Origin of the sequence: Micromonospora sp. NPDC049645, assembly GCF_040675155.1 — a bacterium.
Lineage (GTDB): Bacteria > Actinomycetota > Actinomycetes > Mycobacteriales > Micromonosporaceae > Micromonospora.
Genome location: NZ_JBFAOI010000002.1, coordinates 57,672 through 288,357, shown reverse-complemented (window position 1 = coordinate 288,357; position 230,686 = coordinate 57,672). Strand labels below are relative to the sequence as shown.

The window sequence follows — 230,686 nt, the reverse complement described above, 5'->3', positions numbered from 1 at the left end:
ATCAGGACGATGTGGTCACCCGGCACGTCGACCACGTCGATCCGCCCGCTGGTGTGTCTCGTCCAGCCGTTCGCCGGGTCGGTGTGGAGGGTCCCGGCGGCGGTGTGCATGGGCAGCAGCACCATCGGCAGCCGGTCGCTGGCCCGGACCAGGGTGAGGTCCTGGTCGAGGACTCCGGGCTCGTAGGCCATGAGCGCCTCCCAGTGCGCGGAGAACATCCGGAACAGCCGGCGTACCGACGCCCGCGAGCTGCCGGGCCGCAGCACGCCGGCAGCGGTCGCGCGGGCCATGATGAAGTCGAACTTCTCCTCCTCGTCGAGCCCGTCCGGGATGGCCTCGACGGGTGCGCTGCCGCTGCGCTCCAGCCAGATCAGCTCCCAGAAGAACCATTCCAGCAGGGCGTTGTCGGCGACCGGATCGCGCCTGCCCGGACGGCGGGCGATGGGATCGAGCAGGATCAGCTGCTCGACACCTGCCGGATCCTCGCGCCGAAGTTGGCGCGCCATCTCGAAGGCGACGACCCCGCCGAAGGACCAACCGCCGATGCGGTACGGGCCGTTCGGCTGGACCCGCCGGATCGCCGTGAGATAGGTACGCGCGAGTTCGGGAATCGACCCGAGCGGCTCGGACCCGGGGTCGCTCCCGGCCGCCTGCAATCCGTACACCGGCTGCTCGGCCGGCAGGTGCTTGGCCAGGCGCACGTAGCAGAGCACGTTGCCGCCCAGCGGATGCACGAGGAAGAGCGGTGTCCGCTCTCCGCCCGCGCGGATCGGCACCAGCGGATCGTAGGTCAGTCTGGCGTCGCCGGAACGCAGCAGCGCCGCCAGGCCGGCGATGGTTGGCGTGGCGACGAACGCGGAGAGCGGCACGCTCATCTTGAACCGCTTCTCCAGCACCACGACCAGCCGCATTGCCGTCAGTGACGTACCACCGATCTCGAAGAAGTTGTCGTGCACGCCGAGCGAGGGCAGCTGGAGCAGTTCGGTGAGGATCTCCACCAGGGCACGCTCGTAGGCGTCGCGCGGTGCGACCTGCTCGGCGGCGCTGACGGCGGCCAGCGGGATCCGGCGGAGCTGCGCGTCGTCGCGCTTGCCGCTCGGCGTCAGTGGCATCCGGTCCAGCCAGGTGATGTGCGACGGCACCAGATGGTCTGGCAACGACTCACGCAGCAGGGCACGCACCTCGTTCAGGTCGACCGCCCGCGCGTCACCGACCAGGAACGCGGCGAGGAACGAGTCGGCGCCGTCGCGCCGCCGCGCGACGACCGCGGCCTCACGGATGCCCGGGAGGCGTCGCGCCAGAGCCAGGATCGCGACCTCGACCTCCAGCGGCTCCACCCGGTAACCACGGATCTTGGTCTGGGTGTCGGTTCGCCGGGCCCAGACCAGCTCTCCGCTGGGTAGCACCCTGGCCAGGTCACCGGTGCGGTAGAGCCGGCTGCCCGGCGCACCGAACGGGTTCGCGACGAAACGCTGCGCGGTCAGCTCCGGCCGGCCGTAATACCCGTCCGCCAACGCCATCCCGCCGAAGTACAGCTCGCCCAGCACCGCTCGCGGCACCGGGCGCAGCCGCTCGTCGAGCAGGTACAGCTCGACGTCGTTGATGACCGGACCGATCGGCGGCAGGTTCGGGAACACCGCGGGGTCGCCGGTCAGCGGGTACGCCGTGACGAGATGCGTCTCCGTCGGGCCGTACTGGTTCTCCAGGATGGCACCGGGCAGGGCGGCCATGAACTGCCGGATCTCGGCCGTGACCCGCAGTTGCTCGCCCGAGGAGATCACCACGCGGAGCTTGCTCGGCGCGATGCCGAGCATGATCGCGGCCTCGGCGAGTTGTTGGAGGGCGACGTAGGGCAGGAAGATCCGCTCGACCCCCTCGCGGTCGAGCAGGCGCAGCAGGCTCGGCATGTCCCGCCGCTGCTCCTCGTCGATGATCCGCAGCGTGCCGCCGCCACTGATCGTCGTGTAGATCTCCTGGAACGACACGTCGAAGCTCAGCGGCGCGAACTGCAGGGTCGTGCCACCGACCGCGCCGCTGGGCACGTTCGTCTGCCAGGCCTGATAGTTGTCAAGCGCGCGATGCGGCTGCGCCACCCCCTTCGGGGTGCCGGTCGACCCGGACGTGAAGAGGATGTAGACGATGCTCTCCGGATGGATCGCGGGAAGCGGCGCCGGATCGGCCTTCTCCGGGATGGATTCGTACGTCACGAGCAGGGCCGGATCCGCGACCAGACCGGCGCGCGCGGCGTGCGCGACGATCCGCACGGGCGCGGCCTGCTCGACCATCGCCGTGATCCGCTCCTGCGGATAGGTGACGTCGATCGGCACGCACGCCGCACCGGACTTGGCGATGCCGTAGATCGTCGCGATCATCTCCGGCGACCGGTCCATGGCGATGCCGACACACGTGCCGGGCCCCGCACCGAGCGACACCAGCCGCCAGGCCACCCGATCGACGATCCGGTCGAACTCGGCGTAGGTCCACCGCGTGGTCCCGTGCGCCACGGCGATGGCGTCCGGGGTACGCGCCGCGTGGCTCTCCAGGCGCCGCACGATGTCGCTCGGCGCTTCGATGGCGGGCAGCGGCTTGGCCGGCGGGTCGGCCAGGAACGTGAAGTCCACCGCGCCGTGCGGGTCGTCGACGATCCGACGCAGGATCGCGAGGTAGTAGTCGATCAGCAGGTCGGTCTGGGCCGGCGTGATCGTGCGACCGTCGGTGTCCACCCGCAACGAGAGGTGCTCGTCCGTCGGGCTGACGACGGCGTTGAGCAGCAGCGTGAAGTTCGTCTCTTCCCGGGTCTGGAAATCCAGCAACTCGACGCCGGGCAGTTCGAAGATCGGCGCGAGCACGTGCATGTGTACGTAGTTGAAGACGGTCTCCAGCACCGGCGCGCCGCCCCGGTCGTTCTGGATGGCATGCAGCGGGTAGCGCCGGTGTGGGTGGATCTCCCGTTCCCGGCGGTAGACCTGGCCGACCACCTCCAACCAGGTCTCCGCTGCCGGGCCGACCCGCAGCGGCACCGTGTTGAGGAACAGGCCGGCGATGCTCTCCGCTCCGGGCCGCTCCGGGCGGCCGTGCGTGATCAGGCCCGTGGTGACGTCGTCCGTCCCGGACAGCAGCCGCAGCGTCATACAGTGCGCGGCGAGCAGCACGGACTTCACCGGAAGTTCGTGGGACCTGGAGAACTGCCGGACCCGCGTCTCCAGCCCGTCCGGCACGCTGACCCAGCGGGTGTTCAGCCGGTCGTCACCGGGCGGCTCATACTGGCGGAAACCCTCGAGCTGGGTCAGCTCCGCACCGTCGAGGGCCTTCTGCCAGAAGCGCCTGCTGACGGCCGAATCGATGGTGCGGCGCTCGTCGATCACATATGCCGCCGCCGAGGGCAGCGCGGCGGTCGGGACCGGTGCGATGTCCGCACCGGCCAGATACAGGTAGTCGCGCAACAGCTCGCTGATCAGGCTCGCGACGCTCCAGCCGTCCAGGATCACGTGGTGGAAGCTGAACACCAGATCCACCGCGGACGGCCGGACGTGCGCGCGGACCAGGTACAGCGGCGCCCGGTCGAACTCGTAGCGGTGGTGGCAGCGTTGCTCGATGTGCGCGGTGACCTCCGCCTCGGCGGCGTCCTCGCCGAGCGCGCGAAGGTCGGCGATTTCCAGCCCGCCGTGCGTCCGCGGGTGGATCAGCTGGAGGGGCTCGGAGAAGCTACCCAGGTCGAACGAGGACCGCAGCACCGGGTGTCGCGCGACGAGCCGGTCGAACGCCTCCCGCAACGGCTGTTCGCGCCACGGCATCCGCAGGGTGTAGCGGAAGACGTCGTGGTAGACGGCGGACCCTTCGTGTTCCGCGCTGTGGTAGAGCAGGCCCAGCTGAAGCTGGGTCGCGGGGTACGCGTCCTCCACGCCGGACAGCAGGGATCTGTCCACGCTCGGCACGAGCGAGAACGGCACGAGTGCCGGGATCGGTTCCGCCAGCGCCTCGGTGGAGACGCGGTGCGCCAGGGCGGCGATGGTCGGAAACCGCACCAGGTCAGCCAGCTCGAAGTGCAGCCCACGCCTCTCCGCCTCGGCCCTGACCCGCAGGGCGAGGATCGAGTCGCCGCCGATCGTGTAGTAGTTCTGGTGGACGCCGACCCGTTCGACGCCCAGCACCTCCGACCAGATCGCCGCGAGCGCCGCCTCGGTCTCGGTGCGCGGTGGCTCCTCCGGCACGTCCGGGGCGGCCGGGGACGGAAGCGCGGAGCGGTCCAGCTTTCCGTTCGGCGTCAGCGGAATCCGGTCGATCCGTACGAAGAACGCGGGGATCATGTACTCCGGCAAGGTGGTCGCCACGTGCGTCCGGAGCCGCGCCGGGTCGACCTCGTCTTCGGCCACGTAGTACCCGACGAGATGGGTGCCCCGCGCCTCGGACCGGTGGTCGATTACGATCGCGTCGCGCAGGCCGGGGAACGTGGTGAGGCTGTCGCGCACCTCCCCCAGCTCGACGCGATTGCCCCGGATCTTCACCTGATCGTCGATGCGGCCCAGGAACTCGAGGTTGCCGTCGGCCAGCCAGCGTGCGAGGTCGCCGGTGCGGTACATCCGCTCGCCCGGGTGGAACGGGTCTTCGACGAACCTCTCCCCGGTCAGCTCCGGGCGGCCCAGGTAACCCCGGGCGACGCCGGCACCCGCCACGCACAGCTCGCCGGCGACCCCAGCCGGCTGCGCCTCGCCGTGCCGACCCAAAACGTAGAGCCGGGTGTTGTCGATCGGCCGGCCGATCGGCACCCGGGACACCGGCCCCGGCGGACAGTCGAAGGCGGACACGTCGACGGTGGCCTCGGTCGGCCCGTACAGGTTCACCAACTTCGGGACGTCCCCACCGAATATCCGGGTGAACTGCTCGACCCTGCCCGGTGGCAGCTCCTCGCCGCTGCAGAAGACCAACCGCAGCGTGCGGGCGGAGTCACGCAGCCGTGGCGAACTCTCGAGAAGGTCGAGGAACGGCCCGAGCATCGACGGCACGAAATGGATCACGGTGACGCCGTGTGCGGCGATCGCGCCGAGGATCGCCTCCGGGTCCTTCTCCGCGCCGGCCGGTGGCAGCGCCAGCCCCGCCCCGGCGATGCCCCACCAGAACAGTTCCCACACCGAGACGTCGAAGGAGACGGGTGTCTTCTGCAGCAACACGTCGGTGGCGCCGAGGGGATAGCGCCGCTGCATCCACACCAACCGGTTCACCACCGAGTGGTGCTCCACCATCACACCCTTGGGCTTTCCGGTCGAGCCCGAGGTGTAGATGACGTACGCCAGGTTGTCAGCGGTCGCCGCCGGCTCGACCGGCGCCCGCGAACCGGTCAGCGCGTCGACGTCGCGCACGGCGACGTCCACGGCCGGCGGCCGTGTCGCGCCGGACACGAGCACGACCTTGGCGCCGCTGTCCTGGACCAGAAACCGGATGCGGTCGGCCGGGTAGCTGGGATCGATCGGCACGTACGCGCCGCCGGCCTTCAGCACACCGAGGATCGCGATGAGCATCGTCGCGTCACGCTCGATCAGCACGGCCACCCGGTCGTCCGGCCGGACCCCATCCTCGCGCAGGGCCCGGGCCACCCCGTCGGCGCGGGCGTTCACCTCGGCGTAGGTGAGGGCGCCGGTCACGACCGCCGTCCGCTCGGGTGTGCGGGCGGCCTGCTCCTCGAACAGGCCGGCCAACGTCTGGTGCCTCGGGTACCCCATCCGCGTCGGGTTCGCCGCCTGCACGAGGCGCGCCTGCTCGGCCGGCGCCAGCATCGCGAGACTCGACACCGGTGCGTCGGGCGCGTCCAACGCGTTGCCGATCAACGTGCTGAGATGGCCGGCCAGTGACTCGACGGGGAGGTCGTCGTCGAACACGTCCGCGGCGTAGTCGATGTCGATGACGACCGGACCGTCCGCCGTGAACTCGTTGACGACGATCGCCAGCGCGTCGGTCTCGTGGGCGTGGCCGTACACCATGGTCTCGCGTGCCACTGCGGGAATCTCCCCGGCGCTGGGCCACCGCAGGGACGACAGTGTCACGTCGAACAGGTGGCGCGGCCCGGTGTCGGACGACCTGAGCTCCCGGAGCAGTTCGCCGGCCGGCAGGCGTTCGTGGGCGCGCATGGCACGGGTGCGGCGGCGAAGGCGCGTCACCAACTCCCGAAACGTCTCCCGTCCGGTGGTGGTCATCCGCAGGGGCATCGCGTTGGCGAAGTGCCCGACGGTGTTTCGTTCGGCATCGGTGCGCCTGTTCAGCAGCGGGACGCCGATGACGACGTCGTCGGTGCGGTGAACGCGGGACAGATAGATCGTCATCGCGGCGGCGACGATGGCGAACATCGAGCCGTACTCGCCGGTCCGGGCCCGTTCGACGGTGAACGTGTGACGGCCGGTCCGGTACGAACCGCCCGGTGCCTTCCTCGCGAACAACGCCGGCTGGACTCCGGCGAGCTCGTCGCGGTAGAACGCGACGTCCGCGGCACGCTCGTCCGAATGGAGATAACGGTCCGCTTCCGCCACGAAATCGAGGTACGACGGCGCCGGATCGGCCGACCGCTGCCGGTATTCCGACCTGATCTGGCTGATCAGCAGATAGATTCCCCACCCGTCGCACACCAGGTGGTGCACGTTGAGGTAGACGTACACGACGGACTCGCTCTCCCTGAGCAGAGCCACGTCGAACACCCTGGCGCGTCTGAGGGAGTACGCGCGGGAGAACGGCCGCCGCATCCACGACAGGCACGCCTGGCGTGGATCCCGGTCACCGGACAGGTCGACGACCTCGATTTCCGGGACGTCCTCATCGACCCACTGGTACGGCGTCCCGTCCGCCTCGTCGAACCGGAGCCGCAGCCCGTCGTGGCGCCGCACGACTCGCTCGACACACGCTTTCAGGAGGGGCAGATCCAGTTCTCCGGTCAGCCGCTCGTAGACGAACGTGTTGAACTGCGGAAGATCGGGATGCAACGAGCTGGCAAACCAGATTTCAGCCTGGTAAGCCGTCAGGGGAATGCGATGGGAGAGACCCACGCCACGAGACTGCCGAAAGTGATCGACTGCCGGCACCTCCCAAACTGCTTGAACCCCGCGGGAGGTTGCTGCGGCGGCTCACGGCCGTCACCGGCGACGCGTTCCTTGGGCGGCGGCGGCCGCACGTTCCCGTGCCACCGCCGCCGCTGGGCCTCCTGTGCGACGCCCTACTGGGGGCGGGTTGCGTCCGCCGGAGCAGCCGCGAGCCACGGCACGTACTGCCGCAGCCAGGCGTCCACACCGGGCAGGGCGAGGACCCGGGTGATCGCGCCGGCGACGACGATCGCCTGCGCGACAGCCGGCACGGTGTCCACGCCGGCCGTCGCGGCGGCGACCGGCAGCAGTGACAGCGCGCCGAGGCTGGCCGCCGCCACGGTACGCAGCGTCGCGCGCCATGGGTAGCGGGTCTGGGTCGGGGTCGCGGTGGGAGTTGGGGTCGTCATGACGAGCACCTCCGAGGGTAGGGCCCAGGGACTGGTCCATATCCCAAGAATGCCTGCTCAGGGGCGGTTTCGGCATGTCGCGTTGAGTCGCTGACCCCGACACGTGGGTGGGCGCACAAAGTCGCCGCCAAGTGGCCGCCAAGTCGCTGCTGGCCTGATCCTCGTATGAAACGCACGCTTGCGGGGGCGGCAGCCCTCCTCACGACGCTCGGAGTGCTGACGACGCCGGGCGCGGCCAGCGCCGTCCCGATCTGTGAAACCAATCCGCTGGGCTGCGAGCCCCCGCCACCACCGCCACCACCGACGCCGACCGACAAGGCACCCACCGGAGCCGCCCAGGCCACCGGGCCGCAGAACAACGGTGTCCTCGGCATCACCGGCTGGGCCGCCGACAGCAACGGGTGGCCGGTCACCGTGGACATCACCCTCGACGGAACCCTGGTCACGTCGAAGCCGGCCAGCGACTTCCGGACCTGGCTGCCGGCCGGGCCGTTCGGGTTCACCCACACCGTCGTCGTACCGCCGACCGGGCCGGTGCGTCGGCTGTGCGCGACCGCCCGCAACGTGCCCGACGGCAGCACACCGGTGGCGTCGGCCGTGCCGCTGGGCTGCGTCAGCTCCCGGCCGTCGAAGCCGACCGACCTGGTGTCGACGGCCGAGAGCGCCTACCACCGCAGCACCCTGCGACTGGGCTGGACCGACAACGCGACCGACGAGACGTCCTACCTGGTCACGCTCAGCTACCTGCGTCGGCACTGGGAGGGCAACTACTCCTGGCAGGAGCCGATGAGTGAGTCCTTCGTCGTCGCGGCGCAGCCCGGTACCGGACGGATGTCGCTGGTGCTCTCCGACCAGGACGCCAACACCCATTTCCAGGTGCTCGTGAACAGCAGAGTCGGCGAGATCACCTCGGAGTCGCTGAGCGGCGGGGTGACGGCGCCGTGACCACCGTGGGACACGAGGGAGGTGCGCAGGTGAGACCAGGCAGAATCCGCAGGCGCGTGGGTGCCGCGGCCGTCGGGGTCGTCGTGGCGGTGTCGGCGTACGCGGTGCCCGGCTACGCCGCACCGGTCTCGATCGACGAGGCCGCCCTGCACGACAGTCTGTATGCCGCAGCGGTGCAGTCGCGCACGACCGGCGTCGCCGGCGTGGTCGACGCCGTCGTCGCGGCGGAGATCGTCGACTGGCGGGCGGCCCATCCGAACGTGGACGGCACGCAGGTGGTCCGCCACTTCGGACGCACCGACGCGGCCGTGCGGGCGGCGATGTCCGGCGTCGGGTCGTCCGAGGGGCTCGCCGCGTTCGCGGCCGCCACCGCGGGGTTGCTCGCGGTCGCTGTCGACCAGGACCCGGCGCAGGCCGCGCTGGACCGGGCCGAGGTGCGCGGGCCCAACCTGCGCGCCCTGCTGACCGCCACCACGGGGGAGGAACTCGGCGCGGTGGTCACACCGACCGAGCAGGTGCGTACCGGCAGCCAGAACTTCCTGTGGGAGGTGTCGGCGCCGGGACGGCTCGCCGGGGTGTGGAAGCGGTTGCACCGGGCCGCGTCCACCGACGCGGTGCTGCGCACGGCGTGGGACGGCACCTACGCGGCGCGCCTGTCGGTCCGGCTGGACACCTCGGCGCAGGACCTGATGGCCCTACCGGCGTTCGCGAGCCGGGTCGACCTGCCGGGCATCCTGGCCAAGAAGGACGACGAGGCGGCGTTCTCCGCCGCCGTACGCACGGCGGTGCAGGCGCAGTTCGAGGCGCTGGCGGTGCTGGCGAACGACCGGATCACCGCCGCGACCGCCCTCAACGCGAAGTTCCCGGTCGAGGGCGCCAAGCCGACCCCGGCGGAGGAGGCCGCGGCCAAGAAGTCGGCCGAGGACGCCAAGAAGCTGGTCAGCGAGGCCGGCAGCCTGCTGACCGTGGTCCTCGGCGACATCGGGGGGATCTACGACCCGAAGTTCGCCAAGACCGTCAAGACGGTCGGTGACGCGCTGGTCAAATCGGTGACCTCGGTGATCTCCTACGAGATGACGATCGCCTCGGGCCAGCTCACCGGCGCCGCGTCGGCCGCCGCCGCCCTCTCGCTGACCGGCAACTTCATCGGTGCCGGCATGGCCCTGCTGCCGCTGTTCATGGGCCAGGAGTCACCGGAGCAGATGATCAGCAAGCAGATCAAGGGTCTCAGCGAGCAGGTCCGGCGGATGGCCGAGGGAATCGGCGACCGGTTCGACCGGGTCGACGCGAAACTCACCGCGATGTACGACGGCCTGAGCACCCAGCTCGGTCTGCTGGGCCAGGACGTCAGGGAGGTCAAGCGGATCCTCGGCGTGATCGGGGACCAGCTGCACACGATGGACCAGAAGATCGACCAGATGGCGCTGGCCAACCAGGCCGCCTTCGAACAGTTGGCCGCGGACGACGTCGACGACGCCACCGACCGCTACCTGCACCGGGCCGTCCGCGTCGACGGTGGCGCGATCGGGTCGGTGGCCGAGTACTTCGACGAGGTCGACTCGCCGACCCGGACGTTCGCGACGACGGCCGCGAAGAAGGCCCCCTTCGTGGTGCCCGCCGGCACGTCGACCGCGAACCCGGTCGGCGTCCTCGACCTCCACCTGCCCAACGGCGCGATCGACTACCTCGCCGGGTGGGCGGCGGCCAAGGGCGTTCCGCTGCGGCCGGCCACCGGCGACCAGGCGGTCAGCGGCGTGGCGAACCCGTCCGCCTGGCTGATCGGTGCCCGCGCGAACCTCGTCATGCAGCTGGAGAATCCGCAGTTCGCGGCGGCGGTCACGGCGGAGCACACCGCCGGCACCGTCGACGCGGGAGATCGGGTCAACCAGCGGGTGCGGCAGTTCAGCAACCCGGGCGCCGGTGGTGCCACCAACGAGCTGTTCACCCGGCTCGTCGCCGACTACCGGGCCGCTCTCGACGGGTGGTCCGACGCGCTCGACGACGTGGGGCGCGCCGTCCGCTGGAACCAGGCCGACCCCGCCTACCCGGCCGCCGGCAACGACCGGGCGTACAACCTGTGGGGTGCCCCCGACCAGGCGCTGCCCGCGGCGGCGCAGATCCCGGACGCGCCCGGCCTGACGCCCTGCCGGGTCGGCGACATCGGAATGCCCGCCTGGTCGGTCCCCGCCACGCTGCGCAACTCGGACCTGCCCGCCTACTACGACCTGCTGGCCTACGCGGCGCCGCCCGGCTACCGGCCGACGCTGCGCACCTGCATCGAGGGCGACTTCGTCAACGTCAAGGAGACCATCAGGCCCAAGTACGAGATCTACTCCGGCGACCTGAAGATCACCCTGCGCCACCAGGTGAAGCAGGGCGGCAGCGAGACCTGGCAGGACGTGCGCAGTGTCACCACGACCCAACCGGTCGGCGTCTACTGCGAGATCTACAACGGCAGCGGGCCCTACCCCGACACCGACTGCCACAGCCCGTCGGACTACGTGCTCACCCAGTGGCCGCAGTACCTCAACGCGCTACAGACCCAGGGCACCGTCACCACCCATCCCCAGGTCGACAACGACACTCTGGCCCGTACCCGGTCAATGCTCTCCGGACGGCAGAAGTACTTCTACCGGGTGGCCGCCGCCGGCACCGGTGTCGAGGCTCCGCCGGTCACCACCTGGGCCGTCTCGCAGGCGTTGTGGGAGAAGGGCCGCCAGCTCGCCGAGTCCGTTCGGCTGTTGCAGGCGTTCACCCAGTTGGGCTGGTCGAGCGCGCTCGACCGGGACGAGATGATGCACCTCGTCCTGTTCGGTGACCGCTCGCTGCCCGGCGACTACACCGCGCCGCGCGGTGACCTCAACGGCGACACGGGCCGGCGTTACCTCCAGACGGCGTACGCCCAGGCGGTGAGCAACTACGCCGGCTGCGCGCAGGCCGTCGACTGGGATCCCTGCCAGGGCCTGAGTTCCGGGTTCGACCCGAAGCAGGGCCAGAACCCGTACCTCGCCTGTGGGCAGGTCGAGCGCCCCAACGCGCCGGTGGACCCGCTGGGCCGGTGCGTCTACGCCGTCGCCGGTGACCGGACCAACGACCTGGCCGGCCGGTACGCCCACTGGTCGGCGGCGATCGCCGGCGGCCGGCACCGGGAGGGCATTCCGGAGGTCACCACCGTCACCAACCTCCTGCGGATCACCAACGAACACCTGCACTGACCGGGATCGGCACGACGTGGCGGACCCGCACCAGCTCGGTGCGGGTCCGCCGCCCGTACGCGGGGTGGCACCCCCGGCCGCGGGGACTGTCCGCCAGTTGTCTGCACGGGCCGCCGCACTGACCTACGCTCCTGCCCGTGCTGAGAATCGGGGTCCTCGGTCCGCTGCGGGCGTGGCGCGGCGACGTGCCCGTGGAACTCGGTCCGCTGCGGCAGCGTGCCGTGCTGGCCCGACTGGCCACCATGGTCGATCAGGTGGTTCCGGTGGACCGGCTCATCGAGGACCTGTGGGCCGGCGACCCGCCACCGCGCGCCCAGGCGGCACTTCAGGTGTACGTGTCCAACCTGCGTCGGGCCCTCGAACCGGATCGGCCGCCCCGCAGCCCCGCCCAGGTGATCGTCACCGCGGCGCCCGGCTACGCGCTGCGGCTGCGGGCGGAGCAGCTCGACGCGGCGCGGTTCGAGGCGTCGACCCGCTCGGCGATGGCCGTGCTCGATGCGGATCCCGAGGAGGCGTACCGTCGGCTGGACGCGGAGCTGGGCTGCTGGCGCGGCCCGGCCTACGTGGAGTTCGCCGACGAGGGATGGGCCGCCGCGGAGTCGGCCCGGCTGGCCGAGTTCCGTCTGGTCGCCATCGAGCACCGGGCCCGGGCGGCTCTGGCGCTGCGCCGGGCCGAACAGGTCGCGCCCGAGCTGGAGCGGCACGTCCGGGCGCATCCACTGCGGGAACAGGCGGTCGCCCTCCTGGCCCTGGCCCTGTACCGATCGGGCCGGCAGGCCGACGCCCTGGCCGTGCTCCGGCGGCTGCGCACCGAACTGGCCGACCAGCTCGGCGTCGACCCGAGCCCCGGACTGCGGGCCCTCGAAACGGACCTGCTGCGGCAGGCACCAACCCTGGAACAGCCGACACCCGCCACGCACCTCCGGGTCGCCCCGCCGCGATTCCCCGCCGCAGTCGTGGCGTCCGCTCCGGTGGACGGGGACCCGCTGCCCCGACCGGACGAGGTGGCCCGACTGCGCCAGGCCGCCGCGTACGCCGTCCGGAGCGGATTTCGGATGTCCTGGGTGCTGGGCGACGCCGGCGCGGGAAAGTCGACCCTCGGTCGGTTGCTGGTCGGGCAGTTGACCGCCGACGGTTGGCGGACGGCCGTCGGCCGCTGCCCCGAGCTGGACGGGGCCCCACCGGCCTGGGCCTGGGGCGAGGTGCTGCGCGCGTTGCGGACCGTCACTCCGCCGGCACCCGCGCAGGCCGACCGGCTCGCCACGCTGCTCAGCGAGGGTGGCGCCCCGCTGCCGGCGGGCGGCGAATTCCATCTCCGCAGGGCGGTCGGCGACTACCTCGGCACCGTCGCCGCCGGCGGGCCGCTGCTGCTGGTCCTCGACGACGTCCACTGTGCCGACGGGGAGACCCTCCAGGTGCTGCGGCACCTGGCCGTCGCGTTGGTCGACCGGCCGGTACTGGTGGTGGCCACCTACCGTTCCCACGAGGTGAACGCCGACCTGGTCGCCGCCCGTGCCGCGCTGACCGGCGGGTGTGGTGAGGACGTTGTCCTCACCGGCCTGTCCGAGACCGACGTCGCGGAGCTGCTGCGTCGTCACGGCGCGGGACTGGTGGGCCCGGACGTGGTCCGCGCGGTCTGGCAACGCACCGGCGGCAACCCGCTCTACGTCACCGAGACGGCCCGACTGATCGCCGCGGAGGGACCGGCGGCGGCCGTCGCCGGGGTGCCGGTCGGCCTGCGGCACGTGTTGCGCCGCCGGCTGGCCCGGCTGCCGGCAGCCGCCCGGTCGACGTTGCGGACCGCCTCGGTGATCGGCCAGGACGTCGACGTCGACCTGCTGATCGAGGTGGTGGGCGGTCCGGAGGAGACGGTGCTGGACGGGCTGGAGGCCGGGCTGCTGGCCGGGCTGCTCGTCGAACCCGCTCCCGGGCGGGTCCGGTTCGCGCACGCGGTGATGCGCGACGCCCTCTACCAGGACATTCCGCTGCTGCGCCGCACCCGCGCGCACCACCGTGCCCTGGAGGCGCTGGAACGGCGCCGGCCGCACGACATTGCCGGCCTGGGCCGGCACGCCCTGGCCGGGCTCTCCACGTCCACCGCCGAGCGGGCGTTGCGGTACACCACCGCCGCCGCCCACCACGCCACCGAGCTGGACGCGCCCCGGGAGGCCGCCGCGTTGTGGTCGGGGGCGGGCCGGGCGATTGCGCTGCTGCCCGAGACGCCCCTGGCGACCCGGCTGGCGGGCTGGTGCGCGCGAGCCGCGGCAACCGCCCGTGCCGGCGACGTTCTCACCGCCCGGCAGCTACGCGGCGAGGCCGTCGCGCTGGCGGCCATGGCCGCCGATCCATCCGCCCTGCGTCGGGCACTGACCTGCCTGGACGCCCCGGTCGCCTGGACCGTCCGGCCGGACCGCGCGGTCGACACGGAGTTCGTCGCCGCCGTCGAAGCCGCGCTCGCCACTCTCGGTCCGGACGCCCCGGTGTCCCGCTGCGAGCTGCTGTGCACCCTGGTCTTCGAGGTCGAGGGCGCCGACGACGACCGGGCCGACGAGGCCAGCCGGGAGGCGCTCTCGCTGGCGCGCGAGACCGGGCAGCCAGGGCTGCTGTGCCGGGCGCTCAACGCCCGCTACTTCCCCGTGCTGGCACCGGCCCGGCGTGCCGAGCTGCCGGCGGTCGGCGCGGAGATGCTGCGGGTGGCCACCGCCCACGGGCTGACCGGGTACCGGGCCCAGGCTCATCACATCCTCTTCCAGGCGGCACTGCACCGGGCCGACCTCGTCGACGCTCGCCGGCACGTCGACAAGGCCGTGGAGCAGGCCAACACCGGACAACTGGCACTCATGTTGGCCGTGCTGTCCTGGTTCGACGGGCTGACCGCGTTGCTCGCCGGGGACTATCCGCTCGCCCTGCGGCGCTACGGCGAGGCCGCGACCCGGATGGAACAGGTTGGCGGGCCCAACGCGCAGGCGATGGGGATGCTCGGCCGGTTCGTCGTCGGGCTGACCGGGGGTGGCGCGGCCCAGTCGGTGCCCGAGCTGCGGCAGGTGCACGCCCGGGTGCCCCAGGACAGCCACGACCTGCTCGCCCTGGCCCTGGTGGAGGCCGGCGACCTGGAGCAGGCGCGCGCGGTGTGGAAGCCGGAGCTGCCGATCCGGCCCGACTACTTCTGGCTGCTGTGGGCCTGCGTGCGCGGCGAGGTCGCCGCCCGGCTCGGTGACCGGCAGGTCGCCCGCAGCTCCTATGCCGAGCTGACCCCCTGGCGGGGGTGTTTCGCGGGTCTGGAAACCGGTTCGCTGTCGCTGGGTCCTGTCGACAACACGTTGGCGGCGCTGGCCGACCTGCTCGACGACCCGTCGGCGGCGGGTCGGCACCGAGCCGACGGGCTGAGCCTCGCCCGGCGGGTCGGCGCGGTGCCGTGGGCGACGAGCGCCGCCGGTTGACGACGTCGCCGCACGGGCAGCGACCGAGGCAGCCGGATCGTCCCACCGGCGCCGACCATCCCGACCATTTCGCGATACACGTCGACCGATCAATGCGCCATTCGGCCGACGCCGTTTCCGTCGAAGGATGATGTCGTACAACGATTGGGGCCGCGTCGACATCTTATGACCGGCACGGGCGAGTCCGACGGCATCCGGCGAGCGGAAAAGGGGTCCGCCGGGTAGCGCACGCCGCCTATTGCGTCTTCCGATACGACGGCAATACTCTACGCATTCAATCGAACGCCATCGGTGTTCTACCGGGTGTCTGCTGACAGGAGATGACGTGCTGAGACGCGCTTCCACGCTGTGGGTTGCCCTGCTGGCCTGTTTCGCGTTCGCCGGTGCGACCGCCGTACCGGCGCAGGCCTGGGTCCCCGAATGCCCAATCGACTCGGAGTGTGGCGGTGGCGGTGAGGGCGGTGGCGGTGGCGGTGGCGGCACTCCACCCGGCCCGGCCTACAACCTGCAGGGCGTCATCCAGCTGGAGGACACCGGCCACGAAGGAAGCTGGCCCCTGCGCCAGGGTGGCGTCAAGGTCCGTGGATATTCGCGGTTGGCCACGTGGGGCAACGACCGAGTGGACGCCAACTACATCAACGTACGGTGTTCCGCCACCGTGCTCGGCTACTCCACCGACGACTACGACTCGGAGAACGGCGGCGCTCTCGTCGATGTGACCTTCTGGTCTCCGATCGTTCCGGTCACCGGCGTTCCGGTCCAGTCCCGCACGGTCACGGTCAGCTGCATCCACCACGCCGAGAAGTACGGTGTCAACTACGACACCACCAGCACCGCCCAATTCGTCATCCCCGAGTGACCTCCGGCGGGGGCGGTCGGTCTGGCCGCCCCCGCAAACAACAAACCGTCGGTCGGGAAGCTCTGACCTCGATCAATTCGCGCATTGCGGCAGGACTGGCGCATTCCTTCCAACGGGTGCTGCGGGTGACCCAATGGACTCCGAGCGGCTGGGCGTAGGTACCGACCTCAGTGCAACGAATCGACCGCGCCGCGGCGGTCCGTGGTCAGCTCGCCGAACCAGCGATGGTCGCGGCGGAACACCTCGCGGACCGTGAGCCCGGCCGCCGACGCCACTCCGGCGACCGCCACGGTGTCGAGCCGGGCCCACCGGAACGGCGGTCCGAGGCGCGCACCACCGGTGGTGGCCTGGATGGCCAGTTGGGCCTGACCGCGCCACAGTCCCGGACCTGGTGCTTCGAGTTCGACGAGCACGGTGCCGCCGGGGCGCAGCAGGTCGTGACAACGACCGAGCAGGGCGACGGGGTCGCCGCCGATGCCGATGTTCCCGTCGATCAGGAGCACGTGCGCCCAGCGTCCCTCGGCGGGCAGCGGGGCGAAGACGTCTCGCTGGAGGGCGATCGCACCTCGGGCCCGGGTCAGGCGGACCGCTTGCGCGGAGATGTCGACTCCGACCGCTGTCAGCCCGGCCCGGGTGAGTGCCATCGTGAGCCGGCCCGGGCCGCAGCCCAGGTCGAGCGTCGGGCCGGTGCACCGGGCGACGAGTGCGGCCACCGCCGGTTCGGCCGGGCCGTGCCACCGGCGTACCGGCAGGCGGCTACGCCACCCGTTGTCGCCGTGCACCAGCCAGTGGTCGTCGGCGCGGCGACGCAGCGCGCTGCCGAACGCCTCGGTTGGTCTGGCCCGGACACTGCCGCTCACCTGGGGATCCCGGGCGTCAGACCGCGCCGAACCGCCGCGACCTGGCGCGCGAAGCGGCTGCCGGTACCGTGCCGCACCGGGCGGGCCGCCTCCTGGCCCCCGGGTTGCCCGGGCAGGCCGGCCGCGGCCCACCCGGGACGACCGGCGGCGACCATGTCGATCGACGACGCCGACGCGTCGGCGGGAGTCGACGCGGCCACCGCCAGCGCGTCGGCCCACTCGTCGACGTCCCGGAGCAGGGGTAGGGAGCCGACGCGCAGGCCCCGCTCGCGCAGGGCCGCCCTGGTGTCGTGTCCGGTCAGTGCGGTGGACATCGGTACCGCCGTCAGCACGGCGGCGTGCCGGGGGTCGCGCAGACCCAGAGCCCACCACCCGCCGTCGACGGCGGGGCCGAGCACGGCGTCGGTCAGGGCGAGGCGATGGACGGCCGCGTCGAGTTGCGCCGGGGTCAGCTGTGGTGTGTCCATGCCGATCTGGAGCACCGGCCGACCCGGGTAGGCGTCAGCGACGTCGGCGTGCGCGTTGGCGAGACGTTCGCCGAGGTCGGTGCCACGCTGCGGCAGGATCTGCCAGCCGGCGACCGCGGCGGTCAGCTCGGCGGCTTCTTCGGCGTCGGCGAGCCGGCCGGAGAGGGCGAGAACAGGCGTCACGCCGGGCGTGGCGCGTACGGTGTCCAGACTGTCCAGCAGTGCCGCGGCGGCGATCCGGGCCGCCTGCAGGTGGTTGGCCGGTGGACAGAGACGCGTCTTCACCGCCCCGGGCACGGGCGCCTTCGCCATCAGCAGCAGGACGGTCACCGCGATCGCTCCACGGTGCGCAGGACCCCGGCGAAGTCCCGGGTCGCGCGGAGCGTGCCGCGTACCGATCCGGAGACCTTCGACCGGGTGCCGGCGGCACGGTGCGAGTACCGCACATCGAGCTCCCGGATCCGCCAGCCCGCGGCGGCGGCGCGGATGAGCAGCTCCAACGGATATCCGAAGGCACGGTCGGTGATTCCGAGACCGAGCAGCGCGTCACGGCGGGCCACCCGGATCGGGCTGAGATCACGCAGCGGTATGCCCCGGTGCCGCAACAGCGCCGCGACCAGCGCGGTCCCGGCTCGGGCATGCCACGGCCAGACACCGGCGGCGACGGGCCGACGACGACCGACCACCAGATCGGCCGATCCGCTGGCCACCGGCGCGACCAGCGCCGGGAGTTGGGTCGGGTCGAAGGAGCCGTCGGCGTCGAGTACACACACCAGTGCGGTCTCGGCCGCCTCCAGGCCGCGGTGTACGGCGGCACCGTAGCCCCGGCGCGCTTCGTGGACGACCCGGGCGCCGTGCCGGGCCGCGACCTCCGGTGAGCCGTCCCGGGAACCGTTGTCCACCACGATCGCCCGGTACCCGGGTGGCAGGGCGGCCAGTACGCCGGGTAGTGCCGCGGCTTCGTCGAGACACGGCAGTACCACGTCGATCGGTGATGGCATACCGGAAACGCTAGGACCCCGAGCCACCCGAGATGGACGAAATCGGACCATCGGCATCCTTGCCAGCTTCGGCCCCATCTCGAACGGGGACATCCTCCCCGTTCCCGCATCACCGGGCCGGCGATGGTCGTACCGTCCGGTCGTCATGAAAGTGCTCGCGCCCCCGCGCCGGAGACCGGACGTGGCCGTCCGGCGCGTCCAGGCCGACCTGGTGGCGCTCGGCGTCGAGGTGGCGTTGGTCGCCGCCGCGGTGGCGGTGGGCATGCTGCTCAACGCACGCGGTGTCGGTCTGCACGCCGACGCCGCGCCGCTCTACGCCACCTGGCGTCCGCACCTGGGTTGGGGCACTCCGGCCGCGCTGCTGGTCGCCACCGGGGTGCTCGGTTGGGGCGTCCGGTGGGTCCGGACCGCCGGGTGGGGCCGGTTGCTGGTCGCGGCCTACCTCGCGGCGGTCGCGTGGACGATGTCGTTGGCGCTGGTGGACGGCTGGTCGGCCGGTTTCACCAGGCGACTCACCCCGCAGGCCGAATACCTGCACGAGGTGCCCGGGGTCACCGACGTCACGGCCATGCTGGCCGGGTTCAGCGCCCGGATCCTCGATTTCCGGCCGGAGTCGTGGTCCACCCACACCGCCGGCCATCCACCGGGGGCGCTGCTGGTCTTCGTCGGGTTGGACCGGATCGGCCTCGGCGGTCCCACCGTCGCCGCCCTGGCCTGCCTGCTGGTGGGAGCGACAGTGACCGTGTCGGTGCCGGTGACGTTGCGGGCCCTCGGTGCGGAGGAAGCCGCCCGCCAGGTGCTGCCGTTCCTGGTGCTGCTGCCCGGCGCGATCTGGGTGGGAGTCTCGGCCGACGGCATCTTCGCCGGTGTGGTCGCGGCGGGTCTGGCCCTGCTGGCGGTGCGGGGACTGGCCGCCGCGGCGGTCGGGGGCCTGTTGCTCGGTTTCGCCCTCTACCTGTCGTACGGCCTCGTCCTGGTCGGCATCCTGGCCCTGACGGTGGTGGCACTGCGGTCGCGGGACCGGTGGCCGGCGTTGCTCGTGGCGCTGGCCGGGGCCGGCACGGTGGTGCTCACGTTCACGCTGGCCGGCTTCTGGTGGCTGGACGGCTATCACCTGGTGGTCGAGCGGTACCACCAGGGCTGGGCCGCCCAGCGCCCGTACGGCTACTGGGTGTGGGCGAACGTGGCGGCGCTTGTGCTCTGTGCGGGCCCGGCGCTCGGGCCCGCACTGCTCCGGACCGCGCTCGCGTCGGCCGGCCCGGTGCGAACCGCTGCGCGGCGATGGCGCGGGCCGGAGCGAACCCCGGTGATCGCCCGTCTTGACGGCCTGCGGGGAGCCGGGCCCACGGTGCTGCTACCGCTGGCCGCCGTGCTGGCGGTCGGCGCGGCTGATCTGTCCGGGCTGAGCAAGGCGGAGGTGGAACGGATCTGGCTACCGTTCGTGGTCTGGCTGCTGGTGGCCGCCGCCCACCTGCCACGACCGGTCCAACGGTGGTGGCTGGCCGGGCAGGTGCTCACCGCTCTCGCGGTCAGTCACCTGCTCTGGACGGTGTCCTGATCCGGCGGCCGGTGGTGCACGGTCTCAGGCAGTGAGGGCGGCCGGTTCCCGTAGCGGGTCGGTGGCGAAGGCGGCCACCCCCTCGGCGAACCCGACCCGGGCGGTGTAGCCGAGCAGCTCCGCCGCCCGCCGGGGGTCGGCGACCACGTGTCGGACGTCGGCCGCCCGGCCACCACCGACAATCAACGGCGCCGGCCCGACCATCGCCTCGGCGAGGGCGACGGCCAACTCACCGACCGTGTGCGGCTCGCCGGAGCAGACGTTGACCGGCACGAGGCCCCGTGGCGGCGGGGCGCCCAACGCCAGCAGGTTGGCCCGGGCGACGTCGGTGACGTGGACGAAGTCGCGGCGCTGCCGGCCGTCCTCAAGCACCCGTGGCGGCAGGCCCGCCGCCAGTGCGGACCGAAAAATCGAGGCCACGCCGGCGTACGGGGTGTCCCGGGGCATCCGGGGGCCGTAGACGTTGTGGTAGCGCAGCGCCCAGACGCTTCCGCCGGTCTGCCGCGCCCACGCGGCGGCCAGGTGTTCCTGGGCGAGCTTGGTGGCCGCGTACGTGCTGCGCGGCTCAAGTGGCGCGTCCTCGGGCACCAGAGTTGGTGAGAGGTCGTCCCCGCAGTCCGGGCAGGTCGGCTCGTACCGGCCGGCGGCCAGGTCGACGACGCTGCGGGAGGCGGGCCGCACGGTGCCGTGCGCCACGCAGACGTACCGCCCCTCCCCGTAGACGACCATCGAGCTGGCCAGCACCAGCCGGGTCACACCGGCCCGGTGCATCGCGGCGAGCAGCACGACCGTGGCGTAGTCGTTGTGGCTGACGTAGTCGGGGGCGTCGGACGGATCCAGTCCGTGTCCCACCATCGCCGCCTGGTGACACACCACGTCCACACCGGCGAGAAGGCGGTCCAGCAGGCGGGCGTCCCGGACGTCACCGACCACCGGGTCGTGCCGCCGGGACCACTGCGGGAGTTCCCCGCCGTGCGCCTGGGGCAGCAACGCGTCGAGCGCCACCAGCTCGTGGCCCTCGGCGACGAGCAGGTCGGCGATCTGCGATCCGATGAAACCGGCCGCGCCGGTGAGCAGTACCCGCATCCCGGTGACCGTAGCCCGCACCCGGCCGGGCCGGGGTCACTTCACCCGCCCGCCAGGCGATCGGTATCCCGGTATGCACCAACTCTGGCGCCCGTAACGTCTAGCGTCCCGGAATATGGGTGTGACGGACCGGCAGACGGGTTTCCCCCACCGGTGGTGGAGAGCCCTGGAACGACACCCCCCACCGGTCCCCGGTCTGGACGGGCGCCGCTGGCGCAGCCCGCTGCGGGGGCCATGGCTCACCGCCGTCTACGGCGCCGTACTCCTCGTCGGACTGCCGCTGGTGATCATCACTGGGCTGCTCGACTACGCCGCCTACGGCCCCCAGTTCGATCAGGCCCTCCCCCGCGACGTGGGCTGGCTACGACTGCCGCCGTTCGACTGGCCGACCCGGCCGTCCTGGCTGTTCCGGGTCACCCAGGGCCTGCACGTGACGCTCGGCATCATCCTGATCCCCGTGGTGCTGGGGAAACTCTGGTCGGTGATCCCGAAACTCTTCATCTGGCCACCGGCCCGTTCCCTGGCCCAGATGCTGGAGCGGCTGTCCCTGCTGCTGCTGGTCGGCGGCATCCTCTTCGAGATCGCGACCGGCCTGCTCAACATCCAGTACGCGTACCTGTTCGGCTTCGACTTCTACACCGCGCACTACTTCGGAGCCTGGGTGTTCAGCGCGGCGTTCGTGGCACACGTGACGCTGAAGCTGCCCCGAATGATCAGCGCGCTCCGATCCCGGCCCGCCCTGCGGGACCGCCACCGGCCGGGGCAGCGCGAGCCGGTACGGGCCGAGCTGCGTACCCCGCTGACCGCGACCCGGCCCGAGCCGCGCGATCCGGACGACCTGGTGGCCATCGCACCGGGCGCGCCGACGATGAGCCGACGCGGCGCGATAAGCCTGGTCGGTGGCCTGGCCCTGCTGCTCGGCGCCCTCACGGTCGGGCAGACCCTCGACGGGCCCTGGCGTCGCACCGCGCTGCTGCTGCCCCGCGGACGTCAGCCCGGCACCGGACCGACCGGCTTCCCGATCAACCGCACCGCCGCCGCGGCAGGCATTCAACCGGACGAGACCGGGCAGCGGTGGCGGTTGACCGTGCGGGGCGGCGGCCGGATCGTCACCCTCGACCGTCTCCGCCTGCTCGCCATGGGTCAACACACCGCCCGCCTGCCGATCGCCTGCGTGGAGGGGTGGTCGACCCGACAGACCTGGTCCGGCGTACGACTGCGCGACCTCGCCGCCCTGGTCGGTGTGGACGATCCGGCGTCGGCGCAGGTGCGGTCGCTGGAGAAGGCCGGGTTGTTCAACCAGGCGATCCTGCAGGCCAACCAGGTGCGCGACGCCGACTCGCTGCTCGCGCTGCGGGTCAACGGTGTCGACCTGTCGGTCGACCACGGCTTTCCGGCCCGGGTGATCGTGCCCGCCCTGCCCGGTGTGCACTGCACGAAGTGGGTCGCCGAGATCACCTTCCGGACCGGCACCGATGGATAGGCCCATCTCCCGATTCCGGGCGGCGTACGGATCGTCCCCCCAGCACCTGATCGCCATGATCGCCTGCTTCACCCTCGCCGGATGGGTGGCACTCCGCATCGCCGAGGAGGCCACGGCCGGCCGAATGCTGCTCTGGTTCGTCGGGGCGGCCGTCGCCCACGACCTCGTTCTCTTTCCGATCTACGCGTCGGCCGACCGGGTGCTGCGCGGTGCGCTCGGGCGCGCGAGCCACGCGGACAGCCAGTCGTCCACCGCACACCACCCGGTGCCACGCCGAGTCGGGCAGGCGCCCTCCCGACCGTCCCCGCTGAACCACGTCCGGGTACCGGCACTCGCCGCCGGGCTGCTGTTCCTGGTCTACCTCCCCGGCATCCTGCGGCAGGGCCGGGAAACCTATCTCGCCGCCACCGGTCAGAACCAGCACCCGTACCTGGCCCGTTGGCTGGCACTCACCGCCACGCTGTTCCTGGTCAGCGGCGGCTGGTACGTGGCACGGCGGATGCGCTGGCGACGGGTCGGCTCGTTGAACGGATGACTCCGACCGCTGTCCCCAGGAAGGCACGAGCATGACCAGGTACGCGGAACTGCCCCAGGCCGAGGTGGGGGTGATCGGTGGCAGTGGCCTCTACCAACTGGTGGACGGTGGCACGGCGGTCGAGGTCTCCACTCCGTACGGCCGCCCATCCGACCCGGTCACCGTCGGCCACGTCGGTGGCCGTACGGTCGCGTTCCTGCCGCGGCACGGCGCCGACCACCGGTTCCCCCCGCACCGGATCAACTACCGGGCGAACCTGTGGGCGCTGCGCGCGCTCGGGGTACGCCAGATCCTCGCACCCTGCGCCGTCGGATCGCTCACCGCGGCACTGCCCCCGGGGGCGCTCGTCCTCCCCGACCAGATGGTCGACCGGACCAGCGGTCGGGCCTGCACCTACTTCGACGACGGCGCGGTACACACGTCGTTCGCCGACCCGTACTGCCCGAACGGGCGCGCGAGGGTCGCCGCCGCCGCCCGCGACCTCGGATTCGAAGCCGTCGTCGGCGCCACACTGGTGGTGGTGGAGGGCCCGCGCTTCTCCACCCGGGCAGAATCACAGTGGTACGCCCAGCAGGGCTGGCAATTGATCAACATGACCGGGCACCCGGAAGCGATCCTCGCCCGTGAACTGGAGTTGTGCTACACCCCCGTCGCCCTGGTCACCGACCTTGACGCCGGACTCGACGCGGCCGGCGCGGTCAGTCACGCAGAGGTGCTACGCGTCTTCGCCGCGAACGTCGAGCGACTACGCGAGGTGCTGTACCAGGCGGTTCCGGCGCTGCCGCCCGACCCGTCCACCTGCGCCTGCGGTCGGGGCCACGAGGGCGTCCCGCTCCCGATCACCCTGCCCTGACGCACCGCGGAAGAGTCGGCGAAGATCGACCCGGTTCGAACGGACCCACGCTGATCTGCGCCAGCACGGGCCGCGGCAGTCAGTGACCTCGGTCCCGGCGGAGGAAACACGACAGCAGTTGCCTAAACTCGTCCGGGTGCTCGATCGCCGGCACGTGCCCGCACCGGCCGAGCACGTGCAGACGGACATCGGCCAGGTGCTCCAGCAGGGGTTGGGCTGCCGTCCCGAGCGGGGTGACTCGGTCCTCGGCGCCGTGCACGAGCAGCACGGGCGCGCGCACCGCTGCCAGCGTCCGCGCCGAGAGGGTGAGATCGTCGACCCACCGTGCCCTGGGTGGAGGGAACAACGACGCGAACGCCGCGGCACCCGCTCGCATCGCCGCGGCACGGGCGTCGACTGCCGCATCGGTCACGAGCGCCTGGTCGAGGACGAGGCGACTCAGCATGTCTCGGGCCCCGACCGGGCCGGCGGGGGCGGCCCAGACGGCGTCGAGGTCTGCGGACAGCGGCGCGCCGGGAGCGCCCATCGTCGAGACCGCCACGACGCGGGTGACCTGCTGGGGGCGTGCCGCCGCCAACGCCAGCGCCACGGCACCGCCCATGGAGTGACCCACCACCGCGTAGGAGTCGATACCGAGAGCATCCATCAGGCCCGCGGCCTGCTCCGTCCACAGCCGGAGCCCACCCCTGGCGCCAGCCGGGACAGGTGTACGGCCGAACCCCGCCTGGTCGGGAGCCACCAGGTGCCAGGACGTGCCCAGCGCCTCTGCCGTCGTCGCCCAGGCGCCGGACCCGGTCGTGCCGGGTCCGGAGCCGTGCAGCATCAGCACCGCGGGCCCGGTGCCGCTCTCCAGGACGTGGACGGGAGATCCGTCGACTGTGACGCTCCGAAGTGCCGTCACCGGGACAGGTCAGGTGTGCTCATGCCGATGCGGGGTTGACGGACTTCGAGAAGACCTCCATCATCGCCCGGCCGAACTGCGGCATGTCGGGCCACCCCCGGCAGGAGACGAGGTTGCCGTCCACGACGTCGGGAGCGTCGATGACCGTCGCGCCCGCGTTCTCCATGTCACCGGTGATGGGCGGGAAGCACGCCGTCTTTCGGCCCTTCAGCAGCCCGTACACCGCTGGCACCTGCGCGCCGTGGCACACCAACGCGATGGGGAGGTTGCGCGCGAAGAAGTGCTCGGTGATGCGCCTGACGTCGGCGTCGACCCGGATCCACTCGGGGGCACGTCCCCCGGGGATGACGAGGGCGTCGTAGCGCTCGACGTCGACCTCGGCCCACGGCACGTCGACGGGCAGCTTGCGGCCGTTCTTCTCCACGTAGGCGTCGGAGTTGGGGTCGAACTCGTGGATGACCAGTTGCACGTCACGCATCGTCCGGGACGAGACGTCGACGTCCCAGCCGCCCTCCTGCACGCGATAGTAGGGATACATGGTGTCGAGCTCCTCGGCGGCGTCGCCGGTCAGGAACAGCGCTCTGGGCACCTGCTTCTCCTCGCATCTGGGGGCGGTGAGGTGGATCCAATCCGATCCGATCGGATTGAGCTAGCATTCCTCGGCCCCGCCCGCCCGTCAACCCTCTGACGCCATTCCGTCCGCGTCCTTGACCTCGTCGAACAACCGTCGGAAACGCTCGCCGGAGCGCAGGATGTGCCGACGCATCGCGTAGGCGGCGGCGTCGGGGTCACGCGCGGCGATCGCGGCCACCACCTCCTCGTGCTCGGCCATGGCCAGGTGGGTGACCTGGGTGTCGTGGTGCAGCCGGAAGAGGTGCACGTGGCTGTGCAGGCGAGCGAGCGCTTCACGGATGACCTGGTTCTCCGCGCTCAGGGCGACGAGATCGTGAAAGGCGGCGTCGCGTAGCCCGAAGGCGCCGTAGGCCATCAGGCCGTTGCCCCCCTCCAGCTCCGCCATCTCCTCGAGCATTCGCCGCAGACCGGCCACCTGCTCCGGGGACGCGCGTTCGGCCGATCTGCGCGCCGCCGCCGGCTCGAGGAGCAGGCGGACCTCGAGCATGTCCTCGAATCGGTGCCGGGTGATCTGGGGCGGAATGCGGTAGCCGGCATGGGGCACACGCACGACCAGGCCCTCGGCCTCCATGCGGTTCAGGGCGTCCCGGATCGGCGTCTGCGAGACCCCCAGCTCTCGCGCCAGGACGTCGATCGTGACGCGGGAGCCCGGCTCGATCCGTAGCGACATCAGCTGTCCGAGCAGCGTGTCGTACACCTCGTCGGCAAGCCGGCCGCCTGATCTTCCCGGCGGCGTTCCGCCCGTCCCGGCCCTCCGGCCCCGCGCGATCATCGCTTCGTCGTCCATCGTGACGTGAGGTCCTTCCATGCGTCTTCGGGAACCTGTTGACATCAGTCACAACGCTGCGACATGCTGACGCCCCCGCTGGATCGTATAGGAAAAGTGACGGACGCCCGCCATCCGCACCATCGCGGAGCCGCCCGCCATCGCTCTACTGGATCACCTGAAGCCCCGGCGGCGGCCCGGCGACGCGCCTGAACAACCAGCAACTGCTCGGCGAAGCACATAGCGAGGCCCTAGAAGTCCCCATCCAGAAAGCAGGCAAGATGATGCGGCATCCAAAGCGAACAGGACGAATGGCCGTTCCCGGTCGGAAGGTGCGACTGGCGACGGCGGCCATGCTGCTGGTGGCCACGACCGTGACGGCTTGCGGCGATGGCGGGGACGACGGCGCGAAGGCGAGCGCCCCGAAGGCACCGGCGACCATCCCGGAGCTCACCAAGGACCCGTTGACTCTCAGCTTCATCTGGTTCGACTGGCCCCCCGCCCAGGCACTGGAAGCCTTCGCGAACGCGGAGTACAAGAAGGTGCGCCCGAACGCGACCATCAAGGTCAACACCGTGCCGAACGCGAACTGGCACGACGCGATGTTCACCCAGTTCGCCGCGCACAAGACCGACTTCGACATCGCGATCCTGGACTCGCAACACATCGGCGAGGCCGTGACGAACGGCAACATCCTCGACATCACCGACTTCGTCAAGAACAACATCGACGTCAACGCCTACAACCCGTACCTCCTGGCGGCCTACGGCCAGTTCCCCCAGGCGGAGACCGGCAAGCGCGACGAGAACGCGAGTCTGTACGGACTGCCGCTGCTCGGCGACACCTGGACGATGATCTACCGCAAGGACCTGATCGGCGACAAGCCACCGCAGACCTGGGACCAGATGATCTCAGCGGCCGAGAAGTGCCAGGCGGAAAACCCCGGCGTCAGCGGGCTGGCCTTCCACCAGGCCAACGGTTCCGACGCCGCGGCCGTCACCTACAACACGGTCAACGGCGTCTACGGCGGCAACCTCTGGGACGCCAAGGCACGCAAGATCGACGGCGTCCTCAACGACGCCGCGGGCCAGGAGGCGATGGACGTCCTGGTCAACAAGATGAAGCCGCTGACCGCCAAGGGCTCCGGCAACTGGTTCATCGACGAGGTGAACGCGGCGGTCGCCCAGGGCAAGGCATGCATCGCGTTCAACTGGATCGCCGCGAGCGGCGGCCTGCTCGACCCGAAACAGTCGACGCTCGGCACCACGCGGGAGCAGATTCTCGACAAGCTGGGGTTTGCCACCCTGCCGAGCCAGAAGACGAACCTGGTCCCGCTCGGCGGTATGGGAATGCACGTGTCGGCCTACTCCGGCAAGGCCAACCAGGCCGAGGCCCTGAACTTCATGAAGTGGTTCGAGCAGGCCGACGTCCAGAAGAAGTGGGCCGCAGCCGGCGGCGTGCCGTCGCGTACGGACGCCCTGGAGTCGCCCGAGTTCCTCAATGCCGGGCCGTTCAACCAGGTCTACACCGACTCGGTCCCACGGATGCGGGACATGTGGAACGTGCCCGAGTACGCGCGCCTCGTCGACATCGAGAACACCAACGTGAACGCGGCCCTCAACGGCGCGAAGAAGCCGAAGGACGCGCTCGACGACATCGCCAAGGAGCAGCAGAGCGTGCTCGACTCCAACCGCAAGGGTGGCGGCGGACTGTGAAAGACCCCGCCCCTCTGACGACCGACCACCCCGGGCAGGTGGCGTCCGTGACGCCACCTGCACCGGGTCGGTCCCGCCGGCTGAGCGACCGGGGGCTCGCCGTGGTCTTCGTCTCCCCGGCGATGCTGCTGTTGCTCGCCATGTCGGTGTTTCCGTTGTTGTGGTCGTTGTACCTGTCCTTCACCGACTACTCGGCCACCCGAGGCGGGCCCGCCAACTTCATCGGGTTCGGGAACTACACCGCCATCCTGACGTCGGCGCAGGTCCACACGAGGGCCCTGACGACGCTGATCTACGTGGTCGGCGCGGTCGGCCTGCAGACCGTGCTCGGGTTCGGCATCGCCTACCTGATCTCACGACGTACGCACGGGCGGGGGGTGCTGACCACGCTGTTCCTGGTTCCGATGATGCTGTCGCCGGTCGTGGTCGGGCTGTTCTGGCGATTCATGCTCGACGCGCAGTTCGGGGTCGTCAACAGCATGCTCGGCTCGGTCGGTCTGGGGCAGGTGGAGTGGCTCACCCGGCAGCGGACGGCACTGATCTCCCTGATCGTGGTCGACACCTGGCAGTGGACGCCGTTCATCATGCTCATCGCACTTGCCGGTCTCAGCGCGGTGCCCAAGTACCTCTACGAGGCCGCCTCGATCGACCGGGCGTCCGAGTGGTTCCGGTTCCGCACCATCACGCTTCCGCTGGTGTGGCCGCTGCTCCTCATTGCCGTGATGTTCCGGGCCATCGAGGCGTTCCGGCTCTTCGACCTCGTCTACATCCTCACCAACGGAGGCCCTGGTGTCTCCACCGAGACGTTGTCGTTCCACATCTACAAGGTCGCGTTCCTCGGCTTCAACACCGGAACCGCCTCGGCGTACGGGATCCTCATGGTCCTCGTCGTCATCGTCCTCACGCAGTTCTACCTGCGCTACCTGAACAAGCTCAAGGAGGGCTGATGGCCGTCTCCGTCGACGAGGCCGTGTCCACCGGGCCGGCCCGGGATCACACGCCCCCCGCGCGCCGCCTCGGTGGCCGGGGCCGTTCGGTGCTGGAGGTCGCGCTGCTGACCGTGCTGGCCGTGGTGATGCTCTTTCCGGTGCTGTGGATGATCGAGACGTCCATCAAGGAGAACCGGGACGTCTACGCCATCCCGGCCAAGTTCTTCGACTTCACCGTCACCCTGGACCATTACCGGGACGTGTTCGTCGCTCCCGACGGTGGTCGCTCGGCCCTGTCCGTCTCGTTCCTCAACTCGGTCGTGGTCGCCGGGGTGTCCACGGTGCTGGCCACCGTGCTGGGGGTCCCGGCGGCCTGGGCCTACTCCCGCTTCGCGGTGAAGGCCAAGAAGGACCAACTGTTCTTCATCCTCTCCACCCGCTTCATGCCGCCCGTGGTGGTCGTGATCCCGATCTTCCTCATGTACCGCCAGGTCGGACTCATCGACAACAAGATCGGCCTGATCCTCATCTACGCCGCGTTCAACGTCCCGTTCACGATCTGGATGATGAAGGGGTTCGTCGACGAGGTGCCCGCGGAGTACGAGGATGCCGCCATGCTCGACGGCTACACCCGGTTGCAGGCGTTCTGGAAGTTCACCCTTCCCCTGCTCGTGCCCGGCATCGCCGCGACGGCGGTCTTCGCGCTCATCTTCTCGTGGAACGAGTTCGTGTTCGCCACCTTCCTGACCTCCAGCGACAGCGTCCGGACCGCCCCACCCGCCATCGCCGGCCTCATCGGCGGCACCACCACCGACTGGGGTCTCGTGGCCGCCGCCTCCGTGGTGTTCGCCCTACCGGTGCTCGTCTTCGCGTACCTGGTACGCAAGCACCTCATCGCCGGTGTGACGCTCGGGGCGGTGCGACGCTGATGGCGGGCATCGAGGTGACCGCACTGCACAAGCGCTACCCGGACGGGACGGTGGCGGTCGAGCACGTGGACCTGTCCATCGGCGACGGCGAGCTGTTCGTGATGCTCGGCCCTTCGGGTTGCGGCAAGACGACCACGCTGCGGGCCATCGCCGGCCTGGAGCGGCAGACGACGGGCGACATCCGGATCGGCGACACGCTGGTCAACGACCTGCCGCCGGCCGAGCGCGACATCGCCATGGTGTTCCAGTTCTACGCCCTCTACCCGCACCTGAAGACGCGCGACAACCTGGCGTTCCCACTGCGGGCCGAAGGACTGCCCAGGCAGGAGGTGCACAGGCGGGTCGACGAGGCGGCCCGGCTGATGCGGCTCGGTCCGCTCCTGGACCGGCGACCACGCCAGCTGTCCGGCGGGGAGCAGCAGCGCGTCGCGCTCGCTCGCGCCCTGGTACGACGACCGCGCGCCTTCCTCATGGACGAACCACTCACCAATCTGGACGCGGAGCTGCGGGCGGACATGCGCACGGAGATCAAGCACCTGCAGGGGGAACTGGGGGCGACGATGGTCTACGTCACCCACGACCAGGTCGAGGCGATGTCGCTCGGTCACCGGATCGCCATCCTCAACAAGGGTCGCGTCGAGCAGATCGGCACGCCGCTGGAGGTCTACGACCGACCGGCGAGCCTCTTCTGTGCCGCGTTCATCGGCTCCCCGCCGATGAACCTGATCGAGGTGGAGGTGGCCGACGGGAAGCTGCGCGGCCAGGGTGGGCTGGTCCTCACGCCACCGCCGGGCCTGCCGCGCGACCGTCGTCTGGTGGCGGGCGTCCGGCCGGAGGCGCTGGAGGTCACCGCACCCGGGGCGGAGCGTTCGGTCCCGGCCCGGGTGGTCTCGGCCGAGTGGCTGGGCGACGAAATCATCTACGTGGTCGACCACAGCGGCAAGCGCGACGTACGGGTTCGGATGCCACCGACTGTCCGTTTCGCCGCCGACGCACCGGTCGGGCTGCGGCACACCGGCGGGACCCCGGCGGTCTACGACGTGAGCACGGAAGAACTGGTGGCCTGATGGGAACCGTGGCAGCACACGGGCTGTGCAAGTCCTTCGGGAAGGTCCAGGCCCTGGACGGGGTGACGCTGGACGTGCCGGACGGCTCCTTCTTCGTCGTGCTCGGGCCCTCCGGGGCGGGCAAGACGACGACCCTGCGGGCGATCGCCGGCCTGGAGAAGCTCGACGCCGGGTCGGTGCGACTGGACGGGAGGGACGCGACCGGCGACACCCCGGCCGCACGCGACCTGGCCATGGTCTTCCAGAGCTACGCCCTCTACCCGCGACACACCGTGTACGAGAACATCGCCTCGCCGCTGCGGGCACGCCGCTGTTCCTCGAGCGAGATCGCCGCTGCCGTCGACCAGATGGCGAGCCTGCTGCACATCGAACGTCTGCTGCGGCGTCGTCCCGCGCAGTTGTCGGGCGGTGAGATGCAGCGCGTCGCCCTGGCCCGGGCGCTGGTCCGTCGCCCGCGCGCGTTTCTCATGGACGAGCCGCTGACGAACCTCGACCTCAAGCTCCGCGTCGAGATGCGCACCGAGCTCACCCGCATCCACCGCAGCCTCGGAGCGACCTTCGTCTACGTGACGAACGACCAGGTCGAGGCCCTGTCCATGGCCGACCAGGTCGCGGTCCTGAAGGAGGGGAAGGTGCAACAGGTCGGAACGCCGACCGAGGTGTACGAGCGTCCCGCCAACCAGTGGGTCGCGGGATTCGTCGGGAGCCCGCCGATCAGCCTGCTCGCCTGCCGCGCGGAGGGAGATCGTCTGGTCGGTGCGGACGGCTGGACGCTGCCGCGGCCCCGCTGGACCACGGCGCAGGACGGTCGCGCGCTGCTGCTGGGCCTGCGGGCCGAGGACCTGTCCGTCGAGCAGCGCGGGGACGCGTCGTTGTCCGGGGAGCTCTACGGGCTTGAGCCGCTCGGTGATCGAACGGTGGTCGACGTCCGGGTGGGGACGGAGATCCTCAAGGTCAAGGCACGACCGACCGTCACCGGTACGCCGGGCGAGCGGCTGCGGGTCACGGTCGACCTGGACCGTGCGCACCTGTTCGACGCGGACACCGGGCTGTCGCTGTCGGAGGCTGGGCGGTAACCGCGCCGGGCGGCGACGGCACAGGCGCCCGCAGGTGGCAGCCGAGCCTCGGCGGACCGTCAGCGGTGAGCACGGCCCGACGACGCGGCCGTGCGACCCGTTCGTCTACGCGCCCAGCGCGATCGCTGCGGCACGCCGGACATCACAACAGGATCACACAGGAGGCGACGCGATGAGTGACCCGATGAACGCCCTGGCCCCCGAGCACCGGCGGCTCCGGATCGGCGACGCCTGGCGCGACGCCGCGAGCGGAGCCACCTTCGCCGTCGAGGATCCGGGGACCGGCAAGACCATCGCCGAGGTGGCGGACGCCGACGTCGTCGACGGGCTCGCCGCCCTGGACGCGGCGAGCAGGGCAATGACCGAGTGGGCGGCGACCCCACCGCGGAAACGGTCGGAGTTGTTGACCGCGACGTACCGGGCACTGACCGAGCGATCCGAGGAGGTCGCCCGGCTGATAACGCTCGAGATGGGCAAACCGCTCGCCGAGGCTCGGGGGGAGGTGGCCTACGGCGCCGAGTTCTTCCGGTGGTTCGCCGAGGAGGCGGTACGCGTCGAGGGGCGCTACAGCATCGCTCCCTCCGGCGGATATCGCATCCTCACCGTGCCGAAGCCGGTCGGACCCTGCGTCTTCGTGACGCCCTGGAACTTCCCGTTGGCGATGGGCGCCCGCAAGATCGCTCCCGCGCTGGCCGCAGGCTGCACGACGATCACCAAACCAGCAGGTCAGACGCCACTCACCATGCTGTTCCTGGCCCGCATCATGGAGGAGGTAGGCGTTCCCCCGGGCGTCGTCAACGTGGTGACCACCAAGCGTTCCGGCGCGGTGGTCTCGGCACTGCTGGCCGACGGTCGGACCCGCAAGCTCTCGTTCACCGGGTCGACCGAGGTCGGGCGCGTGCTGCTCCGACAGGCCGCGGACAACGTGCTGCGTACCTCGATGGAACTGGGCGGCAACGCGGCCCTGATCGTGTGTGCCGACGCCGACCTGGACGTCGCTCTCGACGGCGCCATGGTGGCCAAGATGCGCAACATCGGGGAGTCCTGCATCGCGGCCAACCGGATCTACGTCGAGGAGCCGGTACGCGAGGAGTTCACGGCGCGCTTCGCCGAGCGGATGGGCGCGCTGTCGGTGGGCCACGGTCTGGACGACGGCGTGAACGTCGGTGCGTTGATCGACGAGGCCTCGGTCACCACAATCGACGAACTCGTCGCCGACGCGGTCGATCGCGGCGCCCGCGTCGTCGTGGGCGGCGAGCGCCCGGACGGGCCGGGCCACTTCTACCCACCCACCGTCCTCGTCGACGTGCCCGACGACGCGCGGATGCTGAAGGCGGAGATCTTCGGCCCGGTGGCGCCGATCATCTCGTTCACGTCCGACGACGAGGTGCTGGCGAAGGCCAACGACACCGAGCACGGCCTGGTCGGATACATCTTCACCCGTGACCTCCAGCGGGCGCTCCGGTTCACCGAGGGGCTGGATACCGGGATGGTCGGCGTCAACCGTGGCCTGATATCGGACCCGTCAGCTCCGTTCGGAGGCGTGAAGCAGTCCGGGATCGGCAAGGAGGGGTCACACGAGGGCATCCTCGAGTACCTCGACCTCACCTACGCGGCGATCGACCTACCGTGACCGGCCTGCTGCTCCAGGCGCCCGGCGCGAGCGCCTGCGCCACCGTCCCGGTCGCGCAGGTGACCCGGACGTCCGCCCAGCACATCGCCGCCGACGCTCCGGAGAGGCACCGACATGCTTGAGACCGTCCGCGGACCGCGCCAGCTGATAGTGGGCGAAGGGGTCGCGCAGAACATCCCACGAGTGGTGGCCGAGAGTGGCTCGCGGGTTCTCATCGTGACCGACCAGGTTCTTCTGGGGCAGCCGGGCGTGGCCGACATCGTGGCCGCCGTGCGGGACAAGGCCGAGGTCGTCGAGGTGTTCTCCGACGCGACTCCAGACGTGCCACTCACCGATGTCGCCCTGGCCGTCTCGGCCGCCGCCAGGGTGGACGCCGACGTGATCCTCGCGATCGGGGGTGGCACGGTGATCGACCTCGCCAAAATCGTCGGCGTCATCCGCCGCCACGGTGGGACACCGCGCGACTTCTACGGCGAGTCGAGGGTGCCGGGGCCGACGATTCCTCTCGTCGCGGTCCCGACGACGTCCGGCACCGGCTCCGAACTCACACCCGTCTCGGTGTTGACCGACCCGGACCGCGAGCTGAAGGTCGGGGTTTCCAGCGTCCACATCGTGCCCGACTTCGCCATCGTCGACCCCGAACTCACGTACACCTGCCCGGCGAGCGTCACCGCCCACTCCGGCATCGACGCCTTCTGTCACGCGGTGGAGAGCTACACCGCGCGACCCCGGGCGCACGGACCGCGCGACCCGGTGGAGCAGGTCTTCCTCGGTCGCAACCCGATCACCGACCACTACGCGCTCCGGGCTGCGGAGCGGATCGCCCGTAGCCTGCGTCGTGCTGTCCGCGACGGAGGCGACAAGGACGCGCGCGCGGACATGTCCTACGGGTCCATGCTCGCCGGGCTCGCCTTCTCCCACGCGGGCAACGCGGCCCCGCACGCTCTCCAGTACCCCATCGGCGCGGCCACGCACACGCCGCACGGCCTGGGCGTCGGGCTGCTCCTGCCCTACGCGCTGAACGCGGCCAAGGACGCCATCGCCGACCGGTTGGCCATCCTCGCCGGAGTGTGCGGGCTCGACGTGACCGACGCCTCGGAGGCCGAGGCCGCGGATGCGTTCCTCACCTGGCTCGACGGGCTCCTAGCCGACATCGGCATCCCTCCCACCCTGGCGGACATCGGCGTGGCACGCGCCGACCTCCCGCGCTTCGCGGAGATGGCCAGTGGCGTCACCCGGTTGATCCAGAACCATCCGGGCCCGACCGACACCGCAAGCCTGACCGCGATCCTCGAAGCGGCCTGGACCGGGGACCGGAGCTGACCCGTCCCGACTGCCCGCAGGGGTCGGCCCCGGTCACGCCGACGGCCCGCCGCGCGCTTGTCGACATTCTCGACGTCTGCGTGCGCGGACGACCTGAGCCCTTCGATGGGAAGGAGCGTCGCGTGATCGGTCAGTGCCGCGACGTCCAGGCCGGACCCGCGGTCGCTGGCCCTACAACATCTCCAACGGATGCGGGCCGGTCGGCGGAGGAAACGCCGTGTCGAGTGCCGTCACGTCCTCCTCGGTCAGCTGCACGTCGCGCGCTTGGGCGTTCTCCCGGGTGTGTTCCGACCTGGACGATCGGGGGATCGCCGCGACCGTCTTCTGCCGCAGCAGCCAGGCAGCACCTTGTCGACCAGAAAGACGTCGGCGCGTGGCATGGTCTGACCGGACGGCAACTCAATCGCATCGCTGGCGGGGGTCATGTCGGCCTTTCCCGGATACCGGTAGGTTCGGCTGTCTTACCGGCCGCAACAGACAGCACACACGCGGAGCAGGTGGGGGGTGCCGGGTCAGCCCGCCTCGCCGCCGAAGCGCGCCCGGATGTCGCTCGGGTAGGAGCCCTTCTGCCAGATCACCGAGAGTCGGCCCGTCGGGCTGGACGCCGGCTGCGCGTACCGCCCGTCGGGGGCGAGGATCTCGGCCGTCCCGAACGCGCCGTCCGCCCCGATCGTTCTGGCGTGCACCCGGCTGGTCGAGAAGTCCGGGCTGGGCGCCTGCCAGGTGACGAGACCATCGCCGTCGTCGTCCAGGGTGACCTTCGGCCAGTCGCCGGCACCGAGCCGGGTGACCGTGCCGAGGGCGCCGCTGCTGGAGATCGAGCGGGCGAAGACCTGCGTGCCGTCGGAGGTCCAGCGGCCCCAGGTCAGCACCGCGTCACCGTCGAGGTCGCCGGCGAGTTCGTCGAAGAGGCTCAGCTCGTGGGCGGCCGGCGACACGCTGATGACGCTGCCCAGGGTGTCGGTGTGGCTGTAGTGCCGCACGCGCAGGCGAGGCGGCTCACCCGCCTTCGACCACCGGAAGCTGATCACCGCGTCCCCGTCCCGGTCCAGGGCGAGCGAGACGCTTGCGTACCTGACGTCGGTGGCCGCACCGGCGACGGCACGTAGGGCGGAGACTCCGTCCGGGCGGACCCGGCGCGCGACGACCCGCTCGTAACTCTCCGTCCAGGCCACGAGGGCGGTTCCGGTGCGGTCGACCGCCACGACCGGCTGGTCCGCGCCGACGCCCAGGGTCAACTCCGGGCCGAGTGAGCTGTCCGCGCCGAAGTAGCGGGCCTTCGTCGTGTACGCGCCGTCGCGGATCTCCGTCCAGGTGACCAGCGCCAGACCCGACGGGTCCACCGCGACGGCCGGACTGGTGGCGCTCCACGTCGCGATCATTCGCAGCGGACCCAGTTCGCCGGTGGCGGACACCCGGCGGCCGGCCACGAGACCGTCCTGTGTCCACACCACCGCGGAGTCGCCGTCGTCGTCGGACGCGACCTTGGGCCAGGAGGCGGACGCGCCGAGCGGCGAGAGCGTCTGGACCGGCCCGAGCACACCGTCGACCGACACGGTCTGCGCCTTCACCTGGTCGTAGCAGCCGCTCGCGTTGCTGTCGCAGCCAGCCCAGGCGAGCAGCGAGTCGCCCTGCCGGTCGACCGCGACGAAGGGCTGGTCCTGCCCGCTCCAACCGGCCTCCGAGACGACCCGCACCGGGGACCACGTGGCCGCCCGTGCGGGTGCCGGAACGGCGGCCAGGACGGCCAACGCGCCGACCACTCCGGCGGTGAACTGTCGGGTACGTCGTTGGGTTGTCTGCTCGGCGCACCGTCGCCCCCTCGATCGATGAACATCTCTGATCGAGATGCATGATGCCATCGACCGGGCCGCAGCGCCTGCCGGGAGCGGGTGCGTGAAACGCCCGACCGGTTGCTCGCGGTCGGGGCCTCGGCCACGGCAGCGCCTGTTCGGATCTGTCCCGAACAGGCTCGACCGGGGTCACCGCACCCCGCGCCGGATAGCGTCGACGCGCACCTCGGCAGTCCCCCTGCTGATCCGGACGCCACTGGCCTCTCCCGGACTCGGCGCGCAGGCAGCGGGGCTCTGCTCGCAACTCGTGCGACGGCACGAGCGGTTCGAGGAAGGATTTCGGATGAAACCACCACACCCAGTCCGTTGGATGGCGGCCTTCGTCGCCCTCGTCGCCGGGCTCACGGCGCTCGGCCCGACGCCCTCCGTCCAAGCCGGGCAGGCCACGGCGCCCCGCACCCAGTCCGCCGCCGCGGCGGCCGAGACCACTGTGATGACCTGGAACATCGCCGGTGGCGCGATAGACGCCGGCGCCGACAGGTGGGCCGAGCACATCAACATGCTGCTCGCCGATGTGGTCGGCCTGCAGGAGGTCTGCAAACACCAGGTGTACGACATCGAGGCGAACCTGGAGGAGGTCACCGGCGTCTCCTGGGAGTCCCGGTTCGGCGTGGCGCAGAACTTCGCCGCCTCCTGCATCGGCCCGTACGGCCAGGCATTCATGATCAAATCTTCGGCACAGCCCCGGAACTGGGCCAACCACCCCTACCCGCACGAGGAGGCGGGATGCGGGCAGGACCCGGAAGAGCGGGCTGCCCAGTCGGTGACGGTGACCCTGGGCGGCGTCGACGTGCGGGTGTTCAACACGCACCTGGCCACCGAGGGGCGCGCGTGGTGCCAGGTTCCCGTACTGATCCAGCTGGCCAGCCAGTGGCCGAACTCGATCGTGTTGGGTGACTTCAACCTGCGCCCGACAGACACGCCGATGCAGCAGTTCACCGCGGCCGGCTTCCGCAACATGCACCCGAACTCGTACCTGACAGTCAGCAACGACCCGGAGAACTGCAACAAGGCACCCACCATCAAGTTCGACTACATCCTGGTCCGGGGCTCGGTCCGCAAGAGTTTCGACCTCTTCCCGATGTGCAACGACGCCTCCGACCACCGCGCGTTGATCGCCGGCGTACTCACGCCGTAACCGGTGTCCCCGGCGGGCACGGCCGTGCCGGCCGTGCCCGACGGGGGCAGTCTCGGACCCGCGCGTCACACGGCACGGTGTTGATCGGATCATCACCACTTGTTGAATAGATGCTGACAAATCTCGGTGAGGCTTGGCGGCATGACCAGCACCCATCGACGCCTCATCGCCACCACCCTGGTGGCCGGGCTCGCCCTGCTCGCCGCCTGGACGCCGGCACGCGGCGCGGAGCCGACTCCGGCGACCACCGCCACCGCCACCGCCACCGCCACCGCCCCCAACATCATCTTCGTGCTCGTCGACGATCTCGCGTGGAACCTCGTGCAGTACCTCCCGCAGGTGCAGCGACTACAGAGCGAGGGAACCACCTTCACCAACTACACGGTGACCGACTCGCTGTGCTGCCCGTCCCGCTCGTCGATCCTGACCGGTCAGTTCCCGCACGACACCGGTGTGTTCACCAATGGTGGAGCCGACGGTGGCTTCGCGGTCTTCAAGGGTCAGGGCAACGAGAGCCGGACCTTCGCGACCGCGTTGCAGGGCAGGGGCTACCGCACCGGCTTCCTGGGCAAGTACCTCAACGGCTACCTGCCGGCGGACACCCAGGGTGGGTCGCTACCGTACGTCCCACCCGGCTGGTCGGAGTGGTACGTGGCGGGCAACGGGTACGCCGGGTACAACTACGACCTCAACGAGAACCACGTCGTCGTCCACTACGGCAGCCAACCCGCCGACTACCTGACCAACGTGCTGTCACGCAAGGGCAGAGACTTCATCCAGCGCTCGGCGGCGGCGAACACGCCCTTCCTGCTGGAGGTCTCGACCTTCGCCCCGCACAGCCCGTTCACCCCGGCCAACCAGGACCTCGACGACTTCCCCGGGCTCACCGCCCCGCGCACCGCGGCCTACGACCGCCTGCCCAGCAACCCGCCGTCCTGGCTGGCCGGCAACGGGCCGTTGACCGCGCAGGAGAAGAGCACCCTGGACACGAACTTCCGCAAGCGCGCCCAGTCCGTCCAGGCCGTCGACCGGCTGATCGGCAACCTCCGGGCCCAACTCACCAGCAGCGGCATCGCCGACAACACGTACGTGGTGTTCAGCTCCGACAACGGCTTCCACATGGGCGAGTACCGGCTGACCGGTGGCAAGCAGACCGCCTTCGACACCGATGTGCGGGTCCCACTCGTCGTCGCCGGGCCCGGTGTCGTCCCCCATTCGCAGCGTGCCGAGATCGTGCAGAACATCGACCTGGCGCCGACCTTCCAACGCATCGGCGGCGCCGACGTCGGCACGCACGTCGACGGGCGCAACCTGCTCCCCCTCGCGCAGGGCGACCCGGCGCCGAACTGGCGTACCGGGGCGCTGATCGAGCACCACGGCCCCAACCAGGCGGCCGACGACCCCGACGCCCAGGACCGTCGCAACGGCAGCCCGGTCACCTACGAGGCGCTGCGGACAGCCACCTACACCTACGTCGAGTACTCCAACGGCGAACGGGAGTACTACAACCGGACCACCGACCCCGAGCAGCTCGACAACGTGGCCTCCGAGCTTTCGGCCACCCGCCTGGCCGCGCTGCACGACGCGCTTGCCGCGTACGTCGCCTGCCACAGCCACTCGGCGTGCTGGACGGCCGGGCACGTGCCGGCCTGACGGTCGGCCCGCCGCGGCGGCCCTGGCCTGCGACACCGCCGTCGCAGGCCAGGGCCGTTCGCCGCCTCGCCGCGGCGGACACCAACCCCGACGAGGCGGACACCCCGGCGAGGCTGGCGAACCGCACGCCTAGACGAGGTCGAAGGACTCCCACGGGCCGATCGCCGCGCGGTTCGCGATCAGCGCCCCGGCACCGGCGTTCTCGGCGCACACGTACATGCCGTTCGCACCGCTGCGGAAACTGACACTTCCGTCCGGGTTCGCCACCCGCGTGAAGGTCTCCCAACCGCCGATCACGTCGCGGTCGGCCACCAGCGCCGCCGCGCCGGCCTGCTCCGCGCAGACGTACTTGCCGGTCCGGCTGGATCGAAGGGCCACGAGACCACCACCGGCGTCGACGACGGTGAACCTCTCCGACGCCGACGTCAACGAGGCGACCAACGGCGAGCCCCCGACGAAACGGCCGTTGGCCCGGGACCTGACGCCGACGGCGGCGGGCGAGGTCGCAGGGGCGCCGAGCACCGGTACGGTCGGTCGGGTGGCGGTCAACGCGATCGCGCCCTTGAGCATCCGACCACCGTCACCGCTGAGCCGCAGGTAGTAGTCCGCCGAGCACGCCGTGCCGTCCTCGTCCAACGGCAGGAATTTCGAACCGACCGGGACGAACGCCGCGCTCTCGGCCGTCTTGGCGATCTGGTTGCCCTCGTTGTACTCGTCGAACATCGAGATGTAGATCGCCGGTGCGCCGGCCCTGATCACGTTGTAGAACTGTCGCCACATGAAGTCGCCGTGTGCGCGCTGACGCTCCTGCAGATCACCGGGCAGCACACACGGTTGGTAGTCGATGCCGTGCGCCACGCAGTCCTGCACGTCGGCACGCGTGACGTTCGTGTAGAACCAGTCGGACCCGGCCGCGTCGCCGATCCGGCCCACCATCCACGGCGAGATCATGTTGTACGCGTGGTAGACGTCGGAGAAGCCGGGCCGTGAGTCGCTGTCGCCGTTGCGCCAGTGCGTTGGCGTACCGCCCATGACGTACACGCCCTGTGCCTTGAACCAGTTGACGACGTCGAGGCAGACCGGGGCGCTCCACGGGTGGTTGGAGTCGTTGAAGCCGAACCCCCAGATGCCGACGACGGGTTTGCCGTTCTGCTTCGCGTACGCCGGGGAGGCCGTGTACGCCTTCATCTTGTTCGTCCAGTCGTCCTTGATCTGCTGCTGCATGTCGGTCCAGCCGCTGACGTCGTACATGATGTAGAACTTGCGCCCGAACTCTTCGGCCGCGTTGCGCACCTTGATGGTGACGGCGTCGCGGATCGGGCCCTCCCCGCCGACCGGGTTGAAGCGTTGCAGCGCGGCGGTGTCCAGCCCGTTCTCCTGCATCCAGCGGAAGTGGGTGTCCACGGTCTGCTGGTCGTAGGACGAGAACAGTGACGCGGGCTGCCCGTTGCCCAGGTTCTGGTATCCGGTCTTGTACACCCGGTCGTAGTCGCGCACGTCCGGCCACGACTTGAGCGCCTCGTTGACCGGTGAGGGGGTCTTCTGCCAGTCCTGGCCGTAGTGCCACCAGCCCGTCAGGGGGCTCCCGTCGCCGGCCCCGGTGAACCAGCCCTGGTAGCCGACGGTGACCTTGCCGACCACGTCGCCGGGCGGGCTGACCGCGGCGGCGGGACCGGCCGCGAAGGCGTCGAGCGAGATTCCGGCGACGGTGGCCGCGGTGCCGGCCATCGCGGAGCCGAGGAGGGTACGGCGGGACAGTCTCATGAAGGCGGCAACTTTCCTCAGGGGATGTTCGCCCGGATCGTAGAGATGGGGATGATCCGGACGGGATGAGGTTAGTAAGCCTGTTTGTCGACCTTCAAGCCGAGCGGCCGAACTTCAAAGAAGCTTAAGAGTACGGCCGCCCCGGCGCGGACTTCATCGACACCGCCGCCGGCGCTGTCATGAGCTGGTACGGCGGGTAGCTGTCGTGCGGGTGTCCGGGCGAGCCTGGGGTAGGCGACCAGGTGACCAGGTGACCAGGCGTCCGGGTCGCGCTGCCGACGAACCTGCTCGGGTGCGCGGGCCCTCACCCCACGGTGAAGTGTCGATCCCCGCCCGGGCTCTCCAGTTCGTCGAGGACGGCGACGGCGAGGTCCTCCGCAGAGATTCGCGACGTACCGTCGGCGCCGGTGATGAGCGTCGTCGTGCCTCGTCGGTACGTCCCGGTGCGCGTTCCGGGTTCGAGGATGGCCGGCGGGCTCAGGTAGACCCAGTCGGCCCGGTGCGCCTGGCAGGCGTCGAGCTGCGCGACGCTGGCGGCGGCGATGGCGCGCCATTCCTCCGGCACGTACTCCGGGCTGTCGAGGACGAGCCGGTCGGGGTACCCGGGGATCCGCAGTGGGGCGGCACCGCCGACGACGACGATCCGCGTCCGGGCCGCACCGGCCGCGTCGAGCAACGCCGTGGTGGTCGCGGGAACGGTGTGTTCGTACCCGGGGGCGGGACGGATCGCCGCCACGATCGCGTCGGTGCCGTCGAAGAGCCGGCTGAGCCGCCCGGGATCGTCCGTGTCGCCCGCGACGGCGGTCACGCCACAGGGCAGTGCTGCCGGTTTCCGTCTCCGGAAGACGGCGACCGTCTCGTGTCCCCTGCCCACGGCCTCGTCGACGACGCTCGACCCGACCATTCCCGCGGCTCCGACTACGGCGATCTTCATCGAGTTACCCCTTCCGGTACAAGCTGCGCGCCCGTGCGGCGCGGGCGGGTTGGCGCGGGGATCTGCCCCGCGGCGATCGCGGCCAGCGAGAGCCCGAACCCGAGAAGCTCGACCGGGCCGAGCGTCTGATCGAGCAGGACGGCGCCGAGCAGCGCGGCGACCAGCGGCGAGAGCAGCCCGAGAACCGCGACGGAGGTCACGGGCAGCGCGATGACGCCGCGGAACCACAGGGCGTACGCGCACAGGCCGCCGACCAGGCCCAGCCAGAGGTAGCCGAGAGCGGCGGGCGGGTCGATCACTGGTGGTGGCCCTTCCACGAGGAGGGTGATGGGCGCCAGGAAGAGACCGCCCGCGCTGAGCTGCCAGCCGGCGAAGGCCATCGGGCTCACCCCGGCGGGACGTTTCCAGCGCTTGGTGAGGGTCACCCCGAGCGCCATCGTGGCCGCGCCGACGAGGCCGGCGACGACCCCCACCACGTCGAGCGCGGCGTCCGGCCCGATCACCACCAGGCCGACGCCCAGCACCCCGGTGACGGCCCACACGACGCGCCAGACGGAGAGTCCCTCCCGCAGGAGCGTCGCGGCCATGACGGCGACGGCGAGCGGCTGCACCGCACCCAGGGTCGCCGCGACGCCTCCCGGCAGCCGCTCGGCCGCGACGAAGAGCAGCGGGAAGAACAGCCCGATGTTCAGTACGCCGAGCGCGGCTGCCTTCCCCCACCACGCCCCCTTCGGCAGCGTACGGGTGAACGCCAGCGCCACCAGACCGGCGGGTAACGCGCGCAGCAAACCCGCGAACAGCGGGTGGCCCGGCGGAAGGAGTTCGGTGGTGACGACGTAGGTGGTGCCCCACGCCAGCGGGGCGAGCGCGGTCAGCGCGGTGCGGGGCAGATTGCCGGTGAACGTGCCGTCGCCCGCTCCGCCGGGGAGTCTTCCCGCTTCGAAAGTTGTCATGTCGGAAGTCTCGGGCGCGCGCATCAATGAGTCCAACACATGTTTGTCATCGGATCGATCTACAGAGAAGATGGATCGATGGAGCTTCACCAGCTGCGCTACGTCCTCGCCGTCGCCGAGACGAGCAGTTTCACCCGGGCCGCCGAACGATGCCTGGTCGTCCAGTCCGCGTTGAGTCACCAGATTGCCCGCCTGGAACGGGAACTCGGCGCGAGGCTCTTCGAGCGGACCAGCCGCCGGGTGTGGCTGACGCCGGCGGGTGCGGTGTTCCTTCCCGCCGCCCGTCAGTGCCTGGACGCCGCCGAGCGCGCTGCCGCCGAGGTCGCGGCGGCGGTGGGAGAGGTACGGGGACGACTGACGGTGGGTCTGATCCCCACAGTTGCAGCTGTCGACATTCCGGCCGCGCTTCGCGCGTTTCGGGAGCGGTACCCGTACGTGCGCGTCGGACTGCGCGTCGGTGGCAGCGACGCGCTCGTGGAGCAGGTCAAGCAGGGCGTCATCGACGTGGCGTTCCTGGGGCTGCCGGAGACGGTTCAACCGAAGGGCGTCGACGTGCACACGTTCGCCCGGGACCGGCTCGTCGCCGTGGTCGCTCCGAATGATCCGCTCGCACGGGAACCGGCAGTCGACCTCGACCGGCTCGCTGCCGAGGTCTTCGTCGACTTTCCGGTGGGAACGGCCGGGCGGGTCCAGACCGATCAGGCGTTCTCCGCCGCCGGCCTCACCCGCGACGTCGCGTTCGAGGTGACCGCCGCCGACCTGATGGCCGAACTCGTCGCCGCAGGTCTCGGCGTCGCCATGCTTCCCTCCGCCTACGTGCCACGGCTCAACGGCGTGACCATCATCGAGGTCACCGATGCGCCGGCCCGGGTCGAGCACCTCGTCTGGAGCCGCCTGGGGCGGACCCCAGCGGTGAACGCCTTCCTCACTGTCCTGCAGATCCCGGGGAGCAACGCCAGCGAGGATGACGGTGGCCGAGCGCCGCCGGTCGCACCTCGCGTCCAGCCTCGGTGGCTGCTTCGGTCAGGGCAGATCACGGCGAAGGATGTAGTTGAGGCCGAACTCTGTCTCCGTGCTGCGGACGTCTGTGTAGCCGAGCCGACGATAGAAGCCGTGCCCGGTGATGCTCGCTCCGGTCTCCATGTGGTCGTATCCGTCGGCCACCGCCAGCGCCTCGATGTGGCGCATGAGGAGCGTTCCTACGCCCCGGCCGATGGCCCGTGGGTGTACGAACATGGTGTAGACCTTGTTGCCGTCACGGGAGACCGTGCCGGCGATCCCGCTTGCCTCCGCGACGAACATCTGTCGTTGGCTGGCGAGTTCCTGGATGCGTTGTTCGGTGAAGTGGTCGCACATCCGCTCGATGACCTCGCTCGGATAGTCGCGACTGTTGACCTCACGCAGGCAGCGTTCGATGAGGCCCGCCACGGCAGGGGCATCGGCGCTGAACCGTCTTATCGTCGCCACCGACCTATCGTGCCGGTAGCCGGACCTCACCCACCGTTTCCACCGGTCACCGTGGCGGGGACGGTCACGCTGTCGCCGTACCGAGACTGGCGCGGAACACCGGCCACCGCCGACCGGGCTGCCTCCGGGTTGGGCGCGGCAAGGGCCGCCTCGGCGATCCGGCGGCACTCGTCCAGGGTGTGCGCGGCCAGGGATTCGCGCACCGCCGGGATGCTGCGGGGCGCCATGGACAGGCTGGTGATGCCCAGGCCCGCCAGTACCAGGGCGAAGTCGGGATCGGCGGCGGACTCTCCACACACACCGACTGGTTTACCCGCCGCGACGCCGGCTGCCGCGCAGGACGCCAGGAGCGCGATCAGCGCGGGCTGCCACGGGTCGAGCAGCTCGGCGAGGTCACCGCACATACGGTCGGCGGCGAACGTGTACTGGCTGAGGTCGTTCGTGCCGACACTGAGGAAGTCCACGTGGCGCAGCACCTCGCCGGCGCGCAGGGCCGCGGCCGGCACCTCGATCATCACGCCGGAGGTCGGCAGGCCGTGTTTTCGGCAGGATTCGGCGAACGCGGCGGCCTCCGCCGCGGTGGCGACCATCGGCGCCATGACCCACACGTCGGCGTCCGCCGCCGCAGCCGCCGCCGCGATCGCGGCCAGTTGCGTGGTAAGCACGGAAGGTGTCTGCCGGGCGACCCGCAGACCCCGGATGCCCAGCGCGGGGTTGGGTTCCTCGGCCAGCCGCAGGAACGGCAGCGGCTTGTCGGCGCCGGCATCGAGGGTGCGCACGACGATCTTGCGGCCGGGCAGCGCGGCGAAGACGTCGCGATACGCGGCGACCTGCTCTTCGTGCGACGGCGGGTCGCTACGGTCGAGGTAGAGCAGCTCGGTACGGAACAGGCCGACGCCTTCGACCTCGCCGGTGAGGTCGCGGGCGGAGCCGATGTTGGCCAGTAGCGCGATGGGATGGCCGTCGGCGGTCCGACCGGGGCCTCGGGAACGGGTGCGGCGTTCGATCTGCGCGAGCCGGTCCGCGTTGACGGTGGTCACCGTCTCGGCGGGAACGCCGGCCACCACGACGCCGCTCGCGCCGTCGAGGCTGGCGAGCGTGCCGTCGGTCACGTCCAGGATGGCCGCGCAGCGGACCACGGCCGGGATGCCGAGGGTCCGGGCCAGGATCGCGGTGTGGCTGGTCGGCCCGCCCTCGGCCGTGACCAGGCCCAGCACCAGGCCCGGTTCGAGACCGGCGGTGTCGGCGGGCGCCAGGTCGCGGGCGATGAGCAGGTACGGATGGCCAGGGTTCGGCACACCCGGCATCGGCAGCCCCAGGCATGCCGCGACGAGGCGGTCCCGCAGGTCGTCGAGGTCGCTGACCCGCTCGGCGAGGTACCCGCCCGCGGCTTCGAAGGCGGCCCGATGCCCGGCGAGCACGTCGGTGATCGCGTGCGGCGCGTCCGCACCGCCGTCGATGGCGGTGTCGGCCGCGTCGATGAGCGTCTCGTCCTGCGCCATCATGACCTGCGCGCGCAGGACCTCGGCGGCGGTCGCGTCCAGGGCGGTGTCGGCGCGACGGGTCAGGTCGGCGGCGACGGCGAGGACCGCGGCCCGGACTGCCGCCTTCTCGGCCCCGGGATCAGGGTTCTCCACCGACGGCGGCAGGGCGGGAGGCGGAGCCAGCCGGTAGACCGGCCCCGCCGCACCGCCGGGGCTGGCCCCGATCCCCCGCAACTCACGCATCGGCGGCGTCCAGGTCACGTTCGAGGAGGTCGGCCAGGGTGTCGACGGCGGCCTGGGCGCCGTCGCCGTCGGCCTCCAGGGTGACCTCGGTGCCTTTCTTGGCGCCGAGCGACAGCACGGCGAGCATGCTGCGGGCCGGCACGGGCTTCTTGTCGCCGGTGCGGATGGTGACCAGGACCGGCTGATTCGCCGCTTCGGCGACGAAGAGCGCCGCCGGGCGGGCGTGCAGCCCGCTGGCGGAGCCGACGAGGACTGTTCTGGTGGGCAACGGACCCTCCTAGGGTTCGATCGTCACCTTGATCGCTTCGCCTCGCGCCACGATGCCGAAGGCGTCGATGGCGCGGTCGAGCGGCAGGCGGTGGGTGATGAGGTCGGCGACCGGCACGGAGCCGTTGGCGATGAGTCGCAGCGCTTCCTTGTTGTGCTCCGGGCTGGAGCCGTTGGCGCCGACGATGGTCAGTTCGCGGTAGTGCACGAGGTTGGAGTCCAGGGAGATGACCGGCTTGTCCTTCGGCAGGCCGCCGAAGAAGCTGATCCGGCCCTGCCGTGCGGACATCTGCACCGCCTGCTCCTGGGCGGCGCCAGCGGCCGTGGCGGTGATGACGACGTCGGCACCCCGGCCCTCGGTGAGCTTGAGCACCGCGTCGACGACGTCGGCCTCGGCGCCGCAGATCGCCGCGTCCGGCTTCACCAGGTTCGCGGCCAGGTCGAGGCGTTCGCGGTTGAGGTCGACGAGGAAGACCCGGGCCGCGCCGCGCGAGCGGGCCAGGCGGACATGCAGGCAGCCGATCGGCCCGGAGCCGACGACGACCACGTCGTCGCCCTCCCCCACGCCGGCGAGATTCTGGCCGTTGAGGACGCAGGCGAGGGGCTCGGCGACGGACGCCTCGGCGAAGCTGAGTCCATCGGGGATCCGGTTGAGCCCGTCGACGGCGAGGACGTTGTGCGGCACGACCGCGTATTCGGCGAACCCGCCGTCGAAGTGGTACCCCATCGACACCTGGTTGGGGCACACGGTCATCCGGCCGCGCCGGCACTCGGCGCACGTGCCGCACGGGATGGCGGCGATGACCTGGACCCGGTCCCCCGGCCGCCAGCCCGTGACGTCGGCACCGACCTCGATGATCTCGCCAGCGATCTCGTGCCCCATCACGCGCGGCGGGGCGATGTGGTGGTGGCCGAAGCGGGAGATCTTCACGTCGGTGCCGCAGGTGGAGCAGGCCCGGACGCGGATCTTCACGTCGGTCGGGCCCGGCGTCGGCTCGGGCGCATCCTCGATGCGGACGTCACCGGGTGCGTGGAATCGGACAACCTTCACGATGCATTCCCCTCAAGGATAGTGATCACGTCATCGGCGCTCGTCGACTCGCGCAGCCGCTGCGCCTGCGCCGGGTCCATCAGCACCGTGGCGAGCTGGGCGAGGATGTCCACGTGCCCGTCGCCGGCCGCGGCGATGGCGACGCAGACCCGCACGTCGAAGCCGTCCCAGTCGACGCCGTCCGGGAAGCGCAGCACCGCGAGGGCGTCGCGCCGGACCGACTCCTTGCTGGTCAGGGTGCCGTGCGGGATGGCGACACCCTCCCCGATGTACGTGGAGACGCTCCGCTCGCGGGCGAGCATCGCGTCCACGTACGCCGGGGCGACCGCGCCGACCTCGACGAGTACCGCGCCGCAGCGGCTGATCGCCTCGTCCCGCGAGCCGGCCCGCTCGTCGAGCCGGATCGCGTCACGGGCCAGCAGCTCAGCCACTCAGCTCACCACCGCGCTGCACCGCGTTGACGACCCTGGTGACGGCCGGGTCGCCGATGAACACCTGGATCGGCACGATCACCGTGTCCGGCGCGCTGACCCGGGCCCGGGCGGCGAGCCCCTGATGGCAGATGACCACGTCCGCGTCCGCCGGGATCGAATCGACCGGCGTGTGCTCGACGGTCACCGCGTTCTTCGCCAGTTGCCGCCGCAGTTGACTGGCGAGCATCACGCTGCTGCCCATGCCGGCGTCGCAGGCGACGACGACCTTCTTGATCTCGGTGCCGTTCATGGTGGACATGATGTTCAGACCTCCTGCTTCGCCGACTTGTTGAGGGTCTCGTCCGGGCCGACGACGGGTTCTTCGTCTGGGCCGACGACGGTCTCTTCGTCCGGGCCGAGAGCGTCCGCGGCGGGCTCGCCCCGGCCGAAGCCGAGCAGGGCCGAGGCGACCGCGAAGGTGACGGCGGCGGCGATCACGACACCGAGAATGACCCCGAAGTAGTCGCCCTTGGGCGTGACCGCGAGGTAGGCGAAGATACTGCCCGGCGACGGGGTGGCGACCAGGCCCGCGCCGGTGATCACGAAGGTGCCGACGCCGGCCGCACCGCCGGCGATCATGGCGAGGATCAGCTTCGGCTTCATCAGCACGTACGGGAAGTAGATCTCGTGGATGCCGCCGAGGAACTGCACGATGATCGCGGCCGGGGTGCTGGGGCGCAGCGCGCGGGGGCCGAAGACCATGAAGGCGAGCAACAGGCCGAGGCCGGGGCCCGGGTTCGACTCGATCATGAACAGGATCGACTTGCCCTTGTCGGCCGCCTCGGCGATGCCCAGCGGGCCGAACACGCCGTGGTTGATGGCGTTGTTGAGGAAGAGCACCTTGGCGGGTTCGACGAGCACCGAGGTCAGCGGCAGCAGGTCCTTGTCGACGAGCCAGTCGACGCCCGAACCGGCCTGCTTGGTGAGCCACTCGACCACCGGGCCGATGCCGAAGACACCGCCGATGGCCATCGCGGCGCCGATGATGCCGGCGCTGAAGTTGTCGACCAGCATCTCGAAGCCGGGACGGACCCTGTTTTCGATCAGACCGTCGAACAGCTTGAGGACGTAGGCCGTGAGCGGTCCAATGATCATCGCGCCGAGGATCATTGGCACATCCGCGCCGACGACGAGGCCCATGGTCGCCACCGCGCCCACGACGGCGCCGCGCTGGCCGTGGACCAACCGGCCGCCGGTGTAGCCGACGAGCACCGGTAGCAGGATGCTGATCATCGGCCCGACCAGTTCGGCCAGGGTCTTGTTGGGGATCCAGCCGGTCGGGATGAACAGTGCGGTGATCAGGCCCCAGGCGATGAACGCGCCGATGTTGGGCATGACCATCGCGGCCAGGTAGCCGCCGAGGCGTTGCACCGTGGCCCTGAGGCCCTGGCCCTTCACCTCGGGTGTGTAGGAAGAGGAGGTCACGGGGGTATCTCCTTCATCGAGGGGCGGTCCAGACGGCCGCGGGGGAAGAAGCTCGTCCGGCTAGGGGTGGATGGTGACGTCGTGGCGGAACAGGTCCGCGGGGCCGGGCATCCGGCTGCCGGGCAGGCTCACCGCGGCGGCGCCCCAGGCCAGGCCCTCAGCGAGGGCGGCGGCACCCTGCGCGCCCGCGGCGAGGAAGCCGGCGAGCAGCGCGTCGCCGGCGCCGACGGTGCTGCGGGGCCGGGCCACCGGACAGGTGCCGGTGCGAACCCCTTCGGCGTCGACCAGGACAGCGCCGTCAGCGCCGAGGCTGGCCAGGACGGTCTCGGCTCCCAACGCCCGCAGGCACTGAGCGGCGTCGACCACGTCGCCGAGGTCCGTCAGCGGAGTGCCGACCACCTCGGCCAGTTCGTCGCGGTTGGGCTTGAGCAGGGTCGCCCCAGCCAGGGCGGCCTCACGCAGGGCGGGACCGCTGGTGTCGACGGCGACCCGGACGCCGGCAGCGCGCAGCTCGCGGCACAGCTGAGCGTAGGCGTCGGCGGGCAGACCGGGCGGGACGCTGCCGCACAGCACGACCCAGTCGGCACCCCCGGCGCGGGCGAGCACACGGTCGAGCACCTCGTCGAACTCGGCGCGGCACAGGGCCGGGCCAGGCTCGTTAATCTTGGTGACCGTGCCGTCGGGCTCGGCCAGGGTGATGTTGGACCGGGTCCGTCCGGAGATCGACACGGCGAGGACCTCCACGCCCTCTGCCTTGAGTAGGCGGATGAGCTGGTTGCCCTCGTCGCCGCCGGACGGCAACACCGCTACCGACGGCACCCCGTTGGCCAGCAGGGCACGGGACACGTTGACGCCCTTGCCGCCGGGGTCAAGGTGGGCCGTGGCAGCCCGGATGACCTCGCCCCGGGTGAGCGAGTCGACCTCCACGGCCCGGTCGAGGCTGGGGTTGAGGGTGACGGTGACGATCATGCCCGGCCCGCTCTCATGCGCGTACCACCCGAACGCCCGCGGACTCCAGGTCGCCGACCAGGTCGGGGTCGGCACGGCTGTCGGTGACGAGCAGGTCGAGGTCGGCCAGTTCGGCGAACCGGGCCAGATAGTCGTTGCCGAGCTTGGTGTGATCGGCGACCAGCACCGTGCGGCGGGCCGCACGGACCATCGCCCGCTTGACGGCCGCCTCGGCCGGGTCCGGGGTGGTCAGTCCACGCTCGACCGAGATGCCATTGGTCCCGATGAAGGCGACGTCGACGTAGAGGTCCGCCAACGGCGACAGTGCCCAGTCATCGACGGTCGCGAGGGTCTTCCCACGAACCCGTCCACCCAACAGCAGGACGTTGAGGTTGGCATAGGTACCGAGGGTCGTGGCGATGACCGGCGAGTTGACCACGACGGTCAACTCTCGGTCGACCGGCAGCAGTTGGGCCAGCCGGGCGGTGGTGGTGCCGGCGTCGAGGATGATCGCGCCCTCCTCCGGCACCTCGCTCAGGGCGAGCTTGGCGATGCGCTCCTTCTCCTCGATGAGCACCGCGTCACGCGCCGCCAGCGCGGGCTCGAACCCGAGCCGTTCCACCGGGATCGCTCCGCCGTGCACCCGGCGCAGCACTCCGGCCCGCTCCAGGATGGTGAGATCGCGCCGGATGGTCTCGGACGTCACGTTGAGCCCGTCGGCCAGGCCAGCCACCTCGACCCGGCCCACGTCCCGGGCGATGCGGAGGATCTCCTGCTGTCGTTCTTCGGCGTACATGTTGTTTCACCGCCGTTTCGTTTTGCTTGTGCTTTGTTTACGCCCGGTTTTAGGCAAAGTCAAGAGATCACCACAGGAAGCCACATCGGGCAGCCACCTTCGTGCTCGACCAGGGATGGCCAGCCGCGCGAGGTCGGAGCGCCGGCACGGGTTGAGGTTGGTGGCGTCGCACGAGGGCCAGGGGCGGGCGCCGAGCCACTCCCGGCCGGCACCCCAACGACCGGCGGCGAGGGCCCTTTCGACGACCTTCCTCGCCGCACGCGGTGCCGCTGTTACGGTTGCCTGGTGACGGTGAGTCAACTGCCGGTGACACGCGACGGGCACCGGCTGCACGCGGAGGTGAGACCTGGCAACGGGGTGCCGATCGTCCTGCTGCACGGCTTCCCCGACAACCTCCGTCTGTACGACCGGCTGCTCCCGTACCTGGACGACTCTCGGCCGGTGGTGCGTTTCGACTTTCTCGGGTGGGGGCGCTCCGACAAGCCGGCGGGTTACCCGTACACGGCGGACAACCAGACGCTCGACCTCGCCGCGGTGCTGGAGGCGGCGGCCCACCACCTGGGCCAGGACCGGGTCGTCCTGGTGGCGCACGACTCGTCCGGGCCGCCCGCCATCGACTGGGCGTTACGTCATCCCGACCGGATCGCGGCGTTGGTGCTGCTCAATACGTACTATCTGTGGCAGCCCGCCCTGCGTCTTCCGGCGGCGATTACGCTCTTCTCCACGCCGGGAGTGCGCACCGTCGCGCGCGCCCTGGCCCGTCGTCGGCCGTCGGTGCAGAGCCGCCTGTACAGCTGGCAGGTCGGCACGTTCATCAGCGATCCCTCGGCACGCCGCGAGCTGGTCCCGCAGTTGACACGAGACTTCCCGCCCGTTCAGGCAGCGTTCTGGCGGCTCAACGAGGATCTGTTCGGCACGCTGCTGCGCAGGCGCAGCCGAATCGCGGACATGCGCCGGTTCACTCCACCCGTACGCGTGGTGTTCGGCGCACGGGACCGCAATCTCAACCCCCGGGTCGCACTGCGTTTCGCGGAGCTGTTCCCCAACGCTGACCTACATCTGCTGCCCAACGCCCGGCACTACGTCCAGGTGGACGAGCCCGAGCGCGTCGCACACCTCATCAGCACAGCGTGAGGCCGTCACCAGGGGTCGTGGTGGGCCCGGCCGCGCCCGGCGCGCCAATGGGATCCTCGGACCCTCGAACCAGGACAGTGCCGCCTGCACCGTTGCGCACGAGTCGTCCGATGCCGCATACCCTGGATGTGGGAACCAGGACCGATTGTGCCGTCGCTGCCTACGGCGCGGGTTCCAGTACGACGACGGGGATCTGGCGAGTGGTCTTCCGCTCGTAGTCGGCGAAGCCCGGATACGCGGCCTTCTGCGCGCTCCAGATCCTTTCCCGCTCGGTCCCGGTGGCGACTCTGGCGACCAACTCGATCTTGTCCGTGCCGATCTCCGCGTGGGCCCGCGGGTGTGCCAGCAGGTTGTGGTACCAGTCGGGATTGGTGGGAGCACCGCCCTTGGACGCGAACACGGCGTAGCCGCCGTCCACCTTCTGGTACATCATCGGATGCACGCGAGGCTCGCCGCTCTTGGCGCCGACCGTGTGCAACAGCAGCAGCGGCGCGCCAGCGAACTGACCGCCTACCTGCCCTCCGTTGGCGCGAAACTCGTCGATGATCTTGTCGTTCCAGTCGCTCATGCCTTCTCCTCGGTTTCGCGAACCGGCTCCCAATAGACGATTCTGACAGTCTTCGCCCTCGGCCGTGCAATCACCGTGTCGGCGCCCCTACACGCCTCCTCGAAGTGGTCTGTCCGGGTACAGGTCGAGCGCCTTGAGCACCTGCTCGTTCATCGAGATCATCAACTGGATCCAGGCCGCGTCGGTGCCGCCGATCGCCGCCGTGCCAGGGGTCCGCGCGACCGGGGCCGGCGCGGCCGTACCCGTGGCCGACCCGGTGGCGCAGCCGGCCGCCGGCACGAGGCAAGCAGCAGCCCGGCAAGCAGAGCGGACAGCCTCGCCGGCCCGGTGCCGGGCCGGCGAGGAGGTACGACCGTCACGGCGTCCCGCTGACGCCGCAGTTTGACGGGTGGTTGGCCGGGCAGTCGTTGTTCACCGGTACGCCATGTGGCTCTGGTGGTTGGCCGAGTCCAGGTTCACCCCGTCCCAGCACTGTGGGAAGTCCAGGTACGACTCGGTTGGCAGGGACATGAGGGCTCCTTCCCGGCCGGGCTACTGGTAGACGCGGACGTAGTCGACGAGCATCCGCGACGGGAACGGCGTGGTGCCGTCCACCGGTCCCGGGAAGTCGCCGCCGACGGCGAGGTTGAGGATGAGGTAGAACGGGTGGTCGAACACCCACGGCCCACGGGTCGACTCGACAGTGGCCTTGCTGGCGACGAAGACCGTCTGGCCGTCGATCTTGAAGGTGATGCCGCGACTGTCCCACTCGGCGGACCAGACGTGGAAGCCGCCGGAGAGGTCCACCCCGCCCGGTGACGGATACTTCTGGCCGTACCCGTTGCCGCCGTTGTAGGCCGGCGCGTGCAGGGTCGAGTAGGCCTCCAGCGTGTTGCGGCCGAGGACCTCCATGATGTCGATCTCCCCGTTGTACGGCCACGGCCGCCCGTTGAGGAAGTCGGCGCCCATCATCCAGAACGCCGGCCAGAGCCCGTTGCCCTTCGGCACCCGGATGCGGGCCTCGATCCGGCCGTACTGCACGTGGAACTTGTTACTGGTGTTCATCCGGTGCGAGGTGTACGAGCGGCCGTTGACGGTCTCCCGGCGGGCCTCGATGACGAGTGAGCCGGCGCCGTCCAGGCTGGCGTTGCCGTTGTTCGTGTAGTACTGGAGTTCGTTGTTCTGGCCGGTGCCCGGATCGATCGTCCACTTGGCCGGGTCGGGCTTGCCGCCGACGGCGCCGTTGAACTCGTCGGCGAACACGAGCCGAGTGGCCGGGAACGTCGGGTCGGGAGGCATCGTCGGCGGCGGGGTGGGGTTGCCGCCGGTGCCGTACACCTTGAACTCCCACAGCGAGTACCCGTACTGGCTGCTGCGGGCGGTGCCGTACATCCGCACGTACCGACCGGTGCCGGTGACGTCGATGGTCTCCTTGAAGCCCTTCCCGGTGGTGGTCGAGTAGACGGTGGTCCAGGTGGACGCGTTCGGCGAGACCTGAATCTGGTACGACCTGGCGTACGCGGGATCCCACTGCAGCACGACCTGGGTCACGGTGGCGGTGGCGCCGAGGTCGACGTAGATCCAACCCGGGTCGACCCAGCCGTTGGTGGGACTCGTCGCCCAGCGGCTCGCCGGGTCGAAGTCGAACGCCTTGTCCGGCGTGCAGCCGAAGCACGCGCCGTCGTTCTGGCTGGTCGACGCGACCGCCGGCTTGGCGTACGACAGCAGCGTCGCGCCGCCGGGCGGCGGAGTCGTGGGCGGCGGGGTCGTGGGCGGCGTGCCGGTGCTGCCGTAGACCTCGAACTCCCACAGCGACACGCCGTACTGCGTGGCGCGCTGGGTGGTGTTGACCCGCACGAAACGGCCGGTGCCGGTGACCGCGAGGTCCTGGACGCCGCCCGTGCCGGCCGTGGTGGTGTGGATCGTCGTCCAGGTGTCGGTGCCGGTGGGCGATGTCTGGATGGTGAACGCGCGGGCGTAGGCGGCCTCCCAGCGCAGCACCACCCGGCTCACGGTGGCGGAGACACCCAGGTCGACCCGCAGCCACTGCGGGTCACTGAACGCGCTGGACCAGCGGGTGCCGGCGTTGCCGTCGACGGCCGCCGAGGCGGGGAACGCCGCCGACTCGGTCGACGAGGCGGTGACCGCGCGCCCCTGGGACAGCAGCGCGTCGGCGGCGTCGGCGGGCGGCGCCAGGATCGCCAGGTACGCGCCGAGCAGCAGGAGCAGTGCGCTGCCGACGGCCGCGAGGCGGCTGCCGCGCCCGGCTCGGGACAACGGGGTGTGGGACGGGGGGAGAGTCCGATTCATCGGTACTCCTTCGGGGTGGCGGCGGCGGGACCGACAGCTCACTGCTTCGGGCCCAATTCGCGAGAGAGCGCTCTCCGACGTAACTCACTGTTAACCCTGCCGACCACGGATGTCAATGCCATTGGATTGATCAGTGTAAATATTTTGGAGCGGCGGATGGTCGGGGTGCCGGGGTCGGCCCGCTACCGGACGCGGCCGATCGTGACCGGGCGACCTCCGCTCGACACGGAGCACCGGCCACGATCGACGCCACCTGAGCGCTAGGGCTTCTTGGGGTCCTCACCGTAACCGTTGCACTGCCGACCACCATTGATGCAGTAGGCCACGACATAGGCCTGGCGGGCCGCATTCCACCCGTTCATGAAGTCGTAGTGGAATGAGTAGCTGGCCCCCGAGGAATATGCCAGGCCGGCGGTGCTCGTGCCCGCCAGCTTGTACGGGAGCTTGATCTCCAGCATCGGCAGCGGGACGGGGTGGTCGGCCGGGCAGACCCCGCTCACCGGCCAGGCCATGTGCGACTTGTGGTCGGGCACGTCCAGGTGCACCCCGTCCCAGCAACTCGGCGCCTTGAGGCGCACCACCAGGGACGACCCGGAGGGGCAGGAGGCCGGCCAGTCGTTGCCCCTGTAGCCGGTGCACGACCAGTTGCCCCCGAAGTGCGCCGCGTCCGGCGTCTTCACGTCCCCCACGAGGAGCTTGAACCCGGCCGGGAACGGCTTGACCGTGCGGTAGTCCTTCACCCCGGCCTTGTAGTACACGGTGACGATGCTGTTCGGTACCGGCACGCCGTTCTGCGACAGCGTGGGGAACCAGTAACCGGACGCGTCGAGGGTGTCCTGACAGGACGTGGCACCGCCGACCAGGGACTGCGGCGTGGAGTTGGCGTTGGTGGTGGGGTTGCCGATGAACGTGTGGTTGTGCGACGCACCGGGCAGACCGGGGAAGACGATCGGGTCGTCGCTGAGCCGGTGGTTGACGTCGCAGTTGGCGTGCGCCTCCTGATACTGCGCGAAGGGCGGGTCGTCCGCCGCGAACGCCGTGCCGTTTCCACCGAACGCGGCGATTGTCACGACACTCAGGAGAACCGCGGCGAGTGGCCTGGCGACAACTCTCCGACGCCCTTCCGAAACGGCTCTGGACAAGAGCGACCTGATGCTCATCGGATCTCCTTTGGACGTAGGAACGAGCATCTATTTCCAGAAAGCTAACAATGGCCAAAGATTGAAACAATTGGTTGCCATCAGTTTGCCAAAGTGGCTAACCGGCGGAGCCCCGTAATAACCCGCACAGGGGTGTCCGGCCGACCCGGGCCGGCCGGACACCCCGATGATTCACGGGTAGCTGATCACGTTGTGCGGGGTCACGGAGGACGGCAGGGCCGCGTCACCGGTGTCGTTGATGACGTGGGTGATCGAACCCTTGCCCAGAGACACCGTCAGCACGTCGTGGAACCTGACGTTGGAATTGACCGGAACCTCGAAGGAGTGATAGGCGGCGATGGACGGGTCGGCGGTGAACACGCAGTAGCTACCGAGCCCCCAGGCCTCGTGGCTGGTCACCGAGTTGGCCACCTTGTAGGCGGCGTAGCCGGTGATGCCGTCGTGCGACCAGGCTGCCGCGCTCGGAGGGTCGTAGGGCAGTTCGTTCTGGAAGAAGATGGTTCGGCCGCGGTTGCCGTTCCAGACCACGTTGTACTTCTGGAAGTGCTCGACGAAGAGGCCGAGCGCGGTGACGTCGGCGCCGTTGACGACCAGGCCGGTGTCGGACGGGTTCGTGGTCCACCCGGCCCCGGCGCCGTGGTCGGCACGCCAGGCCCAGATGTGGTCGATGATCGTGTTGTTGCTGTTTACCACCAGGGCGTTGGTGACGGCGGCCGGACCGGCGCCGCCGACGCGCAGGAACACGTCCTGGAGCGAGATCGGATTGGCGGCGTGGTCCGCGTTCGCGCCGCTTCTGGCCGACCTGGAGCAGCGACGGCGACCGGGCGGTGCCGGCGTCGAAGAGCAGCCCGGCCACCCTGACCCCGTTGACGTCGGCCACGTTCATCGCGGTGACCCCGTTGTCGGCGATGAGGGTGGCGAAGCCCAGGCCGAGGACGACGGTGTCCGGCCGGGTCACGTTGATGGTCTGGCCGACGCGGTAGACCCCCGGGGTGAAGAGCAGGTTCAGGCCCTGCGCGAGCGCGCTGTTGATGGTGGCCGCCGAGTCGCCCGGGTGCGCGACGTAGAACTGGGTCAGCGGCAGCGACGTGCCGGCGGTGTTGCCGGCCGCCCAGGTGACGCCGGAGCTGTTGGTGCGCAGGGACGGGACGAACACCCGGTAGGCGCCCGACGAGTCCGTGTACAGGTAGGGCTTCTCGCGGCTGACCGGGGTCTTCGGCACGACGGTGTAGGGCGGCTTCGGGAACGTGTTGGCGGGCGCCCCGGCCACACCGGAGAAGACCACGTTCCAGACGCCGCCGTTCCAGCCGCCGACCTGGCTGTCCCGGGTGTACCACTGCTGCTGCGAGCACGGGCTGACCGTGCCGCTGATCCGACTGTCGGCGATGTACCCACCGCTGGCCCATCCGCAGTTGGGCGAGGCGAGGGTCATTCCGCCGTGCACGTCCATCCGCCGGAACGGCGCCGCCTGGGCCACCGCCCACCGGTCACGGCCCGACACCGGAGTGATCGACATGTTCTCCGCCGAGCGCCAGAAGTTCTGCGTCGCGTTGCCGGCCATCCAGCCCGCGTCGACGGTGACGTCACCGTTGATCTGCACGTCGGCCGGGTTCTGCCCGAGGCCGGCGATCGAGGTGTAGAAGCCCAACTGGGCGTTGAGGCCGGTGTACGAGCCGGGCTTGAACAGCAGCGCGTACCGCTGCGTGCCGAACTGGTTCGTCTCCTGCGTGGCGAACACCTGGTCCAGCTTCGACTGGATGCTGGACGACGACATCGACGGGTCGAACACGATGACGTTGGAGCCGAGGTCGCCCCCACCGGGAATGGGCGGGCCGGTCGTGGGCGGTGGGGTCGTGGGCGTCGACCCGCTGTGCACCACCAGCTCGAAGAGCGAGTATCCGTAGCCGGTGGCCCGACTGGTGCCGTACACCCGCAGGAAGCGACCGGTGCCGCTGACCGGGATGGTCTGCGTGCCGCCGCTGCCGGTGGCGGTGGCGTAGAGCGACGACCAGTTGCCCACCCCGTCGGGTGAGACCTGGAGCTGGAACGCCTTCGCGTACGACGTCTGCCAGGTGAGGACGACCTCGCAGACCTCGGTGCTGGCACCGAGGTCCACCTGGAGCCACTGCGGGTCGCTGAACGCGCTGGACCAGCGGGTCGTGGCACTGCCGTCCACGGCGTTGGCCGCCGACAGCCGGCTGTTCTCCACCGACGACGCGGTGGCCGGCCGGTTCAGGGCGACGTTGGTGGTACCGCAGCCGGCGCTGGCGGTGGCGGTGGCGGTGGCGGACGGGATGTTCACGGCGAGGGCGTAGGTGACGAACACGGCCAGCCCGGACACTGCCGCGGCGAGCGCGGACCGGCGTCTGCCGGTCCGGCTCGCCCTGCTCACGGAGCGTTGCATGACATCTCCCTGATGGGGTCAGGATGGAAGCCACCACCGACGGCCAGGCGGCGGTGGCTCCGTGGGGACGGGTACCGAGGGGCCCTGGACGATGGCCCGCGGATCGCGCACCAGTGGCGGTTGTCTGGACACTATTGGCGCCATCAGGGCCCGACAATCGGTTGCCAACATTTGCCACACTCGATTGATCCGCAACCACGAAACATGATTTCCGTCAATTCACGGAATCAGCGTCCGCGTTCTCCGCGCGTACCCGAAGGTCCAGCTCCCGAAGGTAGGCCAGGTTGTCCCGGGTCCGCTGGGCCAGCGGCACGGCGGTGGAGAAGTCCTCGACCGTCACCCACCCGTCGTAGCCGACCCGGCGCAGCGCGCCGAGATAGGCCGCCAGGTCGGCCTGCCCCTCCCGCAACGGCGCCCACTCGGCCGACCAGCGCGGTCCCCCGTCGTCGCGGGTGCCGCTCACCCGCCACGCGACGTTTTTCACGTGCACGTGCGCCAGGTACGGGCCGAGCAGCTGGAAACCGGCCAGCGGATCCTCGAACCCCTCGATGGTCAGGTTGCCGATGTCGTGGATGACCCCGGCATGCTCCGGCGGCAGGCCGTCGAGGAGCCGCATCGCCGCCGACGCCGAGGCGACGATGGTGCCGTGGTGCAGCTCGACCAGCGCGGTCACCCCGTGCTCCGCCGCCCGCCCGGCGATCCACGCCAGGTCCCGGCGGGTACCGGCCATCAGCTCCCGATAGTCGCCGCTGCCCAGGTGCGGCATGGTCACCCGGACCCGTTCCGCGCCCAGCGCGGCGGCCGCGGCCAACACCCGCTCGACGTTGCCGTGGTCGGCCGCCGGCACGTACGCCCCGAGCCCGGACAGCGCCAGCCCGGCCTCGCGGGTGATCGTGGCGATCCGGGTCAGCTCACCCTCCAGCCCGGTCAACGGGACGGTCGCCCGGTTGCCGGCCCAGAACCCGGGCGGCCGGGCCGATTCCTGGTCGGTGACCCGCCACTCGACACCGTCCCAGCCCTGCGCGGCCAACTGCCCGACCGTCTCCTCCGGCGTCCAGTCCGGCGTGGACGCCGTGAACACCGACCACCTCATCGCGCCACCCCCGCCCCCAGTACGGACGACACCGTGGCCGCGGAGCCCTCGACGGCGGCGAGCACGTCGTCGAAGTCGCCGGCCAGCACCGCCGGCACCGACACCGGCCGACGCAGATGCGCCGAGAGGTAGACCGCCTTGACCACGGCGACGTCGAGCAGCGCCTCGACCGCCGTGACCCCCGGTCGCCGGCCGCCGAGGATCGCCTCGACCGTGTCGTGGTACTGCCGCAGGTGCCCGGTCACGAAGGCGTCGTCGGGCTTGGTCGCCCCCCGCAGCTGCGACGGTGGCACGGCGTCGCCGGAGCGGTCGGGCCCGTCGGCGTACGCGGACGGGTCCGGGCCGTCGGCGGTGTGCAGGTATTCCAGCTGGTCGTCGTGGATCACCGCGGACCCCTGCGAGCCGTGCACCTGCAACCGCACCCCGAGGCCCGGGTACGCCGCGGTGGTGGCGTGCAGCACGGCGAGCGCCCCGTCGGCGAACCGGATCGCCGCCACGGCGACGTCCTCCACCTCGACCCGCTCGTGCGCGAGGACGCCGGTGTAGGCGAACACCTCCTCGGGCCGGCCGAACATCCACAGCAGCAGGTCCACGGTGTGCACGCCCTGGTTCATGGTGGCGCCGCCGCCGTCCTGTTCCCAGGTGCCGCGCCAGCCCGCCGAGTCGTAGTACCGCTGGCCCCGCCACCACGGCACGCTGGCCACCGCCGAGGTGAGCCGCCCCAGGTCGCCGGCGCGCACCCGGGCGGCGACCGCGATGCTCGCCGGGTCGAACCGGTGCTGGCAGACCACCGCGCAGACCTGACCGGCCGCCTCGGCGTCCGTGGCGACCCGGGCGATGCGGCGGGCCGCCGGCAGGGAGGCGTCGAGGGGCTTCTCGACGAGCACGTGCACGCCGGCCGCGAGGGCCTCCTCGGCGAGGTCGGCGTGCGTACCGCTGGGCGTGCAGACCACCACCAGATCCGCCGCCTCGGCCGCGAGGGCCTCGCCCAGCGAGGCGTACCGGGCCGGCGGCGGCCCGCCCTGCTCGCCGATCCACCCGGCGAGCCGGTCGTTGGCCTGCGGGTCCGGGTCGGCGAGCGCGGTGAGGCGCAGTCCGGGGTGCCGCAGGATCGCCCCGGCGTGGGTGCGGGCGATGACCCCGCTGCCCGTGATCACGACGTTGAGGACGGTCATCGAAGATGCACTCCTATCGAAGCGGTGAGGTTCACGAACGCGCGCGCCGCCCGGCCGAACTCGGCGGGTCCGGAGAATCCGCCGAGGTCGTGCTGGCTGGCGAGGTGCGGTTCGAGGGAGGCGAAGCCGGCATAGCCGTCGTCGCGCAGCGCGGTGAGCGTCCGCAGCAGCTGGCCGTCGCCGTGGCCGGCGGGCACGACCTCGGCGGTGGCCGCGATCGCGTCCTTGACCTGCAGGTACTCCAGGTGCGGGCGCAGCAGCGCGTACCCGTCGTCGTAGGGCCGCACCCCGACCTGCACGAAGTTCGCGTTGTCCCAGGCGACGCGCAGCGCGGGCGAGTCGACCGACTCGACGAGGTCGGCGACCCGCCGCGGCACATCGCCGTAGATGTCCTTCTCGTTCTCGTGCAGCAGCACGACGCCGGAGTCTTCGGCGAGGGCCGCGAAGGCCCGCATCCGCGCCAGCACCGCCGCGCGGATCTCGGCCGGGGCGACCCCGGCCGGGCGGTAGAACGAGAAGATCCGAACGTACCGGGTGTTCAGCCGGTGCGCGGCCGCCACGGCGGCGCGCAGCCGGTCGAGCTCACCGCCGTCCTCGGTGGTCACGTCGACCTTCCCGACGGGCGACGCGACCGCCGAAACCGCCATGCCGCGCGCGTCGACCGCCTCCGCCAGGGCGTCCAGTTGGGCGTCGCCGAGCTCCACCACGTTGGTGCCCCACGCGCTGCGCACCTCGATGTGCCGGGCACCGAGGGCGCCGAGCACCGCGAGCTGCACCGCCGGGTCGGGATCGATCTCGTCGCCGAAGCCGGACAGCGTCCACGCCGTCACTTCACACCTCCGGAGGTCAGCCCACCGACGATGTACCGCTGGAAGGCGAGGTAGAGGGTGACCACCGGGGCCGCGCAGACGAGGGCGGCGGCCATCATCTGCCCGTACGGCGGGATCGCCCCGCCCTCCTGCGCCGAGCCGAAGACCTGCAGCACGACCGCCGCGGTGCGGGTGTCCACGTCGGTCATGACCGAGGCGAACAGCACATCGTTCCAGCCGAGCAGGAACGCGAAGACCGCCGCGACGATCAGGCCCGGCCAGCTCAGCGGGATGACGACACGCAGCAGGATCTGCCAGCTCCCGGCACCGTCCACGCGGGCGGCCTCGATCAGCTCGCCGGGAAGCTCACGCAGGTAGGTCACCATGATCCAGGTGGAGAACGGCAGCCCGAACGTGAGGTAGGTGACGACCAGCGACCACCGGGTGCCGATCGTCGGCACGCCGAGGCTGCTGCCGATAGTCGCGAAGAGCACGAAGACCGGCAGGAGCAGCAGCGTGCCGGGGATCGACTGCATGCCCAGCAGCGCGCGCAGCACGTTGCGCCGGCCCCGGAACCGGTGCCGGACCAGGACGTACGCCGAGAAGACCGCGACCGCCGCGCAGGTCACCGCCACCGTGCCGGCGACGAGCAGGCTGTTCGCGAGCCCTCGGCCGAGCGGAACTGTCGACCAGATCCGGACGTAGTTGCCGACGCTGACCCGCTCCGGCCAGAACTCACCGGCGGCCACGGCCAGGTCGGTGTTGACCGAGGCGAGGAAGACGTAGCCGACCGGCGCGCCGACGATGGTCAGCAGGAACACCGTCAGGCCGATCTGCAGTGGTCGCGGCAACAGGCGGAGCACGGAGTTCATGCGGCGGCCTCCGGCTCGTCGAGTCTGACGGTGCGCAGATAGACCAGCAGCGGGACCAGGATCAGGCCCAGCGAGATCACGGCCATCGCCGCGCTGAGCCCGAACCGCAGGTTCTGGAAGCTCTCCACGTACGTCAGCACCGGCAGCACCTCCACGTCGCGCGGGCTCGGAACGCCGAACAGCACGAACGGCAGGGTGAAGCTGTTCACCATGTGCAGCAGCGAGATGATCGCGGCGAGCGCGACCGGGGGGCGCAGCAGCGGAAGGATGACGTGCAGCAGCTTCGCCCGCCACTGCGCGCCGTCGAGCGCGGCGGCCTCGTGCAGACTGTCGTCGATGCCCTGCAGGCCGGCCAGGGCGAGCAGGTAGACCAGCGGCCAGCCCGACCAGGCCTGCACGACGATCAGGGCGAGGTAGCTCTTCGGCCCGTTCAGCCACAGGCCGCCGGTGACGCCCAGCGTCGCCAGACCCTGGTTGGCGACCCCGTCGGGTTGCAGGATGATCCGCCAGATGGTGCCGACGACGAAGGCGGGCAGCACGTACGGGATGAGGTAGAGGGACCGGATCAGCGACCGCCCGCGGAACGGCAGGTGGGTGGTCAGCGCGGCGGCGACCCCCAGCGGCAACGCGAGCAGCGTCGCGATCACCGCCGAGGACCCGCTGACCCAGATGGCGTGCGGCAGGCTGGTGCGGCCCACCGCCTCGACGTAGTTGCCGGCGCCGACGAACGGCGCCGACAGCCACTGCCGGAAGGTGTACTGGTCAAGGTCGAGCAGCGACATCACCAGCGCGACGACGAACGGCACGACGATGACGGTCAGGGTGAGCAGGCCGCCGGGCGCGAGCAGCCACACCGCGGCACCGCCGGCGGTCGCGCCACGACGGCGGCGCGGCGGGGTCGGACGGGCCACCCCGGCTCGACGCGCATCGCCGGTGCCCGGGACCTCTAATTTCGCTGGGTCGGTGACCGTCATCTACTTCGCCTTGTCCAGCGCGGCCTGCACCTCGGACTGGGCCTGGGTGAGCAGGGTGTCGAGGGACCTGTCGTCGACCTTGCCGGCGGCGAGGTTCGGCACCGACTGGACGACCACGTTGACCAGCGCGAGCTGCACCTTGCTCCATCCGCCGTGGAACGGGGTGCCGTGCGCCTTCGACGCGGAGTCCACGATGGCCGCGAGCGCCGGGTCGGCGACCAGCCGGTTCGCCAGCTCCGCGTTCGTCGGCAACTCGCCGAAGGTCCGGTAGTAGGCCTCCTGCGACTCGGCGGTGGTCAGCATGTTCACCAGGCGCAGCGCCAGGTCCTGGTTCTTGCTGTACTTGGCGATCACCAGGTTGTCACCGGAGAGGATGCTGGTGGCGCCGACGCCGCCCGGCGGCAGGGTGGTGGCGCCCGGCGGGACGGTCGGCATGACGGCGTAGCCGTACTTGCCGGCGACCGCGGACTTGTCCAGCGTGACCTTCGAGGTCGCCGAGACCATCGGCAGGAAGGCGGCCTTGCCGGCGCCGAACGCGGCGATGGCCTGGGCGTTCTTCCAGCCGGTCGCCGCCGGGTCGACGACCTTGTCGGTGGCGAGCCAGCCGAGGTACGTCTGGTAGGCCCGGACCGTGACCGGATCGGTCAGCCGCGCCTTGCCGTCGGAGACCAGCGGGTTGCCGGCCTGGATGCTCATGGCCCAGATGAACTTCCACGGGTCGAAGCCGTCGCCGTAGGCCACGGCCAGGCCGTACCTGCCGGCCCCGGTCAGCTGTCTGGCCTGCTGCCGCAGGCCGTCCCAGGTGCTGGCCGGCTTGTCGATGCCCGCCGCGGCCAGCAGCTCCTTGTTGTACGCCATGACGAACGGGCGGCTGGTGAAGGGAATGCCGACCTCGTGCGTGGCGTCCGGGCCGGAGATGCCCAGGGTGGCCGGCAGGAACCGGTCCCGGCCGCCGATCTTCGTCCACTGGTCGGCGGTGAGGTCGACGAAGGCGCCGGTGGAGTATGCCGTCGGGGTGAAGGTGGTGCCGAGGGCATAGATGTCCGGCCCCTGCCCGGAGAGCATCGATGTCTGGATCTTGGTGAGTTCGTCGGTGGGGCTGGCGAAGGTCTCGAACGTGACCTTCGCCCCGGCCTGCTGCTGGAACTTCGCCGAGACGTCGGCGAACCACTGCTTCTGCTCCGTGGGATAGATCGAATTCGCCGCGATGAGCACGTTGAGCGTCCTGCCGTCCTCGGCGGAGCTACCGGAGTCGCAGGCGGTGACGGGTATGGCGACCATGGCGGCCAGGGCCGCCGCGAGAAGTGCACGGGTGGCGTTCATCTCTGCTCCTTGGGTGGTGGCTGTCCGGAGAGGAATGGTGTGGAAAACACATAGCCAGACGCCCGGGAATTCCCCCGGTTCGATGAACCGTGCGAGGGAACGTAACAACCATGGAAACCGGGTGGCAATCGGTTGCCATTAATTGCCATCAATGCTCTGCTGATGTGCATGAACCCCGAAGGCGCGCCCTCTCCCCGTGCGGCGGTACGCCGGGAGGGCCGCGTGACCATCAACGACATCGCTGCCCTCACCGGCGTCGCCGCCTCCACCGTGTCCCGGGCGCTGAGCCGGCCCGACCGGGTCAACCGGGTCACCCGGGAACGCATCCAGGCCGCCGCCCGCGAGCTGAACTACGTACCCAACACCCAGGCGCGGGCGCTGTCGTCGGGGCGTACCGAAACGGTCGCCCTGCTCGTCTCGGACGCGACGAACCCGTTCTACTTCGGACTGATCCGCGGCGCGCAGCAACAACTGCGCGCCGCCGGCCACGCCCTGCTGCTGATCGACACCGAGGACTCGGCCGAGCTGGAGAACCATCTGCTGCACAAGGTGCGCCGGTCGGTCGACGGGGTGATCCTCGCCGCCTCCCGGCTGCCCGAGCAGACCCTCTCCGTCATCGCCGCCGAACTGCCGGTCGTCACCGTCAACCGCAACGTCCCCCGGGTGCGCAACGTCGTCATCGACAGCCCGGACGGGGTGATGCAGGCCGTCGAGCACCTGGTCTCGCTTGGCCACCGGGCGATCGCGTACGTCGCCGGACCGCCGTCCTCCTGGGCCAACGAGGCCCGGTGGCGGGCGATGCGGACCGCGATGGCCCGACACGGCCTCACCGCGACCCGCGTCGGACCTTTCGGCGTGTCCCGCAGCTCCGGGTCGGTCGCCGCGGACGCGCTGCTGAACACCGGCGCCACCGCCGGCGTCACCTTCAACGACCTGCTGGCGATCGGCATCCTGCGGCGGCTGGCCGAACGCGGCGTCGACGTGCCCGGCGAGATCAGCGTGGTGGGCTGCGACGACATCTTCGGCGCCGACTTCTGCAGCCCCCCGTTGACCACCCTCACCGCGCCGATCGAACAGGCCGGCCGGGTGGCGGTGTCGATGCTGCTGGACCACCTTGAGCACCTGGGGGAAACGGCGTCCCGTCAGACCGTGCTGCTGCCCACGCACCTGACCATCCGGCAGTCCAGCGGGCCGGCCCCGCGCCGGTGACCACCCGCCGGGCCGCTCCCCCCGGACGACCGGCCCTCGTTCACCTCTGCCTCCGCCGTAGGACTGCGGCACGAAGGCCCGGGTGCTCGCTCCAGAGCATTTCGAAATAGCGTGATCGACGCCGGGCGCGGCGATGTAGCCGAAAGCCCCGAGGCGCCGGCGGCCACCGGGAAGGTTCGTCGATCAATCTCTCAACGGGCGGGCAGCGCGAGAATCGGTAGAATCATCGACATGGACCTACGTTCAACGGATCGTTGCAAGCGTGAGAAGTCCCATGACACTGTCGACGTCTGGTGGCTGGTGCGCCCCGAGGAACTGCGCAAGGCGACCGAAGGCGGTTACCTCGAGTACGTGACGGAGTTCGAGGTCGCCGGCGGCGACATGGTGGAGGCCCACCAGCACCCGTCGGTCGAGTTCTACTACGTGCTACAGGGGCGCGGCGTCATGACCGTCGGCGACGACGAGGCGGTCGTCCACCCCGGCGACCTGGTGCACATCCCGTCGAACGTGGTGCACAGCCTCGCTCCGGTGAGTGAGAGCGACTCGGTGCGTTGCTTCACCTTCGCGGTGTCGGATCGAGGAGAGGACAGTCACTACACCTGATCGGTGAGCGTCGGCGGCACGTGTTTCGGGCCGAACCGCTCCCGGATGATTTCGTTGATCACGTGGATCGAGTTGGCCTTCAGGAACGGGTTGCTGTCCCAGTAGTACGGCAGTTGCATCAGCGAGATCGACAACGCCCACCCGCGGCCCCGGCTCCACGTCGCGTCGTCCAGCCGAAGCGCCCGGCGGAACGCCTCCCGGGCGGTCGGCGGGACGAGGCTCCAGGCCGGGATCGCGTCACAGGCCGGGTCACCGACACCGAGTCCGCCGAAGTCGATCACGGCGGTCAGGGCGCCGTCGCGGAGCAGTACGTTGCCGGGTCCCAGGTCGCCGTGCAACCACGTCGGCGGTCGATCCCAGCCCGGCGCGGCCAGCGCCTCGTCCCACAGCTGGGTCAGCGTCGCCCGGTCGTAGGTGTCGGTCAACTGGTCGATCGCGTCCCGCGCTCCGGCGTCCTGCGCCAGCAGCGGCACCCCGCGGCGGGCCGGTGGCCCGTCCGGCAGGTCGAGAGCGTGCAACGCCGTGACGAACCCGGCCAGCGCCGGCACCGCCGCGCTGTCCGCCAGGCCCGTCGCCGGTGCCGTCCGCCCGTCCAGCCACCGGTAGACGCCCCAGGACCACGGGTAGCCCAGGGCCGGTCGCCCCTTCGCGACCGGCTCCGGCACCGCGACCGGCAGGTGCGGGGCGAGGCGGGGCAGCCAGCTGAAGTCCTTGTCGAGCTGGCGGATCGCGCGTTCGAGCAGCGGGAGCCGGACCACCAGCCGGGGCCCCAGCCGGAACAGCGCGTTGTTGGTGCCCGGTGACGGCACCGCGACCAGCGGGAGCGCCGACCACTGGGGAAACTGCTCAGCCACGAGACGCGAGACGAGATCGTTGTCGATGTCCAGCGCGGTGGCGTGCATCTTCGTCATCTGTTGCTCCTATATCGAGCCGCCGCCCTAGACATGGCCGGCCGGGCTGGTTGCTGATCTTTAAGTAGGTCGAAGACGATCCGGGCGAATCGGCGTTTCAGGGCTCTGCGGGCCTTCGTGGTGCCGCGGGTGCCAGCGCTGCCGCGGGGCCCCAGCCATCAGCTTCGGCAGCACCCGCACCACCCGTTCCCCCGCGGTCAGCAGGGCCCACTCCAGCCGACTCGACACATGCGGGCGATGGCACGCTCCTGTCAAGTCACGCCGGTCGGCCCCGACCCACGATGGCCGGCACAACGGAGGAAGGCCGACCCGACCGGACGGCACCGAACCGACGAGCCAGATCATCGACGGCCAGGATCCCAACCAGCGCAAACAGTGGCAGCGCCCACCCTGACACTGGGCCGCATTCTAATCGGACATCGACGCGGTGGCCCCGGCCCTGGCCAGCAGACGTTCCACGAGCGGGGACCGGAACGTGCCGGCCGGGTCGACCTCGGCCACCAGGGCACGGAACCGGTCCAGGCGCGGATATCGGCCGGCCAGGGTGGCCGCGGACATCCCGTGCAGCTTTCCCCAGTGCGGGCGCGGGGAGAACGGTCGTAGCGCCTCCTCGACCACCTCGATGGCGCGTCGCACGGCGGACGGATCCCACCGCCACGTGAAGTGCAGGCTGACGCTGTCGCGGTCGTACGCCGGGCTGAGCCAGTGCTCGTCCGCGCGGATGGCGCGCAGCTCCGACACCTGCAGGCACGCGGAGATCGCCGCGACCCGGTCCCGCACCGCGCGGGCGGCCGCCGGGGCATCCTCGGCCGGCACCAGGTACTCCGACTGCAACTCGGTCCCGGCGCGCAGGTCGGCGTCGGCGAGCACGTGAGGAAGCCGTTCGAACCACGGACCGGGTTGCGCGAGCTGCGGTGTCATGCCGTCCGTCGGCCCGTCCGGCACGTGGGGGATCATCCGGTCGGCCCGGGTCCCGCCGGGCCAGGTCGTGGCCGGGCCGTCGAGCCGCTCCTTGAGGAACACGTTGGTCTGGTCCGACCAGTCGGTGAACACGCTGACGCTGTACGCGCACGAGAGGATGGCCGGCAGGTCGCGCACGACCTCGTCGACGGTGAACCCCGTGCGCACCGACTGGGCGACGTCGAACGTCGGGGTCAGCGCGATCGTGTAGTCGACGGCGACCCCGAGCGCGCCTAACGCGACGACCGTTCCGGGGAAATGCTCCGGGTCGTCCGCGGCCGAGAAAGTCCGCAGCCCGCCACCCGCCACGACGTACCGCACCGCCCGTACGCTGTCGGCGAGGGACCGCAGCCGTACGCCCGACCCGTGCGTCCCGGTGGCGACCGCGCCGCCCAGCGTGATGTGCGGCAGCGACGGCAGGTTCGCCACCGCCCAGCCCTTCGGATGCAGCACGCCGGCGAGTTCGGTGTACGTGGTGCCGGCGGAGACGACGGCGCTTCCCCGCCGCTCGTCGACCACGATCCGTCGCGGCATCCGGTCGAGTCGCACCAACGTCCCGCGGTCGTTGACAACGTCGGTGAACGAGTGGCCCGCCCCCAGCACACCGACTGTGTCGGTGGCGGCGACCAGGTCCCGCACCTCATCGACGGAGGCCGGGAATGCCACCCGGCGCGGCGTGAACTCCTGGTTGCCGGCCCAGTTGCGGATCACGCGCCAGCCATTTCGAGTTCGTCGAGCCGCACCGGCTCAGCGCCGCCGTGGCGGACCGCGTCGATGATGCCGGGGAGCGCGGCGACGGTCTGCGACCGGTCACCGCCACCGTCGTGCAGCAGCACGATGGAGCCGCCGGTCACCGCGTCGACCGTCCGGCAGACGATCTCGTCGGCGCCCGGCATCGACCAGTCGTCGGGTGCGACGTCCCACAACGTGGTGATCATGCCGGACTCGCCGAGCCAGTCCAGCGTCCGGTCCGTCCGGGATCCGTACGGCGGCCGGAAGAATCGTCGCTGCGGGAGTTCAACGGCGCGGTCGAGCACCGACCAGGTCTCGTCGACCTGCCGTCGCAGCTCGTCGACGGACAACTCGTCCAGGAACGGGTGCGACCAGGTGTGGTTGCCGATGAGGTGGCCCTCACGGACGATCCGGGCCAGCTCCCGTGGATGGGCGCTGCTGTTGCCGCCGGTGCAGAAGAAGGTGGCGCGGACCCGGTGGCGTTGCAGCACGTCGAGCACAGCGTTGGTCCAGACCGGGTCGGGGCCGTCGTCGAAGGTGAGGGCGACATCGCGTCCGGTGCCACGGTGAAGACAGGCACCGGATCGGGCGAGACGCTCGGTCGCCTCCCGGCTCTGCGCGATGCCGGCCTCCAGCCGGTCCTCCCGGCCGGTCTGCGTGCCTCGGCGGCGGTCCAACGGGCGCAGCGCCGCGGGTTCCCGGAGCGCGGCCAGGGCGATCTGCGCCGCGTCGACCGAACCGAACGTCGGCCGGGCCGGCAGGTGATCCGCATCGAGCCCGAAGACGGTGTGGCCGCGTGCCATCAGCTGCCCGTCCAGGATGCCGTTCGTGCTCTCGACCACGACGGACGCCGTGGGCCGGTCGGCCGCGAGCGCGGCCGCCAGGGCGTCGACCGGGCCGAACGCGAAGCGGCGCTGGCCCGGCCCGAGCCGCCCGTCGGCCACCTCGGCCACCTCGTAGCCGTCGGCCGACCAGGCGATGGCGAAGAAGTCCGCCGGCGCCGTCATCGCGCGTCCGTCGGTGGCCGGTACTCGAGGAACGGTCCGTCGTCGAAGAGTCGGGGGTACGCCGGACGACCGAGTCGCAGCTCGTGCGCGCGACGGAGGATGTCCCGCCAGTACGGCTTCACCGGTCGCCATCGCCGGTCCCCCTGGCAGTAGGAGGTGTCGATGAAGTACCGGCTGTGCGCGTCACGTGCCGTCTTCCGGCGGGCGTGCCACAGCGCCGAGTGGGCGAGGACGGTGGAACCGGGCGGGAGACGGTCGATCACCACCTCACCGTCGAGCGGACGCGTGCCGAGCGCGACCAGCTCGTGCTTGTCGACCACGCGGCGGTGGCTGCCCGGCACCACGACCAGCGGGGAGACGTCCTCGGTCAGCCCGTCGAGATAGTGCAGCGCGTGCACCATGAGCCCGTCCCGGTCCGTCGACTCCGGTCCCTCGTAGTCGTGGTGCCAGGGCTTGCCGCCGGTGGTCGGGTCCTGCCGGCAGCTGTGCATGTGGTGGAAGACGAAGTCGCGCCCGAGCACCTGATCGAGCACCCGCATCAGGTCGGGCAGGCACGCGAGCCGGCCGTGCGCCGGCATCTCGATCTCGACCTGCGGCGGGCCGGCGGTGTCACCGTTGAGCGCCGCCTCGATCGAGGCCGCCCGTAGCCCGTCGTCACTCCACCTGTCGACCTCGGGCTTGAGGCGTTCGACCAGGTCGGGTGGGATCAGCCCGGCCAGGACGAGATACCCGTCACGCGCGAACTGGTCCACCAGTTCGGCGGTGAGGGGTTGCCCCCCGGCTGGGACGTGTGTGGTCCGCACTGTGCTCACCGCTCTTCCCTTCAGGACTGTCACCTCGATGGGCGATCTCGCTGACCACGTCGATCGGCGGGCGGTCGACGAGGTAGAAGTGGCCGCCGGCGACCGGGACGTGGGTGTGCCGTCCAGTGGTCAGGCGTGGCCAGGGGCGGACGTCCGCGTGCACGTCCTCGCGGCCCGCGATGGTGGTGATCGGGCAACGCAGCGTCGGCGTCAGCTCCATGACGTACGAGTGGTAGAGGACGGAGTCAGCCTTGACGTACGGCGTGACCAGCGAGACAAACTCCGGATCGGCGAGCGCCTCGGGGTCGGTGCCGCCCATGTCCCGCAGGCCCGCCAGCACCTCGGCGTCGCTCTGCTCGGGCAACCAGGCCCGGCGCTCGGTCGGCTCGTGCGGGCCGGGCCGGGAGCCCGAGGCGATGAGCCAGTCGACCTCGGTGCCGAGGGCGGCCAGGACACGGGCGGTCTCCAGGGCGACGGGCGCGCCGAGGCTGTGCCCGAGGAGAATCAGCCGGCCGCCGGGGTCGACCGTCTGGCGGATGGCCTGGGCGACCCGCCGCGCGACCCGCGGCATGCTCGTCTCCGGCGGCTCATGGGCGCGCTCACCGCGGCCGGGGTAGTGCGCCGCGAACACCTGGATGTCCGGCAGCGCCTCGACCCAGGACGAGAAGAAGCCAGGCGATCCTCCGGCGTGCGGCAGGCACACCAGGTTCGCGACGGGCGTCCGTACCGGTCGCCAGCAGCGCAACCACGGGTCGGCGGTAGGCATGTCAGCGGAGTCGTTCGGCGGACGACACGGACCCGGCGCTGCGCAACACCCGCTGCCGACGAGCCGCGGCGAGACGGGCTGCGGCGGGATCGGGCCCCGTGTTGTCGGCACTGTCGAACAGGCGGACCTGCGACCGGATCGTCGGGTGGGCGAACAGGTCCACCACGTCGGGCCGGCGTTGCAGCCGTTCGGCCAGCGCGTCCTGGAGCGCGAACACCAGCAGGGAGGTGCCGCCGGCGTCGAAGAAGCTCGTGTCGTCGGACACCGCCTCCGTGCCCAGCACCGCGCACCAGGCGGACGCGACGGCCTCGCGGGTGCCGGTGCCGGCCGGTCCCGCCGGCACCGGCACCGCCGACGGGGCGGTCCGCCGCAGGGCGGCACGGTCCAGCTTCCCGGTGCTCGTGACCGGCAGGCGGTCGACGAGTTCCACGGTCCCCGGCACCAGGTGCCGCGGGACGCGCTCGGCGAGTCGCTCCTTCACCGCCTCGGCGCTCGTGCCGCGGTCGGGCTCGACGAACGCGCGCAGCTCGCCGGTGCCGTCGTCCTGGACGACCGCCGCACGCCGGACCTCGTCGAGCCCGAGCAGCGACTGCTCGACCTCACCCAGGGCGATCCGGTGGCCGCGGACCTTGACCTGGTCGTCGGTACGACCCCCGAACTCCAGCCGGCCGGCGTCGTCGATCCGCCCGAGGTCCCCGGTCAGATAGGCGGCTCCGCGATCGGGGTGTTGGCGGAACGGGGAGCCGTGGCCGGCGGTGGATCCGCCCCGGTAGCCCCGGGCCACCGTCGGGCCGCTGACCATGATCTGGCCCCACTGACCAGCGGGCACCGGGACCAGGTCGTCGGCGACGACGTCGATCGAGACGCCCGGCGCCGGTACGCCGATGGTCACCGGCTCGGACGGTCGCAACCGGTGGTAGCTGGCCCAGATCGTGCACTCGGTCGGCCCGTACTCGTTGACGAGGTCGACCCGCGTGCCGAACGTGGCGAAGTGTCGGTCCGCCACGCTCTGGGGCAGGGCCTCGCCGGCCAGGATGACGGTCCGCAGCGACGGCGGGACCGCTTCGGGCAACCGCTTCATCTCGCGCAGCACCGCGTCGTAGAGCGCGGGGATGCAGAGCATCTGGGTGGCCCGGGACGCGGTGAGGGAGCGCAGGATCGCCGCCCGGTCGGTCAGGGTGTGCTCGTCGGCCACGATCAGCGTACCGCCGCTCGTGAGGGTGCCCCAGAGGCCGGCGGCGGACGAGTCGAAGTGGAGCGGGGACATCCAGTAGAAGCGTGCGGCGCCGGGGTAGACGGCGCGTCGGGCCGCCGTGGAGTGGGCGAGGTTGCCCTGGTCGACGACGACGGCCTTGCGCTCACCGGTGCTGCCCGACGTGTAACAGAGATATGCCACGTCCGTCGGCCGGGACGGGTGTGGCTCGACCGGCTCGTCACCGTCGTGAACCGTCGCGACGTCGACCACGCGGAAGCCTTCGTCGGCGAGCCGGGACCAGCGGCGGTCGGCGCACACCACCCGGGCCCCGGCGTCCGGCAGGACCCTGACGATCTGAGCGTGCGGGTCCTTCGGGCTGACCGGCACGTAGGCGGCGCCGAGCCGGAGGATCGCGAGGACCGCCGCCACCGCGTCGGCGCCGTTGGGTAGCAGGACGGCGACGACGTCACCGGCGCGTACCCCGGCCTCGCGCAACCGGGCCGCCACGGCGACGGACCGGCGGTCCAGTTCCCGGTAGCTCATGGTTAGGTCCCCCGTCTCCAGGGCGGGGCGCTGCGGGGCCTGCTCGGCCCAGAACCGGAAGCTGTCCGCCACGGCCGGCGGGAAACCCTCGCAGGGTCGGTGAAGATGGTCCACCACGGTGGTGCTGCAGATTGCCTTCAGACTCAACGTCTTCTCGCCTCCTGTGGATCCGGCTTCTTTCAGCTGCGTGATCCTGACCCACCACTCAACCTATCGAAACCCGTCGTGCCCGCAACCGGAGCGAGCCGTACGCGCAGGTGCGCGGGCCCCTGGACGGCCAGCGACGACAGGGGCGTCACAGGCTCGCAGACCTCCAGCCGGGACCAGAGGTCTGCGGTCTCGTCGAGGAGGAGTCGAAGCTGGTGCCGGGCCATCGTGGCGCCGATGCAGACGTGCGGGCCGAAGCCGAGTCCGACCTGTCGGTTGGGTACCCGGTCCACGGTGAAAACGTCCGGGTCGGTGAACACGCGCTCGTCGCGGTTCGCCGATGGCAGCCACAGCACGACCGTGTCACCGGCGCGGACCAGCGCGTCACCGAGGCGTACGTCGCGGGTCGCGGTACGCGCGCTGTGCACCGCGCTGCTGGTCCAGCGCAGAATCTCCTCGATCGCCGTCGGAACGAGCGCGGGGTCGGCGACGAGCCGCCCCCACTGGCTCCGGTGTTCGATCAGCGCGTGCAGCCCGGAAGTGATGGTGAGACCGGCGTTCTCGGACGCCCCCACCAGGTTCTCCACGTTGAGCAGGATCTCGGCCTCGGTCAGCAGTTCACCGCCGACCTGGCCTTCCAGCAGGGCGCTGAGCCCGTCGGGACGGCTCTGCTCCATCCGCTGCACCATGAGGTCGAGGAGGTATCGGGTGATCTCGCCGCTACTGGTCAGGGAGCGGCGCTGCTGGAACGTGTCGTGGGTCCATCGCTGCAACTGGGCGTGGTCCTTCGGTGGGACGCCGAGCACCCGGCAGATGAGGCCGAGGGAGAGTGCGCCGCCCACCTCCTCGGCGACGTCGACCACCTGGCCGTCGCGCAGCGGAAGCAGCACCCGCCGGATGTCCTCGCGCAGCGCCTCGCGCAACGCCCGGGCGCTGCGCTCGTCGAAGTGTGGCGCGAGCAGCGCGCGGAACTCCTGGTGCCGGGGCGGGTCGGAGAGGGCCATGGTCATGTCGCCGGCCGGGTCGAGGCCGTGCGCGCGGGACCGCAGCAGGACCCCGGCCCGGGAGGAGAACGTCTCGGGCTCGGCGTACACCCGGCGAACGTCCGCATACCGGGTCACCGACCAGAAGGCGGGCCAGGTGCCGGCGGGATGATGGTGGACCGGGGAGTGTCGCCGCATCCACGCCCACAGCCGGTACCGGTCGTCGTCCTGGTGGAATTCCGGCTCCTCGAGCCGTTCCGGCCTAAACTCGGACATCGTCGGCCTCCTGAGGAGCAGCCGACCGCAGTCGCCGCGCGAAGTCGTCCAGGCATCGTTGCGCGGTGGCAGGGCCGACCGCGTCGGTCCGGTACGAGACGATCGAGGTCAGAGCCCCGGACGGTTCCGGCCAAAGCTCAAGGTGCAGGTCCAGCGGCAGATCCAGGTACGGTGGCCGGACGAATCGCGCCTCGACGCCGGGGAGCGTCAACCGGGGCGACGGGGTGTCCTGCAGCGCGAACATGGTCTGGAACACCGGCGGCCGGTCGCCGTGGTCGGCACACCTCAGCACCTCGGTGAGCGGGGCTTCCCGATGGGCCACGGCGTGCCGCCACCGCTGCGCCAGCGCCGGCAGTCCCGAGCCGTCGTCGGCGAGCGCGGCGCCGGTGAGCCGCACCGGGACCGTGGTCATCCGACAGCCGACATCGCCGTCGCTGCCGTCGCGCAGGCTCAGCGGGACGCCGACGGCGAAGTCCCGGGTCCGACAGACCTCGGCGAGGGTCCGCCCCCAGGCGGACAGCAGTGTCACGAAGAGCGTCGTCTCGGCCCGTGCCGCCCGGCCGGCCGCGGCGTCGACGACGTCGGGCGGCAGGAGACGGACGACCTGACGCACCCCGTCGGGCTCAGTCCGGTCGTCCGGCCACCGCAGCGGCGGAACGCCCGCCAGGTCCCGGGTCACGGCTAGGAGACGGTCGCTGGCCGGCGCCGAGCTGGGTGGCGCCACCGCGTCGGTGGGCAGGTCCGTCCCCCGGTACGCCAGGCTCAGCTCGCATGCCACCACCGCCTCGGAGGACCCGTCGAACGCGACGTGATGGAACGCCAGCCCGAGCAGCGCGTCCCGTTGACCCCACCGGGCCAGCACCGGCCGCCACACGTGCCCGCCCGCCGGGTCGAACGGCTCGGCCAGCGCCAGGAGCGTCTCGGCCCAAGCCTCTTCCTCGTCGGCGCAGGTCAGCTCGTGCAGCGGCGGTGCCGGCACGGCCGGCCCAGTCCGGACGCCGGCGTCGATCCCGTATGCCGAGTGCAGCATCGGCTGCCGGCGGTGCAGGTACGCCAGCGCCCTGGACAGCGCGGGCCGATCGACCGGCCCGCGCAGGCGCCACGTCATCAGGCAGTGGTTGGTGAGGTCGTCCGGGTCGAGCAAGGCCCGGAGGAGGAAGATCCGCTGCATCGGCGTGAGGCCCGTCGGCGGCGGCGCCGGGTCGGCGGCAGCGCGGTCGAGAAGCATGGCGAGCCCGGTCACAGTCGGCGCCTCGAACACCCGGCTCATCGGCACCGGCCGTCCCAGGGCCCGGGACAGCCGGGTACACAGGCGGCCGGCGTCCAGTGAGCTGCCGCCGGCGGCGAAGAACGATGTGTCATCGTCGATCGGCCCGCCGAGGACCGACCGGAACGCTCCCCGCACCTGGTCGACGACGTCGCCACCGGCGGGCACAGGGCCGCCCCCTGTCGCGGTCCCGGCCAGCCCGGCCAGCAGCTGGGACTCGTCGACCTTGCCGTTCGCGGTCAGTGGCAACCGGTCCACCCAGCTCACGGTCGGCACCTGCTGCGGGAGCAGCACCTGTCGTAACCGCTTCGCCGCGTCGCCGTCGGGCCGCCGTCCCTCGGCCACGCAAAACGCCACGAGCCGCGTGTCGCCGGTGACCGGACCGGGTGCGGCCACCACCCGGCAGGCGGTCACCGGCAGCACGGCGGCGACTGCCGCTTCCACCTCGGCCGGTTCGACCCGCACGCCGCGGACCTTCACCTGCCGGTCCAGCCGGCCGGCGTAGTGCAGGACGCCGTCGTGGTCGAGGTAGCCACGGTCGCCGGTGCGGTAGTAGCGGCCCGAACCGCCGTCCTCGGGCAGCAGAACGAACTTCGCCTCGGTGGCGGCCGGGTCGTCGAGGTAGCCGATCGCCACGCCGCGACCGCCGACGACGATCTCGCCCGGCGTCCCCACCGGCGTCGGTGCGTCTCCCGCCACGACCCGGACGCTGGTGCGGGGCACCGGCCGGCCCAACGGGATGCCGTCCGCGCGGTCGGTGTCGGCCGGCACGATGTCGTGGGTGGTGGCGAACACCGTCGTCTCGACCGGACCGTAGCCGTTGACCAGCCGGATCCCGCCGTGCCGGGCCAGGAACCGGCGGACGTGACCGACGGAGAGCCGTTCCCCGCCGATGAGCAGCTCGGTCAGACCGGTGAAGGCGTCCAGGTCCTCGTCGACGATCTGGTTGAACAGGGAACTGGTCAGCCAGGCCGTGTTGACCGACGCGTGCGCCACCACCGTGCGTAGCTCGGTCGCCGACAGGTACCGCTCGGTGATGAGCACCGCGGTGCCTCCGGTGGCCAGCGCCGACCACAGCTCCAGGGCGAACGCGTCCCACGGCAGCGCCGCGGCCGCGGGAATCACCAGGCCGGGGCCGGTACGCATGAACGGGTCGCCGTCGAACAGTCGCAGCGTCGCTCCGTGCGGGCTGAGCACCGCCTTCGGCGTACCGGTGGTGCCGGAGGTGAAGAACACGCAGGCCGGGGTGTCCGCGTCGGTGTCGGCCGGCGCGGCGGGACCGGCGGCGCCGCGGTCGAGCTCCGGCAAGGACTCGGCGGTGACCGTCGTCCTCGCGCCCACCGCGTCCCGGGCCTGGTCGACGCGTCCCGTCGGCCAGTCCGGGTCGAGCAGCGTGTACGCCGCGCCGGTCTTCAGCACGGCGAGGAGCGCCGTGACGAGCTCGACCGACCGGGGCAGGTGCACCGGGACGACGTCGCCCGGCCTTACACCCCGGGCGGCGAGCGCGGCGGCCCACCGGTGGGATCGGGAGTCGAGTTGGCCGTACGTGACCGTGGCACCGGCGCAGGAGAGTGCGGGATGATCCGGGTGGCACGCGGCCAGCCACGAGAAACGCTCGTGCAGGGTGGATGTCCGACTGGGGTGCATGGTGCTCCTTTCCGGAACTGCCGTGGGCCGAGCACTGCGCGACGGTCAGGAGGGACGCCGGTGGAACCCGTACTCGTCCGCTGGTCGGCCGCGCCGCGGTCGCTGCGGCGCACGCTGCTCACCGACCGCGACGGCGTACTCGCGACGGTGCGCCTGGACCGGCCCGGCGGGCCGGACATCGTGGTCCTCGACGGTGTGGTGGCCGCGCTCGAGCGGTTGGCCGCTCACGACGTCGCTGTCGTCGTCGTCACCAACCAGGGGGCGGTCGGCCGCGGTGAACAGGCGCTGGAGCGGGTGCTGGCGGCAGGTGAGCTGCTCCTGAACCGGCTGGATCCGGCACGGGTGCTGATCGATTACGTGGCGGTGTGCCCGCACAGCGACGATCAGGACTGCCGGTGCCGCAAGCCGCGCACGGGCGCCGTCACGGCCGTCGAGCGACTCGCCGGCGAACGCGTCCGCCACGGGTGGATGGTCGGCGACCAGGTCTCCGACATGGAGGCCGCCCGCCGCCTCCGCGTGCCGGGTCTGCTGGTCGGCACCGGTCACGGACGTGCGGCACGGCACCGGGTCGAGGCGTCCGGGGCCGCCGGTCACGTGACGTTCGTGACCGATTTCGGGGCGGCCGTGACCCGGGTGGTGAATGAACTCTGCGGCCCGTGCCGGGGGGCGCCTCACAGTCGCAGGCGGTGCGCCACCGCCTGACACCGCCGGGACCACCACGCCAGCTCGTCGCCGTCGCCGAGGGCCTTCTCCCAGCCGAAGACCGCCATCACCCCGACGACGCAGAGGGCTACCTGCTCGTCCCACCAGCCCGCGGTGCGCACACCGCGCTCGTCGACGAGGCGGCGGAACCGATCGAGCGTCTCGTCCTTGTCCGTGACGAGCCGTTCCCTGTTGAGCGCGAGGTACCAGCAGATGTCCCAGGCCAACGGCGCTTCACCCAGGAAGCTCCAGTCGAGCAGGACGACTTCGCCGTCGGCGCGCAGCCCGAGGTTGCCCATCTTCCAGTCTCCGTGGACGAACCCGGCCGGCGTGCCGCGCAGCAGCTGGATGAGTCGCTCCGGCTCGTCGTGGACCCGTTGCAGGAGGCGGGCGAGCGGCGGGTCGACGGCGGCCAGCCGTCGCCACCCTTCGTCGGCGGCGGCGACGGGACCGGGCCGGGGCCCCGGTCGGGCGAGTTCCCCGGCCAGGTTGGCCGGGGAGAGCATCAACAGCCGCTGGCGCATCGACATGAGGCCGACGTCGTCGCGCCAGCCAAGCAACCGCGTGTCGAGTTCGGCCATGGCGGTGAGCAGCCCGATCTCCTGCTCGGGTGCGATCGGCGCGTGGCCGTCCGGGATGAGGTCGGCGGCGGCGTCGCGCATCAGCACGACCAGTTCGCCTCCGGCGTCGTCCGGGGCGAGCTCGATGGACTCGATGCAGTGGTCGACGAAGGGGCGGGCCCGGCCCATGAGACCGGCGTTCCAGGCCAGCAGCGGCCAGTACCGGTCGTCCCCGGTCACCCGCGCCAGCCAGTCCGAGTGGTGGCTCCAGCGCTTGACGAAATAGCCGACGCCGTCGGTGGTGAACCGTTCGAACATCGCCCCGGCCCGCGCATCCCCGGGTCGGACGGCCTCCCGGTCGGCGACGGCCGGCAGTCTCGTCTGGTTCATCGCCGAGCCTCCGTCCGTCCGTCGACACCGGCCAGCACCCGGTCGACCCAGTCGTCGCGGGCCTGGTCGGCAGCGCGGGAGATCGCGGCCTCGGGGGCCCACTGGTCGAAGCAGTGGAAGGCGCCCTGCCACACGTGCAGCTCGGCGGCGCCGCCGGCGTCCCAGATCCGCCCGGCGAACCGGACGGCCTCGTCGCGGAGGGCCTCGTAGGAGCCCACGTCGACGTAGACCGGTGGCAGGCCGGCGACCTCGGCGCGGGCCGCCGCCACGTGCGGTGGGACGGCGTCCGACCCGCGCGCGTCGCCGAGGAGGGCGGTCCAGCCCGCGAGGTTGGACCGGCCGTCCCACAGCCCGGCCGCCCAGAACTCCTGGACGGACGCCGAGTCGCACCTGTCGTCGAGCATCGGCGACTGCAGCAGCAGGCCGGCGAGGGCAGGACCGCCCCGGTCGCGGGCGAGCAGGCCGCATCCCGCCGCGAGCCCACCGCCGGCGCTGTTGCCCGTGACGACGATCCGGCCCGGGTCGAGGCCGAGTTCCGTCGCGTGGCGCGCCACCCAGGACAGTCCGGCGTAGCAGTCCTCGACCGCGGCCGGGCCGCCGTGCTCGGGGGCCAGCCGGTACTCGACCGACGCGACGGCCATGCCGAGCCGCACCGCCCGTCGCAGGTCGAAGCGCAGCTCGCTGCTGCGATGGTGCCCGGCGACCAGGCCACCCCCATGGATCGAGAAGAGCACCGGCGGCCGGGCGTACGGGGTGGTCGCCGGCCGGGCGATCAGGATCGGGGTGGGCGGGGGCGCACCGGCCCGTCCGAGGTCCACCACGATGCAGCCGGCGGCCGTGATGTCGGCGTCGGACAGCACGTCCCGGTGGGCGGCCACCCGGCGCTGCGGGATCAGCGCGTCGGTCAGCGGCATGGACATAGTGGCGATGGCGTCGGTCAGTGGCGTGGACAGTTCGGGATCGAGTCGGAAGGGGTGCTCCACGACGGGGATGCCCAAGGCGATGCTCCTCTCAGCGCCGAGCCCGCTGGGCGTCGACGATCATGCGGGGTGCGGGGTCGGGGGCGCCGGATCGCAGACGCCGCCAGCCGTCGGCCAACCGTGGGCTCACCCCGTAAAGGGCGCACCACGCGCGCAGCGCCAGGGGCGCCACGTTGACCTCGGCCCGACCGGTCTCGATCGCGCGCAGGACCGCGATCGCCACTCGGTCGGCGCGCACCGCGGTGGCCCCCCGGGGCAGCGGCGCGCCGGTCGCGGCGAACATGCCGGCGTCGGCGACGAATCCGGGCTGGACGAGGGACACGCCGACCCCGTGCCGACGGAGATCGTGCCGGATCGCCAGGGCGAAACCCCGCAGCCCGAACTTGGTGGTGGTGTACAGCGCGGACTCCGGCGTCGCGGCCTTGCCCGACATCGAGCCCACAACGACGATGTGGCCGCGCCCGCGGGCCACCATCCGCGGCGCGAGCAGGTGGACGAGCTGCAGAACGCTGACCAGGTTCACCTCGACCGCCCGGCGCAGCTCGTCCTCGCGATACTCCAGGAGGTCCCCGCTCGCGGGCAGCGCGGCGTTGGCGATCAGCACGTCCACGTCAGCGCAGCGTGCGGCCAACCGCCGCACGTCGTCGGTCTCCGCCAAGTCGGCCACGACCGGGACCGCGCCCGAGGCCTGGGCCAGGTCCCGTAGCGGGTCCGGTGCGCGACCGGTGACGATGAGCCGGGCATCCGCCTGGGTGAGGTGGCGCACGAGGGCGCGGCCCAAACCTCCGGTACTGCCGGTCAGTAGGACCTGGGCGCCGGCGATCCTCATCGGACCGCCTCGCTGGCGATCTGGATGTGGGCACGCAGCGTGGGCCGGGCCATCAGCTCGGGCAGCGGTAGCCGGCTGCGGAGACCGACCTCCAACCGCCGTAGCAGCCGGATCATCGCCAACGAGTCGCCGCCGAGGTCGAAGAAGTCGGCCGTCTCGTCCTCGGGGTCGACGCCCAGCGTCTCCCGCCAACCAGCCCGAACGATCCGGTCGACGCCGGTGCCGTCGACCGGTGCTGGCGGCACGGGGCCGGTGGACGCCGGCGTGGTGGCGGGCGCGTCGACGGTGCCGACGAGCGAGTATTCCTCACCGCCGAACGCGTATCCTGGCGGCCGGTGGCGGCGGCCGGTGGTGCGAGGGCCCGCGACCCGGTCGGCCACGCCCATGGACCAGAGTGCGTCCAGCGCGTCGGCGACGCCGTCGGCGTCGCGGCTGCGCTGCAGCGGAATGGCGCGCGCGCCGGCCAGTTCGACGAGCGCGCTCAGCGACCGGCCGGGCCCGACCTCGATCACGATGCCGCCCGGGTGGCCGTCGACGAGCGTCCGGGCGGCCTCGGCGAACCGGACCGGACGTCGGGCGCCGTGGACGAAGTGCCCGGCGGGCAGCGTCCGCCCCGGACCGACTACCCGCCCGGTCACGGTGCTGACCAGCGCGGTGGACAGCGGCCGGCTCGGCGCGGCGACCGCCGCGATGTCGTCGAGCGCGGGCTGCACGAGGCGGCTGTGGAAGGCGCGGTCGGTGTCGAGCCGACGGACCCGGACCGTGCCGGCCAGCTTCGCGACGAGACGGTCCACGTCGTCGGGCGCACCGGCCACCACACAGTGCGCCGGTCCGTTGACCGCGGCGAGGTCGAGGTCAGTGCCCGCGAGCAGTGCGACGACGTCGGCCTCCGCGAGGGCGACGCTCGCCATCCGGCCGGGCGGGCAGAACTGCATCGCCGTGGCGCGGGCCAGCACCAGCCGCACCGCCTCCGGGACGGTGAGACCACCGGCGTACGTGGCCGCCACGATCTCCCCGAGCGAGTGACCGATGACGGCGGCCGGCGTCACGCCGAGGTCGCGCAGCGCCGCCGCGGCGGCGTACTGGGCGCAGAAGAGCACGGGCTGGGCGAGTCGGGTCTGCCGTAGCTCGTCGGCGGGGAAGGCTGGGTCCCACAATGCGCGCTCGGCCTCGGCCCGCAGCGACTCGGGCAGGTGGGCCAGCACGTCCCGGACGTGGGCGTCGAAGTGGGGAAGCTGCGCGGACAGCCCGCGAGCCAGGCCCGGGTAGTGCGTGCCCTGGCCGGGAAAGAGCAGCGCGACCCGGGGCGGGCGCCGGCTATCGGGACTGGCGCCGGCATCGACCCGCCGCAGCTTCTCGCACGCCTCCACGCTGGTGGCCGCGCGCACGACAACCCGGTACGCCAACGTGCTGCGGTCACGCGTCAGCGCGTCCGCCGTCGCCCCGAGGTCAGCGATCCCGTGGTCCAGCCAGTCCGCCAGCGCGCGGGCGCCCCGGGCCAGCGCCGGCGGGTCGGCCGCCGACAGTGCCAGCCCGTGGCAGCGACCGGCGTCGTCGACGGCAGCCGGTGCCGGCGGGGCTGGCCAGGCCCCGAGGACGGCGTGCGCGTTGGTGCCACCGATGCCGAACGAACTCACCCCGGCGACCGCGCCCGGGGCGAGGACGTCCTCACCGGTCGCGATCCGCAGCGGTGAGCCGTCGATACGCAACAGCGGGTTCGCGGTCTCGAACCCGGCGACCGGCGGGATCGACCGGTCCCGGAGCACCAGCAATGTCTTGACGAGGCCGGCCAGGCCCGAGGCGGCGTCAAGGTGGCCGATGTTCGCCTTCACCGCCCCCACCGGGATCTGGTCGGCGTGCGCGCCCAGCGCCCGGAATGCTTGGGTGGCAGCCTCCCACTCGATCGGGTCACCGAGGGCGGTGCCGGTGCCGTGGGCCTCCAGGTAGCCCGCGTCGGCGATGTTCACGCCCGCCATCTGCCAGGCCGTCGTGATGACCTCGCGTTGACCCGGTACCGACGGTGCGTAGTATCCGGTCTTGTCGGCTCCGTCGTTGTTCACCGCGGTCGCCAGGATCACGCCGTGCGGCGTGGGCGCGTCTGCGGGCACGGACGCGGCGACCTGCAGGACGACTGCGACCACACCGGCGCCGGGCACGACGCCGTCTGCACGAGCATCGAACGGTCGGCAGTGGCCGCTCGCCGACAGCACACCGCCGGTCTGGTGCAGGTATCCGGCCTGCGGGAACGTCAGCCCTGTGGCGACCACGAGCACGCGGTCGCAGTCTCCGTTGAGCAGCGCCTGCGCCGCCAGATGCACCGCCACGAGCGAGGAGGAGCACGCGGTCTGCACCGACAGCGCGACGCCACGCAGCGCGAGCTTGTGGGCGATGCGGCTGGCCGCGAAGTCGGGCTCGGCGCCGTGGATCAGGTCGTCCATCGTGGCCGGGTCGACGTCACCCTGCCGCAGCACAGCCCGCAGGTAGGTGCTACCGGTCGAGGACGCGAACACGCCGATCCGCTCGTCGCTGCCGCGGGGTGGGACGCCGGCGTCCTCCAGCGCGGTCCACGCCGTCTCCAACATCAATCGATGCTGCGGGTCGACCAGCTCGGCCTCGTGCCGGCTCATCCCGAACGGGGCGCGATCGAAGCGCAGCACCCGCTCCAGGTGCCCGTAGACTGGAACGTAGCCCGGATCGTCGAGGTGGGACGGCGGCACACCGGCCCGGTCGAGCTCACGCCGGGAGTAGCGGCGGGTGAGGACCTGACCGGCCCGAAGCGCCACCACCCAGTCGTCGAGGCCGACGCAATCAGGGAACCGTGCATCCATCCCGACAACCGCGATGTCGAGTGATGTATCCCGATCCATCTTGCCCACCATAGGGGCAGCACTGTCGATGCGAAACTCGAAGCAGCGCCGGGCCAGTCAGGCCGGACGCACCGACAACTGCTCCTCGGCGGACTGCGTCACGTGCAGCGCAGGCAGCACCGACGCCGCCGTCGCCAGGAGCGCGGCCCCGTCGGTTATCGCACCGACGAACTCGCGGTTGAGCCGCCGCCGGGCGTCGTCGCTGCCGCGCAGCATGTCGTCGGAGAAGTCCAGGACCACGCCGGTGCGGTCCCGCAGGATGCCGTCGAAGACCCCGAAGGTGTTCTCCACGCCGGTGATCACCAGGTCGTTGATGTTCTGGAAGCTGTTGTACGACAGTTGCAGGCTCGCCGCGCGGCCCTGCGACGTGGTCAGCGCCAGGGTGACGTCCATGGGCGCCGTGCCGGTGCCGCCGAGCGTCGTCCCGGTCGCCGTGACCTGCGGCAGGTCGTCGAGTGTCACGCCCAGGAGCCAGGTGATCAGGTCGACGGAGTGCATCCCGTGGTGCCACAACAGGCTGTCGGTCCACGAACGCGCGTAGCCGTTGGTGCCGACGTTGGTGCGGCGCATCAGCAGGTAGCGGGCGTAGACGCTGATGACGTCGAGGTCGCCGGCGGCGATCAGGTCGTGCACACGGGTCGGCCCGCCGAGGTAGCGGTGGTTGTGGCCGACGGCCGCGACCAGACCTCGGGCATCCGCCAGGGCCACCAGCTCCGCGCCCTCGGTCGCGTCCATGGCGAGCGGCACCTCCACCAGGACGTGCTTGCCGGCCTCCAGGCAGCGCCGGGCCTGCGCGGCGTGGACCTGGTTCGGCGAGCAGATCCACACCGCGTCGAGAGCCGGGTCGCCGACCATCTCGGCCATCTCGACGCCGTGCCGCCGGAAGCCGTACGCCCGGGCGAAGGCGGCCGCCTTCCCGGCGACCGGGCCGACGATCCACAACGGATCGTGTCCGGCCTCCCGCAGCAGCCGCGCGTGGAATGCCGCCACCTGCCCGTATCCCACGATTCCGACCTTCAACGAGCTCGGCATGGTGCCTCCTGTCCGCGGCCGGATCGGGCTCTCCGGTTGCCGCCGTCGATGGGGTGAAGCAGCATCGTGGCATGGCCGGCTACATCCTGCGCGGGCCACCGCGGCACGCACAGGCCATCGACGCCGTTCGTCGCACGAGCGGGGAACGGTCGTCTCGTCTCGAAGGGAATCGCATGACCAGAGTCCCTGAGAACCACTGTGTCGACCCCCGGTTCGGCGAGTCCGAACGCGACAAGCTCGACCGCGACGGTTACGTGATCCTCGAAGGCATCCTCTCCGAGAGCGAGTGCGACGACTGGAGCCGGATCCTTGACGAGGCCTGGATCTGGGACCAGCAGAACCTCCCGCCCCACCCGGCCGGGGAGGAACCGGGTGTCCAGTTCGTCCGCAACCCGCTGCGGCACTCCCTGGTGTTCGAACGCTGCGTGACCGATCCGGTCGTGCTGGCGCCGGCCCGCAGCATGATCGGGTCCCGGATGATCTGCCACATCATGAACGCCCGGCGCTCCGACCCGGGCCACGGCCGGCAGCCGTTGCACGACCTGACTCGCAAGCGGGGGCGTCCGTTCCCGGTGTGCAACGTCATCTGGTGTCTGGACGAGTTCACCCGCGACAACGGCGCCACCCGGGTGCTGCCCGGAACCCATCTCGACGACACGGCCGCGCTAGCCACACTTGCGGACCCGCTGCGGCCGCATCCGGACGAGGTGTACGTCACCGCGCCACGCGGCTCGGTGCTGGTGTTCAACTCGCAGCTCATCCACGCCGGCACGCAGAACGACTCGGACCGGCCGCGCCGCAGCATGCAGTGCAACTTCGCGGTCGACAGCATGCCGCCGTTCTATCCGTGGCGGGAGCAGTTGTCGGACGCCACCAAGGCGGGGCTGAGCCCTCTGGCACAGCAGTTGCTGACGTTGGCTCCGGTGGCGGCATGACGGTCACCTGGCTCGCGGACCGCTCGACCCACTCCGACCTGACTGCCGAGGTGTACCAGCTGGCCAAGCCCATTGACGGCGACTACCGTGACGTCTCGTTCTATGTCGACCTGCTGCGCGGCGGCTCGGGCCGGGTGCTGGAGCTCGGCTGCGGAACCGGCCGCCTACAGCTTCCGCTGCTGGCCGCCGGCATCGACGTCGAAGGTCTCGACCACTCCGAGGGCATGCTCGAACGGTGCCGCGCGCACGCCGACGAACGTGGTCTGCACCCGACCCTGCGGCTCGGCGACATGGCGACGTTCCGCGTCGACGACCCGTACGACGTGGTCCTCCTCGCGTCCGGCCTGATCAAGGAGCTGCCCGGCCGGGACTTGGCCCGACAGTGCCTGTCCGCGTGCCGGGCCGCCCTGCGGCCGGGCGGCCGGCTCTACGTCGATTTGGTGCCGCCCCGGTCGTCGTCGCTGGCAATCTCGCCGGACCGGCCCACCCAGCCGGCGCCGCCCCGATACTGGCGCAGCGGCGACACCGCGTGGTCACTCACCACCGTACTGCTGGACTACGACGCCGCGACCGACCGTACGACGGCGTTGCGCCGATACGAGAAGTGGCAGCGGGGCGCGCTCGTCGCCTGCGAGATGCACGAGTTCCCGCTCCAGGACTGGAGCATCGAGACCTTCTGCGGCATGGTGGCCGACTGCGGCTTCCAGGTGGCGGAGGTGTTCGCGGACTACCGGCCCGGCAGGCCGCCGGGGCCGGGCGACAAGGACTGGACGATCTGCGCCATCGGAATCTGAGAAAGGACCGTGTCGATGAACGTTCCCGATGTCTTCCCTCCCGAGATCCGCGCCCGCCTGAAGCGCGACCACGAGTACGACGACGCCTACCGGATCCCCGCCGGCGACCTGGACGTGCTGGTCGCGTCGTATCCGGGTGGGTCGTCGGTGACCCCGCACCGACACCACGACATGGACATCGTCGGCGTCGTGGTGGAGGGCTCGGTGCGCCTGACGGTCGACGGCGACGAGCGCACCTACGGGCCGGGGGCGTGGTTCCACGTGCCGGTCTCCGCCGAGCACGCCGCGGTCTACGAGTCGACCACGGTCGAGATCGAATTCATGTTCAAGCGGTGAGTGTCCGCTTCTCCTGCGTCGTCGACGACCACCCGCGCTTCACCGTCCAGGCGTGGATCTGGTGCACCACCCTGCGGGCGCTGGCCGGGCGGTCGTCGGCGGAGCTGGTCATCCACGTGGTGGACGGCACCGCCGGCGACCGGATCGACTACCTGCGTGGCCTCGACGTCGAGGTGCGCGTGGTGCCGCCGTTCGACGAACGCCACGCGTACTCGAACAAGCTGGTGCAGCTGGGCAGCCCCGCGCTGGCCGAGCTGGACCGCGTGGTCCTCACCGACTGCGACATCGCGTTCGCCGGGCCGGTGTCGGAACTGCTCGACGTCGGTCGACCGATCGCCGCCAAGCGGGTCGACACGGGAAATCCCGACCACACGCACTGGGCGAGGATCTTCGCGGCGGCCGGCTTCGGTCCGCCGGAGACGGCGCCGGGCACGCACATCCCCCAGCTCACCTACCGCTACAACCTCAACGGCGGGGTCTACGTGCTGACCCGGCCCGCCTTCGAAGCGCTGGGCGAGGCGTGGCCGCGGTGGAACCGGTGGCTCGGCGATCGGCCGGAGGTGTTGGACGGGTGGGCGTTCTATCGGGATCAGGTGTCGTTCGGGCTGGCGGTGCACGAACTCGGCCTGCCGGTCGAGTCGTTGTCCTCCCGGTTCAACTTCCCGACCCAGCATCCCAACGTCGAGGCCGTGGTGCCCTCGGTGCTGCACTATCACCGCCGGTTCGACGCGGACGGCCTGCTGCTGGCGCACGGGGCGCCCGAGGTCGACGCGCGCATCGCCGAGGTCAACGCCGCGCTGACCCGGCACCGGCACACCGCGCCCTCGTCCTGCGTGCGGGATCAGGCGCTCGCCCCCGAGTAGGCACGCAGGACCCGCAGCCAGGCCAGCCGGGAGACGACCAGGCTCACCGCGGTGATCGCGGGCCCGGCCACCAGCCAGTACGGTGACAGCCGGCCGAGCAGCGCCTCGGCCGGCAGCGTCGTGAGCAGCACGACCGGCACCACGGTGAGGACGGCCTGGAATGGGTCGCGGTAGAGCTGCACCGGGAACCGCGCCAGTTCGACCGCGCCATAGGCGATCTGCTGGAGTTCGGTGCCACCGATGAGGTGTACGGCCATCGCCATCAGCAGGACCATCAGCGCGTACAGGGCTAGCAGCGAGGTGGCGAACAGCAGCAGGAACGTCAGCAGGTTCCAGCCGACCGGAGCGTCGGACAGCACAAAGCCCACGACGATGAAGATCAGGCCGAGGCCCGGGTCGAGCAGGTTGCCCACGTTGAGCCGGCGCAGGGTGACCAGTAGTTGGGTGTCCGCCGGTTTGGTGAGCAGGAAGTCGAGCGTGCCCAGCCGGACGTACTCGGTGATCTGTTGGAGGTTGGGTTGCAGGACCGCCTGCCGGATGCCGTTCACCGTGAAGAACAAGCCGGTGACGACCAGCAGCTCGGGATAGGTCCAGCCGAGCAGGTCGCCGGTGAACTGGAAGTAGACGGCCAGCCCGGCCGCGGCCCAGACCATCCAGAAGATGCTGAGCGTGAGGCCGGCGAGGAAGTTGGCCTGGTACTGGAACTCTGCGGCGACCGTCGCCCGCCAGCAGATCAGGATGATCCGGACGTGGTCTGCCCAGCGCCGGGTGCCGTTCATCCGCCCACCGCCTGGTGACGGCGCACGCCCGGCTTCCAGACAACCAGGTAGAGCACGGTGAACAGGGCCAACCACCCGAGCCCCACGGCGAAGCCGAACGCCGTCTCGGCTGCCGACAGGCGACCTGTCATCAGTTCGACCGGGAAGCCCATGGTCGTCCGGAACGGCAGCCACTCCGCCGTCGAGCGCAGCCACCCGGGCATCACCTCCAGCGGCGCGATCCAGCCGGAGGCGAAGCTGCCCAGCCCCCACCACAGCATCCACAGGTTGGTGGTTTGGGTGCTCCAGAAGCCCAGCAGCGCCACCAGCGACGCCATCGTGATGCTCACCGCGTAGGCCAGCAGGACGGCGACGACGGTGGCGAGCAGTCGGACGGCGGTGAGGTGGTAGCCCAGTTGCGGCAGGACCAGTGTGGCGGCGACGAACACCGGCGCCGCCAGACCTAGCATGACCAGCCGCTGCCCGAGGTCGTTGGCGGCGTATTGCCAGAAGGGGTGCACCGGGCGCAGGAGCCGGATGGAGAAGTCGCCGCCGCGGATGTCCTCGTCCCACTGCCAGATCACGTTCTGGCCGCTGAGGTGCCACAGCAGGCTGGCCGCCGCGTAGTACGAGATGAAGTCCGGTGCCGTCCAGCCGCGCGGCGGGCCGCTGGTGGCTACCACCGTCAGCCACACTGCCATCAGCAGGAGCGGGAAGAACGTGGTGAGCAGACCGGCGAGGAGCCGGCCGCGGTAGGCGGTCGCGGTGGTAGCGGCGGCCCGGGTCAGTGCGGCGATCGACGCGACGGTCTCAGCCATCGGCGAACACCGCCCGCACCACCTCGTCGATGGGGGGTTCCTCGATGGAGAGGTCCTCGACCGGCAGCACCGCCAGCACCCGCGCCGCGACCGCCGGCACGTCGTCGGTGGAGACGCGCAACGACACCGTCAGGCCGTCGTCGGTGACCGTGTCGACGTCGAGTGCCCCGAGTGGGGCGCGTTCGGTGAGCCGCACCTTCACGACGCGGTGGTCGGCGTATCGCCGGGTGAGGGTGGTCAGGTCGCCGTCGAAGCGCAGCGTCCCGTGGTCGATGACGATGACCCGCGAAGCCAGGGCCGTCACGTCGGCCATGTAGTGGCTGGTCAACAGGATCGTGGCACCGTACCGCCGGTTGTAGTCGGCGAGGAACGACCGGACCGCGGACTGCGCGGTCACGTCGAGGCCGAGAGTCGGCTCGTCCAGGAACAGCACCCGCGGCCGGTGCAGCAACGCACCGGCCAGCTCGCACCGCATCCGCTCCCCGAGGCTCAGCACCCGCACCGGCTTGCGCAGCAGCGACTGCAGACGCAGCAGTTCCACCAGCTCGTCGAGGGACTCCGTGTACTCCCGTCGGGGGATCTGGTAGATCGTGCGGTTCACCTCGTAGGCGTCCAGGGCGGGGAGGTCCCAGAACAGCGAGTTGCGCTGGCCCATCACGAGCGAGATCTGTCGCAGGAACGCCGGTTCCCGACGGTGCGGGACGTGGCCGAGCACGCGTGCGCTGCCCTCGGTCGGGTGGAGCAGGCCGCTCAGGCACTTCAGCAGCGAGGTCTTGCCGGCGCCGTTCGGCCCGAGAAAACCTACGATCTCACCCTGCGTCATGCGGAACGACACCCCGCTCAGGGCGGTGACCTCGTGTCGCTCCGGCCGCAGCACGTGGCGGATCGACGATCGGAGCCCGGGTGATCGGCGGTTGACGAAAAACCGTTTCACCAACGCGTCGACATCGATCGCCATCAGGTCATCCTAGGTGTGGTGCCGATGGGGCCGCACATCAGCGGTCTACCATGGTGGGCTGCCGACCCCCGGGGAGCTTGCGCGGTGACGAGAGAACGCATGCACGTCGACCAGGTCAACGTGGACGAGCACGTCGTCCGGGCCCTACTGCGGGACCAGTTCCCGCACTGGGCCGACCTGCCGTTGAAGCCGGTCAGCTCGTACGGCACCGAGCACTCGATCTTCCGCATCGGCCACGGTCTCGCCGGTCGGTTCCCGTTGCTGCCGGACGCCGGCTCGGCGACGGCGGTCGAGGCCCGGTGGCTACCCGGCCTGGCGCCGCTGTTGCCGTGCCGGGTGCCGGTCGTGGTCGCGCACGGCCGCCCGGCGCTGTCCTACCCGTTCACCTGGACGATCAGCGAGTGGCTCGACGGTGAGGACGGCTCGACCGCGACCTACGACGAGATGCGCCTGGCCCGCGACCTAGCCGACTTCCTGACCGCGCTGGAGCGCGCCGACGCCACCGGCGCGCCGTCCGCCCTGCCCGGTCAGCGGGGAGCGCCGCTGGCCGGTGTCGACGCGCCGGTCCGGCGCGCGATCGAACAGCTCGGCGACCGCATCGACGCCGCCGCCGTGACCAGATCGTGGGAGCAGTCCCTCGATGCCGACGAATGGCGCCGCCCCGGCGTCTGGACGCACGGTGACCCGCTGCCGGGTAACCTCATCTTCCAGGACGGCAGACTGACCGCGGTCATCGACTTCGGTGGCCTGAAGGCCGGTGACCCCGCCTGTGACCTGCAACCCGCGTGGAACACGTTCTCGGGGGCCAGCCGGCGGCTGTTCCGGGAGGCCATGGGCGTCGACGACGCCACCTGGTTGCGGGGGCGCGGCTGGACGGTCTACCAGACGGTGACCGGCCTGGCCTATTACTGGGACACCAATCCGCGCATGATCCGGCAGGTCTCCCACGCGCTCGACCAGGTGCTGGCGGACTCCTAGGCGAAGCGTCGGTAGAGCGCGAGGTAGCTCGCCGCCACGGCGGCCGGGGCGAAGCGCTGTCGGGCCTGGTCGGCGACGACCGCGCGGTCGAGCGCGAGAACGTCCTCTGCGGTCACGTCGGGGTGCCCGAAGTCGGGCACGACCAACCCGGTGACGTCGTGCTCCACCATCTCCGGCAGGGCGCCACGGGGGCTCACCAGCGCCGGCGTGCCCAGCGCCATCGACTCCAGGGCGGTGAGACCGAACGGTTCGTCCCACTGGCTCGGCACCACGGTCGCGAGGGCGCCCCGCAGCAGGTCCGCCTTGCGCTCGCCGGCCACGCCGCCGACGTAGGTGACGCCGCGCGTGTCGAGCAATGGTTCGAGGACCTCGTGGAAGTAGGGCCGGTCGGCCGGGAAGACCGGCCCGGCGATGATCAGGGGGAGGCCCCACCGGGCGGCCAGCCCGACCGCCAACTCCGCGCCCTTGAGGTGAGACAGGCGGCCCAGGAACAGCAGGTACTCCCCCCGCCGGGTCACCTCCGGCGCGCTCCGCCAGGTCTCGTGCGGTATCGGGTTGGGGACGGTGGCCACCACGTTGAGGTGCGGGGCGAGCCGTCGTTGGCTGTCGCTGATCGCCACGTACCGCGCGTCCGGGAAGTTCGCGAAGATCCGGTCCGACTTGCTGCCGGTGGCCGCGAAGCTGTGCAGCGTCGTCAGCATCGGCGTGGGGCAGACCTCGGAGAAGGCGATCCCCTGCGACAGGTGGTTGTGGACGAAGTCGTACTCGGCGGCCCGGGCGAAGGCCTTGCCGGCCTGGATGCTCGGCGCCGCCGGGTCCCACGAGGTGAAGTCACCGGTCTCGTCCGACGGGGCCTGGTGTTCGGCGAAGTGGAACTCCATCTTGCCGGCGGTGCGGCTCGTGCCCACGGTGAACGTGGTCAGCTCGACACCCAACTCGGTCAGCTCGCACGCGAGACTGTCGATGACCCGTTCGCTGCCCCCGTATCCCCCAGGGGGGACCGGAAGGTACGGGCCGGCGATCTGCAGCACCCTCACCCGATCTCACCTCCCACTGGCGACGCCCGGTGCGCCGGGCGCTCGGTCGATCTTCTGGCTAGGCTAGTGGAGATGGGTGTAGATGGCTCGATGACAGCGGATCGCCGATGGGTGGTCGGCGACCACCACGTGCACACGACGTTCAGCGTCGACGGCCGGCACTCGATCGCCGAGCAGGTGCGTGGGGCGCACGCCGGCGGCGCGGACTGGGTCGTGATCACCGATCACGGGTCGAGCGAGCACGTGGCGCGCGGCGAGGCGGTCCAGGCCGAGATCGCCGAGGCCCGGCTGGCCTTTCCCGACATGCTCATCTTGCCGGGGCTGGAGTGGAACGTCCCCGGCGCCGCGCACGGCACGGTGTTCACCGCCGTCGACCCGGGTTCGTCCGACGCCGCCCGGGAGTTCGCGGTCGTCCGTGAGTTCGAGGCGAAGTTTGACGGTGACGTGCGTGGCGCGCGCACCGGCTCGGCGGACGACGACGCGCTGGCGGTCGAGGCGTTGGAGTGGCTCGCCGACCGGGTCCGCGACGGCTCCGTTGATGACGCGGTGTTCCTCGTCAACCATCCGGCGAGCGACGGCTACAACCATCCCCGGCGCCTGCGCCGCTGGCGGGACGTGGCAGGCGGCGTCGCGATCGGCTTCGAGGGTGCGCCGGGCCACCAGGGCGCCGCGCTCTGCCCCGACGAGCACCGCGTGCGTGGCTTCTACAGCTACGGTCCGCGGCCGAACTCAGAACCGCGTTTACCGGAGGCCGCCTACCGCACCTGGGGCGGGTTCGACTGGATGACAGCCACCGTCGGCGGCATGTGGGACGCTCTGCTGGCCGAGGGCTCACGATGGTGGATCACCGCGAGTTCCGACTCGCACCTCAACCATGACGAGACGGCCCGAGACCCGGCGGCGTGCGACTTCTGGCCCGGTTCATACTCGCGGACGCACGTCGCGGTCGACCGGCTGACACCGGTGGGGCTGGCCCGAGGGCTCAGGCGCGGCCAGGTCTGGGTCGACCACGGCCACCTGCTCGGCGGCATCGACGTCCGCCTGCAGGCCGCGGACGACCGGCGGGGCGCCGGGATGGGCGAGACGCTGCGGCCACCCCGTGGGGCGGACCTCGAACTCGTGGTCACCGTCACCGCGCAGCACCGTCCCAACGCGGCGGGGTTCGTCCCCCGGCTCAACCGCCTGGACATCGTCGTCGGCGCCGTCACCGGGCCGTCCGGCGACGGCGACGGATTCGCCGCTCCAGACGCCCGCGTCGTCGCGCAGATCGACACCTCCGGGCGGTCCGGCACGTACACGTTGCGGCACCGCCTCGGTCCCGCCGAGACGGCGATGTACGTCCGGCTGCGGGGCACCGACGCGCGTCGCGGCGAGCCGGGGCTGCTCGGCGTGGGCATCGACCCGTGCGGGCCGGCGCGCGATCACCGGGGCGTCAACCCCTGGCACGACCTCTGGTTCTACACCAACCCGGTCCACGTCGAGCCGGTCGGTGACCGGGGTCGGTGACCGGGGTCAGGAGAACCGGTTCTCCCAGCGGGTCGTCAGCCAACTCGGCCGCTGGTAGCCGGTGTCGGGACCGTCGACTCCCCACGGCCAGCCGCCGAGTAGACCCATGAGCGCGGCGAAGCGTGACGAGTTGCGCTCCAGCATCTCGGGCGTGACCGACGCCCAAAAGAGTTCCTGGGGCATCAGGTGGAACCGCACCATCGGCATGATGAGCGTAATGCGCTCGCCGGGCGCGGTACGCGGTGTGGCGCCGTGCCAGAGCCCGCCGTGCCAGATGATGACCGAACCGGCCGGCGCCTCGACCACCTTGAGGTCCGGATGGTCGTGCGCCATCACCATGTCCTCCGGGACGTCGGAGCACAGCTTGTGGGTGCCCGGCACCACGCACACCGCGCCGTTGGCCCGGGTGTAGTCGGTCAAGCACCAGGTCACGGTGCCGAACTGGGCGTCGCTGGGCCAGGGCGCCGGCACCTTGCGGCTCTGGTCGGCGTGCAACTCGAATGCCGACGTGGAGGAGTCGTCCTTGATCGCGCCGGTGCACTGGCTGAGCTTCGCCCGGTATCCCATCAGGTACGCGACGAGAGCCAGCACCTGCGGCGACATGAGCGCCTCCTCGAACACCGGGTCGCGGTGGAGAATGTGGTACATCAACCGCCCGCGGGGCGCACCCTCGCCGAGCGCCTTCGGACGGTCCTCGGCGTCCAACCGGATGATGGCCTCACGCAGCCGCACGATGAGATCGTCCGGCGCGGCCACCCCGGGTGGCAGCACGGTGTAGCCGTTGGTCTCCAGGTCCGCGGCGTATCCGGTCAGGCCGAGCCGGTGCAACTCGTCACCGACCGATCGCTGCGCCTCCCAGCCTGCGGGCAGGGGGTCGCGTTCCACCTTCGCCGCGGCGAGCCGGCGGAGTTCGGCGAGCTCGCGGAGCACGGAGACATGGTCGATGGGCATCGGCGGATCCCTTCCGTTTGATGGCCTCCCGCCGATGGCATACCCATCCATGACTGATGTCAAATTGACGAGTTTCGTCACGTGGCATCGACGAACTCCGTCGTCCACGGTGTCGTGCGAGTCTCGGGCATCCGTGCGAGGCTCGGGTGACGGACCGCCATCGGGTGACCGGCGGCCGCCGCCTCAGGCCGCCCCGGGCACCCGACCGAGCCGTTCCGACAGCGTGGTCGACCGAAAGGGACGTCGCCGTGAAGGCACTGATCGCCGGCGGTGCGGGCATCATCGGCAGTACCGTCGCGTCCTACCTCACCGACTCGGGCCATGAACCCGTCATTCTCGACAACCTGGTCACCGGCCGCCGCGAGTTCTGCGCCGGCCGGACCTTCTACGAGGGCGACATCGCCGACGCGGTGGTCGTCAACCGGATCTTCGACGACCACCCCGACATCGCCGCCGTCGTGGACTGCGCGGCGTTGATCGTCGTGCCCGAGTCGGTGGAACAGCCGATCCACTACTACCGGGAGAACGTCACCAAGACCCTGGAGTTCGTCGATCACCTCATCGACCGGGGCGTCAGCCGGTTCCTGTTCAGCTCCTCCGCCGCGATCTACGAGCCGGGGGACGACCTGAGCGTGGACGAGAACTCCCGCATCAACGCCCGTAGCCCCTACGCCCGCACGAAGATGGTCGCCGAACAGATGTTGACCGACATCAGTGCGAGTACGCCGCTGCGGGTGTTGTCGCTGCGCTACTTCAATCCGATCGGCGCCGACCCCAAGATGCGCAGCGGGCTACAGGCCCCGTCACCGAGCCATGCCCTGGGCCGGTTGATCGAGTCGTACCGCGCGGGCCGACCGTTCGGGGTGACAGGATTGGACTATCCGACGCGGGACGGGTCGGGCGTCCGCGACTACGTGCACGTATGGGATCTGGCCGCCGCTCACCTCTGCGCGTTGCGGGTCTTCGACTCCCTCTTCACCGACTCGCGCTACAAGGCGATCAACCTCGGCACGGGCACGGGCACGACGGTTCTGGAGTTCGTCGAGGCGTTCAACCGGGTCGTGGACACCCCGGTCGCGGTGGAGCCGGCGCCCCGGCGCCCCGGTGACACGGCCGGCGCGTACACCCGGAGCACCCGGGCCGCCGAACTGCTCGGCTGGCAGTGCGAGCGCACCGTCGAGGACGGCATCCGCGACTCGCTCACGTGGTTCGCCCGGCGCGGTGAGGTGCTGCCGGACCTCGCCGGTCAGGACGTCGCCGAGCCCGCGTGTACCACGTTGGCGAGATGACCGCCTCCCGCCGGGCCGCCGGTCGTCGGACCGGTGGCCGTCGGCGTTCCCCGGAATGGCCAAGTGGCGTCGGCTCAGTCCTGCTCGTCGTAGAAGCCGCAGGCCGGCGGTAGGGTCCAGTCCACCGGCGGGCCCTGTCGCGCAAAGACCTCCAGCCGGATCCCGTCCGGGTCGTGGAAGAAGATCTGGCCGCTCGCGGCGGCGCCGCCCGGTGCGGCGGAACCGGCGCGGATGACAACTCCGGCCGCCCGCAGCGCCGTCTCGACCTCAGCCAGACCCGGCAGGTCGGCCACCTCGAACGACAGGTGATGCAGGCCCGCCCGCCGGCGCGCGAACGACTCGTCGCTCTGCTGCCAGAGGGTGAGCAGCACCTCGCCGTCCTGACCGAGGTGGACCCAAGGACGATCGGGGTCGACCGACGCCCGGATCACCTCGAGGTTCAGCGCCCGCTGGTAGAAGGCCGTCGAGCGGCGTATGTCGGAGACGTTGAGCCCGGCGCTGCCGGTGCGGATCGCGACCATGGCCCGACCCTAGCGGCGCTGTCCGCCGCGCGGACGGCCGGCGTGTCTCGCCTCGGGTAGCGTCGCGTCCCGGTGGCAGACCGGGTCAGGCATGGAGACGCCGGACCGACGGCAACAGACGACGACCACCGTCGTCCCTTCGCCCGCACCCCCTGGGTGAGGGCGAGCAGACCAGGCTGGTGGCACCGTCGTCGGACCGGACGGACTCGCCCGTCCGGCGTTGGCCTCGGCGGACCCGCTAATGCGGGACTACTACGACACCGAATGGGGCATGCCCGTACGCGACGAGCGCGGCTCTACGAACGCCTCACCCTCGAAGCGTTCCAGGCCGGTCTGTCCTGGGCCACGATCCTGCGGAGACGGCCGGCGTTCCGGACCGCGTTCGACGACTTCCACCCCGACGTCGTCGCCGGATACACCGCCCGGGACGTCAACCGCCTGATGGCCGACACGGGCATCGTACGCAACCGGGCGAAGGCCCTCGCCACGATCGGCAACGCCACGGCCACCGTGCGGCTACGAGACGCCGGCGGCCTGGTCGACCTGGTGTGGTCCTCCCAGCCGACGACCACTCCCCGCCCGCGGCACTTCGCCGAGATCCCCACCGAGTCGGCCGAGTCACTGGCGCTGTCGAAGGCCCTGCGGGCCCACGGTTTCTCCTTCGTCGGACCGACCACCATGTACGCGCTGATGGAGGCCATCGGCATCGTCGACACCCACCTGCTCGACAGCCACCGGCGCGGCAGTTCCAGCGTCCGGCCTCAGCAGCAGGCGTAAACCGCGGGCGCGCAACCGCATCCCCTCCCCTACGTGTCCTGTTCCGACAGCCGCAAGATGCGCCGCCGCACCGATCGCGACTCCTGACATGACGCCTTCGATAAACAGCCGTAAAGCCCGGCTACCCGACCGGCATTGATCGAAGGTCTTGACTCTATGCGCAGCCCTGCCCATGATTTACTGCGGCGGTTCAAAAGTGAGGGTCGATGTGATGACGCAGGTAGAGCCACCGGCAGGAGGCACCACATCCGACGCCACTCTCCGCGAGATTGGACGAACTAGCCGACTCGCGCGTGCCAGCTCAGCAACGAGGGACTGGCTGACACGTGGGGCCCATCGGCGGGAACTGAGTATCGCGGGCCTCGGTTCGGTGCTCCTCGCTGTCGCGATGATCTGGCTGATTCCGCCGTACGCGGCTCGCGTGTTGAGTGCCGGCGCCAAGACCGTGCCGATCGCCGACCCGGCCCACACCATCGTCGGTGACGTGGGTGACCCGACGGCCCAAGCATGGCTGGTGGGATGGGGTGGCCACGCTCTCACCCACGGTCTGCGTGACCTGTGGGACACCAACGCCTTCTATCCCGACACGTACGGCCTAGCCCTGAACGACAGCCTGCTCGGTTATGCCCCGGCAGGACTGATCGGCAGCGGTGTCGTAGGCGCCGTGCTGCGCTACAACATCCTGTTCGTGCTGGCTTTCGCGCTCGCCTTCCTCGGCGGCTACGCGCTCCTGCGCCAGCTCGGCGCGAACAAGGTCGCCGCCGCGGTAGCCGGGGCCGCCCTCGCCTACGCACCCTGGCGCTACGGCCACGACGGCCATCTGAATATTCTCTCCACCGGTGGTATCACTCTGGCCCTGGCGATGCTGGCGCGCGGCCATGGACTCTCGTTCACCCGCGGCTACCTTGCCGAACGAGTCCGGCCGGGCTGGGCGTTCGCTGGCTGGCTGGTCGCGGCCTGGCAGGTCAGCCTAGGATTCGGCGTGGGGCTGGGATTCGTGTACGTCCTCGCCGCCCTCTGCCTGATCACACTGATCGCCTGGCTGATCCAGCGCCCACGCCTGAGCCGCCGGCTAATCGTCAGTGATCTGATCGGCGGGCTGGTCTTCACCGCGGTGACCGGATACTTCGCGTACGCGTACCAACACGTGCGCGAGCTCAACCCAGATGTCACCCGGGACTGGGACTACGTCGCGTTTTTCTCCCCGACACTGCGCGGGCTTCTCGTGGCACCGCAGTCGTCGCTGCCCTGGGGCACCCTGCACAACGACGCCCGCACCGCTCTCGGTGATGTACCGACTGAGAAAGTGCTGCTGTGCGGGTACGCACTGTACATACTGGCCTTCGCCGGCCTGTTCCTATCCCGCTGGTCACCGGTGCAACGGCTTCTGCTGCTGTCTGGGGCGGTCGTCGGAGTGTTGTTCGCGCTGGGCACGAACGGGCCGATCTACCGCCTGCTCTATCTCTACGTGCCCGGGTTCGATGGATCCCGTACGCCAGGCCGGTTGATCTTGTGGCCCACCCTCTGCCTGGCCATCCTCGCGGCCGGCCTGGTCACCCACCTGGCCGAGGTGGCTCGCAGGGGTGCCAAGCCGGAATGGTCGGTGAGCGCGGCACGGTTGCTGACCGTTCCGTTGCTGGTCCTCGTGCTAGCTGAGGGCCTGCCTAACCTGAACCACCCCCAAACCCCAGCCAAACCGGCCGCGATGGCGCTAGCCTCCGCGCACGCTCCGACCATGGTATTGCCGTCCAACGACGGCATCGACCTCCACGTCCTACTCTGGTCGACCGACGGTTTTCCCACCATGGTCAACGGTGCGGCCAGCTACACCACACCCAACCGTCAGGCGATCCGCGACGTTATGGCGACCTTCCCCAGCCAGCCGGCCTTGGATCGGTTGCACCAGCTCGGCATCCGCAGCGTCGTCCTGCTGCGCGACCGGGTCCCAGGCACCCCGTACGAACCACTGCTTAACATCCCCGACGTACCCGGCATCACCCGCCATGACGTCGGGCCAGACGTGGTTTACACCATCGACACCAACCCCAAGAACCCCTAACACCGCAACGCGGCAATCAGATGCTCCGCCGCACTTCGGCCTCCGCGAGCATTGCGCCGAGTCACACGTGCGTCTTGACGTACGCCGCCAACTGCTCGATCTCCGACGGCGTCGGCTTGCCCAGCCTGCGCTGCCCCCAGTGCTCCACCACGCGGTTCCAGTAGGAACCGTAGGCACGTCGAGTTCCGGTTGTCACCCCAGCCGACACCACAGGGACGTATTCGGCGAAGGTCGGCGACAGAGGCCGAAGCGCGGCGGGTGCGGATGTCGGCCAGGTACTCGTCGCGCAGCGCCTGCAACTGCCGGTAGATGTACGACTTGCGGCCACCGTCGCGCTGGATCCGGTCGTACTCGTCGTCGGTGGTCTCCCCCACCCACATTCGGGTGCCGTCGTAGAGCAGCACCTCCAGCTCCACGATGTTGTCGACCACCTTGCCGGTGCGCTGGGCGGTGGCACCGCAGGAGTTGTTGCCGAGCATGCCGCCCAGCGTGCAGTGGTCGCGGGTGGCCGGACACGGTCCGTACAACAGCCCGGTCGGCTGGAGCTCGGCGTTGAGTTCGTCGAGCACGATGCCCGGCTCGACCAGACAGGTCCGCGTCTGTTCGTCAACCTCGATCAGCCGATGGCAGTACTTGGACCAGTCCAGCAGCACTGCGGTGTTGCTGCACTCACCGGCGAGGCTGGTGCCGCCGCCGCGCGAGGTCAGGGGCGCCTGGTGGCGGCGGCACACCGCGACGGCGGCGACCGCCGCCTCCACTGTGCGGGGTACCACGATCCCGAGCGGCACCTGGCCGGTAGTTGGAGGCGTCGGTGGAGTAGGCGGCGCGGGAACCGGCGTCGAAGCGGACCTCCCCGTCGACCTCGTCGCGCAAGTCGGCGGCGAGGGCCCTCAGGTCGATGTCGTGGCTCGGTTCGGGCGGGCGCAGGACGGGTTCGGGCAGGAAGATGTCGTTCACGAACGCAGCTCGTTGAACTTGTCGCGGGCGACGGTGGCCACGGTGGCGACCTTGTGCGGCTGGCCGCGGAGGAACGCCTCGGTGAAATGTTTGGCCTGGTCATACTTGATTTTTCCGGGCATTGGCGGTTCGTTGGGGTTGACGTCGCAGTCCACCAGCGCCGGGCCCGGGTGCGCGAGCGCTTCCCGGATCGCGCCCGGCAGCGCCTTCGCGTCGGACACCTTGACTCCGAACGCGCCGCAGCCGCGCGCCCACGTCGAGAAGTCCGCCTCCGGCTGGCGGTGCCGCACCGCGTACTCGGGGTAGCCGAGGATGATCTGCTCCCACAGGATCTGCCCGTACGAGTTGTTGTTGTTGATCACCACTTTGATCGGCAGGTCGTGCCGGACCGCGGTGAGGAACTCGGCCATCAGCATCGCGAATCCGCCGTCGCCGACGAACGCGATCACCTGCCGGCCCGGGTAGGCGTGCTGCATGGCGATCGCGTAGGGCAGGCCGGGCGCCATCGTGGCCAGGTTGCCCGACAGGTAGTACTCCCGGTCGCCGCGGATGGTCCAGTGCCGCGCCGACCAGGTGGCGATCGTGCCGGAGTCGCAGGTCAGGATGGCGTCGTCGGCGGCCGCCTCGTCGATGCAGCCCATCAGATACTGCGGCGCTATCGGCGACCGCTGCGGGTCCACCAGGCTGGTCATCTCGGACCGCCAGTTGTTCATCTTGCGCTGATACTTCTCCAGAAACGAGCGGTCCGCACCGTGGCCGAGCATCGGCAGCAGGTCTCGCAGCGCCAGGCGGGCGTCCGCGCAGACGGGGGCCTCGACCGGCAGCCGCATCCCGATCAGGCTGGGATCGACGTCGATCTGGACCACCTTCGCCTGCCCCGGACCGGGCAGGTACTTCGCGTACGGGTAGGACGTGCCCACCATCAGGAGGGTGTCGCACTCCTCCATCAGTTCCTCGCTCGGCGCGGTGCCGAGCAGGCCGAGCCCACCCGTGGTCAGCGGGTGGTCGTCGGGCACCACCAACTTGCCCGGCAGCGTCTTGACGATGGGGCTGGCCAGCGCCTCGGCCACCGCGAGGACCTCCGCGCGGGCGCCACGCGCACCGACACCCACCAGCATGGCGACCTTTCGGCCGGCCTTGAGCACCTCGGCGGCCTTCGCCAGCTCCCGCGGGTCCGCCGGTAGCTGCGGATACGACACCACCGCCGCGCTCATCGGCGGCTTTCCCGGACTGACGTGCCGGTACGGGTCCTCGTCGGCCGCCGCGACCTGGACGTCGTTGGGGAACGTCAGGTGCGCCACCGTCCGCTTGCTCAACGCGTTTCGGATGGCCAGGTCCACCACCGCCGGCATCTGCTGCGGGTTGGTGACCATCAGGTTGTACGACGCGACGTCCTGGTACAGCTGGGTGGTCTGCACCTCCTGCTGGTAGTGCGAACCCAGCACCGAGGTCTCCTGCATTCCGGTGAGCGCCAACACCGGCACGTGATCGAGCTTCGCGTCGTAGAGCCCGTTGAGCAGATGAATCGCTCCGGGGCCGGAGGTGGCGCAGCAGACCCCCAGTCGGCCCGTGGCCTTGGCGTAGCCGGTGGCCATGAACGCCGCCGCCTCCTCGTGGTGCACCAGCACGAACCGCAAATTCTCCCGCTGCCGGCGGAAGCCCTCCATCAGGCCGTTGATGCCGTCGCCGGGCAGGCCGAACACGGTGTCGACCCCCCACGCCACCAGGCGTCGGGCCAGGCTCTCGCCCACGATTTCCTGCACCTCGTCCTCCTCTTCGGTCACGGCGATGCGCACGGTGTCAGGCCCACTCGCTGGCGTACCCGGCCCCGGAGATCCGCTGCCTGCTCCGGGGTTGAGCAGCGTCAGGACCGACGCCGGGACCGGGCCACCAGGTAACCGAGGAGCAGTCCGCCACCGAGCAGGGCCACCACGCGCGGCGTGATCGCCGAACGCAGTTTCCCGAGGCCTGCCTTCGGGTCCACCACGCTGCCGGCCACATCACCCGCCGTGCCCACCACCACGTCACCGAGCTTGCCGAGATGCACCCGACCCACCACCTTCCCGAAGCCGCCGGCTACCCGGCGGGCCGCCGACGAAACACCCACGCGTCCCGACCGGTGAAGACCGTGGTCGCGGAAGTGGCGCTTCAGCTCGCCGAGGATGGCCGGGGTGGCGTAGCCGGCATCGGTCCCGAGCCTGTCGGGCGGCCGGGCCGCCGTGTCACGCAGCACGGCAAACAGGTCGACGACCGTTGCGTCGGACCGCAGCAGGGACAATGGTCATGTTCGCCGGGCGGACCTGGGCAGCGTTGCGGGGGCAAGGCGGCTTGCCCTCGGCTAGGCGGGCGCGAATCGCGGTGAGCCGGGCGTCGAGGATGGGGACCTAGTGGTCACCCGGTAGCGGGGTGCGTCGCCGTGGGCGTCAACGGCGGTCAGCAGCAGGTGGGCCTGCTCACCGGCACCTATCGCAGCTTCCCCAAGCCGGCACGACGCGGCGCTCACCACCATTACCGGGAAACCGCTGGACGCGGGTGACACGTTCGCGCAGATCCTGGAGTTGGTGCTGGCCGCGTACTCGGTGGCGGTGTTCGGCACGCTCGCCGGCGCCCTCGGCGCGTTCTTCCTCAACCGAGAGCGGACGGAGGACGAACGCGGTCGACCGGACGAGTAACCGCGCGCGACAGGGGCGCCCGTTTGACCCCGACCGGGAAGGGAATGTGACGCGCCTCGACGGCGCGGAACAGCCGTGCCGCGTTACACGGGGAGGCCGACATGGATGACCGCGAACGCCTGCACGAACTCCGTCAGCAGGCTCACGACGCCGGCATTGAGGGCAACTCCAAGATGACCGAGCAGCAGTTGCGCGACGCGCTGCGAATGGCGGGCAAGGGCGAGCAGCCGCAGATGGCCAAGCACAACGCCAAGCGGTGACGCCGGCGGCTGGCGGCAAGGGCCGTCCCGCCGGTGCCGCCAGCGCCTGGCCAGCTGATGTCGAGGCTCAAGATTTCGGCCAGAACCGCCGACAACAGCGGGGCGCGGCCCACCCGACGTCGCCACGGGTCGCGCCGAGGCACACCGCCGGCTTGCCATCGCTGACGCGGCCGGTCCGTAGTCCGACGCCGGATTCACCGCGGCCTCAACCTTCCTGGCCTGCGTCGGCTTCACCTTCCCTGACACCCTGACCAGCACCCGACCACTATCGGCCCGGTAGTGGCACTCGCTGCCCAGGATGGGCATGTTTTTCGTCAGGGCTTGGATGTCCTTGGCCCTCGGGTCCGCTTCGGCGGTGGGGAACACCCCGATGGCCCGCCCGGCCGGCGTCGCACTTCTCGGCGTTCATGTCCCCACCGGCATGTCAGCGGACGCCCTTGACGTGTACCCATTGGGCCGTCCGAGCAGGTTGTTGGGTCGGTGGCTCACGGCATGTGGAAGTCGGCGAACTCGAAGCCCGGACTCACCACGCAGCTGACGAGAACGTGCTCGTCGCCCGCTGGTCTCGCGGACTGCCACTCGCCCGCCGGTACCAGGATCTGCGGGCACTCCGCACTCAGGATTGTCGGCACAGTGTCCCTGCCGACGGTCAGCGCCAACGGGCCACCCGAGTGCCAGAACCAGATTTCGTCCGACCGCACGGTGTGCCAGGCCGACGAGTCACCGGGTTCGAGGAGGAAGAGGATCGCTGTTGCGGCGGCACGGCTGCCTGGGTAGCCGTCCGGCTCGAACGCGACGGCGGACCGATAGGTTTCCCGAAACCAGCCACCTTCGGGATGCGGCTGTAGATCGAACTTCTCGGCAAGAGGGGGACGTGCGGTCATGGAGGCCACTGTAGTGGCGTTACCGCGATGCGATCAGTGATCCGGTGTCGGCGAGGAAGGTCTGCAGCGTCCGCGCGGGCCGTCCGATGACCCGCTCGACCGTCCCGGTCACCTCCGCGAAGCGGCCCGCCTGGACGCGTTCGAACGTCAATACGGAGAGATCTCGTTCGAAGCCGCTCATGCCGGCGACCGCCTCGGCGATGGTCACCTGCCGGTGGGTCACGGGCCGTCCCGCGGCTGCGGAGAGCAGCTCCGTGGTGCGCGGCAACGACAGTGCCTCCGGGCCGGAGAGCTCGTACACCTGACCGGCGTGCCCCTCGTCGAGCAGTGCCCGCTCGGCCACGGCCGCGATGTCCCGCGCGTCGATCCAGGCCACCGTCGCGTCCTCGGCGGGGAAGGGAAGCTCACCGGCGTCGACGATCAGGTCGCGGTAGAAGCGCGGATCGGTGAACACCTGCATGAACCAGCTCGGGCGCAGGATCGTCCAGGTTCGGCCGCTGTCCCGTACCGCACGCTCCGCACGCGGCGCCCACCCGTCCGGCCCAATGTGGTCCGGATCCCGCTCCGAGAGCAGCACGACCCGGGCCTGGGCGGGGACCTCGGCCAGCAGCGCGCCAACCAGCTCCGGCGCGTCCGCCCGGTCCGGCCGGACCACGTACACCGCGTCGATGTCCTTGGCCGCCGCCCACCCAGACGGATCGTCCCAGGAGAACGCGGTCGGACGGACGCCGTCGAGGTGGACCGTGGACGGATCGCTGCTTCCGCCGCGCACCTCGACACCGGACCGCGCCGCGAGCAGCTCCGCCAGTGGGACCCCGGTCTTGCCGCGGACTCCGGTCACCAGCACGCGCGTCGTGCTTGCCGAGTTCGTACCCCGCATGTGAATCGCTCCTCACCCTCGAGTCGCTGACGTTCCTGGTTGCACGAGCCGGCGCAGCCGTCTCAAGCGTCGACTCGGTGAGGCGCGGCGACGGCTCGTCACCATCCCAGTATCCGGCAGCTCGCCGTCCCGACCAGTGATACGGCGTCACATCCGGTCATGACGCCACGCCGCTGGCGCACCGGACAAACGCCGAGCGGCCGACTGCGGCCGGTACGACAGAACGGCCGGCTGCTGAGGCGGATCCACGAGTCCGTCACCGAGCCGGAGACCCCTTCGCGGTGAACCTACGGACGTGGTCGGCCTGCTGGTGCAGCTCCCGCTGCCGCTCAGCAGGGCCAACCAGCCGGGGCGGGCGAGCCGGCCGAGGAGATCGCACGCCGCAAACACCACGCCTTGTCGGTGAACGACCAGGGCGACGGCTCCCTTGCGCGTTGATGTGGCGCGGTTCGGTGGTGCCGGGAAAGGCCGGAGTCGGGGCCTCGCCAGGGATGTGTAGCCCCACTTGCGTCACCGATCCTTCGGTGCGGAAGAATGCCCTCATGGCTGAGGACCGGGAGTTCCCGTCACGCTCCAAACTGGACACCACCGTCCCGCACTCGGCGCGGATCTGGAACTACTGGCTCGGCGGCAAGGATAATTTCGCGGTCGACCGGGTCGCCGGCGATGAGGTGATCGCATACATTCCGGATATCCCCATCGGGGCAAAGTCGGAGCGCGCGTTCCTCAAGCGTGTGGTCCGGTTCCTCGTCGAGGATGCCGGCATCCGTCAGTTCCTCGACGTCGGCACCGGCCTCCCCTCGGCGGACAACACCCACGAGGTCGCGCAGTCCCTCGACCCGCGCTGCCGGGTGGTCTATATCGACAACGACCCGCTCGTCATGGCGCATGCGCGTGCGCTCCTGGCCAGCGCTCCCGGCGGCAAATGCGACTACGTGGAAGCCGATCTGCGGCAGCCGGACACGATACTCGCGTCCGCGCAGCAGACGCTCGACTTCTCGCAGCCGATCGGGCTCATGCTCCTCGGCGTCGTCAATCACCTCATGGACGACGACGTGGCGTACGGCGCCGTCGCGCAGCTGGTGCAGGCAATGCCCACCGGTAGCCACCTGGTGCTCACCCACTCCACCGCGGAGATCCACGGCGAGCCGATGCTGCGCGTGATGCGGGAAACCACCGAGCGCGGCGGCACGCCAATCCGCGCCAGGACGAAGGTGGAGCTCGAACGCTTCTTCGACGGGTTGGATCTGCTGGAACCCGGCGTCGTAACGTGCTCGCGCTGGCGCCCCGACCCGGAGTCCGACGAGCCGGAGGTCTACCTGTTCGGCGGCGTCGGCCGCATCGGCTGAGCTGAGCCTTTCGACGCCCGTCAGACACGAGGGCAACCTATTTGCGGACCCGGGGGCGCGACCTACCCCCGACCGACGCCGTCCGGCTGCTCTGCGGCTGGCTCGAGCATCCCCACGGCCCCCGGGTCGGCGCGCTGCCACCGGACTCCCGCCACGGCCTGCCGACCGTCGATTAGTACGACCAGCTGTTCACCCGGCAGTTCCGGTGACCAAGCCAACGCGATCATCCACCTGAACCGATCAGGGCCGGGCGGACTCCAGCGGAGTCCGCTCGGCCTTTTCCGCCCGGCTCGATGTTCCCGTTGGTGCAAGCCTTCGCCTTCGAGTAGCGGTGCGCCGGCTACCAGCAGCGGCCGGTCTGGGGCTGGGGGTTCGCAGCCGGGCGTGTTGAGGTTGGTGTCGTTGATCCAGCCGTAGGTGTTGCGGTTAACGTCGTAGGCCAGGTACCAAAGCTTGTTGCCGTACTGCCCCGCCGGACCGCCGAAGAAGTAGCACTGCAGCCACATCGAGTCGCCAGCGCCGAACGTCCCGGCATTGCCGTAGTCGGTGTGGGGGTTGGCCCGCAGGCTGCCGGAGCCAACGGCGTTCCACCAGCTGGAGCTGACGGCAGCCCGCGTGGTGGTCTTGGCTTCGGCGAGGCGCGGACCCGACTGCGCCGCAGCGGGGCTCGCGACCATGAGGCTGGCGCACGCGGCGAGCACCGCAACGACGGCCATGGTCCGGTTGAGTAGTGCTGACATAGACGCTTGCTCCACAGAGTGAACCGACTGCCGGAACATTGACACCTCGCTATCCGGCTGGGCCGGTTGTTGACATAGTCCAGCCAAACCGGCCGCAGGTTCTCCTGGGCGGGCGACGGTCAACCAACAGGGACGACGGTCTATCAGGAGGATGTGCGATGCCGCGGCCGCTACGCCCGATCGATCCGAGCGCCGGTCTCACGCAGTATCGGATGGGAGCGGCCGGTATGATGCCGCAGCATCGCGGTCACCTCGGTCACCGCCGGGTCTTCCAGCAGTGCCGTGAGCATCCCGTGCCCCACCATTCCGGTCGCCCCGAACAGCACCACGCGCATCAGACCGACCGGCGGTAGGAGGCGGAACCGACGCCGTTGATCTGCGTGCCGGACTGGGTCAGCGGCACCGCGATGGAGGCCAGCCATGGGTAGGGATAGTTGAGGTCGGGGGTGGACACCCGGTCGAGTTCGCGCAAGCCGTCCTCGGGGATGGTCACGTGCAGCGACTCCAGGTTGGCCTCGAGCTGGCCCACCGAGCGGGCGCCGATCAGCGTCGAGGTGACCGGTGCTTGCTGCCGCACCCAGGCCAGGGCGACCGCGGCGATCGACGCGTCGAGGTTCTTGGTTAGTTCGCGCAGCACGTCGAGCACTTCGAACGCGTTGGTGCCCTCGAGCTGCGCCTCGGCCAGCCGGCCCCGGCCGGAACCCTCGGGGGTGCGGTTGTCACGCGAGTATTTGCCCGACAGCACGCCGCTGGCCAGGGGGCTGTACGGCAGCACGGCCAGGCCGAGTTCGCGGGCGGCGCCGAACAGTTCGCCCTCGACAGTGCGGCGGACCAGCGAATATTCGACCTGCAGCGCGACGATCGGGGCCCAGCCGCGCAGTTCGGTGATGGTCGCCATGCGCGACACCGCCCAGGCTGGGGTGTTGGACAGGCCGATGTAGCGGATCTTGCCGGCGCGTACCAGGTCGTTGAGGGTGGCCAGGGACTCCTCGATGGGGGTGTGCTGGTCGAGGCAGTGCTGCCAGTAGAGGTCGATGTAGTCGACACCGAGCCGCCGCAGCGATGCGTCGACCTGCTCGAGGATCGCCTTGCGGCTCGCCCCGCCGCCGTTCGGGTCGCCGGCGTACATGTTGCGGGCGTACTTGGTGGAGATCACCACTCGGTCGCGCAGGCCGGGCCGGGAGGCCAGGTAGTCGCCGATGATCTGCTCGGAGCGGCCCTCCGAATAGCCGTTGGCGGTGTCGATGACGTTGCCCCCGGCGTCCAGGTAGCGGGCGATGACGTCCTTCGACGTCTCGGCGTCCGATCCCCAGCCGGCGTCGCCGAAGGTCATCGTGCCGAGGGCGAGCGGGCTGACCCGCAGGCCGGAGCGGCCGACGGTGCGATATTCGTTCAGTTCCATGATTAGTGGTCCGTTCAGTGCTGGAGGGCAAGCAGACTCTCGGCGGTCTCGGTGATGGTGTCTTCGATCGGGCGGGGCTTCCAGCCCAGCAGTCGTTCGGCCTTGGCGGAGGTGGCGTCCAGGTTGCGGCCGAGGGCGGCGCGTAGCTGACGCAGTTGCGGGTTGACCTTGGCCCGGCCGCGGGCGGCCCATAGCGGCATCTCCTTGGTGGGGACCTTGGCCGCGCGGTCGCCGAGGCGGTCGCGCAGGATCGCGGCGACGTCGCGCAGCCACAGGCTGTGCCCGGAGGTGGCGATGAACCTCTCGCCTGCGGCGGCCGGTTCGATTAGGGCGAGCAGCTGCAGGGAGGCCACGTCGCGCACGTCGACGTATCCGGTGGCGAACGGGAGCAGGGCGGGCATCGTCCCGTCGAGCATCCGGTTGATGGCGGTGAGGGAGGGTGAGTAGTCGGGGCCGAGGACCGGGCCGAGCACGCCGGTCGGGTTCACGGTCGCGAGCTCGAGGCTGCCGTCCTTGACGAAATCCCAGGCCGCACGCTCGGCCAGGGTCTTGGACTTCTGGTAGGGCTGGATGCCCGGGGCGTCAACGTTCGTCCAGTCCTGCTCGGTGAACGGAGTGGCGCGGGGCTCGTGGCCGTAGGCGATCGCACCGATCGCCGAGGTCAGCACCACCCGCCGAACGCCGCCGGCGCGCGCCGCGCGCAGGACGCGCAGCGTGCCGTCGATCGCCGGGCCGACCATCTCGTCGTCGTTCTTGGGTGCCTGGGTCAGGGTGGGCGACGCGACGTGCAGGACGCCGTTGACCCCTGCTGCGGCCTCGGCCCAGCCGTCGTCGCCCGACAGGTCGGCCTGGACCACCCGCAGCTGGTCGCCCGGCTCGGCGCCACCGCGGCGCAGCATCTCGCGCACATGGGTCTCACGAGAGAGGTCGCGCACCGTGGTGCGCACCGCGTAGCCGGCGTTGAGCAGGGCCAGGATGCACCAGCTGCCGACGTATCCGGTGCCTCCGGTGACCAGAATTTCTGTCATGTTGTGCCCTCCGTGGTGTCTCAAGCCTGTGACAACCACGGTAGTGGAGAGGTCTCCACTTCGTCAACGGGAAAACGGAGACTTCTCCACTAAAGTCCTCGGCGGGTGTCGAGCCCATCCAGGATGAGCGCCAGCATGGGCTGGGTCCGCTCCGGCGCGGTTCGCCATAGAGCGCCGGTGAACTGCAAAAAGTCGCCGGGTTCAGCGTCTTCACGAATGCTGCCGTCGCGCTTGCCCGCGTCAAGCAGCTCCGTGATCGCGCCAATCACCAGGCCATACGTCTGCTCACCGATTGACTTATGGGCGTCCGGGCTGAGGGCGGCGCCGAGAGCGTGCTTCTTACGCATGCCGGCCACCAGCTCGGTGGTCCAGCGGCGCAGCGCCTCCAAGGGCGGCTGCGCGGCAAGCAGTTCGGCCACCGAGCCGGCCAGCTTCGCCACCTCGTCCTGATAGATGTCGAGGATCAGCGCCTCGCGGGACGGGTAGTTCCGATAGAGGGTGCCGGGTCCGACGCCGGCCCGCTGAGCGATCTGGTTCATCGAGGTGTCGTCGTCCTCGGCGAAGGCCTCCCGCGCTGCCGCGAGAATGCGGGCGCGGTTCTCCCGGGCGTCTGCGCGAACCATGCCTCTCCTATCATCCGGAGGACCCACCGGAATCGGAGACCTCTCCGAAACGATAGGAGAATGGCTCCGCCCCGGCAAGCTCTGGGGAGATGAACCGACGGCTAGGGTCGCGCTATCCGCTCGCAATACTGCCGAGAGGGTCAGTGCTTAGCCTGGCCAGAGAGGGCCTCGAGCGACCGGTGGAGCTCGACCGCGTAGTCGAACGTGGGGGCGTCAGCATCTCGTCCCGCCAAGGTCTTGGCGATCTGGGCGTAGAGGTGAGCGACGTTGTGGGCCGGCGTCGCCGCCAAGTGCGGGAACCGGTCGTATCCCGCGGGCATCTCGAGCGGTGACATTGCCTGCTCGTCGCGTGCTCCTTCCACGGCCAGCGCGGCGCTCATCGGCAGGCCGATGTTGCCGGTGATCCGCAGTGATCCTCGCGTCCCGTCGATCTCCCAGGCAAAGGGCGTCGTTCGCCGGGCGGCTGCTCGGAAATGCATGCTGGCGACGGCTCCGCCGGTCAGCCGGCCGGTGACGGCGATCTGGTCGGGTGCGGTCTTCGGGATCACCGCCCCGGTATCGGTGTTGAGCGCCTGCGTGCTCAGCGTCGCGATCGTTGCGGTGGTCTCGCTCAGCTCACCCAGCACCACGGCCTGCATGTTGAGCGCGTGCGCGAACGGAATGGTCATCATCGTCGCCCCGTTCGCCGCGTTGGCGGTGTAGGCGGACGCCGAGGTGAACGTGGGACCGCCGCCGGGGAAAGAGCAGATCATCGACGTGGACAGGACCTCGCCGACATAGCCGTCGCCGATCAGGTCACGCACCCAGCGGGTCGTCGGCGACGTGTGGCCCTGCAGGCCGGCGAACCGAGGCCCCGGGCGCCCCGACTTCTGCAGGAATTCGGCCTCCGCAAGGCTCAGGGCCAGCGGCCACTCGCAGAGAACGGCCTTACCGGACTCGAGCACCGGGCCGAGCAGCTCGCGATGCTCGGGAACCCGCACCGTGATCGCGATCAGATCGATGTCGTCACGGCCGGCGAGTTCCGCTACCGAGCCGTATCCCGGCACGGCGTAGAGCTCCGCGGCGGCCTTCGTGGATTCCGGTGACCCCGCGGTCAGACCCCGCAGCTGCAGGCCGGGCACTGCCTCCAAAGCCGGCTGATGGGCCAAGGCTCCCCAGTTGCCTCGAGCGCTGAGACCGACAACGCCAACCCCGATCGTTTCGCCTGTCACGACGGCTCCCTATTTCAGTCTGGATTTCGAAGTCATATCGAGTGCACCGTACCAGAGATGAGTTGGAAAGACAGACCCAAAAAGCTAGAGTGGGTGCATGAGCAGGAAGGCGGCGGACTCCGACCCGATCTGCGCGATCGCGCGCACCCTGGATGTCATCGGAGAGCGTTGGTCGTTGCTGATCATCAGGGATGCGTTCTACGGCCGGACCACCTTCAAAGAGTTCCGCGACTCGCTCGGCATCTCCACCGACGTGTTGACCGCCAGGCTCAACGCACTGGTCGAGCAAGGCATCCTGGAGCGTCGTCCCTACCGCCCCGGCGGTGGCGGCCGCGGCTCTCGGGAACGCTTCGACTACCACCTGACGCACGACGGCCGGCAGCTACGACCCGTGTTGGGCGCCCTGCTGCAATGGGGAAACGCGCACCGCCCGAACGACTACGGCCCCTCATCAGTGCTGGTCGACACCAACACCGGACGACCCGTGCACATCGCCTTCGTCGGCGAGGACGGCAACGAAGTCGACACCGCCCACGTGGACAGCGAACTCGGGCCCGGGTACTACGCATGGAAGGCGCAAACCGCCGCAGTCGACTGACCATGCCAGGCAGGCCCTGAGCCCCGTAACCTTAGCGTCGCAAACCGCTCATGACGATGTCGAAATAGACCTCGAGAGTCGTGCCCCTTTCGGGGTCGGAGGCCGCGCATTCGCGGGACAGGGCGCCGCGGCGGAGACCACCGCTCGCCAGTTTCGGGATCCAGCTGGGGTGTCCGATGCCGCTGCTGGCGGGCAACCAGTTGCTCGTGTTCTTCGCGCGATAACCCCGCTCGGCATCACCTCGATGGTGGCGCAACCGCATACCGTCCGTGCGATGCGCTAGGGCACGTCGGGCCGCGTGGGCGGCGGACACGGCGCCGCCGGCCTGGCTGCGGCAGGGTGTGGCAGGCGTGGTCAGGCAGCAAGGGGAGGTCACCGCCCGCACCTGCGCGGAAGTGACCTTCACGCCGGGGCTCATACGAGCCCCGCCAGCCGTGCGGCTTGGCCCTCAGGGCCCGGGCGTGGCCATCCATTACACATAGCGTGTGGATCACCTCTACTGGAACCTCGGCACCTGCGCGGGCGGCGCCGTGTTCGAGATCGAGTTGCGCGGCTCGACCGCCCGGGTCTGCCTGATGGACGGCGACGAGTACCAGGCGTACCTCGACGACGAGGAGTACGAGTTCTTCGGCGGCTTCTACGACCTCACCCCCGTGATCTTGGAGGTGCCCTACGACGACCACTGGTTCCTTGTGGTCGACAGCTACCCCGATCGCATCCGGGTCACGGTGAACCAGGTCTTCGACTGACGGTTGCCGGCCCGGCCCCAGCCCGAGCGCGTCCCGATAGGTCAACAGCCAGCTGTTGATCTGCTGGAAGCCGATGCGGTCGGCTCGTTCGGAGGGCGACCGCGCCGGGTTGCCGTCGTTGGCAGGTAACGGGCGGACCTCGGCTGTCCACTGGTCCAGCATCTCGGCGGTCCACGGCCAGACCGTCAGCACGCTGTGCCGCTTCGGTGGCGACCCCTTCCTCGCCTTGCCGTGGGGTACGTGGCAGACGCCCAAATCGCCGAACTCGGCCGCGGCCGGGTTGGTGCCGAAGTCGGCCACGTCCAGCACCCGGCCCGATGCTCCTGTCCGAACAAGAGAGGTCACGGCGGCAACACCAGCTAGGGACAGTCAAGACCAGCGGCGAATCGGCGGCGACGAGGCCAAGTTGGACTTGGCACGGGTAGCAGCCGGCGTACTCGCTATCGCGTGCCTGTCTCGGCATCGAGCCGGCGGCGACGTCCGGCCAGGCCGGCGAGCAGGTTCATCCCGAGGGCGTACGCCGCGGCGCTCACCAGTAGAGCTGCGCTGGCGCTGCGCCCCCAGTCGCCCACCAGTACGGGCGGCTTGACCCAAACATCCATCGACAGTCCAGCCAGCGCGATTGCCGTGCCCGCCGCGATCGGTGGGACCGCCCACAGCAGCCCGTACGGCGCGTTGAACCTGTCGTCCTGCAACAGCCCGGTCATGGTTGTGACGCTCCAGCCCAGCAGGAGTAGGAGCACGAGCGACCAGCGCACGGCGCTCCGCCGCAGGCGCCCGCCGAGCAGCGCCCCGAGGCCGACGCCAGCAGCGGCGTAGAGCGGATAGGCAGCCAGCTCACACAGGAGGACCCGGACCAGGACCGGGTCGTCGAGTGGCGCAGTGGTGAAGAAGGCGCCCTCACGGGCCCTGGCGATCGGGTACGCGACTGCGAAGGTCACACCTGCCAGGAGTACCGCGAGCGGGACCGCAATCGCCAGCGCCCTCGCCTGCGCGTGCCGGCGGGCGAGGGCGGCGCCGGCCAACAGCGCCAGGACCTGCCCACACAGGATTCCGGAGGTGTACCGGAAAATCCGCGTGGCGTAGAGCCACTCGTGCTGCTGGGCGCCGCCCTGCGCGTCGTAGTTGACCCAGAAATGGTAGAACCCGTCGTTGAACGGCATGGCCACGAGCACCAGCAGCGCCATCACCGGCACCGACCAGACCGCCGGGTGCGTCACCGTACGCCGCAGCGTCGGCACCCCGATGCCAGCCATCCCCGCGATCATCTGCCAAGCCTTGCCCGCCCCGGTCACGGTTAGGCAACGCGAACGCAACCGATCGGGCAGCTCGCTGATCCGATGAAACCGAGGCGATCATCGCGATCCGGGGTGGCGGGCCGCACCTCGTTGTCACTGGCGAGGTCTGCGGCAGCAGCTTGCGGCCAGCATCACCGCCAGATCCACCCGCCGTGACGCGGCCAGCGTGGCGGAGATGGGAGGGCGCCTTGTCCTGCCGGGGCATCCCGATGGGGCCGAGTCCGCGTAGTAGTCCGAGGGCGGAAAGCCGTCCACATGGCGAAGGCGGGCAGCGGGCTCGCGGGGAGGGATTGTCATGCCAGGAGGTCGCTGGTGAATGCTCAATCGCAGTCCAGGGGTCCACTGGAGTTCCTTCATCACCGACGCGTCGGCGATACGACCCCGCGAATCAAGCGTCACCAAGCCACAGATAGCTGCGCGGCTTCGAGTAGCGGCAAGACTCGGAAGCGGCAGTGGAGGGCGCCTCATGGCTGCTGCGGGAGAGCCAGGAGCAGCGCGTACGCCGGACGCCGGACCGGGCAGACCAACGGCGGGAATCGCTGACGGGGCTGCTGCCGCGCGTCATCGGAGATCTCGCTCAGCGCCAGTCACCGAGAGTAGTGCTCGGCGCAGTGTCGGATGGGTTTCAGCGGTGGTCAAGCATCCTTGACCACCGCCACGCCCATGTCGCACAGGTGACACTTCTCGTGTCCGAGGGGGGATTCGAGCCCCCAAACGTAACTCCTGTGCACCAATCGGGTGCACAGGCCCATAGATTACAGGACGCCCTGGGTTTGGCTCAAGCCCGCACCCCCATTACCGTGCGTAAGCATGAATAGCAGTGTGGGCGCATAGGGTCGAAGCTTTCCGGCCTGCTCGCTCCGTTAACGACCGACCGAAATGAACACTCAGCCGTCAAGTTGGATCCCGCCGCTCATGTCCTGGTGAGCTTTCTGGCGGCAGGCCGTATCGCTCCCGTTCTTCGGCGCTGAGCGCACGAGGTTCGCCACCTTCGGTCGAAGTATGCGCGAGGTCAACGCATACGTCCCAACTCATGACGGTCCCGTCGTCGTAAGTGATGATGAGGGCGTCTTGCCATGACAGGCTGCGCACTGTCCCGTGAGGTATGTCGAGAACGCCGAGTGGCCGTCCGTCTTTGCTGTGCCAGATGTAGAGGATGTAGCCCTCGCTGATGGTCGCCAAGCGGTGCCCGTCGGTCGCCCAGCTGAGGTGTTCGACGTTGCCCGTATGGCCGAGGCAGCGTGAGCCGACTTGCTTCTGCGCTACGTTCCAGATCTCTATGTGGTTCCCGACGGCGACAGCGAGCTCTGTGGAGTCATCCGACCAGGCTAGGGCTGCTACCTCGTGAGGCCCTTCGCTTCGCCACAGGTGGGCGAGGGTGTAGTCGTCTCCTCGCCACACGCTCAGGTAGTGTTTGCCGACGACTGCAGCTATGAGGTTTGAGTCCGGGGACCAGGCAATCGTTCCTGTGCTGTCTTCGCCTCCGTCGAGAACTGCTAGGCGCTGCGCTTTGGCCACGTCCCAGACCGAGAGGGCGGGTTGGGTTCTGCCGAAGAAGCAATGCGTATGCACAGCCAGCCGCGAGCCGTCGCCGGACCAAGCGAGTCCATAAACCCACGGAAGCGGCGCCGACGTCGGTTCATGTTTCGGAGTTTGTCGCGGGCGAGCACCCCATTGCACCCGGAGGACACCAGATCGCGCGTCCCACACCGTCACCTGCTCTTGCATTGCCGTGGCGACCAGATCACCTAGTGGCGAAAACGCCATCGACAGGCAATCGTCGTCCCCGAGCCGCAGCGGCGGCGTCACCTCGTCTACCTCGATGATCTCTGGCGTCGCGCCGGTCCGCTTTACGACGGCTCGCTTGAGGTCCGGCGACCAGGAAATCCTTCGCAGGCTCCCGGTGGGCAAGCGGCGGAAGCTTCGGCCGACAACATCCCAGATTTCGACATGATGAAATGAGCCCCCCAAGCCTATTAGCTTGCCATCGGAGGACCAGGCAATCGTGCTGATCTGATGAGGGCGTGCCCGCCGCTCAACGGTCCGGCCGCTGCCGACGTCGAACAGAGCCACGCGGTTATGGTCTCGTGTCCGACGCAAGGCGTAGGCGATGACATCCTCGACGGGTGACCATGCCATGGCTTCGGTCAAGCCGGGCGGTGCGCTTTCGGCGGCCTGCCCGGTATCGGTGTTGTAGATCCAAAGCGTGCGACGTTTCGATGCGAGGTTTTCAGTGCGGCGCATTGTGAACGCCGGAGCGGCTGAGACAGCGAGTCGGATTCCGTCGGGTGCCCAGCACAACACCGGGTCCGACCACGCTACCTGCTGTCGCAGGATCTCCGACACCTGCTCGCCGATGCTGACCACGAGCAGCAGGTCGTCTGAGGCGATGGCCAGCCGGTCACCCTGGGGAGACCATGCGGTGGCGCGAACGTGTGTGGCTGGGATGCTGGTGATCAGCGGTGGGGCGTCGTCGTTTAAGCGGTAGACGTCGACGGTTTGGTAGTCGAACTGTCCCGCGAAGCAGTCATCGTCGTGCCACGAGAATGAGTCGAGCGACGCTGTGAGACGCCCCTGTCGGCTGCCCAAGTTGCAGGCGTCTGCGACGCGCCAGAGCATGGCGCCTCGTTCGTGCTCGGTGAGGGCGAGGGCGCCGCTGGCACTCAGAATGGTGTGCCCGCCCGCTGCCATGTCAGGGGCGAAGGCGACCTCGGCAAGGCGACCGGCATCGTCCCAGGTGCAGACGCGTCCCATCTTGTCGGCGGTGCGCAGGCTTTGGCTGTCGGGCAACCAGACTGCGGAGGTGATGCCGGTGGTGTGCCCGATGGTGAGGCGCCGTGTTCGCGAGGTGGCGGTCAGGGCCCAGCGCGTCGTCGTCGCTGCCGGGGTGGGTGGCAACTCGTGTACCGCGGTGTGGGCCAGTGCCACGGCCAGTTCGGGGTCCTGCCGGCGCACCTGTTGCGCCAACTCGGCGATCCGCTCGGACTGTCGGATGCGGTCCTGGTGGTCGGACTCTTGGGAGGCGTCGAGCAGGCGTCGGGCTGCGGTGGAGAGGGGTGCCTCGGCTGCGAGCGCGAGAGCATCGGCGAGCGTTCGGCCGCGCAAGAGGTCGTCTGTGTGTGGGTCCGCTTGCCATGCTGTCGCGCGGTGCTCGAGCCGGGTGATGCGGTGTAGGCGTTCCTCGTTGGCGCTGATCAGAGAGGCGAGCCGTCGCCACTGGCGGAACAGGGCGTCGTGGGTCAACTCGAGGCAGGTGCCGTCCTCGACGTCGATGATCAGACGGGCTGCCCTGAACTCCTCGAGGATGCTCGCTGCGGTGGTATCCAGGTCGGATCGTTGGATCGTCTTTCGTACGGCTTCCCTACCTTCCATAGCGATGCCACGCAGCAGAGCAGCGTCGACGGCGCGCTGGGAGTATCGCTCGGTGAGGGATTTGTAGATCTGCTCGGCGTGAGCTGCGATGGCACCACCCACCTCCCCCGCATGTTCGTACTGGGCCACTGTGATGTGGTGGCGATCGGACTGTAGGTGCAGGCGTTGCAGCAGGTGGCTGAGCAGGGGAAGCGCGTCGCCCACCGTGGCGTCGGCGGTCATCCGGTCGATGAGGTCGTCCTCGAACGTGAGTCCGGCAGCCCGGGCAGGCCCCGCGATGACCTGTCGGATGCGGCCCGGTTCCAGCAGACTGATGGCCACCGGCCGGGTGATCAATCCGGCCTGCTGATCGGTGAGTCGGCGGCGGAACTCGGGCCGAATCGCCACCAGCAGGCGCAGTTCCGGCAGCATGGTCAGCGTTCGGGTCAGCAGGGTCCACCATTGGGCCCGGTCGTGCTCGCCGGTCATCGTGTACAGATCTTCGGCTTGATCGACAACGAGCAGTACCGGGCCGCTGCCGGCGGTGAGAAGGCTTGGCAGAACCTGGAGTGAGACTTCCGAAGAGGCAGCTTCTTCACGCAGCAGGCGCGCCGTCTCCCGCACAACCTCCGGGCCATCCGCTAGAGCCGCGGCGAGGCTCATAAACGGGTCAGCAGCCGGGCGTAGTGGGCCCACCACGGTCCACCGCCGTGGTAGTCGAGCGAGGACACCCGCGCGGATCAAAGAAGACTTACCCACCCCCGACGGGCCGACTATGGTGACTATCCGGGTCGCCGGCGCTGGCCCCGAACGCTCCAGTCGGTTCAGTACGTACCTTGCCTCGCGGTCTCGGCCATAGAAGACACCCGCACGCTCCACTGTAAACGGGGCGAGGCCGGGGTAGGGACTCTCCGGACCGCGCCACGTGACCGCTGTGCGGCGATGGACGAAGAAGCGCCAGCCGAGCCACAGAAGGACGCAGAGTGGGAGCCACAGGTAGGCGTAGTCAAGGACAAAACGCCACGGCCCGCGCCAACTGTCCGTTCGCGCCGTCACGACGTTGATAGCCAGGCCGACGGCGATCGTGCCCAGCAGGGCCCCGGACTCGCGACGGTACTCCCTTAGTGCCCGCCCCACATGGTCATCGCACTACCAGAAGGCACCGCTCGCCAGCGCGTGGCGGATAGCCGACAGAGACACCAACCATGGCAGGGACTGGAATCAGCGAAACCGGATCTACAACCAGGTCATGGCCCGCGGGTACCACCACGACCGTGGCAGTTTCGTGCAGGCGTACGACGAGAACGTGCTCGACGCCGCGCTGCTGGCGATGCCGGCGGTCGGTTTCGTCACCCCGAGCGACCCGCTGTGGCTGTCCACCCTGAACGCGATCGAACGCGAACTGGTCTCCGACAGCCTCGTCCACCGGTACGACCCGGTCCACTCCCCCGACGGCCTCCCGGGCCACGAGGGCACCTTCAACATGTGCACCTTCTGGTACGTCGAGGCGCTGGCCCGCTCCGGTCGCCTCGACGACGCCCGTCTCACGTTCGAGAAGATGTTCACCTTCAGCAACCACCTCGGCCTCTACGCCGAGGAGATCGCCGCGAGCGGGGAACAGATCGGCAACTACCCCCAGGCATTCAGCCACCTGTCACTGATCAATACGGCACTGACCCTCAACAGCCTGCTCGACACCGAGGCCGACGCCCGCAGGCGCCGGTAGCACGAGCACCGCGGCCGGCGCGATAGTGGTCAACCTCGGCCACTGACGGGCTCAACGACCACTTCTGTCGCCTGCCTGGTCCGCGGTCTCGGATCGCTGCGGTGAAACCCCCGCCTGCCAGGGCGCGGCGCCGACCTGCCAGTCATAGTGATCAGAGTTGGCCAGCACGCTCACGCCAATGTCCTTACGGAGGACTCGGTAAAATTCGCCGCGCGCGCGGCTCACCTGTTGGATGACCACGTCCCAGGACACGTCAGAGGCGTGGCCGGCGGCCAGAAGCTCAAGACGGAAGACACAGTCATGCCACTGTCGCCCGGACCGAATGGCATCATCGCTACCGAAGAGAAGCACTCCCTCCCAACAGACAGCCCGCTCCTCTTCGGCGGCGGCGAGATCCGCGAGCTGATAGTCCGGTGCCATGGCATGAACTCCGGTGGGCACTCCCCGCTGCTGCGCCAACCCCATCGAGATCGAGATGACCTTCTTGAGGATGCTCGCGTACTCGCGGTAGGCGACAACCCGCCGCTCATCCCATCGCGCGGCCTGCTGACGCGCCCACCGCTTCCGCTCGGTCAACGCGGTCACACCGTAGGTGCCGGCCGCACCCAGAGCCACACCGAACAACGTGAAGAGCTGGGGAATGAACTCCTGCATGGGCACGATCGTCCCACCTCGATTCCCGCAACCGTTGAGGTGCGCGGCGCTCGTCGGGCCGTCACGCGTGGGCCAGCCCCGACCCCAGCGCTCAAGCGCAGTCACGATGGCGGCCGTCAGCCGTGGCCCCTCAGGAGACGGCAAAGGCCATTCGGCGGACCGCCTCGGTGATCAACTCCGGCGCGGTGGCCAGGTTCAGACGGACGTGACCGGCGCCGCCGGTGCCGAAGGTCGTACCGGGGTTGAGCGCCACCCGGCCACGGTCGAGGAACACGGCCGCGGGGTCGTCGCCGAGGCCCAGGGCGCGGCAGTCGAGCCAGGCGAGATAGGTGGCCTGACCGGGGCGGTAACGGATGGCCGGCAGGTGTTCGGCGAGCAGTGTCGCGAGGAGCCGACGGTTGTCGTCCAGGCCGGTCAACAGGGCATCGAGCCAGTCGCCGCCGTCGCGGAAGGCCGCGGTGTGGGCGATCACGCCCAGGTGGCTGGTGCCAATGCTGACCCCGATCGGGACGCGGGCGAGGTCCCCGGCCGCGGCCGGGCCGGCAACGAGGAGCCCACCGCGCAGGCCGGCCAGATTCCACCCCTTGGAGGCGGACATCAGCGACAGGCCGTTCTCCGCGCCGGGCACCGAGAGGTACGGCACGAACCGTGCTCCCTCCGCCACCACCGGAGCGTGGATCTCGTCGGCGACCACCCGCACCCCGTGCCGCTCGGCAAGGCCGGCGACGGCGGTCAACTCGGCCGCGCTGTGCACGACGCCGGTCGGGTTGTGCGGGCTGCACAGCAGGTACGCCGCCGGCCGTCCACCGGCGCGAACCCGCCGGAACGCGTCCTCCAGCGTGCCGAGGTCGATCCGCAGGTCCTCGCCGAGCGGCGCCTCCACGATCCGACGGTCGGCGTGCGCCAGGGACTCGTAGAACGGCGGGTAGACAGGGCAGTTGACGACCACCGCGTCCCCCGGCTCGGTGACCAGTCGCAGCGCCTCGACGACGCCGTGCATCACGTCGGGCACCAGCGCGGTGCGCTCCACGGCCAGCCCGTCCCAACCCCACCGCCGCCGGGCGAACTCCGCAAGCGCCTGCGGGTACGCCGTGCCGGCGGTGTAACCGGTGTCGCCGCGCGCGACGGCGTCGGTGATCGCGCTCGCCACCGGCTCGGCCAGCGGCACGTCCATCTCGGCCACCCAGAGCGGCAGAACGTCGTCGGGGTACTCCCGCCACTTGAGGCTCGTCCGTTGCCGAAGCTGGTCGATCGTGAGCTGGCGAAGGGGATTCACCGCGTCCCGCGGACCGTTCAGCACGCCACTCATGGCCGAAGCCTATTCGGCGAGCCCGCGGCGCGCCCTCCACGGGTGAGCTAGGCGCTGTCGCGCATCGACCTCGTTCGTGCCTCGAGGGCGGTGATCACGCCGATCATGTCGAGCGTGCCGTGGCCGCCCTCGACCGCCTCCTGATACAGCTCCCGGCTCGCCCGGATGAGGGGGTGCGGCGTCCCCGTGGCGACCGCGGCGTCCTCGATGAGGCGAGCGTTCCTGAGGACGTCGGCGATCGCCGCCTGCGGGGCGAGGTCACCTTCGGTCAGCTTCAGCGCCTTACCTCGGGACACGACGGAGGCCATCGGCCCGGACTCGAGCACGGCCCGCAGCACCTCCGTGTCCGCGCCGGTCTGCGCCGCGAAATGGAACGTCTCGGCCAGACCCGTCACCATGGTGATCAGGAACGTGTTGACGGCGAGCTTCATCGACAGCGCCGCCGGCACCGCGCCACACCGGAACCGCTGCGCACACATCGCGTCGATGAGCGGTTCGACCTGCTCGATCGCTTCGTCGTCGCCGGCGAGCATGGCCACGAGCGTGCCCTCCGTGGCGGGTCCGCGCGACCCCGACACCGGCGCCTCGACGTACCGTCCGCCGGCTTCGCCAATCTCCACGGCGAGCCCCTGCGAGTACGCGGTCGTGAAGGTGCCCATCTGGACGATGGTGTGTGCGCGTACCCGTCGGACGAAGTCGTCGGTCCCCCGCCCGAGCACGGCGTCGACAGCCGCCTCGTCGCGGAGCATCAGGATGACGGTCTCGGCCGCGTCGAACACTCCCGAGAGGTCGTCGGCTGCCCGTGCTCCGACGGCGACGAGGTCCGCGACGGGCGCCGGTGTGCGTGCCCAGACGACCAGGTCGACGCCCGCGTTGACGAGGTTCGTCGCCATGGGCACACCCATGATGCCGAGCCCGACGAATCCCACCGTGCGAGCACCCATGCCGGCTACCTGCCTCCCGCTACCCGTCGCGCTGTCGGCCACGCTAGCGTTCACGTCCCGCAGCCGCTATGCCACGTCGCCCCTGCACTCGCAACCAGTCTGCCGGCTGTTTGCCACGAACGACCTTGGGTAGGCCCGCCCGGTGAGCGAGCCAGACACGAACCTGAGCACTCGGTCGGACACCAGCCGCGCCGTGGCGTTCAGCGATGCCATCTTCGCCATCATCATCACGCTGCTGGTCCTGGACCTCCGGGTGCCGGACGTTCCACCCGGCCGCCTCCTGTTCGGCCTGCTCGCCCAGTGGCCGTCCTACGTCGCGTATCTCGCGTCCTACTCGTACGTGGCCGTCGTCTGGCTCAACCACAAGGCGGCGTTCAACCGCATTCGCGAGGCCGATCGCGGCCTGCACTGGGTCAACCTGCTCGTGCTGTTCACCACGGCGTTGCTGCCGTTTCCGACAATCGTCGTGTCGCACGCGCTGCAGGAGCACAACAACACGGACCAGCGCGTGGCAATCGCCTTCTACGCGCTGATCGGGGCGTTGCTGTGCGCGACGTGGCTGGCGTTCTACCACTACCTGGCCCGCAACCCCGACCTGCTGAAGGACCAGGGCAAGGGCGGCTTCTTCCACGTCGAGCGGTTCCGGGCCCTCGCCGGGGTCGTCCTGTACGTCCTCGCGGGGCTGATCGGTTATCTGGTGGCGCCCCTGGTGGGCCTGGTCATCTTCCTCCTCCCACCTATCTTCTACGCCGTCACCAGCGCCGGCCTGTACCAGTTGCGGGTGACCCGCCGGATCACCCACCGCCCTCCGCCACCACGCGGCTGAGGCCGAACAGGCCACCGCCCTGGCTGGCTACAGCATCTCGAGCGGCTGCGGGCCGGTCGGCGGTGGGAACGCCGTGTCGAGTGCCGCCACGTCCTCCTCGGTCAGCTGTACGTCGCGCGCTTCGGCGTTCTCCCGGGTGTGTTCGGCCCGGGACGATCGGGGGATCGGCGCGACCGTCTCCTGGCGCAGCAGCCAGGCCAGCGCGACCTGAGCGGCAGTGGCCTCGTGCCGGGCGGCGACCTCCGCGACCTGGGGGTGGCCGAGCAGCCGACCCTGCTCGATCGGCGAGTACGCCATGACCGGGATCCGGTGCTCCCGGAGCCACGGCAGCAGGTCGTACTCGGGACCCCGGCGGGTGAGGTTGTACAGGATCTGATTGGTCGCGCAGGCGCTTCCGCCCGCATCGAGAAGATCGGTCATGTCTGACGAGTCGAAGTTGCTCACACCCCACTGCCCGATGTCGCCGGCGTCGATGAGCTCGCCGAACGCCTCGATCGTCTCCGCGAGTGGATGCGAGCCTCGCCAGTGCAGCAGATACAGGTCGATGTGGTCGACGCCGAGTCGTTGCAGGCTGCGGCGGCAGGCCTGCACGGTCCCCCGTCGACTGGCGTTGGACGGCAGCACCTTGTCGACGAGAAAGACGTCGGCGCGTCGTCCGGCGATCGCCTCGCCGACGAGTTCCTCGGACGCGCCGTCACCGTACATCTCCGCGGTGTCGATCATGGTCATGCCCAGGTCGAGCCCTGTGCGCAGGGCGGTCATCTCGTCCGGTCGCCTGTCGGGACGGTCGCCGAGATACCAGGTTCCCTGGCCGAGCACGGGCATGGTCTGGCCGGACGGCAGCTCGATCGCATCGGCAGGCATCGTCATGTCGACCTTTCCGGAAGCCTGAATGTCAGTGGGATGCCTGCGTTACCCACTGGGACAGGCCGAACACCCTCACCGCCGCCACCTTCTGCGCGCGCGGCTCCTCGCCGTACAGCGGGCAGGTACGCCCTTCGCCGGCCTGTTTGCTGGTGCCCGTGCCGGGAAGGCGAGCGCGAGCGACGCGCCGCCGACGGGGCGGCGCTGCGAAGGGAGACCGCGCATCATGGCGCAGAATCAGCAGCCGTTGACCGGCAAGCGAGTCGCTTGCCTCGCCGCCGACGGGGTGGAGGACGTGGAGTACACCCAGTCCCGGGCCGCCGCGGAGCAGGCCGGAGCCGAGGTCCACCTGATCTCGTTGCAGTCCGGCGAGATCCAGTCCATGAACCAGGACATCAACCCGGCCAACCACTACCGCGTGGACCGGACGGTGGACCAGGCCGACGCGGCCGACTACGACGCCCTGTTGCTGCCGGGCGGGACGGTCAACCCCGACCGGCTCCGAATGAACCCGCAGGCCATGGACTTCGTCCGGGCGTTCTTCCAGCAAGGTAAGCCGGTGGCGGCGATCTGCCACGGCCCCTGGTCGCTCGTCGAGACCGGCATGGTCAACGGCCGGACCGTCACCTCGTTCCCCAGCCTGCGCACCGACATCCGCAACGCCGGCGGAAACTGGGTCGACCAACAGGTGCAGGTCGACAACGGCCTGGTCACCAGCCGCAACCCCAGCGACCTTCCGGCCTTCTGCGCCAGGATGGTCGAGGAGTTCGCCCAGGGGGAACACGTCCGCCAGATGGCGACAGCCTGACCCGCCGGGCCCAGGCCGGAAGATCAAACCCAGCCACCGAGTACCGGAACCAACCCCGTACAGCCCGCCCTTTATGAAAGGGTTTGTTATGAACAACGCCAATCATCGGCGGCACCCGCACGAGCGGGTCAAGCGACAGGGGCGAACATGAGGTGGCTGATCGGCGGAGCGGTCGTGGTTGCCGGCGGGATGGTCGCCCGGCGCCTGCTCGGCGGGACTGCCCAGAGCAACGGGCACTGGCAACAGGGTCGGGCACGGCGCCGCGGGCCGCAGTGGCATGTAGCGACGGTGAACCGCTCCGCCAGTGACGTCGCTCCGGGCGGGCGACTCCCCGAGCCGCTTGCCGGACTTGGCGACGCCGTCGAGGTCCAGGTCCGGCCCGCCGCCGGCGACCGGGGGACAGAGATCGCGGTACGGCTGCGCGACGGCGCCCGACTCCCTGTCGCCACCGCGGCCCGACGGGTCACCGGCCGAGATCCGGAGCAGGCCATCCGTGCTGCGCTGCGCGAGTCGAAGCAGCTCATCGAGACCAGTGAGGTCCTGCACCCGGACTATCCACCCACCACCGAGCCGACCCCGATGAACAAGCCACTGCGGATGGCCACCCAGCAGGGTCGGCGGGAGGGACGACTGTGAAGGCGCTGGTCTGGGAGGGAGCCAACGAGCTCGCGGTGCGGCAGGTTCCGGACCCGCAGATCCGCAACGAGCAGGACGCCATTGTCCGGGTCCGTCGGACGGTGACCTGTGGATCGGACCTGCACCTGCTCGGCGGGTACATCCCGTTCATGGAACGTGGCGATGTCCTCGGGCACGAGTTCCTCGGCGACATCGTCGAGGTCGGTTCCCAGGTACGCAAGCACAAGGTAGGCGACCGGGTCGTCGTCTGCTCGTTCGTCTCCTGCGGCAAGTGCTGGTACTGCCAGCACCAACAGTTCTCGTTGTGCGACAACGGCAACACGAACCCCATGATCACTGAGAACGTCTGGGGTTCCGCGCCCGGCGGCTGCTACGGCTACTCACACGCGCTCGGGGGCTTCGCCGGCAGCCACGCCGAATACATCCGCGTCCCGTACGCCGACCAGGGCGCCTTCACCGTCCCGGACGAGGTGAGCGACGAACGCGCGCTGTTCGCCTCCGACGCCGCGCCGACCGGGTGGATGGGTGCCGACCTCGGCGGAGTCAAATCGGGTGATGTCGTGGCGGTCTGGGGCGCCGGTGGGGTGGGGCAGATGGCGGCCCGGGCGTCCGTGCTGCTCGGTGCCGATCGGGTGATCGTGATCGACCGCCTCGACAACCGGCTCGAGATGGCCCGAACGCATCTCGGCGTCGAGACACTGAACTATGAGCAGCAGGACGTCAGCGGCGAGTTGCTGGAGCGCAGTGGCGGCCGAGGCCCGGACGTCTGCATCGAGGCAGTCGGTATGGAGTCGCACAGCAGCGGCCCACAATTCTTCTACGACCAGGTCAAGCAGCAGTTGCGGATCGAGTCCGACCGTCCGATCGCTGCCCGGGAGGCGATCTACAACTGTCGCAAGGGCGGCAGTGTGTTCGTGCTGGGCGTGTTCGCCGGCCTGGTGGACAAGTTCCCGCTCGGAGCGGTGATGAACAAGGGGCTGACGCTGCGCGGCGCACAGCAACACGGACAGCGCTACATTCCCATGCTGCTGGAACGGATGGCCCGCGGCGAACTCGTCACCGAGCATCTCGCGACGCACACCATGTCGCTGAATGAGGCGCCGCGCGGCTACGAGATGTTCAAACAGAAACTCGACGGGTGCGTACGGGCCGTCTTCCAGCCCACCAGCTGACCGTCTCGACTCGGGCCGGTGCCCGCTCATTTTCGGCTGTGGGGCTGCCCGTCCTTCTCGTCCCGCCAGCCGTCGGGTTCGGGATGGTAGCCGTATGCGGCGGCGCGGACCGTCTCCTCGTTCTCCAATCCGGAGCCGATCGCGCCGCCCACGGTGGCCAGCGAGCTGGTGATCCAAGCAAGCGTCAGGTAGTCGCCGAAGTCGACCGGCCGCTGCAGGACCTGTTCCAGCACGGATGTGTCGATCAGCAGCGCCCCGACGAGCGCCGTCCCCACGAACAACACCACGTAGGACACCGCTGTGGCCAGCGTGAGGGTGAGGACCGTCCCGAGGTTGAACAGCCGAGCCAGCTCAACCGGCGTCGCCCGGTCCGGCTTCTGCCACAGGTCGTGCGCGACGATCAGCCAGGCCACCAACGCGGTCAGCCCGAGTAGCATGATCACGGCGAGCCGGACTCCGCCGAGCGCATCGCCCATCTGCCAGATGGTGTCCGTGGTGAGCGCGAACGCGGCCGTGCCGAACGCGCCCACCAGCAACTTGGACAGGCCCAGCAGGGCCCGCCCCGGGCGGTTGGCGCGGACCATGCCGGCCAACAGCCGCACCCGGCCGACCAGCCCCGAGGAGACGTAGCTCAGTTCCCCGCCGTCGGCCTCGCCGACCACCTTGTGGATGGCGGGAACTCGGCGGACCATGTCGGCCGGCGCCCCGCCGGCCGACTGCACCCGCTGGTCGGCGGCGTCGGTCAGCACCCGGTTCACCAGCTCCGGAACGGCCGTGCGGGCCGCCCGCAGCTGGCGCAGTCCCAGCGCGGGCAGAGACACCATCGCGACTCGGCGCCGGGCCGAGGTCTGCGCGACCAGCGGCATGCGCGCGGCGTGCAGTGGCAGGTCGGTCAGGCAGATCGCGATGTCCCACTGGTCGTCGGCACGCCGCCGGGCAAGATCGTCAAGTAGCGCCTCGGCGCCACCGTCGCGGCGCGGCGACACCTCACCCCAGCCTTCCCGGACAGTCCACCGCACGTCCGCGTCCACCCGGTCGGCGAGTCGGGCGGCCAACTCGGCGGTGAGCGGCGCGGCCACCCGGGCCGGGTGGTCAGGTGGGGTCGCCACCAGTCCGACGACGATCTCCGGGCGGCGCTGTTCGCTGTGGGTCATCGGTACTCCTCACCGCTCGCCGGGCTCGACGCCGTTGCCACCAACGCCGGCTGTGGCGGACGCCGCGAACCCGAGCAACGCACGGAGTCGCTCGACGACGAAGGACCAGGGCATCCCCGTGCGGCAGATCCTCGTGCCGGCTGAGGCGGGGTACGCCCAGAACCAGACCGCCGACCACCGCGGTGGTTTGTCGTACTAGTGACGACCGTCGGGGTGCAGCAGAACCTTTGTCCAACCGTCGTTGCGGGCGTCGAAGTTCTGGTACCCCATTGGCGCCTCGTCCAGTGTGAGTTCGTGGGACACCAGGAACGAGGGCTCGGCCTTGTGTGACGCGATGAGATTCATCAGCTGCCGGTTGTAGGCCTTCACGTTGCACTGGCCGGTGCCCATGCTCTGTCCCTTGAACCAGAACATGCCGTAGTCGAACGGCACCTTGCCCTGTTTCTGCAGTTGGTCCGGCGACCCAGGATCCATCGGCACGAAGACGCCGACCACGCCGATCGTGCCGCCGAACCGCACGGAGTGCACGAGGTTGTTCAAGGTCAGCCCCGACTTTTCCTGGCCACTCGCGTCGTGCGCCTGGTAACCGACGGCCTCGCAGCCGCGGTCCGCGCCCATCCCGCCGGTCTGCTCCAGGATCTGGTCCACCGGCGACCCCTTGGAATCGTCGATGGGAATGGCGCCGATCTGCTCCGCCAGGCGCAGCCGGTCCGGGTGGCGGTCGACCACCATCACCTTGTTGGCGCCCTTGATGATCGCGGAGTAGGCGGCCAGCAGGCCGACCGGTCCGCCGCCGTAGACCGCCACGCTGTCACCGGGCCGCACGCAGGCGAGCTCGGTCGCGTGCCAGCCGGTGGGGAAGATGTCGGACAACATGACGTAGTCCTTCTGCCTGCTCATGTCCCGGGCGTCCGGCGGCAGGACCAGGCAGTTGAAGTCGGCCCACGGCACCCGCAACAACTCCGCCTGACCGCCGTTGTAGGGACCCATGTCGGCGTAGCCGTACGCCGCGCCGGCCATGCCGGGCGCCGGGTTGGCCACCAGGCAGAACGCGGTCAGCCCCTGGTTGCAGTTGGCGCAGGACCCGCACGAGACGTTGAACGGCAGACACACCATGTCGCCGACCTTGACCAGATCGACCCCTTCGCCGATCGCGATCACCTCGCCCATGTTCTCGTGGCCGAGCACCCGGCCGGGCTCCATGTCCGTGCGTCCGTCGTACATGTGCAGGTCGGAGCCGCAGATGTTCGTCGTCGTGATCCGGACCAGGGCATCCGTCGGTCTCTCGATCCTCGCGTCCGGAACCTCCTTGACGCTTACCGTCCTGGGTCCCTCGTACACGACCGCCTTCATCTGCTTCCCCCGTCAAGAATCCGCTCACGTCGTGAGCACTGCCCTGTCTGACGTTCACATCCTCGCAGACCGTTCTGCCCCTTAAGACCGATTTTAACCAGCGGGTCAGTCCGTCAGTTGGCGGTGTCGATCGACTGGTATTCCCGATCCGCCGCTTGGCGCCGGAGCCGATGACACCCTGAAGCGGGGAGTGCGGTCACGAGCTCAGGAGAGGCGGCATCGGGATCACGGTGAACGGCCTCTGATGCGTACCGCGTTGATCGTGTTGGCCACGCTGGCGACGGCCGTGCTCGTGGACGTGGTCGCCGGCGTGCTGATCCGCCGAGCGGCCCGCGGCCGCTACAGGTGGCTGCTGGAACCGTTGCGGGACGCCTGCCGCCGCCCGGCGGCAGCGGTCCTGCTCGCCGGCGCGCTGCACTACGCGCTGCCGCCCGGACCGGCCGATTGGCAGCGTCATCTGCGGCACGCCAACCTGCTGGTGCTGATCGCCGCCAGCGCGTGGCTGCTGATCCGAACGTTGAGCGTGGTCGAGACGGTCTCGTTCAGCAAACTGCCGAGCGATCTGGTTACCAGCCGACGCATCCGACGGGCCCGCACCCAGATCCGCCCCGTGCGGCGGCTCACCGTCGCCGTGGTCACGATCGTCGCGATCGGCCTGATCCTGATCACCTTTCGGCCGGTACGCCTCTTCGGCATCTCCGTGCTCACGTCGGCGGGCGTGGTCGGCGCACTTATCGGCCTATCCGCCCGAACGGCGCTCGGCAACGCGTTCGCCGGCGTCCAGGTTGCCTTCGCCGACGGTCTGCACGTCGGTGACGTGCTGGACGGCGGGTTACCTGCCTGCTGGTCGAGATCGACCGGGCAACGGTCGATCACGGCCGCGGCGATGTCGGTCAACGCCGAGCGCGTGAGCTTGCCCAGGGACCGGGGATCCACCGGATCCGGTCGGGCAAGCACCGGGTCATAGGGCACCCGCCCCAGATGGCCAGCCGCCTGCCGCGCCAGATGCTCGAGCGCCCGTACTTCCCGCGCTGTGGTGTGCGAGGTCGCCATCACGACCACCACCGCGGCGTCCGCCACCTCGGTCAGGCCCACGGCCCGCAGGTGCGCCAGCAGACGCATGGTGTGCTGCAACGAGTCGACCGATGCCCTTGCTACGAGCACTGGCACGGTCGCCCAGCCCAAGGCCCGCCATGTCGGCGTGTTGTCCGCCGCCGGCAGGTCCAGCAGCGCCAGGGCGTACACCTCCCGCAGATGACCCACCACGCCGAACATCTCCGACCACGTCGGTGGGCGCCGCTGCGCGGTCATCTTGCTCTCACCGACCAACACCCGGAGCCCGGTCGGTCCCACCTGCATCACCTGCTCCGCCACCGCCGGTTCAGCAAGCCTCTCGGCGGCGAGCGTCGCGTCCCACACCGTCGCCGCACTGCCGCGAGGCACCCGGTGCCCCAGCCCGCCCCACGCACGGCCGGTGGCGTCCGCTGCCACGATCGGGGCCGGGCTGGCAAGCGCTAGGATCCCGCCGAGCGCCGCTGTGAGCGTCGAACGTCCGGCGCCGCCGTCGGCCGAGGACACACAGACCAGCGGACAGCCAGCCCGTAGGGCCGCCGTGCGCAGCCACAATGTCTCCACTCGGCTGCCCGCCCCGAATTCCCGAGGAATCTCCCGGAGTTCGGTCGTCGGGCTTTGTTCCCGCCAGGGCGCCGCAGCCTCTCGGCCTTGAGCGGACTCTCTTTCAATCGAAGGCCGCGCTGGCGGGACGGGTGCAGCCCGTCCCGCCAGCTCCCCTCGCCCGCTGGTAGCCGGATCCTCCGCGGAGGTTCCGGTTCCAGCGGGCGAGCCGGCCCGCTCGTTTGCTGCGTCCACGTTCGCCTCCCCCAAGGCTTGTCGAACAGCACAGGCCGACGCCGGCTTGACCCGGCGCGGACCGGTCCCCCGCTACCGTCACGACCTGAACGTTGGTCACACGAGCGGGCCAGCGGCGATCGCGTTGCCGCGCGGCTTCGCGACCCCCGCAGAACGAATCGGGGCCTCAGACCCCCTCCAACGAGGCCAACCGATGCGCTACCGTCTACCTACATAGATTTGGCTTGGGGCCAAATCTATGTGGCTTCGGCACAGAGAGCTAAGCACACCTCGCACGGAAGTTCCACATATAGTTGGGATCCGACCACATATAGTTGGAGTCTGGTGCCATGGGGGGACCAAGCGAGCAGCCACAACGTGGCCCGAGCTCGGCGCTAGTCAGAGACAGACTTCGAGAGTTGTACGCGCGTAAGCGCCCGGGCAGGGGGCCCTACACCGACGCCGAAGTAGCTCAGGCCCTCACCGCCAAGGGCCATCGCATCTCCGAGGAGACCGTGCGGAGACTGCGGACTGCTGAACACTCCAACCCGACGGCCTCAACGCTGACGGCGCTCGCCGAGTTCTTCGGGGTCAAACCAGGCCACTTCCTGGACCCCTCGGAAGACGACGCAGACATACCCGACCCGAAGGTGCAGGTGATGATGCGCTCCATCCAAGACCTGTCGCCCGAAGGCCGCGAGGGCATCGCCGCGATCATCCAAAACGTCCTGAGGATGGAGCAAGCCGCCCAGGCCCCCTCCCCGACGAAGCTCGATCCAAAGTCCAAGTGACCAGCCCAAACCTTCAAGCACGTGTACCTGTGGCGGACAAACGTCACGGTGACGAAGGCTGGCCCCACCACGTGCCGCCGGCGACAGCCACACCGCCGGCACTGATCACTGTGGACGCGGAATGGTGGGCGGTGTGCTCCCTCCGCCTGCCAACTCGGGCACTGACTCGGCATCGGCTCACCGCCGAGCGGTACCGGGCTCTTCGCGCCCAGTACCACGGCGTGTGTGCACTCTGCAGCCGCGGGAACTTCTACGCCAACCAGCCTGCACCGCTGTTCATCGACCACGACCACCTTTGCTGCCCCGACCACCACAACACCTGCGGCTCGTGCGTGCGCGGCTTGCTCTGTTCCGGATGCAACGGCTGGCTGGGCGCGTTGGAACTGTGGGGCAAGGTTCCCGGACTCAACGACGACGGCAACTGGTTGCGGGCTGCTGTTGCCTACCTCGACCGGGCCGGCTGCGCGCTCACCGCCGACCGGAAGACGGCCACAGTGGCGCTGCACCACCGCAAGGTGGCGTTGTGGGATCCACCGTGTACGTGCCGGGTGTGTGATCCAGGTTGGGAGCAGCGCCGCGCTGGCCGCCGTGCGCGCGGGCTCAGCCGAATCGCCGAAGCGCGATCACGCTGAGCCATCCCCGGCCGCAGGCCGCGCACCCACCTTGGCCTGCGTCCGCCGGATGGTCTGCCCAGACTCGGCGAGAACGGACAGTTGCCCCGCGGCGCTGGTGATGGGCGCGGCCTCTCACTCTCGCAGCGAGCCACCCGCACATCGCGAAGCCGCAGCCTGGCCGACACCCAGCCCTGCGGAATGCATGCCCACCACCGGCCGCCGTCAGAATCGCGACCCCACATCGCGGGCGAACCTCTTGCGGCGAACCTTCGGACTCCACCCCCGCGCCGTGGGGCCGTCCGCCCACCCCCAAGCTGCGGGACGTCGCAGCCTGGATGGTCGGTGCCGCACACCGACCACCCTGTCGCCGCTACCCCGTGATGAACCGGAGGGCGATATCCACAACCCGGACGACGATCCCGGTCAGCGTCAACGCCTGATCCCCGGTCAGACGCTGACGCTTCCCTGGTCGAGCCGCGTCCCGCTTCACTCTCTTAGCCCTGCGCATGCCGAACTCCTTCGATCGTGGACGCCCCTCGGGCATCCGATGAATGAGAGATCGGCATTTGGTGCGAGTAACCCCCGGAAATACAGGACGCGCAAAACGTGAGCCTCACCACATGTCGGCGTACGGCTTGAAGTGCAGAGCCGCGTACGCCACGAAGTAACAGCAAAAATCGATGTCGGTCCGCCTGCGGGAGTGATTCGGGAACGTCCGTCGAGTACGCCAAGTCACGGCGCGCGGGCGACGGCGGTGTCCGGATTTGCCGAGTTGTTTATGCGACACCACAATGGCCGAACCGGGTTCGGTCGATGCTTCGGAGGCGAAGGTCTATCTCGCCCCTCAGGTCGCAAACTACCGCTTCTGTCACCAAAGGGACTCGCCCGTGGCCTTCTTCACCGCAGTATTGATCCTGCCGCCTGTTTTTCCGACCAACTCCTTGACGTGTTGATAGTAGTCCGTCACCTCTGCTTTCTTCACTGACGCCGAAGCCGATCCACGGTGTGCGATTGCCCCTCGGAGCGAGACGTACTTGTCGAGTTTCAGTCTCGCCTGATCGGCTGACATGCCTTTCCATTTCCATGAACCAGAAATCCGCGTGAGACCTAAGGATTTGTCAAAAAGATCGTCAATCTGCGCTGACTTCGGCGTGTTGAGGCGTTTGTTGCGCTCCTCCTGCATGAGCGCTAGACGGTCTCTGATGACGCTGCGCCAGCCGTCTCCACTCAAGCGCCAGACTGCTAGGTCATGCTTCTCGGCCTCCAACTCCTTCGCCACGCTTTTTCTGAGTTCCGTGGGCAAGGATTCAGGCGACGCGCATTTCTCGACGAGGTGCCCCAGTGCCTCTGCAGCGATATCCTCGCAGTATGCCTCCCAGAACGAGGTGATTAAGACAATAGCAGATTTGTTGAGGACTTCGACCTCATATCTTCTGCCCCTACCCGTCCCGGTTAGCTGCACGTGGATATCCAGCAACTTTTCAACGTCCTTGCTGTTGCTGTCGAAAGCGCGGCGGGCATTGCTAGCCATTTACCGACGCGTCCTTCCCTGCTAGCGTTCATGGATGATTGCTATTATGGCGGACGCGTAGCCGGTTTGCGCTTGGAGGTGTGGGCCGGCCGTACGTTGTCATGCCGCGACTGGCGTGACTGCGGCCATCAACGCTGGTCGCGGCTCGGGCGTAACCATCGGCTGCAGCACGTCGTTGGGGATTGGCCGGTTGCTGCGGACACCCATGATCCTCGTACTGACTCAAGGATCATGTGCCGCGCCAGAAGACCGAGCAGCGGGCGCCTCTGTGTCCATCGCCCCAACCCGCCCTACTGGTCCTGTCGATGAGCCACTCGGGCCGCTTCCGACCCGCATCGCCCGCCACCGCACCGCACCTGTCGCCGACCGGGCGCCACGCAACGCGCAGGCGGTTGATCAGATCAACATCAGTCCGCGGCGACTCGCCTGCCGCCTGCACGGATTGAGGATCGGCACCGGATTGGGCTTCATCCGCTCCGGGTCGGCGTACGCCCTGCCGACAACCGGCGAGACATGGATGGCAAGACGGTGCGCTGCAAGGTAGGCGCTTACAGCACCGGCAGAATTGTTGCTGGCTACGCCACCATGAAGCCGGCCTGTCGGGCCGCCACGATGACCGTCCGGCCATACGGTGTCGGCTCGGCGGTCTCGACGGCCTGGCGCTCGCCCGCGCACAGCGCATCCTCAACCGCCCGTGTAGCGCTTTGGTCGCCTGTATCCCCCGTCTGGCGTAGCACCTCCAGCGGGTCCGGATCGCTGGATAGGTCAGCCGGCACATCGATGCCATGCCGGCGCAGCACGTCGACCAGTTCCGCGGCAACCTCCGGCGCAGGGTAGCCCGCGAAGATGCTGCATACAGGCCCATCGAAGAGGCTGCGGGCAACCGCTCTGGGGCCGGCCTTTCGGGCTGAGTTGTGCCGGATCTGTGCCAAACGATCAATGGCCAGCGTTTCCGCTGGCCATTGATTCTGGGTGGAGCTGAGGGGATTTGAACCCCTGAGCCCCTCGATGCGAACAAAGCGCTTGGGTGTCCATCGGGATTAGTAAGATCTCGAAGACACGATCGTCTGCGCCTGCTGAGGCAGCGGGGACGCACGCGTCCATCTGCACCCGCGACGGCTCGGCCCGTTCATCGCACGCGACGCGAGGCCCAGCCATCACGGGTCATGTCAGAGGGTGCGGTTCGTTGGTGAGCGCCGCCAAGGCAGCGGCAACCTCTTGCAGGGTGGCTCGCACGTAGGTTGCGGTGGTGCCGGCGTCACTGCCCCGTTCCGAATGACCGGCATAGGCACGTGCGACGCCGTAGCCGAAATTTCGCTCCACCCACGTGAGCGTCGTATGCCGCAGCCAGTGAGTGCTGATCTGCTGCACGTAGACCCAGGGCAAGTGCTCGCCCATGCGTACCCATAGGTGGTCGTAACGCCGGTAGGTGATGGGCTGCCCGTTGCGGTACCGCAGCAGTTGTCCGGTGTCCGTCGCGCCCCGCTCCTCGGCATGCCGTTGCAGATACCTCATGAGAGTCGGGGAAACTGGCTGCCACCGGACTGTGTCACCCTTCTCCCGAAGCAGGATGAGGCACTGATCCGGATCTAGATCGACCGGGCGAAGCGCCAGGGCTCCCCCGCGGCGACAGGCTGTCTCCGTGTGCAGTCTCAACAGCAGACTGTCGAGCGCTGGATCGTCACCAGTGCTCGCGGCAACGTCGTTGATCTCGGCTAGCCGAGTGTCCGCCACCGCTCGCCGCGTGCTTGGCAGACGTCGCGGCTTCGCCACCTTCAAGGCAGGGTTGTCCGACGCCGAGATGTAACCATCAGCAACTGCCCTCTTGTAGAGACACCGCAACGCGGCAATCAAATGCTCAGCGGCACTGCGGCCCCCGCGAGCATTCCGCCGAGCCACAACATGTGTCTTGACGTACTCGGCCAACCGCTCGATCTCCGAGGGCGTCGGCTCGTCCAGCCTGCGCTGCCCCCAGTGCTCCACCACACGATTCCAATAGGAACCGTAGGCACGTCGCGTCCCTGTCGTGACCGCAGCCGACACCACAGGGACGTACTCGGTGAAGGTCGGCGACGGAGGCCGATCCGCGGCGGCCTGCAGGAGATCAGCAGGCGAGATGCCCATCCGAGCAAGAAGCAACCGGGCGGCGTCCAACTCAGCCTGACTCGCTGCCGCGTCACTCATGATCGCCCCCGAACACCGCGTCATGGGTCTGCGTGATCATCTCGTCGAGCTTCGCCGGCGGGTACACCGCCAAGCGTGCACTGCCTGTTTCCGCCACGATGAGTACGCGGTCGCCCGCCGTGAGACCGCACCACTGACGGACCACTGCCGGCAGCCGAACGTGGCCCTCCTTCGTCACCTTGAAAACGCCCTGCTCGTCAGCTGATACGACGATCAGCCCTCGGCGCTCCCTGATGCTCAGTCGCAGTCCGGGGGTCCACTGGAGTTCCTTCATCACCGACGCGTCGGCGATACGACCCCGCGAATCAAGCGTCACCAAGCCATAGATGGCTGCGCGGCTTCGAGTTGCGGCAAGACTTGGAAGCGGCAGTGGAGGGCGCCTCATAGCTGCTGCGGGAGAGCCAGGAGCAGCGCGTACGCCGGACGCTGGCGCGGGCAGAACAACGGCGGGAATCGCTGATGAGCTGCTGCCGCGCGTCATCGTAGAACTCGCTCAGCGCCAGTCACCGAGAGTAGTGCTCGGCACAGTGTCGGATGGGTTTCAGCGGTGGTCAAGCATCCTTGACCACCGCCACGTCCATGTCGCACAGGTGATACGTTCTCGTGTCCGAGGGGGGACTTGAACCCCCACGCCCTATACGGGCACTAGCACCTCAAGCTAGCGCGTCTGCCATTCCGCCACCCGGACCTACACGTTCAGCCTACCTCGCCGACCAGATGATCTTTCCATCCGATGGTCGGCACGGCGGGCCGCACGGGGAGTTACTGTACACGCCGCTGGTGGATCATGCACATCGCCTTCCGGCGCCTCTTCCCCGGCGCTTCCGCCGCTCTTCGAGCCGCCTCGAAACGACCGCCGCGACACACCGTCGGAGCGTGTCCGGGTAGCGTCCGACGGCCCTCTGACGGCAGCATTGCCACGTGTCCCACCCCTCCCCCCTGGCAGCCGCCCAGCACCGAGCCCTCGCCCTGCGCGCCTCGGGCGACCTCAGCGCCGCCCGGCAACTGCTCGCGGAGGCCGTCGAATCCGCTCCCCCGCCGTACGGTGACGACCACCCGGAGATGCTGCACACCGCGCACGTGCTGGCCCGACTGCACCGGGAGGGCGACGACCCGCTCGCCGCGCGCCGGGTGTTGGAGGAGGCGTTCGCGGCGGGCGAACGGCGCTGGGAGCATTCCGAGCCGCTGATGCTCGCGCTCGCCTTCGAGCTCGCCGAGGTGGCGGAGGAGTTGGGCAACCGGCACGAGGCCCGGCGCAACTTCACCCGCGTCGCCACCGCCGGGCCCGCCGCGCTCGGCGAGAACCACCCTGCGGTACGCGCGGCCCGCGCCTACCTCGGCACACCCGCACCGATGCCGGGCGAGCAGCACCCCGCGCCGCCGACGCCCACGGCGGCCCCCGTCGCCCCGGTGACCGAGGCCGGCGCCCGGTCGGCGTTGTCCGGCCCGACCCTGTCGCTGGCGACCCTGGCCGCGATGCGGCCGTCCTCTGGTGGCCCCCCGGCCGCGGTCTCACCGTGGGCGCCGCCGCAACCGCCGGCCACGCCCCAGCCAACCCCTCCAGCGGTACGCGCACCCGCCGCACCCACGGCGCCGGGTGGCGTCGCCGCGTCGCCGGTCTCAGTCCATCGAGCGGGCGGCCCGGCCACGGCTCATCGTGCCGTTGGCCGCGATGTCGGCCCCATGCCCGATCATCTCCCGCAACGTGCCACGGAGCTGCCGGCCGGGCCCGTACGACCGGCCGGTGGACCGGTACCCCGGCCGAGGGTCGACGGGCCGCCGACACCACCGTCCGCGCCGCGGCCACCGCACTCCGAGCAACGGCCGCCGTCTGGCCCGGCCGTGGCTCCGCGTCAGCGGATGGGCGATCGGGTCACCCCACCGACGGCGGTCGCGCCGCCCCAGCCGTCGACCCCAACCGCGCCCCCGTCCACCGCCCCGCCGGCACCACCGGCGGTGCCGGCACCTCGCTGGGACAACCCCACCATTCAGGTACGGCAGATCGAGCCGCTGCTGGCCGAGGAGGCCGGCCGTGTCGAGGCCCGGCCAACCGTGCCGAACGAATCGCACAGGGTGTCCGGCGCCGAGGCGACAGCACCACGTGGGCCCGCCCCGACCGGCGACCATCCCGGGCGGGCGTACCCGATGGGCGGACCACCAGCCCTGCCCGTCAACTCACCACCCGCGACCCCGCAGCCGATCCCGGTGGACCCCAGCCACCCGAGTCCGGTCTCCGGACCACCGGCCCAGCTCTACCCCGTCTCCGGGCCACCCGGCTACGGCGACCCCGTCTCCGCACCACCAACCGCGCCCTACCCCGTATCCGCACCGCCCGGCTACGGCGAGCCCGTCTCCGCACCACCAACCGCGCCCTACCCCGTCTCCGGACCACCCGGCTACGGGGAGCCCGTCTCCGCACCGCCCGGGCACACCTACCCGGTGTCCGCTCCGCCCGGGTTCGGGCCGCCGGTCTCCGGGCCGCCCTACGGACAACCTGTTTCGGCGCCCCCGGTGAGTGCGCCACCCGTACCGCCGTGGGGGTTGACCGCACCGCCCTGGAGCAGCGGTGCCCCACCGCAGGCGCTACCGACTTCCAGTGCGGACTCCGCCGAGCGGACCATGCTGGATGGACAGACCACGCTGGATGGCGCCGGCGCCGCATCCGGGCCGGGCATCGTGGACGCGTCGGTGACGCCGGTTCGGATCGCACCGTCCGACCAGACCGAGGTGATCCCGGTCGTGCCGCCGCAGCGAGGCCCGGCCGGAGTTGCGGACGGGCCGACCCGACCCGTCGCCGCCCAGCCCACCCCGGTGACCGCACACCCGAATCCCACCACCACCCAGGCGGGTCCGAGCAACGCTCACGCGGGTCCGAGCATCACTCAGGCCGGTCTGAGCAACGCTCACGCGAACCCCGTCGCCGCGCCGGGCGGCCTGGGCGGTGGGTCGGCCGGGTCGGCGACGTCGGCCTGGTCACCGGGTGTGGGCACCGAGCCGGCGGTGTCGGCGCCGGCCGCGCCGCTGGCGGCCGGGCACTACCACCAGGACCAGCGACTGGCGCAGACGCAGCACCCGATGCCGTACCCGGGTCAGCAGTACCATCCGGCGCCGGAGCCGTACCGGCCGGCGTACGCCGATGAGAGCGAGTCGACGGGCCGCAACCGGACGGCGCTGATCGGCGCGGTCGTGGCGGCCGGGGTGGCCGTCGTGGCGGTGGCCGGCCTGGGCGCGGTGGTGCTGACCCGCGACGACCCTCCGTCGAGCGGGACCGCACCGACGGCGGCGGCGTCGGTGTCGGCGCCGACGGCAGCCAGGCCCGCGCCCGGCGACCTGAGGCTGCGGGACGACTCGGCCACGATCACGCTGACCTGGACGGACCCGACCGGCGGCGCGGTGCCGTTCATGGTCGCCGCCGGCCGGGCCGGGCAGGCGCTGGGCGTGATTGCCACCGTGGACCCGGGGCGGACGAGCTACACGGTCAACGGGTTGAACTCCCGGGTGGACCACTGTTTCACCGTGTTGGCGGTCTACTCGACTGACAGCTTCGCGACTTCGGGACAGGTCTGCACCGCGCGGGAGCGCACCAACCCGTCGAGCGGGGCGCCCTCGGGCCGACCGACGCCGCGCTGAACCCGCCGCGACGGGGCTGAGCTGGCCGTCCACAACGCACACGCTCGGTATCCACAGGGGTGACCGTGCGGGTTCCCCCGCCATCGGCAGCGCCATATGATGGCACCCGGCTCAGGGGAGGGGTTGCCGCGAGGCGCACCACCTGCCACGACTCAGGGAAGGCAGCCGGCTGTGGCCAGCATCGACGACGCCGTACCGACCGAGGCCCCCCGCTCCCGGTCCCGGCTACGCGGCGGGCTGGTGACCGTCGGCACGGTCGCCGCGCTGCTGGCCGCCATGGGGCTGACCGTCCTCGGGTTGGGCGCGGCGGACAACGCGGTGGCCAACTACGACGCGAGTTCCTGGTTGTGGAGCGCGGCGCGCAGCGAGCTGGCCCGGGTCAACGGGGTCACCGCCCGGGTGGATACTCGCACCGAGATTCCCGGTGCCCGGCAGCACCCGATGCAGGTCACCCAGACCGACCGGCTGTTGCTTCTGCGTGACCTGCAGACCGGGCAGGTCAGCTCACTGGACCTGGCCACCCTCCAGCTCAGCGCGACCAGCCGGACCACCCCCGGCCTGGGTGTGAGCGTGGCCCTGCACGAGGACGCGGCGTTCGTCGTCGACGCCGTGCAGGGCATCGTGCGGCAGTTGGATCCGCGATCGTTGACCCCGGTCGGTGAGCCGGTGCGTTACCCGCCAGGCATCACCGGTGGCACGTTCGACGGCGAGGGTCGGCTCTGGATCGCGGTGCCCAGCCAGGGCACCGTCTCGGCGATCACCGCCGCGAAGCTGCCGTCCGCGCCGGTGACGGCGGCGCCCGCGGGTGCCGGGCTCAGCCCGCGGCAGGTCGAGTCGTACGACGTCGCCGACGCCAGCCACGAGCTGGTGGTCTCCACCCTGGACGACGGTGTGGCGGTGCTCGACCGGACGGCCGGGAAGCTGGTGCGGGTGCAGCGCGGTGAGGTCCACCCGATGCCGCTGACGCTGTCCGGCCCGGCGGCGCTGCCCGCGCGCACCAGTGGGCCCCGGGTTCCGGTCACGGTCACCGCCGAGCGGCGGGTGCTGCTGGTGGGTGACGGTGGTGAGGAGAGCGCGTTCACCGTCCCGGGCGAGGGCGATGGGCTCAGCCCGGCGGTGGCCTGGGCGGACCGGTTCTACTGTGCCGATGAGGCCACCGGCATCATCTACTCCTTCGACGCGGCGGGAAAGTTGGTCGAGACCATCCGTGGGCGGCCCAATGGGCCGCTTGAGCTGGAGGTCCGGGAAAACCACCTGTTCATCAACTCCCCCGACTCGGCGACCGCCCGGGTGGTGGACGACAAGCACCAGGTGCGCGAGGTCGACAAGTACGCCAACGACGTGCTCGGTGGTGACCCGCCGCCGGTCCCCCCGCCGCCGCCTCCGCCGAAGAAGCCCCGGGTGGGCAAGCCGAGCGCGCCGCGTAGCGTCACTGCCGCCGCCGGCAACGCCCAGGCGCGGGTGAGCTGGCGGCCGGCCGCCGCCAACGGGGCCGAGATCATCAAGTACGTGGTGGAGGGCGCCGGCCAGCGGCTGGAGGTCGGCGCCAATCAGCGGGCGGTGGAGGTCAAGGGCCTGACCAACGGCGAGACGTACCGGTTCGCGGTGCACGCGGTCAACGCCAAGGGCGACGGCCCGCCGCGCAACAGCAACCCGGTGACGCCGACCGCCGCGGTGCCCGACGCGCCGGCGAGCGTGACCGCGCAGGAGCGGCCGGACGGCACGGTGCTGGTGAAGTGGCCGGCCGCGAACGGCCAGGGCAACACCATCGCGAGGTACGCGGTGACGGCCAGTTCGGCGGGAACGAACGCGCCGGCCGGCGAGTCGACCAAGACGGAGCTGGTGGTGCCCGCCGGTGAGCTGGAGTACGGCACCCAGTACGCGTTCACGGTGGTGGCGATCAACAGTAAGGGCGCCGGGTCGGCGGCGTCTCCGGTCAGCAACACGGTGGTGCCCTTCGCCGCACCCGGTCGACCGCTGGATCTGCGCGCCGGCACGGTCGCCAACCAGCCGGGCGCGGTGACGGTGCAGTGGGCGCCGGCCGAGGCCAACGGTCGGCCGGTGACGAAGTACCTGGTGGACGTCGGTGGGCGGGTCAGCGAGGTGACCGACACCCGCGCGACCGTCACCGGGCTGGGCAACGGCCAGAACGTCACGGTGAAGGTGAAGGCGGTCAACGAGGCGGGGCCGGGCCCGGAGGCCACCGCCACCGCCCGTACGGTGGCCGAGCCTCGGGTCACGGTGACGGGCTCGTCGTCGACGGCCACCGGGGCGACGGTGACGTTCACCGTGGACGCCGGCGGCGGTCAGGCCACCTGCTCACTGAGCACGGCCGGCGAGCCGGCGAAGACCGGTGCGTGCTCCAGCATCACGATGGCGGGCCTGACGCCGGGCACTGACTACACGTTCACGGTGACGGCGACCAACGCCGCCGGTAAGGGCACCGCGACGCGGGCGCAGAAGACGTTGCCGCTGTACGGCATCGCGACCTGCCGCAACGGCGCGTCCGGACCCGAGTCCACCTACTGCGACCGCGACCGGGAAGGCCGCAACGGAAACGAAATCTTCTCGGTCACCCGGCAGGACAACGACAAGCAGGTCGGTTGGGCGAAGCCGGGCCGCCGGTTGCAGGCGTACTGCAAGAAGTCTGGCGAAGAGGTCTACGCCTACATCTACAACGACGACAAGCGCAGCACCTGGTGGGTGCAGGTCGAGTTCGAGGGAAAGAACTACATCCCGTGGGCCTGGCTCAACCTGGAGGGCGGCGACAATATCAACACCCTGCCCACCTGTTGAGGACACCAGGCGAGGAGCACCACCGACCGTGAACACCCACGAGCCGCTCACCCAGCCGGAGGTGCAGGGCTTCGCCGCCCTGGCCGCCCGGCTGGCCGAGAACGTCAACGCGGTGGTGCTCGGCAAGCCGCAGGTGGTGCGGCTGGCGCTGACCGCGCTCTTCGCGCAGGGTCATGTGCTGTTGGAGGACGTGCCCGGGGTCGGTAAGACGACCCTGGCGCGGGCCATCGCCGCGACGGTGAAGGGTGAGTGGCGGCGCATCCAGTTCACGCCCGACCTGCTGCCCTCGGATGTGTCCGGGGTGACGATCTTCAACCAGGCGACCCGGGACTTCGAGTTTCATCCGGGGCCGGTCTTCGCCAACATCGTCATCGCCGACGAGATCAACCGGGCGTCGCCGAAGACCCAGTCGGCGCTGCTGGAGGTGATGGAGGAGCGGACGGTCACGGTGGACGGGGTCCGGCACCCGGTGCCGTCGCCGTTTCTGGTGGTGGCCACCCAGAACCCGGTGGAGATGGACGGCACCTACCGGCTGCCCGAGGCGCAGTTGGACCGGTTCCTGGTGAAGCTCTCCGTGGGGTACCCGGACGAGGCGGTGGAGGTGGAGGTGCTGCGCGGCGCGACGGTGCGTTCCCCCGAGGCGCTCGCGCCGGTCACCGACACCGCCACGGTCGGGGAGATGGTCCGGATGGCCCGGCGGGTGCACATCGCCGAGCCGCTGTACGCGTACGCGGTCCGGCTGGCCGCGGCCACCCGTACCCACCCGCAGGTGCGGGTCGGGGTCAGCCCCCGGGGTGTGATCGCGTTGACCCGCGCGGCGTGTGCGTACGCGCTGATCGACGGGCGGGGTTGGATCATGCCGGAGGATCTGAAGGCGCTCGCCGAGGCGGTGTTCGCGCACCGGCTGCTGCTCACCCCGGATGCCCAGGTGCGCGGGATGACCGCCGCGGAGGTGCTGCGTCAGGCCGTCGCCTCGGTGCCGGTGCCGCTGCCGTCGGGGCAGCCCGCTCCGGTGCAGGGCTGACCGGCAGTAGCGCGATGGGGATCACCGCCCGGGGGGTCGGGCTGCTCGTCGCGGCCGTGCTGCTGCTGGGGGCGGGTTTCCGGTTCGCGTACCCCGAGTTGACGTTGCTCGGCGCGGCGGCCGGCGCGGCCGTCGGCTACGCCGCGCTGGTCGCGGCGTGGCGCCCCCGGCTGACGGTGACCCGCCGCGCGGACCCGGACCGGGTGGCACGTGGCGAACCGGCGAGCATGACGTTGACCGTGCGCAACACCGGCCGGCTGCGCTCGGCGAACCTGCTGGCCGAGGACCGGTGCGGGGAGCGGACGGTGCCGGTGCCGGTGTTGCGGCTACGGCCCGGCCGGGACACCGAGGTCCAGTACGACGTGCCGACGCACCGTCGGGGGGTGGTGCCGGTCGGTCCGCTGCGGGTGACGCGACGTGATCCGCTGGGGTTGGTGGCGCTGGCCCGCCCGTACGGTGCGGCGGTGCCGGTCTGGGTGCACCCCCGGATCCATCCGTTGACGGCGGTGCCCACCGGGGCGGGGCGCAGCCTCGACGGCCGGGTGGACGGGGTCCCGCACGGGTCGATCACGTTCAACTCGTTGCGGGAGTACGTGGTCGGCGACGAGCTGCGCCGGGTGCACTGGCGGACCAGCGCCCGGGTGGGTGAGCTGATGGTGCGGGAGAACGTGGACACCAGCCTGCCGCGCCTGGTCGTCCTGCTGGACAATCGGGTCGCCGCGCATCCGCAGCGGGTCGGTGGGGTGGCGGAGTCGTTCGAGTCGGCCTGTGAGGCGGCGGCGTCGATCGTCACCGCCGCGCACCGCGCCGACCTGCCGGTGCTGTTGCTGTTCGCCGCCGCGGATCCGACGGACCCGGCACCGCCCGCCGGGGAGACCGCGCTGGGGCCGCTGGATCGGCTCGCCGCCGCCGACTTGTCCGACGATGGTGACGCGGTGCGCGCGGCTACCACCCGGCTGCGGCAGGACCGACTCGGCGACACGTTGATCTTCCTGACCGGGCCGGGTGGCCGGGACGAGTTGGGGCACGTCGGGGCGCTGCGCGGGGCGTATCCGTCGGTGGTGGTCGGGGTGTTCGGCGCGGTCGAGCCGACGCCGCCGGGCGCCGCCGGCCTGGTGGTCGTCGACGCGGCGGACGGCGCGCGGTTCGCCGCCGAGTGGGACGGGGTGCGCCGGTGGTGACGCGGGCCGGGCGGGTGCTGCGGGCGGCGGTCCTTCCGCTGGCGCTGATCGGGCTGACGGCGCTCGCCGGGGTGGTGCTCGGCCGGGTGTACGCGGGCGGCCTGTTGACCTGGCTGGTCGTTGGCGCGGCGGCGGGTTCGGTGCTGGTCAGCGTGGCCGCCCGGCGGCTGCCGTCCTGGCTGGTGGCGCCGGTGTCGGTCGCCGCGATGGCCGGTTGGACACTGTGGTCGCTGCGGTTGACCGCGACCCGCGCCGAGGTGCCGGGCGGCCTGTTGGAGGTCACCGCGGACGCCGCCCGCAACGGCATTCCCCGGCTGCTCACCGCGATGATCCCGGTGGAGCCCACCCCGGACACGGTGCTGGTGCCGGTTGTCGCCGCCTGGCTGGCCGGGCTGGCCGGCGCGGAGGTGGCGTTGCGCACCGGCCGGGTGCTGCTGGGGTACCTGCCGGCGGCGGGGCTGTACGCCGCGGCGCTCTACGTGGTCGGCCCGAACGCCGAACCGGCGGTCGGGGCGACGCTGGCGTTCGTCGCGGTCGCGGCGGTCGGCCTGGCGACGCCCACCCGGACGGCGTCGGGCGGCGGTGATCCGACCGCCGACCTGACCCCCGGGGTACGCGCGGCGGTGCGGCTGCGGCTGGCCGGCAGCGCGGCGCTCGGGGTGGCCCTGGTGGTCGGGCTGGTCGCGTTGCTCGGCCCGGTCGTCGCCGGGCAGGTCGACGGGCGGCCGGTGGACCCGCGCCGGTACGTGGAGCCGCCGCAGGTGCAGACGCTCGACGAGAACCCGTTGATCCGGATCTCCGGTTGGGCGTTGCACCCGGAGCAGAAGCTCCTCGACGTGAGCACGGAAGGCGCCGCCGCCAGCGCCGCGCCGGAGGTTGACCCGGCGGCGGACACCTCTCGCGGTGCGCGGATCCGGTTGGCGGTGCTCAGCGACTACGACGGGGTGACCTGGCGGGTCGGCGCGACGTACCGCAACGCCGGTCGGATCCTGCCGGCCGCCGTCCCGGCCCGCGACAGCACCGTGCAGACGGTCCGGCAGCAGATCAGCGTCGCCGAGTTGAGCGGTCGGCTGCTGCCCGCCGTGGCGACGCCCCGCGAGGTCAGCGGCGCGCGGGTGGCGTACGACCCGGCGAGCGGGACGCTGATCCGGCCGGAGGGGCTGACGCCGGGGCTGCGGTACACGGTGACCTCCGCCGAGGAGCGTCCGGAGGCGAACCTGTTGCCCACCGCGAACGTGCCCGCCGGGGACGAGGTGGCCCGGGTGCTGCGGGTCGCGGACGGGGTGCCCGACCCGATGCGTCGGCTGGCGGCGCAACTCGCCGAGGAGAACGGGGCGCCGTTCGCGCGGGCGTCGGCGATCGAGCAGTTCCTGGCCGAGCACTACCGGGTGGCGGCGGACGCGCCGAGCGGGCACGCGTACCCGAATCTGGGTTTCTTCCTGTTCGGGCCGCGCAACGGCGGCGGGCAGGAGGGCACCTCGGAGCAGTTCGCGGCGGCGTTCGCGGTCCTCGGCCGGCTGTCCGGGCTGCCGACCCGGGTGGTGGTGGGTTTCCGGACCAGCGGGCGGGGGCCGGTGCTGGCCGGTGACGCGTACGCCTGGCCGGAGGTGCTCTTCGACGGGCTGGGTTGGGTGCCGTTCGAGCCGCTGCCCCGCCCGAACGAGGAGCCCCGGCCGGTGGAGGAGGATTTCCGCCCGACGCCGGAGGACCCGCCGCCGTCGGAGGTCCCGGCGCCCACCGCGGAGCCGAGCGTCTCGCCGGAGCCGCCAGCCGCCGCCGACGGCCCGCCGCGCCCGGACGGGGTTCCCACGCCGGTGCTGGTCGCCGGCGGTGGCGGTGGTTTGCTGCTGGTGGTGGGTGCGCTTCTGCTGACTCTGCTGGCGATGCGCCGATCCCTGACCCGCAGCCGGCTGGTGCGGGGCGACCCCGGCCAGCGCATCGCCGGCGCCTGGCGGGAGGTCACCGACGCGCTCCGGCTGGCCGGTCGACCGGTCGGGGGCGACCTGGCCGCCACCGAGGTCGCCGGGCACGCCCGCCAGGCCCTCGCCGACGCCCGGGCGGGTACGACCGGCGACGGTACCGCCGACGCCGCGCCGACCGTCGACGAGTTGGCGGCCCTGCTCAACCAGGTGGGTTTCGCCCCGGATGCCGCAACGCCCGACCAGGCGGCTCGGGCCGCCGAGGTGGCCACCGCCTACGTGGCCACGCTGCGCGAGGCCCGCCCCTGGTGGCGCCGCCTCATCTGGTCCGTGCACCCCACTCCCCTGCGCCGCGCCCGCAACCCGAACTAGGTCTACCGGGGCGGACGCACCCACCGCCCGCGCGATCTTGCACTTTCTGCCCCGGCGCAAGGGGGCATTGTGCGTGAATCGCCAACCGAAACTGCAAGATCGCCGAACTGGTCGTGGTGGGCTGGACCGGGTCAGGCGGTCAGGCGGTCAGGCGGCGGATCAGCTTGCGCATGCCGGCCTGCCAGCCGTCCGGGTCCTCGGCGCGGCGGCGGGCGTAGTCGGCGACCTCGGGGTGCGGCAGGATCAGGAAACGTTCCTCGGCCAGCCCGGCGATGGCCGCGTCGGCGACCTGGTCCGGGGTGAGCACCGCGCCGGACGCGGCGACCACCCGGGCGCCGAGGTGACCCTCGACGAGCCCGTCGGCGAGCATCGGGGTGTCCACCCCCTGGGGGCAGAGCGCGCTGACCCGGATGCCCCGGTCCCGGTAGGTGATGGCCAGCCACTCCGCGAACCCCACCGAGGCGTGCTTGGTCGCGGTGTACGGGGCGTCGCCGACGGCGGTCAGCACGCCCGCCGCCGAGCAGGTGTGCAGCAGGTGCCCGCCGCCCCGGGCGAGCATTCCGGGCAGCACCGCGCGGGCCGAGTAGACGTGGGCGAGCACGTTGACCCGCCAGGCGCGGTCCCAGCCGGCGTCGTCGACCTCCACTCCCCCGCCGGTGGTGATCCCCGCGTTGGCGCAGAACAGGTCGATCCGGCCGTACCGTTGCTCGGCGTCGGCGACCAGCGCGCGGACCTGCTCCTCGTCGGTGACGTCGAGGGCGCGGGCGTGCGCGACTGGGCCGATGCCCTCGGCCACCGCGCGGGCCGCGTCGGCGTCCAGGTCGGCGACCACCACGGCGGCGGCCCCCTCGGCGGCGAAGCGGCGCGACAGCGCCGCGCCGATGCCGCCGGCCCCGCCGGTCACCACGACGATCCGGTCGGTGAGGTTCACGCGGAAACCTCCACCGGGTTGGCGCCTAACCGGGCGATGAGGCTGAGCAGCGCGGTCGCGCCGCCGGCGGTGACCTCGGGGGTGGGCAGCAGCGCGAGGATCGGCACGTCCACCCCGTTGTCGGCGTAGCGGCGCACCTCGGCGCGGCACCGCTCCGGGGAGCCGTGCAGCACCAACGCGTCGACCACGTCGTCGGGCACGGCCGCGCTGGCGCCGCGCCGGTCACCGGCGGCCCAGGCCGCCCACATCGGCGCGAGGGTGTCGTCGCGGCCGAGCCAGCGGTGGAACTCGGCGTACGCCGGGACGGTGAGGTAGCTGGTGATGAGCCGGCGGCCCAGCGTCCGGGCGTACTCGGCGTCCTCGGTGGGGCAGACGAAGATCCGGGCGGCGACCTCGAACCCGGCGCGGCGTTCGCCCAGCTCGGACAGGGCACGGGGGACGTCGTCGGGGCTGAGCCAGTTGAGGATGACCCCGTCGGCCTCCGCCCCGGCCAGCCGGAGCATCCCCGGGCGCAGCGCGGCGAGCAGGATGGGCGGCGGCACCGCCGGCGGTCGTTCCAGCGTGAACCGGCGGACGGCGAACGTGTCGTAGACCTCGTCGACGGTCTCGCCGCGCAGCGCGGCGCGTAGGAAGCGCAGGACGTCGCGGGTGCGGCGGAACGGCTCGTCGAACGGCACCGCGTTCCAGTCCCGCACCAGCACGGGTGAGGACGCGCCGATGCCGAGCGAGAACCGTCCGGGTGCGGCGTCGGCCAGCGCCGCCGCGCTCATCGCCAACAGCGCGGGGCCCCGGGTGAAGACCGGCGTGATCGCGGTGCCGAGCCGCAACCCGGGTTGCCAGGCCGCGGCGAGCGCCAGCGGGGTGAACGCGTCGGCCCCGGCGACCTCGGACGACCACACGTCGGTGAACCCGGCCCGGTCGAGGGCCGCGTAGGCCGCGTCGTGGTGCGCCAACGCGATCCCGCCCAGCGGCACCGTCATGCCCCATCGATTCGTCACCGACCGATCGTGCCCGTTCCCGGGAGTACGGGCAAGATCCTCGTGTTGGGCAGAATCGCCGGTTCCCGGCCGCACCGACCGGCCGGAGTGTTACCACTTCGAGGTGGACCGGACCAACGGCGCAGGCCGCTGACCATGGGTTCCCGGGCGGCGGGACACCTGGAGCCGGTCCCTGCGGCGGCCGCACCCGGGCGGGCGACGTTCCTGGAGCTCTTCTTCGACCTGGTGTACGTCTTCGCGCTCACCCGGATCTCGGCGCGCGCGTTCGAGGACCTGACCCTGGACCCGGGTCGGGAGCACGGTTGGGGGACGGTCACCGGCGGCGGCAAGACCCTGCTGTTGCTGCTCGCGCTCTGGGCGGTCTGGCAGGGCACCGCGTGGACGACCAGCCGGTACGACCCGTACCGGGTGCCGTTGCAGACGGTGGTGGTCACCGCGCTGGTGTGCAGCATGCTGATGGGGGTGGCCATCCCCCGGGCGTTCAGTGGGACCGGGCTGATGTTCGCGGTGGCGTACGTGGTGGCGCAGGTGACCCGGCCGGTGATCCTGTCGTTCGCGCTGGGGGCGCACCCGTACCGGCGGTTGAAGGTGCGGATGGCGGTGATCTACGCCGTCAGCGGGGTGCTCTGGATCAGCGGCGCGCTGTTGAGCACCAACGCGCAGGTGGTGCTCTGGTCGGCGGCGTTGGCCATCGAGTACCTGGCCGGCCGCTACGGTTGGCCGGTGCCGGGGTTGGGCCGTTCGACGATTTCCAAGTGGGAGATCGCTGGGGAGCACCTGGCCGAGCGGTACCAGCAGTTCTTCCTCGTCGCGCTGGGCGAGACGATCCTGGTGGCGGGTTTCGCGTACAGCAAGGGGCCGTACGAGATGGGGCACGTGTGGGCCTTCGCGCTCGCGCTGGCCACCTCGATCATGCTGTGGCGGATCTACGTGCAGCGGGCCGGTCGGATCCTGGGCGAGGCGGTGTTGAAGGCCCGCCACCCCGCCAACATCGGCCGTTCGGCGGCCGACACCCACCTGCTGATGGTGATCGGTCTCGCCGCCACCGCGATCGGCTACGAGCTGGTCATCGACCATCCGACGGGGCGGATCCCCGGGTCGTGGCTGGCCATGGTGCTCGGTGGTCCGGCCCTGTTCCTGGCCGGGCGGGCCCGCCTGGAGTACGAGGTGTTCGCGCGGGTCTCCCCGTCCCGGTGGATCGCCCTCACGGTGCTGGTGGCGTCGTCGGTGCCGCTGCTGCACCTGCCCGGAGTGATCGCGACCGGGGTCGGGGCGCTGGTGTTGGCCGGGGTCGCGGTGGTCGACGCCCGTCGGGCGCACGGCGCCCCACCGGAGCCCGCCGCGCCACCGTTCTGAACCGGTGGCGCGCCACGAGGTCCGGCCCGCGCGGGCGGCTAGTCTCGGCGGGTGACCTTCTCGCTCGTCGCCCGCTCCGCCGACGGCCGCCTGCACGGCGTGGCCGTCGCCAGCAAGTTCCTCGCCGCCGGGGCGCTGGTGCCGGCCGCCGCCGCCGAGGTGGGCGCGCTGGCCACCCAGGCGCACGTCAACCTCGCCTACCGGCCGCAGGGCCTCGCCCTGCTCCGGACCGGGGTGGCCGCCGCCGACGTGGTGGCCGGGTTGATCGCCGCCGACCCCGAGCGGGAGCACCGCCAGCTCGGAGTCGTCGCAGCCGGTGGCCCGGGTGCCAGTTGGACCGGCCCGGCCTGCCACCCTTGGGCCGGCGGGCGAACCGGCGACGGCTGGGCCGCGCAGGGCAACGTGCTCACCGGTCCGGAGGTCGTCGACGCTCTCGGCGCGGCCTGGCTGGCCGGGTCGACGCTGCCGTTCGCCGAGCGGCTGGTCGCCGCGCTGCGGGCCGGCGACGAGGCCGGTGGTGACCGACGTGGCCGGCAGAGCGCCGGCCTGCTGGTGGTCGAACGCGGCGGTGGGTACGGCGGCACCAGCGACGTGGTGGTGGACCTTCGGGTGGACGACCACCCGGAGCCGATCACCGAGCTGAGTCGGCTGCTCGCCGTGCACACCATGTTGTTCGGCCGGCCCGACCCCGCCACCCTGCTCGACCTGAGCGGCGCGGTCGCCGCCGAGGTGGCGGCGTTGCTCACCGCGCTGGGCCATCCGGTGCGCGAGGACGGCACGGAGGCGGCGTTGATCTCCTGGGCCGGGCTGGAGAACCTGGAGGAGCGGCTGGTGCCGGGGCGGATCGACCCGGTGGTGCTCACGCACCTGCGCGGTGTGGCCCCGCACGTCCCCGCGCCCCGCTCCGCGAGCTGACCGGTCCACACCAGCAGCGAAGGGCCAGCAGCGAAGGGCCAGCGGCGAAGGGCCAGCGGCGAACGGTCGCGCCCGGCCAGGTGTACGCGCAGCTCAGCGAGTCGTTTCCACTCGGTCGGGTGGGCGAGCCCGGGGTCAGCGGCCGAAGGTGAGCCAGCGGAAACCGGCGGCGTCGATCGTGGCCCGTTCCGGGGCGGTCAACGCCGCCCGGCCGGTGGTCTTGCGGATCAGGGTCAGCCGGTCCCAGCCCAACCCGGCCGGCGTCGGTCGCCCGCCGGTGAGCAGATCGGCGATGACCACGGCCGCCGGCGGGGTGAGCCACGGGGGCCGGCCCAACGCGGCGGCCAGGTCCAACCCGTGTACGCCCACCTCGACGACGCGGGTCCGCAGGAACTCGGTGAGGCGCATCGCGTCGCCGTGCCGGGTGCGCACCACCCGATCGGGCGGCGCGGCGCGGACCGCGGTGTCGGTGGCCCGCCAGGCCCGGTCGAACTCGGTCGCCTGGGCCGGCCGGTCCACCCGCAGCGCGTCGCGCTGGCCGCCGGCGATGCGGTCGGCGTCCACCTGCGTGGTGAACTTCGCGGCGCCGAAATAGCCGGCGGCGTCCACCTCGGCCCGTGGTGGGGCCGGCTCGGCGAGCATGTCGGTGAGCCGACCGGCGCCGGTGCGGACGTGCGCCACCAGGTCCCGGACGGTCCACGGAGGGCAGTCGGTGGGCCGGTCGAGGTCGCTGTCGACCAGCTCGGCCAGGATTCCGGTGAGCTGTGCGCACTCGGCGGAGAACGCCGCGAGGACCGACTCCACCGCGCCGGCTCAGCCCTTGACCCGGGGCACCAGCCGGTGCACGACGGTCAGCGCCAGCGCCATCACCACCGCCATCGTGCCGGCGATCCCGGCGGCGCTGCCCGCGTACCCGACGAACAGGGGGCGGCGGCCCAACTCCTCCGGCCCGGTGTCGCGCAGGTCGAGCAGCCAGGACAGGGACAGCCCGCAGGCGACCAGGGCGAGCACACCGGCCAGCCCGAGCACCAGCGCCGCGACCCGGTGCGCGTCGCCGGGGGCGACCTCGGCCTGCTCCCGCTGGGTGATCAACAGGACCAGCCCGGCCACCGCCGCCCACACGCCCACCACGAGGTACGCGGCGACGGCGTCGCTGGGCCGGTGCCAGCCGGCGGAGAGGGTGGCGACGCCGGCGATGGCGGCGTAACTGGCGCCGATGAAGGCACCGGCGGCCCGTACCTTGCGCGGCAGCACGAGCATCAGCGCGACCGCCACCGACGCGGCCACCGTGGCGTGCCCGCTGGGCAGGCTGTTGCCCACCGCGGCGCGTTCCGGGTCGAGGCCGAAGTCGGGCCGGTTCAGCCCGTACTTGAGCAGTTGGGTCGTGACGTTCGCGCCGGCGATCAGCAGGGTCGCCGTGATCGCCAGGGCGATCCGCCCCCGGATCAGCGCGATGAACCCGATCATCGCGGTGGCGGCCAGCAGCGAGACCACCGACATCGCGTTGAGGATCCGGTCGACCGGGCCGTCGATGGTGTCCTGCCCGATCCGGTTGCCGGTGAGCGCGACAGTGTCCACCCACTGCCCGATCTCGAGGTGCACCGCCACCCGCCAGACGGCGAGGAAGGCAGCCGCCTGGACAAGGGCCAGTACGACCAACCAGACCGCAGTCCAACCCCGTGCCGTCGCGCGCATCCGCACACCGTAGCGGCAGGTGTCGGCGGTCCAACGGGTGGCCCGCCGTCAATCGACGGTTAGGTTGGGCCGGAGACGAGGAGGCGGTGGTGAGCGAAACACCGGGGCGCGACACCGGCCGGGCCGAGGCCGGCCCGGACCAGCGTGCGGGCATCGACGCGGGCACGGGCGGGCCGGCACGGGCGGGCGCCGGCACCGGTCCGGAAGGGCCGGCGCGCACCGAGTCGCTGACGGATCTGCTGGGCGGGCGACGTGGCGCGATCGACGCCACCCTGCCGCCGCTGGCGTTCGCGGCGGGCTGGCTGTTGGGCGGCGAGTCGCTGTGGGGCGGGGTCGGGGCGGCGCTGGCCGTGGGCGCGGTGGTGGCCGGCGTACGGCTGCGGCGGGGTGACCGGCCCCGCTCGGTGCTGATCGGGCTGCTGGCCGTCTGTGTCGCGGCGTTGATCGCGGTACGCACCGGCCGGGCCGAGAACTTCTTTCTGATCCAGGTGCTGTCCAACGCCGCGAGCGCTCTGGCGTGGACGGTCAGCATCGTGGTGCGCTGGCCACTGCTCGGCGTGTTGGTCGGCGCGGCGCTGGGCCAGCGCACCCGGTGGCGGCGCGACCCGACGCTGCTGCGCGCGTACGGCCGGGCCAGTTGGGTGTGGACGGCGACCTACCTGCTGCGGCTCGCCGTGTTCGTGCCGCTCTACCTGGGTGGGCAGGTGCTCGCGCTGGTGGTGGCCCGGGTGGCGCTGACCTGGCCGCTGGTCGCCGCGGCGCTGGCGCTGAGCTGGGTGGTGCTGAGGCGCTCGCTGCCGGCCGGGCACCCGGGTGTGCGGCACCCGGTCGCACCGGCTCGCCGACCCTGACGGCGCGGGCGGACGCGGGCAAAAAAGTGGAGAGGCCGCCACGGGGGGAGCGGCCTCTCCGGTGACGTACGTTACTCCGTCACGGACCTCGGTGTGATCCCGCGACGGCCCGAATTTCTGGGCTTTTTCGCGGCTGGCTTCAGTCCGGGCGGTGGGGTGAGCCGGCCGATCCGCTGCGTCGGCCAGATGGCCGGCCCACCCCGGCCTGACCGTGGGTGTCAGGCCGTCCGCCAGCCCCGGTCCGTCGTTCCCCGGACCCGGGCCGGACCCCGGGGTGGGCGGTCCACGCCACCCACCCCGGGTCGTCTCAGCCGTTCGGGAACAGGCTGCCGTAGTCGGCGTACGCCATGGCGACGTCAGCCTGTGCCCAGAACCGGTGGTAGTTGAACTCAGGCTCGGCGCCACCGTTCAGGTACGCCTGCACCTTGGGCCAGTCCGGGTCGTTCTTGTAGAAGGACCGGATGTCGAGGAAGCTCTTGCCGGCGGCGATGGTGTCGCCGTTCGGCATCTTCCCGGTCCAGCCCGACGGGACGTAGAGGCCCTGCCCGGTGGACGCGTTGTAGACGTCGTCGAAGCGCCGGTAGTCGCCACGCTTCTCGGTGGTGGAGACACCCTTGGCGTCACTGGCGGCCGACAGCGCGTCCAGCAGCCCCTTGGCGGTGTCCTTCGCCGCCACGTTGCCCGACTTCGCGGCGTACGCGATCAGGGTCCGGGCGTAGGCGGCGGTGACGCCGACGTCCTGGCCCTTGGTGGTCACCTCGACGTGCAGGTTGGTGTTGGGCTGCGGGCTGGACGGGTTCCAGGTGGTCGGCTGGCCGGTCCACGCCATGTCCGACGGGATCGACCAGTTGCTGCCGAGGGTGGTGTTGGCGATGGCCCACGGCACCCACTTGTCCAGCAGCGCCTTGGCCTTCGCGTTGCCGGTCTGCAGGTACAGCTCGGCGATCCGCTGCATCGACCAGGCCTGCATGCCGAACCACTGGTTCGACGGCGGGTCGTTGTAGACCGGGTCGACGTCGTAGAACATGCCGTAGAAGGTGCTGGTGCCGCTCGGCGGCTGGGCGTAGCTGCCGTCCCAGCTGTTGGTGGCGCCACCGGCGATACCGCCCTCGGCGGACTGCAACCAGGTGTAGAACTCCAGCTGCCGCTCGAAGCTCTTGGTCCAGTCGGCGACGGCGGTCGACGACTGCGGCTTGAGCTCCGGGGTGTTGGTCAGCGCCCAGGCCGCGAACGGGTTCTGGTAGCCGAAGTGGTTGTGGCTGGAGCCGATCCGCCAGGACCAGTTCTGGCTGGTGTCGTACGCGCCGCCCCAGGCGTAGTACCAGGACAGCAGGTAGTGCGCCGAGTCCTTGCCGGTGCCGGCGGGGCAGGTGCTCGCCCCGACGCAGTTGCCGATCTTCTTGAAGTACTTGTCGAACATCGCGTACCGCAGGTAGTCGCCCATCTTGGCGGCCTTGGTGATGGTGGCCGCGACGTCGGCCTGCTTGTTCTGCGCCTTGGCCCAGGTCAGCGCCCAGTACGCGGCCTGCACGGCGCGGGCGTCGGCGTCCGGGGCGTTGGTGTACTTCCACTGCTTGGCGGGGGCGCCGGTGTCCTTGACGAACAGGTCGAGGTAGCCGTACTGGCCGCCGTGCTTGAAGGTGTCGCAGGACGGCTGCGGGACGGTCTCCCACACCGACTCCTGGGTGCCGCGCTGGAAGGTGTTGATGTACGCCGGCTTGGTGGTGCCGTCACCGCAGCGGCCGAAGCCGTAGGTGTTGTCGACGTCCATCAGCCAGTGCATGCCGTAGATGTCGCCGGTGCCGTAGGTGGACTGCAACTCCGCGCGCAGTGGGTCCTGCCCGACGGGGACGTTCGGGTTCAGCGCCGACGGGTACTGGCTGGGCAGGTTGTACTCCGCGGCGTACTGCGGGGTGCCCGCGGAGCCCGCGGTGGGCTGGTCGGCGTGGGTCGGGATGATGTACTTCTCCATCACGGTCCACGCGTTGTTGAACGGGGCCCAGTTCTGGGTGACCCGGCCGTAGTTCGCCTCCAGCCAGAGCCAGAAGCTGAACGCCTCCGAGGTGGTCTCGTGACCGTGGTCGGGCGCCTCGACGATCAGCGTCTCCACCGAGTGGTACGGCACGCCCTCCGGGCTGAAGTAACCGGAGTTCTTGATCTTGCCGTACTGGTCGAGGAACTTCGCGATGTAGGTGTTGTCGCCGCCCGGGGTGTCGTTGTCGATCTCGGTGGCGGTGACCGCCAGCGAGGCGAGACCCGTGGCGGAGGCGGTGATGGTGGCGGCGCCGCCGACGGTGTCGGTGTCCTCCGCCGCGGCGACCGTGACGGTGACCCCGGTGTTCCAGTTGCTCGTGGTCAGCGTGGCGGTGGCAGGCGAGACCGTGACGTCGGTGTCGCCGGTGCGGGTGAGGGTGACCGGCACACTGGCCGTCGGCGCGGCGCTGAGCTTCAGGTTGAAGGTGCTGGTGCCACCCTCGGTGACGCTCACCGCGGACGGAGTGGCGATCAGCGTCGGGCCGCTGGCGGTGCCGACGGTGAACGCCTTCTCGTCGACCCCGATGCCGTTGGCGTTGTCGTACGCCTTGGCCTGGACGGTGTAGCTGCCGGCCGGCAGGTCCTCCTGCGTGTACGCGTACGGGGCGGAGGTGTCGGTGTTGATCAGCAGGCCGTTGCGGTAGAACTCGACCTTGCTGATCGTCCCGTCCGGGTCACTGGCGGTGGCGGTCAGCGGCACGTCGGCCGGCGCGGTGAACGGCCCGCTCGGCAGGCCGAGCGAGACGGTCGGCGGCTGGTTGGCCGGGGTGCCGTTGCAGGGGGTCCCGTTGAGGGTGAACGAGGTGGGCTTCGGGTTGCTGCCCGAGTGGGAGCCGTTGAAGCCGATGGTGGTGGAGGCCCCGGTGCCGAGGTTGCCGTTGTACGACTCGTTGGTCGCGGTGACCTCGCTGCCGGACTGGCTGAACTTGGCCGACCAGCCCTGGGTGACCCGCTGGCTGCTGTTCGGGAAGGTCCACTTGAGCGTCCAGCTGCTGACCGGGTCGCCCAGGTTCTTGATGGTGACGTTGGCGGTGAAGCCGGTGTTCCAGTCGTTGGTCGCGTAGACCACGTCGCAGGCGGGTGCGGCCTGTGCGGCGCCGGCGGGCAGGGTCACCCCGCCGACGGCGAGCGCGGCGGCGGCGATGATCGCCACTCGACGGCGTCGTGCCAGTTGTCTCATGTGCGCGGTGTCTCCTCGGACCAGGCCGGGATGGTTCCCCGGCGAGGCGCCTGCCCGCGAGGGTGGTGGTTCCGCGGGGATGTCGAGGCGCCGGGAAGGTGGTCTTCCCCGGGCCCGGCCGGGGTCGGCGGTGCGGCCCGCACGGGAAAGGGTCCCGCCGGCTGATCGGGTGACCGTGACCGGAGGTGTTGCCGCCGGCTGCCCTCGGTGGACCCGCACTCACGCGATGTGGCTCCTGTCGCGTCGAATCGACAGTGTGTCATGGAAGCGCTCCCACAACAAGCGCACGGAGCGCGGAAGCAGCTCGTTGTTTCGATCTCGTTTTGGGGCTTTCACAAAGGCGTGACGGGCGTTACAGTCGCAACATCGGTCGATGGGAGCGCTTCCATCGACAAGGTTCCAACAAGAAGATCGCCGGGGCCGTCTCTGACGGGCCCGGGGAACCAGAACCGAGGGCCGACGACGGGCCAGCCCGGACGCCGTCGTCAGCCATCGTCCCGCCACATGGAGGGAGGTGGAACCAGAGCCACTCGCGTGGCCCGGCTCCCGCGCGACACGCACGGCAGGACCCAAATCTCGCCCGTGTGTGTGCAGTTACGGTGGGGACGGGGGTTGCCCTCCCCCGTCCCCACACTAAACCCCCGTACACGATAGGAAAAGAGGCCGACGGGACAGGCGCGCCGCGCCGCCCGGACGGCCTCGTTCGCTGCTCGGGGCCACACCCGCCACCCACCCGCCAGCGCCGGCCGCCATGACGGCCGGCTGACCGGCCGGCAGCGCCTGCCCTATCATGGGAGCGCTCCCGAATCTTCGGCGGTGGTCCCGTATCCATGAGGAGAATCCATGTCGATACCTATCGGGCCCGCCGGCCCGCTGCGCTTCCCGGACAACTTCGGCTGGGGCGCGGCAACCTCCGCGTACCAGATCGAGGGCGCCGCCAAGGAAGACGGGCGCGGCGAGTCGGTCTGGGACACCTTCAGTCGCGTGCCAGGGCGCACCCGCAACGGCGACACCGGCGACGTGGCCGCCGACCACTACCACCGCTACGCCGAGGACCTCGACCTCATGCGCGACCTCGGGTTGCGCAGCTACCGCTTCTCCATCTCCTGGCCCCGGATCCAGCCCGACGGCGCGGGCGCGCCCAACCAGCGCGGGCTCGACTTCTACCGGCGCCTCATCGACGGCCTGCACGAACGCGGAATCACCCCGATGGCCACCCTGTTCCACTGGGACCTCCCGCAGGCACTCCAGGACGCCAACGGTTGGGAGTCGCGCGACACCGCCCACCGCTTCGCCGACTACGCCGACGCGGTCTTCCGCGCCCTCGGTGACCGGGTGCCGATCTGGCTCACCATCAACGAACCCAAGACCGTGGTGCAGAACGGCTACCTCACCGGCCACCACGCCCCCGGCCGGCAGGACCCGGACGCCGCCTACCTGGTCGCCCACCACCTGCAACTCGCACACGGGCTGGCCGTCGGCGCGCTGCGGGCCACCGGCAGCGACAGCCGGATCGGCCCCGCGCTCAACCTGCACCCCTGCTACCCCGCCGACGACTCCCCACAGGCTGCCGCGGCCGCCCACCTCTACGACGGCTACGAGAACCGTCTCTACCTCGACTCCCTACTCAAGGGCAGCTACCCCGAGGACCTGTTGGCCGACCTGGGCCCGCAGAGCCGGATGGTCCAGGGCATCCGCGACGGCGACCTGAAAATCATCTCCGCGCCGATCGACCTGCTGGCCGTGCAGTACTACACCCCGATCTACGTCACCGCCGACGGCGGCACCGCGCATCGCTGGGCGACCTCCGAGGCCGAGTGGCAGCAGATCTACCCCGAGGGGATGTACGACCTGCTGACCCGCATCACCCGCGACTACGGCCCGATCCCGCTCACCATCACCGAGAACGGGCTGCCCACCCCGGACACCCTGGCCGCGGACGACACCGTCCAGGACACGGGTCGGATCAGCTTCCTGCGCGATCACCTCACCGCCGCACACCGGGCCATCGCCGACGGGGTGCCGCTGGAGAGCTTCCACGTCTGGTCACTGCTTGACAACTTCGAGTGGGACCAGGGATACGAGCAGCGCTGGGGCCTCGTCTACGTGGACTACCCGACCCAGCGGCGGGTGCTCAAGAACAGCGCCACCTGGTACCGCTCCGTCATCGCCGACGGCGGCTTCTGAAGGCGCCGCCACCCGGACGGCCGGGCCCGGACGGCTCGGCTGCGGTGAGCCGGTGACCGTCCGGGCCTCGGCCGGAGCACTCAGCGGGGCAGGGCCTGCTGCAACTCGGCCCGCAGGGCCGGCGTGAGCATCTCCCCCGCCTGCTTGGCCAACCGGGCCATCTCGTAACCGACCACACCGATGTCGGCGTCACCGGCGGCCAGCGTGGCGAGGATCGAACCGTCGCGGATCTGCATCACCAGGAAGTAGCCCCGGCCCATCTCGACCACCGTCTGCTTGACGACATCGCCGTCGAACATCTGGGCCGCGCCCGCGGTGATGCTCATCAACCCGGACGTCACCGCGGCGAGCTTGTCCGCGTTGTCCCGGGGCAGGTGGTCGGAGATCGCCACCAGCAGCCCGTCGGAGGAGACCACCACCGCGTGCGCCACTCCCGGCACCCGCTCCGCGAACGCGCTCACCAGCCAGCTCAGGTCACGCGCCTCCTGGCTCAACGTCGTCACTGTCGTCGTCCCCCTTCGTGGTGCCCCCCGGACGGTGGCACGGGTATCTCGGTGGTGTCCTCGGCCTCGGCGCGCCGTACTCCGCTGTAGAGCCGCGAGAGCATGCCGCCGACCGCCTCCGGGTCCGGGTCTGTGCGGATCGGTGCCGACATCGGTTGGGCCGAACGGGTGACCGCGCTCAACTGCGCCATCGGCACCCGCACCGGCAAGCCCCGCTCATTCGTACCGGCGGTCACCGGAATGCTCGGCGGCGCCGCCGGGGCGGGCACGGCCGGCGTCGACGGGCCCTGCCGTGACCACCAGCCTCCGCCGTCGCCCCGGGCAACGGCCGGGGTCAACACGTCCTCGGCGCGCACCGGCACCGGTCGACCCTGACGCGGCACCGCGACGCCCGGCGGGCGGCCGGCCACCGGCAGATCCACCGCCGCGACGCCCGGCCCCGGTGCACCGGCCCCCCGGACGGCCCCGGGCTGGTCGGCCACTACCCCCCGGGCCGCGCTCGTGGCCAGCATCCGGGCCGGCGGTGGCGCATCCAGCTCCGCCGCGCCCGCCGGGGCCAGCAACAGCGCGGGCAGGCCGAGCCGGGCGACCAGGCCATCGTCGCCGCCGTGCAGCCGTACCCGCACACCCAGCCGGGCGGCGAGGTGGCTGACCACGAAGAGGCCCATCCGCTCCACCGCCGCGACGTCCGCGGCCGGTGGGCTGGCCAGAACCTCGTTCGCCTGCACCAGCGCGGCCGGGCTCATCCCCAGGCCACGGTCGACGATCTCGACCAGCAGGGCATCCGCCTCGACCCGGGCGGTCACCACCACGACGGTGTCCGGGCGGGAGAAGGCCGTGGCGTTCTCCAGCAGCTCGGCCAGCAGGTGCACCAACTCGCCCACGGCGTGCCCGACCACGTGCACGTCGGCCACCGACTCGATCCGAACCCGCTGGTACTGCTCGATCTCGGCGGCGGCGGCCAGCAGCACCGCACCCAGGCTGACCGGCCGGTTCCACCGACGGGTGGAATCGGTGCCGGCGAGCACCAACAGGCTCTCGTCGTTACGGCGCATCCGAGCGGCCAGGTGATCGAGCTTGAACAGGTTCTCCAGCTGGTCCGGGTCGCTCTCCTCGCGCTCCAGGTCGTCCAGCAGCTCCAGCTGGCGCTCCACCAGCACCTGACTGCGTCGGGCCAGGTTGACGAACATCGCGTTGACGTTGCGCCGCATGAGCGCCTGCTCGACGGCGACCGTGACCGCGCTGCGGTGCACCGCCACGAACGCCTCGGCCAGCTCGCCGATCTCGTCGAGCGAGCGGACCACCGCCGGCGCGACGTCGATGCGGGGCACCCCGCCGGTGACGGTCTTCAGCCGGTCCAGTGCGTCCGGCAGTTCGACCTGGGCGATCCGCAGCGCCTGGCTGCGCAGCATCCGCATCGACCGGGCGACCGACCGGCCGATGAGCAACGAGATCAGCAGGGCGACCAGCAGCACCGTGACGACCCCGCCGACGACCAGCAGGGTCGTCCGCAACTGGCCGCTGCTGGCCTCGTCGGCCTGCCGTACGGCGTCGTCCAGCACGCCCGCCTCCAGCTGGCGCAGCAGCTCCTGACGCTGCTGGCTGGCCGACCACCACTGCTCCGAGGGCAGCACCTGCGGCGACGCGCCGCCGGACGACAGGCTGCGCTCCTCCAGCCCGGTGGCGACCAGGAACATCGGGGACACCGAGGTCTCGTCGTAGCGGCGGATCTGGTCACTGGTGGCCGCCACCCGGAACGCGCCGAGCGCGGTGAGTTGCTGGCCGCGCAGGTCGGCGAGGACCACCCGGTCCTCGGTGCCGTACCCGCCGGCACGGGCGGCGCCGTAGAGCTGGGCCCGCACCCGGGAGGAGAGTTCCTTGACCCGGGCCAGCTGCACGTAGCGCAGCACCGCGTCGTTCAACGCCGGTTGGTTCTGACCAGGCTTCGGCTCGGCGAGCAGGTCGAGCAACGCGCCGATGGCCCGGTGGTAGTTGCTCAGGATGGTGTCGCTGCTGAGCACCGCCGGCGGAATCGCCGGGCGGATGTCGACCACCTGGTCGTACGCCTCCAGCGCCTCGGAGAAGGCGACCCGCCAGGACGCGTCCGCGTCGGCCAGCGGCTCGGCGGCACGGCTGAGGTCCACGATGGCCTTGTCGGTGGCCGCCTGCAACGGCTTCAGGTCGGCCGCCGCGGTCTGCCGGTCACCACCCTTGCGCAGCTCACCCAGCTCCCCCGCCGAGCGGTCCCGCTCCTGTTGGAGCTGGTGCACCGCGGCGGTGATCTGCCGGCCGATGCCGACCTGGCTGGAGAAGTCGCTCAACGCGGTCGTCTGCCCCACCAGCGCGCTGGTCTGCACCCCGGCGAGCAGGAGGAACGCCATCGACGGGACCACCAGCACGGTGGCGAGCTTCGTGCTCATCCGCCAGTCGCGCAGCCGGAACGGCGACCGCCGTCGATGCGGAACGACCCGGACGTCGAAGCGGCGCCGGCGATGGTTCGACACCGCGCCGTTCGCCGGGTCGGGACCTGCCGCCACCCTGCCTCCTCCGTCCTACCGCGTCCACCGCGGTACGGGGAGCGCAGTCCATCCAACCAGGCTCGGTACCGCTGTCAACGGCCCGGGCGAGGCCGAGGTTCAGGAAGGATACTGCGGGTGGGAACCTCCTGCCGTGGTCGGCAAAACCAGCTCGTCCGTCCGGCCGATGTCGGCGAGCTCGATCGCGTCACCGAACCGCCCGAGCGCCACCAACGCGGCACCGGTGGCGCCGATTTCCGGGTTGCGTTGGTGCGACACCGGGCGCGGTGCGAGCGCGGTGGCGAAGGCCTGCCGCCACCACACCGAGGCGGCCACCGCGCCGCCGCCCAGCACCACGCCGACCGGTTTGTCGATCGTGGACTCCAGCACCCCGAGATCCGCGGCGACCAGCTCACACAACCCCTGCATCAGGCCGGCCAGGATGTCGACCGAGGTGGTGCTGAAGCTGAGGCCGCTGAGCTGACCGCTGCCCGCCGGCGCCAGGCCGGGAGCCCGGTCACCGCCGAAGCGCGGATCCGCCGGTCGGCCACCGCCCGCCGGCACCAGCGCCAGCGCCGCGTCCAGCTCGGCGCCCTGGGGCAGCCGCAGCTCCCGGTTCGCCCAGGCGAAGAGGTTGCCACCGTTGGCGTACGCGGCACCGGTCACCACGTGGTCGTGGTCGACCCGGTAACGCCACAGCCGTTCCGGGAGGCGGGGCATCGGTTCGCCGGCCGGGATCCGCTGCATCAGCCGTACCGCCGCGGAGGTGCCCACGGTGACGGCGGCCCGGCTCGGGTCGACGCAGCCCGAACCGACGTTCGACGCCCCACCGTCGCCCACCGGCGCCGACCACCGGGCCTGCGCCAACTGCGGCCACCGACGGGCCAGGTCGACCCGGAGCCGACCGTGCCAGTCCAGCTCGCCGAGGGGCGGCAGCTCCGGTGCGCGCGCACCGGCGAGCGCCAACGCCTCCTCGTCCCAGCGCAGGGTGCGCAGGTCCAGCAGGCCGGTCCCGGACGCCTGGGAGATCGACATGGGCGCCGTGTCGAGCAGCTCGCCGAGCACGTACTCGGGCAGGCCGACGAACCGGGCGATCGGGCTGCCGCACTGCTCGCGCACCCAGGGCAACCGCATCGACCAGTACGAGCGGTGCCACCAACAGCCGGTGCGCTGGTGGAAGCCGTCCGGGTCGGCCGGCCCGGCGGTGCCGCCGACCGGGGCGGGCCGGGTGTCCAGCCAGGTGATCACCGGGCCCATCGGGGTGCCGTCCCGGTCCAGCGGAAGCACCGAGTGCCACTGGGCGGAGACCGCCACCAGGTCGACGTCGTGCAGGTGGCCCGCGCCGGCCAGCTCGTCCAGGCACTCGACCAGGGACGCGAGATAGTCGCGGCCGGACAGCGTGCCGGTGCCGTCGTCGCCGATGGCGAGGTCGACCTTGCGGCGGGCCAGGGCGCCGGGCAGCGGCTGGGTGTCCGCGTCCAGCACCAGCCCGCGTACCGAGGAGGTGCCCAGGTCGAGCGCGAGAATGTTCATCGACGGTCAAGTTACCCGGTGTCAGCCGGGCGTCGGGCGCGTAGGGTGGATCGCATGCTCGCGCAATTGACCAGTTGGTGGCCCGCCGACCCGGCGGCCATCTCCCGCGCGTAGCTCCATCCACGCGGCCGCCATCGAGGCGGTCGCCGGATCTCCCGGCCAAAGGGCCGCCCCGACGGTGGCGCCCAGCCCGACGGAGACCCGATGACCCAGCTCACCGACCTGCTCGACGCCGTCGCCACCGGCGTCGACCCCGGCCCCTTCGCGCTGCTGCGCCGCGAGGGCGCCGACGAACTGGACCTGTTCACCGGCCCGGTCGACACCGTCGAACGGCTCACCGACCTTCCGCTGCCGTCGGGCACGCCCGGGGCGCGGACGCTGGCCCTGGTGCCGTACCGGCAGATCACCGAGCGCGGTTTCGCCTGCGTGGACGACGGCGCCCCGCTGGAGTTCCTCCAGATCCGCGAGCACCAGCGGATCGCGCTGGCCGACGTACTCGCCGCGCTGCCCGACGAACCGGTGCACACCGTCGACGCCGGCTTCGACGTCAGCGACGAGGAGTACGCGCGGACCGTGCAGCGGGTGCTGTCCGAGGAGATCGGTCGCGGCGAGGGCGCGAACTTCGTCATCCACCGCGCCCTGCACGCCACCGTGCAGGGCTCGCCGCTGGGGGCCGCGCTGGCGGCGCTGCGCCGGCTGCTGCTCGGCGAACGCGGCGCGTACTGGACGTTCGTGGTGCACACCGGCACGCGGACGTTGGTCGGCGCCAGCCCCGAGCGGCACGTCAGCGTCGACGACGGTCTGGTGATGATGAACCCGATCAGCGGCACCTTCCGGTGCCCGGGTGGCATCGCGGACCGGGCGGCCCTGCTGCGCTTCCTCGCCGACCCGAAGGAGGTCGAGGAGCTGTACATGGTGCTCGACGAGGAGCTGAAGATGATGGCCACCGTCGCCGAGCACGGTGGGCAGGTGATCGGCCCGTACCTGAAGGAGATGTCACATCTGGCGCACACCGAGTACCTGCTCGCCGGGCGGGGCACCCGGGACGTGCGGGAGGTGCTGCGCGAGACGATGTTCGCGCCCACCGTGACGGGCAGCCCGATGGAGAACGCCTGCCGGGTGATCGCCCGACACGAGGGCCGGGGCCGGGGCTACTACGCCGGGGTGCTGGCCCTGCTCGGGCACGACGAGGCCGGCCGGCAGACGCTCGACGCCCCGATCCTGATCCGGACCGCCGAGGTCTCCCCCACCGGCCGGCTGCGGGTGCCGGTCGGCGCGACCCTGGTGCGGCACTCGACGGCGGCCGGCGAGGTGGCCGAGACGCACGCCAAGGCCGCCGGTGTGCTGGCCGCGCTCGGTCTCGGGCCGGCGGCGTCCGTCGGCGACCGGGGGCCGGTCGCGCGGCTGGCCGACGATCCGGCGGTACGCGACGCGCTGGCCGCGCGGAACGCGCCGCTGGCCCGGTTCTGGCTGGACCAGCGGGCACCGGACGCGCCCGGACTGCCGGGGCTGGTCGGCCGCCGGGTGTTGATCGTGGACGCCGAGGACACCTTTACCGGGATGCTGGCTCACCAACTGGGCGCGTTGGGTCTCGTGGTGACCACCCGGCCGTGGCACGCGTACGGGCCGGTGGACGCCTACGACCTGGTCGTGGCCGGTCCCGGGCCGGGCGACCCGCGTCGGGTGGACGAGCCGAAGACGGCGGTGTTGCGGGCCCTGCTGACCGAGCTGCTGGCGACCGGGCGTCCCACCCTCGCGGTCTGCCTCGGCCACCAGGTGCTGGCCGGGCTGCTGGGGTTGGCGTTGCACCGCCGGGAGGCGCCCTACCAGGGGTTGCAGCGGGACGTGTCGGTGTTCGGCCGGACCCGCCGGGTCGGGTTCTACTCGACGTTCACCGCCCGCGCCGAGACCGATCGGCTGGCGACCGGGTACGGGCCGGTGGAGCTGGCCCGGGATCCGGGTGACGGTGCCGTGCACGCGCTGCGGGGGCGGGGCTTCGCCGGGGTGCAGTTCCACGCCGAGTCGGTGCTCAGCCCGGACGGTCTCGGCGTGCTGGCCGAGCTGTTGACCGACCTGCTGCCGGCGTCGCGGGCGGACGAGTTGTCCGCGACGCCGGGACGCGCATAGTCACCGTGGCTCGGGGGTAGGGCTGGATCGACCGGTGGCGTGGACGGGCCGAGAGCCCCCGTCCGCGCCACCGGTCCCCGTCACCGTCACCGTCACCGTCGCCGTCGCCGTCGCCGTCGCCGTCGCCGGTCAGCCGGACATACCCGCCTTCAGCGCGGTTCCCAGCAGCACCGCGCGCCGGGCGGTGAGCGCGCAGGCCCCGAGCGCCACGGCGTCCGGGGCGATCTCCCCGTTGTTGCTGGTGTGCGAGGGGCCGTACGGGTTGCCGGCGATGAACTGGCTGGTGTCGGTGTATCCGGGGGTGACCACCACGCCGCCCCAGTGGTAGAAGACGTTGAAGAGCGAGGTCAGCGTGGTCTCCTGCCCTCCGTGGGAGGTCGCCGTCGAGGTGAACGCGGAGTAGACCTTGTTGGCCAGCGCGCCCTGCGACCAGAGCGGGCCGGTGGTGTCGATGAACTGCTTCAGCTGGGCGGCGACCAGGCCGTAGCGGGTCGGCGCGCCGAGGATCACCACGTCGGCCCAGGCCAGGTCGTCGACCATCGCCTCGGGCACATCCTGGGTCTCCAGGTGGTGCGCCTGCCAACCGGAGTTCGAGCGGATCGCCTCGTCCGGCGCCAGCTCGCGCACCTTGCGCAGGCGCACGTCGGCGCCGGCGTCCCCGGCGGCCTCGCACACGGCCTGCGCCATCTGGTAGGTGATGCCGGTGGCGCTGTAGTAGATCACCGCGACCTTGGTCTGGGCAGCCATCAGCGTGTCCCCTTCTCGTCTCGGATCAGCTCCCGCGACTACCCGCTGCGGACACGCTCTAACGACAGCGCCCCGGCGTTCACGTGTCGGCCCGCCGGCTCAAGTTTTCCGCAACTTCCCGGTCGTTGCGGCCCGGCGCGGCGCGCGGACGGCGATCCTGATGCCATCGGTGCCGGCGGGACCGAACCGCCGCCACGCACCGGGCACCTGAACGGGGGATCGCGCTCCGCTGGCAACGGCGCTGGCGTAGCGCGATCAGGGGACCGGCCCGGCGCCCGCCCGGCCCGCCCCGCCGGATCTGCCGCGCCCCGCCCCAGGCTCAGTGGACCAGGGTCGCCATCAGCCGGTCGAGTTCGGCCGCCGGGTCGGCGGTGAGACCGGTGTGCACCGGCCCCGTCTGGATCATCGTGCTACGCGGCGCGGCCAGCCAGTGGAACCGCTCACCGAGCCGCATCCGGGTCGCCGGGCCGTCGCCGGAGCAGGTCCGGTCCCAGGAGTCGAGCACCGCGGCCACCGCCGGCAGGTCGACGTCGGCGGCCAGCGCCCGGACCCGGTCGGCGTCCAGGTGGGTTCGCGCGGCCAGGAAGTCGCGCTGCTGGCAGTAGAGCAACACCCCGACGTTGATCTGCTCGCCGCGCTCGATGCGGGGCACCAGCCGGATCAGCGCGTACTCGAAGGGTTGCCTCATGCGCCGCTCTCCTGGGGCAGCCAGTCGGCCGTGCGGGCGACGCGGCGGGACAGGTGGTGCAGGTACGCGTCGCGCGCCGCGTCGGCCGTCTCGAAGTCGGCGGCGGTCAGCCACTCCCCCGGCACCAGGGCCAGCACCTCACTGAGCAGCTCCGGGGTGACCCGGGGCGCCAACTCGGCGTCGGCCTCGGCCAGCCGCGACGCGTACGGCGTCAGCACGTGATCCTCGGCGCGGTACGGCCGGGCCACGGCGGCCTCGGCGCGCGGCCAGTTGTGGTGGAAGTACAGCGAGGCGCCGTGGTCGATGAGCCACAGCTCCCGGTGCCAGACGAGCAGGTTCGGGTTGCGCCAGCTCCGGTCGACGTTCTCCACGTACGCGTCGAACCAGAGCACCCGGGAGGCCAGCGCCGGGTCGACGGGGTGTGCCACCGGGTCGAAGCCCAGCGCCCCGGGCAGGAAGTCCATCCCCAGGTTGGCGCCGCCACTGTTGCGCAGCAGCTCCTGCACTTCCTGGTCGGGCTCGGCCCGCCCGATCACCGGGTCGATGTCGAGCACCACCAGCGGCGGCACCCGCAGCTCCAGCCGGCGGGCCAGCTCACCGCAGATCACCTCGGCGATCAGCGCCTTGGGCCCCTGCCCGGCGCCCCGGAACTTCGCCACGTACGTGCCCAGGTCGTCGGCCTCCACCACGCCCGGCAACGACCCACCCTCGCGCAGCGGGGTGACGTAGCGGATCGCGGTGACCTGGCGGAGCACGCCGCCCACCCTACTGTGACCGGTCGTGACCGCTGGCGGCCCGGCCCCTGAGCGATGGGTACGCGACTCAGTCGAGCCTGTCGCGCAGCTTGTTGACCTGAGTTTGCAGGCGGTCCACCGCGTTCTCGTTGTTGACGAACGTGGTGATACCCGCGGCCAGACCGAGACCGATCAGCACGGCCAGGATGCTGAGCACCAGGCCACCGATCGACACGCCGCGGCCGGTGACTCCGGGTCGGCGGGCCATCTTGAGGCCGACGATGCCGAGAATGATCCCGATGATGCCGAGCACCAGTCCCAGCCAGAAGAGGATGGCCGTCAACGCGCTGAACAGACCGGCCACCCCGAACACCAGGGCGAAGGTCGCGGCGGCGCTCGTCTTCGCGCCGACGTCCCCTCGATGGCTCCGGGATCCGGCCGGTGCGCCGGCACCCCGGGCCGGCTCGCTTGCGGCAGTCATGAGATTCCCTTCCGTACGCGCGGCGCGCGTACTTCCGCCGGGCCGCTTTCCCCCGACGACGGCCGTTACGCCTCCCACCAGCGGAAGTGTCGGTGGCAGGCCCTAGGCTGGCCGCCCGGCCAGGAAAAGGAGCGCCCGATGCCTGTCGACCTCAGCGCGGCCGACGCGTTGGCGCTGCGGATGACCAGCCTGCTGTTGCGCCCACACCCGAGCACCCGACCGGGCAGCGTCGCCGAGGTGGTCGAGTGGTTCGGCGCGATGCAGGCACAGGACCTGGCCAGCGGGCTGTGGTCGTTGGGCGTCCGGCTGCCCGGTCGGGCGCTCACCGATGTGCAGGCGGCACTGGAGCGCCGCGAGGCGCTGCGCACCTGGCCGATGCGGGGCACCGTGCACCTCGTCCCGCCCGCCGACGCCCGCTGGATGCTGGAGCTGACCGGCGTGCGGTCCCTGGCCGGTGTGGCGACCCGGCGGGCGCAGCTCGGGCTCACCGACGCCGACGCGGACCGGGCGGCGGACGTCCTCGGCGCCGCGTTGGCCGGCGGCGGCCGACTCACCCGCGCGCAGTGCCTGGCCACCCTGCGCGCGGCGGGCCTGGGCACCGATGGGCAGCGCGGCTACCACCTGCTGTGGTATGCGAGCGTCCGGGGTGTGACCTGCGTGGCACCGAACGTCGGCACCGACCAGACCTTCGCCCTGCTCGACGAGTGGGCACCCGGGTCCCGCCGGCTGGACCGCGACGAAGCCCTGGCCGTGCTCGCCCACCGCTACGTTCGCGGGCACGGCCCGGTCAGCGACCGCGAGTTCGCCGGGTGGAGCGGCCTCACCCTCACCGACGCCCGGCGCGGTCTGGCCGTCGCGGGTGACGCGCTGAGCGCGGTACGGGTCGACGGCACGCCGATGTACGTCGACGCGGTGCTGGCCGACGCGCCGCGCACCGCACCTGACGACGTGCTGGCGCTGCCCGGCTTCGACGAATACCTGCTCGGCTTCCGGGATCGCACGTTGATGCTCGACCCCGCCCACCAGGCGGCTGTGGTGCCCGGCAACAACGGCATCTTCCAGGCCACCGTGGTCCGCGCCGGTCGGGTGGTGGGCGTGTGGAAGCGCAAGGTCGGCCGCACCGCGGTCACGGTGACGATCCAGCCGCTCACCACGCTCGACGTCGCCGCGCGGGCCCGGGTGGAGCAGGCGCTGACGCGCTACGCCGACTTCCTCGGGTTGCCGGCCCGCTTCGACTGGCTGACCTGACCCCGCGGCGTCAGCGCGCTGGCGGTGCCGGGTGGGCCGGTCGTGGGCGGGCGGCGCTGAGCAGGTCGACGATCCGGGCCACCCGGGGGTCGGCGCGGATCTGCGCCACGCTGGCCGGCAACGGCAGCCGCCAGTTCGGGTACTCGTCCACCGTGCCCGGCATGTTGGGTTGGCGCACCTCGCCGAGCACGTCGTAGAGGGAGACACCGAGCAGCCGGGTCGGGCTGGCCGCGAGCGCGGCGTGCATCGCCACCACCACCTCGCCGTCATCGGGTGTCGACGCCGGCCCGGCTGACGCCGGATCGGCAAACGCCGGCCGGGCTGACGCCGGATCGGCAAGCGCCGGATCGGCCAGCAGCGCCGCATCGGGCGACGCCGGACCCGGCGACCCCGGACCCGGCGTCTGATCGGTGGTCGGCGTCGGGTCGGGCAGCAGGTTCTCGGCGCGCAACATGGTGAGCAGCCGTTCCCGGTCGGCGGCGGCACGGGCCCGTTCCACCGCCACGTCGGTGCCGAGCAATTTCAACTCGTCGCGCACCCGCACGTGCTCACCGGTCAGGAAGCCCGGCGCGGTGGGCAGGTCGTGGGTGGAGATGGTGGCGAGGGCGTTGCGCGGCCACCGGGCCGGTGGGACGAAGTCGCCGTCGTTGTCGCGGGCGAACCACAGCACCGTCGAGCCGAGCATGTTGCGCCCGCGCAACCCTCGGGTCACCGCCGGCTGGACCGTACCGAGATCCTCGCCGATCACCACCGCGCCGGCCCGCTGCGCCTCCAGGGCGAGGATGCCGAGCATCGCCTCGGCGTCGTAGCGCACGTAGGTGCCCTGAGCGGCCCCGCCGCCCGGCGGCACCCACCACAGTCGCCACAGGCCGGCGACGTGGTCGACCCGCAGGCCGCCCGCGTGCCGCAGGGCCCGGCGCAGCATGTCCCGGTAGGCCGCGTACCCGGTGGCGGCGAGCCGGTCCGGGCGCCACGCGGCGAGCCCCCAGTCCTGGCCGAGCTGGTTGAAGTCGTCCGGCGGGGCACCGACCCGCACGCCCTGGGCCAGCACGTCGGCGAGCTGCCAACCGTCCGCGCCGCCCGGGTCGATGCCGACGGCCAGGTCGTGTACGACGCCGACCGGCATTCCCGCCGACCGGGCCGCCGCCGTGACGGCGTCGAGCTGCTCGTCGCACAGGTGTTGCAGCCAGGCGTGGAAGGCGACCCGGTCGGCGAGGTGGCGACGCTGCTCGGCGACCGCCGGGGCGTCGGGGTGGTGCAGCTCCGCCGGCCAGGCGCGCCAGTCGTTGCCGTGTCGCTCGGCGAGCGCGCACCAGGTGGCGAAGCTGGTCAGCGCCGGGTCCGCGGCGAGGTCCACCGGCGGGGCGTACGGGTGCAGCAGCTCCAGGGCGTGCCGCTTGGCGGTCCACACCTCGTCGTAGTCGATCAGTGGGCCCCGGTCGGGGCGTAACGCGTCGACCACCGCACGGGTCGCCGGGTCCGCCGCACGGTACGCGGCGGTGTCGCCGACCCGCAGGTAGAGCGGGTTGACGAAGCGTCGGCTGGCGGGCGAATACGGTGAGGTGGCGACCGGGTGCGCCGGCCCGACCGCGTGCAGCGGGTTGAGCAGCACCAACCCGGCGCCGGTGTCGCCGGCCCACTCGGTGAACTCGGCGAGGTCGCCGAGATCGCCCATGCCCCAGGAACGCTCCGAGGTGAGTGCGTAGAGCTGGAGCATCCAGCCCCAGGTGCGGGGTGGCACCGGCAGCCGGCGCGGCACCACCACCAGGGTCACCTCCCGGTCGGCGCAGGCCAGCCGGTGCCAACCCAGCGGCAGGTCCGCGGGCAGCTCACCGTCGACCGCGCGGCGGCCACCGTCCTCCAGGGTCACCACACCCGGGCCGGGCAGCGCCCGGGTGCGGCCGTGGGTGAGCACGACCGTCTCCGGCAGGGCGCTGCGATCGACGGCGCGGGCGGCGGCGAGCGCGTCGGCGATGGCTGTCGGGCTGGTGGCGTCCACGCCGAGCAGCCCCAGCACACCCACCACGGTCTCCGGTGCGACCTCGACGCGGCGGTGCCGCCAGTCCTCGTACCAGGTGGAAACACCATGCGCGTTGGCCAGCGTGGCCAGTCGTCGGTTCATCCCGTCCCCCGCTTCACGACGCGACCTGCGACCACCTTCCCACGCCCGGGCACAGCCCGCATCCCGCCGATCTTGCACTTTCTGTCCTGACACAAGGGGCATTCCACCTATGTCGACAACGGAAAGTGCAAGATCGGCGGGAGCTGGTGCGGGCCGGGCAGGCTCAGTCGGCGAGCGCGCCGGCGGCCCGCCCCTCGTGCAGGGTCAGGTTGCGGCCGGTCGCCGGATCGAACAGGTGGATCTTCTCCAGGTTGAACCAGACCCGCCGGGTCTGCCCCTCGGCGACCGGGGACTCGGCGGACAGCCGGGTCACCAGGTTGCCGCCGGCGCCGGCGAAGTCGGCGGCGCCCGCGTCGGCGGCCAACTCCTCCAACTCGGCGGCGCTGGCCTTCTCGCCCTCGACGGTGAAGTAGACGTACTTGTCCGAGCCCATCGACTCGACGATGTCGACCGGCGCCTCGAACTCCATGCCCCGCCGACGGGTGTCGTCGTCGACCAGTTCGGCGTCCTCGAAGTGCTCGGGCCGGATGCCGAGGATCAGCTCGCGGGGCGCGTCGGCGCTCTCCAGCTCCCGGCGAACCCGGTCGCCGAGCGGCACGTCGCCCAGGGCGGTGTGCAGCCGGCCGTCCTGCACGGCGGCGTGCAGGAAGTTCATCGACGGGGAGCCGATGAAGCCGGCCACGAAGAGGTTGCGCGGGTGGTCGTACAGCTCCTGCGGTGGCCCGACCTGCTGCACCGCGCCCCCGCGCATGATCACCACGCGGTCGCCGAGGGTCATCGCCTCGGTCTGGTCGTGGGTGACGTAGACGGTGGTGGTGCCGAGCTGCTTCTGCAACCGGGACACCACCGTGCGCATCTGCACCCGCAGCTTGGCGTCGAGGTTGGACAGCGGCTCGTCCATCAGGAACGCCTTCGGCTGGCGGACGATCGCCCGGCCCATCGCCACCCGCTGCCGCTGGCCGCCGGAGAGGTTGGCCGGCTTGCGGTCCAGCAGCGAGGTCAGCTCCAGCACCTTCGCGGCCTCGTCGACCTTCTGGTCGATGGTCGCCTTGTCCAGTTTCGCCAGCCGCAGCGGGAACGCCATGTTCTCCCGCACGGTCATGTTCGGGTAGAGCGCGTAGGACTGGAACACCATCGCGATGTCCCGGTCCCGGGGAGCCTTGTCGTTGACCCGCTGCCCGCCGATGCGCAGCTCGCCGGAGCTGATGTCCTCCAACCCGGCGATCATGTTGAGGGTGGTGGACTTGCCGCAGCCCGAGGGCCCGACCAGGATCACGAACTCGCCGTCGGCGATCTCCAGGTCGACGTCCTGCACGGCGACGGTCCCGTCCGGGAAGCTCTTGCTCACCTTGTCCAGCACGATGTCAGCCATGACTACTCACCTATCCCTTGACTGCGCCGGAGGTCAGACCGGACACAATGCGACGCTGGAAGAAGAGGACGAACAGGATGATGGGTACGGTGATCACCACGGCGGCGGCGCAGATCGCCCCGGTGGGGTCCTCGAACTGCGACGCGCCGGTGAAGAACGACAACGCGGCCGGCACCGTGCGGGACCGCTCGGTCGAGGTCAGCGAGATGGCGAACAGGAAGTCGTTCCAGCAGAAGATGAAGACCAGGATCGCCGTGGTGAACAACCCGGGTGCGGCCAGTGGCGCGATCACCCGCCGGAACGCCTGCCCCTGGGTGGCGCCGTCCATCTTCGCGGCCTTCTCCAGGTCCCACGGGATCTGCTTGAAGAACGCCGACAGCGTGTAGATCGCCAGCGGCAGCGCGAAGGTGATGTACGGCAGGATCAGGCCGGGCCAGGTGTCGAAGATTTTGAGCTGACGTTCGATCTCGAACAGCGGTGACACCAGCGACACCTGCGGGAACATGGCGATCAGCAGGGAGACGCCGACCAGCAGCTTCTTGCCGGGGAAGTCCAGCCGGCTGATCGCGTACGCGGCCATCGCGCCGAGCACCACCGCGATCAGCGTGGCGATGAGCGCGATGCCGATCGAGTTGATCAGCGCACGGACGAACTGGTCGGTGTCGAAGATCGTCCGGTAGTTGTCAAGCGTCCACTCCCGAGGAATGAACTTCCCGTCGGTGAGGGTGGCCGGCGTCTTGAACGACAGCGACGCGATCCACAGCACCGGCACCAGCGCGAAGACGACCACGAGGACGTCGAGCAGACCCCAGCGCAGCTTTGCCCTGGTCGTGGTTTCGACAGCCATGTCAGCGCCTCTCCCCGTCGTCGCTGCCGGGGGCAGCGGTGCCGAACAGCTTCACGAAGACGAACGCGATGATCGCCACGGTGATGAAGATCAGGACCGACATCGTCGAGCCGATGCCGAGGTTGAGGCCCCGGAGCAGGTTGTTGTAGGCGAGCATTGACACCGACGAGGTTTCGTTGCCACCGGCGGTCAACACGAAGATGTTGTCGAAGACCCGGAACGCGTCCAGGGTGCGGAACAGCAACGCGACCAGGATCGCCGGCTTCATCACCGGCAGCATCACCTTGGTGAACTTCTGCCAGGCGGTCGCGCCGTCGGTGGAGGCGGCCTTGAGCAGGTCCTCCGGCACCAGCGCCAGCCCGGCCATCAGCAGCAGCGCCATGAACGGGGTGGTCTTCCAGATCTCCGCCAGCATGATGATCGCCAGGGAGCTGGCCCGTTCGGTGAGGGGTGCGCCGTCGCTGAACAGGTCGGCCAGGTAGCCGGTGCCGGGCGTCCAGGCGTACCGCCAGGAGAACGCGGCGACCACGGTGACGATCCCGTACGGAATGAGCGCCGAGGTCCGGACCAGGCCGCGCCCGACCAGGGTGCGGTGCATGATGATCGCCAGGCCCATGCCGAGCACCAGTTCGACGGCGACGGTGACCACCGTGATCAGCGCGGTCACCCCGAACGCGGTCCACCAGAACTCGTTGCTGAGCACGGTGACGTAGTTGTCCAACCCGACGAACTCACGCTGGTCGGGAAAGCGCAGGTCGAAGCGCTGCAACGACAGCCAGACCGAGTAGATGATCGGGTACGCGGTCACCCCGATCATGACCAGCGCGGCGGGCGCGCAGAGCAGCAGGCCGAGACGACGTTCGGCCTTCTTGTTCTCGCTCAACGGCGGCTTACGGCGGCCACCCCGTTGGGTGGGGACGGTGGCGCGCTGGCCGTCGGTCTTCTCGGGGGTTTCCGTGGTGGCGGGCCGGGTCATGGCAGGACCCCCTTCGACTGGAGGGCGTCGGCGATGGCGCCGCGCAGCTCGTCGGCGGTCTGCTGGGGACGGATACCGGACGGCGGCGACAGGATCGCCGACATCACGGTGGAGATGCTCTGGTAGGCGGGGGTCAGCGGGCGGGTCGCCGGTTCCTTCAGCTCTTCCAGGATGGTGTCCTTCATCGGGTACGCCTCGGTCATCTCCGGGTCGTCGAAGACGGCCTCGATGGTGGGCGGTACGCCGTCGTTGATGGCGGAGAACTTCTGGTGCTCGGCGCTGCGGATGCAGCGGGCCGCCTCGAAGGACATCTCCGGGTGCTTGGAGTAGGAGCTGACCGCCAGGTTGACCCCACCGATGGTGACCTTGCTGGGGGTGCCCTCGTCGATGCCCGGGATCCGGGCCCAACCGACCTGCTTGGCCAACTCCGGGTTGGCCTCCTGGAGGGCCGGGTAGACGAACGGCCAGTTCACCTGGAACGCGCCCGCGCCGGACTGGAACTCCAGCCGGACCGGGTCCTCGGTGGCGTTGCTGAACGACGGCGAGGTCACGCCCGACGTGGTGAGCTTCTTCAGCTGCTCTAACGCCCGGACCGTGCCGTCGTCCATCACGGCCTGCGTGCCGTCGTCGTTGAGGATCTTGCCACCGGCGCTCTCCGCCAGGGTGTTGTAGAGGACGACCAGGCCCTCGTACTGGGCGCCCATGGTGAGCACCTGGTACGGCTTGCCCTGTCCCTTGAGTTGCTGGGCCGCGCTGATCATCTGGTCCCAGGTGGTCGGCGGTTGCGGCACCAGGTCCTTGCGGTACCAGAGCAGCTGGACGTTGGTGTTCTTCGGCGCGGCGTACAGCTTGTCCTCGTACCGGGCGGTCGCCAGCGGCCCGGCCAGGGTGCCCTGCTCGACCTCGGCCTTGTCCGGGCCGGTCCACTCGCGGATCCAGTCGGCGCTGGCGAACTCCTGGGTCCAGGTGACGTCCAGGCCGAGCAGGTCCATCCCGCTGTCCTCGGCGGCGAGCCGGCGCACCATCTGCACCCGCTGGTCGTCGGCCTGCCGGGGCAGCACCCGGTAGGCGATCTCGTAGCGCCCCTGGGCCTGCGCGTTGCAGTCGTCGACCACCTTCTGGAGGTTCTGTTCCGGTGGGTAGTACAGGTTGATCGTCGGTGGGCCGCCGTCGTCGTCCGCACCGCACGCGGCCAGCGGCGCGACGAGTGCCAGCGCGGCAGCCGCCGCCCCCAGTCGTACGACCGGCCGGCGTCGGTGTCGAGCCGTTTCGGGGTCCGTCATCGCCCTCCCCCTCTCCTCGGCGAAAGACCGGGGAGGGGCATCCGTGCCCCGGCGCACGGCGAGTCGATCCCGAGCCGGCAAGCTGCGGAAACTCCGGCGCGGACGCTCTGTGCGGCTACTCTGCCCCAGCCGTGGAGCCGCGAAACCTGGCCGTCACCGCAGGAGCCCGCGCAGCGACCGGCGGTCCCTGCGCTGCGGGGACGACGTGCGTGATCCACTCGGCTTGCTGGACTCGGCCACTCCAGCAGGGCGTGGTCCACTCGGCTTCCTGGACCCGGCCACCCCGGCCGGGCGTGATCCACTCGGCTTCCTGGAAGTCGCGCTGTCACCGAGCCAGGGAAGCCCCGTCTTTCAGGAAGGCGAGTCGATCAAGCGCTGGGGGCGCGGGTCCCCGCAAACGGCGCATCAGCTCCGGGCCCTCGCCCAGGAAAGGAAGCGCTCGGTCATCCGGGTCGGCGGGTGCTCCGGGTGGAGTTGGGTGAGCTGGTTCGTCGCCTCGTGCATCAGCGTGCCGAGGTAGATCAACAGTGCGGTGCGGCTGGTCCGGTACTCGGTGAGCAGGGCGAGCTTGGCCGGCTGGCAGGGCCACTCGCTGCCACAGTTCCGGCACCGCCACAGCGGGCGCATGGCGACGTGCGGCACGGGCGGTCGGACCACCATCACCGCCACCGCACCGCGGGCTGCTGCTTCGTCGGGCTGCACACGTCGACCTCCTCGGCGGCGGGGAGGGGTCGCTCCCGCAAGGGGGAGACGGGAGCGACCCCGGGGACAGGAGCCCGCCGCCGCCATCCGGCCACCGGCGGACCCGCCACTGGTGACAGTCTGGTGATGGCGCGACTACCGTCGATACGTGCTCGCGCCATCCGTGCAGCTCAGCGGTCCAGGTGAGCACCCATGAGGGACACGCCGAGCCAGACCGAGCGAAGGTTGGGGAATCAATGGGGACCGTCACCGACTACGTGCTGGAAGAGTTGCGCCTGTTCCGAACGGGATTCGGGCTCAGTCAGGACGACTTCGGCAGGGGCATCGGCTACTCGGGTTCACACGTCAGCTCCGTGGAGACCGGCGGCCGACCGCCCACAAAGGAGTACATGCGGGCGGTCGACACCCAGCACCAGACCGGCGGGCGCTTCCTGCGGATGCTTGACGGGTTGGCCCGGCTCGACGCCGAGCCGGCCTGGCTGCGCGAGTGGATCGAGTTCGAGCGGGAGGCGACCACGCTGCGCTGGTTCGAGTTGGCGTACGTGCCGGGCCTGCTCCAGACCGAGCGGTACGCCCGCGCCACGCTGGCCGGCGGCCGGTTCGACGCCGAGGACGTGGACCGGATCGTCGCCTCCCGCCTGGAGCGGCAGGCGATCCTGCAACGCCCGCGCCCGCCGCAGCTCATCGCCGTGCTGGACGAGGCGGTGCTGCGCCGCCCGGTGCTCGACCAGCCGGGCCTCATGGTCGAGCAGTGCGAGCATCTGGCCCAGTTGGCGACGGCGGAGCATATCCAGGTGCACGTCGTGCCGACGGATGCTGGGATGTATCTGGGAATGGGCGGTCAGTTCATCATCGCCGAGATGCCGGACGGTGAGCGCGTGACCTATGCCGACAACCAGCTCACCGCGCAGATCGTCGATGCCTCGGCCGACGTCGCTAAGCTGGGGAAGACATGGGAGATCGTGCGGAACGAGGCGCTCCCCCGCCGGCAGTCAATCGACCTGATCAAGGAAGTGGCGAAGTCATGGGCATGCTGAACCCCCAGTGGCGGAAGTCGACCCGGTCCGGCGGCAACGGCGGAGCCTGCGTCGAGGTCGCCGACAACCTGCCAAGCGTGGTGCTGGTGCGCGACACCAAGGACCGCGACGGCGGCACCCTGCACGTCGACCCGACGGCCTGGAAGGCGTTCATCGAGTACGCCAAGCAACGCTGAGCGCCCCGACCGGGCATGCTGGACGCATGATCGCGCGCTTCAAGGACCTCTGCCTGGATGCCACCGACCCGCTCGCACTCGGCGCCTTCTGGGCCCGGATGCTCGACGGTGACGTGGCCGATGCCGGTGACGACGACACCCGGGTCGACCCGCGCTCCGCGCGTTCCAAAGCCGAGTCGATCTGGGTGAACAAGGTGCCCGAGCCTCGGGTCGGCAAGACCCGCGTACACCTCGATCTGCGCCTGGCCGACGCGGAGCCGGCGGCGCTGCTCACGGCCGGCGCGCGACTGGTCCGCGAACCGGCCGGCGACGCCACCTGGTGGGTGCTGGTCGACCCGGAGGGCAACGAGTTCTGCGCGTTCCCGGCCCGCGAGGGCACCGGGCCGGGCCCGTTCGAGCTGGTCGTGGACTCGGCCGACCCGGCCGCTCAGGCGACCTGGTGGGCCGGTGTGCTCGGCGGCACGGTCGAGCACGACCCGACCACCTCCTGGGTGCGGGGCGCGGCCGGCTTCCCCTGGGACTACTGGGTGTTCGCCGAGGTGCCCGAGCCCAAGACGGTCAAGAACCGCCTGCACTGGGACGTCGCCCTGACCGACCCGGAGCCGATGGCGTTGGTCGCGGCGGGCGCGACGCTGCTGCGGGAGCCTCTCGACGAGGCGCACTGGTGGTGGGTGCTGGCCGACCCCGAGGGCAACGAGTTCTGCGCCTTCGCACCACGTCCAACCGGGTGAACGACCGACTACCGGGCGCGGGCAGGGTCGGCTAGCGTTTTCGTAGCGCCGCAGCCGGCGCGTTCGCCGCCGCCGTCGACACGCCTCCGGCCGACCCATGCCTGCCCGATCGGTTGGTAATCGTGGGAACTCCCCACCGCCGCTGCCCCGGTTCGGCAGGATCGTCCCAACGAGGAGGTGCCGTCGTGCAGGACACCCGCGCTCTCGCCCTGACGTTCGAGGTGAGCGGCCTGCCACCGGTCAAGACCGAAGCGTTGTCCATCTTCGCCGCCGGGCATCGTCAGGCGACGAAGGTCCGCACCCTGCTCCAGGCCGCCCTCACGGCGGCCCAGCGCACCGGCTGGACGCCGCTGCCCGGGCCGATCGAGATCGACCTGGTGTTGCGCTGCCCACCCGGGCACCGTACGGCCGACGCGAGCACGCTGCTCGGCGGCGTCTGCGCGGTGTTGCAGGACAAAAAGCGGGTGTCAAACATCGGCCTCGCCCACCTCGGCGTCCTGGTGGACGTCGCCCTCTACGACGACGACCGGCAGATCCGCCGACTGTCGTACCACGAGGAGCCGGCGGAGGACTTCTCGTACCAGGTGCGGATCTCCGCCGTACCGATCGGGGTTTGACCGACGTTCGCGGTGGGGTACCGCGGACGCCGACGAAGGGAGCACCGATGTCGGAGCCACATGTCACGCTCGACCCCCGCGGGCTCGACCCTGTGCAGCAGAAGTTGCGGGGCCCGCTGGAGGAGCAGCTGACCTCGGCGCTTCAGGCGGCCACCGACCGGGTCCGCGCCGACTACGGCGGCGAGCCGGTCGAGCAGGTCTGCCAGCGACTGTTGGAGGAGACCCGCTCCGGGTTGCATCCCGACATCGCGGCCGGCTTCAACCCGGACATGGACGAGTTCTGCCGGGTGGCGGTGTCGATCGTCCGGCGCGACCCCGGCTGAACGTTCTTCAGTATCGGCGGAGCTGCTCGTACGGGCTGAGCACGATGCGCGGCGACAGCGCCGGGTCCAGCCAGTTGAGCACGTCGACCAGGTGACCGTGGGCGAGCGAGACGCAGCCGGCGGTGGCGTTGCCGGAGCTGGTGCTGAATTGGTGCAGGAAGATGCCGCTGCCCGCGTTCGGCACCGGCTTCGGCACGTTCGGCGCCATGTTGTAGGTGATCACCGCGAAGTGCGTGTACGCGGGAACCTCCTTCCACAACGCCTCACTGGCCCCGCCCGGGTTGGTGGAGCTCTGCTGGAAGGTGTTGTAGAGCGGGGACGCCGGGTTCTCGTTCCACCAGTCGCCGCTGACCAGCCGGTGGTAGGGGTATCGCACGCCCGGGTTGGCGGCGATGCCGTACATGGTGGGACCGATCGAGTAGACCCCGGTGGGCGTGGTTGGCACACCCTCGACGTGGTTGTCGCTGAAGCCCTTCGAGCCGAGCCGGGCCGGCAACGACGCCGACGCCGGCTGCCAGCGGTCCCCCACCCGCACGTACATCTCCAGCCGGGCGTAGGTGGTGGAGTAGCCGCTGGCGGCGACGACGATGACCTGCCTGGTCTGCGTCGGCAGGGTGGTCAACCGGGCGGCCAGGTTCTGGCGCGGCAGCGGCCCGGTGGGGTGCGGCGCCGGCGCAATGCCCCAGGACGGCGACGCGGTGGCACCGGAGGGCGACGCGGCGGCACCCGACGCGGGCACCGCCGGGGCGAGCAGGCTCGGTGCCGCGAGGCCCGCCGCCGCGCCGAGCAGGAGGGATCTGCGCTTCATTCCGCCATCCTGACAGTCGACCCGGCGCGCGGTCTGCCCCGCTCGCCACGTTCGACGATCGCGGGCCGGGTCAGGGCCGGGTCCGCAACTACCCGGCCCTGCCCCTCGATCGTCCGACCGGGGAGCGGACAGCTCCGGCACCCCGCCGCGCGGGCGTGACACGACGCCACGCGAGACCGGGGGGAGCCGGCCACTCCGCACTCAGCTCCACGGTGCTCACCCGTCGAACGCCGCCGCGCCCCCGGCACACCCCGGGCCGTGAGCGCCGAGCCAGGTTAGGCACGCTCCGACCGGTCGGACAAGCCACGTCGGACGACCGATGGCGCGACTGATCCCAGGATGAAAATCAGGCATCTCGGCGTAACGCGACCATGATCGCCGACGCTGTTTGGTCTCGTACGGTCAGAAGTGCCGCAGCAGGTCGGGGAACGCGGCGAGCCGCAACACTCCCCCGTCGGTCGGGTCCAACTCGTCGTCCTCCAGCACCCACGTGTTCGCGTTCGGAATGAACACGGCGTTCAGCCCGGCCGCCCGCGCCGGCAGGATGTCGGACTTCGGGGAGTTGCCGATCATCCACGCGTCCTCCGGCGCGAAGCCGTGCTCCCGCACCAGCCACCGGTACGTGTCCACGTTCTTCTCGACGACGATGTGCGCCGCCCCGAAGTGGTGCAGCAGGCCGCAGGCGTCCAGCTTGCGCTGCTGCTCGTCCCTGTCGCCCTTGGTCAGCAGCAGCAGCTCGTGCCGGGTGGCCAGCTCGTCGAGCGCGTCGGCCACCCCCGGCATCAGCTCCACCTTGTGCTCCACGAGGGCCACCGCCAGCCGGTCGATCTCCTGCCGTTCGGAGTCGGTGGCCGGGCGCTCACGCAGCCGCTCCAGGCACTCCGCCAGGCTGCGCAGGAAGACCTTGCTGCCGTACCCGTGCGCCACCGCGTTGGCCCGCTCGATGTCGTCGAGGACGGCCCGCAGCTCGGCCCGGTCCAGGGTGGGGTGGTGCAGCCAGCTCAGGAAGTCGTCGATCACCCGCTCGAAGACGACGTTGTTCTCCCACAACGTGTCGTCCGCGTCGAAGATCAACACCTGCGCCTGCCGCCTTGCCGCCTCGGCGACCGTCATAGCATTTCCTCCCTGCGCCACCGCCGAAAGACCGGAGGACAGGATAGGCGGCAGCCCGTCACCAGACCACGATCGGCAGTGCGGTCACGGCCAACGCAGCAACCGTTGCGCGATCAGCGCCTCGCGTTCCTCCTGCCCCTCGGGTCGCAGCCGACCACCACGGGTGAGCATCACCACGCCGTGCAGCAGGCTCCAGCCCACCTCGGCGAGGGTGTCCGGGTCCCGGCCCTCGGCCAGCGGGGTCAGCGCCGCCCGCAGCTCCGCGAAGACCGCCCGCGGCGCGGCCGGCACGCCATCCACGCCGAGGGCCAGGTCGGGGGTCAGCGCGAGCATCGCGTCGTAGACCTCCGGATTCGTGTACGCGAAGTCGAGGTACGCGGTCGCGACGGCCGGCCAGACCCCCTCGGGGCTGCCGACGGTCTCCGCGTGCGCCTCGGCGAGATCAGCGGCCAGATCGGCGAACGCGCACACCGCGACGGCGGCGATCAGCGCCTCCAGATCCGGGAAGTGCCGGTAGATGTCACCCATGTCGATCTCGGTCCGTTCGGCGAGCCGCCGGGTGGTCACCCCGGCCCAGCCCTCCGTCTCGGCCAACTCTCGCGCGACCGTGACGAGGAGGTCACGCCGGTCCTGTTCAGTGGCCTTTTCGGCAGGTCCGGGCACGCACACGAGCGTAAGGGCGTACACCTGCCGTAGCGGCCGGGTGACGGATTGGTGACTGTTGTGGATGGCCGGCTCTCTCGCACAGGTGCCGAGGCGGCAGGCCGTCACCGGCGCAGGGCGGTCTCGCGCGACAGGTGCGACAACTTCTCGGGGTTACGCACCGCGTAGACCCCGCTGATGAGCCCGTCGTCGATGCGCAGCGTGAGGACGGTGTCGAGCGCGCCGTCGAGCCGCAGAACCAGCGCCGGGTGGCCGTTGACCTGGGCGGACTGCAACGCCATGGTCGCGACCCTGAGGTGGGTGGCGCACAGCAGGCGGGCCACCTTGTCGGCCCCGGCGACCGGCCGCAGCACCGCCGATCTGATCCCACCGCCATCGCCGACGAGCACGACATCCGGCGCGAGCACGTCGAGCAGGCCCTGCACGTCGCCGGTCTCCAACGCCGTTTGGAACGCCCGCAACACCCGCCGACTCTCGGCCGGGGAGACCCTTCCACGAGGCCGCCGTGCGGCGACATGCGCCCGCGCCCGGTGGGCGATCTGGCGGACGGCGGCCGGGCTCTTGTCGACCGCTTCGGCGATCTCGTCGTACGTCAGGTCGAACACCTCGCGGAGGACGAACACCGCCCGCTCAATCGGCGCGAGCGTCTCCAGCACCAGCAGCATCGCCATCGAGACACTCTCGGCGAGTTCGACATCATCGGCGACGTCGGGTGCGGTCAACAGTGGCTCCGGCAGCCAGGAGCCGACGTAGGACTCCCTGCGCCGACCGAGTGTGCGTAGCCGGTTGAGCGAGAGTCGGGTGGTGATCCGGACCAGGTAGGCGCGCTGGTCCCGCACCGCCGCGAGATCCACGTCCGCCCACCGCAGCCAGGTTTCCTGGAGTACGTCCTCCGCGTCGGCGGCCGAGCCGAGCATCTCGTACGCGACGGTGAAGAGCAGGTTCCGGTGGGTGACGAACACGTCGAGAGCCAGGTCCCCGTGCTCGTCCGCACTCATGTTCGCGCCCCCAGCATCCAGGTGTCCTCCAGTCTCGCCGAACTCGACCGCGTCACGCACCAGACACCGGCCGCCCGCGTTGTGTGACACCGGTTCCCCCGTGCGCCACGTCACGTCCCCCGCTGTCACGGCGCACCGGCCGCCGGTGTCTTCTGGGCAACCTGACACGGAGGAAGCTCATGAACCTGGCCCTGTGGATCGCGGCCGGACTGCTTGCCGCAGTCGCCCTGACCGGAGGCATCACCAAGACGTTCGTACCCAAGGAGAAGTTGGCCGCGGCCACCGGCGGAGGGTGGACCGACGGCGCCAGCGTCGGTTTCGTCAAGACCCTCGGAGTCCTCGAACTCCTCGCCTCGGTCGGTTTCATCCTGCCCGCCGTGCTGGACATCGCACCGGTGCTGGTGCCGGTGACCGCCATCTGCTGGGTCCTGCTGATGGTCGGCGCGATGATCACCCACCTGCGCCGCGGTGAGGCGAAGTTCATCGCGCTGAACCTGATCTACCTCGCGCTGGCCGCCTTCGTGGCCTGGGGCCGCCTCGGACCCGAGCCCTTCTGACCGGGCGGGCGGGCGGTGCGGGTGGGCGGTGGGTGTTGCGGTCAGCGGCGCAGGGTGAGGATCAGGTCGGCGACCAGGGCCGTCCAGCCGGTCTGGTGCCAGGCGCCCAGACCGGCGCCGTTGTCGCCGTGGAAGTACTCGGGGAACGCGACCAGGTCCCGCCAGTCCGGGTGGGTCTGGAAGAGCTGGCACGCACCGTAGATCGGCCGTCGACCCCAGTCGTCCTGGGTGAAGAGCGCGATCAGCCGGGCGGAGAGGTCGTCGGCGATCTCGTCCAGGGTGCGCTTCACGCCGGAACGGGTCGGGTACTCCACCTGGAGGTCGTCGCCGAAGAACGCCGCGTAGTCGCGCAGCGCGCTGATCAGCAGGAAGTTCGTCGGCATCCAGATCGGACCGCGCCAGTTCGAGTTGCCCCCGAACAGTCCGCTGGTCGACTCGGCCGGCTCGTAGCCGACGGAGAACTCCTGCCCGCCGAGGGTCACCGAGAACGGCTTGTCCAGGTGCGCGCGGGACAGCGTCCGCAGGCCGAAGTCGGAGAGGAACTCGTCGGGGTCGAGCATCCGGGCCAGCAGGCGAACCACCTGCTCCGGCCCGACCATGGACAGCAGCCGCTGCTGCCGGCCGTCCGGGCCCAGCCGGCGGGTGCCGATCACCTGGGCGTACTCCGGGCGGTTGGTGAGGAACCAGCGCAACCGGGCACCCAGCTCCGGCAGGCGGTGCAGGGTCTTCGCGGTGAGTCGGGTGGTGGCCGCCAACGGCAGCAGCCCGACCACCGAGCGGACCTTCAGCGGCACCTTCGTGCCGTCGGCGAGGCGCAGCACGTCGTAGAAGAAGGCGTCCTCGTCGTCCCACAACCCCTGCTCGTACGCGGCGGCGGCGATGTAGGCGAAGTGCTCGAAGAACTTGGTGGCGGTGTCCACCCAGGTCCGGTCGTGTTCGGCGAGCACGATCGCCATGTCCAGCAGGTTGAGCGCGTACATGCCCATCCAGCCGGTGCCGTCGGACTGCTCCAGCACCCCGGCGACCGGCAGCGCCGCCGAACGGTCGAACGGCCCGACGTTGTCCAGCCCGAGGAAGCCGCCCTCGAAGACGTTGTTGCCGCCGGTGTCCTTGCGGTTGACCCACCAGGTGAAGTTGAGCAGCAGCTTGTGCATCACCCGGGCCAGGAACTCGTAGTCCCGGCCGCCGTCGATCTCGAACACCTTCAGCGCCGCCCACGCGTGCACCGGCGGGTTCACGTCACCGAACGCCCACTCGTACGCCGGGATCTGCCCGTTGGGGTGCAGGTACCACTCGCGGAGCAGCAGCAGGATCTGCTCCTTGGCGAAGCCCGGGTCGACCCGGGCGATGCTCACGCAGTGGAAGGCCAGGTCCCAGGCCGCGTACCAGGGGTACTCCCACGGGTCGGGCATGGAGATGACATCGAAGCTGGTCATGTGCCACCAGGCGCTGTTGCGCCCGTGCCGACGCCCGGCCGGCGGCGGTGTCGAACCCGGGTCGCCTTCGAGCCAGCGCTTGACGTCGAAGTGGTAGAACTGCTTGCCCCACATCAGCCCGGCGATGGCCTGCCGGGCCACCAGCGCCTCGTCGGGCGTGGCGGCCGGTGGAATCACCCCGGCGAAGAACCGGTTCGCCTCGGCCCGCCGCGCCCACACCACGGCCTCGAAGCCCTCGCTGAGGTCGGCCGGGGGCGGCGGCGCGGCGGCCGGCGGCGACGCCGTACGGGTGAGCCGCAGCCGGATCTGACGCTGCTCACCCGCCGGCACGTCGAGCACGTAGTGCAGCGCGCCCTTGGTGCCCTCCCGCGCCGGGTTGACCGTGTCCGCGCCGTTGACGACGTGGTCGTTGATGCCGTCCTTCGGGTACGGGGAGCGGCCGGGCAGGCCCCACAGCCGTTCGGCGTTGGTGTCGTTGTCGCAGAGCAGCGGCACCGGGCCGCCGTCGCCCTCCAGCAGTAGTTGGCCGAGCACCCGGTGCTCGCCGACGAGCCGGGTGCCCTGGCCGGTCAGCCGGGGGATGCGGTCGCCGCCGGGCAGACCCCACGACCAGGTGTTGCGGAACCACAGGGTGGGCAGCACGTGCAGGGTCGCCGCCCGGTCGCCCCGGTTGGCGACGGTCACCACCATGCAGAGGTCCGTCGGGGACGCCTTGGCGTAGTCGACGGTCACCGCCCAGTACCGGTCGTCGTCGAAGATCCCGGTGTCCACCAGCTCGTACTCGGTGTCGTCACGGCCGCGCAACGCGTTCACCGCGACGAGTTCGTCGTACGGGAAGGCGGCCTGCGGGTAGTGGTAGCGCCAGCGCATCCAGGAGTGGGTGGGCGTGGAGTCCTCGTACCACCAGTACTCCTTGACGTCCTCGCCGTGGTTGCCGCCGTCGCCGCCGAGGCCGAACATCCGCTCCTTGAGGATCGGGTCCTTGCCGTTCCAGAGGGCGAGCGCGAAGGCGAAAGTCTGTCGTTCGTCGCAGACGCCGGCCATGCCGTCTTCATTCCACCGGTAGGCTCTGGACCGCGCGTGGTCATGCGGGAAGTAGTCCCAGGCCGTACCGTGCTCGCTGTAGTCCTCCCGTACCGTCCCCCACGCCCGTTCGGACAGATAGGGACCCCATGCACGCCAGTCCTGCTCCCCCGAGTCGGCCTGAGCGAGCCGGAGCCGCTCAGCGTCGGGTGGCGAGGCGTCGGAGGACGATCGGTCAGTGATCACGTGCACATCTTTGACGTCGCCGCGGTACTTGACCACAGCGGCCATTCTCGTCGTGGCGTGTTACACCCCGCCGCCGGTGGAGGAAAGTTGATCGACATTCACTTCGGCCCGCAGGTCTGCGGCGATCTGACCAGCGCGGCCAGCCGGGAGTGGCTGGTCCCCGACGGCCTCGGCGGGTACGCGATGGGCACGGTCGGGGGTTTGCGGACCCGGCGCTACCACGGTCTGTTGGTGGTTCCCGGCGAAACGCCGGCGTCCCGTCAGGTGGGACTGGTCAGTCTCGACCCGGCGGTCACCCTGCCGTCCGGCACGCGGGTGCGCCTCGGCGCGCACGAGTGGGCCTCCGGCGACGTGGACCCGCGCGGCTTCGAGCTGTTGGAGCGCTTCGACCTGGTCGACGGGCTGCCCCGGTGGCGGTGGCGGATCGGCGCCGTGGTGATCGAACGGGAGCTGGCCATGCTGCCCGGCCGCTCCTGTGTCGCGGTGGTGCACCGGCTGGTCGCCGGTGGTCCCGTCCGGCTGGAGCTGTCGGCCGCCTGCACCTGGCGGGACGCGCACGGCGAACGACGGGCCGACGGCCCGACCCCGCAGGTCGAGGCGGTGGCCGACGGCGCGGTGGTCGAGGGCGCGTACCGGCTCGCCGGGCCGGGCTGGACGCCCGAGGGGCAGTGGTGGCTGGGTGTGCACCACCGCGAGGAGGCCAACCGGGGGCTGCACCCGGACGAGGACCTCTGGTACGCGGGCCGCTTCGCCGGCGAGTTGGAACGCCCCGGCGACACGCTGTCGGTGCGGGCCTGGGCCGGTCGACTCGACGAGGAGCCGCCACCGGCCACCGAGATCGTCGCGGCGGCGCGACGGCGCAACCGGCAGGTGGTGGCGACGGCGAAGCCGGCCGACGACACCGAGGCCACCCTGGCGCTGGCCGCCGACGCGTTCGTGGTGCGCGCAGGCGACGCGGCGGTGGACGTGGTCGCCGGGTACCCGTGGTTCGGGGCCTGGTCGCGGGACACGATGATCTCGTACGAGGGGTTGTTCCTCTGCACCGGTCGCGCCGACGAGGGGCGGGAGCTGCTGCGGGCGTACGCGGCGACGCTGTCCGAGGGGATGCTCGCCAACACGGCCGACACCGGCCGGGTGGAGTACAACACCGTCGACGGCACGCTGTGGTTCCTGCACGCGGTGAGCCGGCACGTCACCGTCACCGGTGACACCGACCTCGGCGACGAGCTGCTGCCCGCGCTGCGCGCGGTGATCGACGCCCACGCGGCCGGCACCCGGTACGGGATCCGCGTCGATCCGGCCGACGGGCTGCTCGCCCAGGGGGCCGCCGGCACCGCGCTGACCTGGATGGACGCCCGCGTGTACGGGGTGCCGGTCACCCCGCGTACCGGTAAGCCGGTCGAGGTCAACGCGCTGTGGATCAACGGGCTGGCCGGGCTCGCGGAGCTGACCGAGCTGGCCGGGCAGGACGCGGCCGAGCTGTGGCGACTGCACGGGCAGGCCACCGCCTCGTTCCGGGAGCGTTTCCCGGCCCCGACCGGGTGGCTGCACGACGTGCTGGACGCCCCCGCGCCGGCGTACCCGCTGGGTGGCGCCGCCCTGCACGACGACGACGCGTTGCGCCCCAACCAGTTGCTGGCCTGGTCGCTGCCGTACGCGCCGATGGAACCGGACGAGGCCACGCTGCGACGGATCGCGGGCGGGCTGCTCACCCCGCTCGGGCCGCGCAGCCTCGCCCCGGACTCGGCGGAGTTCGTGGGCCGGCACCGGGGTGGCCCGGCCGACCGGGACGGGGGCTACCACCAGGGCACGGTCTGGCCGTGGCTGCTCGGCCCGTACGTGGACGCCGCCCGCCGGGGGAAGATGTCGGTCGATGACGTATTCGTCGGCATTGAGGCCCATTTGATGGAATATGGGATAGGCTCAGTGAGCGAGACGGCCGATGGCCTCGCGCCGCACACCGCGACCGGATGCCCGTTCCAGGCATGGTCGGTGGCCGAGCTGCTGCGGGTGCGCCGAAAGGGCCAGTAGCGCTTTACACGACCGCAACGGTGGTGTCGCCGCTGGTTATCGCGATCCCGGCAGGATTGGCCTCGATCCAGACGCGACGGCGACATCGATCCCGGTGTCGGTCGGCGCGCGCCCGGGGACAACTCAAAGGGGGCCGCATGTCACTCGATGCCCACGTGATCGACATCAACCCCGCCCGACAGCTGCGGGTGCTGATGCTCTCCTGGGAGTACCCGCCGGTGCTCGTCGGCGGTCTCGGTCGACACGTGCACGCCCTCTCCGTCGCCCTCGCCGCCGCCGGCCACGAGGTCACCGTCGTCACCCGCCACAGCGAGGGCGCACCCCTGGAGGAGTACGCCGAGGGCGTGCGCATCCTGCGCGCCCCCGAGGACCCGGTCACCTTCCCCCTCGCCACCAGCTCCCTGCTGGCCTGGACGATGGCCTTCAACCACACCCTCACCCGCACCGCCCTACGCGCCACCGAGTCCGGTTCCTACGACGTGATCCACGCCCACGACTGGCTCGTCGCGCACACGGCCGTCACCCTCGCCGAGCACCTGGACCTCCCGCTGGTCACCACCATGCACGCCACCGAGGCCGGTCGGCACCAGGGCTGGCTGCCGGAGGAGATGAACCGCACCATCCACGGCGTCGAACACTGGCTCAGCAGCTCCTCCATTCGAGTGATCACCTGTTCGGGTTACATGCGTGACCAGGTGACCGCGCTGTTCGACGTCCCGACCGAGCAGGTCGACGTGGTGCCCAACGGGGTCGACGACCGGGCCTGGCGGGCCCGTCCCCGCGCGGTCGCGTCGGCCCGCGCCCGGTTCGCCGGGGACGGCCCGCTGGTCGGGTACGCCGGACGACTGGTGTACGAGAAGGGCGTCCAGCACCTGGTGCACGCCATACCCCGACTCCGCGAACGGCACCCGGGGCTGCGCGTGGTGATCGCCGGCGACGGCCCGTACCGCCCGGAGTTGGAAGCGGAGGCCCGGCGGTTGGCGCTCAGCTCGACGGTCCGGTTCACCGGCTTCCTCGACGCCACCCAACTGCCGGCCATGCTCGGCGCCACCGACGCGACAGTGGTGCCCAGCCTCTACGAACCGTTCGGCATGGTGGCGTTGGAGGCCGCCGCCGCCGGAGCGCCCCTAGCCGTGGCCCGCACCGGCGGCCTCGCCGAGATCGTCGAGCCAGGCGTGACCGGGGTGACGTTCCCGCACAGCGACCCGGACGCGCTCGCCGGCGCGGTCGGCCAACTGCTCGGCGACGAGGTCTTCGCCCGGCGGCTGGCCCGACGGGCCCGCACGATGGTCGGCGAGCGCTACGGCTGGGCCACCATCGCGGCCCGCACCGCCGCCAGTTACGCCACCGCCCGTCGCGAGCACGGCCCGGTGCAGGCCCGACGCGCCGCCGCCCGACTCGGCGGCGGGCGGGCCCGCATCGCCATCCCGGAGGGGAATCTGCTCGCCGCCGTCGACCACGCCGCCTGCTGAGCCGAGTCGGACGACCGATAGGTGACTTCCGATCCGCTGGTTAGGGTGTAGCCCGGACAGCGGCTGGGGAGGAGCGTGCACAGGTGCTGATCGCCGGTCGGTACCGGCTGCTCGACCTGGTGGTCGCGGCGGTATGGGCCGGGTGTGGCGCGCCCGCGACGAGATGCTGCACCGCGAGGTCGCGGTCAAGGAGATCGTTCCACCGAGTTGGCTGGCTGATCGTGAGCGGGCCGAGGTGCGCTCGCGCACCATGCGGGAGGCGCGGGCCGCGGCCCGGCTGAACCACCCCGCCGTGGTCCGGCTCTACGACGTCGTCGCGGTCGACGGCAACCCGTGGATCGTGATGGAGTACGTCCCGTCCCGCACCCTCCAGGACGTCGTGGACGCCGAGGGGCCACTGGAGCCGGCCCGCGCGGCCCGGATCGGTCTGGCCGTGCTCGACGCGCTACAGGCCGCGCACTCCGCCGGGGTGCTGCACCGCGACATCAAACCGCAGAACGTGCTGGTGGCACACGACGGTCGGGTGATGCTCACCGACTTCGGGCTGGCCACCTTCGACGGTGGCGACGGCGCGATGACCCGCCCCGGCATGGTCCTCGGCTCCCCGCAGTACGTGGCCCCGGAGCGGGCCGCCGAGGGGGCGTCCACGGTGGCCGCCGACCTGTGGTCGCTCGGGGCGACCCTGCACGCCGCCGTCGAGGGCCAGTCCCCGTACGCCCGCAGCACCGCGATGGCGACCCTGAGCGCGCTGGCGGTCGGGCCGCCGGACCCGGCCCCGCACGCCGGGATGCTCGCGCCGGTGCTCGACGGGCTGCTGCGCCGCGACCCGCGCGACCGCCTCGACCACGACACCGCCCGGCGGTTGCTGGAAACGGCGGCGACCGGCCGCGCCGACCCCGACGGTGGCCCTGCCCGGTCGGCTGGGTACGACCCCGACGTCCAGGACCCGACCGTCGCGCTGCCCGACCCGGCCGCCGCGACGACCGAGGGGCAGCAGGTCCCGGCCACGGCGGACAGCGCCTCCCCCACGCCGGCACCCGATCCGGTGGCCGCGGGGCGTACCGCCCGTCGGGTGGCGGTGGTCGCCGTGGCGCTGCTGGTGGCCGTGGTGGCCGGCGTCGGCACCGCGCTGACCGTCGCCGACGACAAGCCCGAGAACCCCACCGGCTGGTCCTCCCCACCGCCGAACCGTCCGCGCGACGGCGGCCCGTTCGGGCCGGGCCCGCCGCCCGGTCCGCCGCCGGACGGGCGGGACGTCCCTCCGCCCCCGTTCGCGTGTGTCCGCCCGGAGGTGTCCGGTGCGCCGGTACCGGCCGGCGAGCCAGCCTCCGGCGAAGCGTTCCGGCCACCGCCCGGCTGGGTCTGGTACGCCGACACCGCCGGCTTCCGGGTCTCCGTACCGGCGACGTGGCTGACGTCCCGCGACGGCGGGGTGGCGTGCTTCCAGGACCCGGCGACCGGCCGGGCCTTCAGCGTCGCCGAGGGCGGCGCCGCCGATCCCCTGCGACGCCTGCGGGCCGCCCGCGACGCGGCGGCCGGGGCGGGATCGTTGCCGGGGTACGACGAGATCCGGCTCGCCCGGGGCGACGACGGGGCCGAGTGGGAGTGCCGCTGGCGGACACCGCACGGCAGTTGGCTGCGCGCCCGGCAACAGGTCGTCGGAACCGACCGCTGGACCCTCGGGTGGATCACCCAGGACGGCGACTGGGCCGGGGCGGCAGCCGACTGGCAACTGGTGCGAAGGAGTTTCCGACCACCCCGCTGACCTGCACCGTATGGCCATGATCCGCACTACCGTCCGGCGTGGATCGAGGCCGCTCAGTGGATGATTAAGCCGACATCGGTGGCTATCGTGGAACCCGGGGTGACCGAGGGGGAGCGACCGTGCATCAGATGCTGATCGCGGGTCGGTACCGGCTGCTCGACCTGGTCGGCACCGGCGGAATGGGCCGGGTGTGGCTTGCTCGCGACGAGATGCTGCATCGCGACGTGGCGGTGAAGGAGGTCGTGCCACCGTCCTGGCTGGCCGAATCCGAGCGCGCGGAGTTGCGGCTGCGGACCCTGCGTGAGGCACGCACCGCCGCCCGGCTCAACCACCCCAACGTGGTTCGCATCTACGACGTGGTGCACGACCGGGAGAGCCCCTGGATCGTGATGGAGTACGTGCCGTCCCGGTCGGTACAGCAGATCATCAGCGCCGAGGGGCCGTTGAGTCCGCAGCGCACCGCCCGGATCGGGCTGGCGGTGCTCGCCGCGCTGCGGGCCGCCCACACCGCCGGCGTGCTGCACCGCGACGTGAAGCCGCACAACGTGCTGGTGGCCGACGACGGGCGGGTGGTGCTCACCGACTTCGGGCTGGCCACCTTCGACGGCGGCGACGGTGTGATGACCGGCCCCGGCACCGTGCTCGGCTCACCGCAGTTCGTCGCCCCCGAGCGGGCCCGCGAGGGAGTGTCGGATGCCCGCACCGACATGTGGTCGCTGGGCGCGACGCTCTACGCGACGGTCGAGGGGAAGTCCCCGTACGCGCGGTCGAGCGCGATGGCGACGCTCAGCGCGCTGGCCACCGAACCACCGGATCCGATGCGGCGGGCCGGTCCGTTGCGTCCCGTCCTCACCGGTCTGCTGCAACGCGACCCCTGGCGACGGTTGACCGCGATGGAGGCCGAGTCGTTGCTGAGCAGTGCCGCGGCGAGCCGCGACGAGCCGGCCGGGTCGGTCCGGTCCTCGGCGGTCGCGGCGGTCCGCAGCGCCGGCCGGGCCATGGCATCCCACCCGGTCGAGCGGGTGCCCCCGCCCGACACACCGGCGAAACCGACACCGACGCCGCGCCGGTCCGGCCGGCGACGGCGCCTGATCGCCCTGGGCGGTGCGGCCACCGCCCTGCTCGTCGCGGGAGGAGTCACGCTGGCGCTGCTCAACCGACACGACGAGCAGGCCCCACCCTCCGGCGCTGGCGGCGGCGCGCCGACCACCCGACCGGCCGCGTTCGCCTGCGCGTCGGCACCGCCGTTGACGGCGACCCCGGTGGCCTCGGTGTCACCGCCCCCCGACGCGAAGTACAGCCTGCGCGAGGGTTGGACCTGGTACGACGATCCCACCGGGTTCCGGATCGCCGCCCCGGTGGGTTGGGCACGCTGGACCGAGGGCGCGGTGACCTGCTTTCGCAAATCCGGCGGGTCCCGGGTGCTCAGCGTCGAGGCGGGACCGGCCCGCCCCGACCCGGTGGCGTACTGGAAGGCCGAGGAGACGCGGCTGACCGCGAGCGAGTCGCTGCCGGGCTATCGCAAGGTGGACATCTCCGCGATGGACATTTTCCGGGGCGGCGCGGTGTGGGAGTGCGCCTGGCAGAACGCCCGCGGCGACTCGCTGCACAGTCAACGGCTGCTAGTCAACACCTCGGCCGACCGGTCCTACACCGTCTCGTGGTTGACAGAAGAGTTCGACTGGCAGGTCAACGCGGCATACTTGCCGATGATCCGGCAGAGCTTCACGCCCACCCCGTAACCCGGTCCGATGTGGACCTTCCGGGTGATGCCCCTGCGACGCCGACGCTGACTACAGTGGCGTAGTTTTGGGCGCTCAAGATCCCTGGGGAGGGTGAGCCGAGATGATGGGACCGCAACACGCGCTGTCCGGCGCGGCGGTGTGGTTGGCCGGGTCCTGGGCACTGGACCAGTTCGCCGACTACCACCAGTCGCCGCTCGCGCTGGCGGTGGGCACCGCGGTGTGCGCCGGCGGCGCGCTCTTTCCCGACCTCGACATGTCGGGCAAGGTGACCAAGAACCAGGGTGGGGCCACGGTGGCCCGTACCTTCGGGGTCTTCTCACTCTTCGCCGCCGAGGTGATGGAGAAGATCTCCCTCGGCGTCTACTACGCCACCAAGCTCAGCAGGGACCCGCGCCGCAACAACGGCCACCGGACGCTGACCCACACGCTCCCGTTCACCGTGCTGGTCGGCTGGGGCACCACCGCGCTCTGCGCCGCGTACGGCAAGTGGGCGGTCATCACCATCCTGTTCTTCATGTTCGGCCTGGCGCTGCGTGGGCTGTTCGACGAGTGGGCCGAGCGGGCCGGGTGGGTGATCATCACTCTCGCGTCGGCCGGAGCGGCCTGGTTCACCTTCGCCAACCTGCCGGGCGGGCGCGGCTATCCGTTGATCGGTACCGCGTTGGGCGTGGGCTGTTTCGTGCACATCCTCGGCGACATGATCACCCGAGCCGGGGTGCCGATCCTCTGGCCGATCCCGATCAAGCGGCGAATGTGGATGATGGTCGGTCTGCCGAACAGCATCGCCCTGCGCGTGGGCAGCAAGGCCGAGGTGGTCGGCATGCGCATCGCACTCACCGTCATCTCGGCGCTGGCGACCGTCGGCCTGATCGCGCCCTCGGTGCTGAGTCGGTTCGACATCGACATATGACCGATCCGGCCTCGGAGCTGCCGCCGGACGCGGAGTTGCCGCCGGACGCGGACGAACGCGTGCCGGAGTTCTGGCGGGCGCTGGGGTTGCCCGGTCTCGCCGACGTACACGTGCACTTTCTCCGCCGCGACTGCTGCGTCGGGTGTGGGCCTACTTCGACGCCGCCGGGCCGCTGGTCGGCACCGAGTGGCCGATCCGCTACCGGTGGAGCGACGCCGACCGGGTCGCGCACCTGCGCCGGCTCGGGGTGCGGGCGTTCAGCGCCCTGGCGTACGCGCACCGGCCCGGCATGGCGGCGGACCTCAACCGTTGGACGCTGGACTTCGCCCGCGACACTTCGGGCTGTCTACCCTCGGCCACGTTCTTTCCCGAGCCGGACGCCCCCCGGTACGTCGACGCGGCTCTCGCGGAGGGCGCCCGGCTGTTCAAGGTGCACCTACAGGTCGGTGGCTTCGCGCCGACCGATCCGGCGCTCGACCAGGTGTGGGGGATGCTGTCCGACGCGGGTGTGCCGGTGGTGGTGCACGCCGGACACGCGCCGGTGGGCACCACCCACACCGGCCCGGACCCGTTCGCCGCGCTCCTCGCCCGCCATCCTCGGTTGACCGCCGTGGTGGCACACCTGGGCGCCCCGGACTACCGAGCCTTCCTGGACCTCGCCGAGACGTACGAGCGGGTCCGGCTGGACACCACCATGGCGTTCACGCCGTTCTTCGACCAGTTCGTCCCCTTCCCCGCCGACGAGTTGCCCCGGTTGCGCGAGGTGGGGCTGGCCGGCAAGGTGCTGCTGGGCAGCGACTTCCCGAACATCCCGTACCCGTACGCCGACCAGGTCACCGGCCTGGCCCGGCTGGATCTGGGCGACGACTGGCTGCGCGCGGTCTGCTGGGACACCGCCGCCACCCTGTTCGACCTGACCTGACTCGGCCTGACCCCCACCCCCCAAGGCCACCCTTCACCCCTCGCCCCCTCGCCCCCTCGCCCCCTCGCCCCCTCGCCCCCTCGCCCCCTCGCCCCCTCGCCCCCTCGCCCCCTCGCCCCCTCGCCCCCTCGCCCAAGATCGTGCTCGATCCTTGATGTAGTGGTCTCCGCGACGACCGAGGGAACCACAACCAGGATCGAACGCGATCTTGCCTCCGCACCCCGAGACCAGCGAGCGGAGATCCGCGCAACTACCCGGATGTTGCTGCCTCTGGCGGGCGCGAGGCAGCAACATCCCCGATGTTGCGCGGATCTTGGCCACGGACATCATGTGCGACCGGCCGGAAGCGGCGCGGTGCACACGGCGCGAGGGACCGGCGCACCCCACCTGAATTCTTTTCGACATCGGCTATTGACGTCGCCGTAACAGGTGGCCTAGCGTCCTGTCGAACCGCTTCGTCGAAACGCTTCGACGACGATTCGGGAGCGATCCCACCCCAGGCCGGAGGAGGTGCGCGGTGGCCACCATGCACGACGTCGCCCGCCTCGCGCAGGTCTCGGTCAGCACCGTCTCGTACGTGCTCACCGGCGCCCGGCCGATCTCGCAGGCCACCCGCAACAAGGTGCTCGCCGCGATGGCCGAGCTCGACTACCAGCCCAACGCGATGGCCCGGGGGTTGGCCAGCCGCCGCAGCCGGATTCTCGGCCTGCTGATGCCGATGGACGAACGCGGGCTCGGCGCCACCGAGACCGCCTTCGTCACCGGCGCCGCCGCGGCGGCCAGTGTCGCCGGCTACCACCTGGTGCTCTCGCCGGTCGGCGGGGGCAACCTCGACGACCTGCGTCGACTGGCCAGCCAGCGGATGCTCGACGGGGTCGTGCTGATGGAGGTTCAGCTGGCCGACGAGCGGGTCACCGTGCTCCAGGAGGCCGGGGTGCCGCTGGTGCTGATCGGCCGTACCGGCGACACCAGCCAGCTCTCCTACGTCGACATCGACTTCGACCAGACCGTCCGGGAGGCCGTCGCGCACCTGGTCGGCCTCGGGCACCGGCGGATCGTCTACGTCAACCACTCGGCCGCCACGTTGGCCAGCGGTTACGGGCCGGCGCTGCGTACCCGGGATGCTTTCACGGCGGCGATGACCGGGCACGGCCTGGACCCGGTGATGATCGCGGCCGAGGACAGCGCGGCCGGCGGGCGGGCCGCCCTGGCGGCGGCGTTCGCCCGGGCCCCGGAGCTGACCGCCGTGTTGGCCATGAACGAGACGGCGATCTTCGGCATCCTCGGCGAGTTGACCGGTCGTGGGTTGTCGGTGCCCGACGACGTCTCCGTCGTCTCGATGGTCACCTCACCGCAGGTCGCCGAACTGGCCACCCCGGCGCTGACCGCCATGACGTCCCCCGGCTCGGCGCTCGGTCGGATCGCGATCGAGGCGCTGACCCGCCACCTGGACGGCCCCGCCGACCAGCGCCATCAGCAACTGCTGCCGTGCACGTTGGAGATCCGGGGTTCGACCGCCGCGCCACGGCGCTCGGCACTGGTTACCGCCGACCCCTCGTCGAGCGACGGGGGCTGACCAGCTAGAACGGCCCGCCATCGCGCTGCAACGCGACGACGGGCCCCGTGAAGTACCGGCTAGTACTCAACGAGGAGGATAGTAATGCAGCGATTCCGCCGGCTCGTCGCCGCGATCGCCCTGGCAGCGACCGCGACGACCACCGTGGCCGCCTGCGGCGGCGGTGACAACGGGGACGACAGCGACGCCAAGGTCCTGAAGCTCTGGCACTACGAGAGCGAGAACAGCGCCATGGGCGTCGGCTGGAACCGGGCCATCGAGCTCTTCAAGTCCGAGCATCCGGGCGTCGAGGTGCGGTTCGAGCGCAAGGCGTTCGAGCAGATCCAGCAGAACGCCGGCATGATCATCAACTCGTCCGAGGGCCCGGACATCATGGAGTACAACAAGGGCAACGCGACCGCCGGCCTGCTCTCCTCCCAGGGTCTGCTCGCCGACCTGAGCGACGAGGCCGACAAGCGCGGCTGGGCCGGCAAGCTCAGCCCCAGCCTCCAGACCACCGCCCGCTACAGCGACAAGGGCGTGATGGGCTCGGGCAAGTGGTTCGGTGTGCCGAACTACGGCGAGTACGTCACGGTCTACTACAACAAGGACCTGTTCCAGCAGAACGGCGTGAAGGTCCCGACCACCATGGCCGAGATGACCGCCGCGATGGACACCTTCGTCGGCAAGGGCGTCACCCCGCTGGGCATGGCCGGCGCCGAGTACCCGGCCGGGCAGCTCTTCTACCAGCTCGCCCTCTCCAAGGGCGACCGGCAGTTCGTCGACAACTACCAGCTCTACAAGAACCCGGTCGACTTCAAGGCCGACCCGCTCAAGTACGGCGCGGAGACCTTCGCCGAGTGGGTACGCAAGGGCTACGTCGCGAAGAACTCGGCCAGCCTCAAGGCCGAGGACATGGGCACCGCCTTCATCGGCGGCAAGGTTCCGATGATCGTCTCGGGTAGCTGGTGGTACGGCCGGTTCAAGACCGAGATGAAGGCCAACTGGGACACGTTCCTCTTCCCCGGCAACACCCTGCAGGCCGGCTCGTCCGGCAACCTCTGGGTGGTCCCGGAGAACAGCAAGGCCAAGAGCCTGGCGTACGACTTCATCGACATCACCCTGCGTCCGGAGATCCAGGACCTGATCGGCAACAACGGTGGTGTGCCGGTGGCCGCCGACGCGTCGAAGATCAGCGACCCGAAGGACCGCAAGCTGATCGAGGACTTCAACACGGTCAGCAAGTCCGACGGGCTCGCCTTCTACCCGGACTGGCCGGTCCCCGGCTACTACGACGTGCTGGTCTCCGGCTTCCAGGGTCTGATCAACGGCTCGAAGACGCCCGACCAGGTCCTCGACACGATCGCCAAGCCGTACGCCGATGGCGTCAAGGAGATCACCGGCAAGTGACACGGCGAGCGGCGGGCGCGACCGGCACCACCGGCGCGCCCGCCCGCCCCGCCGGGAAGGATCTTCCATGGCAGTCTCCGAGACCGTCGCCGCCACACCGCCGGCCGCGAAACCCACCCCGCCCGCGCCCAGCCGCAGACGCCGCGGTCGCAACGCGGCGTACTGGCTCTACCTGCTCCCCGGAGCGACGCTCTTCATCCTGGTCATCGGCGCGCCGCTGATCGGGACGCTGTACCTGTCGCTGACCAAGTGGTCCGGCATCGGCGACCCCCGGTGGGTCGGCCTGGACAACTACCAGCAGTTGCTGCACGACGACGTGTTCTGGGCGTCGTTCCGCAACACCGTCTGGATGCTCGTCGCGATGGTCGTGGTGCCCACCCTGCTCGGGCTGCTGCTCGCCGCAGTGCTCTTCGACGTTATCGGCCGCCGGTTCAAGCCCCGCACCGCCGCCGCCCTGCGGGCCGCGTTCTACCTGCCGCAGGTGCTGCCCGTCGTGGTGGCCGGCATCGTCTGGGGCTGGATCCTGCGCCCCGACGGCGCGTTCAACAGCCTCCTCGACGCGGTCGGTCTCGGCGCGCTGCGCCACGACTGGCTCGGCGACCCGGGCACCGCGCTGCCGGCCGTCATGGCGGTGATGATCTGGGTGCAGATCGGCTACCCGGTGGTCGTCTTCATGGCGGCGCTGCAACGGGTCGATCCCGAGCTGTACGAGGCGGCCGAGGTCGACGGCGCGAACTGGCTGCACCGGTTCCGGGCGATCACCCTCCCGCAGATCCGGCCGGAGACCTTCGTGGTGGCCCTGACCTGCACCATCGCCGCGTTGAAGGTGTTCGGGCCGATCTTCGCGCTGACCCGGGGTGGCCCGGACAACGCGACGAACGTGCCGTCCTACTTCGCGTACTACACGTTCTTCAAGAAGCTACAGGTCGGCTACGGCTCCGCGATCTCCACCGTGCTGACCCTGATCATCGTCGTGGTCGCCGGGGTCTTCATCTGGATGCAGGCCCGCAGCGAGCGCCGGGACCGGGGGTTCTGACATGGCCGTCATGCTCACGCCGAGCAGCACACCGGTGACGCCGGCCCGGCCCGTCCGCGACCGGCACCACCGCGGTGTCAGCCGCTGGGTGGTGCTCGCCCTGGTCATCCTCGGCGCGCTCGTCATGCTGGTGCCGTTCGCGTTCATGCTGCTCAACGCGTTCAAGTCGCCCGGGGACTACTCGTCGGGTGGCCCGTTGAGCTGGCCGACGGAGTTCTACACCAAGGGTCTGCGCACCTACTGGACCGAAGTGAATTTCCCGCTCAAACTCTGGAACTCGGCGCTCATCGCCGGCTCCGTGGCCGTGCTCGGCGTCGCCGTGTCGCTGCTCAACGCGTACGCCCTGGGCATCGGCCGGGTCCGTGGCCGGCTGTGGATCGTGGGTCTCTTCCTGCTGGCCAACATGCTGCCGCAGGAGGCGTTGATCTACCCGCTGTACTACGTGGCGAAGCAGATCGGCCTCTACAACACCCAACTCTCGGTGATCATCATCTTCACGGTGATCCAGAGCGCGTTCGGCACGTACCTGCTCGCCTCGGTGCTGGGCACGTTCCCGCGCTCGCTGCTGGAGGCCGCCGCGCTGGACGGCGCCGGCAAGTGGACGGTGCTGTGGCGGGTGGTCTTCCCCAACCTGCGGCCCACCCTCGCGGTGCTGCTCATCTTCTTCTTCATCTGGACGTGGAACGAGTTCCTCATCCCGCTGGTCATGCTCATCGACAACCAGACGCAGACCATTCCGGTCGCGCTCGCGTCGTTGCAGGGCGACCGACTGATGGACGCCCCGACCACCAACGCCGGCGCGCTGATCAGCCTGGTGCCGGCGATCCTCTTCTTCCTCATCTTCCAGCGCACCCTCGCGCGCGGCATCACGGCAGGAGCCGAGAAGTGAAGTTCACCGACGGGTACTGGCAGCTGCGCCCCGGCGTCAGCGTCCTGCGCCCCGGCACCGTGGAGTCGGTCGAGCCGGACGACCGTGGCTTCACCGTCTTCGCACCGACCGGCAAGATCACCGGACGCGGTGACACCCTGAACCGGCCCCTGGTGACCGTCCGGTTCTTCTCCCCCGCCCCCGGCGTCATCGGGGTCACCATCGCCCACCACACCGGAGGGCTGCCCCGCGAGCCGCACTTCGGGCTGAACACCGACGAGACGCACCCGGTCGCCGTCGACGTCACCGGACTCAGCGCGACGCTGACCACCGGTGAGCTGACCGCGCGGGTCGCGCTCATCGACGGGTGGCGGGTCGACTTCCTGCACGGCGATCGGGTGATCACCGCGTCCACCGGGCGCAGCATCGGCGTCGTCACCGACGCCGACGGCCGCCCGCACGTGCACGAGCGGCTCGCCCTCGGTGTCGGCGAGACGGTGTACGGGTTGGGTGAGCGCTTCGGCCCGTTCGTCAAGAACGGGCAGACCGTCGACATCTGGAACGCCGACGGCGGCACCGCCAGCGAGCAGGCGTACAAGAACGTGCCGTTCTACCTGAGCAGCGCCGGCTACGGGGTCTTCGTGGACCACCCGGAGCACGTGTCGTTCGAGGTGGGCTCCGAGGTCGTGGCGCAGACCCAGTTCAGCGTCGAGGGCCAGACCCTCACCTACTACGTCATCGACGGGCCCCACCCGAAGGACGTGCTGCGTCGGTACACCGCGCTCACCGGCCGCCCGGCCCGCATTCCCGCGTGGTCGTACGGCCTGTGGCTGTCCACCTCGTTCACCACCTCGTACGACGAGAAGACCGTGACCGAGTTCGTCGACGGGATGGCCGAGCGCGGGTTGCCGCTGTCGGTCTTTCACTTCGACTGTTTCTGGATGCGTCAGTTCCACTGGGTCGACTTCATCTGGGACCCGGCGACCTTCCCCGACCCGGAGGGGATGCTGCGCCGGCTGCACGAGCGTGACCTGAAGGTGTGCGTCTGGATCAACCCGTACATCGCGCAGCGCTCGTACCTCTTCGAGGAGGGCCGGCAGGCCGGCTACCTGGTGCGTAACCCGGACGGCTCGGTCTGGCAGTGGGACAAGTGGCAGGCCGGCATGGCGCTCGTCGACTTCACCAACCCGGACGCGGTCGCCTGGTTCACCGGCAAGCTCAGGGCGCTGCTGGACATGGGCGTCGACTGCTTCAAGACCGATTTCGGTGAGCGCATCCCGACCGACGTGGTGTGGCACGACGGCTCCGACCCGCAGCGGATGCACAACTACTACTCGTACCTCTACAACAAGGCGGTCTTCGAGCTGCTGGAGACCGAACGCGGCGAGGGCGAGGCGGTGCTGTTCGCCCGCTCGGCCACCACCGGCGGGCAGCAGTTCCCGGTGCACTGGGGCGGCGACTGCGAGTCGACGTTCGTCGCGATGGCCGAGTCGCTGCGCGGCGGGTTGTCCCTGGCGGCGTCGGGCTTCGGCTACTGGAGCCACGACATCGGCGGCTTCGAGGGCACCCCCGACCCGGCGGTGTTCAAACGGTGGGTCGCCTTCGGGCTGCTCTCCTCGCACTCCCGGCTGCACGGGTCCGGCTCGTACCGGGTGCCGTGGGCGTACGACGACGAGGCCGTGGACGTGCTTCGGCACTTCACCCACCTGAAGTTGAGCCTGATGCCGTACCTGGCGGCAGCCGCGCAGGAGGCGCACCGCGACGGGACGCCGGTGATGCGGCCGATGTTCCTGGAGTTCCCGGACGACCCGGCCACCGCACACCTGGACCGGCAGTACATGCTCGGCCCGGACGTGCTGGTCGCGCCGGTGCTCAGCGCCGACGGCGACGTCACGTACTACGTCCCCGCCGGCACCTGGACGCACCTGGTCACCGGCGCGCAGGTCACCGGCCCGGCCTGGGTGACCGAGAAGCACGGCTTCGACAGCCTGCCGGTGCTGGCCCGGCCGGGCGCGGTCATTCCGTTCGGCTCGCGCACCGACCGGCCGGACTACGAGTGGGCCGACGATGTGCGGCTGCGGCTGTACGCACCGGCCGAGGGCCAGCGGGTCCGGGTGCGGGTACCGTCACCCGGCGACGGACCGGGCGCCGAGTTCGACGTGCGCTACGAGGATGGGACGGCCAGCGCCGAACTGGTCGCCGGCACCTCGACGGGCTACATCTGCGAGATCCAGGGGACGGAACGATGACGCAACACCACTTCCCGGAGAGCTTCGTCTGGGGGTCGGCCACCGCGGCGTACCAGATCGAGGGCGCGGTCACCGAGGACGGGCGCGGGCCCTCCATCTGGGACACCTACAGCCACACACCCGGTCGGACACTCAACGGCGACACCGGTGACGTGGCCGCCGACCACTACCACCGGTGGGCCGACGACCTCGGGCACATCGCGGACCTCGGGCTCGGCGCGTACCGGTTCTCCATCTCCTGGCCCCGGGTGCAGCCGGGCGGCTCGGGCCGGTTCAACCAGGCGGGCATCGACTTCTACTCGCGGCTGGTGGACGGCCTGCTGGAGCGGGGCGTCCGCCCGGTGGCCACCATGTACCACTGGGACCTGCCGCAGGAGTTGGAGGACGCCGGCGGATGGGCCACGCGGGAGACCGCGTTGCGCTTCCAGGAGTACGCGGCGGGCATCGTCGGCGCGCTGGGCGACCGGGTGCACACCTGGACGACGCTCAACGAGCCGTGGTGCTCGGCGTACCTCGGCTACGCCTCCGGCGTGCACGCCCCGGGTCGGACCGAGCCGGCGGCGGCGCTGGCCGCGGTGCACCACCTCAACCTGGCGCACGGCCTGGCCGGCCGGGTGGTGCGGGAGCTGGCCCCGACCGCCGAGCTGTCGGTGACGCTGAACCTGCACGTCATCCGGGGCGCGTCCGACTCGGCCGCCGACCGGGACGCGGTCCGGCGGATCGACGCGTTGGCGAACCGGGCGTTCCTCGGCCCGATGCTGGACGGGGCGTACCCGGCCGACCTGCTGGCCGACACCGCCACCGTCACCGACTGGTCGTTCGTCCGCGAGGGCGACGAGAAGCTGATCGCGGTGCCGTTGGACGTGCTCGGGGTCAACTACTACTCCAGCACGCTGGTCCGGGCCTGGGACGGGGTGTCGGCCCGCTCCGACGCCGACGGGCACGGCGCGTCGACCTCGTCGCCGTGGGTCGCCGCGGAGAACGTCGACTTCCTGCCGCAGCCCGGCCCGTACACGGCGATGGGTTGGAACATCGACCCGCCGGCGCTGACCGAGCTGCTGCTGCGCCTGAAGCGCGAATACCCGAGCCAGCCCATGATGATCACCGAGAACGGCGCGGCGTTCGACGACGTGGTGTCGGCCGACGGCCGTATCCACGACGACCGGCGGATCGACTACCTGCGTCGGCACATCGGCGCGGTGGCCGACGCCCGCGCGCAGGGCGCGGACGTGCGCGGTTACTTCGTCTGGTCGTTGCTGGACAACTTCGAGTGGGGCTACGGCTACGACCGCCGCTTCGGGATCATCCGGGTCGACTACGACACCCAGGTCCGCACCTGGAAGGACAGCGCCCACTGGTACCAGCGCCTAACGGCAACAGGTGAGCTGAACCAGGCCCCGGAGTAAACCCGCCCTGCCGGGTCGATCATGGAGTTGTGGTGGGCGACAAATCAGCCGCTAAGGCACTGAATTGGGCACCACAACTCCATGATCGACGAGGTTGGCGTCAGACGCCTACCCGCTGGGGCGGGACGGTCAGGCCGTAGAGCTCCATCAGCTCGGGGGTGTCGACCCGGCTGCCGTCGGCCACCGAGTCGCAGGCGATGTCGACGATCTGGTCCTTGTGCGCCAACAGGTACGGCCGGGCGCCCACATCGGCGCTGGCCAGGGTGGCGATGCCGGGCCAGTGCCGGCGGCCGAAGAGCATCGGGTAGCCCCGCAACCCGTCGTAGGTGGCGCAGACCAGCACGTCCGGGTACGGCAGCGCGGCGACCCGGCTGACCGCCGCGGCGGTCAGGCCCGGCATGTCGACCGGGACCACCACCACCGCCTCGATCCCCTCGTCGTCCATGGCGGCCAGGCCGGCCCGGATGGACGAGCCTACCCCGGTGCCCCACGCCTTGTTGATCACAACGGTGGCCTTGCCCAGGTCGGCGGTTTCCTGAACCTGCTCGGCGGCGGCGCCCAGCACGACCACGATCTGCTCGCAGCCCGCCTCGGTCATCGTGTCGATCATCTGGTTGACCAGGGGCTTGCCCCCCTGGTGCAGCAGGGCCTCGGGACCACCGATCCGTCGTCCCCCACCTGCGGCGATGATCATTCCTGCGATCCGGTTCAGCTGCGCCCCCTCCAGCACGGGACGGACCGTGACCGATCCGTCCCCTCCTACGGACACTGCAACGAGGACGGCGGGGCGAGGGTGGCGGGGCGAAAAGGAGAAATAGCACAACCGTTACACGACCGGCACCCGCCCCAGCCGGACAATCCGTCGGTCAGGCCGCGTCGGCGTAGCAGTCGACGATGGACAGATCCAGCGGAAACCGGACCGGGGTCGCGCCGAAGAGCAGCGCGGAGGCCCGCTCGCCGGAGCGGGTGACCACCTCGGCGACCGCCTCCGCCTGCTCGGCGGGAGCGTGCACGACCACCTCGTCGTGCTGGAAGAAGACCAGCTCGGCGTCGGTGCCGGCCAGGTCGGCCCGCAGGGTGGCCAGCAACGTGGAGGCCCACTCGGCGGCGGTGGCCTGGATGACGAAGTTGCGGGTGAAGCGCCCCCGGGAGCGGGCGGCACGGGCCCGCGGACTCTGCGGATCGGCCGCCCCGCCCGCATCGGTGGACGCGTCGTCGAGATCGCCGAACCCGGCCGAGCCGGGCGGGCACGTCCGACCCAGCCACGACCGCACCAACCCACCCGCCTCACCGGTACGCGCCGCCGACTCGACGTAACCGAACGCCGTCGGGTAACTGCGCTTCAGCACGGCCAGCGCCGGCACCGCGGACCCGCCGGTCTGCCCGTACATCGCGCCGAGCAGGGCCACCTTGGCCTTGGCCCGGTCACCGCCGAACGAGTCCCGGGCCAGGGCCGCGTAGAGGTCGCCGGCACCGCCCGCCGCCGCCAGCCGGGCGTCGCCGGACACCGCCGCGAGCACCCGAGGCTCCAGCTGACCGGCGTCGGCGACCACCAACCGCCAACCCGGATCGGCCACCACCGCCCGGCGGATCACCTTGGGGATCTGCAACGCGCCGCCACCCCGGGTGGCCCACCGGCCGGAGACGACGCCACCCGGCACGTACTCCGGTTGGAACCGGCCGCCCCGCACCCACTGATCGAGCCAGGCCCAGCCGTGCGCCGTCCAGATCCGGTAGAGCTCCTTGTATTCCAGCACCAGCGGCACCGCCGGATGGTCCACCCCGCGCAGCACCCAGGCCCGGGTGTTGGGCAGCTCCACCCCGACCCGGGCGAACGCCTTCAGCAACTCCGCCGGGGAGTCGGTGTGCAGGCCGCGTACGCCGAGCGCGTCGGCGATCCGGGTGGCCAGCTCGGCGAGTCGACGTGGCGGGCCGCCCACCGGGGATGCCTCGCCGAGCAGCTCGTGCAGGATCTCGTTGTGCACGTCGGCACGCCAGGGCAAGCCGGCGACGCCCATCTCCACCGCGATCAGCGCGCCGGCCGACTCGGCGGCCACCAGCAACCGGAACCGGCCGGGGTGCTCGGTCGCGGCGACCCGGGCGAGCTGGTCGGCGTACACCCGGGTCAGTGCCTCGATGCCGGGGCCCGGCGGACCGGGCAGGGTGTCGAAGAGCGCGCCCTGGCCGTGCCCGGGTGGCTCGGCGGCGCGCGGCGGCGGGTCGGGCGGCACCGCCGCGCCGGTCAGCCGGGCCCAGGCGGCGGCCAGCGAGCGCGGCTCGCCCCAGCGACCCGCGTGCCCGAGCAGTAACGCCTCGGTCAACTCCACGTCATGACACCGATCGACCCGGACGCCGGCACGCAGCAACGTCGGGTAGATCGTCGTGGCGGTGGACCAGACCCAGCGCGGGCGCTCGGCGGCCTCGCGGGCCGCCACCGCCGCGACCAGGTCGACAACGGCCTCGGCCGGGCCGGTTGGCCGACCGGCGGCGTCCAGCGGGCACAGCACTCCCCCACCCCGCTCGTCGGACACCACCGCCACCAGCACGAACGTGATTCTGCCTCTCCCATCCGACAGAAACGGAGGCGCACCTCACCATCGGCGGGTCGGTGGGTTGTCGGAGCTGGTCGGTAGCGTGACCAGGTGCCTCCGCAGATCCCGCACTCCGATCCTGGCACTCCCGACACCCGTGGCCCGATGCGCTATCTCTGGTGGCTGGTCCGCCGCCAGCCCTGGCGGGTGCTGCGCGGCAGCGTGATCGGCACGGCCTGGATGATCGGGCTCTCGGCCCGGCCCTACCTGATCGCCCGTGCCGTCGACGACGGGTTGCGCGCCCGGGACACCCGTGCCCTGGCGTTCTGGGTCGCGGCGATCGTCGTCGCCGGCGTGGCCCTGTCCTACCTGGGCATCATGCGGCACCGCACGATGACCTTCATCCGGGAGGACGCCAAGGCCCGCTCGGCGGAGGTCCTGCTGCGTCACCTGTCCCGGATCGGCGCGGTGCTGCCCCGCCGGGTCGGCGCGGGTGAGGTGTCCACCATCGGCGGCGCCGACATCGACTGGACGGCGCAGGTGCTGACGCTGACCGGGCCGGGCGTCGGCGCGGTCATCGCGTACGGGGTGATCGCCGTGGTGCTCTGGTCGGTCTCCCCGCTGCTCGCGCTCTGCGTCCTGGTGGGAGTGCCGGTGGTCGGCCTGGTCGTCGGGCCGCTGCTGCGCCGCCTGGAGAAGGTCGAATCGGTCTACCGCCGGCAGCAGGGCGCGCTCACCGCCCGATCCGGTGACATCGTGGCCGGGCTGCGGGTGCTCGCCGGGGTGGGCGGCCGGGATCTGTTCGCCCGGCGGTACGCGGCCCGGTCCCAGGAGCTGCGTGCCGAGGGCTACCGGGTCGGCGCGGTCTACAGCTGGATCGACGCGGCGACGGTCGCCATCCCCGGGTTGTTCCTGGCTGCGGTGGTGTGGCTGACGGCGCGGATGGCGGTGACCGGCGAGGTGTCGATCGGCGAGTTGGTCGCCGTCTACGGCTACGTGGCGACCCTGATCGTGCCGGTCTGGTTCCTGCTGGAGGGCAGTCACCAGCTGATCCGGGGTCGGGTCGCCGCCCGGCGCATCGCCGACCTGCTCACCGTGACACCCGACGACGTCGGCGGCCCGGGTCGCCGGTGGCCGGAGGCCAAGCCCGGGGCCAGCCGGCCGGGGGCCGAGCGTGAGGCCAGCCGGCCGGGGGCCGAGCCCGGGGCACGCCGGCCGGGTTCCGTTCCCGAGGCACGCCGGCCGGGTGCCCCGGCCGCCCCGGACGGCCCCGCCGACCTCCACGACCCGGTGACCGGGCTGACCGTCGCCGCCGGGCGGCTGACCGGTGTGGCCGCCGACGATCCGGCGGCGGCGCTGGCCCTGGCCGACCGGCTCGGCCGGTACGTCGTCAGCGGGGTCACCTGGGGCGGTGTGCCGCTGAACGGGGTCGCCCTGGACGAGGTCCGCGCGCGGATCCTGGTGGCCGACCACGACTCGTACCTGTTCGCCGGCACACTGCGCGACATCCTGCGCGCCGGGGCCGACGGCGACGACGAGCGGATCGGCGCGGCACTGCGCACCGCCTCGGCCGAGGACGTCGTCGACGCCCTACCGGCAGGGCTGGACACCCCGATCGACGCCCGAGCCCGGACGCTGTCCGGCGGTCAACGCCAACGCCTGCGCCTGGCCCGGGCGCTGCGCGCCGAGCCGGAGGTGCTGATCCTCGTCGACCCGACGTCGGCCGTGGACGCGCACACCGAGGCGCGCGTCGCCGAGCGGCTGCGGGTCGCGCGGGCCGGGCGGACCACGGTGGTGATCGCCACGTCGCCGCTGCTGCTGGGCCAGGCCGACCGGGTCGCGCACCTGAGCGCCGGCCGGATCACCGCCACCGGCAGCCACGCCGACCTGCTCGACCGCGACCCGGCCTACCGGCACCTGGTGGCCCGGGGCAGCGCGGACCCCGGTCCGACCCGGCCCGCCGACACCGAGGAGGCGTACCGGTGAGCCGACTGCCGGTGGCCGACCGCGCGACCGTACGCCGGGCCCTGCGGGACATGCTCGGCCGGCACCGGCGCGCGGTCGCGGTCGTGCTGGCGCTGCACAGCGCCGCCGCGGTCGCCGGGCTCGCCCCGCCGTGGCTGCTCGGCACCATCGTCGACCGGGTCACCGCGGGAGCGGGCGTGGCCACCGTCGACCGGCTGGCGCTGGCCATCGCCGGCTGCGTCCTGGTCAGCGCGTTGCTCTCCCGGTACGCCCAGTACGCCGGCCACCGCTTCGGCGAACGGGCCGTCGCCGAGCTGCGTGAGGAGTTCGTCTCCCGGACCCTCGGGCTGCCGGTCTCGGTCGTCGAGCGGGCCGGCTCCGGTGACCTGGCCACCCGCAGCTCCGTCGACGTGGCGACGGTCGGCACCACCGTCCGGGACGTGGTGCCCACCATCGTCATCGCCTCGGTGCAGTTGACGCTGCTGTTCGGGGCGGTCTTCCTGCTGCACCCGCTGCTCGGCCTGGCCGCGCTGACCGGGCTCCCGTCGATCGTGGCGGTGACCCGTTGGTACCTGCGCCGGGCCAGCTCCGCGTACCTCGCCGAGGGCGCGGCGGCGGCCGAGCTGACCGAGACGCTGACCACCACCGCCGAGGGCGCCCGCACGGTGGAGGCGCTGCGGTTGACCGACGACCGGGTCCGGCACGGCACCACCCACATCACCCGGGTCTGGTGGGCCCGGCGGGCGACGCTCGCGCTGCGTACCGTGTTCTTCTCGGTCGTCGAGGCCAGCTACCCGCTGCCGGTCGCCATGGTCCTGCTCGTCGGCGGCTTCCTGCTCACCCGGGACATGGTGTCGCTCGGCGCGGTGGTCGCCGCCGCGCTCTACCTGCAACAGGCGATCGACCCGATGGACCGGCTGTTGCAGTGGACGGAGCAGGCGCAACGTGGCTTCGCCTCGTACGCCCGGGTGCTCGGCGTCGGCATGGTCCCGCCGGAGCCACCCGGCGCGACCGCCTCCACAGGGGGTGAGCGGCTCGTCGTGCGTGGGGCGCGGTTCTCCTACTCCGACGGGCCGGACGTGCTGCACGGCATCGACCTGGAGGTGCGGCCCGGTGAGCGGCTGGCCGTCGTCGGCCCGTCCGGCGCCGGCAAGTCCACCCTGGCCCGGCTGCTGGCCGGGATCGACGCGCCGCGGCAGGGCGTCGTCAGCATCGGCGGCTGCCCGGTCACCGACCTCGACCCGGCCGAGCGACGCCGCCGGATCGCCCTGGTCACCCAGGAGCACCACGTCTTCATCGGCTCGGTGCGCGACAACCTCTCCTTCGCCGCACCGGACGCCTCCGACGAACAGATGCGCGCCGCGCTGCGCACCGTCGGCGCCGAGTGGTACGCGGAGCTGCCCGACGGCCTGGACACCCCGCTCGGTGACGGGGCGCGTCAACTCGGCGCGGCCGAGGCCCAGCAGTTGGCGCTGGCCCGGTTGGTGCTCGCCGACCCGCACACGTTGATCCTGGACGAGGCGACCGCCGCGCTCGACCCGTCCACCGCCCGACGGACCGAACGCGCGCTGGCCGCCGTGCTGGTCGGGCGGACCGTCATCGCGATCGCGCACCGGCTCAACACCGCGCACGACGCCGACCGGGTCGCCGTGCTGGCCGACGGTCGGATCACCGAGATCGGCAGCCACGACGAGCTGGTCGCGGCCGGTGGCGCGTACGCGGCGCTGTGGCGCTCCTGGCACAGCCGGGTCGACGAGCCCTGACGCCCTACTTCACCGCGCCGGAGGTGAGGCCGGCCTGGATCTGACGCTGGAAGATCGCGTACACGATGATCATCGGGAGGATGGCGATGGTCAGCGCCGCGAACAACCCGGACCAGTCCGCCTCGTAGCCGGCGTTCACCGAGATGTCGGCGATGCCCTGGGTGAGCACCCACTTGTCCTTGGCGTTGGAGAGCAGCACCAACGGAAGCTGGTACTGCGCCCACTGACCGATGATGTTGAAGATCGCCACGCTGATCAGGCCCGGCTTCGCCATCGGCATCATCACCTGGAAGAACAGCCGGGTGTGCCCGCAACCGTCGATCATCCCGGCCTCGGCGACCGACGACGGCAGCGTCTTGAAGAACGCGGCCAGGAAGAACACCGTGAACGGCAACGAGTACGCGGTGTAGACCAGCACCACGCCGGTGTGGGTGTCCAGCAGGCCCAGGTTCTTCACCACGAAGAAGAGCGGCACCAGGGCGAGGAAGACCGGGAAGGCCAACCCGGAGACGAAGAGGTAGTAGACCGCCCGGTTGCCCCAGAACCGGTAACGGGCCAGCACGTACGCGGCCATCGAGCCGAGCAGCATGGTGAGGAACGTGCTGCACGACACCACGATCACGCTGTTCAGGAAGTACCGACCGACGTTCGCCTTGGTCCAGGCCCGGGAGAAGTTCTCCCAGCGCAGCTCCGCCGGGAGCGTCCACGGGCTGCTGAAGATCTCGCTGGTGTTCTTGAACGCGGCGAGGAAGGTCCAGAGGATCGGCACGATCACGATCACCGCCCACACGGCGAGCGCGACGTGCCCCAGGTTGGCGAAGAGCCGTACCTCCGAACGGGGGCCCTTGCGCCCCGGCCCGGCGGGGGCGGACGGGTCACCGGTCTTCGGCGGCAGCGCCGCCGGTGTCGGCGGCAGCGTCGACTGCGGATTCATCAGTACTCCACGCTTTCCCGCTTGGTGAGCCGCAGCGTCAGCGCCGCGAACGTGAGGGTGAGGAAGAACAGCGCCACGCCCATCGCGGAGGCGTAGCCGTACTTCGAGTAGACGAACGCGTTGCGGTAGATCTCCATGGCCAGCACGGTGGTGGCGCCGTCCGGGCCGCCACCGTCCACCGAGAGCACCGCCACGATCGCGAACGCGTCGAACGCCGCGATCCCGAGGTAGACCCAGGCCACCTGGAGCGTGTCCCACAGCAGCGGCAGGGTGACCCGGAAGAACAGGGTCACCTTCGTCGCCCCGTCCATCTCGGCGGCCTCGTAGATCTCACCGGGAATGGAGGCCATCCCGGCCGAGAAGAGCACCACGTAGAAACCGACCGCCTGCCAGACCAGCACCGCGAGAATCGACCAGAGGGCCAGGTTCGGCTTGACCAGGAAGAGGATCGGCTCCAGGCCGAACTTCATCAACACGCCGTTGATCAGGCCGGACTCGTTCGGCCGGTACACCATCTGGAACAGCACCGCGATGATGGCCACCGCCAGGACCTGGGGGAAGAAGAACACCACCCGGTAGAACTTCGCCCCCCAGACCCCCTGGCGTTGGCCACCGCTGCTCTTGCCACCCACGTTGAGCAGGAAAGAGAAGAACAGCGCGATGGCGATGGTGATCAGCGGCAGGGCAAGCAGCAGTACGCCGTGGTGCTGGACCGCCTTCCAGAAGGCGCCGTCGTCGAGCAGCCTCCGGTAGTTGTCGAAGCCCACCCACTGCGGGGCGGAGAGCCCCCGCCAGTTGGTCATCGAGATCTGGAACGCCTGCGCGTACGGCCAGATCACGAATGTCACGTACAGCGCGACCGGGGCGATCAGGAACCCGATCACGAATGGATACTTGCCGTGCCGCATGACCCTAGCTCCGATCGATCAGCGCTTGAACTTGGTGACGGAGCTGTCCTTCTTGATGGCGTCGGCGCGCTTCTGGATCCGCTCCACGAAGGCGTCCGCGTTGATCCGGCCGAACATCAGCTCGTTGGTGGCGGTACGCGCCTCCGTGTCGAGCTCCTTGTACCAGCCGTCGAAGTACAGGTTGAACACGTCCTGACCGGCCGCCTTGAGCGCGGCCTGCGAGCTGGCCACACCGGGCGGGAAGGCGAAGCCCTCCGAGCCGGCGGTGACCACGGTCGGGGCCTTGACGACCTCGGTGAAGCCCTTCGCGCCCGCCTTCGAGAGCATCTGACGCATGTACTCCAGCCCGCCCTTGGGGTTCTTGCTCTTCGCCGAGACGAAGTAGCCCTCACCCGCGGTGGCGCGCAGCGCGGTGGCCGGCAGCTTGTCCGACGCGGTCAGGCTCGGCACCGGCATGAGCTGGTAGTCGAAGCCGGCCGGGGTGTCCTTCTTCTGCTCGCCCTCCAGCCAGTCACCGCTGGGGTACAGGGCCACCTTGTACTGGTTCTGCCGCAGCTGAACGTCGGTGTGCTTGAGGCCCTCGAAGCTCTTGTCGCTGAACTTCGCGCCCACCTCGGCCCACGCGGTGGCCGCCTGCTTGACGGCGTCCTGCTTCCAGGCGCCGTCCTCCAGGTTGTCGATGTTCTTCAGCACGTCCGTGCCGCCGATCTTGGCGGCGTGGGTGAGGATCACGTTCCACTGGTAGTAGGCCGCGTTCGCACCGGCGTAGCCGTACGGGGTGATGCCCTTGGCCTTGATGGCGGTGAGCAGGGTGATGAACTCGTCCCAGGTCTTCGCCGGAGCCCAGCCGTTGTCCTTGAACAGCTTGCCCGAGTACCAGATGCCGAAGACGGTGGAGACGTAGTACAGGACGTAGGGCTTGCCGTTGAACGAGCCCGCCTCGATGGTGCCGGGCACCACCGTGTCGCGGACCTTCTTGGCCGGGTCGTCGACCGACGGCGCGTCCCACAGCTCGGTGAGGTCCTGGAGCTGACCGTCGGCCACGAGCGCGCCGAAGTCCATCAGCTTCTCGCCCGAGTTGTTCACGAACTCCGGCGGGTTACCGGAGGCGAACCGCGGCTGGAGGACGGTGGAGACGGCCTGGGTGGCCTGGTGCTTGACCTCCGCCTTGGGGAACGCCGCCTTGTACAGCGGCTCGTGCACGTCCGTGGCGTACTTCTCGCCGTAGCCACCGTTGAAGATGACCACCTCGATCGGAGCGTCCTCCTTGACGCCCAGCGGGTTCTTCTCGCTCTTGGTGCCGCCGGCGACCTGCTCGTTGTCACCGTCGCTGCCGCTGGTGGCGCAGGCGCTGAGCAGCCCGATGGCCGGAGTGGCGAGCATGCCCACGGCGGCGGCGCGACGCAGCACCGTGCGACGGTCGAGTGCGGCCGGGTGTTCGGGGGTAATCGACATCGTCGTCTCTCCTTGTGAAATTCGGGTCATGCGGTACGCCGGAGACGCCCGGCGTACCGCGACTCGAGGGCGAGGTTGTGCTCGTCCCCGCCGGGGACGTTGGCGGAGAGGTAGATAGGGGGTACCTCCCCGGCCTGGTGGAACCGTCGTACGACCTCCGCGGTCAACAGCTGCGCCAGCAGCGCCGTGGTGACCGAGGAGACCGCACAGACCGCGCCGCCGCCCTCGAGCGGCAGCAGTGCATCGCCGTACGGCGCGCCATTGTCCAGCACGACGTCGGCGAGGTCGGCGAGCCGATGCCCGGACGGGTGCCGCGGGGCGACCCGTGCGGTGTGCTCGACCGAGGTGACCGCGATCAACGGGTGACCGCGCTCGGTGACCAGCGCCGCCAGCTCGACCACCGAGCCGTTGATGCCGGATTGGGACGCCACCACGAACACGTCGCGCGGTTGTGGTGCCGCGAGCGCGTAGATCTGGTGGGCGATGGAAGGATCGCGTTCCAGCTTGGGGTCGGCGAGCACGTCGCGCGGGGCGTCACCGTGCATCACCAGGTCCCGCACCGACAGCCGGTTGGTGGGGACCAATCCGCCGGCCCGGGCGACCAGTTCGGCGGCGAACGCCTCCGAGTGCCCGGCGCCGAACGCCTGGAGCACGCCGCCGTCGCGCAGGCTGTCGGCGATCAGGTCGGCGGCCCGGGTGATCCCGTCGGCCTCCGAGTCGAGCAGCCGGTCGAGCACCGGGCGGACGGCGTCCGCGTACCCCTGGGCGCTGATCATGAAAGGGCTCCCTTCGCTGCCTTGTGCCCGTCGACGGCCTGCGCGGTGCGCCGGAAGGCCGCGTGCGCGCGGTCGTGCGTGCGCTGCGCGACGGCGATGTAGAGCAGGTCCAGCACCACCAGTTGGGGGTGCCGGGCGGAGAGCGCGTCCGGCCGGAAGGTGGTCGCCTGGCTGGCGGTGAGCAGCACGATGTCGGCCAGCTCGGCCAACGGGGAGCGGGGGAAACCGGTGAGCGCGAGGGTGGTGGCGCCCCGACTGCCCGCCTCGGCGAGCATCTCGATCGTCTCCCGGGTCTGCCCGGTGTGCGAGATACCGAGCGCCACGTCTCCCGCTCGCAGCAACGCGGCGCTGGCCAACCCCTCGTGCACGTCGTTCCACGCCCACGCCGCCACCCCGATGCGGTGCAGGCTGAACTGCATCTCCTCGCCGACCAGCGCGCTGCCGCTGGCGCCGAAGATGTTCACCCGGCTGGCGCCCGCGATCGCCACCGCCGCCCGCTCCACCTCGCCGAGGTCGAGCAGGGTCGCGGTGTCGTGCATGGCCCGGGTGTCGGCGGCCATGATCTGGTCGAGCACCCGGGCGAGCGGGTCGCTCGGTTGGATCTCCCGCCCGATGTCGACGGTCCAGCCGGCCGAGCGGGCCCGGCCGGTCTCGGAGGCGATGCCCAGTCGCAGGTCGGCGTACCCCTCGAAGCCCATCGCCCGGCAGAAGCGGGTGATGGTCGCCGGTGAGGTGCCGCTACGCTCGGCCAGCTCGACGATGGTGGAGCGGGCGGCGGCCTCCGGGTCGCTGAGCACGTGCTCGGCCACCCGGCGCAGCGCGCCGGTCAACTCGTCGAGTCCACTGCGGACGCGGGCCAGCACCCCGTCGGAGGCCGAGGGCCGGCGCTCGATCACGTGGGCGTCGACCACCGCGGTCCCCGCGGCGGTGTCCACCTCGTGATCAACCATGAGTCGCCTCGCCTTTCCGAAAAGACTGTTAACTGTTAGTGGTAAAAGTTCTTACTGAAGGCCCCTCCGTGTCAAGACTGTGGGCGAAGTTTTCAAACTGTTACCTGGCGCACAGGCCGTCGCGCCCGCCAGAACTTGCCCCGTACGACCCCGCCGACCAGCATGAACAGTCCCCGTCACCGCCAGCGCAAGGAGACCCCGTGCGGATGTCCGACACCGTCGTCGTCGGCCTCGACGTCGGCGGCACGTCCACCCGGGCCACCGCCCTGACCCTCACCGGGGAACGCGTCGGCACCGGCCGTGCCGGCGGCGGCAACCCCACCAGCCACGGCGCCGAACGCGCCGCCGCCGAACTGCTCACCGCGCTCCGCCAGGCGCTCACCGACGTCGACCCGACCCGGGTGGCCGCCGGCACCATCGGGCTCGCCGGAGCCGGCCGGCTGCTCGCCGACCCGGCCGGGCGGGCCGCCTTCGACCGGGCCTGGCACGACGCCGGCCTGCGCTGCCCGTACGAGGTACACGGCGACGCCCTGGTCGCGTACGCCTCCGGCACCGCCGCCCCGGACGGAACCATCCTCATCGCCGGCACCGGGGCGATCACCGCCCAGGTCCGCGACCTACGACTCGACCGGATCGCCGACGGCCACGGCTGGCTCCTCGGCGACGCCGGCTCCGGCTTCTGGCTCGGCCGGGAATCGGTACGCCGGCTGCTCGCCGACCTGGACGCGGGACGCTCCCCCGGCACCCTGGCCACGGCGGTACTCACCGACCTGCTGGGCAGCGCCGACATCGCCCCCCGCTCCCGCGACACCGTCGACGCCACCATCCAGGCGGTGACCCGTCGACCCCCCATCGAGCTGGCCCAACTCGCGCCGCTGGTCGTCCACGCCGCCACCCACGGCGACCCGGTCGCCACCGCGTTGATCACCGAGGCCGCCGCACACCTGACCGAGAGCGTCAGCCGGATCCGCCCCGCCGGGGCGGTGACACCGCTCGTCCTCGGCGGCGGCCTGCTCACCGCGGACACCCCGCTGGCCGCCGCCGTCCGGACCGAGATCGCCCACCACTGGCCGGACGCGCCACTGCGTACCGCTGGAGACGGGGCCGCCGCCGCAGCCTGGCTCGCCGCCCGTGGCCTACCCGAGATGACCGACCCGGCCGCCCTGCACGCCAGACTCTTCCCCACCCCGTAACCCACCGCCGCGCCACCCCGCGCCGCGCCGGATCGAGGGCTGCGGGTGGGGTGATCGGTGTCGGTCAGGCGATGAGGCGCTACTTGAGTTGGCCCGCGGTCAGGCCGGCCTGCACCTGACGCTGGAAGGCCACGTAGATCGCGAGCACCGGCAGCACCGCGATGCTCAGCCCGGCGAAGAGCCGTGCGTAGTCACCGGCGTAACCCTGGCTGACCGAGAGCGCGAACAGACCCTGCGCCAGCATCCACTTGGAGTCGTCGCCCTGCAACAGCACCTGCGGAAGCAGGAACTGGTTCCAGTGGCTCAGAAAGTTGAAGATCGCTACGCTGATCATTCCCGGACGCGCCATCGGCAGCATCACCCGGAAGAAGAGTCGGAAGTGACCGCAGCCGTCGACCAGGGCGGCCTCCGCCACCGACGTCGGCAGGGTCCGGAAGAACGCGGTCAGGAAGAACACCGTGAACGGCAGCGAGTAGGCCGCGTACACGAGGATCAGCCCGGCCCAACTGTTGAAGAGGCCGGCGTTGCGGACCACGAAGAACAGCGGCACCAGGGCGAGGAAGACCGGGAACATCAGGCCGCCGACGAACAGGTAGTAGACGATCTGCCGGCCGCGGAACTCGTACCGGGCGAAGACGTACGCGGCGGTGGCGCCCATCAGCATGGTGAGGCTGACCGAGCCGGTCACCACGACCAGACTGTTGAGGAAGTACCGGCCGATGTGCGCGCCCGTCCAGGCCCGCGCCCAGTTATCCAGGTGCAGCGCGCCGGGCAGCCCCCAGGGGTCGGACAGGATCTCACCGTTGGTCTTGAACGAGCTGATGAACATCCACAGCAGGGGCAGGACGGTGAGCAGGCCCCACAGCAGCAGGAAGCCGTGCGAGAGGGTGTTGGCCACGCCGAGTTCCCGGCGCACCGGGCGGTCCCGGCCGACGACCACGGTCGCGGTGGGCTGGTCCAGAGTGGTCACGAGTACTCGATCCGTTCGCGCCGGCCGACCCGCAGTGACAGCACCGCCACCGAGAGGGTCAGGAAGAACATGACCACGCCGATCGCCGAGGCGTAGCCGAACTTGGTCTCGCTGCCGAAGGCGGTGTCGTACATCCGTACGCCGATCACGTCGGTGGAGAAGTTCGGCCCGCCGTTGGTCATCAGCTGCACGAGGATGAACCCGTCCAGGGCGAAGATGGCCAGGTAGACCCAGGCGACCTGGACGGTGTCCCAGAGCAGCGGCAGGGTGACCCGGCGCAGGGTGGTGAACCGGGACGCGCCGTCGAGCAGCACCGCCTCGTAGATCTCCTTCGGCACGGCCGACATCGCCGCGCCGAACAGCACCACGTAGAAGCCGACGTTGCTCCACACCATCACCGCCAGCACGCACCAGAAGGCGGTCGCGGGATCGCCCAGCCAGGTCGGCGCGGGCAGACCGACCGCGTGTACGGCGCCGGTGAGCAGTCCCTGGTTGGGGTGGTACACCTCCTTCCAGAGCAACGCGATGATCACCACGGAGAGCACCTGCGGGAAGAAGTAGACCGTGCGGTAGAGCGCCCCGCCGCGTACCCCGGTCACACCGGCGCGGCCCTTGCGCCCACCCATGGCGAGCATGGTGGCGAAGAAGAGCCCGAGCACGATGGTCAGCACCGGCACCAGGGCCAGCAGGATCGCGTTGTTCTTCAGCGCGTTCCACACGTAGTCGTCGTGCCACAGGGTCGTGAAGTTCGCGAGGCCGACCGGGTTGGCGTCCGCCGAGTAGCCGAGCCAGTCGGTGGTGGAGATCTGAAACGCCTGGAGGTACGGCGAGACGACGAAGAACACGTACAGCACCACCGGCGGCACCAGGAACGTGACGATCAGCGGCCACTTGCCATGTTTCACGAGGGGACCTTCCGTTGGGGTACGGCCGGTGGGGGGGCGCACCACTCCCCACCGGCCGGGCGGTCAGGCCGCTCGCTTGTACTTCTTGATCGAACTGTCCTGGGCGATCGAGTCGGCGCCCTTCTGGCACTGTTGCAGGAACTCCGCGGGGCCGATCCGGCCGCTGAAGAACTCGCCGCAGGCGGCGTCGACGAGGTTGCGCTCCAACTTGCGGTAGTAGTTGTTGTAGACCCAGTTGAAGCCGTTGGCGCCGGACGCGTCGAGTGCCTTGACCACGGTGGTCAGCCCGTACGGCAGCTCGACGCCCTCGGTGGCGCCGGCGACCACGGTGAGGCTGGCGACCTTCTTCGTGAAGTCCTGGGCGCCCCGCTTGGAGAGCATGGTCCGGAAGTACTCCAGGCCGCCGGCGACGTTTCGGGCCTTGGCCGGCACCATGAACGGTTCGCCGGCGGTGCCCCGGATCGCCTCGAACGGCAGCTTGTCGCCGCTGCCCAGGCTCGGCGTCGGCGCGATGGTCATGTTGAACCCGGCCGGGGTGACGTCCTTCTGCTCGCTCTCCAGCCAGGAGCCGCAGGAGATGAAGGCGGCCTTGCCCTGGCACCACGCGGTCTGCGACTGCTTGTGGTCCAGGCCGGGCGAGCCGTCCAGGATGTACTTGTCCTTGACGATCTGGTGCCAGGCGTCGGCGGCGGCCCGCATCGAGTCGGACTTCCAGGCGTTCGGCTCCAGGTTGTCGAGCGCGAGGGCCACCGACGGCCCGCCGAGCTTGATCGCGGTGGAGATCAGCGGCCAGCTCATGTAGCGCGGGTGCAGGCCGGCGTACGTCCAGGGGGCGATGCCGGCGGCCTTGATCTGCTTGCAGAGCGCGATGTGCTGGTCCCAGGTCTTCGCGTACTCCCAGTTGCGCTCGGTGAACAGCTTGTTGGAGTACCAGATGCCGTAGGCGGTGTAGGTGTAGTTCAGCACCAGGAACGTGCCGTCGTACGAGCCGATCTCCACCGCGCCGGGCAGCAGGGTGTCCTTGACCGTCTTGCCGGGCACGTCGAGGCTCGGGGCGGCGAGCAGCTCACCGAGGTCGGCGAGGGCGTTCTGGCTGACCAGGCCGTTGAAGTCGATCTGGCCGGTGCCGGAGTTGTTGACCACGTCCGGCGGGGAGCCGTCGACGAAGCGCGGCTGGAGGGTCTTGCTGATCTCCTGGGTGGAGGAATGGTCGATCTTCGCCTTCGGGTACTTCTCGGTGTACATGGCCTCGTGGGCCTTGGCGTACTCCTCGCCGAACCCGCCGCTGAAGATCACCACCTCGAGTGGGGCGTCCTCCTTCACACCGAGCGGGTTCTGCTCGCTCTTGGTGCCCCGGTAGGTGTCGGCGTCGTTCTTGTCTGCGCCACCGCCGGTGGCGCAGCCGGACAGCAGGCCGGCGGCGGGGGTGGCCAGGAGGCCGGCGGCGGCGCTGCGCCGCAGGATGTCACGCCTGTTCATGGGTTCTCCTCGGGTCGGGTCGGGCGGGTCGCCGGGGTGCGGGGGAAGGCGTCCGCCGCGCGAGGCTCGTTGATTCTCTTCAGTTCACGCGCTGTTACTGAAGAATTTCTACGACAGCCGGGCCCGGACTTCAAGTCCTGAGGGTCGAACCGTTATCCCGGTCGGCACGCCCGCCCCGGCACCGGGCCGGGGCGGGGCGTGCCGCGACCGCTCAGGTCTGGGTGGGGAACCCGAGGTTGACCCCGCCGTGCCGGGGATCCAACCAGCGGCTGGTGACGACCTTGCCGCGGGTGAAGAAGCGCACCCCGTCCTCGCCGTGCGCGTGCAGGTCACCGAAGAGCGACGACTTCCAGCCGCCGAACGAGTGGTACGCCATCGGCACCGGGATGGGCACATTGATCCCGACCATGCCCACCTCCACCTCGTGTTGGTAGCGCCGGGCCGCACCGCCGTCGTTGGTGAAGATCGCCGTGCCGTTGCCGTACGGGCTGGCGTTGACCAGCTCCACCGCCTCGTCGTACGAGCCGACCCGGACCACGCTCAACACCGGCCCGAAAATCTCGTCCGTGTAGATCGACATGTCCGGGGTGACCCGGTCGAACAGCGTCGGGCCGAGCCAGAAGCCGTGCGGGTCGCCGTCCGGCGTCACGTCCCGCCCGTCCACCACCGGCACCGCGCCGGCGGCGACACCGGCATCCACGTAGGAGCGCACCTTCGCCGCGTGCGCGGCGGTGACCAGCGGGCCCATGTCGCAGCCCCGCCGCCCGTCACCGGTCCGCAGCCCGGTCACCCGCGCGGCGATCCGCTCGACCAGCGCGTCCGCCACCGGCTCGACCGCCACCAGGACGGAGATGGCCATGCACCGCTCCCCCGCCGAGCCGAACCCGGCGTTGACCGCCGCGTCGGCGGCCAGGTCGAGGTCGGCGTCGGGCAGCACCACCATGTGGTTCTTCGCCCCGCCGAGCGCCTGCACCCGCTTACCGGCGGCGGTTCCCCGCTGGTAGACGTACCGGGCGATCGGGGTGGAGCCGACGAACGACACGGCCCGCACCTCCGGGTGCTCCAGCAACGCGTCGACCGCCTCGGAGTCGCCGTTGACCACGTTGAGCACCCCGTCGGGCAGGCCCGCCTCGGCGAACCACTCGGCCAGCAGCAGCGCCGCGCTCGGGTCCTTCTCACTCGGCTTGAGCACTACCGCGTTGCCGCAGGCCACGGCCACCGGCACGAACCACAGCGGCACCATCACCGGGAAGTTGAACGGGGAGATCACCGCGACCACCCCGAGTGGCTGCCGGATGGTGTACGAGTCCACCTCGGTGGACACGTTCTCGCTGAACGCGCCGCGCAGCGCCGACGGCAGGCCGCAGGCGTACTCGATGACCTCCAGGCCGCGCTGCACCTCGCCGGCGGCGTCGGCGAGCACCTTGCCGTGCTCGGCGGTGATCACCTCGGCGAGCCGGTCCCGACGGGCGTGCACCAACTCCCGGAAGGCGAACAACACCGCCGACCGACGCGCCAGCGACGCGTCCCGCCAGACCCGCGCGGCGCGGGCCGCGGCCTGCACCGCGACGTCGACGTCCGCGGTCGAGGCCAGCTCGACCTCGGCGGTACGGCGACCGGTCGCCGGGTCGAACACGTCACCACGCCGCTCCGACGTGCCACCGACCCGCTTGCCGTCCACGAAGTGACCGATGCTCATGCCGCCACCCCCGCCGCCGCGCGGATCGCGTCGACGAGGATCGCCAGGCCCTCCCGGGCCTCCTCCTCGGTCAGCGTCAACGGTGGGCCCATCCGCAGCACGTTGCCGTGCAGCCCGCCCTTGCCGGTGAGCAGGCCACCGGCCCGGCACGCCTCGAAGACCTGGTTGGTCAACCCCGGATCCGGCTCACTGGTGCCCGGTCGGACGAACTCGACGCCGAGCATCAGCCCCTTGCCGCGTACCTCGGCGACGCAGTCGAGCCCGCCCACGGTGGACCGCAGGCCGTCGGCGAGGATCGCGCCGACGCGGGCCGCGTTGGCCTGGAGGTCGTGCTCGATCAGGTAGTCGAGCACCGCGTTGCCGGCCGCCGTGGAGATCGGGTTGCCGCCGAAGGTGGAGAAGCTGATGGCCGACACCGACTCCAGCACCTCGGCGCGGCCGACCACCCCGGCCAGGGCGAACCCGTTGCCGATGCCCTTGGCGAAGGTGAGCAGGTCCGGGGTGACGCCGTGCGCCTGGTAACCCCAGAAGTGCTCCCCGGTCCGCCCCCAACCGGTCTGCACCTCGTCGGCGATGAACAGGATGCCGTGCTCGTCGAGGACCTTTTTCCAGCCGGCGAAGAGCCCGTCCGGCGGGTGCACGAAACCGCCCACCCCCTGGATCGGCTCGGCGATCAGCGCGGCCACGTCACCGGCGGTCTGGGTCGCGAGGACCTCGCGCAGGTCCTCCACCGCCGCGTCGACCTGCTCGTCGGCGGTGAGTCGGGCCAGCAGGCCGCGCACCCGGTCACCCGAGTGCAGCCAGGCCACCTGGAGCGGGTTGAGGCCGCTGGCCGACCAGTTGCGGTTGCCGGTGACACCCATCGCCGCGTACGACCGGCCGTGGTAGCTGTTGCGCACGGCCAGGATCTGGTGCGATCGGCGGTGGTTGGTGGCGACCAGCAGCGCCGCCTCGTTCGCCTCGGTGCCGGAGTTGGTGAAGAACACCCGGGCGTCCGGGATGCCGGAGCGCTGGGCGACCTTCTCGGCCAGCTCCACCTGTTGACGGATCAGGTAGAGCGTCGAGCTGTGCACGACGCCGGTGGCGAGTTGCCGCTCGACGGCCTCCCGGATCTCCGGAATGTCGTACCCGATCATGTTGGTCAGGACGCCGCCGAAGAAGTCCAGGTAGCTGCGCCCCTGCGCGTCGGTGACCCGGCGTCCCGAACCGGACACCAACTCGATCGGGTCGGCGTAGTACAACGGCATCCAGGACGGGAGCACGGCCCGGTGCCGGGCCAGCAGGTCGTCGGTCATCGTGGCAACCCTTCAGCGGCGTTCGTGGATACCGCACGCTCCCACCGCCGGCTGGCATGGACAACTGCCACTGTGTAGCGCAGACCCGACAGCGCATTGACAGGACGTAAGGGCGGACGGACGTTCGGGGCAGCTGCGGAGGCGTCGGCTGCCGTACGATGTGCGCTACGTCGACGACAGTCGGGGAGGTCGGACTTGATCCACCAGTTCTCCGTCTCCGCGGTGATCCTCGACGCCGACCGCGTTCTGCTGGTGCGCCACCGTCGGCTCGGCCGATGGATGTACCCCGGCGGTCACCTCGAACCCGACGAGGATCCGGTGGACGGCCTGCGTCGCGAGATCCGCGAGGAGCTGGGCATCGAGATCGCCCTCGTGGACGGCCCCCCGGTGTGTCACACCGCCGTCAAGGTGCTCGCGGCGCCGTTCCTCATGTTGGCCTTCGACACCACGGAGGCGACGCGGGTGCGGCGGCAGGTCGACATGGTCTACGTGTGTCGGTCGCTGGGCGGGACACCAATCCCGCAGAACAGCGAGCTGAGCGGTTACGCCTGGGTGTTGGTCGACGACGTCGCCACCCTGGACGTGCCACCGGAGTTGCCGGACATCATCCGGGCTGCCGCCCGCCACGCCCGCACCAACGACGGGGACGGGCTCCCGGCGGGCGCCAGCAGGCCACCCGACGGAACCCCGTCCCCATCCCCCGGTCAACCGGTCACCCGGTCACCCACCGATCCCGGAACGACCTGATGATCACCGCCCCGGCCGGTCGTCCCGACGCCACCGGTCGCGCACCTCGCTCACCAGCACCACCAGCCCAGCCAGCAGACTCGCCGCGTCCGCCGCGACGCTCAGGTAGAAGCACAACCTGTCCACCCTCGACTCCCTCTCCCTAGGATCTGCTGAGCTGGCCAGCTCCTCGTGCCATGAGCATCGGGCGACCACGGTTGGTGCGGCTGTACCCGCCAGTGCCGAACCGACCGGGCACCCCGGGCGACAGGGCTGAGCAGGCAAGACAGCCGGTGTGACGGCGACAGCGCAGGGGTGGGCGGCGCACCGCTCAGCGGGTGGTGGACGCCAACGTCAGCCAGGGAGAGGTTCATGCCCATCGGAAAGCGCATCGACCGTTCGGCCTGGCCGGCGGCCGGGCCGCACCGGCAGCTGTTGGAACACCTCGACGCGGTCCACGAGGCCAACGGCACGAAGAGCCTGGCCACCATCGCGACCCTGATGCGCCTGTCGTCCCGTACCCGGGTGAGCAACCTGCTCCGCGGCTCCCACGGCGCACTCCCGGTGGACGAGGACCAGCTCCGGTCGCTGGTGACCGCCCTCGGCGGCGGGACGGACGAGGTCAACCGGGGTTTGCGCCTCTACCGGCGGGCCCGAGCCGCGGCGCAGGAGGCCGAACCGCTCCCGGCCGCCCCGCGCCTGCGGCTGCCCGGCCCCAAACCTCCGTCGCCGATCGTCCTCTACCCCACGGTTCTCGACGCCACCGTCGCACGCCTCAGGGCGCACGGCCTGGTGGCGTTCGTCGGCCCCTCCGGGTACGGCAAGACGGCGCTGGCGCAACAGGTCATCCGTGACCCCCGGCTCGCCGACGCCTTCGGGGCGAACGTCTACTGGATGAGCATCGGGCGGGACCTCGCCGCGCCCGACCTCGCGCAACGGCTCAACGAGATCACCTTCCTGGCGTCCGGGGTCCGACCGGAGGTCACCAACCCGGTGCTCGCCGCGCAGTTCCTCGCCGGACGGCTCGGCGAACAACCCTGCCTGCTCGTGTTCGACGACACCTGGCAGCAGGAGTGGCCGGAGATCCTGCGGTTCGTCGCCACCGTCGCCTCGGTGCTCGTCACCACCCGGGACGGGACCACGCTCGGCGGCGACGTGGAACAGCACGCGCTGACCGGCCCGACGACCGAACTCGGCGCGCGGATGCTCAAGGCGTCCGCGCCTGAGCTGGACGAGCTGGACTGCACCCGGGTCAGCGCGGTGACCAGGTCCAGGCCGTTCCTGCTCGACCTGGTCGGCGGCCAGCTACGGCAGGAGATCCACGCCGGTCGGCCGCCCGAGGATGCCGTACACGACCTGCTGGTACGGGTGGCCGGCGCCGCCGACATCGACGGGCTCGTCGAGTCCGTCGTCGGCTCCGCCGGCGGACCCACCGCCCGGTCCCTGCTGAACTGGAGCATCGAACGGCTGCCGCCCCACCACGCCAGGCGGCTGCAACACCTGGCCCTGTTCCGCAGCGACCAGGACGTGCCGCTTCGCGTGCTCGCCCACGTCTGGAACGTGCCCCTGCACGAGGCGTTCACCATCGTCGACCAGTACCGAAGCCGCTCGCTCGTCTCCAGCCTGCGCTACGAGGGGGACGACTACCTGGTCAACGTGCACGACATCCTCCTCGACCACCTTCGCTACGACCTGGGGCCGACCGAGCAGGCGACGCTGCACCGCGACTTCATCACCAGCCTCGCCGGCCTCGCCCTGGACAGCGACGACTACGACCGGATGAAGCTGGCCGACGCCGTCGAATCCCACACCTACCTGCGCGACAACCTGGTCTGGCACCTACGCGCCTTCCTCTCCCCCGCCAGGCTGGCCAGCGTCGTCAGCGACCCGGAATATGTCGGAGCCAAGGTGGTGGCCGCGGGAGTGGGCGCCGTCCTGGCCGACCTGGCGCTGGTGGACGACGCCAGCGACACCCGGACCGCGCGGGTGACCCGGCTGACCGCGAGCATGCGGCACCTGCGCGACCGTGCCTCCGCGACCGCGTCGCTGCGCTCGTTCCTCGGCGAGACGACCACCGAGGACCGCCCCCGGTACCGGCAGATCCTCGCCCTCGGTGACGGGGATCGCCTGCGACGGCTGCACGGCAGCATCCTCGGCTGCTCACTCAACGAGGCGGAGAGCGAGGTCCTGGTCACCACGAGCGAGGGCATCGTGGCCGTCCTGGACACCGAGGACCTTCAGCTCCGGTGGACCCTGCGGCTGCCCGGCGGATGGACCCGGGCGTGCATCTTCATCCCCGAGGGCATCGCGGTGGGCAGCGACGACGGCCTGATCCGGCTGTTCCGCGACGAGGACCGCGCGTTGGTGGCGGTCCTCGCCGGTCATCAGGGGGAGATCCGCACGCTGGCCGTCTCCCCCGACGGCAACTGGATCGTCTCCGGCTCGGACGACGGCACCGTGCGGCGCTGGGACCTCAAGACCGGACTGCTGTTCAACACGTTCCAGGGGCACACCGACCGGGTCCGGAGCGTCGCCGTCGCACCCGACGCCAGCTGGATCGTCTCCGCCTCCGACGACGGCACCGTCCGGCAGTGGGACGCCGTCGACGCCAGCCCCCGCAAGGTGTTCCGGGGCCACACCGCCCGGGTCAGGGGGGTCGCGGTGGCACCGGACGGCGCGACCATCGCGTCGGTGTCCGACGACGGCACGGTGCGTACGTGGCCGGCCCACGGCCCGGATGTCGGAGCGGTGATCCTCGGCGAGCACGGCTGCGTGGTCCGGGACGTCGACTTCACCCTCGACGGGTCGGCCGTGCTCACCGCCGGCGCGCACGACAACCTCCTCTCGCTGTGGCCGTTGGACCAGGTGTCCGGGCGGCGGGACCTGGTCGGGCACCGCAGCTGGGTGATGTGCTGCCGGAGCACGCGTCGGACGTCCCGGGCCGTCTCCGGCTCCGACGACGGCACGGTGCGACTCTGGGACCTGACCGATCACACCGAGGTCGTACGCCACGACGGGCGCAACGAGTGGGTCTTCGCCGTCTGCGCGGATTCCCGGGACGACCTCCTCTACGCGGGCACCACCGCGAACCGCCTGATCTGCCTCGGCGGCCCGGATCGTCAGGTGACGGAGCAGGCGGACGCCGGTAGCGGGGTGCGCGGGCTCGCGGTGGCCGGCGGTGCCCTGCTCGCGGGGCTCGACAACGGGGACCTGCTGCACGTCGACACCGAGCGCACCCCGTGGGACGGCCGACGCGTGCGGCTGTCCGACCGAGGCGTGCGACGGGTGCAGTACCTGCACGACAGGAACCTGGTCGTCACGTCGTGCCACGACGCGGCGATCCACCTTCTCGGCTGGGCCGACGGCAGCCTGCAAAGCCTGCGCCGGATCACCACCGGGTACGGCGCGGTCTACGAAGCGCGACTGCTGCCCGACGGCGAACACCTGGTGTCGGCGCACGAGAACGGCGACATCTGTCTGCACACGGTCGACGGTGAGCTGCGCTCCCGGGTGGCCGCCCACCGTGGTCCGGCGCTCTGCGTCGCCACCACCCCGGACGGGCGGCACGTCGTCACCGGCGGCGACGACGGGAACGTCCGGCTCCTGGCGGTGACCGGCGACGTCCTGCTCGACCGAGACGTCATCGGTGTGCACGACGACTGGGTCGGTCAGGTCGTTCTCAGTCCCGACGGCACCCGGGTCGCCAGTGTCTCGGACGACCACACCGTCCGGATCAACCCGCTGCACGGCGGCGACGCGGAGATCGCCCTGGCCTTCGAACAACCCCTGTACTGCGCACTGTGGCGTACCGACGACGAACTCGTCGTCGGTGGCGCCGCCGGCGCGTACGTCATCGACGGACTGTGAGGAGCTCAGATGTCGGAACCGACCACCACCAGCTTCGCCGAGCAGTACGCGCGGCTGGGTACCGCCCGAATCCCCCGCATGGTGTCGCCTGCCGTGGTGGAGCAGCTCAAAGCGGAGCTCTACTCGCTCATCCGCCGGGCGCACGAGGCCGGGCAGCGGATCGCGGCGTTCGACAAGGTGGACGGTTCGCACGACCGGGATCCGCTGTTCCTCGACTCCGGCAGAGCCGCCACCGTGTTCCACGAGCCGGTGGCGCTGGGTTGGACAGGGCCGGTCGAGCTGCCACGGTACACGGACGCGGTGGCCCGGGTGGGTCACGGGCTGCACGCCAGAGAGGGCGCGGTCCTCGACTGGCTGCGCGGTGGAGACCTGGCCTCCTGGTGCCGGCTGACCGGCCGGCGCAGGCCGGCCGTCATCGAGACCATGTACGTCCGCAAGTCCCGGTGGTCGGAGCCGTTGCCGCCGCACCTGGACCACACCTACCTGTGGACCGACCCGCCGTCGGTGCAGGTCTTCTGGCTCGCGCTCGACCGCGCCGACGAGACCAACGGCGGTCTCCTGGTCGACACCCGTGGCCCCGTGTCGGAGCTGCGGCACCGGCTGGTGCGTCACGGCGACGAGGCGAAGCTCGTGGCGTTGCCAACCGTCAACCCGGATCCACCACCGATCGACCACGGTGCGCGGCTCACCCTGGTCCCGTGCGACCCGGGTGACGTGGTCGTGGTCGACGGCTTGGTGCTGCACGGCAGCGGTGCCTCGGACGGGGTTCGTACCCGGGACGCTCTCGCCGTGCACGTGGTCGACCTGGCGTGCGCCTGGGCACCGGAGAACTACCTGGGTGACATGACGCCATACGAGCTCTAGTCGCCGGCCGGGCCGTCCCGGCCGGCGCCGTCACCTCCACCCGCCGCCGCGTGGACGAGAGCGGCGAGATGCTCGGCCAGCAGCTCCGGTGGACGTGTCGTCTCCTGGGTCAGGACCGTCCAACCGTTGGCGCTCAGCCGCGCGCACTCGCCGGACACGTCGACACCGACCATGGCCTGTTCGAAGTACTCGAGGACCTGCTGGGGAAGCCGCCGGTGCGCGGGACGCCGGGCGTTGCGGGCCCACCGCACCGACCTGTCGCAGTGCAGGACCGTGACCAGCCCGGCGAGGTCGGGTTGCTCGGTGACCGCCAGTCGGAACGTGGCCAGCTCGGTCAGGGGGAGTTCGAGCAGGAGCACCGGCGGACGGGTGAAGGCCCCGAGACGACCGGTCGCGCGGGCCAGCACGAGCAGGCCACGGGTGGCCCGGCGCATCTGGCCGGGACGCCACTCGTCGTGCATGAGGAAGTGCCCGCCGTCGCGTACGTAGAGCTGCGCTCCGGAGAACTCGGCGACCCCCTCGGGACACTGGATCTCCAACACGTCGTCGATCGACCACTGCACCGGCGCCCAGTCCGCCGCCAGGCGTGCCGCGAGTTGACGGCGAACGGTCGACTTGCCCACCCCGGGCATACCCACGATGACGACGACGGGCATCACGAGCCCCATCATCCCCGCTCCCGTTGGCTGGTCGAGCACGTCGCAGGCGTCGTTTCCCCCGGCCGCAGGGTCCACTGTCGATCGAGGTGCAGGCCGACCGCGAGCAGCGCGTACGCCGCCCAGCCCGCGCCCAGGCCGGCGCCCGGCGAGAGATCCTGGCAGTAGTGGTAGGCGGTGAGGAAACCGACGAGCGCCAGGCTGTTGCGGGCGAAGTGCCCGGTGAACGCCACCAGATCGCGGCGGGTCTCGATGGCGACCAGCACCCCGGAGTACGGGAACGTCACCACCATCGCCCGCAGCAGGTGGCCGAGCAGCCCGGTGAGCAGCGCGCCGGTGAGAATGATCAGGAGCTTGACCGGAGCGCGGAGTTCCCGCTGCCGGCCGACTGCCAGCGCTCGGGAGGACGGGCCGGTGGGTTCGGCCCGACGGCGGTGCGACACCACCATGGCCAGCAGCCAGAGTGCCACGGTGCCGAGCAGAGCCGGCTCGAACGGCACCGGCACGACGAGCAGACCCGCGCTGAACGCCACGTACGCGGCGATCCCGGCGGCGTCGGCGAGCAGGATCGGCCAGCGCAACCGGTGGTGGGTGACCGTCACGACGACGAAGAACAGGTTGAGGCCGAGCACCCCGAGCAGTTGCGCGCCCTCCACCCGGTGCCCGGTGCTCACCAGGGCCAGCGTCATCGGCAGCGGAAGACTGTAGACGAGCGCCCGCAGTCGTACCGACCGGATCAGGCTGACCGCCCAGACCACCACGGTCACCAGCAGCACACCCGCCACGGTCATCGGCGCCCCGCCCTCCGGTCGCGGTCAGTCGAGGAAGGTCGCCGCCTCGACGCAGACCTCGAAGATGTCGGTCAGCCGGGCCAGGTCCCCGGCATTCACCGAGAACTGGTTCTCGGTGATCTCGCCGTGCGCGCTCATGCGACCCTCCCAGCACGCCGTGCCGTCCCACAGGGTCAGGTTGACGTGCCGGGACGCCTCCACCACCCCCCACGGCAGCAGCCCCACCCGCACCCCGGCCCGGCGCTGTGCCCGCACGAACTCGGTCAGCTCGTCGGTCAGCCCGGCGTGCAGGAAGACCCGGGTGATCCGTACGCCCCGGGCCAACGCCTCGGTGTTCGCCGCCCAGTAGTGCCGGCCGATGTCGCCGCGCCACCAGCTCAGCTCGCCGCTGGCCCTCGGCATCACGTTGGTCACCGCGTCCAGCCGTCGCGCACACTCCCGGGTGGCCCCGAGCAGGTCCTGGCAGTCACCACCCGGCCGGATGATCCGCCCGACGCGCAGCTGTTCGGTCTCC

189 protein-coding genes, 1 tRNA gene and 6 pseudogenes (2 of these 196 only partly in view) are annotated in these 230,686 nt (G+C 70.9%); 78 read left to right on the top strand and 118 right to left on the bottom strand.

The window, feature by feature from the left end:
- Together AB0J33_RS06830 and AB0J33_RS06825 are read right to left on the bottom strand one after the other, a co-directional pair.
- Window positions 1–7,028: the 5' portion of an amino acid adenylation domain-containing protein gene (locus AB0J33_RS06830; RefSeq protein WP_363610698.1), read on the bottom strand. Its footprint begins 73 nt before the window's first position; only the first 7,028 of its 7,101 coding nucleotides appear in the window; its start codon is at window positions 7,026–7,028; its stop codon lies off the left edge, out of view.
- A gap of 167 nt (window positions 7,029–7,195) precedes the next feature.
- Window positions 7,196–7,471 carry a hypothetical protein gene (locus AB0J33_RS06825; RefSeq protein ID WP_363610696.1) on the bottom strand — a complete coding sequence of 92 codons (276 nt, stop codon included), beginning with the start codon at window positions 7,469–7,471 and terminating at the stop codon, window positions 7,196–7,198.
- 165 nt (window positions 7,472–7,636) lie between these two features.
- Here AB0J33_RS06825 and AB0J33_RS06820 point away from each other — a divergent pair, with 165 nt between their 5' ends.
- The 4 genes from AB0J33_RS06820 (at window position 7,637) to AB0J33_RS06805 (ending at window position 15,930) form a co-directional block, all read left to right on the top strand.
- On the top strand, window positions 7,637–8,416 hold the full coding sequence (locus tag AB0J33_RS06820; protein ID WP_363610694.1) for a hypothetical protein: 780 nt from the start codon (window positions 7,637–7,639) through the stop codon (window positions 8,414–8,416).
- Window positions 8,417–8,445: 29 nt separating this feature from the next.
- A complete protein-coding gene (locus AB0J33_RS06815) occupies window positions 8,446–11,631 on the top strand; it encodes a hypothetical protein (RefSeq protein WP_363610692.1) in 3,186 nt (1,061 codons plus the stop codon).
- A gap of 137 nt (window positions 11,632–11,768) precedes the next feature.
- On the top strand, window positions 11,769–15,071 hold the full coding sequence (locus tag AB0J33_RS06810; protein ID WP_363610690.1) for a BTAD domain-containing putative transcriptional regulator: 3,303 nt from the start codon (window positions 11,769–11,771) through the stop codon (window positions 15,069–15,071).
- A gap of 325 nt (window positions 15,072–15,396) precedes the next feature.
- Window positions 15,397–15,930 carry a hypothetical protein gene (locus tag AB0J33_RS06805; protein WP_363610688.1) on the top strand — a complete coding sequence of 178 codons (534 nt, stop codon included), beginning with the start codon at window positions 15,397–15,399 and terminating at the stop codon, window positions 15,928–15,930.
- Window positions 15,931–16,097: 167 nt separating this feature from the next.
- Here the strand turns inward: AB0J33_RS06805 and AB0J33_RS06800 are convergent, their stop codons facing one another.
- The 3 genes and pseudogenes from AB0J33_RS06800 to AB0J33_RS06790 form a co-directional block, all read right to left on the bottom strand.
- Window positions 16,098–16,742, bottom strand: a complete 645-nt coding sequence (locus AB0J33_RS06800) for a class I SAM-dependent methyltransferase (protein ID WP_363611357.1) — start codon at window positions 16,740–16,742, stop codon at window positions 16,098–16,100.
- A 197-nt stretch (window positions 16,743–16,939) separates the two neighbouring features.
- Window positions 16,940–17,587: pseudogene (locus AB0J33_RS06795) on the bottom strand (TIGR04282 family arsenosugar biosynthesis glycosyltransferase); the annotation flags it as partial.
- Window positions 17,584–18,258 carry a glycosyltransferase family 2 protein gene (locus AB0J33_RS06790; protein ID WP_363610686.1) on the bottom strand — a complete coding sequence of 225 codons (675 nt, stop codon included), beginning with the start codon at window positions 18,256–18,258 and terminating at the stop codon, window positions 17,584–17,586. The gene AB0J33_RS06790 and the pseudogene AB0J33_RS06795, both read right to left, overlap by 4 nt.
- Window positions 18,259–18,403: 145 nt before the next feature.
- On the opposite strand from AB0J33_RS06790, the gene AB0J33_RS06785 reads away from it, so the two are divergent.
- Entirely contained in the window at window positions 18,404–19,816 is a 1,413-nt protein-coding gene (locus AB0J33_RS06785; RefSeq protein ID WP_363610684.1) for a hypothetical protein, read from the top strand.
- Between the two features lie 24 nt (window positions 19,817–19,840).
- Here the strand turns inward: AB0J33_RS06785 and AB0J33_RS06780 are convergent, their stop codons facing one another.
- The gene (locus AB0J33_RS06780; protein ID WP_363610682.1) at window positions 19,841–20,902 is read right to left on the bottom strand and encodes an NAD-dependent epimerase/dehydratase family protein; all 1,062 of its coding nucleotides are present in this window, start codon (window positions 20,900–20,902) and stop codon (window positions 19,841–19,843) included.
- A gap of 115 nt (window positions 20,903–21,017) precedes the next feature.
- On the opposite strand from AB0J33_RS06780, the gene AB0J33_RS06775 reads away from it, so the two are divergent.
- The 3 genes from AB0J33_RS06775 to AB0J33_RS06765 are packed head-to-tail and all read left to right on the top strand — an operon-like array spanning window position 21,018 to window position 23,773.
- Window positions 21,018–22,385 (top strand): molybdopterin-dependent oxidoreductase, encoded by a 1,368-nt coding sequence (locus AB0J33_RS06775; protein ID WP_363610680.1) that lies wholly within the window; start codon window positions 21,018–21,020, stop codon window positions 22,383–22,385.
- Window positions 22,378–22,920: a hypothetical protein gene (locus AB0J33_RS06770; protein ID WP_363610678.1), complete on the top strand. Its 543-nt coding sequence runs from the start codon at window positions 22,378–22,380 to the stop codon at window positions 22,918–22,920. Before AB0J33_RS06775 ends, AB0J33_RS06770 begins: the two co-directional genes overlap by 8 nt.
- A gap of 31 nt (window positions 22,921–22,951) precedes the next feature.
- Window positions 22,952–23,773: an S-methyl-5'-thioadenosine phosphorylase gene (locus AB0J33_RS06765; RefSeq protein ID WP_363610676.1), complete on the top strand. Its 822-nt coding sequence runs from the start codon at window positions 22,952–22,954 to the stop codon at window positions 23,771–23,773.
- A 79-nt stretch (window positions 23,774–23,852) separates the two neighbouring features.
- Here the strand turns inward: AB0J33_RS06765 and AB0J33_RS06760 are convergent, their stop codons facing one another.
- The 3 genes from AB0J33_RS06760 to AB0J33_RS06750 form a co-directional block, all read right to left on the bottom strand.
- Window positions 23,853–24,674, bottom strand: a complete 822-nt coding sequence (locus tag AB0J33_RS06760) for an alpha/beta hydrolase (protein ID WP_363610674.1) — start codon at window positions 24,672–24,674, stop codon at window positions 23,853–23,855.
- A 19-nt stretch (window positions 24,675–24,693) separates the two neighbouring features.
- Window positions 24,694–25,263, bottom strand: coding sequence for a DJ-1/PfpI family protein (locus tag AB0J33_RS06755; RefSeq protein ID WP_363610672.1), 570 nt, complete (start codon window positions 25,261–25,263; stop codon window positions 24,694–24,696).
- Window positions 25,264–25,350: 87 nt separating this feature from the next.
- Window positions 25,351–26,094 carry a GntR family transcriptional regulator gene (locus tag AB0J33_RS06750; RefSeq protein ID WP_363610670.1) on the bottom strand — a complete coding sequence of 248 codons (744 nt, stop codon included), beginning with the start codon at window positions 26,092–26,094 and terminating at the stop codon, window positions 25,351–25,353.
- A gap of 311 nt (window positions 26,095–26,405) precedes the next feature.
- Here AB0J33_RS06750 and AB0J33_RS06745 point away from each other — a divergent pair, with 311 nt between their 5' ends.
- From AB0J33_RS06745 to AB0J33_RS06715, 7 genes are all read left to right on the top strand, one after another.
- Window positions 26,406–27,788, top strand: coding sequence for an extracellular solute-binding protein (locus AB0J33_RS06745; RefSeq protein ID WP_363610668.1), 1,383 nt, complete (start codon window positions 26,406–26,408; stop codon window positions 27,786–27,788).
- A gap of 47 nt (window positions 27,789–27,835) precedes the next feature.
- Complete coding sequence (locus tag AB0J33_RS06740) at window positions 27,836–28,735, top strand: sugar ABC transporter permease (RefSeq protein WP_363610666.1); 900 nt, start codon at window positions 27,836–27,838, stop codon at window positions 28,733–28,735.
- Window positions 28,735–29,646, top strand: coding sequence for a carbohydrate ABC transporter permease (locus tag AB0J33_RS06735; protein WP_363610664.1), 912 nt, complete (start codon window positions 28,735–28,737; stop codon window positions 29,644–29,646). The genes AB0J33_RS06740 and AB0J33_RS06735 overlap by 1 nt, the downstream gene beginning before the upstream one ends.
- Complete coding sequence (locus AB0J33_RS06730) at window positions 29,646–30,713, top strand: ATP-binding cassette domain-containing protein (RefSeq protein WP_363610662.1); 1,068 nt, start codon at window positions 29,646–29,648, stop codon at window positions 30,711–30,713. The genes AB0J33_RS06735 and AB0J33_RS06730 overlap by 1 nt, the downstream gene beginning before the upstream one ends.
- Window positions 30,713–31,789, top strand: a complete 1,077-nt coding sequence (locus tag AB0J33_RS06725; RefSeq protein WP_363610660.1) for an ABC transporter ATP-binding protein — start codon at window positions 30,713–30,715, stop codon at window positions 31,787–31,789. Before AB0J33_RS06730 ends, AB0J33_RS06725 begins: the two co-directional genes overlap by 1 nt.
- A 172-nt stretch (window positions 31,790–31,961) precedes the next feature.
- The gene (locus AB0J33_RS06720) at window positions 31,962–33,422 is read left to right on the top strand and encodes an NAD-dependent succinate-semialdehyde dehydrogenase (protein WP_363610658.1); all 1,461 of its coding nucleotides are present in this window, start codon (window positions 31,962–31,964) and stop codon (window positions 33,420–33,422) included.
- Window positions 33,423–33,536: 114 nt separating this feature from the next.
- Complete coding sequence (locus AB0J33_RS06715; RefSeq protein ID WP_363610656.1) at window positions 33,537–34,745, top strand: iron-containing alcohol dehydrogenase; 1,209 nt, start codon at window positions 33,537–33,539, stop codon at window positions 34,743–34,745.
- 512 nt (window positions 34,746–35,257) lie between these two features.
- Here the strand turns inward: AB0J33_RS06715 and AB0J33_RS06710 are convergent.
- Window positions 35,258–36,442 carry a hypothetical protein gene (locus AB0J33_RS06710; RefSeq protein ID WP_363610654.1) on the bottom strand — a complete coding sequence of 395 codons (1,185 nt, stop codon included), beginning with the start codon at window positions 36,440–36,442 and terminating at the stop codon, window positions 35,258–35,260.
- Window positions 36,443–36,881: 439 nt separating this feature from the next.
- Here AB0J33_RS06710 and AB0J33_RS06705 point away from each other — a divergent pair, with 439 nt between their 5' ends.
- Together AB0J33_RS06705 and AB0J33_RS06700 are read left to right on the top strand one after the other, a co-directional pair.
- Window positions 36,882–37,736: an endonuclease/exonuclease/phosphatase family protein gene (locus AB0J33_RS06705; protein WP_363610652.1), complete on the top strand. Its 855-nt coding sequence runs from the start codon at window positions 36,882–36,884 to the stop codon at window positions 37,734–37,736.
- Between the two features lie 141 nt (window positions 37,737–37,877).
- Window positions 37,878–39,389 carry a sulfatase gene (locus AB0J33_RS06700; protein ID WP_363610650.1) on the top strand — a complete coding sequence of 504 codons (1,512 nt, stop codon included), beginning with the start codon at window positions 37,878–37,880 and terminating at the stop codon, window positions 39,387–39,389.
- Window positions 39,390–39,518: 129 nt separating this feature from the next.
- On the opposite strand, the gene AB0J33_RS06695 is transcribed toward AB0J33_RS06700, so the two are convergent.
- The 3 genes from AB0J33_RS06695 to AB0J33_RS06685 form a co-directional block, all read right to left on the bottom strand.
- Window positions 39,519–41,153 carry a lectin gene (locus AB0J33_RS06695; protein ID WP_363610648.1) on the bottom strand — a complete coding sequence of 545 codons (1,635 nt, stop codon included), beginning with the start codon at window positions 41,151–41,153 and terminating at the stop codon, window positions 39,519–39,521.
- Between the two features lie 304 nt (window positions 41,154–41,457).
- Complete coding sequence (locus AB0J33_RS06690) at window positions 41,458–42,087, bottom strand: NAD(P)H-binding protein (protein WP_363610646.1); 630 nt, start codon at window positions 42,085–42,087, stop codon at window positions 41,458–41,460.
- A complete protein-coding gene (locus tag AB0J33_RS06685) occupies window positions 42,084–43,040 on the bottom strand; it encodes an EamA family transporter (RefSeq protein WP_363611355.1) in 957 nt (318 codons plus the stop codon). Before AB0J33_RS06685 ends, AB0J33_RS06690 begins: the two co-directional genes overlap by 4 nt.
- Window positions 43,041–43,079: 39 nt before the next feature.
- Here AB0J33_RS06685 and AB0J33_RS06680 point away from each other — a divergent pair.
- Window positions 43,080–43,916, top strand: a pseudogene (locus tag AB0J33_RS06680) (LysR family transcriptional regulator); the annotation flags it as partial.
- Between the two features lie 147 nt (window positions 43,917–44,063).
- On the opposite strand, the gene AB0J33_RS06675 reads toward AB0J33_RS06680, so the two are convergent.
- From AB0J33_RS06675 to AB0J33_RS06635, 9 genes and pseudogenes are all read right to left on the bottom strand, one after another.
- On the bottom strand, window positions 44,064–44,507 hold the full coding sequence (locus AB0J33_RS06675; protein ID WP_363610644.1) for a GNAT family N-acetyltransferase: 444 nt from the start codon (window positions 44,505–44,507) through the stop codon (window positions 44,064–44,066).
- A 95-nt stretch (window positions 44,508–44,602) separates the two neighbouring features.
- Window positions 44,603–46,234, bottom strand: a pseudogene (ptsP, locus tag AB0J33_RS06670) (phosphoenolpyruvate--protein phosphotransferase); the annotation flags it as partial.
- Window positions 46,227–46,502: an HPr family phosphocarrier protein gene (locus AB0J33_RS06665; protein WP_278140338.1), complete on the bottom strand. Its 276-nt coding sequence runs from the start codon at window positions 46,500–46,502 to the stop codon at window positions 46,227–46,229. The pseudogene ptsP and the gene AB0J33_RS06665, both read right to left, overlap by 8 nt.
- Window positions 46,503–46,511: 9 nt before the next feature.
- Window positions 46,512–47,552 (bottom strand): zinc-dependent dehydrogenase, encoded by a 1,041-nt coding sequence (locus AB0J33_RS06660; protein ID WP_363610642.1) that lies wholly within the window; start codon window positions 47,550–47,552, stop codon window positions 46,512–46,514.
- Window positions 47,549–47,983, bottom strand: a complete 435-nt coding sequence (locus AB0J33_RS06655; protein ID WP_363610640.1) for a PTS sugar transporter subunit IIA — start codon at window positions 47,981–47,983, stop codon at window positions 47,549–47,551. Before AB0J33_RS06655 ends, AB0J33_RS06660 begins: the two co-directional genes overlap by 4 nt.
- On the bottom strand, window positions 47,976–48,284 hold the full coding sequence (locus AB0J33_RS06650) for a PTS lactose transporter subunit IIB (RefSeq protein WP_363610638.1): 309 nt from the start codon (window positions 48,282–48,284) through the stop codon (window positions 47,976–47,978). The genes AB0J33_RS06655 and AB0J33_RS06650 overlap by 8 nt, the downstream gene beginning before the upstream one ends.
- A gap of 5 nt (window positions 48,285–48,289) precedes the next feature.
- A complete protein-coding gene (locus AB0J33_RS06645; RefSeq protein WP_363610636.1) occupies window positions 48,290–49,450 on the bottom strand; it encodes a PTS mannitol transporter subunit IICB in 1,161 nt (386 codons plus the stop codon).
- A 60-nt stretch (window positions 49,451–49,510) separates the two neighbouring features.
- Entirely contained in the window at window positions 49,511–50,419 is a 909-nt protein-coding gene (gene pfkB / locus AB0J33_RS06640; protein WP_363610634.1) for a 1-phosphofructokinase, read from the bottom strand.
- A 13-nt stretch (window positions 50,420–50,432) separates the two neighbouring features.
- Complete coding sequence (locus tag AB0J33_RS06635; RefSeq protein ID WP_363610632.1) at window positions 50,433–51,194, bottom strand: DeoR/GlpR family DNA-binding transcription regulator; 762 nt, start codon at window positions 51,192–51,194, stop codon at window positions 50,433–50,435.
- A gap of 285 nt (window positions 51,195–51,479) precedes the next feature.
- Here AB0J33_RS06635 and AB0J33_RS06630 point away from each other — a divergent pair, with 285 nt between their 5' ends.
- Entirely contained in the window at window positions 51,480–52,328 is an 849-nt protein-coding gene (locus AB0J33_RS06630; protein WP_363610630.1) for an alpha/beta hydrolase, read from the top strand.
- Window positions 52,329–52,488: 160 nt separating this feature from the next.
- Here AB0J33_RS06630 and AB0J33_RS06625 read toward each other — a convergent pair whose 3' ends face one another.
- The 13 genes from AB0J33_RS06625 to AB0J33_RS06565 all read right to left on the bottom strand — a co-directional run bounded on the left by AB0J33_RS06625 (window position 52,489) and on the right by AB0J33_RS06565 (window position 64,995).
- A complete protein-coding gene (locus AB0J33_RS06625) occupies window positions 52,489–52,896 on the bottom strand; it encodes a nitroreductase family deazaflavin-dependent oxidoreductase (RefSeq protein WP_363610628.1) in 408 nt (135 codons plus the stop codon).
- 87 nt (window positions 52,897–52,983) lie between these two features.
- Window positions 52,984–53,175: a hypothetical protein gene (locus tag AB0J33_RS06620; RefSeq protein ID WP_363610626.1), complete on the bottom strand. Its 192-nt coding sequence runs from the start codon at window positions 53,173–53,175 to the stop codon at window positions 52,984–52,986.
- Between the two features lie 132 nt (window positions 53,176–53,307).
- Window positions 53,308–53,406, bottom strand: a complete 99-nt coding sequence (locus AB0J33_RS06615; protein WP_363610624.1) for a DUF1996 domain-containing protein — start codon at window positions 53,404–53,406, stop codon at window positions 53,308–53,310.
- A gap of 21 nt (window positions 53,407–53,427) precedes the next feature.
- Window positions 53,428–55,185: a discoidin domain-containing protein gene (locus tag AB0J33_RS06610; RefSeq protein ID WP_363610622.1), complete on the bottom strand. Its 1,758-nt coding sequence runs from the start codon at window positions 55,183–55,185 to the stop codon at window positions 53,428–53,430.
- A gap of 260 nt (window positions 55,186–55,445) precedes the next feature.
- Window positions 55,446–56,255 (bottom strand): DUF1996 domain-containing protein, encoded by an 810-nt coding sequence (locus tag AB0J33_RS06605; RefSeq protein ID WP_363610620.1) that lies wholly within the window; start codon window positions 56,253–56,255, stop codon window positions 55,446–55,448.
- Window positions 56,256–56,516: 261 nt separating this feature from the next.
- Window positions 56,517–56,744 (bottom strand): hypothetical protein, encoded by a 228-nt coding sequence (locus AB0J33_RS06600; protein ID WP_363610618.1) that lies wholly within the window; start codon window positions 56,742–56,744, stop codon window positions 56,517–56,519.
- Window positions 56,713–58,749, bottom strand: a complete 2,037-nt coding sequence (locus tag AB0J33_RS06595; RefSeq protein ID WP_363610616.1) for a discoidin domain-containing protein — start codon at window positions 58,747–58,749, stop codon at window positions 56,713–56,715. Before AB0J33_RS06595 ends, AB0J33_RS06600 begins: the two co-directional genes overlap by 32 nt.
- A gap of 214 nt (window positions 58,750–58,963) precedes the next feature.
- Window positions 58,964–59,842 (bottom strand): sugar phosphate isomerase/epimerase family protein, encoded by an 879-nt coding sequence (locus tag AB0J33_RS06590; protein WP_363610614.1) that lies wholly within the window; start codon window positions 59,840–59,842, stop codon window positions 58,964–58,966.
- Entirely contained in the window at window positions 59,839–61,017 is a 1,179-nt protein-coding gene (locus AB0J33_RS06585) for a Gfo/Idh/MocA family oxidoreductase (RefSeq protein ID WP_363610612.1), read from the bottom strand. The genes AB0J33_RS06590 and AB0J33_RS06585 overlap by 4 nt, the downstream gene beginning before the upstream one ends.
- Window positions 61,014–61,847, bottom strand: a complete 834-nt coding sequence (locus AB0J33_RS06580; protein WP_363610610.1) for a TIM barrel protein — start codon at window positions 61,845–61,847, stop codon at window positions 61,014–61,016. Before AB0J33_RS06580 ends, AB0J33_RS06585 begins: the two co-directional genes overlap by 4 nt.
- Entirely contained in the window at window positions 61,844–62,698 is an 855-nt protein-coding gene (locus tag AB0J33_RS06575; protein ID WP_363610608.1) for a carbohydrate ABC transporter permease, read from the bottom strand. Before AB0J33_RS06575 ends, AB0J33_RS06580 begins: the two co-directional genes overlap by 4 nt.
- A complete protein-coding gene (locus AB0J33_RS06570) occupies window positions 62,695–63,672 on the bottom strand; it encodes a sugar ABC transporter permease (RefSeq protein WP_363610606.1) in 978 nt (325 codons plus the stop codon). The genes AB0J33_RS06575 and AB0J33_RS06570 overlap by 4 nt, the downstream gene beginning before the upstream one ends.
- The gene (locus AB0J33_RS06565) at window positions 63,673–64,995 is read right to left on the bottom strand and encodes an extracellular solute-binding protein (RefSeq protein WP_363610604.1); all 1,323 of its coding nucleotides are present in this window, start codon (window positions 64,993–64,995) and stop codon (window positions 63,673–63,675) included.
- A 222-nt stretch (window positions 64,996–65,217) separates the two neighbouring features.
- On the opposite strand from AB0J33_RS06565, the gene AB0J33_RS06560 reads away from it, so the two are divergent.
- Window positions 65,218–66,204, top strand: a complete 987-nt coding sequence (locus AB0J33_RS06560) for a LacI family DNA-binding transcriptional regulator (RefSeq protein WP_363610602.1) — start codon at window positions 65,218–65,220, stop codon at window positions 66,202–66,204.
- 231 nt (window positions 66,205–66,435) lie between these two features.
- Window positions 66,436–66,807 carry a cupin domain-containing protein gene (locus AB0J33_RS06555; RefSeq protein ID WP_363610600.1) on the top strand — a complete coding sequence of 124 codons (372 nt, stop codon included), beginning with the start codon at window positions 66,436–66,438 and terminating at the stop codon, window positions 66,805–66,807.
- Here the strand turns inward: AB0J33_RS06555 and AB0J33_RS06550 are convergent.
- The 8 genes from AB0J33_RS06550 to AB0J33_RS06515 all read right to left on the bottom strand — a co-directional run bounded on the left by AB0J33_RS06550 (window position 66,798) and on the right by AB0J33_RS06515 (window position 78,044).
- Entirely contained in the window at window positions 66,798–67,718 is a 921-nt protein-coding gene (locus AB0J33_RS06550) for an aminoglycoside phosphotransferase family protein (RefSeq protein ID WP_363610598.1), read from the bottom strand. The genes AB0J33_RS06555 and AB0J33_RS06550 overlap by 10 nt on opposite strands.
- Window positions 67,719–68,126: 408 nt before the next feature.
- Window positions 68,127–69,389, bottom strand: coding sequence for an FAD-binding protein (locus tag AB0J33_RS06545; RefSeq protein WP_363610596.1), 1,263 nt, complete (start codon window positions 69,387–69,389; stop codon window positions 68,127–68,129).
- Window positions 69,386–70,417 carry a polysaccharide deacetylase family protein gene (locus AB0J33_RS06540; RefSeq protein ID WP_363610594.1) on the bottom strand — a complete coding sequence of 344 codons (1,032 nt, stop codon included), beginning with the start codon at window positions 70,415–70,417 and terminating at the stop codon, window positions 69,386–69,388. Before AB0J33_RS06540 ends, AB0J33_RS06545 begins: the two co-directional genes overlap by 4 nt.
- A complete protein-coding gene (locus AB0J33_RS06535) occupies window positions 70,414–71,169 on the bottom strand; it encodes a phytanoyl-CoA dioxygenase family protein (RefSeq protein ID WP_363610592.1) in 756 nt (251 codons plus the stop codon). The genes AB0J33_RS06540 and AB0J33_RS06535 overlap by 4 nt, the downstream gene beginning before the upstream one ends.
- Complete coding sequence (locus tag AB0J33_RS06530; RefSeq protein ID WP_363610590.1) at window positions 71,150–71,986, bottom strand: alpha/beta fold hydrolase; 837 nt, start codon at window positions 71,984–71,986, stop codon at window positions 71,150–71,152. Before AB0J33_RS06530 ends, AB0J33_RS06535 begins: the two co-directional genes overlap by 20 nt.
- A gap of 1 nt (window position 71,987) precedes the next feature.
- On the bottom strand, window positions 71,988–73,871 hold the full coding sequence (locus tag AB0J33_RS06525) for a non-ribosomal peptide synthetase (RefSeq protein WP_363610588.1): 1,884 nt from the start codon (window positions 73,869–73,871) through the stop codon (window positions 71,988–71,990).
- A 32-nt stretch (window positions 73,872–73,903) separates the two neighbouring features.
- Window positions 73,904–75,130: a cytochrome P450 gene (locus AB0J33_RS06520; protein ID WP_363610586.1), complete on the bottom strand. Its 1,227-nt coding sequence runs from the start codon at window positions 75,128–75,130 to the stop codon at window positions 73,904–73,906.
- Window positions 75,117–78,044: an amino acid adenylation domain-containing protein gene (locus AB0J33_RS06515; protein WP_363610584.1), complete on the bottom strand. Its 2,928-nt coding sequence runs from the start codon at window positions 78,042–78,044 to the stop codon at window positions 75,117–75,119. The genes AB0J33_RS06520 and AB0J33_RS06515 overlap by 14 nt, the downstream gene beginning before the upstream one ends.
- A gap of 60 nt (window positions 78,045–78,104) precedes the next feature.
- On the opposite strand from AB0J33_RS06515, the gene AB0J33_RS06510 reads away from it, so the two are divergent.
- Window positions 78,105–78,746, top strand: coding sequence for an HAD-IIIA family hydrolase (locus AB0J33_RS06510; RefSeq protein WP_363610582.1), 642 nt, complete (start codon window positions 78,105–78,107; stop codon window positions 78,744–78,746).
- Here the strand turns inward: AB0J33_RS06510 and AB0J33_RS06505 are convergent.
- From AB0J33_RS06505 to AB0J33_RS06485, 5 genes are read right to left on the bottom strand one after another with little or no spacing between them, the layout of a single operon-like run.
- Window positions 78,716–79,696, bottom strand: coding sequence for a phosphotransferase (locus tag AB0J33_RS06505; RefSeq protein WP_363610580.1), 981 nt, complete (start codon window positions 79,694–79,696; stop codon window positions 78,716–78,718). The two genes, AB0J33_RS06510 and AB0J33_RS06505, sit on opposite strands and share 31 nt — an antisense overlap.
- Entirely contained in the window at window positions 79,693–80,694 is a 1,002-nt protein-coding gene (locus AB0J33_RS06500) for an alpha/beta hydrolase fold domain-containing protein (protein ID WP_363610578.1), read from the bottom strand. The genes AB0J33_RS06505 and AB0J33_RS06500 overlap by 4 nt, the downstream gene beginning before the upstream one ends.
- 13 nt (window positions 80,695–80,707) lie before the next feature.
- Window positions 80,708–81,505 (bottom strand): SDR family NAD(P)-dependent oxidoreductase, encoded by a 798-nt coding sequence (locus tag AB0J33_RS06495; RefSeq protein ID WP_363610576.1) that lies wholly within the window; start codon window positions 81,503–81,505, stop codon window positions 80,708–80,710.
- Window positions 81,502–84,372: a beta-ketoacyl synthase N-terminal-like domain-containing protein gene (locus AB0J33_RS06490; protein WP_363610574.1), complete on the bottom strand. Its 2,871-nt coding sequence runs from the start codon at window positions 84,370–84,372 to the stop codon at window positions 81,502–81,504. Before AB0J33_RS06490 ends, AB0J33_RS06495 begins: the two co-directional genes overlap by 4 nt.
- A 57-nt stretch (window positions 84,373–84,429) precedes the next feature.
- Complete coding sequence (locus tag AB0J33_RS06485) at window positions 84,430–85,404, bottom strand: Gfo/Idh/MocA family oxidoreductase (RefSeq protein ID WP_363610572.1); 975 nt, start codon at window positions 85,402–85,404, stop codon at window positions 84,430–84,432.
- Window positions 85,405–85,577: 173 nt separating this feature from the next.
- Here AB0J33_RS06485 and AB0J33_RS06480 point away from each other — a divergent pair, with 173 nt between their 5' ends.
- From AB0J33_RS06480 to AB0J33_RS06465, 4 genes are read left to right on the top strand one after another with little or no spacing between them, the layout of a single operon-like run.
- Entirely contained in the window at window positions 85,578–86,339 is a 762-nt protein-coding gene (locus tag AB0J33_RS06480) for a phytanoyl-CoA dioxygenase family protein (RefSeq protein ID WP_363610570.1), read from the top strand.
- Window positions 86,336–87,133, top strand: coding sequence for a class I SAM-dependent methyltransferase (locus AB0J33_RS06475; protein WP_363610568.1), 798 nt, complete (start codon window positions 86,336–86,338; stop codon window positions 87,131–87,133). The genes AB0J33_RS06480 and AB0J33_RS06475 overlap by 4 nt, the downstream gene beginning before the upstream one ends.
- A gap of 15 nt (window positions 87,134–87,148) precedes the next feature.
- Entirely contained in the window at window positions 87,149–87,469 is a 321-nt protein-coding gene (locus tag AB0J33_RS06470) for a cupin domain-containing protein (protein WP_363610566.1), read from the top strand.
- On the top strand, window positions 87,466–88,332 hold the full coding sequence (locus AB0J33_RS06465) for a hypothetical protein (RefSeq protein ID WP_363610564.1): 867 nt from the start codon (window positions 87,466–87,468) through the stop codon (window positions 88,330–88,332). Before AB0J33_RS06470 ends, AB0J33_RS06465 begins: the two co-directional genes overlap by 4 nt.
- Here AB0J33_RS06465 and AB0J33_RS06460 read toward each other — a convergent pair.
- Genes AB0J33_RS06460 through AB0J33_RS06450 form a run of 3 tightly spaced genes read right to left on the bottom strand, consistent with a single transcriptional unit; the run spans window position 88,311 to window position 90,866 of the window.
- Window positions 88,311–89,111 carry an ABC-2 family transporter protein gene (locus AB0J33_RS06460; RefSeq protein ID WP_363610562.1) on the bottom strand — a complete coding sequence of 267 codons (801 nt, stop codon included), beginning with the start codon at window positions 89,109–89,111 and terminating at the stop codon, window positions 88,311–88,313. The genes AB0J33_RS06465 and AB0J33_RS06460 overlap by 22 nt on opposite strands.
- A complete protein-coding gene (locus AB0J33_RS06455) occupies window positions 89,108–89,908 on the bottom strand; it encodes an ABC-2 family transporter protein (protein WP_363610560.1) in 801 nt (266 codons plus the stop codon). The genes AB0J33_RS06460 and AB0J33_RS06455 overlap by 4 nt, the downstream gene beginning before the upstream one ends.
- Window positions 89,901–90,866, bottom strand: coding sequence for an ATP-binding cassette domain-containing protein (locus AB0J33_RS06450; protein ID WP_363610558.1), 966 nt, complete (start codon window positions 90,864–90,866; stop codon window positions 89,901–89,903). Before AB0J33_RS06450 ends, AB0J33_RS06455 begins: the two co-directional genes overlap by 8 nt.
- Before the next feature lie 84 nt (window positions 90,867–90,950).
- Between AB0J33_RS06450 and AB0J33_RS06445 the strand changes: the two genes are divergently transcribed.
- Complete coding sequence (locus tag AB0J33_RS06445; RefSeq protein WP_363610556.1) at window positions 90,951–91,844, top strand: aminoglycoside phosphotransferase family protein; 894 nt, start codon at window positions 90,951–90,953, stop codon at window positions 91,842–91,844.
- Here AB0J33_RS06445 and AB0J33_RS06440 read toward each other — a convergent pair.
- On the bottom strand, window positions 91,841–92,881 hold the full coding sequence (locus AB0J33_RS06440) for a glycosyltransferase (protein ID WP_363610554.1): 1,041 nt from the start codon (window positions 92,879–92,881) through the stop codon (window positions 91,841–91,843). The two genes, AB0J33_RS06445 and AB0J33_RS06440, sit on opposite strands and share 4 nt — an antisense overlap.
- Before the next feature lie 90 nt (window positions 92,882–92,971).
- On the opposite strand from AB0J33_RS06440, the gene AB0J33_RS06435 reads away from it, so the two are divergent.
- On the top strand, window positions 92,972–94,387 hold the full coding sequence (locus tag AB0J33_RS06435; protein WP_363610552.1) for a histidinol-phosphatase: 1,416 nt from the start codon (window positions 92,972–92,974) through the stop codon (window positions 94,385–94,387).
- A 6-nt stretch (window positions 94,388–94,393) separates the two neighbouring features.
- Here AB0J33_RS06435 and AB0J33_RS06430 read toward each other — a convergent pair whose 3' ends face one another.
- The gene (locus AB0J33_RS06430) at window positions 94,394–95,338 is read right to left on the bottom strand and encodes a phytanoyl-CoA dioxygenase family protein (RefSeq protein ID WP_363610550.1); all 945 of its coding nucleotides are present in this window, start codon (window positions 95,336–95,338) and stop codon (window positions 94,394–94,396) included.
- A gap of 248 nt (window positions 95,339–95,586) precedes the next feature.
- On the opposite strand from AB0J33_RS06430, the gene galE reads away from it, so the two are divergent.
- Window positions 95,587–96,627 (top strand): UDP-glucose 4-epimerase GalE, encoded by a 1,041-nt coding sequence (galE, locus tag AB0J33_RS06425; protein ID WP_363610548.1) that lies wholly within the window; start codon window positions 95,587–95,589, stop codon window positions 96,625–96,627.
- 74 nt (window positions 96,628–96,701) lie between these two features.
- Here galE and AB0J33_RS06420 read toward each other — a convergent pair whose 3' ends face one another.
- Entirely contained in the window at window positions 96,702–97,148 is a 447-nt protein-coding gene (locus AB0J33_RS06420) for a VOC family protein (RefSeq protein ID WP_363610546.1), read from the bottom strand.
- Window positions 97,149–97,412: 264 nt separating this feature from the next.
- On the opposite strand from AB0J33_RS06420, the gene AB0J33_RS06415 reads away from it, so the two are divergent.
- Together AB0J33_RS06415 and AB0J33_RS06410 are read left to right on the top strand one after the other, a co-directional pair.
- The gene (locus AB0J33_RS06415) at window positions 97,413–97,925 is read left to right on the top strand and encodes a DNA-3-methyladenine glycosylase I (RefSeq protein WP_363610544.1); all 513 of its coding nucleotides are present in this window, start codon (window positions 97,413–97,415) and stop codon (window positions 97,923–97,925) included.
- Between the two features lie 388 nt (window positions 97,926–98,313).
- Window positions 98,314–99,984: a hypothetical protein gene (locus AB0J33_RS06410; protein ID WP_363610542.1), complete on the top strand. Its 1,671-nt coding sequence runs from the start codon at window positions 98,314–98,316 to the stop codon at window positions 99,982–99,984.
- Between the two features lie 254 nt (window positions 99,985–100,238).
- Here AB0J33_RS06410 and AB0J33_RS06405 read toward each other — a convergent pair.
- The 3 genes and pseudogenes from AB0J33_RS06405 to AB0J33_RS06395 all read right to left on the bottom strand — a co-directional run.
- Window positions 100,239–100,941: pseudogene (locus AB0J33_RS06405) on the bottom strand (FAD-dependent oxidoreductase); the annotation flags it as partial.
- Window positions 100,938–102,725, bottom strand: a complete 1,788-nt coding sequence (locus tag AB0J33_RS06400) for a thiamine pyrophosphate-dependent enzyme (RefSeq protein WP_363610540.1) — start codon at window positions 102,723–102,725, stop codon at window positions 100,938–100,940. The pseudogene AB0J33_RS06405 and the gene AB0J33_RS06400, both read right to left, overlap by 4 nt.
- An 80-nt stretch (window positions 102,726–102,805) precedes the next feature.
- The gene (locus AB0J33_RS06395) at window positions 102,806–103,174 is read right to left on the bottom strand and encodes a hypothetical protein (protein WP_363610538.1); all 369 of its coding nucleotides are present in this window, start codon (window positions 103,172–103,174) and stop codon (window positions 102,806–102,808) included.
- A gap of 540 nt (window positions 103,175–103,714) precedes the next feature.
- Here AB0J33_RS06395 and AB0J33_RS06390 point away from each other — a divergent pair.
- Entirely contained in the window at window positions 103,715–103,873 is a 159-nt protein-coding gene (locus tag AB0J33_RS06390; protein WP_363610536.1) for a hypothetical protein, read from the top strand.
- Window positions 103,874–104,358: 485 nt separating this feature from the next.
- Here the strand turns inward: AB0J33_RS06390 and AB0J33_RS06385 are convergent, their stop codons facing one another.
- The gene (locus AB0J33_RS06385) at window positions 104,359–104,757 is read right to left on the bottom strand and encodes a cupin domain-containing protein (protein WP_363610534.1); all 399 of its coding nucleotides are present in this window, start codon (window positions 104,755–104,757) and stop codon (window positions 104,359–104,361) included.
- A gap of 19 nt (window positions 104,758–104,776) precedes the next feature.
- Window positions 104,777–105,637 carry a hypothetical protein gene (locus tag AB0J33_RS06380; RefSeq protein ID WP_363610532.1) on the bottom strand — a complete coding sequence of 287 codons (861 nt, stop codon included), beginning with the start codon at window positions 105,635–105,637 and terminating at the stop codon, window positions 104,777–104,779.
- Between the two features lie 542 nt (window positions 105,638–106,179).
- On the opposite strand from AB0J33_RS06380, the gene AB0J33_RS06375 reads away from it, so the two are divergent.
- Entirely contained in the window at window positions 106,180–106,986 is an 807-nt protein-coding gene (locus tag AB0J33_RS06375) for an SAM-dependent methyltransferase (RefSeq protein WP_363610530.1), read from the top strand.
- A gap of 62 nt (window positions 106,987–107,048) precedes the next feature.
- On the opposite strand, the gene AB0J33_RS06370 is transcribed toward AB0J33_RS06375, so the two are convergent.
- The 6 genes from AB0J33_RS06370 to AB0J33_RS06345 form a co-directional block, all read right to left on the bottom strand.
- Window positions 107,049–107,726: a hypothetical protein gene (locus tag AB0J33_RS06370; RefSeq protein ID WP_363610529.1), complete on the bottom strand. Its 678-nt coding sequence runs from the start codon at window positions 107,724–107,726 to the stop codon at window positions 107,049–107,051.
- Between the two features lie 170 nt (window positions 107,727–107,896).
- Entirely contained in the window at window positions 107,897–108,061 is a 165-nt protein-coding gene (locus AB0J33_RS06365) for a hypothetical protein (protein WP_363610528.1), read from the bottom strand.
- The gene (locus AB0J33_RS06360; RefSeq protein ID WP_363610527.1) at window positions 108,061–109,128 is read right to left on the bottom strand and encodes an aldo/keto reductase; all 1,068 of its coding nucleotides are present in this window, start codon (window positions 109,126–109,128) and stop codon (window positions 108,061–108,063) included. Before AB0J33_RS06360 ends, AB0J33_RS06365 begins: the two co-directional genes overlap by 1 nt.
- Window positions 109,129–109,142: 14 nt before the next feature.
- On the bottom strand, window positions 109,143–110,156 hold the full coding sequence (locus AB0J33_RS06355; RefSeq protein WP_363610525.1) for an aldehyde reductase: 1,014 nt from the start codon (window positions 110,154–110,156) through the stop codon (window positions 109,143–109,145).
- An 89-nt stretch (window positions 110,157–110,245) separates the two neighbouring features.
- On the bottom strand, window positions 110,246–110,779 hold the full coding sequence (locus AB0J33_RS06350) for a TetR/AcrR family transcriptional regulator (RefSeq protein ID WP_363610523.1): 534 nt from the start codon (window positions 110,777–110,779) through the stop codon (window positions 110,246–110,248).
- Window positions 110,780–110,919: 140 nt separating this feature from the next.
- Window positions 110,920–111,990: a Gfo/Idh/MocA family oxidoreductase gene (locus tag AB0J33_RS06345; protein ID WP_363610521.1), complete on the bottom strand. Its 1,071-nt coding sequence runs from the start codon at window positions 111,988–111,990 to the stop codon at window positions 110,920–110,922.
- A 97-nt stretch (window positions 111,991–112,087) separates the two neighbouring features.
- Between AB0J33_RS06345 and AB0J33_RS06340 the strand changes: the two genes are divergently transcribed.
- Window positions 112,088–112,588, top strand: coding sequence for a helix-turn-helix domain-containing protein (locus AB0J33_RS06340; RefSeq protein WP_363610519.1), 501 nt, complete (start codon window positions 112,088–112,090; stop codon window positions 112,586–112,588).
- Window positions 112,589–112,619: 31 nt separating this feature from the next.
- On the opposite strand, the gene AB0J33_RS06335 is transcribed toward AB0J33_RS06340, so the two are convergent.
- Window positions 112,620–112,994, bottom strand: a complete 375-nt coding sequence (locus tag AB0J33_RS06335; protein ID WP_363610517.1) for a hypothetical protein — start codon at window positions 112,992–112,994, stop codon at window positions 112,620–112,622.
- Between the two features lie 79 nt (window positions 112,995–113,073).
- On the opposite strand from AB0J33_RS06335, the gene AB0J33_RS06330 reads away from it, so the two are divergent.
- Window positions 113,074–113,337 (top strand): DUF1883 domain-containing protein, encoded by a 264-nt coding sequence (locus tag AB0J33_RS06330; RefSeq protein ID WP_363610515.1) that lies wholly within the window; start codon window positions 113,074–113,076, stop codon window positions 113,335–113,337.
- A gap of 440 nt (window positions 113,338–113,777) precedes the next feature.
- Here AB0J33_RS06330 and AB0J33_RS06325 read toward each other — a convergent pair whose 3' ends face one another.
- Both AB0J33_RS06325 and AB0J33_RS06320 read right to left on the bottom strand, forming a co-directional pair.
- Complete coding sequence (locus AB0J33_RS06325; protein ID WP_363610513.1) at window positions 113,778–114,605, bottom strand: hypothetical protein; 828 nt, start codon at window positions 114,603–114,605, stop codon at window positions 113,778–113,780.
- Window positions 114,606–115,529: 924 nt separating this feature from the next.
- Complete coding sequence (locus tag AB0J33_RS06320; protein WP_363610511.1) at window positions 115,530–119,042, bottom strand: AAA family ATPase; 3,513 nt, start codon at window positions 119,040–119,042, stop codon at window positions 115,530–115,532.
- Window positions 119,043–119,070: 28 nt separating this feature from the next.
- Here AB0J33_RS06320 and AB0J33_RS06315 point away from each other — a divergent pair, with 28 nt between their 5' ends.
- A complete protein-coding gene (locus AB0J33_RS06315; RefSeq protein ID WP_363610509.1) occupies window positions 119,071–119,712 on the top strand; it encodes a glycoside hydrolase family 15 protein in 642 nt (213 codons plus the stop codon).
- A gap of 51 nt (window positions 119,713–119,763) precedes the next feature.
- On the opposite strand, the gene AB0J33_RS06310 is transcribed toward AB0J33_RS06315, so the two are convergent.
- The 3 genes from AB0J33_RS06310 to AB0J33_RS06300 all read right to left on the bottom strand — a co-directional run bounded on the left by AB0J33_RS06310 (window position 119,764) and on the right by AB0J33_RS06300 (window position 122,619).
- The gene (locus tag AB0J33_RS06310; RefSeq protein ID WP_363610507.1) at window positions 119,764–120,366 is read right to left on the bottom strand and encodes a hypothetical protein; all 603 of its coding nucleotides are present in this window, start codon (window positions 120,364–120,366) and stop codon (window positions 119,764–119,766) included.
- 130 nt (window positions 120,367–120,496) lie between these two features.
- Window positions 120,497–121,675, bottom strand: a complete 1,179-nt coding sequence (locus AB0J33_RS06305; protein ID WP_363610505.1) for an aminotransferase class I/II-fold pyridoxal phosphate-dependent enzyme — start codon at window positions 121,673–121,675, stop codon at window positions 120,497–120,499.
- A gap of 47 nt (window positions 121,676–121,722) precedes the next feature.
- Window positions 121,723–122,619: an NAD(P)-dependent oxidoreductase gene (locus AB0J33_RS06300; protein WP_363610503.1), complete on the bottom strand. Its 897-nt coding sequence runs from the start codon at window positions 122,617–122,619 to the stop codon at window positions 121,723–121,725.
- Window positions 122,620–122,761: 142 nt separating this feature from the next.
- Between AB0J33_RS06300 and AB0J33_RS06295 the strand changes: the two genes are divergently transcribed.
- Entirely contained in the window at window positions 122,762–123,445 is a 684-nt protein-coding gene (locus tag AB0J33_RS06295; RefSeq protein ID WP_363610501.1) for a TMEM175 family protein, read from the top strand.
- A 27-nt stretch (window positions 123,446–123,472) separates the two neighbouring features.
- Here AB0J33_RS06295 and AB0J33_RS06290 read toward each other — a convergent pair whose 3' ends face one another.
- Complete coding sequence (locus tag AB0J33_RS06290) at window positions 123,473–124,309, bottom strand: aldo/keto reductase (protein WP_363610499.1); 837 nt, start codon at window positions 124,307–124,309, stop codon at window positions 123,473–123,475.
- 226 nt (window positions 124,310–124,535) lie between these two features.
- Between AB0J33_RS06290 and AB0J33_RS06285 the strand changes: the two genes are divergently transcribed.
- The 3 genes from AB0J33_RS06285 (at window position 124,536) to AB0J33_RS06275 (ending at window position 126,925) form a co-directional block, all read left to right on the top strand.
- The gene (locus AB0J33_RS06285; protein WP_363610497.1) at window positions 124,536–125,117 is read left to right on the top strand and encodes a type 1 glutamine amidotransferase domain-containing protein; all 582 of its coding nucleotides are present in this window, start codon (window positions 124,536–124,538) and stop codon (window positions 125,115–125,117) included.
- 288 nt (window positions 125,118–125,405) lie between these two features.
- Window positions 125,406–125,753, top strand: coding sequence for a hypothetical protein (locus tag AB0J33_RS06280; protein WP_363610495.1), 348 nt, complete (start codon window positions 125,406–125,408; stop codon window positions 125,751–125,753).
- Window positions 125,750–126,925: a zinc-dependent alcohol dehydrogenase gene (locus AB0J33_RS06275; protein WP_363610493.1), complete on the top strand. Its 1,176-nt coding sequence runs from the start codon at window positions 125,750–125,752 to the stop codon at window positions 126,923–126,925. The genes AB0J33_RS06280 and AB0J33_RS06275 overlap by 4 nt, the downstream gene beginning before the upstream one ends.
- A 26-nt stretch (window positions 126,926–126,951) precedes the next feature.
- Here the strand turns inward: AB0J33_RS06275 and AB0J33_RS06270 are convergent, their stop codons facing one another.
- Together AB0J33_RS06270 and AB0J33_RS06265 are read right to left on the bottom strand one after the other, a co-directional pair.
- Complete coding sequence (locus AB0J33_RS06270) at window positions 126,952–128,079, bottom strand: hypothetical protein (protein WP_363610491.1); 1,128 nt, start codon at window positions 128,077–128,079, stop codon at window positions 126,952–126,954.
- Between the two features lie 195 nt (window positions 128,080–128,274).
- Complete coding sequence (locus tag AB0J33_RS06265) at window positions 128,275–129,432, bottom strand: glutathione-independent formaldehyde dehydrogenase (RefSeq protein WP_363610489.1); 1,158 nt, start codon at window positions 129,430–129,432, stop codon at window positions 128,275–128,277.
- A 244-nt stretch (window positions 129,433–129,676) separates the two neighbouring features.
- On the opposite strand from AB0J33_RS06265, the gene AB0J33_RS06260 reads away from it, so the two are divergent.
- The 3 genes from AB0J33_RS06260 (at window position 129,677) to AB0J33_RS06250 (ending at window position 132,703) form a co-directional block, all read left to right on the top strand.
- Window positions 129,677–130,399 carry a mechanosensitive ion channel family protein gene (locus AB0J33_RS06260; protein WP_363610487.1) on the top strand — a complete coding sequence of 241 codons (723 nt, stop codon included), beginning with the start codon at window positions 129,677–129,679 and terminating at the stop codon, window positions 130,397–130,399.
- Window positions 130,400–131,699: 1,300 nt separating this feature from the next.
- On the top strand, window positions 131,700–132,071 hold the full coding sequence (locus AB0J33_RS06255) for a hypothetical protein (protein ID WP_363610485.1): 372 nt from the start codon (window positions 131,700–131,702) through the stop codon (window positions 132,069–132,071).
- Window positions 132,072–132,100: 29 nt separating this feature from the next.
- On the top strand, window positions 132,101–132,703 hold the full coding sequence (locus tag AB0J33_RS06250; RefSeq protein WP_363610483.1) for an endonuclease domain-containing protein: 603 nt from the start codon (window positions 132,101–132,103) through the stop codon (window positions 132,701–132,703).
- 850 nt (window positions 132,704–133,553) lie between these two features.
- Here AB0J33_RS06250 and AB0J33_RS06245 read toward each other — a convergent pair.
- The 5 genes and pseudogenes from AB0J33_RS06245 to AB0J33_RS06225 all read right to left on the bottom strand — a co-directional run bounded on the left by AB0J33_RS06245 (window position 133,554) and on the right by AB0J33_RS06225 (window position 137,088).
- A complete protein-coding gene (locus tag AB0J33_RS06245; RefSeq protein WP_363610481.1) occupies window positions 133,554–134,216 on the bottom strand; it encodes a HEPN domain-containing protein in 663 nt (220 codons plus the stop codon).
- A gap of 444 nt (window positions 134,217–134,660) precedes the next feature.
- Window positions 134,661–135,139: pseudogene (locus AB0J33_RS06240) on the bottom strand (hypothetical protein); the annotation flags it as partial.
- A gap of 241 nt (window positions 135,140–135,380) precedes the next feature.
- Window positions 135,381–136,400, bottom strand: a complete 1,020-nt coding sequence (locus AB0J33_RS06235) for a tyrosine-type recombinase/integrase (protein ID WP_363610479.1) — start codon at window positions 136,398–136,400, stop codon at window positions 135,381–135,383.
- Window positions 136,393–136,716, bottom strand: a complete 324-nt coding sequence (locus AB0J33_RS06230) for an AbrB/MazE/SpoVT family DNA-binding domain-containing protein (protein WP_363611353.1) — start codon at window positions 136,714–136,716, stop codon at window positions 136,393–136,395. The genes AB0J33_RS06235 and AB0J33_RS06230 overlap by 8 nt, the downstream gene beginning before the upstream one ends.
- Before the next feature lie 288 nt (window positions 136,717–137,004).
- Window positions 137,005–137,088 (bottom strand) — tRNA-Leu (locus AB0J33_RS06225).
- Window positions 137,089–137,321: 233 nt separating this feature from the next.
- Here AB0J33_RS06225 and AB0J33_RS06220 point away from each other — a divergent pair.
- From AB0J33_RS06220 to AB0J33_RS06200, 5 genes are all read left to right on the top strand, one after another.
- Window positions 137,322–140,030 carry a tetratricopeptide repeat protein gene (locus tag AB0J33_RS06220; RefSeq protein WP_363610477.1) on the top strand — a complete coding sequence of 903 codons (2,709 nt, stop codon included), beginning with the start codon at window positions 137,322–137,324 and terminating at the stop codon, window positions 140,028–140,030.
- A 171-nt stretch (window positions 140,031–140,201) separates the two neighbouring features.
- Window positions 140,202–142,826: a fibronectin type III domain-containing protein gene (locus tag AB0J33_RS06215; protein WP_363610475.1), complete on the top strand. Its 2,625-nt coding sequence runs from the start codon at window positions 140,202–140,204 to the stop codon at window positions 142,824–142,826.
- Window positions 142,827–142,854: 28 nt separating this feature from the next.
- Window positions 142,855–143,850: a MoxR family ATPase gene (locus tag AB0J33_RS06210; protein ID WP_030328647.1), complete on the top strand. Its 996-nt coding sequence runs from the start codon at window positions 142,855–142,857 to the stop codon at window positions 143,848–143,850.
- A 14-nt stretch (window positions 143,851–143,864) separates the two neighbouring features.
- On the top strand, window positions 143,865–145,031 hold the full coding sequence (locus AB0J33_RS06205) for a DUF58 domain-containing protein (RefSeq protein WP_363610473.1): 1,167 nt from the start codon (window positions 143,865–143,867) through the stop codon (window positions 145,029–145,031).
- A complete protein-coding gene (locus AB0J33_RS06200) occupies window positions 145,025–147,322 on the top strand; it encodes a transglutaminaseTgpA domain-containing protein (protein WP_363610471.1) in 2,298 nt (765 codons plus the stop codon). The genes AB0J33_RS06205 and AB0J33_RS06200 overlap by 7 nt, the downstream gene beginning before the upstream one ends.
- Window positions 147,323–147,461: 139 nt before the next feature.
- Here AB0J33_RS06200 and AB0J33_RS06195 read toward each other — a convergent pair whose 3' ends face one another.
- Both AB0J33_RS06195 and AB0J33_RS06190 read right to left on the bottom strand, forming a co-directional pair.
- On the bottom strand, window positions 147,462–148,253 hold the full coding sequence (locus tag AB0J33_RS06195; protein ID WP_363610469.1) for an SDR family oxidoreductase: 792 nt from the start codon (window positions 148,251–148,253) through the stop codon (window positions 147,462–147,464).
- On the bottom strand, window positions 148,250–149,233 hold the full coding sequence (locus tag AB0J33_RS06190; RefSeq protein ID WP_363611351.1) for an LLM class F420-dependent oxidoreductase: 984 nt from the start codon (window positions 149,231–149,233) through the stop codon (window positions 148,250–148,252). The genes AB0J33_RS06195 and AB0J33_RS06190 overlap by 4 nt, the downstream gene beginning before the upstream one ends.
- Window positions 149,234–149,386: 153 nt before the next feature.
- Here AB0J33_RS06190 and AB0J33_RS06185 point away from each other — a divergent pair, with 153 nt between their 5' ends.
- A complete protein-coding gene (locus AB0J33_RS06185) occupies window positions 149,387–150,607 on the top strand; it encodes a low temperature requirement protein A (RefSeq protein WP_363610467.1) in 1,221 nt (406 codons plus the stop codon).
- Window positions 150,608–150,658: 51 nt separating this feature from the next.
- Window positions 150,659–151,522 carry a DUF1028 domain-containing protein gene (locus tag AB0J33_RS06180; protein ID WP_363610465.1) on the top strand — a complete coding sequence of 288 codons (864 nt, stop codon included), beginning with the start codon at window positions 150,659–150,661 and terminating at the stop codon, window positions 151,520–151,522.
- 135 nt (window positions 151,523–151,657) lie between these two features.
- Here AB0J33_RS06180 and AB0J33_RS06175 read toward each other — a convergent pair whose 3' ends face one another.
- Together AB0J33_RS06175 and AB0J33_RS06170 are read right to left on the bottom strand one after the other, a co-directional pair.
- Window positions 151,658–152,326, bottom strand: coding sequence for a maleylpyruvate isomerase N-terminal domain-containing protein (locus AB0J33_RS06175; protein ID WP_363610463.1), 669 nt, complete (start codon window positions 152,324–152,326; stop codon window positions 151,658–151,660).
- A gap of 9 nt (window positions 152,327–152,335) precedes the next feature.
- Complete coding sequence (locus tag AB0J33_RS06170) at window positions 152,336–153,223, bottom strand: phosphatase PAP2 family protein (RefSeq protein WP_363610461.1); 888 nt, start codon at window positions 153,221–153,223, stop codon at window positions 152,336–152,338.
- Window positions 153,224–153,444: 221 nt separating this feature from the next.
- Here AB0J33_RS06170 and AB0J33_RS06165 point away from each other — a divergent pair, with 221 nt between their 5' ends.
- On the top strand, window positions 153,445–154,068 hold the full coding sequence (locus AB0J33_RS06165; RefSeq protein WP_363611349.1) for a DUF3159 domain-containing protein: 624 nt from the start codon (window positions 153,445–153,447) through the stop codon (window positions 154,066–154,068).
- Window positions 154,069–154,375: 307 nt separating this feature from the next.
- Here AB0J33_RS06165 and AB0J33_RS06160 read toward each other — a convergent pair whose 3' ends face one another.
- Window positions 154,376–157,282 (bottom strand): glycoside hydrolase family 48 protein, encoded by a 2,907-nt coding sequence (locus tag AB0J33_RS06160; RefSeq protein WP_363610459.1) that lies wholly within the window; start codon window positions 157,280–157,282, stop codon window positions 154,376–154,378.
- 843 nt (window positions 157,283–158,125) lie between these two features.
- On the opposite strand from AB0J33_RS06160, the gene AB0J33_RS06155 reads away from it, so the two are divergent.
- A complete protein-coding gene (locus AB0J33_RS06155) occupies window positions 158,126–159,469 on the top strand; it encodes a GH1 family beta-glucosidase (RefSeq protein ID WP_363610457.1) in 1,344 nt (447 codons plus the stop codon).
- An 80-nt stretch (window positions 159,470–159,549) separates the two neighbouring features.
- Here the strand turns inward: AB0J33_RS06155 and AB0J33_RS06150 are convergent, their stop codons facing one another.
- The 3 genes from AB0J33_RS06150 to AB0J33_RS06140 all read right to left on the bottom strand — a co-directional run bounded on the left by AB0J33_RS06150 (window position 159,550) and on the right by AB0J33_RS06140 (window position 164,021).
- Window positions 159,550–159,963 (bottom strand): roadblock/LC7 domain-containing protein, encoded by a 414-nt coding sequence (locus tag AB0J33_RS06150; RefSeq protein WP_203148617.1) that lies wholly within the window; start codon window positions 159,961–159,963, stop codon window positions 159,550–159,552.
- A 5-nt stretch (window positions 159,964–159,968) separates the two neighbouring features.
- Window positions 159,969–162,509 carry a nitrate- and nitrite sensing domain-containing protein gene (locus AB0J33_RS06145; protein ID WP_363610455.1) on the bottom strand — a complete coding sequence of 847 codons (2,541 nt, stop codon included), beginning with the start codon at window positions 162,507–162,509 and terminating at the stop codon, window positions 159,969–159,971.
- A 99-nt stretch (window positions 162,510–162,608) separates the two neighbouring features.
- The gene (locus AB0J33_RS06140) at window positions 162,609–164,021 is read right to left on the bottom strand and encodes an FGGY family carbohydrate kinase (RefSeq protein WP_363610453.1); all 1,413 of its coding nucleotides are present in this window, start codon (window positions 164,019–164,021) and stop codon (window positions 162,609–162,611) included.
- Between the two features lie 204 nt (window positions 164,022–164,225).
- Between AB0J33_RS06140 and AB0J33_RS06135 the strand changes: the two genes are divergently transcribed.
- Complete coding sequence (locus tag AB0J33_RS06135; protein WP_363610451.1) at window positions 164,226–166,148, top strand: anthranilate synthase family protein; 1,923 nt, start codon at window positions 164,226–164,228, stop codon at window positions 166,146–166,148.
- Between the two features lie 129 nt (window positions 166,149–166,277).
- On the opposite strand, the gene wrbA is transcribed toward AB0J33_RS06135, so the two are convergent.
- The 4 genes from wrbA to AB0J33_RS06115 form a co-directional block, all read right to left on the bottom strand.
- Entirely contained in the window at window positions 166,278–166,895 is a 618-nt protein-coding gene (gene wrbA / locus AB0J33_RS06130) for an NAD(P)H:quinone oxidoreductase (RefSeq protein ID WP_363610449.1), read from the bottom strand.
- A 319-nt stretch (window positions 166,896–167,214) separates the two neighbouring features.
- Entirely contained in the window at window positions 167,215–167,583 is a 369-nt protein-coding gene (locus tag AB0J33_RS06125) for a DUF3037 domain-containing protein (protein WP_363610447.1), read from the bottom strand.
- Window positions 167,580–168,338 carry a HipA family kinase gene (locus AB0J33_RS06120; RefSeq protein WP_363610445.1) on the bottom strand — a complete coding sequence of 253 codons (759 nt, stop codon included), beginning with the start codon at window positions 168,336–168,338 and terminating at the stop codon, window positions 167,580–167,582. The genes AB0J33_RS06125 and AB0J33_RS06120 overlap by 4 nt, the downstream gene beginning before the upstream one ends.
- A 67-nt stretch (window positions 168,339–168,405) precedes the next feature.
- Window positions 168,406–168,798, bottom strand: coding sequence for a hypothetical protein (locus AB0J33_RS06115; RefSeq protein ID WP_363610443.1), 393 nt, complete (start codon window positions 168,796–168,798; stop codon window positions 168,406–168,408).
- Window positions 168,799–168,936: 138 nt separating this feature from the next.
- Between AB0J33_RS06115 and AB0J33_RS06110 the strand changes: the two genes are divergently transcribed.
- Entirely contained in the window at window positions 168,937–170,046 is a 1,110-nt protein-coding gene (locus AB0J33_RS06110; protein WP_363610441.1) for a winged helix DNA-binding domain-containing protein, read from the top strand.
- Between the two features lie 10 nt (window positions 170,047–170,056).
- Here the strand turns inward: AB0J33_RS06110 and malQ are convergent, their stop codons facing one another.
- The 6 genes from malQ to AB0J33_RS06080 form a co-directional block, all read right to left on the bottom strand.
- Window positions 170,057–172,168: a 4-alpha-glucanotransferase gene (malQ, locus tag AB0J33_RS06105; RefSeq protein ID WP_363610439.1), complete on the bottom strand. Its 2,112-nt coding sequence runs from the start codon at window positions 172,166–172,168 to the stop codon at window positions 170,057–170,059.
- Between the two features lie 163 nt (window positions 172,169–172,331).
- Window positions 172,332–173,540, bottom strand: a complete 1,209-nt coding sequence (ugpC, locus tag AB0J33_RS06100) for a sn-glycerol-3-phosphate ABC transporter ATP-binding protein UgpC (protein WP_363610437.1) — start codon at window positions 173,538–173,540, stop codon at window positions 172,332–172,334.
- Window positions 173,541–173,550: 10 nt separating this feature from the next.
- Complete coding sequence (locus tag AB0J33_RS06095) at window positions 173,551–174,387, bottom strand: carbohydrate ABC transporter permease (RefSeq protein WP_363610435.1); 837 nt, start codon at window positions 174,385–174,387, stop codon at window positions 173,551–173,553.
- Between the two features lies 1 nt (window position 174,388).
- Window positions 174,389–175,363 (bottom strand): sugar ABC transporter permease, encoded by a 975-nt coding sequence (locus tag AB0J33_RS06090; protein ID WP_363610433.1) that lies wholly within the window; start codon window positions 175,361–175,363, stop codon window positions 174,389–174,391.
- Entirely contained in the window at window positions 175,360–176,646 is a 1,287-nt protein-coding gene (locus tag AB0J33_RS06085) for an ABC transporter substrate-binding protein (protein ID WP_363610431.1), read from the bottom strand. The genes AB0J33_RS06090 and AB0J33_RS06085 overlap by 4 nt, the downstream gene beginning before the upstream one ends.
- 405 nt (window positions 176,647–177,051) lie before the next feature.
- Window positions 177,052–177,348 carry a flavin reductase gene (locus tag AB0J33_RS06080; RefSeq protein WP_363610429.1) on the bottom strand — a complete coding sequence of 99 codons (297 nt, stop codon included), beginning with the start codon at window positions 177,346–177,348 and terminating at the stop codon, window positions 177,052–177,054.
- Between the two features lie 236 nt (window positions 177,349–177,584).
- On the opposite strand from AB0J33_RS06080, the gene AB0J33_RS06075 reads away from it, so the two are divergent.
- The 5 genes from AB0J33_RS06075 (at window position 177,585) to AB0J33_RS06055 (ending at window position 180,232) form a co-directional block, all read left to right on the top strand.
- Complete coding sequence (locus tag AB0J33_RS06075) at window positions 177,585–178,385, top strand: helix-turn-helix transcriptional regulator (protein WP_363610427.1); 801 nt, start codon at window positions 177,585–177,587, stop codon at window positions 178,383–178,385.
- Complete coding sequence (locus AB0J33_RS06070) at window positions 178,379–178,561, top strand: DUF397 domain-containing protein (protein WP_363611346.1); 183 nt, start codon at window positions 178,379–178,381, stop codon at window positions 178,559–178,561. The genes AB0J33_RS06075 and AB0J33_RS06070 overlap by 7 nt, the downstream gene beginning before the upstream one ends.
- A 26-nt stretch (window positions 178,562–178,587) precedes the next feature.
- Entirely contained in the window at window positions 178,588–179,292 is a 705-nt protein-coding gene (locus tag AB0J33_RS06065) for a VOC family protein (protein ID WP_363610425.1), read from the top strand.
- Between the two features lie 185 nt (window positions 179,293–179,477).
- Window positions 179,478–179,909, top strand: coding sequence for a hypothetical protein (locus AB0J33_RS06060; protein ID WP_363610423.1), 432 nt, complete (start codon window positions 179,478–179,480; stop codon window positions 179,907–179,909).
- A 47-nt stretch (window positions 179,910–179,956) separates the two neighbouring features.
- Window positions 179,957–180,232 (top strand): hypothetical protein, encoded by a 276-nt coding sequence (locus AB0J33_RS06055; RefSeq protein WP_363610421.1) that lies wholly within the window; start codon window positions 179,957–179,959, stop codon window positions 180,230–180,232.
- 7 nt (window positions 180,233–180,239) lie between these two features.
- Here the strand turns inward: AB0J33_RS06055 and AB0J33_RS06050 are convergent, their stop codons facing one another.
- From AB0J33_RS06050 to AB0J33_RS06035, 4 genes are all read right to left on the bottom strand, one after another.
- The gene (locus AB0J33_RS06050; protein ID WP_363610419.1) at window positions 180,240–181,040 is read right to left on the bottom strand and encodes a L,D-transpeptidase family protein; all 801 of its coding nucleotides are present in this window, start codon (window positions 181,038–181,040) and stop codon (window positions 180,240–180,242) included.
- Between the two features lie 402 nt (window positions 181,041–181,442).
- The gene (locus AB0J33_RS06045) at window positions 181,443–182,153 is read right to left on the bottom strand and encodes an HAD family hydrolase (RefSeq protein ID WP_363610417.1); all 711 of its coding nucleotides are present in this window, start codon (window positions 182,151–182,153) and stop codon (window positions 181,443–181,445) included.
- Between the two features lie 84 nt (window positions 182,154–182,237).
- The gene (locus AB0J33_RS06040) at window positions 182,238–182,816 is read right to left on the bottom strand and encodes a TetR/AcrR family transcriptional regulator (protein ID WP_363610415.1); all 579 of its coding nucleotides are present in this window, start codon (window positions 182,814–182,816) and stop codon (window positions 182,238–182,240) included.
- A gap of 104 nt (window positions 182,817–182,920) precedes the next feature.
- Window positions 182,921–183,814: an RNA polymerase sigma-70 factor gene (locus tag AB0J33_RS06035; RefSeq protein WP_363610413.1), complete on the bottom strand. Its 894-nt coding sequence runs from the start codon at window positions 183,812–183,814 to the stop codon at window positions 182,921–182,923.
- A gap of 179 nt (window positions 183,815–183,993) precedes the next feature.
- Between AB0J33_RS06035 and AB0J33_RS06030 the strand changes: the two genes are divergently transcribed.
- A complete protein-coding gene (locus AB0J33_RS06030; RefSeq protein WP_363610411.1) occupies window positions 183,994–184,371 on the top strand; it encodes a DoxX family protein in 378 nt (125 codons plus the stop codon).
- A gap of 41 nt (window positions 184,372–184,412) precedes the next feature.
- Here AB0J33_RS06030 and AB0J33_RS06025 read toward each other — a convergent pair whose 3' ends face one another.
- Entirely contained in the window at window positions 184,413–187,121 is a 2,709-nt protein-coding gene (locus AB0J33_RS06025; protein ID WP_363610409.1) for a glucosidase, read from the bottom strand.
- Between the two features lie 42 nt (window positions 187,122–187,163).
- On the opposite strand from AB0J33_RS06025, the gene AB0J33_RS06020 reads away from it, so the two are divergent.
- From AB0J33_RS06020 to AB0J33_RS05965, 12 genes and pseudogenes are all read left to right on the top strand, one after another.
- Window positions 187,164–189,107 (top strand): amylo-alpha-1,6-glucosidase, encoded by a 1,944-nt coding sequence (locus AB0J33_RS06020; protein WP_363610407.1) that lies wholly within the window; start codon window positions 187,164–187,166, stop codon window positions 189,105–189,107.
- 137 nt (window positions 189,108–189,244) lie between these two features.
- Window positions 189,245–190,579, top strand: coding sequence for a glycosyltransferase family 4 protein (locus AB0J33_RS06015; protein WP_363610405.1), 1,335 nt, complete (start codon window positions 189,245–189,247; stop codon window positions 190,577–190,579).
- A 133-nt stretch (window positions 190,580–190,712) separates the two neighbouring features.
- Window positions 190,713–192,344: a serine/threonine-protein kinase gene (locus AB0J33_RS06010; RefSeq protein WP_363610403.1), complete on the top strand. Its 1,632-nt coding sequence runs from the start codon at window positions 190,713–190,715 to the stop codon at window positions 192,342–192,344.
- A 128-nt stretch (window positions 192,345–192,472) separates the two neighbouring features.
- Window positions 192,473–194,086, top strand: a complete 1,614-nt coding sequence (locus AB0J33_RS06005) for a protein kinase (RefSeq protein WP_363611344.1) — start codon at window positions 192,473–192,475, stop codon at window positions 194,084–194,086.
- A 103-nt stretch (window positions 194,087–194,189) separates the two neighbouring features.
- Window positions 194,190–194,999, top strand: coding sequence for a metal-dependent hydrolase (locus AB0J33_RS06000; protein ID WP_363610401.1), 810 nt, complete (start codon window positions 194,190–194,192; stop codon window positions 194,997–194,999).
- A gap of 35 nt (window positions 195,000–195,034) precedes the next feature.
- Window positions 195,035–195,921: pseudogene (locus AB0J33_RS05995) on the top strand (amidohydrolase family protein).
- A gap of 526 nt (window positions 195,922–196,447) precedes the next feature.
- On the top strand, window positions 196,448–197,497 hold the full coding sequence (locus tag AB0J33_RS05990; RefSeq protein ID WP_363611341.1) for a LacI family DNA-binding transcriptional regulator: 1,050 nt from the start codon (window positions 196,448–196,450) through the stop codon (window positions 197,495–197,497).
- An 84-nt stretch (window positions 197,498–197,581) separates the two neighbouring features.
- Window positions 197,582–198,886: an extracellular solute-binding protein gene (locus tag AB0J33_RS05985; protein WP_363610399.1), complete on the top strand. Its 1,305-nt coding sequence runs from the start codon at window positions 197,582–197,584 to the stop codon at window positions 198,884–198,886.
- Between the two features lie 67 nt (window positions 198,887–198,953).
- The gene (locus tag AB0J33_RS05980) at window positions 198,954–199,922 is read left to right on the top strand and encodes a sugar ABC transporter permease (RefSeq protein ID WP_363610397.1); all 969 of its coding nucleotides are present in this window, start codon (window positions 198,954–198,956) and stop codon (window positions 199,920–199,922) included.
- Between the two features lies 1 nt (window position 199,923).
- The gene (locus AB0J33_RS05975) at window positions 199,924–200,811 is read left to right on the top strand and encodes a carbohydrate ABC transporter permease (RefSeq protein ID WP_363610395.1); all 888 of its coding nucleotides are present in this window, start codon (window positions 199,924–199,926) and stop codon (window positions 200,809–200,811) included.
- Window positions 200,808–203,039 (top strand): alpha-xylosidase, encoded by a 2,232-nt coding sequence (yicI, locus tag AB0J33_RS05970; RefSeq protein WP_363610393.1) that lies wholly within the window; start codon window positions 200,808–200,810, stop codon window positions 203,037–203,039. The genes AB0J33_RS05975 and yicI overlap by 4 nt, the downstream gene beginning before the upstream one ends.
- Entirely contained in the window at window positions 203,036–204,445 is a 1,410-nt protein-coding gene (locus AB0J33_RS05965) for a GH1 family beta-glucosidase (RefSeq protein WP_363610391.1), read from the top strand. The genes yicI and AB0J33_RS05965 overlap by 4 nt, the downstream gene beginning before the upstream one ends.
- A 100-nt stretch (window positions 204,446–204,545) precedes the next feature.
- On the opposite strand, the gene AB0J33_RS05960 is transcribed toward AB0J33_RS05965, so the two are convergent.
- On the bottom strand, window positions 204,546–205,139 hold the full coding sequence (locus tag AB0J33_RS05960; RefSeq protein WP_363611339.1) for a nucleotidyltransferase family protein: 594 nt from the start codon (window positions 205,137–205,139) through the stop codon (window positions 204,546–204,548).
- A 172-nt stretch (window positions 205,140–205,311) separates the two neighbouring features.
- A complete protein-coding gene (locus AB0J33_RS05955; RefSeq protein WP_363611337.1) occupies window positions 205,312–207,021 on the bottom strand; it encodes a bifunctional 3'-5' exonuclease/DNA polymerase in 1,710 nt (569 codons plus the stop codon).
- 66 nt (window positions 207,022–207,087) lie between these two features.
- Here AB0J33_RS05955 and AB0J33_RS05950 point away from each other — a divergent pair, with 66 nt between their 5' ends.
- Together AB0J33_RS05950 and AB0J33_RS05945 are read left to right on the top strand one after the other, a co-directional pair.
- Window positions 207,088–208,962 (top strand): ABC transporter ATP-binding protein, encoded by a 1,875-nt coding sequence (locus tag AB0J33_RS05950; RefSeq protein ID WP_363610389.1) that lies wholly within the window; start codon window positions 207,088–207,090, stop codon window positions 208,960–208,962.
- 50 nt (window positions 208,963–209,012) lie between these two features.
- Window positions 209,013–210,704, top strand: coding sequence for an ABC transporter ATP-binding protein (locus AB0J33_RS05945; RefSeq protein WP_363611335.1), 1,692 nt, complete (start codon window positions 209,013–209,015; stop codon window positions 210,702–210,704).
- 4 nt (window positions 210,705–210,708) lie between these two features.
- On the opposite strand, the gene AB0J33_RS05940 is transcribed toward AB0J33_RS05945, so the two are convergent.
- Genes AB0J33_RS05940 through AB0J33_RS05920 form a run of 5 tightly spaced genes read right to left on the bottom strand, consistent with a single transcriptional unit; the run spans window position 210,709 to window position 215,727 of the window.
- The gene (locus AB0J33_RS05940) at window positions 210,709–211,638 is read right to left on the bottom strand and encodes a carbohydrate ABC transporter permease (RefSeq protein ID WP_363610387.1); all 930 of its coding nucleotides are present in this window, start codon (window positions 211,636–211,638) and stop codon (window positions 210,709–210,711) included.
- On the bottom strand, window positions 211,638–212,546 hold the full coding sequence (locus tag AB0J33_RS05935) for a sugar ABC transporter permease (RefSeq protein WP_363610385.1): 909 nt from the start codon (window positions 212,544–212,546) through the stop codon (window positions 211,638–211,640). The genes AB0J33_RS05940 and AB0J33_RS05935 overlap by 1 nt, the downstream gene beginning before the upstream one ends.
- 18 nt (window positions 212,547–212,564) lie before the next feature.
- Window positions 212,565–214,001, bottom strand: coding sequence for an N-acetylglucosamine/diacetylchitobiose ABC transporter substrate-binding protein (gene ngcE, locus AB0J33_RS05930; RefSeq protein ID WP_363610383.1), 1,437 nt, complete (start codon window positions 213,999–214,001; stop codon window positions 212,565–212,567).
- A gap of 26 nt (window positions 214,002–214,027) precedes the next feature.
- Window positions 214,028–214,777, bottom strand: coding sequence for an SIS domain-containing protein (locus AB0J33_RS05925; protein ID WP_091403970.1), 750 nt, complete (start codon window positions 214,775–214,777; stop codon window positions 214,028–214,030).
- The gene (locus AB0J33_RS05920) at window positions 214,774–215,727 is read right to left on the bottom strand and encodes a MurR/RpiR family transcriptional regulator (protein WP_363610380.1); all 954 of its coding nucleotides are present in this window, start codon (window positions 215,725–215,727) and stop codon (window positions 214,774–214,776) included. Before AB0J33_RS05920 ends, AB0J33_RS05925 begins: the two co-directional genes overlap by 4 nt.
- 206 nt (window positions 215,728–215,933) lie before the next feature.
- Between AB0J33_RS05920 and AB0J33_RS05915 the strand changes: the two genes are divergently transcribed.
- Complete coding sequence (locus AB0J33_RS05915) at window positions 215,934–216,920, top strand: BadF/BadG/BcrA/BcrD ATPase family protein (protein ID WP_363610378.1); 987 nt, start codon at window positions 215,934–215,936, stop codon at window positions 216,918–216,920.
- Between the two features lie 79 nt (window positions 216,921–216,999).
- Here AB0J33_RS05915 and AB0J33_RS05910 read toward each other — a convergent pair whose 3' ends face one another.
- The 5 genes from AB0J33_RS05910 to AB0J33_RS05890 form a co-directional block, all read right to left on the bottom strand.
- On the bottom strand, window positions 217,000–217,890 hold the full coding sequence (locus AB0J33_RS05910; protein ID WP_363610376.1) for a carbohydrate ABC transporter permease: 891 nt from the start codon (window positions 217,888–217,890) through the stop codon (window positions 217,000–217,002).
- Complete coding sequence (locus AB0J33_RS05905) at window positions 217,887–218,795, bottom strand: sugar ABC transporter permease (protein ID WP_363610374.1); 909 nt, start codon at window positions 218,793–218,795, stop codon at window positions 217,887–217,889. Before AB0J33_RS05905 ends, AB0J33_RS05910 begins: the two co-directional genes overlap by 4 nt.
- Window positions 218,796–218,858: 63 nt before the next feature.
- Window positions 218,859–220,274 (bottom strand): N-acetylglucosamine/diacetylchitobiose ABC transporter substrate-binding protein, encoded by a 1,416-nt coding sequence (gene ngcE, locus AB0J33_RS05900; RefSeq protein WP_363610372.1) that lies wholly within the window; start codon window positions 220,272–220,274, stop codon window positions 218,859–218,861.
- Between the two features lie 211 nt (window positions 220,275–220,485).
- A complete protein-coding gene (locus AB0J33_RS05895) occupies window positions 220,486–221,973 on the bottom strand; it encodes a CoA-acylating methylmalonate-semialdehyde dehydrogenase (protein WP_363610370.1) in 1,488 nt (495 codons plus the stop codon).
- On the bottom strand, window positions 221,970–223,268 hold the full coding sequence (locus tag AB0J33_RS05890; protein ID WP_363610368.1) for an aspartate aminotransferase family protein: 1,299 nt from the start codon (window positions 223,266–223,268) through the stop codon (window positions 221,970–221,972). The genes AB0J33_RS05895 and AB0J33_RS05890 overlap by 4 nt, the downstream gene beginning before the upstream one ends.
- A gap of 195 nt (window positions 223,269–223,463) precedes the next feature.
- Between AB0J33_RS05890 and AB0J33_RS05885 the strand changes: the two genes are divergently transcribed.
- Window positions 223,464–224,015 carry an NUDIX hydrolase gene (locus AB0J33_RS05885; RefSeq protein ID WP_363610366.1) on the top strand — a complete coding sequence of 184 codons (552 nt, stop codon included), beginning with the start codon at window positions 223,464–223,466 and terminating at the stop codon, window positions 224,013–224,015.
- A 3-nt stretch (window positions 224,016–224,018) separates the two neighbouring features.
- Here AB0J33_RS05885 and AB0J33_RS05880 read toward each other — a convergent pair whose 3' ends face one another.
- Window positions 224,019–224,141, bottom strand: a complete 123-nt coding sequence (locus AB0J33_RS05880) for a hypothetical protein (RefSeq protein WP_363610364.1) — start codon at window positions 224,139–224,141, stop codon at window positions 224,019–224,021.
- 225 nt (window positions 224,142–224,366) lie between these two features.
- Between AB0J33_RS05880 and AB0J33_RS05875 the strand changes: the two genes are divergently transcribed.
- Together AB0J33_RS05875 and AB0J33_RS05870 are read left to right on the top strand one after the other, a co-directional pair.
- Window positions 224,367–227,861 carry an NB-ARC domain-containing protein gene (locus tag AB0J33_RS05875; RefSeq protein ID WP_363610362.1) on the top strand — a complete coding sequence of 1,165 codons (3,495 nt, stop codon included), beginning with the start codon at window positions 224,367–224,369 and terminating at the stop codon, window positions 227,859–227,861.
- Window positions 227,862–227,870: 9 nt separating this feature from the next.
- Complete coding sequence (locus tag AB0J33_RS05870; protein WP_363610360.1) at window positions 227,871–228,725, top strand: phytanoyl-CoA dioxygenase family protein; 855 nt, start codon at window positions 227,871–227,873, stop codon at window positions 228,723–228,725.
- On the opposite strand, the gene AB0J33_RS05865 is transcribed toward AB0J33_RS05870, so the two are convergent.
- The 3 genes in view from AB0J33_RS05865 to AB0J33_RS05855 are tightly spaced (at most 24 nt apart) and all read right to left on the bottom strand, a layout consistent with a single transcriptional unit that may run on beyond the window.
- Window positions 228,722–229,396, bottom strand: a complete 675-nt coding sequence (locus AB0J33_RS05865) for a hypothetical protein (RefSeq protein ID WP_363610358.1) — start codon at window positions 229,394–229,396, stop codon at window positions 228,722–228,724. The genes AB0J33_RS05870 and AB0J33_RS05865 overlap by 4 nt on opposite strands.
- A complete protein-coding gene (locus AB0J33_RS05860) occupies window positions 229,393–230,172 on the bottom strand; it encodes a hypothetical protein (protein ID WP_363610356.1) in 780 nt (259 codons plus the stop codon). The genes AB0J33_RS05865 and AB0J33_RS05860 overlap by 4 nt, the downstream gene beginning before the upstream one ends.
- A gap of 24 nt (window positions 230,173–230,196) precedes the next feature.
- Window positions 230,197–230,686, bottom strand: the 3' portion of a protein-coding gene (locus AB0J33_RS05855) for a hypothetical protein (RefSeq protein WP_363610354.1). 380 nt of this gene lie beyond the right edge of the window; the window shows 490 of its 870 coding nt (coding positions 381–870); the start codon falls outside the window, past its right edge; it ends in the stop codon at window positions 230,197–230,199.

Bases quoted from the DNA above. Each gene is read 5' to 3' on its own strand.
- AB0J33_RS06825 (WP_363610696.1), bottom strand. From the start codon at position 7,471: ATGACGACCCCAACTCCCACCGCGACCCCGACCCAGACCCGCTACCCA.
- AB0J33_RS06820 (WP_363610694.1), top strand. From the start codon at position 7,637: ATGAAACGCACGCTTGCGGGGGCGGCAGCCCTCCTCACGACGCTCGGA.
- AB0J33_RS06790 (WP_363610686.1), bottom strand. From the start codon at position 18,258: ATGCCATCACCGATCGACGTGGTACTGCCGTGTCTCGACGAAGCCGCG.
- AB0J33_RS06785 (WP_363610684.1), top strand. From the start codon at position 18,404: ATGAAAGTGCTCGCGCCCCCGCGCCGGAGACCGGACGTGGCCGTCCGG.
- AB0J33_RS06780 (WP_363610682.1), bottom strand. From the start codon at position 20,902: ATGCGGGTACTGCTCACCGGCGCGGCCGGTTTCATCGGATCGCAGATC.
- AB0J33_RS06775 (WP_363610680.1), top strand. From the start codon at position 21,018: ATGGGTGTGACGGACCGGCAGACGGGTTTCCCCCACCGGTGGTGGAGA.
- AB0J33_RS06770 (WP_363610678.1), top strand. From the start codon at position 22,378: ATGGATAGGCCCATCTCCCGATTCCGGGCGGCGTACGGATCGTCCCCC.
- AB0J33_RS06765 (WP_363610676.1), top strand. From the start codon at position 22,952: ATGACCAGGTACGCGGAACTGCCCCAGGCCGAGGTGGGGGTGATCGGT.
- AB0J33_RS06750 (WP_363610670.1), bottom strand. From the start codon at position 26,094: ATGGACGACGAAGCGATGATCGCGCGGGGCCGGAGGGCCGGGACGGGC.
- AB0J33_RS06735 (WP_363610664.1), top strand. From the start codon at position 28,735: ATGGCCGTCTCCGTCGACGAGGCCGTGTCCACCGGGCCGGCCCGGGAT.
- AB0J33_RS06730 (WP_363610662.1), top strand. From the start codon at position 29,646: ATGGCGGGCATCGAGGTGACCGCACTGCACAAGCGCTACCCGGACGGG.
- AB0J33_RS06725 (WP_363610660.1), top strand. From the start codon at position 30,713: ATGGGAACCGTGGCAGCACACGGGCTGTGCAAGTCCTTCGGGAAGGTC.
- AB0J33_RS06720 (WP_363610658.1), top strand. From the start codon at position 31,962: ATGAGTGACCCGATGAACGCCCTGGCCCCCGAGCACCGGCGGCTCCGG.
- AB0J33_RS06715 (WP_363610656.1), top strand. From the start codon at position 33,537: ATGCTTGAGACCGTCCGCGGACCGCGCCAGCTGATAGTGGGCGAAGGG.
- AB0J33_RS06705 (WP_363610652.1), top strand. From the start codon at position 36,882: ATGAAACCACCACACCCAGTCCGTTGGATGGCGGCCTTCGTCGCCCTC.
- AB0J33_RS06700 (WP_363610650.1), top strand. From the start codon at position 37,878: ATGACCAGCACCCATCGACGCCTCATCGCCACCACCCTGGTGGCCGGG.
- AB0J33_RS06695 (WP_363610648.1), bottom strand. From the start codon at position 41,153: ATGAGACTGTCCCGCCGTACCCTCCTCGGCTCCGCGATGGCCGGCACC.
- AB0J33_RS06690 (WP_363610646.1), bottom strand. From the start codon at position 42,087: ATGAAGATCGCCGTAGTCGGAGCCGCGGGAATGGTCGGGTCGAGCGTC.
- AB0J33_RS06685 (WP_363611355.1), bottom strand. From the start codon at position 43,040: ATGACAACTTTCGAAGCGGGAAGACTCCCCGGCGGAGCGGGCGACGGC.
- AB0J33_RS06650 (WP_363610638.1), bottom strand. From the start codon at position 48,284: ATGTCCACCATGAACGGCACCGAGATCAAGAAGGTCGTCGTCGCCTGC.
- pfkB (WP_363610634.1), bottom strand. From the start codon at position 50,419: ATGATCGTCACCGTCACCCTCAACCCCAGCCTCGACCGGGCCGTGGAG.
- AB0J33_RS06635 (WP_363610632.1), bottom strand. From the start codon at position 51,194: ATGTACGCCGAAGAACGACAGCAGGAGATCCTCCGCATCGCCCGGGAC.
- AB0J33_RS06625 (WP_363610628.1), bottom strand. From the start codon at position 52,896: ATGAGCGACTGGAACGACAAGATCATCGACGAGTTTCGCGCCAACGGA.
- AB0J33_RS06615 (WP_363610624.1), bottom strand. From the start codon at position 53,406: ATGTCCCTGCCAACCGAGTCGTACCTGGACTTCCCACAGTGCTGGGAC.
- AB0J33_RS06610 (WP_363610622.1), bottom strand. From the start codon at position 55,185: ATGAATCGGACTCTCCCCCCGTCCCACACCCCGTTGTCCCGAGCCGGG.
- AB0J33_RS06595 (WP_363610616.1), bottom strand. From the start codon at position 58,749: ATGCAACGCTCCGTGAGCAGGGCGAGCCGGACCGGCAGACGCCGGTCC.
- AB0J33_RS06590 (WP_363610614.1), bottom strand. From the start codon at position 59,842: ATGAGGTGGTCGGTGTTCACGGCGTCCACGCCGGACTGGACGCCGGAG.
- AB0J33_RS06585 (WP_363610612.1), bottom strand. From the start codon at position 61,017: ATGACCGTCCTCAACGTCGTGATCACGGGCAGCGGGGTCATCGCCCGC.
- AB0J33_RS06575 (WP_363610608.1), bottom strand. From the start codon at position 62,698: ATGAACTCCGTGCTCCGCCTGTTGCCGCGACCACTGCAGATCGGCCTG.
- AB0J33_RS06570 (WP_363610606.1), bottom strand. From the start codon at position 63,672: ATGACGGTCACCGACCCAGCGAAATTAGAGGTCCCGGGCACCGGCGAT.
- AB0J33_RS06565 (WP_363610604.1), bottom strand. From the start codon at position 64,995: ATGAACGCCACCCGTGCACTTCTCGCGGCGGCCCTGGCCGCCATGGTC.
- AB0J33_RS06555 (WP_363610600.1), top strand. From the start codon at position 66,436: ATGGACCTACGTTCAACGGATCGTTGCAAGCGTGAGAAGTCCCATGAC.
- AB0J33_RS06550 (WP_363610598.1), bottom strand. From the start codon at position 67,718: ATGACGAAGATGCACGCCACCGCGCTGGACATCGACAACGATCTCGTC.
- AB0J33_RS06540 (WP_363610594.1), bottom strand. From the start codon at position 70,417: ATGACGGCGCCGGCGGACTTCTTCGCCATCGCCTGGTCGGCCGACGGC.
- AB0J33_RS06530 (WP_363610590.1), bottom strand. From the start codon at position 71,986: ATGCCTACCGCCGACCCGTGGTTGCGCTGCTGGCGACCGGTACGGACG.
- AB0J33_RS06520 (WP_363610586.1), bottom strand. From the start codon at position 75,130: ATGTCCGAGTTTAGGCCGGAACGGCTCGAGGAGCCGGAATTCCACCAG.
- AB0J33_RS06515 (WP_363610584.1), bottom strand. From the start codon at position 78,044: ATGCACCCCAGTCGGACATCCACCCTGCACGAGCGTTTCTCGTGGCTG.
- AB0J33_RS06505 (WP_363610580.1), bottom strand. From the start codon at position 79,696: ATGAACCAGACGAGACTGCCGGCCGTCGCCGACCGGGAGGCCGTCCGA.
- AB0J33_RS06495 (WP_363610576.1), bottom strand. From the start codon at position 81,505: ATGAGGATCGCCGGCGCCCAGGTCCTACTGACCGGCAGTACCGGAGGT.
- AB0J33_RS06490 (WP_363610574.1), bottom strand. From the start codon at position 84,372: ATGGATCGGGATACATCACTCGACATCGCGGTTGTCGGGATGGATGCA.
- AB0J33_RS06485 (WP_363610572.1), bottom strand. From the start codon at position 85,404: ATGCCGAGCTCGTTGAAGGTCGGAATCGTGGGATACGGGCAGGTGGCG.
- AB0J33_RS06480 (WP_363610570.1), top strand. From the start codon at position 85,578: ATGACCAGAGTCCCTGAGAACCACTGTGTCGACCCCCGGTTCGGCGAG.
- AB0J33_RS06475 (WP_363610568.1), top strand. From the start codon at position 86,336: ATGACGGTCACCTGGCTCGCGGACCGCTCGACCCACTCCGACCTGACT.
- AB0J33_RS06470 (WP_363610566.1), top strand. From the start codon at position 87,149: ATGAACGTTCCCGATGTCTTCCCTCCCGAGATCCGCGCCCGCCTGAAG.
- AB0J33_RS06460 (WP_363610562.1), bottom strand. From the start codon at position 89,111: ATGAACGGCACCCGGCGCTGGGCAGACCACGTCCGGATCATCCTGATC.
- AB0J33_RS06455 (WP_363610560.1), bottom strand. From the start codon at position 89,908: ATGGCTGAGACCGTCGCGTCGATCGCCGCACTGACCCGGGCCGCCGCT.
- AB0J33_RS06450 (WP_363610558.1), bottom strand. From the start codon at position 90,866: ATGGCGATCGATGTCGACGCGTTGGTGAAACGGTTTTTCGTCAACCGC.
- AB0J33_RS06435 (WP_363610552.1), top strand. From the start codon at position 92,972: ATGACAGCGGATCGCCGATGGGTGGTCGGCGACCACCACGTGCACACG.
- AB0J33_RS06430 (WP_363610550.1), bottom strand. From the start codon at position 95,338: ATGCCCATCGACCATGTCTCCGTGCTCCGCGAGCTCGCCGAACTCCGC.
- AB0J33_RS06420 (WP_363610546.1), bottom strand. From the start codon at position 97,148: ATGGTCGCGATCCGCACCGGCAGCGCCGGGCTCAACGTCTCCGACATA.
- AB0J33_RS06415 (WP_363610544.1), top strand. From the start codon at position 97,413: ATGGGGCATGCCCGTACGCGACGAGCGCGGCTCTACGAACGCCTCACC.
- AB0J33_RS06410 (WP_363610542.1), top strand. From the start codon at position 98,314: ATGATCTGGCTGATTCCGCCGTACGCGGCTCGCGTGTTGAGTGCCGGC.
- AB0J33_RS06390 (WP_363610536.1), top strand. From the start codon at position 103,715: ATGGATGACCGCGAACGCCTGCACGAACTCCGTCAGCAGGCTCACGAC.
- AB0J33_RS06385 (WP_363610534.1), bottom strand. From the start codon at position 104,757: ATGACCGCACGTCCCCCTCTTGCCGAGAAGTTCGATCTACAGCCGCAT.
- AB0J33_RS06380 (WP_363610532.1), bottom strand. From the start codon at position 105,637: ATGCGGGGTACGAACTCGGCAAGCACGACGCGCGTGCTGGTGACCGGA.
- AB0J33_RS06375 (WP_363610530.1), top strand. From the start codon at position 106,180: ATGGCTGAGGACCGGGAGTTCCCGTCACGCTCCAAACTGGACACCACC.
- AB0J33_RS06370 (WP_363610529.1), bottom strand. From the start codon at position 107,726: ATGTCAGCACTACTCAACCGGACCATGGCCGTCGTTGCGGTGCTCGCC.
- AB0J33_RS06365 (WP_363610528.1), bottom strand. From the start codon at position 108,061: ATGCGCGTGGTGCTGTTCGGGGCGACCGGAATGGTGGGGCACGGGATG.
- AB0J33_RS06360 (WP_363610527.1), bottom strand. From the start codon at position 109,128: ATGGAACTGAACGAATATCGCACCGTCGGCCGCTCCGGCCTGCGGGTC.
- AB0J33_RS06355 (WP_363610525.1), bottom strand. From the start codon at position 110,156: ATGACAGAAATTCTGGTCACCGGAGGCACCGGATACGTCGGCAGCTGG.
- AB0J33_RS06350 (WP_363610523.1), bottom strand. From the start codon at position 110,779: ATGGTTCGCGCAGACGCCCGGGAGAACCGCGCCCGCATTCTCGCGGCA.
- AB0J33_RS06340 (WP_363610519.1), top strand. From the start codon at position 112,088: ATGAGCAGGAAGGCGGCGGACTCCGACCCGATCTGCGCGATCGCGCGC.
- AB0J33_RS06325 (WP_363610513.1), bottom strand. From the start codon at position 114,605: ATGATCGCGGGGATGGCTGGCATCGGGGTGCCGACGCTGCGGCGTACG.
- AB0J33_RS06310 (WP_363610507.1), bottom strand. From the start codon at position 120,366: ATGCAGGAGTTCATTCCCCAGCTCTTCACGTTGTTCGGTGTGGCTCTG.
- AB0J33_RS06305 (WP_363610505.1), bottom strand. From the start codon at position 121,675: ATGAGTGGCGTGCTGAACGGTCCGCGGGACGCGGTGAATCCCCTTCGC.
- AB0J33_RS06300 (WP_363610503.1), bottom strand. From the start codon at position 122,619: ATGGGTGCTCGCACGGTGGGATTCGTCGGGCTCGGCATCATGGGTGTG.
- AB0J33_RS06290 (WP_363610499.1), bottom strand. From the start codon at position 124,309: ATGCCTGCCGATGCGATCGAGCTGCCGTCCGGCCAGACCATGCCCGTG.
- AB0J33_RS06285 (WP_363610497.1), top strand. From the start codon at position 124,536: ATGGCGCAGAATCAGCAGCCGTTGACCGGCAAGCGAGTCGCTTGCCTC.
- AB0J33_RS06270 (WP_363610491.1), bottom strand. From the start codon at position 128,079: ATGACCCACAGCGAACAGCGCCGCCCGGAGATCGTCGTCGGACTGGTG.
- AB0J33_RS06265 (WP_363610489.1), bottom strand. From the start codon at position 129,432: ATGAAGGCGGTCGTGTACGAGGGACCCAGGACGGTAAGCGTCAAGGAG.
- AB0J33_RS06260 (WP_363610487.1), top strand. From the start codon at position 129,677: ATGCGTACCGCGTTGATCGTGTTGGCCACGCTGGCGACGGCCGTGCTC.
- AB0J33_RS06245 (WP_363610481.1), bottom strand. From the start codon at position 134,216: ATGGCTAGCAATGCCCGCCGCGCTTTCGACAGCAACAGCAAGGACGTT.
- AB0J33_RS06235 (WP_363610479.1), bottom strand. From the start codon at position 136,400: ATGAGTGACGCGGCAGCGAGTCAGGCTGAGTTGGACGCCGCCCGGTTG.
- AB0J33_RS06205 (WP_363610473.1), top strand. From the start codon at position 143,865: ATGGGGATCACCGCCCGGGGGGTCGGGCTGCTCGTCGCGGCCGTGCTG.
- AB0J33_RS06190 (WP_363611351.1), bottom strand. From the start codon at position 149,233: ATGACGGTGCCGCTGGGCGGGATCGCGTTGGCGCACCACGACGCGGCC.
- AB0J33_RS06185 (WP_363610467.1), top strand. From the start codon at position 149,387: ATGGGTTCCCGGGCGGCGGGACACCTGGAGCCGGTCCCTGCGGCGGCC.
- AB0J33_RS06160 (WP_363610459.1), bottom strand. From the start codon at position 157,282: ATGAGACAACTGGCACGACGCCGTCGAGTGGCGATCATCGCCGCCGCC.
- AB0J33_RS06155 (WP_363610457.1), top strand. From the start codon at position 158,126: ATGTCGATACCTATCGGGCCCGCCGGCCCGCTGCGCTTCCCGGACAAC.
- AB0J33_RS06140 (WP_363610453.1), bottom strand. From the start codon at position 164,021: ATGAACATTCTCGCGCTCGACCTGGGCACCTCCTCGGTACGCGGGCTG.
- AB0J33_RS06135 (WP_363610451.1), top strand. From the start codon at position 164,226: ATGACCCAGCTCACCGACCTGCTCGACGCCGTCGCCACCGGCGTCGAC.
- wrbA (WP_363610449.1), bottom strand. From the start codon at position 166,895: ATGGCTGCCCAGACCAAGGTCGCGGTGATCTACTACAGCGCCACCGGC.
- AB0J33_RS06125 (WP_363610447.1), bottom strand. From the start codon at position 167,583: ATGAGGCAACCCTTCGAGTACGCGCTGATCCGGCTGGTGCCCCGCATC.
- AB0J33_RS06115 (WP_363610443.1), bottom strand. From the start codon at position 168,798: ATGACTGCCGCAAGCGAGCCGGCCCGGGGTGCCGGCGCACCGGCCGGA.
- AB0J33_RS06110 (WP_363610441.1), top strand. From the start codon at position 168,937: ATGCCTGTCGACCTCAGCGCGGCCGACGCGTTGGCGCTGCGGATGACC.
- malQ (WP_363610439.1), bottom strand. From the start codon at position 172,168: ATGAACCGACGACTGGCCACGCTGGCCAACGCGCATGGTGTTTCCACC.
- ugpC (WP_363610437.1), bottom strand. From the start codon at position 173,540: ATGGCTGACATCGTGCTGGACAAGGTGAGCAAGAGCTTCCCGGACGGG.
- AB0J33_RS06095 (WP_363610435.1), bottom strand. From the start codon at position 174,387: ATGGCTGTCGAAACCACGACCAGGGCAAAGCTGCGCTGGGGTCTGCTC.
- AB0J33_RS06090 (WP_363610433.1), bottom strand. From the start codon at position 175,363: ATGACCCGGCCCGCCACCACGGAAACCCCCGAGAAGACCGACGGCCAG.
- AB0J33_RS06085 (WP_363610431.1), bottom strand. From the start codon at position 176,646: ATGACGGACCCCGAAACGGCTCGACACCGACGCCGGCCGGTCGTACGA.
- AB0J33_RS06075 (WP_363610427.1), top strand. From the start codon at position 177,585: ATGGGGACCGTCACCGACTACGTGCTGGAAGAGTTGCGCCTGTTCCGA.
- AB0J33_RS06070 (WP_363611346.1), top strand. From the start codon at position 178,379: ATGCTGAACCCCCAGTGGCGGAAGTCGACCCGGTCCGGCGGCAACGGC.
- AB0J33_RS06065 (WP_363610425.1), top strand. From the start codon at position 178,588: ATGATCGCGCGCTTCAAGGACCTCTGCCTGGATGCCACCGACCCGCTC.
- AB0J33_RS06055 (WP_363610421.1), top strand. From the start codon at position 179,957: ATGTCGGAGCCACATGTCACGCTCGACCCCCGCGGGCTCGACCCTGTG.
- AB0J33_RS06050 (WP_363610419.1), bottom strand. From the start codon at position 181,040: ATGAAGCGCAGATCCCTCCTGCTCGGCGCGGCGGCGGGCCTCGCGGCA.
- AB0J33_RS06045 (WP_363610417.1), bottom strand. From the start codon at position 182,153: ATGACGGTCGCCGAGGCGGCAAGGCGGCAGGCGCAGGTGTTGATCTTC.
- AB0J33_RS06035 (WP_363610413.1), bottom strand. From the start codon at position 183,814: ATGAGTGCGGACGAGCACGGGGACCTGGCTCTCGACGTGTTCGTCACC.
- AB0J33_RS06030 (WP_363610411.1), top strand. From the start codon at position 183,994: ATGAACCTGGCCCTGTGGATCGCGGCCGGACTGCTTGCCGCAGTCGCC.
- AB0J33_RS06025 (WP_363610409.1), bottom strand. From the start codon at position 187,121: ATGGCCGCTGTGGTCAAGTACCGCGGCGACGTCAAAGATGTGCACGTG.
- AB0J33_RS06015 (WP_363610405.1), top strand. From the start codon at position 189,245: ATGTCACTCGATGCCCACGTGATCGACATCAACCCCGCCCGACAGCTG.
- AB0J33_RS06010 (WP_363610403.1), top strand. From the start codon at position 190,713: ATGGGCCGGGTGTGGCGCGCCCGCGACGAGATGCTGCACCGCGAGGTC.
- AB0J33_RS06005 (WP_363611344.1), top strand. From the start codon at position 192,473: ATGCTGATCGCGGGTCGGTACCGGCTGCTCGACCTGGTCGGCACCGGC.
- AB0J33_RS06000 (WP_363610401.1), top strand. From the start codon at position 194,190: ATGATGGGACCGCAACACGCGCTGTCCGGCGCGGCGGTGTGGTTGGCC.
- AB0J33_RS05990 (WP_363611341.1), top strand. From the start codon at position 196,448: ATGCACGACGTCGCCCGCCTCGCGCAGGTCTCGGTCAGCACCGTCTCG.
- AB0J33_RS05985 (WP_363610399.1), top strand. From the start codon at position 197,582: ATGCAGCGATTCCGCCGGCTCGTCGCCGCGATCGCCCTGGCAGCGACC.
- AB0J33_RS05980 (WP_363610397.1), top strand. From the start codon at position 198,954: ATGGCAGTCTCCGAGACCGTCGCCGCCACACCGCCGGCCGCGAAACCC.
- AB0J33_RS05975 (WP_363610395.1), top strand. From the start codon at position 199,924: ATGGCCGTCATGCTCACGCCGAGCAGCACACCGGTGACGCCGGCCCGG.
- AB0J33_RS05965 (WP_363610391.1), top strand. From the start codon at position 203,036: ATGACGCAACACCACTTCCCGGAGAGCTTCGTCTGGGGGTCGGCCACC.
- AB0J33_RS05960 (WP_363611339.1), bottom strand. From the start codon at position 205,139: ATGATCATCGCCGCAGGTGGGGGACGACGGATCGGTGGTCCCGAGGCC.
- AB0J33_RS05945 (WP_363611335.1), top strand. From the start codon at position 209,013: ATGCTCGGCCGGCACCGGCGCGCGGTCGCGGTCGTGCTGGCGCTGCAC.
- AB0J33_RS05940 (WP_363610387.1), bottom strand. From the start codon at position 211,638: ATGAATCCGCAGTCGACGCTGCCGCCGACACCGGCGGCGCTGCCGCCG.
- AB0J33_RS05935 (WP_363610385.1), bottom strand. From the start codon at position 212,546: ATGCGGCACGGCAAGTATCCATTCGTGATCGGGTTCCTGATCGCCCCG.
- ngcE (WP_363610383.1), bottom strand. From the start codon at position 214,001: ATGTCGATTACCCCCGAACACCCGGCCGCACTCGACCGTCGCACGGTG.
- AB0J33_RS05925 (WP_091403970.1), bottom strand. From the start codon at position 214,777: ATGATCAGCGCCCAGGGGTACGCGGACGCCGTCCGCCCGGTGCTCGAC.
- AB0J33_RS05920 (WP_363610380.1), bottom strand. From the start codon at position 215,727: ATGGTTGATCACGAGGTGGACACCGCCGCGGGGACCGCGGTGGTCGAC.
- AB0J33_RS05915 (WP_363610378.1), top strand. From the start codon at position 215,934: ATGTCCGACACCGTCGTCGTCGGCCTCGACGTCGGCGGCACGTCCACC.
- ngcE (WP_363610372.1), bottom strand. From the start codon at position 220,274: ATGAACAGGCGTGACATCCTGCGGCGCAGCGCCGCCGCCGGCCTCCTG.
- AB0J33_RS05895 (WP_363610370.1), bottom strand. From the start codon at position 221,973: ATGAGCATCGGTCACTTCGTGGACGGCAAGCGGGTCGGTGGCACGTCG.
- AB0J33_RS05890 (WP_363610368.1), bottom strand. From the start codon at position 223,268: ATGACCGACGACCTGCTGGCCCGGCACCGGGCCGTGCTCCCGTCCTGG.
- AB0J33_RS05875 (WP_363610362.1), top strand. From the start codon at position 224,367: ATGCCCATCGGAAAGCGCATCGACCGTTCGGCCTGGCCGGCGGCCGGG.
- AB0J33_RS05870 (WP_363610360.1), top strand. From the start codon at position 227,871: ATGTCGGAACCGACCACCACCAGCTTCGCCGAGCAGTACGCGCGGCTG.
- AB0J33_RS05865 (WP_363610358.1), bottom strand. From the start codon at position 229,396: ATGATGGGGCTCGTGATGCCCGTCGTCGTCATCGTGGGTATGCCCGGG.
- AB0J33_RS05860 (WP_363610356.1), bottom strand. From the start codon at position 230,172: ATGACCGTGGCGGGTGTGCTGCTGGTGACCGTGGTGGTCTGGGCGGTC.